At 60.1% G+C, this 230,686-nt stretch carries 194 protein-coding genes, 4 tRNA genes and 1 pseudogene (2 of these 199 only partly in view); 97 read left to right on the top strand and 102 right to left on the bottom strand.

Annotation, left to right across the window (positions count from 1 at the left end):
• The 3 genes from AB4N53_RS10250 to mnmH all read left to right on the top strand — a co-directional run.
• Positions 1-373 carry the 3' portion of a hypothetical protein gene (locus AB4N53_RS10250; RefSeq protein ID WP_460120252.1) on the top strand. 767 nt of this gene lie to the left of the window's left edge, so 373 of the gene's 1,140 nt are visible here — the last part of the coding sequence; the start codon falls outside the window, past its left edge; it ends in the stop codon at positions 371-373.
• A 173-nt stretch (positions 374-546) separates the two neighbouring features.
• Positions 547-1,581 carry a selenide, water dikinase SelD gene (selD, locus tag AB4N53_RS10245; protein ID WP_122747043.1) on the top strand — a complete coding sequence of 345 codons (1,035 nt, stop codon included), beginning with the start codon at positions 547-549 and terminating at the stop codon, positions 1,579-1,581.
• Entirely contained in the window at positions 1,581-2,684 is a 1,104-nt protein-coding gene (mnmH, locus tag AB4N53_RS10240; RefSeq protein ID WP_460120250.1) for a tRNA 2-selenouridine(34) synthase MnmH, read from the top strand. The genes selD and mnmH overlap by 1 nt, the downstream gene beginning before the upstream one ends.
• Positions 2,685-2,793: 109 nt before the next feature.
• Here the strand turns inward: mnmH and AB4N53_RS10235 are convergent, their stop codons facing one another.
• Positions 2,794-3,468, bottom strand: coding sequence for a hypothetical protein (locus tag AB4N53_RS10235; protein ID WP_039763430.1), 675 nt, complete (start codon positions 3,466-3,468; stop codon positions 2,794-2,796).
• A gap of 283 nt (positions 3,469-3,751) precedes the next feature.
• Between AB4N53_RS10235 and AB4N53_RS10230 the strand changes: the two genes are divergently transcribed.
• Entirely contained in the window at positions 3,752-4,450 is a 699-nt protein-coding gene (locus AB4N53_RS10230) for a glutathione binding-like protein (protein ID WP_460120247.1), read from the top strand.
• Positions 4,451-4,673: 223 nt separating this feature from the next.
• Positions 4,674-5,648: a porphobilinogen synthase gene (gene hemB, locus AB4N53_RS10225; RefSeq protein WP_460120245.1), complete on the top strand. Its 975-nt coding sequence runs from the start codon at positions 4,674-4,676 to the stop codon at positions 5,646-5,648.
• Positions 5,649-5,772: 124 nt separating this feature from the next.
• Here hemB and AB4N53_RS10220 read toward each other — a convergent pair whose 3' ends face one another.
• Both AB4N53_RS10220 and AB4N53_RS10215 read right to left on the bottom strand, forming a co-directional pair.
• The gene (locus AB4N53_RS10220; protein WP_460120243.1) at positions 5,773-7,302 is read right to left on the bottom strand and encodes an FAD-dependent oxidoreductase; all 1,530 of its coding nucleotides are present in this window, start codon (positions 7,300-7,302) and stop codon (positions 5,773-5,775) included.
• A 172-nt stretch (positions 7,303-7,474) separates the two neighbouring features.
• Positions 7,475-9,679, bottom strand: a complete 2,205-nt coding sequence (locus tag AB4N53_RS10215) for a TonB-dependent receptor (RefSeq protein WP_460120241.1) — start codon at positions 9,677-9,679, stop codon at positions 7,475-7,477.
• 272 nt (positions 9,680-9,951) lie between these two features.
• On the opposite strand from AB4N53_RS10215, the gene AB4N53_RS10210 reads away from it, so the two are divergent.
• Positions 9,952-11,034: a DUF1615 domain-containing protein gene (locus AB4N53_RS10210; RefSeq protein ID WP_460120239.1), complete on the top strand. Its 1,083-nt coding sequence runs from the start codon at positions 9,952-9,954 to the stop codon at positions 11,032-11,034.
• A gap of 71 nt (positions 11,035-11,105) precedes the next feature.
• Here AB4N53_RS10210 and AB4N53_RS10205 read toward each other — a convergent pair whose 3' ends face one another.
• The 4 genes from AB4N53_RS10205 to AB4N53_RS10190 form a co-directional block, all read right to left on the bottom strand.
• On the bottom strand, positions 11,106-11,546 hold the full coding sequence (locus AB4N53_RS10205) for a phage infection protein (RefSeq protein WP_460120237.1): 441 nt from the start codon (positions 11,544-11,546) through the stop codon (positions 11,106-11,108).
• A 203-nt stretch (positions 11,547-11,749) separates the two neighbouring features.
• The gene (locus AB4N53_RS10200) at positions 11,750-12,442 is read right to left on the bottom strand and encodes an anti-sigma factor (protein WP_460120235.1); all 693 of its coding nucleotides are present in this window, start codon (positions 12,440-12,442) and stop codon (positions 11,750-11,752) included.
• On the bottom strand, positions 12,439-12,966 hold the full coding sequence (locus tag AB4N53_RS10195) for a sigma-70 family RNA polymerase sigma factor (protein ID WP_460120233.1): 528 nt from the start codon (positions 12,964-12,966) through the stop codon (positions 12,439-12,441). Before AB4N53_RS10195 ends, AB4N53_RS10200 begins: the two co-directional genes overlap by 4 nt.
• A 161-nt stretch (positions 12,967-13,127) precedes the next feature.
• A complete protein-coding gene (locus AB4N53_RS10190; RefSeq protein ID WP_460120231.1) occupies positions 13,128-13,649 on the bottom strand; it encodes a DUF3455 domain-containing protein in 522 nt (173 codons plus the stop codon).
• Positions 13,650-13,961: 312 nt separating this feature from the next.
• Here AB4N53_RS10190 and AB4N53_RS10185 point away from each other — a divergent pair, with 312 nt between their 5' ends.
• Positions 13,962-14,591, top strand: a complete 630-nt coding sequence (locus tag AB4N53_RS10185) for a glutathione S-transferase N-terminal domain-containing protein (protein ID WP_460120229.1) — start codon at positions 13,962-13,964, stop codon at positions 14,589-14,591.
• A 128-nt stretch (positions 14,592-14,719) separates the two neighbouring features.
• Here AB4N53_RS10185 and AB4N53_RS10180 read toward each other — a convergent pair whose 3' ends face one another.
• Entirely contained in the window at positions 14,720-15,160 is a 441-nt protein-coding gene (locus AB4N53_RS10180) for a CBS domain-containing protein (protein WP_039763416.1), read from the bottom strand.
• 198 nt (positions 15,161-15,358) lie between these two features.
• On the opposite strand from AB4N53_RS10180, the gene AB4N53_RS10175 reads away from it, so the two are divergent.
• Positions 15,359-17,719 (top strand): DNA polymerase II, encoded by a 2,361-nt coding sequence (locus AB4N53_RS10175; RefSeq protein ID WP_460120227.1) that lies wholly within the window; start codon positions 15,359-15,361, stop codon positions 17,717-17,719.
• Here AB4N53_RS10175 and AB4N53_RS10170 read toward each other — a convergent pair.
• The 3 genes from AB4N53_RS10170 to AB4N53_RS10160 all read right to left on the bottom strand — a co-directional run bounded on the left by AB4N53_RS10170 (position 17,684) and on the right by AB4N53_RS10160 (position 20,306).
• Positions 17,684-18,154 (bottom strand): DUF1810 domain-containing protein, encoded by a 471-nt coding sequence (locus AB4N53_RS10170; RefSeq protein ID WP_460120225.1) that lies wholly within the window; start codon positions 18,152-18,154, stop codon positions 17,684-17,686. The genes AB4N53_RS10175 and AB4N53_RS10170 overlap by 36 nt on opposite strands.
• 24 nt (positions 18,155-18,178) lie before the next feature.
• On the bottom strand, positions 18,179-19,000 hold the full coding sequence (locus AB4N53_RS10165) for an aldo/keto reductase (protein ID WP_460120223.1): 822 nt from the start codon (positions 18,998-19,000) through the stop codon (positions 18,179-18,181).
• A 157-nt stretch (positions 19,001-19,157) separates the two neighbouring features.
• On the bottom strand, positions 19,158-20,306 hold the full coding sequence (locus AB4N53_RS10160) for an aldose epimerase family protein (RefSeq protein WP_460120221.1): 1,149 nt from the start codon (positions 20,304-20,306) through the stop codon (positions 19,158-19,160).
• Positions 20,307-20,644: 338 nt separating this feature from the next.
• On the opposite strand from AB4N53_RS10160, the gene AB4N53_RS10155 reads away from it, so the two are divergent.
• The 3 genes from AB4N53_RS10155 to AB4N53_RS10145 all read left to right on the top strand — a co-directional run bounded on the left by AB4N53_RS10155 (position 20,645) and on the right by AB4N53_RS10145 (position 23,171).
• The gene (locus AB4N53_RS10155; protein ID WP_460120219.1) at positions 20,645-21,394 is read left to right on the top strand and encodes a hypothetical protein; all 750 of its coding nucleotides are present in this window, start codon (positions 20,645-20,647) and stop codon (positions 21,392-21,394) included.
• 237 nt (positions 21,395-21,631) lie between these two features.
• Positions 21,632-22,417: a sulfite exporter TauE/SafE family protein gene (locus AB4N53_RS10150; RefSeq protein WP_460120217.1), complete on the top strand. Its 786-nt coding sequence runs from the start codon at positions 21,632-21,634 to the stop codon at positions 22,415-22,417.
• A 184-nt stretch (positions 22,418-22,601) separates the two neighbouring features.
• A complete protein-coding gene (locus AB4N53_RS10145) occupies positions 22,602-23,171 on the top strand; it encodes a DUF4174 domain-containing protein (RefSeq protein WP_460120215.1) in 570 nt (189 codons plus the stop codon).
• Positions 23,172-23,342: 171 nt separating this feature from the next.
• On the opposite strand, the gene AB4N53_RS10140 is transcribed toward AB4N53_RS10145, so the two are convergent.
• Entirely contained in the window at positions 23,343-23,963 is a 621-nt protein-coding gene (locus tag AB4N53_RS10140) for a retron system putative HNH endonuclease (protein ID WP_434766074.1), read from the bottom strand.
• Positions 23,956-25,317: an AAA family ATPase gene (locus AB4N53_RS10135; protein ID WP_460120212.1), complete on the bottom strand. Its 1,362-nt coding sequence runs from the start codon at positions 25,315-25,317 to the stop codon at positions 23,956-23,958. The genes AB4N53_RS10140 and AB4N53_RS10135 overlap by 8 nt, the downstream gene beginning before the upstream one ends.
• A 486-nt stretch (positions 25,318-25,803) precedes the next feature.
• On the opposite strand from AB4N53_RS10135, the gene AB4N53_RS10130 reads away from it, so the two are divergent.
• Positions 25,804-26,133 (top strand): DUF6124 family protein, encoded by a 330-nt coding sequence (locus tag AB4N53_RS10130; RefSeq protein ID WP_460125410.1) that lies wholly within the window; start codon positions 25,804-25,806, stop codon positions 26,131-26,133.
• Between the two features lie 16 nt (positions 26,134-26,149).
• On the top strand, positions 26,150-26,416 hold the full coding sequence (locus tag AB4N53_RS10125) for a hypothetical protein (RefSeq protein WP_460120211.1): 267 nt from the start codon (positions 26,150-26,152) through the stop codon (positions 26,414-26,416).
• Between the two features lie 97 nt (positions 26,417-26,513).
• On the opposite strand, the gene ampC is transcribed toward AB4N53_RS10125, so the two are convergent.
• Positions 26,514-27,680, bottom strand: a complete 1,167-nt coding sequence (gene ampC, locus AB4N53_RS10120; protein WP_460120209.1) for a class C beta-lactamase — start codon at positions 27,678-27,680, stop codon at positions 26,514-26,516.
• A 159-nt stretch (positions 27,681-27,839) separates the two neighbouring features.
• Between ampC and AB4N53_RS10115 the strand changes: the two genes are divergently transcribed.
• Entirely contained in the window at positions 27,840-28,712 is an 873-nt protein-coding gene (locus tag AB4N53_RS10115) for a LysR family transcriptional regulator (RefSeq protein ID WP_460120207.1), read from the top strand.
• Positions 28,713-28,840: 128 nt separating this feature from the next.
• Here AB4N53_RS10115 and gudD read toward each other — a convergent pair whose 3' ends face one another.
• Together gudD and AB4N53_RS10105 are read right to left on the bottom strand one after the other, a co-directional pair.
• Positions 28,841-30,184: a glucarate dehydratase gene (gene gudD, locus AB4N53_RS10110; protein ID WP_252867900.1), complete on the bottom strand. Its 1,344-nt coding sequence runs from the start codon at positions 30,182-30,184 to the stop codon at positions 28,841-28,843.
• 25 nt (positions 30,185-30,209) lie between these two features.
• Entirely contained in the window at positions 30,210-31,556 is a 1,347-nt protein-coding gene (locus AB4N53_RS10105; RefSeq protein ID WP_039763397.1) for an MFS transporter, read from the bottom strand.
• 355 nt (positions 31,557-31,911) lie between these two features.
• Between AB4N53_RS10105 and AB4N53_RS10100 the strand changes: the two genes are divergently transcribed.
• Together AB4N53_RS10100 and AB4N53_RS10095 are read left to right on the top strand one after the other, a co-directional pair.
• Positions 31,912-32,625, top strand: a complete 714-nt coding sequence (locus AB4N53_RS10100; protein WP_041477180.1) for a FadR/GntR family transcriptional regulator — start codon at positions 31,912-31,914, stop codon at positions 32,623-32,625.
• Between the two features lie 91 nt (positions 32,626-32,716).
• The gene (locus tag AB4N53_RS10095) at positions 32,717-32,947 is read left to right on the top strand and encodes a hypothetical protein (RefSeq protein WP_460120205.1); all 231 of its coding nucleotides are present in this window, start codon (positions 32,717-32,719) and stop codon (positions 32,945-32,947) included.
• A 160-nt stretch (positions 32,948-33,107) separates the two neighbouring features.
• Here the strand turns inward: AB4N53_RS10095 and trhP are convergent, their stop codons facing one another.
• Positions 33,108-34,436, bottom strand: a complete 1,329-nt coding sequence (gene trhP / locus AB4N53_RS10090; RefSeq protein WP_460120203.1) for a prephenate-dependent tRNA uridine(34) hydroxylase TrhP — start codon at positions 34,434-34,436, stop codon at positions 33,108-33,110.
• Between the two features lie 156 nt (positions 34,437-34,592).
• Here trhP and AB4N53_RS10085 point away from each other — a divergent pair, with 156 nt between their 5' ends.
• Entirely contained in the window at positions 34,593-35,654 is a 1,062-nt protein-coding gene (locus AB4N53_RS10085; protein ID WP_076563570.1) for an AI-2E family transporter, read from the top strand.
• Here the strand turns inward: AB4N53_RS10085 and AB4N53_RS10080 are convergent.
• The 3 genes from AB4N53_RS10080 to AB4N53_RS10070 form a co-directional block, all read right to left on the bottom strand.
• Positions 35,651-35,833 carry a hypothetical protein gene (locus AB4N53_RS10080; protein WP_041477171.1) on the bottom strand — a complete coding sequence of 61 codons (183 nt, stop codon included), beginning with the start codon at positions 35,831-35,833 and terminating at the stop codon, positions 35,651-35,653. The two genes, AB4N53_RS10085 and AB4N53_RS10080, sit on opposite strands and share 4 nt — an antisense overlap.
• Positions 35,834-35,936: 103 nt before the next feature.
• A complete protein-coding gene (locus AB4N53_RS10075) occupies positions 35,937-36,131 on the bottom strand; it encodes a hypothetical protein (protein ID WP_016770691.1) in 195 nt (64 codons plus the stop codon).
• Between the two features lie 230 nt (positions 36,132-36,361).
• A complete protein-coding gene (locus tag AB4N53_RS10070) occupies positions 36,362-36,742 on the bottom strand; it encodes a hypothetical protein (RefSeq protein WP_024013471.1) in 381 nt (126 codons plus the stop codon).
• 243 nt (positions 36,743-36,985) lie between these two features.
• Between AB4N53_RS10070 and AB4N53_RS10065 the strand changes: the two genes are divergently transcribed.
• Both AB4N53_RS10065 and AB4N53_RS10060 read left to right on the top strand, forming a co-directional pair.
• Positions 36,986-37,804 (top strand): shikimate 5-dehydrogenase, encoded by an 819-nt coding sequence (locus AB4N53_RS10065; RefSeq protein ID WP_460120199.1) that lies wholly within the window; start codon positions 36,986-36,988, stop codon positions 37,802-37,804.
• 200 nt (positions 37,805-38,004) lie between these two features.
• Positions 38,005-38,523 (top strand): cupin domain-containing protein, encoded by a 519-nt coding sequence (locus AB4N53_RS10060; protein WP_460120197.1) that lies wholly within the window; start codon positions 38,005-38,007, stop codon positions 38,521-38,523.
• A gap of 128 nt (positions 38,524-38,651) precedes the next feature.
• Here the strand turns inward: AB4N53_RS10060 and AB4N53_RS10055 are convergent, their stop codons facing one another.
• Positions 38,652-39,296 carry a YceH family protein gene (locus tag AB4N53_RS10055; protein WP_150741184.1) on the bottom strand — a complete coding sequence of 215 codons (645 nt, stop codon included), beginning with the start codon at positions 39,294-39,296 and terminating at the stop codon, positions 38,652-38,654.
• Between the two features lie 125 nt (positions 39,297-39,421).
• Between AB4N53_RS10055 and AB4N53_RS10050 the strand changes: the two genes are divergently transcribed.
• Complete coding sequence (locus tag AB4N53_RS10050) at positions 39,422-39,931, top strand: DUF1993 domain-containing protein (RefSeq protein WP_016775348.1); 510 nt, start codon at positions 39,422-39,424, stop codon at positions 39,929-39,931.
• A 158-nt stretch (positions 39,932-40,089) separates the two neighbouring features.
• Here AB4N53_RS10050 and sstT read toward each other — a convergent pair whose 3' ends face one another.
• Positions 40,090-41,322, bottom strand: coding sequence for a serine/threonine transporter SstT (sstT, locus tag AB4N53_RS10045; RefSeq protein WP_024013468.1), 1,233 nt, complete (start codon positions 41,320-41,322; stop codon positions 40,090-40,092).
• A gap of 307 nt (positions 41,323-41,629) precedes the next feature.
• Here sstT and AB4N53_RS10040 point away from each other — a divergent pair, with 307 nt between their 5' ends.
• Positions 41,630-42,787, top strand: a complete 1,158-nt coding sequence (locus AB4N53_RS10040; protein WP_122612098.1) for an MFS transporter — start codon at positions 41,630-41,632, stop codon at positions 42,785-42,787.
• Here the strand turns inward: AB4N53_RS10040 and nhaR are convergent.
• A complete protein-coding gene (gene nhaR / locus AB4N53_RS10035) occupies positions 42,782-43,681 on the bottom strand; it encodes a transcriptional activator NhaR (RefSeq protein ID WP_460120194.1) in 900 nt (299 codons plus the stop codon). The two genes, AB4N53_RS10040 and nhaR, sit on opposite strands and share 6 nt — an antisense overlap.
• A 133-nt stretch (positions 43,682-43,814) precedes the next feature.
• Between nhaR and AB4N53_RS10030 the strand changes: the two genes are divergently transcribed.
• Entirely contained in the window at positions 43,815-44,057 is a 243-nt protein-coding gene (locus AB4N53_RS10030; protein ID WP_460120192.1) for a hypothetical protein, read from the top strand.
• A 29-nt stretch (positions 44,058-44,086) separates the two neighbouring features.
• Positions 44,087-44,836, top strand: a complete 750-nt coding sequence (locus AB4N53_RS10025) for a TerC family protein (protein WP_071172950.1) — start codon at positions 44,087-44,089, stop codon at positions 44,834-44,836.
• Between the two features lie 124 nt (positions 44,837-44,960).
• Here AB4N53_RS10025 and AB4N53_RS10020 read toward each other — a convergent pair whose 3' ends face one another.
• Positions 44,961-45,128 (bottom strand): hypothetical protein, encoded by a 168-nt coding sequence (locus AB4N53_RS10020; protein ID WP_460120189.1) that lies wholly within the window; start codon positions 45,126-45,128, stop codon positions 44,961-44,963.
• 234 nt (positions 45,129-45,362) lie between these two features.
• Between AB4N53_RS10020 and AB4N53_RS10015 the strand changes: the two genes are divergently transcribed.
• From AB4N53_RS10015 to AB4N53_RS10005, 3 genes are all read left to right on the top strand, one after another.
• Positions 45,363-46,034, top strand: coding sequence for a peptidase C39 family protein (locus tag AB4N53_RS10015; protein WP_460125407.1), 672 nt, complete (start codon positions 45,363-45,365; stop codon positions 46,032-46,034).
• Between the two features lie 90 nt (positions 46,035-46,124).
• On the top strand, positions 46,125-46,331 hold the full coding sequence (locus tag AB4N53_RS10010) for a DUF6021 family protein (RefSeq protein ID WP_024013462.1): 207 nt from the start codon (positions 46,125-46,127) through the stop codon (positions 46,329-46,331).
• A gap of 12 nt (positions 46,332-46,343) precedes the next feature.
• Positions 46,344-46,550 (top strand): hypothetical protein, encoded by a 207-nt coding sequence (locus tag AB4N53_RS10005; protein ID WP_460120187.1) that lies wholly within the window; start codon positions 46,344-46,346, stop codon positions 46,548-46,550.
• A gap of 54 nt (positions 46,551-46,604) precedes the next feature.
• On the opposite strand, the gene pbpG is transcribed toward AB4N53_RS10005, so the two are convergent.
• Positions 46,605-47,543, bottom strand: coding sequence for a D-alanyl-D-alanine endopeptidase (pbpG, locus tag AB4N53_RS10000; RefSeq protein ID WP_039763376.1), 939 nt, complete (start codon positions 47,541-47,543; stop codon positions 46,605-46,607).
• A gap of 230 nt (positions 47,544-47,773) precedes the next feature.
• Positions 47,774-48,628: a bifunctional methylenetetrahydrofolate dehydrogenase/methenyltetrahydrofolate cyclohydrolase FolD gene (folD, locus tag AB4N53_RS09995; protein ID WP_016775338.1), complete on the bottom strand. Its 855-nt coding sequence runs from the start codon at positions 48,626-48,628 to the stop codon at positions 47,774-47,776.
• Between the two features lie 275 nt (positions 48,629-48,903).
• On the opposite strand from folD, the gene AB4N53_RS09990 reads away from it, so the two are divergent.
• The 11 genes from AB4N53_RS09990 (at position 48,904) to AB4N53_RS09940 (ending at position 59,894) form a co-directional block, all read left to right on the top strand.
• Positions 48,904-48,980: transfer RNA gene (locus AB4N53_RS09990), tRNA-Arg, on the top strand.
• Between the two features lie 32 nt (positions 48,981-49,012).
• Positions 49,013-49,088, top strand: a tRNA-His gene (locus tag AB4N53_RS09985).
• 57 nt (positions 49,089-49,145) lie between these two features.
• Positions 49,146-49,230 (top strand) — tRNA-Leu (locus AB4N53_RS09980).
• Positions 49,231-49,307: 77 nt separating this feature from the next.
• Positions 49,308-49,383 (top strand) — tRNA-His (locus AB4N53_RS09975).
• 400 nt (positions 49,384-49,783) lie between these two features.
• Positions 49,784-51,094, top strand: a complete 1,311-nt coding sequence (gene tig, locus AB4N53_RS09970) for a trigger factor (RefSeq protein ID WP_460120185.1) — start codon at positions 49,784-49,786, stop codon at positions 51,092-51,094.
• Positions 51,095-51,186: 92 nt separating this feature from the next.
• Positions 51,187-51,822 carry an ATP-dependent Clp endopeptidase proteolytic subunit ClpP gene (gene clpP / locus AB4N53_RS09965; protein ID WP_016775336.1) on the top strand — a complete coding sequence of 212 codons (636 nt, stop codon included), beginning with the start codon at positions 51,187-51,189 and terminating at the stop codon, positions 51,820-51,822.
• 112 nt (positions 51,823-51,934) lie between these two features.
• A complete protein-coding gene (clpX, locus tag AB4N53_RS09960) occupies positions 51,935-53,218 on the top strand; it encodes an ATP-dependent Clp protease ATP-binding subunit ClpX (RefSeq protein WP_016775335.1) in 1,284 nt (427 codons plus the stop codon).
• 163 nt (positions 53,219-53,381) lie between these two features.
• Positions 53,382-55,778, top strand: coding sequence for an endopeptidase La (gene lon, locus AB4N53_RS09955; RefSeq protein ID WP_016775334.1), 2,397 nt, complete (start codon positions 53,382-53,384; stop codon positions 55,776-55,778).
• A 149-nt stretch (positions 55,779-55,927) separates the two neighbouring features.
• Complete coding sequence (locus AB4N53_RS09950) at positions 55,928-56,200, top strand: HU family DNA-binding protein (RefSeq protein ID WP_003183171.1); 273 nt, start codon at positions 55,928-55,930, stop codon at positions 56,198-56,200.
• A gap of 227 nt (positions 56,201-56,427) precedes the next feature.
• Positions 56,428-58,299 carry a SurA N-terminal domain-containing protein gene (locus AB4N53_RS09945; RefSeq protein ID WP_460120182.1) on the top strand — a complete coding sequence of 624 codons (1,872 nt, stop codon included), beginning with the start codon at positions 56,428-56,430 and terminating at the stop codon, positions 58,297-58,299.
• A 740-nt stretch (positions 58,300-59,039) separates the two neighbouring features.
• Entirely contained in the window at positions 59,040-59,894 is an 855-nt protein-coding gene (locus AB4N53_RS09940) for a DUF2242 domain-containing protein (protein ID WP_460120180.1), read from the top strand.
• Positions 59,895-60,283: 389 nt separating this feature from the next.
• Here the strand turns inward: AB4N53_RS09940 and AB4N53_RS09935 are convergent, their stop codons facing one another.
• Both AB4N53_RS09935 and AB4N53_RS09930 read right to left on the bottom strand, forming a co-directional pair.
• A complete protein-coding gene (locus AB4N53_RS09935) occupies positions 60,284-61,324 on the bottom strand; it encodes an AraC family transcriptional regulator (protein ID WP_460120178.1) in 1,041 nt (346 codons plus the stop codon).
• A 3-nt stretch (positions 61,325-61,327) separates the two neighbouring features.
• Positions 61,328-62,458, bottom strand: coding sequence for a nitrilase-related carbon-nitrogen hydrolase (locus tag AB4N53_RS09930; RefSeq protein WP_460120176.1), 1,131 nt, complete (start codon positions 62,456-62,458; stop codon positions 61,328-61,330).
• 207 nt (positions 62,459-62,665) lie between these two features.
• Here AB4N53_RS09930 and AB4N53_RS09925 point away from each other — a divergent pair, with 207 nt between their 5' ends.
• Together AB4N53_RS09925 and AB4N53_RS09920 are read left to right on the top strand one after the other, a co-directional pair.
• The gene (locus AB4N53_RS09925; protein ID WP_460120174.1) at positions 62,666-64,705 is read left to right on the top strand and encodes a 2,4-dienoyl-CoA reductase FMN-binding domain-containing protein; all 2,040 of its coding nucleotides are present in this window, start codon (positions 62,666-62,668) and stop codon (positions 64,703-64,705) included.
• Between the two features lie 125 nt (positions 64,706-64,830).
• A complete protein-coding gene (locus tag AB4N53_RS09920) occupies positions 64,831-65,766 on the top strand; it encodes a 1-aminocyclopropane-1-carboxylate deaminase/D-cysteine desulfhydrase (protein WP_460120172.1) in 936 nt (311 codons plus the stop codon).
• Between the two features lie 142 nt (positions 65,767-65,908).
• Here AB4N53_RS09920 and AB4N53_RS09915 read toward each other — a convergent pair whose 3' ends face one another.
• Positions 65,909-66,457 carry a cytochrome b gene (locus tag AB4N53_RS09915; RefSeq protein ID WP_434766049.1) on the bottom strand — a complete coding sequence of 183 codons (549 nt, stop codon included), beginning with the start codon at positions 66,455-66,457 and terminating at the stop codon, positions 65,909-65,911.
• A gap of 293 nt (positions 66,458-66,750) precedes the next feature.
• On the bottom strand, positions 66,751-67,152 hold the full coding sequence (locus AB4N53_RS09910; RefSeq protein WP_460120169.1) for a hypothetical protein: 402 nt from the start codon (positions 67,150-67,152) through the stop codon (positions 66,751-66,753).
• On the opposite strand from AB4N53_RS09910, the gene AB4N53_RS09905 reads away from it, so the two are divergent.
• Positions 67,127-67,468, top strand: a complete 342-nt coding sequence (locus tag AB4N53_RS09905) for a hypothetical protein (protein ID WP_460120167.1) — start codon at positions 67,127-67,129, stop codon at positions 67,466-67,468. The two genes, AB4N53_RS09910 and AB4N53_RS09905, sit on opposite strands and share 26 nt — an antisense overlap.
• Positions 67,469-67,556: 88 nt before the next feature.
• Here AB4N53_RS09905 and phnX read toward each other — a convergent pair whose 3' ends face one another.
• Complete coding sequence (gene phnX / locus AB4N53_RS09900; RefSeq protein ID WP_460120165.1) at positions 67,557-68,384, bottom strand: phosphonoacetaldehyde hydrolase; 828 nt, start codon at positions 68,382-68,384, stop codon at positions 67,557-67,559.
• Positions 68,385-68,526: 142 nt separating this feature from the next.
• Positions 68,527-69,636 carry a 2-aminoethylphosphonate--pyruvate transaminase gene (locus tag AB4N53_RS09895; protein WP_024013452.1) on the bottom strand — a complete coding sequence of 370 codons (1,110 nt, stop codon included), beginning with the start codon at positions 69,634-69,636 and terminating at the stop codon, positions 68,527-68,529.
• A gap of 113 nt (positions 69,637-69,749) precedes the next feature.
• Here AB4N53_RS09895 and AB4N53_RS09890 point away from each other — a divergent pair, with 113 nt between their 5' ends.
• Positions 69,750-70,610, top strand: a complete 861-nt coding sequence (locus AB4N53_RS09890; RefSeq protein WP_460120163.1) for a LysR substrate-binding domain-containing protein — start codon at positions 69,750-69,752, stop codon at positions 70,608-70,610.
• A 96-nt stretch (positions 70,611-70,706) separates the two neighbouring features.
• Here the strand turns inward: AB4N53_RS09890 and AB4N53_RS09885 are convergent, their stop codons facing one another.
• Positions 70,707-71,579 carry a LysR family transcriptional regulator gene (locus AB4N53_RS09885; protein ID WP_460120161.1) on the bottom strand — a complete coding sequence of 291 codons (873 nt, stop codon included), beginning with the start codon at positions 71,577-71,579 and terminating at the stop codon, positions 70,707-70,709.
• 270 nt (positions 71,580-71,849) lie between these two features.
• On the opposite strand from AB4N53_RS09885, the gene AB4N53_RS09880 reads away from it, so the two are divergent.
• Both AB4N53_RS09880 and AB4N53_RS09875 read left to right on the top strand, forming a co-directional pair.
• Complete coding sequence (locus AB4N53_RS09880; protein WP_460120159.1) at positions 71,850-73,175, top strand: MFS transporter; 1,326 nt, start codon at positions 71,850-71,852, stop codon at positions 73,173-73,175.
• Positions 73,176-73,247: 72 nt separating this feature from the next.
• Positions 73,248-74,639 (top strand): FAD-dependent oxidoreductase, encoded by a 1,392-nt coding sequence (locus tag AB4N53_RS09875; RefSeq protein ID WP_460120157.1) that lies wholly within the window; start codon positions 73,248-73,250, stop codon positions 74,637-74,639.
• Between the two features lie 8 nt (positions 74,640-74,647).
• On the opposite strand, the gene AB4N53_RS09870 is transcribed toward AB4N53_RS09875, so the two are convergent.
• Entirely contained in the window at positions 74,648-76,042 is a 1,395-nt protein-coding gene (locus AB4N53_RS09870) for a type VI secretion system Vgr family protein (RefSeq protein WP_460120155.1), read from the bottom strand.
• Between the two features lie 221 nt (positions 76,043-76,263).
• Between AB4N53_RS09870 and AB4N53_RS09865 the strand changes: the two genes are divergently transcribed.
• The gene (locus AB4N53_RS09865; RefSeq protein WP_039763362.1) at positions 76,264-76,968 is read left to right on the top strand and encodes a YebC/PmpR family DNA-binding transcriptional regulator; all 705 of its coding nucleotides are present in this window, start codon (positions 76,264-76,266) and stop codon (positions 76,966-76,968) included.
• A 102-nt stretch (positions 76,969-77,070) separates the two neighbouring features.
• Here AB4N53_RS09865 and AB4N53_RS09860 read toward each other — a convergent pair whose 3' ends face one another.
• The 4 genes from AB4N53_RS09860 to AB4N53_RS09845 all read right to left on the bottom strand — a co-directional run bounded on the left by AB4N53_RS09860 (position 77,071) and on the right by AB4N53_RS09845 (position 81,195).
• Positions 77,071-78,384, bottom strand: coding sequence for a protein kinase (locus tag AB4N53_RS09860; protein ID WP_460120153.1), 1,314 nt, complete (start codon positions 78,382-78,384; stop codon positions 77,071-77,073).
• 213 nt (positions 78,385-78,597) lie between these two features.
• A complete protein-coding gene (zapE, locus tag AB4N53_RS09855; protein WP_460120151.1) occupies positions 78,598-79,728 on the bottom strand; it encodes a cell division protein ZapE in 1,131 nt (376 codons plus the stop codon).
• Between the two features lie 208 nt (positions 79,729-79,936).
• Complete coding sequence (locus AB4N53_RS09850) at positions 79,937-80,692, bottom strand: anti-sigma factor family protein (protein ID WP_460120149.1); 756 nt, start codon at positions 80,690-80,692, stop codon at positions 79,937-79,939.
• A complete protein-coding gene (locus AB4N53_RS09845) occupies positions 80,689-81,195 on the bottom strand; it encodes an RNA polymerase sigma factor (RefSeq protein WP_016775320.1) in 507 nt (168 codons plus the stop codon). The genes AB4N53_RS09850 and AB4N53_RS09845 overlap by 4 nt, the downstream gene beginning before the upstream one ends.
• A gap of 156 nt (positions 81,196-81,351) precedes the next feature.
• Here AB4N53_RS09845 and AB4N53_RS09840 point away from each other — a divergent pair, with 156 nt between their 5' ends.
• Together AB4N53_RS09840 and AB4N53_RS09835 are read left to right on the top strand one after the other, a co-directional pair.
• On the top strand, positions 81,352-82,458 hold the full coding sequence (locus tag AB4N53_RS09840) for a catalase family peroxidase (protein ID WP_460120146.1): 1,107 nt from the start codon (positions 81,352-81,354) through the stop codon (positions 82,456-82,458).
• The gene (locus tag AB4N53_RS09835; protein WP_460120144.1) at positions 82,455-83,000 is read left to right on the top strand and encodes a cytochrome b; all 546 of its coding nucleotides are present in this window, start codon (positions 82,455-82,457) and stop codon (positions 82,998-83,000) included. The genes AB4N53_RS09840 and AB4N53_RS09835 overlap by 4 nt, the downstream gene beginning before the upstream one ends.
• Before the next feature lie 59 nt (positions 83,001-83,059).
• Here AB4N53_RS09835 and AB4N53_RS09830 read toward each other — a convergent pair whose 3' ends face one another.
• Positions 83,060-84,211 (bottom strand): M14 family metallopeptidase, encoded by a 1,152-nt coding sequence (locus AB4N53_RS09830; RefSeq protein ID WP_460120142.1) that lies wholly within the window; start codon positions 84,209-84,211, stop codon positions 83,060-83,062.
• Positions 84,212-84,306: 95 nt separating this feature from the next.
• Here AB4N53_RS09830 and AB4N53_RS09825 point away from each other — a divergent pair, with 95 nt between their 5' ends.
• Positions 84,307-84,525 carry a hypothetical protein gene (locus tag AB4N53_RS09825; RefSeq protein WP_125927390.1) on the top strand — a complete coding sequence of 73 codons (219 nt, stop codon included), beginning with the start codon at positions 84,307-84,309 and terminating at the stop codon, positions 84,523-84,525.
• Positions 84,526-84,629: 104 nt separating this feature from the next.
• On the opposite strand, the gene AB4N53_RS09820 is transcribed toward AB4N53_RS09825, so the two are convergent.
• On the bottom strand, positions 84,630-85,028 hold the full coding sequence (locus AB4N53_RS09820; RefSeq protein WP_460125404.1) for a DUF6124 family protein: 399 nt from the start codon (positions 85,026-85,028) through the stop codon (positions 84,630-84,632).
• A gap of 130 nt (positions 85,029-85,158) precedes the next feature.
• On the opposite strand from AB4N53_RS09820, the gene AB4N53_RS09815 reads away from it, so the two are divergent.
• On the top strand, positions 85,159-85,818 hold the full coding sequence (locus AB4N53_RS09815) for a LexA family protein (RefSeq protein ID WP_460120140.1): 660 nt from the start codon (positions 85,159-85,161) through the stop codon (positions 85,816-85,818).
• A gap of 42 nt (positions 85,819-85,860) precedes the next feature.
• Here AB4N53_RS09815 and AB4N53_RS09810 read toward each other — a convergent pair whose 3' ends face one another.
• From AB4N53_RS09810 to AB4N53_RS09795, 4 genes are all read right to left on the bottom strand, one after another.
• Positions 85,861-87,810: an acetyl/propionyl/methylcrotonyl-CoA carboxylase subunit alpha gene (locus tag AB4N53_RS09810; protein WP_460120138.1), complete on the bottom strand. Its 1,950-nt coding sequence runs from the start codon at positions 87,808-87,810 to the stop codon at positions 85,861-85,863.
• Complete coding sequence (locus AB4N53_RS09805) at positions 87,810-88,622, bottom strand: gamma-carboxygeranoyl-CoA hydratase (protein WP_460120136.1); 813 nt, start codon at positions 88,620-88,622, stop codon at positions 87,810-87,812. The genes AB4N53_RS09810 and AB4N53_RS09805 overlap by 1 nt, the downstream gene beginning before the upstream one ends.
• A 57-nt stretch (positions 88,623-88,679) precedes the next feature.
• Complete coding sequence (locus tag AB4N53_RS09800; protein WP_129999581.1) at positions 88,680-90,284, bottom strand: carboxyl transferase domain-containing protein; 1,605 nt, start codon at positions 90,282-90,284, stop codon at positions 88,680-88,682.
• A 100-nt stretch (positions 90,285-90,384) separates the two neighbouring features.
• Positions 90,385-91,548: an isovaleryl-CoA dehydrogenase gene (locus tag AB4N53_RS09795; RefSeq protein ID WP_186622035.1), complete on the bottom strand. Its 1,164-nt coding sequence runs from the start codon at positions 91,546-91,548 to the stop codon at positions 90,385-90,387.
• A 299-nt stretch (positions 91,549-91,847) separates the two neighbouring features.
• Between AB4N53_RS09795 and AB4N53_RS09790 the strand changes: the two genes are divergently transcribed.
• A complete protein-coding gene (locus AB4N53_RS09790; protein ID WP_460120133.1) occupies positions 91,848-93,545 on the top strand; it encodes an AMP-binding protein in 1,698 nt (565 codons plus the stop codon).
• Positions 93,546-94,198: 653 nt separating this feature from the next.
• Here the strand turns inward: AB4N53_RS09790 and AB4N53_RS09785 are convergent.
• From AB4N53_RS09785 to AB4N53_RS09775, 3 genes are all read right to left on the bottom strand, one after another.
• Complete coding sequence (locus AB4N53_RS09785) at positions 94,199-95,098, bottom strand: hydroxymethylglutaryl-CoA lyase (protein ID WP_460120131.1); 900 nt, start codon at positions 95,096-95,098, stop codon at positions 94,199-94,201.
• A gap of 145 nt (positions 95,099-95,243) precedes the next feature.
• Positions 95,244-95,642 carry a MerR family transcriptional regulator gene (locus tag AB4N53_RS09780; RefSeq protein WP_460120129.1) on the bottom strand — a complete coding sequence of 133 codons (399 nt, stop codon included), beginning with the start codon at positions 95,640-95,642 and terminating at the stop codon, positions 95,244-95,246.
• Between the two features lie 199 nt (positions 95,643-95,841).
• Positions 95,842-96,771: a LysR family transcriptional regulator gene (locus AB4N53_RS09775; protein WP_016775308.1), complete on the bottom strand. Its 930-nt coding sequence runs from the start codon at positions 96,769-96,771 to the stop codon at positions 95,842-95,844.
• A gap of 171 nt (positions 96,772-96,942) precedes the next feature.
• Here AB4N53_RS09775 and AB4N53_RS09770 point away from each other — a divergent pair, with 171 nt between their 5' ends.
• On the top strand, positions 96,943-98,172 hold the full coding sequence (locus tag AB4N53_RS09770) for an acyl-CoA dehydrogenase (protein ID WP_024013435.1): 1,230 nt from the start codon (positions 96,943-96,945) through the stop codon (positions 98,170-98,172).
• A 121-nt stretch (positions 98,173-98,293) separates the two neighbouring features.
• Here AB4N53_RS09770 and AB4N53_RS09765 read toward each other — a convergent pair whose 3' ends face one another.
• Positions 98,294-99,628, bottom strand: a complete 1,335-nt coding sequence (locus AB4N53_RS09765) for a substrate-binding domain-containing protein (protein WP_460120127.1) — start codon at positions 99,626-99,628, stop codon at positions 98,294-98,296.
• 189 nt (positions 99,629-99,817) lie between these two features.
• Entirely contained in the window at positions 99,818-100,630 is an 813-nt protein-coding gene (xthA, locus tag AB4N53_RS09760; RefSeq protein WP_095182083.1) for an exodeoxyribonuclease III, read from the bottom strand.
• Positions 100,631-100,928: 298 nt separating this feature from the next.
• On the opposite strand from xthA, the gene AB4N53_RS09755 reads away from it, so the two are divergent.
• From AB4N53_RS09755 to AB4N53_RS09725, 7 genes are all read left to right on the top strand, one after another.
• Positions 100,929-101,579 carry a GNAT family N-acetyltransferase gene (locus AB4N53_RS09755; protein ID WP_041477100.1) on the top strand — a complete coding sequence of 217 codons (651 nt, stop codon included), beginning with the start codon at positions 100,929-100,931 and terminating at the stop codon, positions 101,577-101,579.
• Between the two features lie 66 nt (positions 101,580-101,645).
• The gene (locus AB4N53_RS09750; protein ID WP_460120124.1) at positions 101,646-103,373 is read left to right on the top strand and encodes an autotransporter assembly complex protein TamA; all 1,728 of its coding nucleotides are present in this window, start codon (positions 101,646-101,648) and stop codon (positions 103,371-103,373) included.
• Positions 103,370-107,044: a translocation/assembly module TamB domain-containing protein gene (locus AB4N53_RS09745; RefSeq protein WP_460120122.1), complete on the top strand. Its 3,675-nt coding sequence runs from the start codon at positions 103,370-103,372 to the stop codon at positions 107,042-107,044. The genes AB4N53_RS09750 and AB4N53_RS09745 overlap by 4 nt, the downstream gene beginning before the upstream one ends.
• Positions 107,045-107,270: 226 nt before the next feature.
• The gene (locus tag AB4N53_RS09740; protein ID WP_460120120.1) at positions 107,271-107,753 is read left to right on the top strand and encodes a MarR family winged helix-turn-helix transcriptional regulator; all 483 of its coding nucleotides are present in this window, start codon (positions 107,271-107,273) and stop codon (positions 107,751-107,753) included.
• Positions 107,743-109,212, top strand: a complete 1,470-nt coding sequence (locus AB4N53_RS09735; protein ID WP_460120118.1) for an efflux transporter outer membrane subunit — start codon at positions 107,743-107,745, stop codon at positions 109,210-109,212. The genes AB4N53_RS09740 and AB4N53_RS09735 overlap by 11 nt, the downstream gene beginning before the upstream one ends.
• A 15-nt stretch (positions 109,213-109,227) precedes the next feature.
• Positions 109,228-110,430, top strand: coding sequence for an HlyD family secretion protein (locus tag AB4N53_RS09730; RefSeq protein ID WP_460120116.1), 1,203 nt, complete (start codon positions 109,228-109,230; stop codon positions 110,428-110,430).
• Positions 110,431-110,603: 173 nt separating this feature from the next.
• On the top strand, positions 110,604-112,133 hold the full coding sequence (locus AB4N53_RS09725; RefSeq protein ID WP_460120114.1) for a DHA2 family efflux MFS transporter permease subunit: 1,530 nt from the start codon (positions 110,604-110,606) through the stop codon (positions 112,131-112,133).
• A 122-nt stretch (positions 112,134-112,255) separates the two neighbouring features.
• Here the strand turns inward: AB4N53_RS09725 and lpxH are convergent, their stop codons facing one another.
• Entirely contained in the window at positions 112,256-113,017 is a 762-nt protein-coding gene (lpxH, locus tag AB4N53_RS09720; RefSeq protein WP_460120112.1) for a UDP-2,3-diacylglucosamine diphosphatase, read from the bottom strand.
• Complete coding sequence (locus AB4N53_RS09715; protein ID WP_095189877.1) at positions 113,014-113,520, bottom strand: peptidylprolyl isomerase; 507 nt, start codon at positions 113,518-113,520, stop codon at positions 113,014-113,016. The genes lpxH and AB4N53_RS09715 overlap by 4 nt, the downstream gene beginning before the upstream one ends.
• A 250-nt stretch (positions 113,521-113,770) precedes the next feature.
• On the opposite strand from AB4N53_RS09715, the gene AB4N53_RS09710 reads away from it, so the two are divergent.
• Both AB4N53_RS09710 and cysS read left to right on the top strand, forming a co-directional pair.
• A complete protein-coding gene (locus tag AB4N53_RS09710; protein WP_460120110.1) occupies positions 113,771-115,468 on the top strand; it encodes a glutamine--tRNA ligase/YqeY domain fusion protein in 1,698 nt (565 codons plus the stop codon).
• A gap of 18 nt (positions 115,469-115,486) precedes the next feature.
• Positions 115,487-116,869: a cysteine--tRNA ligase gene (gene cysS, locus AB4N53_RS09705; RefSeq protein ID WP_460120108.1), complete on the top strand. Its 1,383-nt coding sequence runs from the start codon at positions 115,487-115,489 to the stop codon at positions 116,867-116,869.
• 198 nt (positions 116,870-117,067) lie between these two features.
• Here the strand turns inward: cysS and AB4N53_RS09700 are convergent, their stop codons facing one another.
• On the bottom strand, positions 117,068-118,903 hold the full coding sequence (locus AB4N53_RS09700; RefSeq protein WP_460120106.1) for a sigma-54-dependent Fis family transcriptional regulator: 1,836 nt from the start codon (positions 118,901-118,903) through the stop codon (positions 117,068-117,070).
• Positions 118,904-119,250: 347 nt separating this feature from the next.
• On the opposite strand from AB4N53_RS09700, the gene AB4N53_RS09695 reads away from it, so the two are divergent.
• Genes AB4N53_RS09695 through AB4N53_RS09670 form a run of 6 tightly spaced genes read left to right on the top strand, consistent with a single transcriptional unit; the run spans position 119,251 to position 125,203 of the window.
• A complete protein-coding gene (locus AB4N53_RS09695; protein WP_016775291.1) occupies positions 119,251-120,345 on the top strand; it encodes an ABC transporter ATP-binding protein in 1,095 nt (364 codons plus the stop codon).
• Positions 120,345-121,457: an ABC transporter ATP-binding protein gene (locus AB4N53_RS09690; protein ID WP_125927401.1), complete on the top strand. Its 1,113-nt coding sequence runs from the start codon at positions 120,345-120,347 to the stop codon at positions 121,455-121,457. The genes AB4N53_RS09695 and AB4N53_RS09690 overlap by 1 nt, the downstream gene beginning before the upstream one ends.
• Positions 121,454-122,320, top strand: coding sequence for a carbohydrate ABC transporter permease (locus tag AB4N53_RS09685; RefSeq protein WP_007961995.1), 867 nt, complete (start codon positions 121,454-121,456; stop codon positions 122,318-122,320). The genes AB4N53_RS09690 and AB4N53_RS09685 overlap by 4 nt, the downstream gene beginning before the upstream one ends.
• A gap of 9 nt (positions 122,321-122,329) precedes the next feature.
• Positions 122,330-123,130, top strand: coding sequence for a carbohydrate ABC transporter permease (locus tag AB4N53_RS09680; protein WP_041477086.1), 801 nt, complete (start codon positions 122,330-122,332; stop codon positions 123,128-123,130).
• 10 nt (positions 123,131-123,140) lie between these two features.
• Entirely contained in the window at positions 123,141-123,413 is a 273-nt protein-coding gene (locus AB4N53_RS09675; RefSeq protein ID WP_038861868.1) for a DUF2160 domain-containing protein, read from the top strand.
• Positions 123,414-123,460: 47 nt separating this feature from the next.
• Complete coding sequence (locus tag AB4N53_RS09670) at positions 123,461-125,203, top strand: ABC transporter substrate-binding protein (RefSeq protein ID WP_460120103.1); 1,743 nt, start codon at positions 123,461-123,463, stop codon at positions 125,201-125,203.
• 136 nt (positions 125,204-125,339) lie between these two features.
• Here the strand turns inward: AB4N53_RS09670 and AB4N53_RS09665 are convergent, their stop codons facing one another.
• From AB4N53_RS09665 to AB4N53_RS09650, 4 genes are read right to left on the bottom strand one after another with little or no spacing between them, the layout of a single operon-like run.
• Positions 125,340-128,024, bottom strand: coding sequence for an RHS repeat domain-containing protein (locus tag AB4N53_RS09665; protein ID WP_460120101.1), 2,685 nt, complete (start codon positions 128,022-128,024; stop codon positions 125,340-125,342).
• Positions 128,025-128,026: 2 nt separating this feature from the next.
• The gene (locus tag AB4N53_RS09660; protein WP_460120099.1) at positions 128,027-132,649 is read right to left on the bottom strand and encodes a SpvB/TcaC N-terminal domain-containing protein; all 4,623 of its coding nucleotides are present in this window, start codon (positions 132,647-132,649) and stop codon (positions 128,027-128,029) included.
• The gene (locus AB4N53_RS09655) at positions 132,646-137,475 is read right to left on the bottom strand and encodes a Tc toxin subunit A-related protein (protein WP_460120097.1); all 4,830 of its coding nucleotides are present in this window, start codon (positions 137,473-137,475) and stop codon (positions 132,646-132,648) included. The genes AB4N53_RS09660 and AB4N53_RS09655 overlap by 4 nt, the downstream gene beginning before the upstream one ends.
• A gap of 9 nt (positions 137,476-137,484) precedes the next feature.
• Complete coding sequence (locus AB4N53_RS09650; RefSeq protein WP_460120095.1) at positions 137,485-141,078, bottom strand: Tc toxin subunit A; 3,594 nt, start codon at positions 141,076-141,078, stop codon at positions 137,485-137,487.
• Positions 141,079-141,370: 292 nt separating this feature from the next.
• On the opposite strand from AB4N53_RS09650, the gene AB4N53_RS09645 reads away from it, so the two are divergent.
• The gene (locus tag AB4N53_RS09645; RefSeq protein ID WP_460145116.1) at positions 141,371-145,627 is read left to right on the top strand and encodes a hypothetical protein; all 4,257 of its coding nucleotides are present in this window, start codon (positions 141,371-141,373) and stop codon (positions 145,625-145,627) included.
• Between the two features lie 83 nt (positions 145,628-145,710).
• On the opposite strand, the pseudogene AB4N53_RS09640 reads toward AB4N53_RS09645, so the two are convergent.
• The 23 genes and pseudogenes from AB4N53_RS09640 to AB4N53_RS09530 form a co-directional block, all read right to left on the bottom strand.
• Positions 145,711-145,803: pseudogene (locus tag AB4N53_RS09640) on the bottom strand (transcriptional regulator); the annotation flags it as partial.
• 64 nt (positions 145,804-145,867) lie between these two features.
• On the bottom strand, positions 145,868-147,331 hold the full coding sequence (gene nuoN, locus AB4N53_RS09635; protein WP_101159113.1) for an NADH-quinone oxidoreductase subunit NuoN: 1,464 nt from the start codon (positions 147,329-147,331) through the stop codon (positions 145,868-145,870).
• A 7-nt stretch (positions 147,332-147,338) separates the two neighbouring features.
• On the bottom strand, positions 147,339-148,871 hold the full coding sequence (gene nuoM / locus AB4N53_RS09630; RefSeq protein ID WP_016775285.1) for an NADH-quinone oxidoreductase subunit M: 1,533 nt from the start codon (positions 148,869-148,871) through the stop codon (positions 147,339-147,341).
• 39 nt (positions 148,872-148,910) lie between these two features.
• The gene (gene nuoL, locus AB4N53_RS09625; protein WP_024013419.1) at positions 148,911-150,764 is read right to left on the bottom strand and encodes an NADH-quinone oxidoreductase subunit L; all 1,854 of its coding nucleotides are present in this window, start codon (positions 150,762-150,764) and stop codon (positions 148,911-148,913) included.
• Positions 150,761-151,069, bottom strand: a complete 309-nt coding sequence (gene nuoK / locus AB4N53_RS09620) for an NADH-quinone oxidoreductase subunit NuoK (RefSeq protein ID WP_003180046.1) — start codon at positions 151,067-151,069, stop codon at positions 150,761-150,763. The genes nuoL and nuoK overlap by 4 nt, the downstream gene beginning before the upstream one ends.
• A gap of 3 nt (positions 151,070-151,072) precedes the next feature.
• Positions 151,073-151,573 (bottom strand): NADH-quinone oxidoreductase subunit J, encoded by a 501-nt coding sequence (gene nuoJ, locus AB4N53_RS09615; RefSeq protein WP_007951462.1) that lies wholly within the window; start codon positions 151,571-151,573, stop codon positions 151,073-151,075.
• Positions 151,574-151,582: 9 nt separating this feature from the next.
• Positions 151,583-152,131: an NADH-quinone oxidoreductase subunit NuoI gene (gene nuoI / locus AB4N53_RS09610; RefSeq protein WP_016775283.1), complete on the bottom strand. Its 549-nt coding sequence runs from the start codon at positions 152,129-152,131 to the stop codon at positions 151,583-151,585.
• Positions 152,132-152,142: 11 nt separating this feature from the next.
• Positions 152,143-153,150, bottom strand: coding sequence for an NADH-quinone oxidoreductase subunit NuoH (gene nuoH, locus AB4N53_RS09605; protein ID WP_039763316.1), 1,008 nt, complete (start codon positions 153,148-153,150; stop codon positions 152,143-152,145).
• Positions 153,147-155,861, bottom strand: a complete 2,715-nt coding sequence (gene nuoG / locus AB4N53_RS09600; protein ID WP_460120090.1) for an NADH-quinone oxidoreductase subunit NuoG — start codon at positions 155,859-155,861, stop codon at positions 153,147-153,149. Before nuoG ends, nuoH begins: the two co-directional genes overlap by 4 nt.
• A gap of 136 nt (positions 155,862-155,997) precedes the next feature.
• The gene (gene nuoF, locus AB4N53_RS09595; protein ID WP_024013417.1) at positions 155,998-157,353 is read right to left on the bottom strand and encodes an NADH-quinone oxidoreductase subunit NuoF; all 1,356 of its coding nucleotides are present in this window, start codon (positions 157,351-157,353) and stop codon (positions 155,998-156,000) included.
• Positions 157,350-157,847, bottom strand: a complete 498-nt coding sequence (gene nuoE, locus AB4N53_RS09590; protein ID WP_003223804.1) for an NADH-quinone oxidoreductase subunit NuoE — start codon at positions 157,845-157,847, stop codon at positions 157,350-157,352. The genes nuoF and nuoE overlap by 4 nt, the downstream gene beginning before the upstream one ends.
• Before the next feature lie 2 nt (positions 157,848-157,849).
• Entirely contained in the window at positions 157,850-159,634 is a 1,785-nt protein-coding gene (nuoC, locus tag AB4N53_RS09585; RefSeq protein ID WP_122612132.1) for an NADH-quinone oxidoreductase subunit C/D, read from the bottom strand.
• A 69-nt stretch (positions 159,635-159,703) separates the two neighbouring features.
• Positions 159,704-160,378 carry a NuoB/complex I 20 kDa subunit family protein gene (locus AB4N53_RS09580; RefSeq protein ID WP_016775278.1) on the bottom strand — a complete coding sequence of 225 codons (675 nt, stop codon included), beginning with the start codon at positions 160,376-160,378 and terminating at the stop codon, positions 159,704-159,706.
• A 10-nt stretch (positions 160,379-160,388) separates the two neighbouring features.
• Positions 160,389-160,802 (bottom strand): NADH-quinone oxidoreductase subunit A, encoded by a 414-nt coding sequence (locus tag AB4N53_RS09575; RefSeq protein ID WP_003223812.1) that lies wholly within the window; start codon positions 160,800-160,802, stop codon positions 160,389-160,391.
• 628 nt (positions 160,803-161,430) lie between these two features.
• Positions 161,431-162,756: an isocitrate lyase gene (aceA, locus tag AB4N53_RS09570; RefSeq protein ID WP_003223815.1), complete on the bottom strand. Its 1,326-nt coding sequence runs from the start codon at positions 162,754-162,756 to the stop codon at positions 161,431-161,433.
• A gap of 475 nt (positions 162,757-163,231) precedes the next feature.
• Positions 163,232-163,993, bottom strand: coding sequence for a secretin N-terminal domain-containing protein (locus AB4N53_RS09565; RefSeq protein ID WP_460120087.1), 762 nt, complete (start codon positions 163,991-163,993; stop codon positions 163,232-163,234).
• A 292-nt stretch (positions 163,994-164,285) separates the two neighbouring features.
• Positions 164,286-164,711 (bottom strand): GNAT family N-acetyltransferase, encoded by a 426-nt coding sequence (locus AB4N53_RS09560; protein WP_460120085.1) that lies wholly within the window; start codon positions 164,709-164,711, stop codon positions 164,286-164,288.
• Positions 164,704-165,873: a ribosomal protein uL16 3-hydroxylase gene (locus AB4N53_RS09555; RefSeq protein ID WP_460120083.1), complete on the bottom strand. Its 1,170-nt coding sequence runs from the start codon at positions 165,871-165,873 to the stop codon at positions 164,704-164,706. The genes AB4N53_RS09560 and AB4N53_RS09555 overlap by 8 nt, the downstream gene beginning before the upstream one ends.
• 86 nt (positions 165,874-165,959) lie before the next feature.
• Entirely contained in the window at positions 165,960-167,330 is a 1,371-nt protein-coding gene (purB, locus tag AB4N53_RS09550) for an adenylosuccinate lyase (protein WP_460120081.1), read from the bottom strand.
• A 126-nt stretch (positions 167,331-167,456) separates the two neighbouring features.
• Positions 167,457-168,080: a high frequency lysogenization protein HflD gene (gene hflD / locus AB4N53_RS09545; protein WP_039763308.1), complete on the bottom strand. Its 624-nt coding sequence runs from the start codon at positions 168,078-168,080 to the stop codon at positions 167,457-167,459.
• Positions 168,077-169,201 (bottom strand): tRNA 2-thiouridine(34) synthase MnmA, encoded by a 1,125-nt coding sequence (gene mnmA, locus AB4N53_RS09540; protein WP_415762080.1) that lies wholly within the window; start codon positions 169,199-169,201, stop codon positions 168,077-168,079. Before mnmA ends, hflD begins: the two co-directional genes overlap by 4 nt.
• 59 nt (positions 169,202-169,260) lie before the next feature.
• Positions 169,261-169,707 carry an NUDIX hydrolase gene (locus tag AB4N53_RS09535; protein ID WP_460120079.1) on the bottom strand — a complete coding sequence of 149 codons (447 nt, stop codon included), beginning with the start codon at positions 169,705-169,707 and terminating at the stop codon, positions 169,261-169,263.
• Between the two features lie 189 nt (positions 169,708-169,896).
• Complete coding sequence (locus AB4N53_RS09530; protein ID WP_460120077.1) at positions 169,897-172,122, bottom strand: NADP-dependent isocitrate dehydrogenase; 2,226 nt, start codon at positions 172,120-172,122, stop codon at positions 169,897-169,899.
• Positions 172,123-172,603: 481 nt separating this feature from the next.
• Here AB4N53_RS09530 and icd point away from each other — a divergent pair, with 481 nt between their 5' ends.
• Positions 172,604-173,860: an NADP-dependent isocitrate dehydrogenase gene (icd, locus tag AB4N53_RS09525; RefSeq protein ID WP_460120075.1), complete on the top strand. Its 1,257-nt coding sequence runs from the start codon at positions 172,604-172,606 to the stop codon at positions 173,858-173,860.
• A gap of 77 nt (positions 173,861-173,937) precedes the next feature.
• Here the strand turns inward: icd and AB4N53_RS09520 are convergent, their stop codons facing one another.
• The gene (locus AB4N53_RS09520) at positions 173,938-174,219 is read right to left on the bottom strand and encodes a cold shock domain-containing protein (protein ID WP_460120073.1); all 282 of its coding nucleotides are present in this window, start codon (positions 174,217-174,219) and stop codon (positions 173,938-173,940) included.
• Positions 174,220-174,443: 224 nt separating this feature from the next.
• Here AB4N53_RS09520 and clpS point away from each other — a divergent pair, with 224 nt between their 5' ends.
• Entirely contained in the window at positions 174,444-174,827 is a 384-nt protein-coding gene (gene clpS, locus AB4N53_RS09515) for an ATP-dependent Clp protease adapter ClpS (RefSeq protein WP_011334948.1), read from the top strand.
• Positions 174,828-174,857: 30 nt separating this feature from the next.
• Positions 174,858-177,128 carry an ATP-dependent Clp protease ATP-binding subunit ClpA gene (gene clpA / locus AB4N53_RS09510; protein ID WP_039763303.1) on the top strand — a complete coding sequence of 757 codons (2,271 nt, stop codon included), beginning with the start codon at positions 174,858-174,860 and terminating at the stop codon, positions 177,126-177,128.
• A 624-nt stretch (positions 177,129-177,752) separates the two neighbouring features.
• Here clpA and infA read toward each other — a convergent pair.
• The 3 genes from infA to aat all read right to left on the bottom strand — a co-directional run bounded on the left by infA (position 177,753) and on the right by aat (position 179,530).
• Entirely contained in the window at positions 177,753-177,971 is a 219-nt protein-coding gene (gene infA / locus AB4N53_RS09505) for a translation initiation factor IF-1 (protein WP_002553999.1), read from the bottom strand.
• Positions 177,972-178,083: 112 nt separating this feature from the next.
• Entirely contained in the window at positions 178,084-178,791 is a 708-nt protein-coding gene (locus tag AB4N53_RS09500; protein ID WP_460120070.1) for an arginyltransferase, read from the bottom strand.
• A 58-nt stretch (positions 178,792-178,849) separates the two neighbouring features.
• Positions 178,850-179,530 carry a leucyl/phenylalanyl-tRNA--protein transferase gene (gene aat, locus AB4N53_RS09495; protein ID WP_434766005.1) on the bottom strand — a complete coding sequence of 227 codons (681 nt, stop codon included), beginning with the start codon at positions 179,528-179,530 and terminating at the stop codon, positions 178,850-178,852.
• Positions 179,531-180,049: 519 nt separating this feature from the next.
• On the opposite strand from aat, the gene ftsK reads away from it, so the two are divergent.
• The 6 genes from ftsK (at position 180,050) to cysG (ending at position 187,683) form a co-directional block, all read left to right on the top strand.
• Positions 180,050-182,458, top strand: a complete 2,409-nt coding sequence (gene ftsK, locus AB4N53_RS09490; protein WP_041477069.1) for a DNA translocase FtsK — start codon at positions 180,050-180,052, stop codon at positions 182,456-182,458.
• Positions 182,459-182,525: 67 nt separating this feature from the next.
• Complete coding sequence (gene lolA, locus AB4N53_RS09485) at positions 182,526-183,146, top strand: outer membrane lipoprotein chaperone LolA (protein WP_042609224.1); 621 nt, start codon at positions 182,526-182,528, stop codon at positions 183,144-183,146.
• A 149-nt stretch (positions 183,147-183,295) separates the two neighbouring features.
• Positions 183,296-184,618 (top strand): replication-associated recombination protein A, encoded by a 1,323-nt coding sequence (locus AB4N53_RS09480; protein ID WP_460120067.1) that lies wholly within the window; start codon positions 183,296-183,298, stop codon positions 184,616-184,618.
• Positions 184,618-184,992 (top strand): fluoride efflux transporter CrcB, encoded by a 375-nt coding sequence (gene crcB, locus AB4N53_RS09475; RefSeq protein WP_460120065.1) that lies wholly within the window; start codon positions 184,618-184,620, stop codon positions 184,990-184,992. Before AB4N53_RS09480 ends, crcB begins: the two co-directional genes overlap by 1 nt.
• 15 nt (positions 184,993-185,007) lie before the next feature.
• A complete protein-coding gene (gene serS, locus AB4N53_RS09470) occupies positions 185,008-186,288 on the top strand; it encodes a serine--tRNA ligase (protein WP_460120063.1) in 1,281 nt (426 codons plus the stop codon).
• Positions 186,289-187,683 carry a siroheme synthase CysG gene (gene cysG, locus AB4N53_RS09465; protein WP_460120061.1) on the top strand — a complete coding sequence of 465 codons (1,395 nt, stop codon included), beginning with the start codon at positions 186,289-186,291 and terminating at the stop codon, positions 187,681-187,683.
• A 43-nt stretch (positions 187,684-187,726) separates the two neighbouring features.
• Here the strand turns inward: cysG and AB4N53_RS09460 are convergent, their stop codons facing one another.
• The gene (locus AB4N53_RS09460) at positions 187,727-187,921 is read right to left on the bottom strand and encodes a hypothetical protein (protein ID WP_460120059.1); all 195 of its coding nucleotides are present in this window, start codon (positions 187,919-187,921) and stop codon (positions 187,727-187,729) included.
• A gap of 107 nt (positions 187,922-188,028) precedes the next feature.
• Here AB4N53_RS09460 and thpR point away from each other — a divergent pair, with 107 nt between their 5' ends.
• On the top strand, positions 188,029-188,568 hold the full coding sequence (gene thpR, locus AB4N53_RS09455) for an RNA 2',3'-cyclic phosphodiesterase (RefSeq protein ID WP_460120057.1): 540 nt from the start codon (positions 188,029-188,031) through the stop codon (positions 188,566-188,568).
• Between the two features lie 245 nt (positions 188,569-188,813).
• Here the strand turns inward: thpR and AB4N53_RS09450 are convergent, their stop codons facing one another.
• The 5 genes from AB4N53_RS09450 to AB4N53_RS09430 form a co-directional block, all read right to left on the bottom strand.
• Complete coding sequence (locus tag AB4N53_RS09450; protein ID WP_460120055.1) at positions 188,814-189,911, bottom strand: polyamine ABC transporter substrate-binding protein; 1,098 nt, start codon at positions 189,909-189,911, stop codon at positions 188,814-188,816.
• A gap of 155 nt (positions 189,912-190,066) precedes the next feature.
• Entirely contained in the window at positions 190,067-190,942 is an 876-nt protein-coding gene (locus AB4N53_RS09445; protein WP_460120053.1) for an ABC transporter permease subunit, read from the bottom strand.
• Positions 190,939-191,853, bottom strand: a complete 915-nt coding sequence (locus AB4N53_RS09440; RefSeq protein WP_460120051.1) for an ABC transporter permease subunit — start codon at positions 191,851-191,853, stop codon at positions 190,939-190,941. The genes AB4N53_RS09445 and AB4N53_RS09440 overlap by 4 nt, the downstream gene beginning before the upstream one ends.
• Positions 191,850-192,992 (bottom strand): polyamine ABC transporter ATP-binding protein, encoded by a 1,143-nt coding sequence (potA, locus tag AB4N53_RS09435; protein ID WP_460120049.1) that lies wholly within the window; start codon positions 192,990-192,992, stop codon positions 191,850-191,852. Before potA ends, AB4N53_RS09440 begins: the two co-directional genes overlap by 4 nt.
• Positions 192,993-193,361: 369 nt before the next feature.
• Positions 193,362-194,123: a gamma-glutamyl-gamma-aminobutyrate hydrolase family protein gene (locus AB4N53_RS09430; RefSeq protein WP_460120047.1), complete on the bottom strand. Its 762-nt coding sequence runs from the start codon at positions 194,121-194,123 to the stop codon at positions 193,362-193,364.
• A 282-nt stretch (positions 194,124-194,405) separates the two neighbouring features.
• Between AB4N53_RS09430 and AB4N53_RS09425 the strand changes: the two genes are divergently transcribed.
• The 6 genes from AB4N53_RS09425 to AB4N53_RS09400 all read left to right on the top strand — a co-directional run bounded on the left by AB4N53_RS09425 (position 194,406) and on the right by AB4N53_RS09400 (position 200,993).
• Positions 194,406-195,782 carry a glutamine synthetase family protein gene (locus AB4N53_RS09425; RefSeq protein WP_007918694.1) on the top strand — a complete coding sequence of 459 codons (1,377 nt, stop codon included), beginning with the start codon at positions 194,406-194,408 and terminating at the stop codon, positions 195,780-195,782.
• A 183-nt stretch (positions 195,783-195,965) separates the two neighbouring features.
• Positions 195,966-197,456, top strand: coding sequence for an aldehyde dehydrogenase (locus AB4N53_RS09420; protein WP_460120045.1), 1,491 nt, complete (start codon positions 195,966-195,968; stop codon positions 197,454-197,456).
• A 49-nt stretch (positions 197,457-197,505) separates the two neighbouring features.
• Positions 197,506-198,789, top strand: a complete 1,284-nt coding sequence (locus tag AB4N53_RS09415) for an NAD(P)/FAD-dependent oxidoreductase (RefSeq protein ID WP_460120043.1) — start codon at positions 197,506-197,508, stop codon at positions 198,787-198,789.
• A gap of 698 nt (positions 198,790-199,487) precedes the next feature.
• The gene (locus AB4N53_RS09410; RefSeq protein ID WP_011333561.1) at positions 199,488-200,036 is read left to right on the top strand and encodes a cupin domain-containing protein; all 549 of its coding nucleotides are present in this window, start codon (positions 199,488-199,490) and stop codon (positions 200,034-200,036) included.
• A 196-nt stretch (positions 200,037-200,232) separates the two neighbouring features.
• The gene (locus tag AB4N53_RS09405; RefSeq protein ID WP_460120041.1) at positions 200,233-200,517 is read left to right on the top strand and encodes a hypothetical protein; all 285 of its coding nucleotides are present in this window, start codon (positions 200,233-200,235) and stop codon (positions 200,515-200,517) included.
• A 191-nt stretch (positions 200,518-200,708) separates the two neighbouring features.
• Entirely contained in the window at positions 200,709-200,993 is a 285-nt protein-coding gene (locus AB4N53_RS09400; RefSeq protein ID WP_095181995.1) for a hypothetical protein, read from the top strand.
• 70 nt (positions 200,994-201,063) lie between these two features.
• Here AB4N53_RS09400 and AB4N53_RS09395 read toward each other — a convergent pair whose 3' ends face one another.
• Positions 201,064-201,495 carry a hypothetical protein gene (locus tag AB4N53_RS09395; RefSeq protein WP_460120039.1) on the bottom strand — a complete coding sequence of 144 codons (432 nt, stop codon included), beginning with the start codon at positions 201,493-201,495 and terminating at the stop codon, positions 201,064-201,066.
• Positions 201,496-201,653: 158 nt separating this feature from the next.
• Here AB4N53_RS09395 and AB4N53_RS09390 point away from each other — a divergent pair, with 158 nt between their 5' ends.
• From AB4N53_RS09390 to AB4N53_RS09380, 3 genes are all read left to right on the top strand, one after another.
• Positions 201,654-202,076: an HD domain-containing protein gene (locus AB4N53_RS09390; RefSeq protein ID WP_460120037.1), complete on the top strand. Its 423-nt coding sequence runs from the start codon at positions 201,654-201,656 to the stop codon at positions 202,074-202,076.
• A gap of 143 nt (positions 202,077-202,219) precedes the next feature.
• On the top strand, positions 202,220-203,275 hold the full coding sequence (locus tag AB4N53_RS09385; RefSeq protein ID WP_460120035.1) for an AbrB family transcriptional regulator: 1,056 nt from the start codon (positions 202,220-202,222) through the stop codon (positions 203,273-203,275).
• A 186-nt stretch (positions 203,276-203,461) separates the two neighbouring features.
• Positions 203,462-204,247, top strand: coding sequence for a DeoR/GlpR family DNA-binding transcription regulator (locus AB4N53_RS09380; protein WP_460120033.1), 786 nt, complete (start codon positions 203,462-203,464; stop codon positions 204,245-204,247).
• A gap of 167 nt (positions 204,248-204,414) precedes the next feature.
• On the opposite strand, the gene AB4N53_RS09375 is transcribed toward AB4N53_RS09380, so the two are convergent.
• The 5 genes from AB4N53_RS09375 to AB4N53_RS09355 form a co-directional block, all read right to left on the bottom strand.
• Positions 204,415-205,698 (bottom strand): NAD(P)/FAD-dependent oxidoreductase, encoded by a 1,284-nt coding sequence (locus AB4N53_RS09375; protein ID WP_460120031.1) that lies wholly within the window; start codon positions 205,696-205,698, stop codon positions 204,415-204,417.
• Between the two features lie 148 nt (positions 205,699-205,846).
• Positions 205,847-207,211, bottom strand: a complete 1,365-nt coding sequence (locus AB4N53_RS09370; protein ID WP_460120029.1) for a glutamine synthetase family protein — start codon at positions 207,209-207,211, stop codon at positions 205,847-205,849.
• A 574-nt stretch (positions 207,212-207,785) separates the two neighbouring features.
• Positions 207,786-208,685 carry a bestrophin family protein gene (locus AB4N53_RS09365; RefSeq protein WP_460120027.1) on the bottom strand — a complete coding sequence of 300 codons (900 nt, stop codon included), beginning with the start codon at positions 208,683-208,685 and terminating at the stop codon, positions 207,786-207,788.
• A gap of 25 nt (positions 208,686-208,710) precedes the next feature.
• The gene (gene moaA, locus AB4N53_RS09360; protein WP_016775169.1) at positions 208,711-209,709 is read right to left on the bottom strand and encodes a GTP 3',8-cyclase MoaA; all 999 of its coding nucleotides are present in this window, start codon (positions 209,707-209,709) and stop codon (positions 208,711-208,713) included.
• 119 nt (positions 209,710-209,828) lie between these two features.
• Positions 209,829-210,680, bottom strand: coding sequence for a CAP domain-containing protein (locus AB4N53_RS09355; RefSeq protein WP_460120025.1), 852 nt, complete (start codon positions 210,678-210,680; stop codon positions 209,829-209,831).
• A gap of 198 nt (positions 210,681-210,878) precedes the next feature.
• Between AB4N53_RS09355 and AB4N53_RS09350 the strand changes: the two genes are divergently transcribed.
• Positions 210,879-211,499, top strand: coding sequence for a cell wall hydrolase (locus tag AB4N53_RS09350; protein WP_460120023.1), 621 nt, complete (start codon positions 210,879-210,881; stop codon positions 211,497-211,499).
• On the opposite strand, the gene AB4N53_RS09345 is transcribed toward AB4N53_RS09350, so the two are convergent.
• Complete coding sequence (locus AB4N53_RS09345) at positions 211,496-212,209, bottom strand: murein L,D-transpeptidase catalytic domain family protein (RefSeq protein WP_281893641.1); 714 nt, start codon at positions 212,207-212,209, stop codon at positions 211,496-211,498. The two genes, AB4N53_RS09350 and AB4N53_RS09345, sit on opposite strands and share 4 nt — an antisense overlap.
• Before the next feature lie 152 nt (positions 212,210-212,361).
• Here AB4N53_RS09345 and AB4N53_RS09340 point away from each other — a divergent pair, with 152 nt between their 5' ends.
• Complete coding sequence (locus tag AB4N53_RS09340; protein ID WP_460120020.1) at positions 212,362-213,978, top strand: L,D-transpeptidase family protein; 1,617 nt, start codon at positions 212,362-212,364, stop codon at positions 213,976-213,978.
• Positions 213,979-214,792: 814 nt separating this feature from the next.
• Here AB4N53_RS09340 and AB4N53_RS09335 read toward each other — a convergent pair.
• The 3 genes from AB4N53_RS09335 to AB4N53_RS09325 all read right to left on the bottom strand — a co-directional run bounded on the left by AB4N53_RS09335 (position 214,793) and on the right by AB4N53_RS09325 (position 217,994).
• Positions 214,793-215,275: an REP-associated tyrosine transposase gene (locus AB4N53_RS09335; protein WP_130000218.1), complete on the bottom strand. Its 483-nt coding sequence runs from the start codon at positions 215,273-215,275 to the stop codon at positions 214,793-214,795.
• 960 nt (positions 215,276-216,235) lie between these two features.
• Entirely contained in the window at positions 216,236-216,853 is a 618-nt protein-coding gene (locus tag AB4N53_RS09330; RefSeq protein ID WP_460120018.1) for a DNA-3-methyladenine glycosylase family protein, read from the bottom strand.
• Between the two features lie 58 nt (positions 216,854-216,911).
• Positions 216,912-217,994: a bifunctional transcriptional activator/DNA repair enzyme AdaA gene (locus tag AB4N53_RS09325; protein ID WP_460120016.1), complete on the bottom strand. Its 1,083-nt coding sequence runs from the start codon at positions 217,992-217,994 to the stop codon at positions 216,912-216,914.
• A gap of 108 nt (positions 217,995-218,102) precedes the next feature.
• Here AB4N53_RS09325 and AB4N53_RS09320 point away from each other — a divergent pair, with 108 nt between their 5' ends.
• Positions 218,103-218,534, top strand: a complete 432-nt coding sequence (locus tag AB4N53_RS09320; RefSeq protein ID WP_460120014.1) for a VOC family protein — start codon at positions 218,103-218,105, stop codon at positions 218,532-218,534.
• Here the strand turns inward: AB4N53_RS09320 and AB4N53_RS09315 are convergent.
• Complete coding sequence (locus AB4N53_RS09315; RefSeq protein WP_460120012.1) at positions 218,516-219,634, bottom strand: carboxylate-amine ligase; 1,119 nt, start codon at positions 219,632-219,634, stop codon at positions 218,516-218,518. The two genes, AB4N53_RS09320 and AB4N53_RS09315, sit on opposite strands and share 19 nt — an antisense overlap.
• Before the next feature lie 162 nt (positions 219,635-219,796).
• Between AB4N53_RS09315 and AB4N53_RS09310 the strand changes: the two genes are divergently transcribed.
• The 4 genes from AB4N53_RS09310 (at position 219,797) to AB4N53_RS09295 (ending at position 224,012) form a co-directional block, all read left to right on the top strand.
• The gene (locus AB4N53_RS09310; protein ID WP_460120010.1) at positions 219,797-220,072 is read left to right on the top strand and encodes a hypothetical protein; all 276 of its coding nucleotides are present in this window, start codon (positions 219,797-219,799) and stop codon (positions 220,070-220,072) included.
• Between the two features lie 195 nt (positions 220,073-220,267).
• Positions 220,268-220,873: a biliverdin-producing heme oxygenase gene (locus AB4N53_RS09305; RefSeq protein WP_460120008.1), complete on the top strand. Its 606-nt coding sequence runs from the start codon at positions 220,268-220,270 to the stop codon at positions 220,871-220,873.
• Positions 220,870-223,107 carry an ATP-binding protein gene (locus AB4N53_RS09300; protein WP_460120006.1) on the top strand — a complete coding sequence of 746 codons (2,238 nt, stop codon included), beginning with the start codon at positions 220,870-220,872 and terminating at the stop codon, positions 223,105-223,107. The genes AB4N53_RS09305 and AB4N53_RS09300 overlap by 4 nt, the downstream gene beginning before the upstream one ends.
• Before the next feature lie 317 nt (positions 223,108-223,424).
• Positions 223,425-224,012, top strand: a complete 588-nt coding sequence (locus AB4N53_RS09295) for a LysE family translocator (protein ID WP_460120004.1) — start codon at positions 223,425-223,427, stop codon at positions 224,010-224,012.
• A gap of 142 nt (positions 224,013-224,154) precedes the next feature.
• On the opposite strand, the gene AB4N53_RS09290 is transcribed toward AB4N53_RS09295, so the two are convergent.
• On the bottom strand, positions 224,155-224,988 hold the full coding sequence (locus AB4N53_RS09290) for an AraC family transcriptional regulator (protein WP_460120002.1): 834 nt from the start codon (positions 224,986-224,988) through the stop codon (positions 224,155-224,157).
• Positions 224,989-225,208: 220 nt separating this feature from the next.
• Between AB4N53_RS09290 and AB4N53_RS09285 the strand changes: the two genes are divergently transcribed.
• Entirely contained in the window at positions 225,209-225,601 is a 393-nt protein-coding gene (locus tag AB4N53_RS09285; RefSeq protein ID WP_460120000.1) for a GFA family protein, read from the top strand.
• A gap of 310 nt (positions 225,602-225,911) precedes the next feature.
• Here the strand turns inward: AB4N53_RS09285 and AB4N53_RS09280 are convergent, their stop codons facing one another.
• Positions 225,912-226,742 (bottom strand): alpha/beta fold hydrolase, encoded by an 831-nt coding sequence (locus AB4N53_RS09280; RefSeq protein ID WP_460119997.1) that lies wholly within the window; start codon positions 226,740-226,742, stop codon positions 225,912-225,914.
• 251 nt (positions 226,743-226,993) lie between these two features.
• Between AB4N53_RS09280 and AB4N53_RS09275 the strand changes: the two genes are divergently transcribed.
• The 4 genes in view from AB4N53_RS09275 to AB4N53_RS09260 are tightly spaced (at most 54 nt apart) and all read left to right on the top strand, a layout consistent with a single transcriptional unit that may run on beyond the window.
• Positions 226,994-227,449: a (2Fe-2S)-binding protein gene (locus AB4N53_RS09275; protein ID WP_007956954.1), complete on the top strand. Its 456-nt coding sequence runs from the start codon at positions 226,994-226,996 to the stop codon at positions 227,447-227,449.
• 22 nt (positions 227,450-227,471) lie between these two features.
• Complete coding sequence (locus AB4N53_RS09270; RefSeq protein WP_460119994.1) at positions 227,472-229,631, top strand: xanthine dehydrogenase family protein molybdopterin-binding subunit; 2,160 nt, start codon at positions 227,472-227,474, stop codon at positions 229,629-229,631.
• Position 229,632: 1 nt separating this feature from the next.
• Positions 229,633-230,211, top strand: coding sequence for a hypothetical protein (locus tag AB4N53_RS09265; RefSeq protein ID WP_460119992.1), 579 nt, complete (start codon positions 229,633-229,635; stop codon positions 230,209-230,211).
• A gap of 54 nt (positions 230,212-230,265) precedes the next feature.
• A protein-coding gene (locus AB4N53_RS09260; protein WP_400555641.1) for a sensor domain-containing diguanylate cyclase crosses the window boundary here: on the top strand, positions 230,266-230,686 show its 5' portion. Its footprint extends 542 nt past the window's final position; 421 of the gene's 963 nt are visible here — the first part of the coding sequence; its start codon is at positions 230,266-230,268; its stop codon lies off the right edge, out of view.

Raw genomic sequence — 230,686 nt, 5'->3', positions numbered from 1 at the left:
TCTGCAAGGCCCGGACGACCCGCCCCACGAAGGCCTGCACACTTTTCGTAACGCCCGCGCGCGGATGCATCAGCAGATCCGTGAAGGCCGCCGCTCGCGGCTGTCGGGGTTCTTTTGGTACCTGTATCACGTCATGACTTTATGGACGATTCCCAACCGTTTGGTCGAATGGGAAGTGCGCCGCCTGGAAAGAATCGGCAAACAGGCGCTGCCGGAAGTTATGCGCGAATGGTCTGAGCCGCTGCCGAAAGAGCAATGGGCCAAGCCCAGTGAAGAGTTGCTGCGGCTGAGCGAACAAGTGCGGCGGATGCACAAGCGCCAGCCGCATCGGCCGATTACGCAGATTTTCGCTGAGGTTGGCAGGCGGGGCTGACTGGGCGGTGCAGGCAGGTTCGATAGCTTTCGCGAGCGGGCTAGCTCCCACAGGAAACCACCGTACAAATGTGGGAGCGAGCCTGCTCGCGAAGGGGGCCGCTCGGTCAGCACAAAAATCTGCGCGCTCGCGCTCTGCTAGAATCCGCCCCATTCATTGCCAGAGACTCTCCCATGAGCGAGCCGATTCGTCTGACCCAATACAGCCATGGCGCCGGTTGTGGCTGCAAGATTTCCCCGCAGGTGCTGGAAGTGATCCTCGCCGGCAGCGGCGCACAGAACCTCGATCCGAAACTTTGGGTCGGCAACGCCTCGCGTGATGACGCGGCGGTGTATGAGATCGATGCCGAGCGCGGGGTGGTGTCGACCACCGATTTTTTCATGCCGATTGTCGATGACCCGTTCGACTTCGGCCGCATCGCCGCGACCAATGCGATCAGCGACATCTACGCGATGGGTGGCGATCCGTTGATGGCGATCGCGATTCTCGGCTGGCCGGTGAATGTGCTGGCGCCGGAAGTGGCGCGGGAAGTGATTCGTGGCGGTCGCTCGGTGTGCGACGCGGCGGGCATTCCGTTGGCGGGGGGGCATTCGATCGATGCGCCGGAGCCGATCTTCGGCCTCGCCGTCACCGGTCTGGTGGAAAAGCGCCACATGAAACGCAACGACACCGCTACCGCCGGCTGCCTGTTGTACCTGACCAAACCATTGGGCATCGGCATCCTCACCACTGCGGAAAAGAAGGGCAAGTTGCGCGCCGCCGACGTCGGTGTCGCCCGCGATTGGATGTGTACGTTGAACAAGCCTGGCAGCCGTTTCGGCAAACTCGCCGGCGTCACCGCGATGACTGACGTCACCGGTTTCGGCCTGCTCGGGCATCTGGTGGAAATGGCCGACGGCAGCCAGTTGACCGCGCGCATCGCCTACGACCGCGTGCCGCGTCTGGACAGCGTCGAGTACTACCTCGATCAGGGCTGCGTGCCGGGCGGTACGCTGCGCAACTTCGACAGCTATTCGAGCAAGGTTGGCCGCGTGCAGGAGTTGCACAAACGCGTGCTGTGCGATCCGCAGACCAGCGGCGGTCTGCTGATTGCGGTCACGCCTGAAGGCAATGACGAGTTCCTCGGCGTCGCCGCCGAACTGGGCCTGAGCCTTGCGCCGATCGGCGAACTGGTTGAGCGACAGACGAACGCGGTCGAGGTGATTTGATGCTCCGCGACTGCACCGACTACCGCGATATTTTCCTCAACGACCGGCCAATGATGGATGCCCGCGCGCCGGTCGAGTTTCACAAAGGCGCGTTCCCCGGCGTGGTCAATCTGCCGCTGATGAATGATCTGGAGCGGCAGAAGATCGGCACCTGCTACAAGCAGCATGGCCAGCAGGCGGCAATCGAGCTGGGCCACCAGATGGTGGGCGGCGCGGTGAAAGCCGAGCGCATCCAGGCCTGGGCCGACTTCGCCCGGGCTCATCCCGATGGTTATTTGTATTGTTTCCGTGGTGGCTTGCGCTCGCAGATCACCCAGCAGTGGCTGCGCGACGAGGCGGGCATCGACTATCCGCGCGTCGGCGGCGGCTACAAGGCAATGCGCAGTTTTTTGATCGACACCCTTGAGCAGGCTATTGCGCAGTGTGATTTCGTTTTGCTCGGCGGCATGACCGGCACCGGCAAGACCGAAGTGCTGGTGCAGTTGCGCAACGGTGTGGATCTGGAAGGCCACGCCAACCATCGCGGCTCCAGTTTCGGCAAACGTGCCACCGGGCAGCCGTCGAACATCGATTTCGAGAATCGCCTGGCCATCGACTTCCTGAAGAAACGCGATGCCGGGATCGAGCAGTTTGTGCTCGAAGACGAGAGCCGCGTGGTCGGCAGTTGTGCCTTGCCGCTGCCGCTGTATCAGGGCATGCAGCAGTACCCGATGGTCTGGCTGGAAGATCGTTTCGAGGATCGTGTCGAACGGATCCTGCGTGATTACGTCATCGATCTGTCGGCGGAGTTTGCCTCGGTGCACGGTGAAAACGGTTTTGCCTTGTTCTCCGAACGTCTGCTGGAAAGCCTCAACAACGTACAGAAACGCCTCGGCGGTGAGCGCCATTCGCGGATGCTGGTGTTGATGGAACAGGCGCTGGCCGAGCAGGGCCGCAGTGGCGCGGTAGACCTGCATCGCGGCTGGATCGAGGGTTTGCTGCGCGAGTATTACGACCCGATGTATGTGTTCCAGCGCGAGAAGAAGGGCGGGCGGATCGAGTTTGCCGGGGAGCGTGGGGCGGTGATCGAGTATTTGCGCGCGAGGGTGAGCCAGAAGGCTTGAGGCGCAAGCGACTGGCCTCTTCGCGAGCAGGCTCGCTCCCACAGTTGAAATGCGGTTCCCTGTGGGAGCGAGCCTGCTCGCGAAGACGCAATGTCAGGCGCTGCAAAACTCAGGTCGGGCAAGTGTCCTTACCGTTATCCAGCCCCTGCTTGTAGCTATGACTCTGCAAACTGGCCTTGCCGTTGTGCCACTTCAGGGTCAGCACATACAGCGAATCGAAGTCATCGCCGGCCCAGTCATCAGTGATTTTCTGCCGCTCGCCCACCGCATTGCCGGCGACCTTGTTGATCAGCTCCGGCAGATAACCGTGAGACCACGCGGTGTAGATCGTCGAGTTGTGGTACTTCTCGTCCAGCAGTTCGCGGGCCAGATCGCTGGTGTCGTTGGCGGAGAACTCGATGTTCACCGGCAGGCCGAGCTTGATCGCGGCCGGGCTGATGGTCATCAGCGGACGAATGTAGCTGTAGGAATTGTCCAGCTCGCCTTCCTCGACGTTGCGCGTCGGGTTGGCGGCGAACACGTAATCGGCCTTGCCGAATTTTTCCGGCAGCAGGGTCGACAGGTCGATGGCGCGGTTCAGGCCCTGGCAGTTGAGCTGGCCGAGACCGCCTTCGGGCTTTTCCGCATGACGCAGGAACACCAGCGTCTGCGTGCCGTCCGCCGGTTGTGCGCGGCTTTCACTGGATTCGAGGGACAGAAACAGCGCGCTGACTGCCAGCAGGGAGGGCAGGGCCACGTACGCGCGATGTTTGAAGCGTTTGGCGAAACTCATCAGGTTCGTCATCAGTTCGAGGGTTCTTCAGCAAAATCGGTTAAGGCTGACAAACCTTGGCACCGCGGGCTCCCAGCACCGGGTGTTTCCCTGTCGTGAACAGCTTCCTCTGCGAGAAAGGCATATCTCAGAGTCCTGTAATGCCCGTTTGGTTCGATCCGGGCCAGTGCGCAGCACTCTAACGGCAACCTTTGCGGGCATGCAGGCAGGTTAACGACAGGATGTTACGGTTCGTGTAGGCGCGGCGGCAGGCCTACTTTATGATCGGTTTTCAATTTGTGACTGGATGCTTCCAATGACCGATCTGTCTGCATTCCCGATTACTCAGAAATGGCCGGCGCAGTACCCGGACTGGATTCAGCTCTACTCCCTGCCGACCCCCAACGGCGTAAAAGTGTCGATCATGCTCGAAGAGATCGGCCTGCCGTACGAGCCGCACCGCGTCGGTTTCGACACCAACGACCAGACTTCGGCAGAGTTTCTGTCGCTGAACCCGAACAACAAGATCCCGGCGATCCTCGACCCGCATGGTCCGGAAGACCAGCCGCTGCCGCTGTTCGAATCCGGCGCGATCCTGATTTATCTGGCCGACAAGAGCGGCCAATTGCTCGCTCAGGAAGGCGCGCCGCGCTACGAGACCATCCAATGGCTGATGTGGCAGATGGGCGGCATCGGCCCGATGTTCGGCCAGCTCGGTTTCTTCAACAAATTCGCCGGCAAGGATTACGAGGACAAGCGCCCGCGTGATCGTTATGTCGAGGAAAGCAAACGCCTGCTGAACGTGCTCAACACCCGCCTCGAAGGCCGCGACTGGATTATGGGCGAGCGCTACACCATCGCCGACATCGCCACGTTCCCGTGGGTGCGCAATCTGCTTGGCTTCTATGAGGCTGGGGATCTGGTCGGGATTGAGAATTTCCCCAATGTCACGCGGGTGCTGGAGCGGTTTCTCGCGCGCCCGGCGGTCATTCGCGGCCTGACCATCCCGTCCTGACCCACCGCGTTCCCCTGTAGGAGCTGCCGAAGGCTGCGATCTCTTGATCTTGTTTTTTTAGGATCAAAGTCAAAAGATCGCAGCCTTCGGCAGCTCCTACAAAGATTGTTGCACCTGCAGTAACGCTCTCTTGATTGATCCAGGTTTGTCCCGCACCCGCCGCAAGGCATAAGCTTTCCCCCCTACGACTTTCGTCTCATCCGCTGTTTTCAGGAAAGGCCCCATGTCCAGTCAGTTCCCCGAAGCACGTCCCCGCCGTCTGCGCCGCAATGCGAGCCTGCGCAGTCTGTTCCAGGAAACCGAGTTCAGCCTGAACGATCTGGTCCTGCCGATCTTCGTCGAGGAAGAGATCGACGACTTCGTGCCGATCACCAGCATGCCCGGCGTGCAGCGCATCCCCGAGCGCAAACTGGCCAGTGAAATCGAGCGCTATGCCCGTGCCGGCATCAAGTCGGTGATGACCTTTGGCGTGTCCCATCATCTCGATGCCAACGGCAGTGACACCTGGCGCGAAGACGGCCTGGTGTCGCGGATGTCGCGCATCGCCAAGGACGCCGTGCCGGAAATGATCGTGATGTCCGACACCTGCTTCTGCGAGTACACCGATCACGGCCATTGCGGCGTGATGCACAACCACGAGGTCGACAACGACCAGACTCTGATCAACCTCGGCCAGCAAGCGGTGGCCGCAGCCCGCGCCGGGGCTGACGTGATAGCACCGTCGGCAGCAATGGACGGCCAGGTGCGCGCGATTCGTCAGGCGCTGGACGCCGCTGGCTTCACGCAGATACCGATCATGGCCTATTCGACCAAATTCGCCTCGGCGCTGTACGGCCCGTTCCGCGAGGCCGGCGGCAGCGCGCTCAAGGGCGATCGCAAAAGCTATCAGATGAACCCGATGAATCGCCGCGAGGCCCTGCGCGAATCGCTGCTCGATGAGCAGGAAGGTGCCGATGCGCTGATGGTCAAACCGGCCGGTGCTTACCTCGACATCATCCGTGACATTCGCCAGGCCTCGAACCTGCCACTGGCGGCGTATCAGGTCAGCGGCGAGTACGCGATGATCAAGTTCGGCGCCCAGGCCGGTGCGATCGATGAAGATCGCGTGGTGCGCGAAAGCCTCGGCGCCATCAAGCGTGCCGGTGCGGATCTGATCTTCACTTACTTTGCGATGGATCTGGCGTTGGCGGGAATTTAATCAACGCTGCAAATGCAACTGTGGGAGCGGGCTTGCTCGCGAATGCGGACTGTCAGGCAGCGCATCTGGCACTGACACACCGCCTTCGCGAGCAAGACCGCTCCCACAGTTGAAGTGTGGTGTGTCAGCTGAAGAACGGGCGGATGCCGTGATCGCGGAAGTAGCGTTCGATCACTTTTGGATCAGCACTGTTATCCGCAACCGCGACATAAGTATCCGGCCGCACCAGATAAAACCCGTTGCGCCCCAACCCTGCCGTTTCAAACGCCGGTCGCCAGTCGAACACATGCAGCGGCAAGTGATGTTCATTGCACCAGGCGATCATTTCGTCGCTGGTGTCGCCGTAGACATGCACCTGCCAGCACGGTTGCCGTAGCGGCTCGAAATTATCTCCCTCGCCATCATGCGCCCACGGCAAGCGGTCACCGCCATGCACGTGGCCGGCTTCGCCCTGGCTCAGCGGCATGCCGCGATAGTTGAGGGTGACTTGCGAGACCGTGCGAAACAGGAACTCGCGGCTGGCTTCGAACGACGCCATTCTCGGTATCAGAAACGGCGCCACACGCATCCGTAGCAGATCGGCCATGCGCCCCTCGGCGGTGACGAAACTGAAGACCTTGTCGGTAGTGGACACCAGCCGGCGAGCGAAGGCGATGCGCTCGGTTTCGTAGGTGTCGAGCAGCCTCGGTTCGGCACCACCACTGAGCACGGCGGCGAGTTTCCACGCCAGATTGATCGCATCGCCAATGCCGGTGTTCATACCTTGGCCACCGGCCGGACTGTGCACGTGGGCGGCATCGCCGAGCAGAAACGCCCGGCCGCTGCGAAAGTGCTCGGCCACCCGGTGATGCACGCGGTAGGTGGAGAACCAGTGCACGTCTTCGATATGCACTTTCAGGTGTTCAATGGCGCGGCTGCTGACGTCGGAAAATTGCAGGGTGTCGGCACGCTCGGCACGTTCGTCACGCACCGTGCCGATCAGTCGCGCACGGCCTGCGCCGGCCAGGGGGAACACCGCGAGAAAGTCCGCTTCGTCGAGGTCCAGATGCAGCTCGCCATTCAGCGCCGGGCCGCTTGCCGTGACGTCGGCGACGTAGAAAATCTGCTGGTAGGTACCGCCGGGGAAATCGGTGTCGAGGGTTTTGCGCACCACCGAACGGGCGCCGTCGCAACCGGCCAGATAGCAGGCCTGGCAGACTTCCTGGCCGCCATCGGGCAGGCGCAGATGGGCGGTGAGTGTGTCGCCGGTTTCTTCGAAGCTGTCCAGCGCGGTATTGCGCTCGACGCTGACGTCGTAATCAGCGAGGCGCTCGAGCAGCAGCCGTTCGTGCTCGTCCTGCGGGAAGATCTCGACGAAGGCGTAGGGCGTCAGGCCTTCGCCGATGCGCTTGAGCGGCAACTGCGCGACGGGCTTGCCGTTGACCCAGAAATTCGCCGCCGCAACCTGATGACCGCGACGCACGATGGTGTCGGCGAGGTCGAGTTGGCGATACAGCTCAAGGGTGCGTGCCTGCACGGCCAGAGCGCGGGAAGTGGTGCCGGGCGCGGAGGTCTTGTCGATGATGCGCACACGCACGCCGAGTTTGCTCAGCCACAGCGCCAGGACCAGACCGGTCGGGCCGGCGCCGATGATCAGCACGTCGCTGCGGTTCATGGGGCTGTCCTCTTGTGGCTGTGCAGCAAGTATGGATCAGATGTAAAGGCTAGCCAGTTCCGGCCGCTGTGGGAGCGGGCTTGCTCGCGAAGAGGCCGGATCAAGCACCACAAAAACCACAAAGGCCCCGCAACCATGAAGCTGCGGGGCCTTTTCTACGACGAAACGACGCTTAGAAATCGATCGTCCCCGACAACTTCGCCACTCGCGGTTCACCCTGGGTCAGGTAGCCGCCCTGAGCCGATTCCCAGTACTTCTTGTTCGCCACGTTCTCAACGCCGAACCGCACGGTCACGTCCTTCTCCGACACCTTGAACGCATAGCGCGCACCCGCGTCGAAGCGGTTCCACGTCGGCAGGCTGAGATTGTTGGCGGCATCCGCGTATTGCCCGCCGGTGCGCAGCATTCGCGCGTTCAGCGCGACGCCTTGCAGGCCCGGCACGTCCCAATCGACGCCAGCGTTGAACTGGAAGGTCGGCACGCCGATGGCGTGGTTGCCGTCGTTGGCGCCGTTGAGGGTGTTTTTCAGTTCGGTGTCCATCAGGGTCAGGCCGCTGATCAGGCGCAGACCATCGATCGGCTCGCCGAACACGTTCATTTCCACGCCTTTGTTGATCTGCTCGCCTTCGCGGACGTAGGTGCAAGTGGTAGCGCTGTTGATTTCGCAGTAGCCGTCGCTCGGCTGTTCGATGCGATAAACGCCCAGGCTCGCGCCGTAGGTGCCCATGTCGACTTTCACGCCCAGCTCGGTCTGCTTGGAGCGCTTCGGTGCGTAAACCTCGTTGCCGTTGGTCACGCGGAAACCGCCGGAGCTGGTCGGCGAAGTCGGCCCTTGGGCCAAACCTTCGATATGGTTGGCGTAGAACGACACATGCTCCCACGGCTTGAACACGATGCCGTACACCGGCGTGGTGATCGACTCGTCGTAGCTCGACGAACGCGGGCCGCTGCCGTAGCTGGCGTAGCTGTAACCCTGCACCACCAGTTGCTGACGACGCAGACCGGCGGTGACCAACAGGCGATCATCGAAGAAACCGAGGGTGTCAGAGATTGCGACGCTGCGGTTGAAGGTTTTGCCAACGATGCCAGGATCGTTGAGATCGCCACCGGCGAAATTACCGACCGGTGCCGGAGTGGTGATCGGATGGTAGATGTTGTTCGAGTAGCGGGTCAGGTCGAAGTCATAGGCACTGCGCTGCTCGGCCCAGATCCCGGTCAGGCCGAAATTCAGCTTGTGGCTGACAGGGCCGGTGTTGAATTTGCCATTGAGGCCGGCCATGACGCTGGTGTTGTCCTCATCATGCGGGACGAACGAGCCGGTGGTGAACGAGGCGCCGCTGTTGCCGACCAGCGTGGTCGAATTGTAGCGGCCGACTTCACGGGTGTGCTTGGCGCCGCCAGCGGCGTAAGCGGTCCAGTTGTCGTTGAGGTCGTACTCGGCGCGGAGCATGCCGAAGGTGTCTTCGATGTCGGTGTAGCCCCACTTCGGCGCGTAGTTGGTGTCCGCCGATGGCGCGTCCGGGATGTGCGTGGCGGTGCCGAGGTTGACCGAGCTGCGGCCACCGTTGACGCGTTCCTTCTGATAGGCAAAATCACCGGAAACCCGCAGCGCATCGCCGCGATAATCCAGGCCGATGGCGAACAGTTTCGAGCGCTGATTCTCGTGATCGATGCCGGTGTCGCCCTCGCGTTGCGACAGGTTGACCCGCGCGCCGAAGCGGTTGTCTGCACCGAAACGCTGGCCGATGTCGAAGTGATGACCGATGCGGCCTTCGCTGTTGATGTCGGTGGTGTAACGGCGCAGCGGCACGTCGCCCGCGCGTTTTGGTTGCAGGTTGACGCCGCCGCCGATGCCGGAACCTGTCGGGGTCACGCCGTTGATGAAGGCGTTAGGGCCCTTGAACACTTCCACGCGCTCCAGCGCATCGGTAGAAATGATCTGCCGGGGCAACACGCCGTACAGGCCGTTGTAAGAGATGTCGTCGCCATTGAGCGGCAGGCCGCGAATCATGAACACCTGCGCCTGGTTGGAGAAGCCCGAGGCCTGGCGCACGGAAGAATCGTTGAGCAGCACGTCGGCGACGTTTTCCGCCTGCTGGTCCTGGATCAGTTGCTCGGTGTAGGACGCCGCACTGAACGGCACGTCCATCATGTCCTGATTGCCGAGCACGCCCAATTGGCCGCCGCGCGCAACCTGACCGCCAGCATAGACCGGGGGCAGGGCGTTGGGAGTCGGGGCCTGGGCATTGACGTTGACGTCGTCGAGCACCAGTTCTTTGCTGTTGTCTTCAGCGGCGTGGGCGGTGACGGTCAGGGAGCACAGCAGGGCAAGCAAAGTCGGGCGGAATGGAGCGCCGAGTCGAGCTGAAGCGGGCATGTCGGATACCTGGAGGCGAACGGCCAATGAATAAAATAAGGGCGGCGCGGAACTCCTTGCGCTAATGCGACTCCAGGCGCGAATGATAGGGTTTCGCAGTAACGTTTTGCAATCAGTTTGTCATCAGCCCGTAGGAGCTGCCGAAGGCTGCGATCTTTTGATCTTGATGTTGACTTTGATCTGCAAAAAGCAAGATCAAAAGATCGCAGCCTTCGGCAGCTCCTACGGGGGTTGTGTATGGTGTTGTGGCGAATTTGATTGGATGGAGCAACATGCGATTAATTATTACTCTGGGCGCCTTGCTGCTGCTCGCCGGTTGCGCCAGCCAGCGCAGCAACGAACCGGCGCTGCGTCCGCCGGCTGAAGTGAAGGCTGAAATTGTTCGGCTGTTGCCGGCAAAAACTGCCGACCGTCAGGGCTGGGCCACGGACATCTACGCCGCGTTCGCCGCGCAAGGCATCAACACCACCACGCAGAACCTGTGTTCGGTACTGGCCGTGGCCGAGCAGGAATCGACTTTCCAGGCCGACCCGACGGTGCCCGGTCTGGGCAAGATCGCTCGTGACGAAATCGATCGCCGCGCCGCTAAGGTGCACATCCCCAGCCTGTTGATCAGCGGCGCTCTGCAAGTGCGCTCGCCCAACGGCAAGACCTACAGCGAGCGCCTGAATGCGGCGCGCAGTGAAAAAGAGCTGAGCGCGATTTTTGACGACTTCATCGGCATGGTGCCGATGGGCCGCACGCTGTTCGGCGGCTTCAACCCGGTGCACACCGGTGGGCCGATGCAGGTCAGCATCGAATTTGCCGAGGAGCACGCCAAGGATTACCCGTACCCGGTGGACGGCACGATCCGCCGTGAAGTGTTCAGTCGGCGCGGCGGCATGTATTTCGGCATCGCCCATTTGCTCGGCTATCCGGTGAATTACCGCGAGCCGCTGTATCGTTTCGCCGATTTCAACGCCGGCTGGTACGCCAGTCGCAATGCCGCGTTCCAGAATGCGGTCAGCCGCGCTTCCGGTATCCCGCTGACCCTGGACGGTGACCTGATTCGCTACGACTCGATCATGCCCGGCAGCACCGAACTGGCGGTGCGTACCCTCGGCAAGTCGCTGGGCATGCGCAACCCGACGATTCGCGATCAACTGGAGAAAGGCAAAACCCTGGAATTCGAAGAGAGCAAACTCTATCAGCGCGTGTTCGAACTGGCGGAGCGGGCCGAAGGCAAGGCCTTGCCGCGTGCGGTATTGCCGGGAATTGTGCTGCAGAGTCCGAAGATCACCCGCAAGCTCACCACAGCCTGGTTCGCCAAGCGCGTGGACGAGCGTTACAAGCGCTGCATGGCCAAGGCCGGATAAAACATGCAGACATAAAAAACCCGGCTGCGGGAGCCGGGTTTCTCTGCGGTGTTGCGCTTGAAGCTGTGCATTCAGGCAACGCGGCGTTCGATCAGACGATCCGAACCACCTTCGGCAACGCGGCGTTCGATCAGACGATCCGAGCCACCTTCAGCAACACGGCGTTCGATCAGACGATCAGCGCCACCTTCGGCAACACGGCGTTCGATCAGACGATCAGCGCCACCTTCGGCAACGCGGCGTTCGATCAGACGATCCGAGCCACCTTCGGCAACACGGCGTTCGATCAGACGATCAGCGCCACCTTCGGCAACACGGCGTTCGATCAAACGATCAGCGCCACCTTCGGCAACGCGGCGTTCGATCAGACGATCCGAACCACCTTCGGCCAGACGGCTTTCGATCAGTTTGTCCGAGCCGCCTTCGGCGATCATGGTGTGCGCCGGGGTGGCCGCGAAAGCGTTAACTGCGAAAAGCGAGAAGGCGATGCTGAGAAGAGTCTGGCGTTTCATGATGGTGTGCTCCGGGGTGTTGTTGGTTGGTATGGAGCCGATGTTACGCCCGGAATTTTTTATGAGAACTTCATTGCCGTGATGGTGAACATCGACGTCGATGATGATTAATGTAGGAGCTGCCGAAGGCTCGGGCCGCGATCGGACGATCTTTTGATCTTGAAAACAAAGATCGCAGCCTTCGGCAGCTCCTACAGGGCACACTACAAGACTTTGACCGCACGCCCGATCGCCTGAATCGGCCCGGTCGGTTTGCCGATCGGTGAGCCATTGGCGCCTTCCAGGGTCAGCTCGAACAACTGGTTGGGTTGCAACGGTGGCAACTTGTCCAGCGGCACCGACAAAGCCTGCCCCGGTTTGACCAGGCCCAACGACACCGGCCCCGACCAGCCGTCAGCCTTGGTCCAGAACTCCAGCGCCTTGTCCGCCGGCACCTCGACCACGCCCAGCGGAATCAACTGGATCTCCCGCGCGTTGCTCGCCTGAATCACCCAGCCCGGCGCCTTGTCCTGCGGGGCTACCAGCACCACCAGATAACTCGGTTTCGGCGCAGTCTGGGTCAGCAGCAGCGTGCCTAGAATCAGCGTCGCAGCAAGGCCCGCCGCACTCAAACCGCGCCACAGCGGCAGCAGATTCCACCACGAAGTCAGAGGTTTCTTCACCGTCAGCCGTTCGAGACTGCGTTCGATACGAGGCCACAGCTGCGCCGAGGGTTGCTGAGGTTCGGCCAGATCGGTCAGCTCCAGCAGACGCCGCTCCCAGGCATCCACCGCCGCACGAAGTTCGGGATCGTTCGGCAGGCGCCGTTGCACCTCGATGCGCTGCTCGAACGACAAGGTGCCGAGCACATACTCGCCGGCCAGTTCATCCCGTTCCTGCGCTGATTCGCCGGTCATCCCATGCACTCCCGCAAAGCATTGAGGCTGCGCTTGATCCACGCTTTGACCGTGCCCAGCGGCGTATCGAGGCGCGCGGAAATCTGCGCGTGGCTGTAACCGTCGACGTAAGCGTGGAGGATGCAGCTGCGCCGCTGCGGTTCCAGTTGCTCGAGGCAGCGATGAATGCGCGCCGAGTGAATATCGGCCAGCTCATCGGGCGCCGCTGACTCATGTTCTTCGCTGAACGGCGTTTCCCGATTTTGCTTGCGCAACTGATTCAAGGCCAGGTGCCGGGTCACGCTGAACATCCAGCCCCGCGCCGAACCACGCGCCGGGTCGAACCCGGCAGCGCCGTGCCAGATCTTGATGAATGCCTCATGCACAATGTCCTCCGCCAGCGCCGTATCGCGCACCAGCCGCTTGGCTACACCGAGCAGGCGCGGGCCTTCCTGCACATACAAATCGCGCAAAGCCGAACGCTCGCCCCGGGCACAGGCAGCGAGGCGGGCTTCGTAATCGAAAACGGATTCGGCTAAAGGCATGGGGTGCAATCTAGCTCACATTTCCCAAACATACAGACGCATTGTTCCCTGTGGGAGCGAGCCTGCTCGCGAACGCGGAGTGTCGGTCGCCACACCCATACCTGACCCACCGCATTCGCGAGCAGGCTCGCTCCCACATTTGGTACTCCGTGACGTCCAGGTCAGTTCGCCGCCCAGAAAATATAATCCGCCTGGTACTTCACCACTTCCTGCTTGCCCTTGTTCGCCATCGTGCACTCACTGCCCGGCGCGACGCCGCCCTTGAGCGCAACGCGCTGTATGTAGCTGACGCCGGTCATCGCGCCTTTGCCCTCAGCCGGATTGGCCTTGACCAGTTGATAGGGCAGGTTGCCCGGGCTAGACGGTGCCACGGCGAGTTGCGTGCCGGTGACTTTCGAACCGTCCTTGGCCTGCCAGGTCGCTGGCGGGCCGAAATAGGTGCCGACCTGTTTGCCGCTGCGATCATTGAGCACCGCTTTCGGGCCGACAAAGGTCCATTCGGTCTGCCCGGCCATATTGGGTTTGTCGCGGCATTCGTAGGTGATCTCGCCAACCCCGGTGGTCTCCAGGGCAATCTTGTGCCCGTCCGGCACCTTGATCGCGTCGGGATAACTGCTCTGGGCGAAGCTAGTCGCGGTGAAGGCGAGCAAACCGGTGAAGCCAATCAGTTGGGTGATGTTCATCCGATGATTCTCCGAAAAGGGTAGGGCGCTGACAGCACCAGAGTGGGCTGTTACAAGGACTACCCGTGGCCGAGGCGATTGGATGCAGTGCCGGAAAAATAAATTTCAAATACAAAGATCAAACCTGTGGCAGCGAGCCTGCTCGCGAAGGCGTCGGGTCAGCCAGCGCTTATGTGACTGACCCACCGCATTGGCGAGCAGGCTCGCTCCCACAAGATTTTGCATCTGGCGTGAACGATTCATTGACAGAATTTTCTACGTCAGGCCAGCCAGCCATCTACCCTGTGCAAAGGCCTTATCGGGGGAACGGACATGTACCAGCTCTACGGGCACAAGAATTCCGGCGCGGCTGCCATCGAGGCGGCACTGGAGTTGTGCCAGATCGCCTATCGCTTCATTGACACCGAAGCCAGCGCCGAGGCCGACGACGCGCTGGGCAAACTCAATCCGCTGAAACAGATACCGACCTTGCAACTGCCGGACGGCAGCGCCATGACCGAAAGTGCGGCGATCCTGATTCACCTGGGCCTGACGTTTCCCAAATCCGGCCTGCTGCCGAGCAAGGCTGCCGATCGTGATCAGGCGATTCGCGGCCTCGCCTATATCGTCAGCAACTGCTACGCGGCAGTCGGCATCATCGATTACCCCGAGCGCTGGCTGAGCGCGCCTGACGAGAGCGCACGGCAAAACCTGATCGCCGGCACGCGTCAGCGCCTGCACTTCAGTTGGGAGGTATTTGCCGATCAGTTTTCCGGCGAGCTGTACCTGGATGATGAAACGCCCGGTGCGCTGGATGTGCTGGCGGCAGTGGTGAGCCGCTGGGCCGGCAGCCGCGAACACCTGCGCCAGACCCGCCCGGGCTTTTATGCATGGCTGCAAAGGATCGACCGGCACCCGGTGCTGGCACCGGTGTTTGAGCGGCATTGGCCCTCTCAGGGCTGACCGATAAATGAATGTGGGAGCGAGCCTGCTCGCGAAAGCGCTCTGTCAGTCAAGATGTGTCGACTGACCCACCGCATTCGCGAGCAAGCCCGCTCCCACAGGGTCAAGTATGAGCGGAAGACCGGAATTTATTCCCCGCGAATGTATTGCTCCAGCTGTTTGATCAGCTCGGCCTGTTCGGCAATCGCTTCCTTCACCAGGTCGCCGATCGACAGCAGACCAATCAACTGGCCGTCTTCGACCACCGGCAAGTGGCGCAGGCGTCTGTCCGACATGATCCCCAGGCAGGTGTCGACGGTTTGCCGGGTGTCCACGGTAATCACGTCCTTGACCATGATGTCGCGCACTGGCGTACCGACCGAAGAGCGCCCGTGCAGCACCAGTTTGCGCGCATAGTCGCGCTCGCTGATGATGCCGACCACTTTGTCGTCTTCGACCACCAGCAAGGCGCCGACGTTTTTCTCGGCCATCTTCATCAGCGCTTCGAGCACCATGTGATCCGGTTTGATCTGGTGCACTTCCTGATTTTTCTGATCTTTGAGCTTGAGCAGTTGGGCGACGGTCTTCATGGCGGTTACTCAGGTGTTGTCGTTGTTCATCAAGCATCGTAGACGCAACCGCGCAGGGCAAGGTGGCAAAGCGGCAGTTAGCGTGCAAAAAACGCCATTTGCCGGTTTTTTCCGTAGATCAGCAGTATTTTTCGCCAAGGCCAAGCGCAGCAATGCCGCGTAGAATGCCGGTCAGTTTGATTTTCCGAGGTCGCAGTGGTGGATTTACAGCAGGGCTTCGTCCTGACCCGGCATTGGCGCGACACGCCGGCCGGTACCGAAGTCGAGTTCTGGCTGGCGACGGGCGCCGGGCCGCGCCGCGTGCGTCTGGCGCATCAGCCGTCGGTGGCGTTTATTCCTGCCGCACAGCGTGAAGCGGCCGAGCGGCTGTTGCACGATGAAAAAAATGTGGAACTGCGACCGTTGGCCTTGCTGGATTTTCAGCATCGGCCGGTGCTCGGTCTGTATTGCCAGCAGCACGGCCAGTTGATGCGCCTCGAGACCGCGCTGAACCGTGCCGGCGTCGATGTTTTTGAAGCCGACGTGCGCCCTCCGGAACGCTATCTGATGGAGCGCTTCATCACCGCGCCGGTACTGTTCGGCGGCACGCCGGATGCTGACGGCGTACTGATCAACGCCCAACTGAAACCTGACCCCGGCTATCGACCGAAACTGCGCCTGGTCTCGCTCGACATCGAGACCACGGAAAACGGCGAGCTGTATTCCATCGCGCTGGAAGGCTGCGGCGAGCGCCAGGTGTACATGCTGGGCGCGCCGAACGGTGACGCCAGCATCGTCGATTTCGACCTCGAATACTGCGATTCGCGCACGCTCATTCTGAAGAAGCTCAACGACTGGTTCGCCCGCCACGACCCTGACGCGATCATTGGCTGGAACGTCGTGCAGTTCGATTTGCGCATCCTCCACGAACACGCGCGACGCCTCGGCGTGCCGCTGAAAATCGGCCGTGGCGGCGAAGAAATGCAGTGGCGCGAGCACGGCAGCCGAAATCACTATTTCGCCTCGGCAGCGGGGCGGCTGATCATCGACGGCATCGAGTCGTTGCGTTCGGCGACCTGGAGTTTTCCCTCGTTCAGCCTGGAAAACGTCGCGCAGACCCTGCTCGGCGAAGGCAAGGCGATCAACAATCCGTACCAGCGCATGGACGAAATCAATCGCATGTTCGCCGAGGACAAACCGGCGCTGGCCAAATACAACCTCAAGGACTGCGAGCTGGTTACGCGGATTTTCGCCAAGACCGAACTGCTGACGTTTTTGCTCGAACGCGCCAGCGTCACCGGTTTGCCGGCCGACCGCAGCGGTGGTTCGGTCGCTGCGTTCACGCACTTGTACATGCCGTTGATGCATCGCCAAGGCTTTGTTGCGCCGAACCTGGGCACCAATCCACCGCAGGCCAGCCCCGGCGGCTTTGTTATGGATTCAAGGCCGGGATTGTACGAATCGGTTCTGGTGCTCGATTACAAAAGCCTCTACCCGTCGATCATCCGCACCTTTCTGATCGACCCGGTGGGCTTGATCGAAGGCCTGCAACATCCCGACGACGCTGATTCGGTGCCCGGCTTCCGTGGCGCACGTTTCTCGCGTACCCGGCATTGTCTGCCGTCCATCGTGGCGCGAGTGGCCGAAGGGCGGGAGACCGCCAAGCGTGAGCACAACGCGCCGCTGTCCCAGGCGCTAAAAATCATCATGAACGCCTTCTATGGCGTGCTCGGCTCCAGCGGTTGCCGGTTTTTCGATACCCGGTTGGCGTCGTCGATCACCTTGCGCGGCCACGAAATCATGCTGCGCACCCGCCAGTTGATCGAAGAACAGGGCCACGCAGTCATTTACGGTGACACCGATTCAACCTTTGTCTGGCTGCGCAGTCTGCACGGTCAGGAAGAAGCAGCGCAGATCGGCCATGCGCTGGTCAAGCACGTCAACGATTGGTGGCGCGCGCATGTGCGCGAAGCATACGGCCTGGAAAGCGCACTGGAATTGCAGTTCGAAATTCACTACAAGCGCTTCCTGATGCCAACCATTCGCGGCGCGGAGGAGGGCAGCAAGAAGCGCTACGCCGGCCTCGTCACCCGCACCGATGGCAGCGAGGAGATGGTCTACAAGGGCCTGGAAACCGTGCGCACCGACTGGTCGCTGCTGGCCCGGCAATTTCAGCAGGAACTGTATGAGCGGATCTTCCAGCGCAAGCCGTATCAGGATTACGTCCGCGACTACGTGCGCAAGACCCTCGCTGGCGAGTTCGATGATCGGCTGATCTACCGCAAGCGCCTGCGCCGCACCCTCGACGATTACGAACGCAACGTACCGCCGCACGTCCGGGCGGCGCGGCTCGCCGACGACTACAACGCCGAGCAGGGGCGCCCACGGCAATATCAGAACGGCGGCTGGATCAGCTATGTCATCACTCTCGCCGGCCCGGAACCGCTGGAATTGCGCCGCGCCGCCGTCGACTATGACCACTACATTACCCGCCAATTGCAACCGGTGGCGGACGCGATTCTGCCGTTTGTCGACGACGACTTTTCAACCCTGATCGGTGGGCAACTGGGCCTGTTTTGAGTCGAGCAGTTGCAGTGTCCACTCATCGAGAATGCCGTGGAAGTAACGCTCCAGCGCCTGATGGAACAGACTGTCTGGGGCGCTGAACTGGGCGAACAGCGTCATCGAAGAATGAAATTTCAGGTCATCGGGATGGCCGAACATTTCTGCAATCGAACGCTGCGGCCCAATCAGTACCAGTTGCGTGCAGGTGCGCAGCCGCGCCCCGAGCAGTTCGTCGGCCAAGTAGGCCTGGGCTTCCTCGGCTGAACCAATCGCAAAGCGGCGGGCCATTTCGCTGCCGCCCAATCCGGCGAACTGCGGAAAGACGAACCACATCCAATGGCTGCGCTTGCGGCCCGTTTCGAGTTCACGCTGGACCCGTTCGAACACCGGGTCCTGTGCCTGGACAAAACGTTGCAGGTAGAACGGGTCGTGCAGATCTGTGCTTCTCATGGCGAAGCCCTCGCAGTCGGCAGCTCAGACCATGGCCAGCCGCTGCTTGCGTTGTGGCGCCGGGAACACCTTGTCCAGCGCCGCCAGATCCCCGGCGTCCAGTTGCAGTTGGGCCGCCTCGGCATTGAGTTGCACATGCTCCGGGCGCACAGCCTTGGGAATCGCAATTACGCCGTCCTGGCGCACAAGCCATGCCAGCGAAATCTGCGCCGGGGTGGCGTTGTGACGGCTGGCAATCTCTTGCAGCACCGGCTCGGCGAGCATCGCACCGCCCTGGCCGATCGGACAGTACGCCATCAGCGGCAGGCGCTGATGCTGGCACCACGGCAGCAGATCGAATTCGACGCCGCGCTCTTCGAGGTTATACAGCACCTGATTGGTGGCGCAGGCCGAGCTGGAGAGTTCTTCGAGGTCGTCGACATCGAAATTCGACACGCCCCAACGGCCGATCTTGCCGTCTTCGCGCAGGCGTTCGAAGGCTTCGACGGTTTCCTCCAGCGGATACTGACCGCGCCAGTGCAGCAGATACAGATCGATGTAGTCCGTGCCGAGCCGACGCAAACTGCGCTCGCAGGCTTGCGGGATGCCTTGGCGGCTGGCGTTGTGCGGGTAGACCTTGCTCACCAGAAACACCTTGTCGCGCCGACCGGCGATGGCTTCACCGACCACCGTTTCGGCACCGCCCTCAGCGTACATCTCAGCGGTATCGATCAGGCTCATGCCCAGCTCGATGCCGGTGCGCAGCGCCGCCACTTCACGGGTGTGCGCCGAACGATCCTCGCCCATCCGCCAGGTGCCCTGGCCAATCACGGGAACTTGCACGCCGGCCAACTCAAGGGTACGCATTCAAACCTCCTGCCTGAAAGAATGGGTGTCTTTAGTGGGCAGCAGAATAGCGTTGGGGTTCAAAAAGCAAAAAAGATCGCAGCGGTCCGCAACTCCTCCATGGAACGTATTCCTCTGTAGGGACTGCGGAACGCTGCGATCTTTTGATCTTCGAGATTTACCTGGCGGAGAACTTCAGGATCACGCTGTGAGCATAAGTCTGCCCCGGATCAAGCCGCGTGCTTGGAAAGTCCGGCTGGTTCGGCGAATCCGGATAGTGCTGGGTCTCGAGGGTGAACGCACCCCAGTGCGGATAGACCTTGCCGCCCTTGCCCTTGACCGTGCCGTCGAGGAAGTTGCTGGTGTAGAACTGCACGCCCGGCTCGCTGGTGAACAGTTGCAGGACACGCCCGGATTGCGGGTCGCTGACTTCGGTGGCGAGCTTGCTGACATCGCCCTTGGTATCCAGCGCCCAGTTGAAATCGAAGCCGCCCTGTTTCGGCTCGGCGAATTTCAGCTGCGGATGATCAGCCTTGATGTGCGTGCCGATGGCCGTCGGTTTGCTGAAGTCCATCGGCGTGCCGGCCACAGGCGCCAGCTCCCCGGTCGGGATCAGTTTGGCGGTGACCGGCGTGTAATGGCTGGAATGGATGGTGGCGACCTGCTTGAGAATGTCGCCATTACCGGCGCCGGCCAGGTTGAAGTAGCTGTGGTTGGTCAGGTTGAGCACGGTCGGCTTGTCGGTGCTGGCCTTGTAGTCGATGCGCAGCTCGTTGTTGTCGGTCAGGCGATAGGTGACTTCGGTGGTCAGATTGCCCGGAAAGCCCATCTCGCCGTCGGCCGACAGGTAAGTCAGGGTCACGCCCACCGAATCCTTGTCCTTGGTTTCCCTGGCCTTCCAGACTTTCTTGTCGAAACCTTCGGGGCCGCCGTGCAGGGCGTTGGATTTGTCATTCTGCGGCACTTGATAGCGCTTGCCATCGAGTTCGAAAGCACCTTCGGCCAAGCGATTGCCGAAGCGGCCGATAGTCGCGCCGAAGTACGCTGTGCCTTTCTGGTAGCCCTGCACATCATCGAAACCGAGCACCACGTCGTCGAACTTGCCATGCTTGTCAGCGACTTTCAGCGCTTGCAGGGTAGCGCCGTAGGTGATGACGGTGGCTTGCATGCCGTGGCTGTTGCGCAGGATGTACTGTTCGACAGGCGTGCCGTCATTGGTTTTGCCGAAGGCTTTGTGTTCGGCGGTCAGGCCCGCCGCGTTGGCGGAAAGGGTAGCGATCATCAGGGACAGTCCGAGGCCGGAGAGCAGGTGACGGGATTGAAGCATGGTTGACCTTCCTTTTTGTTGTTGTTTTCGTATTGACCGTAGGAGCTGCTGAAGGCTGCGATCTTTTGATCTTGATTTTGATTTTTAGAAGCAAAATCAAAAGATCGCAGCCTTCGGCAGCTCCTACATGTCACTAGTCATGCTATTTGAGTCGAGAGAGAAGATTTATAGCGGATTTACCTGTATTGGCAAATATAAAGTCCGACTAATTGATGAGTCGTTTATCACCGAAGGTCGGCTAATCGCCCAGGCACTGCACTTTTTCCTAATCGGCGGCTCTATGCATGGCCAGGATGCGGTGACTCCCGCCGCACAGGAATGTGCCTGTCCGAGATTTCATGCCGAGTGTTTTTGCCCTGATCACCGTCGCTAACCGCCGCCCGTGCCTGCTGCTGGCCTGCCTGGTCTCGCTGTTGCTCGGCGGCTGCAGCCACCAGAACGGCAACGGCTTCTTCAATCAGATGCGTGAAGGGCAACCGCAGGAATTTTTGCAGACCAGCGTCGACCGCATGGCCACCCTGGCGATGCGCGACAACCTCGACAGCCTTTACCGGCTGATGGGTAAGCTCTATCTGCGCAACCCGGAAGAGCTGCGCAAATCCGGCTTCCTCACTGTCAATGCGGCGGTCAAGCAGGTGCGTCTTGCCGTCGAGCAGCAGCAACCGTTGCCCGTGCTGGGCGGGCGCAAGGATCTGGCGGCGCTGAGTTATGCGATGAGTCCGGAATTCCTCGGCGACCGCGTCGGCGCCTTCATCTACGCGATCGGCAGCATGCTGGTCACCGCCCACGGCAATCGCACCGAGTTCTACATGACTGACGCGATCAACCCGACCTTCGTGCACAACGCCGCACGTAACATCGAAAAAGCCATGTGGATTTTGTCGCAACGGCAGAACAAGGAAGGCCAGCCGCTGCTGTTCTCCAACGAGATTTCGGAGGAGGGCAGTAACCTGAGCTTCGCCACCGAATTCAGCAAAATCGTCGCGCGCCTGGACCTGCTCACCCAGATGCTCGACGAGCGCTATCGCAGGATCGGCCTGAATTACGCGCAGAGTCTGCTGTTTCTGAATTTCTTGCCGGTGCAATGAGCCCCGCAGGTGTTCTGTAGCGCAAAGATCCACCTCGGGAGCGAGCCTGCTCGCGAACGCGTTGCGTCATTCAACTCATCGGTCGGCTGACACACCGCCTTCGCAAGCAGGCTTGCTCCCACAGGGATCTGCGGTAAGTTCGATATGGCATAACGATAGACCGCATCGATATATGTGGTTATAAGAAAAATCGCTATGCTGCGGGCCAGATTTTCCTGTCGTTTTCTGGACGTTTGAATGGAATTGGCAAATTTCGGCCTGGTGATCGCCGGGCTGGTGGTGGGGTTTATCGTCGGCATGACCGGTGTCGGCGGCGGTTCGTTGATGACGCCGATTCTGCTGTGGTTCGGCATCAACCCGGCGACGGCGGTCGGTACTGACCTGTTGTACGCCGCGATCACCAAATCCAGCGGCGTCCTCGTTCACAGGAAGAACAAGAACATCGACTGGGCCATCACCGGCTGGCTGACCCTCGGCAGTGTGCCTGCCGTGGCCATGACCCTGTGGTTCCTCAGTTCCCTGCATACCGCGCCGGACGCGATGAACGCCATCATCAAACAGGCGCTCGGTTTCGTCCTCTTCGCCACTGCCCTGGCAATTTTCTTCAAGAAACGCTTGCTCGAGTTCGCCCACAAACGCGCCGGCGGCAATTACAACCCGAGCGGTTCGCGGCTTAACGTGATGACGGTGATCACCGGTCTGATCCTCGGCACCATGGTCGCCCTGACCTCGATCGGCGCCGGGGCATTGGGCACCGTCGCCTTGTTTATCCTCTACCCGCTGCTGCCGACCCGCCGCCTGGTCGGCACCGAAATCGCCCACGCCGTACCGCTGACCCTGGTCGCCGGCCTCGGCCACGCAAGCATGGGCAACATGGACTGGGGCGTGCTCGGGTTTCTGTTGATGGGCTCGCTGCCAGGCATCTGGCTCGGCAGCCACCTGACCGGTCGTATCTCCGACGAAGTCCTGCGCCCATGCCTGGCGACGATGCTGGTGTTGATTGGTTACAAGTTGGCGTTCTGATTCAGCCTGGAGAAAACTTCCAATGCAGCGGCCGTAGGGATGTGCCGATGATCGCTCGCGCCATGTTGCGCAAAGCGCTCCCTGACCTAAGCTTCTGACAGGGCAATGCCTTTTTGCCAGACGCCGCCGGAACAATCGCCACGATGCGCAATCAGTAGTGCGTGGATATCAAAAGGAGATGCGCATGCTCATCAGGTCCCTGACCCTGACCCTCTTGCTGGCAATCGCCGGCCCCTTGTTCGCCGCCGACAGCGATTCACCTCTGGCCGGGGACGTGGGCCGCGCCCGGCCGCTGATCGTGATTGCGCAAAGCACCGTCGACCCGGTGTGGCTGAGCCTGAAAAAGTCACTGGAAGACCCAGCCAACAAAAAGGGCCTCACCGACCGCAATATCAAGGTCTACACCATCCTCAGCATGTCCGGCCAGCTCGACGGCAAGGACCTGGGCCAGCAGGACACCATGGCCCTGCTGCGCTCGCTGAAGCTCGGCGCGGGGGCTTATCCGAAAGTGTTCCTGGTGGGCAAGGACGGCGAAACCAAGCTCTCCGCCTCGGGTGATGAAGCCAAGGCATTGAGCCTGGCGAAAATCTTCGAAACCATCGACGCCATGCCCATGGCCGAAAAAGAAGCCGCCGCTGCGGCCGCCGCACAAACACCTGCCACCACCGAACCGGAACCGGCCAAAGGCGCGAAGGGCGCCAAACCGAGCAAGCCTGCGAAACCGAGCAAGCCGCCGGAAATGCCGGATGATTGAAGGCTAGGCGTGAATCAAAAATGGGCGACCTTTACAGGGGCGCCCATTTTTATTGTCCACTAAAAGATCGCAGCCTGCGGCAGCTCCTACGCAGATCTCATGTAGGAGCCGCCGCAGGCTGCGATCTTTTGATCTTGCCGTTTGCCTGTTAACAAGCCGCTATCAGCTCCATCACGGCAGAATCTGGCGAATGACATTGACCAAAACCGGAGAGAAAGGCTGAAGCTGACCCTGTTGGGGCGTCAACATGTCTTCGAGAAGGATGCCCAGCAGTTCCTCGTCCTCTAGCGCGTCAGGCCGAAGTCCTCCGGTAAAGATAAGGTCATCCACCATTCTTTTACGTTTTTCGATCAGTCCCCGATTACTCTCTTCGGTATCACCCAGATTCAGCGTCTTGATTGATTCCGTGGCACGGTCGGTTTTGCCGACCACTCGCCCGGACAAATAAAATTTGAGCTCGGTTTCACACTCCGTCATGAACGGTGTCACTTTGAGCGGCTGAGTCTTTCGACCATGCCCACAGTGATGACGGTTTTCGCAACTGGCAACGATATTGCTGAAATCCAGGGTGCGAGCAGGGAATCGATCCTGGGCTGCAACGTGTTCGTTATGAGCGGCGCTCACGGAGATGGACTGGCAGCAATAAGCACAAAGCCCGAATTGCTCGGTAATACAAGCTGTGCGAACGGATTGACGTTCTTCAGCGGGTAAATCGCGGTAAGTAGCGGTGTGGTTTCTGACCTTCCATTGCGTCAGCGATGCTGGCTCAGTTCCTTTGAGAATCTTACGCACTGCGCAACTCCAGTTTGCGGATCAGCAAAGCGGCTTTTGCCAGCTCGATGTGTCCCTCGGGCAGTTCACTTGAAAGATCGGCGAAAAGCTTCTTGGCTTTTTTCAGCTCACCGTCCTGTAAGCATTCCATCAATCGATTCAGACGCTTCTGAACGTCACTGTTGCGAATGTCGGTGTCCATGACTTCCAGCAGCACCTGATTGGCATCCAGTCCATACAGGCCGTTGTGTTCGTGGATTTCGCCATCATTGAGCACATAAACCAGCACATCCTTGGCGTCGCTGATCACCAGCGGTGAGTGGGTGGTCAAGACAAACTGGCAGTTCGGAAAAGTCTCGCTCAACTGGCGGATCAGGCTGCGTTGCCATCTCGGGTGCAAGTGCAAATCGACCTCGTCGATGAGCACGATGCCGTCACCGTGCAGTGGGTTGTCGAGCGACTGGTTCATCATCGCCAGGCGACGCGCGATGTCGCCGACCAGCGCCATCATCGACTTCTCACCTTGGGAGAGCTGGGCTACGTTGAGGGTGACGCCGTCCTTGTCGATGGCCATGTGCAGGCGCGGTTTGCGTTGCACACGCAGGTTAGTGAAGCCGGGCATGAACGCGGCAATGGCCGAGCGCACGGCGGTCAATTGGCGGTCGCGGGAGGAGGCTTTCAGATTGGCCAGGGTTTTCCACACGTCACTGTCGGTGCCGAATTTTTCTGAGATTTCGGCCAGTGCGGTGTCGGAAATGCCGGTCTCGTTTTCGCTGTCTTCGCGCTCGCGGAACCATTCGAAGAAGCGACGGAAGTCGACGCCCCGGTTGAGTGAGTTGTCGTAGCCGTCGAGTTGGTCGAAGGTATGTTTTGTCCGGATTTTTAGCGGTATTTCTAGCACCGATCGCTCGACTGGGTAGTAAGCGATCAGGGGAAGCGATGCTTTGTCGTCCTGAGTCAGTTGGTTACGGTAATGATCTGCTAGACGACTGGCCTGAATTAGCTCGCTATGGACATCGGTCTTCCGACCCTGTCTACCTCGGGCAATGCCCCAGGAAAAAAGTACATCTTCCGCATCGGGAGGGGTCGAGCGTGCTTGTGACAGATCCGCTGCGGCAATCATGACGACGGCGACTGACGCTCCGTTCCGGATATTCTCTTCTGCAAGGTGGTTGCCGCTGCCTTTTTCTGTGCGAATTCGAGCGACAAGCCAGCTTAGGGATGTAGCCAGTGATTTCAATAATGTAGTTTTGCCTGCCCCGTTGTTTCCAACGAGGACTGTAATATTTGAAGAGTTTGTCGCGGTAGGAGCCAAGTACACGGTTAGTTCGTTGAACCGGCCGACATCCTTTAGGCTAAAGCTGAAAATTTCCATTACATCGCCCTTTTAGGGTCAGTCGATTTGAATACCTTGGCGCGCATTATGTCATTCCCACCCCCAAATTCATCCGGTGCAGTGTAGATACAACAAATTCATTTGCGAGCCAAAGTCGTTGCAGGATGTACGTGCCGAAACGTCTGACGTGAACAGCCTTCAAACCCAGTGGATTTTTCCTGCAAGACGCGGCGGCCGTGGTGAACTGGTGCGTTGTGACGCAGAGGGATAACCTTTTTTGGCCGCTGAAAAACACAGTGGTCGGATGTGGAAGTCCGGTGATTCCCGAGCGCGCATTGCGCCTGTAAACACATGTTGGTGGTTTTTATGCCAACATTGTTTGCTTATGGCAGCTATGCGCAGGAGCACTCTCGAGTGCACCGGGTTCCTCGGGCTTCCCCGGACTTCCACACCTGCGCAAAGCTGCCACCCTCTCGTGGAAGTGAGTTCGGCAGTTTTTTCTTTAAATGTCCCGAGGATTTATTAATGAAAAAACACACTCCAAATCCCCCCGAATCCCCCATGGATTCAAGCTCCTTCGACTCCAATAATCCGCGTCTGCGCCACCCCGGCCAACCCGATCCCATCAGCCACGTCTTCACCATTCTCCCCGACATCGACACAGCAACACTTCTTGGGCACGCCTGCGAAACCCTTGCCTCACTGAACGTACTGACCACCGATCTGGCCTGCGAGTTGAGCGGTGCGCAGCGCAGCCTGACGTTGTCGATCCAGCAATTGGCGGTAGTCGGAGAACTGCTGGTCAACCGCGCGCTGGACAATCTCGATTCACCCGCAACGGCGACTCAACATTGAACAGGGAGGTTCTACCATGGCGCGCTACATACCGATCACCGGGATCGACTGCAAGATCCCGTGTCTGCTGATCGACAGTGAAGCTCCACTGGATGTCCTGCACGGCACTGCGGCCTATCGCTTGCGCTGTGTAACGCAGCTGATGGAGAGCCTTTCGCTGGACGAGGGCAAGGGACACGATGCACTGCTGTTGCAGGATTTCGCCCGGGTGCTGGCGGTTCCGTTGCGCGATAGCTGTGACTTGATGGATGTCATCGGCTGGCGCTTGCAGGCGCAGCTTTAAGCGTTGAAACGAAAAAAGATCGCAGCCTGCGGCGGCTCCTACAGGATCGGGTTTTCACTCGGTCAATGGAGCTGCCGCAGGCTGCGATCTTTTGCTCTTAATCCGCCAACGCCGCAAAAACCGTATGCGCAATCTTCACCCGTTCGGCATTCGGGTAATTCTTGTTGGCCAGAATCACGATGCCCATGTCCCGCGACGGCACAAACGCCACATACGCGCCAAAGCCTCGTGTAGAACCGGTTTTGTTGAACAGCACATTGGCCGGTTCAGCTTGCGCTGGTGTCAGCCATTCGACTTTGTGTGGTTCGATGGCCATCGGGGTCGAGTTGCCGTTTTGCAGTTTTTCCAGGCTGATCGGGTAGGCGTAACGCTCCCAGCCCAGGCCTTGGGTCATGTCGCCGACGCGGTAATAACCGATGTGGGTGTTGGTGATGGCTTTGTGCAGATCAGGCGCAAGGCTGGCCGGTTTCAGCTGTGCCTGAACGTAGCGCAGCAGGTCGGCAGCGCTGGTTTTGATGCCGTAGGCTTCGGCGTCGAGGGCGCCGGGCGTTACGCGCACGGGTTGGTCGGCGCTGTCGTAGCCTTGGGCGTAAAGCTTCGACTGGGCTGACGGCACGCTGAGGAAGGAGTGTTGCAAGCCGAGTTTTGGCAGCAGGGTTTGCGTCATTGCCTGCTCGAACGGCTGGCCGAGGCTTTTGGCCGCCAGGTAGCCGAACAGGCCGAGGCTCGGGTTGGAATACAGGCGATGGCTGCCAGCGGGAAACTGCGGTTTCCATTGTCGGTAATAGCCGAGCATCTTGTCGGAAGAATCCGCTTCGGCGGGGAATTGCAGCGGTAGTCCGCCGGCGCTGTAGGTGCCCAGTTGCAGCACGCTGATATTGTCGAATGCGCTGCCCTTGAGCTCAGGCCAGAGCTGGCTGGCCTTGCTCGACAGGTCGAGTTTGCCTGTGGCCTGGGCGTAACCGGCGAGGGTGGCGGTGAAGGTTTTGCTCACCGAGCCGACTTCGAAGAGGGTGTTTTCAGTGACCTTTTGCCGTACGTCCTTGTCGGCGATGCCGTAGTTAAAGTAATGCGCCTGGCCGTTCAGCGTGATCGCTACGGTCAGCCCCGGGATGTTGTTTTGCTGCATCACCGGGGTCACGGCCTGGCTGACCAGTGCCTGCAATTGCGCATCGGTCGGCGTCGCGGCGTGACAGGCAAAGCTGCCGAAGAACAGGGCGAAAGTACTGTAGGAAAAGACCTTGCTCGGTTTTAAGGAACACATGAGTGAATCACTCTCCATGAGTGTCGATTGTTGTATCCCGCTACACTGCGGGTGATTTTTCATCGAGTGGCTGATCAGCGCGGCTAATTTAGGCACTTCGTTGGCCCTCGACAAACGATGAAAACTCGCACGAGCCATTAGAAAAATTTGGGGTAGGCCATGATCCGACCGCAACTGCCGCTCAACGCCCTGCGCGCGTTTGAAGCCTCGGCGCGCCACCTGAGCTTCACCCGTGCTGCCGTCGAGCTTTGCGTGACGCAAGCGGCGGTGAGCCATCAGGTCAAAAGCCTGGAAGCGCAACTCAATCTGACGTTGTTCAAGCGCCTGCCCCGAGGGCTGATGCTGACCAGTGAAGGCGAAACCTTGCTGCCGGTGCTCAGCACCTCATTCGATCATATTGCACAGATGCTCGAGCGTCTGGCCGGGGGCCAGTATCGCGACATGTTGACGGTCGGCGCGGTGGGCACGTTTGCGGTGGGCTGGTTGTTGCCGAGGCTGGCGGACTTTCAGGGGAAATATCCGTTGATCGATTTACGCCTCTCGACTAATAACAACCGGGTCGATGTCGCGGCAGAAGGGCTGGATTATGCGATTCGTTTCGGCGCTGGCGCCTGGCATGGCATCGAGGCGACGCGCTTGCTCGATGCGCCGTTGTCGGTTTTGTGCGTGCCGGAGATTGCCCGGAAACTGCACTCGCCGGCGGACCTGTTGCAGCAGACCTTGCTGCGTTCCTATCGCACCGATGAATGGCCGGAGTGGTTTCACGCGGCGGGCCTGGCGACGCAGGCCGCGCCCCCGCAAAGCATAGTGTTCGATTCGTCGCTGGCGATGATGGAGGCGGCCTTGCAGGGCGGCGGGGTAGCGTTGGCACCCCCGCTGATGTTCGCCCGGCAACTGGCGGCTGATGCGATTTGCCAGCCGTTTGCAATCGAGATCACCACCGGCAGCTACTGGCTGACGCGGTTGCAGTCGCGAGCGGAAACGGCGGCGATGAAAGCGTTCAAGGCGTGGTTACTGCAAGTTTCTGCCTGACACAAACCCCCCCTTGTGGGAGCGAGCCTGCTCGCGAAAGCGGTGCATCAGCGACAGCACTATCGACTGACCTGACGCCTTCGCGAGCGGGCTCGCTCCCACAATTGAAATCAGCGGCGCCTGCTGGATCACCGCACCAGACACGGCCGCTTGTTATCGAATTTCCACCCTGGAATCAGAAACTGCATCGCGACGCTGTCATCCCGCGCGCCGAGGCCCATGCCTTTGTACAGTTCGTGGGCTTTGGCCACTTGATCCATGTCCAGCTCCACGCCCAGGCCCGGTTTCTGCGGCACTTGCACGCAGCCGTCGACAATCTGCAGCGGGGCTTTGGTCAGGCGCTGACCGTCCTGCCAGATCCAGTGGGTGTCGATGGCGGTAATCTCGCCGGGTGCGGCAGCGGCGACGTGGGTGAACATGGCCAGGGAAATATCGAAGTGGTTGTTGGAGTGCGAGCCCCAGGTCAGCCCCCACTCATGACACATCTGCGCGACGCGCACCGAACCCTGCATGGTCCAGAAGTGCGGGTCGGCCAGCGGGATGTCCACTGACTGCAACTGAATCGCGTGACCCATTTCGCGCCAGTCGGTGGCGATCATGTTGGTCGCGGTTTTCAGCCCGGTGGCGCGGCGGAACTCAGCCATGACTTCGCGCCCGGAATAGCCGTTTTCCGCACCGCACGGGTCTTCGGCGTAGGCGAGCACATGATGCTGATCGCGGCACAAACGGATCGCCTCTTTCAGCGACCAGGCGCCGTTCGGATCGAGGGTAATCCGCGCATCAGGGAAGCGCTCGGCCAGTGCCGTCACTGCTTCGATCTCGGCATCGCCACTGAGCACGCCGCCCTTGAGTTTGAAATCCTTGAAACCGTACTTGGCGTGCGCCGCCTCGGCCAGACGCACCACCGCTTCGGCCGTCATGGCTTTCTCGTGACGCACACGGAACCAGTCGTTGTCGGCGTCCGGTTCGCTGCGATAGGCCAGATCGGTTTCGTGCTGATCGCCCACGTAAAACAGATAACCGAGCATCTTCACTTCGTCACGCTGCTGACCTTCGCCGAGCAGCGCTGCCACCGGCACGTCCAGATGTTGGCCGAGCAAGTCGAGGAGGGCGGCTTCCAGGCCAGTGACCGCGTGAATGGTGATGCGCAGGTCGAACGTCTGCAGGCCACGGCCGCCGGCATCGCGATCGGCGAAGGTCTGGCGCACCTGGTTGAGGATCTTCTGGTAGGTGCCGATGGGGCTGCCCACCACCAGATTGCGCGCGTCCTCCAGGGTCTGGCGAATGCGCTCGCCACCGGGCACTTCGCCGACGCCGGTGTGGCCGGCGTTGTCCTTGAGGATAACGATGTTGCGGGTGAAAAACGGCCCGTGGGCGCCGCTCAGGTTGAGCAGCATGCCGTCGTGACCGGCCACCGGAATGACCTGCATGTCGGTGATGATCGGAGCTTTGGCGGTGTCATGAACAGTCATTGTTGTTTTCCTTGTCGAGACGTAGTCAGGCGTGTTTCGGTGCGGCGTCGGCCACAGCCTTCTCAGCAGCCGGTTTTGGTGTGGTGCGCGCGGCGAAGACGATGATTGCGGCAATGATCGAGGTCGCGGCCAGACCATACAGGCCGCCCTGAATGGAGCCGGTGTGTTGCTCCAGCAGGCCGAAGGTGGTCGGCGCGACGAAGCCGCCGAGGTTGCCCACCGAGTTGATCAGCGCGATCACTGCCGCCGCGATGCGCGCATCCAGATAAGCCTGGGGAATCGGCCAGAACAGTGACGAGGCGGATTTGAAACCCAGTGCCGCAAAGCAGATCGCGACGAAGGCGAAGATCGGCCCGCCAGTGGTGGACATGAACATCCCCGCTGCGGCGATCAACAGCGCCGTGGCGACCCATGCTTGTTGATGTTTCCACTTCGCCGACAGCGAGGCGAAGGCGTACATTCCGACGATCGACAGCAACCATGGAATCGAGTTGAACAGGCCGACCTGCACGTCGCTGAGTTCGCCCATTTTCTTGATGATGCTCGGCAGCCAGAAGGTCGCCGCGTAAATGGTCAGCTGAATAAAGAAGTAGATCAGGCAGAACAGAATGATCTGCCGGTCCTTGAGCAGTTTGCCCAGCGAGGGCCGGATCGGCGTCGCGGCTTCGCGGGCCTTTTGCTCGTCGTCGATGGCGCTGACCAGTGCATCCTGTTCGGCGCGGCTCAGCCATTTCGCGTCGTGAGGTTTGGCATCCAGCCAGAACCAGACGAAGACACACAGGCACACCGAGAACATCCCTTCGATGAAGTACATCCACTGCCAGCCGTGCATGCCCAGCCCGTTGATCTGCAGGAGCAGGCCGGACAGCGGGCCGGAGATCAGCGAGGCCACGGCCGAGCCGCTGAGGAAGATCGCGATCGCCTTGCCACGTTCGACGCCTGGCAGCCAGCGGGTGAAGTAATAGATCACCCCGGGAAAGAATCCGGCCTCGGCGACACCGAGCAGGAAACGCAAAATGTAGAAGTGGGTTTCGTTCTGAATGAACGCCATGCAGGCCGCGACTATGCCCCAGGTAAACATGATGCGGGTCAGCCATATCCGTGCGCCGACTTTTTGCAGAAGCATATTGGACGGCACTTCGAACAGCGCGTAGCCGATGAAGAACAGACCGGCGCCGAAGCCGTAGGCGGCAGCACCAATGCCCAGATCGGTTTCCATGTGGGTGCGGACGAAACCGATGTTCACCCGGTCAATGTAATTGACGATGAACATGATTACGAAGAGCGGCAGGACGTGGCGTTTGACTTTGGAGATGGCTGAGGCGAGCGTCGGATCGACGCTTTCCTGCATCCCGGAGATGGAGGTTTTCACTGATGTTTCTCCCACTGATTATTTTTATGCGGGTAGGACTGAGTGCTGCGTTGTTGATAGACATCATACAACTGAGTTTTTTTGTCCTACAAGTGGGCGGGGTGATTAAATTCTTCTGATCGTTCGGATTTTTATGCGAAAACTGGATTCTGCGCCGTATTTGTTGAGCGATTGGCAAGAATGACGGGGCGCTTCTTCGGTTTTATGGCTGGTGATGCGCCATGGCAGGCCGCTTAAAGGATCTGAGTAAATTGAGTGTTGTCATACAAGTTGCTGGTCTCTCAACCGCTAAAATCAATCTCAACCGTCATCCCGCAATGCTACGATCGGCAAGCCCCGATCTCCGGAACCGACCATGCAAGAAGACCTCGACGCACCCGCGCGCAAACGTACGCACAACCTCGCTCATGACCTGGTGGAAAAGCTCACCCAAAGCATCCTGCTCGGACAACTGTCGCCCGGTGACAAGCTGCCTTCGGAGAACTCCATCGTGCAGGAGCACGGGGTCAGCCGCACGGTGGTGCGCGAGGCCATTTCCAAGTTGCAGGCCTCGGGGCTGGTGGAGACGCGCCACGGCATCGGTACCTTCGTGATCGAGCGCGCAGCGGAGCAGGGCCTGCGCCTGAATGTCGACACGGCGCTCGGTGTGCGCAGCATTCTTGAATTGCGCATGGGCCTGGAGACGCAAGCGGCGGCGCTGGCGGCGCAGCGGCGCAGTGAGCAGCAGTTGCAGCAGATGCGTCAGGCGCTGGATGACTATCAGCGGCTGCTGGCCAACAACGACAGTTGCGTGGAGGCCGATCGGCGTTTTCATCTGCTGATCGCCGAGGCCACCGGTAACGCTTGTTTCAGCGAGATCATGCAGCACCTGGGCAGTGCGATGATCCCGCGCAATCGGCTCAATGCCGCCGAGCGCGGCGCGGCGGATCTGAGCAAACTCGGACATTTGGCCAATCTGGAACACGAGGCGATTCTGAACGCGATCAAACGTCAGGACGCCGATGCCGCCCGCGCCGCCATGTGGCTGCACCTGACCAACAGTCGCGATCGCTTTATCGCCCAAGGCTGATGCCGCTGGTCTGATCTATCGCACGCCCTCAGCACCCGCGCCTCCAACTAATACGTCCCGGATATACCGGGCCTGATTTGTGAGGTGCAGCATGGCTGATGACTCGCTTGTTCCCGGTGGCATGGCGCCCACCGAGCAGACCCGCCCCGTTTCCGGCACCGATGAGCCGACCCTGAGCGATCATGATGCACCGCCGGGCATGGACCCGGCGCGCGATCCATTGAGCGATGCCGACCGGCCGGATGACTGGAAGGATCCGCCAGCTGACGACGATGTGCCGCCGGCGGATGAGCCGACGCCGTTGTCGGATGGTTTGCGCTGAAGTCCGGATTATCCGCTGAGTTCGCCGGCCTCTTCGCGAGCGGGCTCGCTCCCACAGGAAATTTGTGTCATCCCCTGTGGGAGCGAGCCTGCTCGCGAAGACGGCATCGGCGTCACCAGCAAATCACGGCCATGCTGCGAGTGCCAGACAAGATCGCCAGTCAGCCAGCACGCAAATCCCGCATCAACAACCCGAACCGCAAATCCACCGCGTCCGGTATCGGCACGTACACCGTATGCCCGTCTCCCGGCGCCACTTCGATCGCTTGCCCGCTGACACTCTGCAACTCATGCAGATCAAAATGGAAGTTGCCCTTGGGTGTCATCAGTTCCAGATGATCGCCAACGGCAAAACGATTCTTCACTTTCACCTCTGCCAGGCGATCCCGGCGCTCGCCGGTCAGCTCGCCAACGAACTGCTGACGCTCCGACACCGAACTGCCGTGCTGATAATTCTGATATTCGTCGTGCACATGCCGGCGCAGAAAACCCTCGGTGTAGCCGCGCTGGGCCAGCGACTCGAGATCCAGCATCAGGCTGCGATCGAACTCGCGCCCGGCAACGGCATCATCGATCGCTTGGCGATACACCTGGGTGGTGCGCGCGCAGTAGAAGTGCGATTTGGTCCGGCCCTCGATCTTCAGCGAATGCACGCCCATGCGCGTCAGCCGCTCGACATGCTGTACGGCGCGCAGGTCCTTGGCATTCATGATGTAGGTGCCGTGCTCGTCTTCGAAAGCCGGCATCAATTCCTCGGGGCGGTTGGCTTCCTGCAACAGAAAGACCTGATCGGTCGGTGCGCCGAGACCGAGCGTCGGCTCGGGTTGAAAGGTCTGGACGATCTCGCCGAGCTGGTTTTGCGTGGCTTCCTGCGCGGTGTATTTCCAGCGGCAGGCGTTGGTGCAGGTGCCCTGATTGGCATCGCGCTTGTTCATGTAACCGGAAAGCAGGCAGCGCCCGGAATAGGCCATGCATAGCGCGCCGTGCACGAACACTTCCAGCTCCATGCCCGGCACCTGCTCGCGGATTTCACCGATTTCCTCCAGGGAAAGTTCGCGCGACAGAATGATCCGGCTCAGCCCCTGTTGCTGCCAGAACTCGACGCTCGCCCAATTCACCGTGTTGGCCTGAACCGACAGGTGAATGGGGATCTGCGGAAAATGTCGGCGCACCAACATGATCAGGCCCGGGTCGGACATGATCAGTGCATCCGGAGCCATCTCGATCACTGGCGCCAGATCCTTGAGGAATGTCTTCAGCTTGGCGTTGTGCGGGGCGATGTTGACCACCACGTAGAAGCGCTTGCCCTGCACCTGCGCCTCACGGATGCCGAGCGCCAGGTTGGCGTGGTCGAACTCGTTGTTGCGCACCCGCAGGCTGTAGCGCGGCTGGCCGGCGTAGACCGCATCGGCGCCGTAAGCGAAGGCGTAACGCATGTTTTTCAGAGTGCCGGCGGGGGCGAGAAGCTCGGGGGCGATGAGAGTCTGCATTTGGGTGTCGGTCGCAAAAGCCGCGCAGGGTAGGGCAGCGGTCGCAAGGATTTATTGATCTGGATCTATGCTCCATGAATAAACATGGCACTCGCGCGCGCGGCGGCTGACTAAGTGGGGCGGGCGTGCGTGACGCCTGACTGACATGGACCGGATATGAACGAAAAGAGTCTGCAATTCAAATCCCTGACAGTGCTGCTGGTGCTGGTCACGGTGGCCTTTATCTGGATTCTGCTGCCGTTCTACGGCGCGGTATTCTGGGCTGTCATCCTTGGCATTCTGTTTGCGCCGGTACAGCGCAGGTTGCAGCAGAAGTTCGGCTGGCAACGCAACGTGACGTCGCTGTGCACCTTGAGCCTGTGCCTGGTGGTCGCGATTCTGCCGGTGATCATCGTCAGCATCCTGCTGGTGCAGGAAGGGGCGACTGTCTACAAGAACATCGAAAGCGGCGAGCTGGATATTGCTGCCTATCTGGCGCAGTTCAAGCACAGCTTGCCGCCGTACTTTCAGCACTTGCTTGACCGCTTCGGCATGGGCGAACTCGACAGCTTGCGCGAGAAGATCGTCAAAGCGGCGATGCAGGGCAGTCAGGTGCTGGCGACTCAGGCGTTCAGTTTCGGCCAGGGCACGTTCGAATTCGTGGTGAGCTTTTTCATCATGCTGTATCTGCTGTTTTTCTTCCTGCGTGACGGCCCCGAGCTGGCGCGCAAGATGCGCACTGCCGTGCCGCTGGAAGAAAACCACAAGCGCCGCCTGCAACTGAAGTTCAATCGCGTGGTGCGCGCGACGGTCAAAGGCAACGTGGTCGTGGCCGTGACCCAAGGCGCGCTGGGCGGATTGATTTTCTGGTTTCTCGATATTCCCAGCGCGCTGCTCTGGGCGGTGTTGATGGCGTTTCTGTCGCTGTTGCCAGCGGTGGGCGCGGGGATTGTCTGGGCGCCAGTGGCGGTGTATTTCCTGCTCAGCGGCATGATCTGGCAGGGCGTGGTGCTGGGCTTGTTCGGCGTCTTCGTGATCGGCCTGGTCGACAACGTGCTACGCCCGATTCTGGTGGGCAAGGACACGAAAATGCCCGATTACCTGATTCTGGTTTCCACCCTCGGCGGCCTCGCGGTCTTCGGCCTCAACGGCTTCGTGATCGGGCCGCTGATTGCCGCGTTGTTCCTGTCGAGCTGGGCGCTGTTCGTCGAGACCAAGCCCAAGGTGCAACTGCCTTAAGCATGAAATGTGCTGCTGGCGACCTGCTGCGACAAAGCCTGCGCTGCTGGCAACGAGGTGAGCGGGCCGCTGATTGGCTCGCCATCGCGCACCAGATACCAGCAAGCGAGCAAACCGGATGCACGCAGCGAAGCGGGAACTGCGCTGCCGATCACCGACATGATTTGAACCTGAGCCATGGGAAAACCTCCATCAAACTGATGGGGCTACCTTAGGGATTTGCTGGCGCTGCGGACAATCAACGCTTTCGATAGTGGTCATTGATGCCAGTGAGGTCTGGCGTCATTCGACCACTTGATCAAGCATGTGCATGACTTCGCGTTCATTGAGCAGACCCTTGTGCACGAGGTTTTCGGCGAGCAGGGACAGCAGCTTGGCGCAGCGATGGCCTTCCAGGTGCTTGAGCTCGGTGAGCGCGCTGTACACCTTGCTCGAGGTGCACAGACCAACGATGCGGTGCGGATTTTGGGTGGGCATACAGTCGTCCTTGTTGTTATCGATCTGTTGTTTACGGACGGATTCAGATTGCGGTTCCGTCATGACAAAGTGGTGACCGTTTGATGAAAAAAATCTTTACGGTCGATTCCATCATGACGACTTTAGCTGCTCGAACTGTCCTCACAGCGACCTTGGCGAGATTTTTTCAGACGTTGGCCGACCAGCGGTCATAAAAAAGCCCTGCTCGAAAGCAGGGCTCTGTGTTGCGCTTACCAGCGTGGACCACCGTAATAACCATGTGGGCCGCCGTAATAACCGTGGGGCCGACCGTAATAACCGCGAGGCGGGCCGTAATAGACCGGGGCCGGCTGCACGTAAACCGGTTGCTGCACATACACCGGCGCCGGTTGGTAATAGACCGGTGGTGGCGGTTGCTGCACGTAGACCGGTTGCGGCTGAACATAAACCGGTTGTTGTTGCACATACACCGGCCGATCCTGGTTGATCAGTGCCGAGCCGATGATGGCCGAGCCGACGATCGCGCCAAACACTGCAGGGCCCTGCCAGCCGTGGCCACCACCCGCTTCAGCCTGACCGGTGACGGCGAGTGCGCCAATCAACAAAGCCATGATGGGAAGTTTACGAATCATGATAAGTCCTCGGTTCTTCGACCCGGCGCCGCGGCCTGAACCAGGCCAGCAGTAGTCGCGGGGATACAGCTAAGACAGCAAAATTGCGAAATTCAGCACAGCCGCTGGGTAAATTTTGTGTAAGGTCTGTACCGGCTTCCTTACCCGGCTGCACAGCGCCACAGACAAGCCTAAATGATGATTCAGAACCCGGTGGGCTGGCCAATCCCGTCCATCCGAAAGTGCGTTTGAAGGAGAAGTTTCATGCAGATGAACCCGAACAAAGACACCCAACTGTGCATGTCCCTGTCGGGGCGCCCGGGGAATTTCGGTCTGCGTTTTCACAACCATTTGTATGAACAGCTGGGCCTGAATTTCTATTACAAGGCATTCAGCAGCCGCGACCTGACCGGCGCGGTCGGTGGCATCCGTGCACTGGGCATTCGTGGCTGCGGCGTGTCGATGCCGTTCAAGGAAGCCTGCATTGCGCTGGTCGATGAGCTGGATGCGTCGGCAGCGGCAATCCAGTCGATCAACACCATCGTCAATACCGACGGCCACCTCAAGGCCTACAACACCGATTACATCGCCGTCGCGCAGTTGCTGGAAAGCCACGCGGTGGCGAAAGATTCGACCTTCGCCCTGCGTGGCAGCGGTGGCATGGCCAAAGCGGTGGCCAGCGCCCTGCGCGATGGTGGGTACAAGAACGGTTTGATTGTCGCCCGTAACGAGCGGGCCGGGCGGGCCCTGGCGGATTCGCTGGGTTATCGTTGGCAGGCCGAGCTGGGTGACGAGCGCCCGCAGATGCTGATCAATGTCACACCGGTGGGCATGGATGGCGGGCCGGAGGCGGGGCAACTGGCGTTCGAGCCTGAAGTGATCAAAGCGGCTGAGACTGTATTCGACGTGGTGGCGATCCCTTCGGAAACGCCGCTGATCGTGCGCGCGCGGGCCGAGGGTAAACAGGTGATTACCGGGCTGGAAGTGATCGCGATTCAGGCGCTGGAGCAGTTTGTCCTCTACACCGGGGTGCGGCCGAATGAGGCGCAGTTTGCGGCGGCGGTGGATTTTGCGCGCAGCTGATTGATCTTTTAGTGGCTGGGTTGGCCTCTTCGCGAGCAGGCTCGCTCCCACAGGTTAAGCGTGTTCTTCCAGTTGGAATGCTATTGAATGTGGGAGCGAGCCTGCTCGCGAAGGCCGCGCTGCGGTTCTGGATCACTATCTATAATCCTCGCCAACACGCACAGACCTGCCCACCACAAAAACCATAACCGAGGCCGCTCATGCATCCGCCCATCCTCAACCTCAACGAGCTCGAACTCCAAGCCCTTCCCGAAGCCCTGGCCCCTGAAGGCGACACCGCCGGGCGTTATCAGCAGCGTTTCGCGCGGATCGGCCAGCAACTCGGTGCGCAGAAGCTCGGTTATCGCCTCTATGCGCTGCCAGCGGGCATGCGCGGCAGTCCATTCCATAGCCATCGGGTCAATGAAGAAATGTTCTACGTGGTGGCCGGGGAGGGCGAGGTGCGGTTGGGAGGTGAGCGTTTTCCGATCCGCGCCGGTGATGTGATCGCCTGCCCACCGGGCGGACCGGAGAAGGCTCATCAGATCATCAATACCAGCGCGGGCGAACTGCGGTATCTGGCGGTGAGCACTCAGCAGCAGCCGGAAATCTGCGAGTATCCGGATTCGAACAAGTATGCGGTGATGGATAATTTCACGGTGGATGCCGAGGGCAATGCCTCGGGATTTGTCGCAGTCGCGCGGCAGGTGGATGGGGTGGATTATTGGGACGGGGAATAAAATCTGAAATTTGCGGATGCCCCCTGTGGGAGCGAGCCTGTTCGCGAAGGCGGCGGGTCATTCAACATCGTGGTGACTGACACTACGCTTTCGCGAGCAGGCTGGCTCCCACAAGGGCTTTGCGGTGGTTATTCGAGGCGGGCCAGGCGTTCTTCCAGTGCTGCGATCCGTGCTTCCAGTTCTTCGATACGCTCCAGTGAAACGCCAGCGCTTGATCGCTCGCCAGGATTTTGCCGCGCCGCCAATATTGCCTCGACATCCGCCGGGTCGCCCAGGGCATGGGTATAACGATCCTCACGCTGCCCGGCCTGACGCGGAATCAATACCGCCAGACCGCGCGCGATCAGCCGTTCAAGCTGATGCACGACCTGCTCGGCATCTTCGAACTCATGCATGCGCCCGCTGCGGGTCAGCAGTTCGTTGACGGTCTGCGGACCGCGCAGAAACATCAAACCCGTCAGAATCACCTGTGCTGGCACCAGTTCCAGCGCCTTGTCGACTTTGTGCTCCCAGCGGTCGGCGCGGCTGCCCATGACCAACCGGGTAAAGCCACGACCCTCCAGCGCCCGCAGGCTCTGCCCGACCTGGCCCTGATTGAGGTTCATCACTGGTTCGCGGCTGGTTTTCTGATTGCACGCCAGCACCAGTGCGTTGAGGGTCAGCGGATAGGTTTCCGGGCTGGTGGCCTGTTTTTCGATCAGCGCACCGAGAATGCGGATTTCCGTGGCATTGAGCCGAGGCTGTTCGGAGGTGGATTCTTGTTCGTTGCTCATCGCGCGTTCCCTCTGCAGTCGAAGCCGCCTAGCCTAATCCTTGCCAAACAAAAGGCAAGCCGTGTGCTCATCAAGCATGGCTATAATCGCCACCACGTATTACCCAGCCATCACATGAGACTGCCATGACCATTTCACTGTACGCCGCATCCGTCCCGGTTTTTCAACAAATGCTCAACGCCCTGAGCGATGTGCTGAAAAAGGCTGAAGCCCACGCCAGCGCGAAAAACATCGACCAGAGCGTTTTCCTGCAAGCGCGTCTGTATCCGGACATGTTCCCACTGGTGCGTCAGGTGCAGATCGCCGTGGATTTCGCCAAAGGCGTGTCTGCGCGTCTGGCCGAAGTCGAACTGCCGAAGTACGACGACACTGAAACCACCTTCGCCGAGCTGCAAGCGCTGATCGCCAAGGTTCTGGCTTTCATCGGCGAGATCAAGCCAGAGCAGATCGACGGCAAGGAAGGCATCGAAATCGTGACCCGTCCGGGCACGCCGAAAGAGAAGCGCTTCAGTGGTCAGGCGTATCTGCTGACTTACGGCTTGCCGCAGTTCTTCTTCCACGTCACCACTACCTATGCGTTGCTGCGTCATAACGGCGTAGAAGTGGGCAAGCGCGATTACATGGGCGCGTTCTAAACACCCGGATACGAAAAAGCCCGCCAAGGTTCGCGCCTTGGCGGGCTTTTGTTTTTCTGTGGGAGCGAGCCTGCTCGCAAATGCGGCGTATCAGGCGATATTAATGCTGAATGTCTCGCCCCTTTCGCGCGCAGGCTCGCTCCGACAGGATACGGCGGTTACGCCGTACGCTGAGCCTTCTCTTCCTCGCCCAGGCAAGCCGCTGCGGTAAACAGCACGTCTGTCGACGAGTTCAGCGCGGTCTCCGCCGAATCCTGCAGCACGCCGATAATGAAGCCCACCGCCACGACTTGCATGGCGATCTCGCTCGGAATGCCGAACAGGCTGCACGCCAGCGGAATCAGCAGCAGCGAGCCACCGGCCACACCCGAAGCGCCACAGGCACAGATCGCGGCAACGACACTGAGCAGGATTGCGGTCGGAATGTCCACGGCAATGCCCAGGGTGTGCACGGCCGCCAGGGTCAGCACAGTGATGGTGATCGCCGCACCGGCCATGTTGATGGTGGCGCCGAGCGGAATCGATACCGAGTAGGTGTCTTCGTGCAGGCCCAGGCGCTTGCTCAATTCCAGGTTGACCGGAATGTTCGCCGCCGAACTGCGGGTGAAGAACGCGGTGATGCCGCTTTCGCGCAGGCACATCAGGGTCAGCGGGTAGGGGTTGCGGCGCAGCTTCCAGAACACGATCAGCGGGTTCATCACCAGCGCGACGAACAGCATGCAGCCCAGCAGCACCGCCAGCAGGTGCGCGTAGCCGAGCAGCGCGCCGAAACCGGAGGTGGCCAATGTCGAAGCGACCAGGCCGAAGATACCCAGCGGCGCAAAGCGAATGACTACGCGGACGATTACGGTGACGCCATTGGACAAGTCACCGAGCACTTCGCGGGTGGTGTCGCCAGCGTGGCGGATGGCAATGCCCATGCCGATCGCCCAGGCCAGAATGCCGATGAAATTGGCATTCATCAGTGCGCTGACCGGGTTGTCGACGACGCTCAGCAACAGGCTTTGCAGCACTTCGCCGATGCCGCCGGGTGCTGTCACGGCAACGTTTTCGGTCGATAACACCAGATTCGACGGGAACGCCATGCTGGCGACCACGGCCACCACCGCAGCGCTGAATGTACCCAGCAGGTAAAGGAAAAGAATCGGCCGGATGTGGGTTTCCTGACCGTGCTTGTGGTTGGCAATCGAGGCCATCACCAGCACGAACACCAGAATCGGCGCCACGGCTTTCAACGCCGAGACAAACACCTTGCCGATGAACGCGGTGGACTTCGCCAGCTCCGGTGCAATCAGGGCCAGGGCAATACCGGCGATCAGACCAATGACGATCTGGCTGACCAGACTCAGGCGTTTCAGGCGTTGCAGTAACGAAGGGGATGAAGCGGTCATAGCGGCATCTCTGTTTTTTATAGGGTGCGAAGCGTCGTGGGCAGTCACGAAACGCCTGTCGAGGTGACATCAGCGCGGCTAAACGCAGCGTTGAACAGCTGTACGATTTTCAGGGCGCGGACTTTATCACAGCGTAGGCGTGAACCTTCAGGCCTGTGACGATCTGCCACCGGATCGGCCCGGAAGATCGGCAGTTTTGGGCAACTCAGTGCCGGCACAGTCTGTTAAGCTTCGCCATCCTCATTTTCAAGTTCTGCCAGCGGGCCTCCGGGTCAACGCTGGTGTCGTCGTTTTGCTGGAGTTGCGCATGCTGTTGCCTATTCTTCTGTTGTCCGCCGCCGGGTTTACGGTGCTGACCACGGAATTCGTCATTGTCGGTCTGTTGCCGGCGATTGCCCGAGACCTCGAAGTCAGCATCCCGCAAGCCGGGCTGCTGGTGACCTTGTTCGCCTTTACCGTGGCCCTGTTTGGCCCCTTCCTGACCGCTTATTTCGCCCGTTTCGAACGGCGCAAACTGTTCATCAGCATCCTGATCATGTTTGGTCTGGCTAACACTGTGGCGGCGTTGGCGCCGAACATTTGGGTGATGGCCATTGCGCGGTTGATTCCGGCGTTGGGTTTGCCAGTGTTCTGGGCATTGGCCAGCGAAACGGCAGTGGATATCGTCGGTCCGGATTTCGCCGGCCGCGCCATCGCCAAGATCGGTTTCGGTATCGTCTGCGCGACGGTGTTCGGCATTCCGGTCGGTACGCTGATCTCCGATGCGTTCGGCTGGCGCAGCGCATTCGGCATTCTGGCGCTGATCGCGTTTGCCAAAGCCTTGTTGCTGTTTGTCTATTTGCCGAAAACCAGTCTGCACCAGCATCAGGTCAGCTTCCGTTCGCAATTCAAGATCCTGCGCAGCCCGCTGATGCTCGGCCATATCTTGTTGTCGATTCTGGTGTTCAGCGGCATGTTCACCGCTTACACCTACCTTGCTGACATCCTCGAACGTCTGGCCGGTTTCAACGGCACCGTCGTCGGCTGGTGCCTGATGGCGTTTGGCGCCGTCGGGCTGATCGGCAACTCGCTTGGCGGGCGTGCGGTGGATCGGCATCCGCTGGGGGCGTCGGTGTTGTTCTGCGCGTTCATGATCGCCGGCATGGTTTCGCTGGTGCCGAACATTCATTCGCCAGTGGGTCTGGCGGTGGCGATGGGCATCTGGGGCGTGACTCAGGCGGCGCTGTTCCTGGTCAGCCATGTGCGCCTGATGAAAGCCGCGCCGGAAGCGCCGGCCTTCGCCGCGTCGCTGAACATCGCCGGGGCCAATCTCGGCATCGGCCTGGGCGCGATGGTCGGCGGCCGGGTGATCGACACTGCCGGGCTGGGCTTTCTCGGCTTTGCCGCTGCCGGCTTCATTTTGCTTTCGGTGTTCCTCGCCATGGTGCTGATGACGCTGAAGCCGCGTGAAGTCTGCGCTTCATAACCCGGTAAACAGCTCGCGTCGGGCACCCTCGGTAATCGCGACGATGCCAGGGTGCTTGACCTTGCGCTCCACCGAAATGGCATAGAACGACTCGCTCACGGCGTCGGTCTGGCCGATCAACTCGACGCCGTACTGGCGCTTAACTTCCTCGGCAATCACGCTCGGGCCGATAAAGATCCCGCTGCCGGATTGGCCGAAGGCCTGCATCAAAGCGCTGTCATCGAACTCGCCGACAATCTGCGGCTGGATCTGCTGTTCGGCGAACCAGCGCTGCAAACGGCTGCGCACCACGGTTTCCGCGCCGGGAATCAGCAGCGGCGCGCCGTGCAGGCTGCGCGGGAAATCCTGACCATACCGTGCGGCCAGTTCGGCGGTGGCGAAAAAACTGATCCCGCATTCACCGAGTTTCTGGCTGTAGCCTTTGATGTCCAGATGCGAAGGCATCGGGCTGTCGGAAATCACCAGATCCAGACGCTGGATGGCCAGATCGGCGAGCAGACGTTCGAGTTTGTCCTCGCGACAAGTGATGCGCAGCGGCTCGCTCAACTCCATGGTCGGCGCGATCAGGCGGTAGACGATGGACTTCGGCACTACGTCGGCCACGCCAACGCGAAAAAGAATCTGCTGCTCGTTGGGCTGCGCGCGCAGCATCAGTTCCAGTTCGCCACCCAACTGAAACATGTGCTCGGCGTAGGGCAGGGCCTGGCGCCCGGCTTCGGTGAGCTCCAGTTGTCGGCCAACCCGGCGAAACAGTTCTACGCCATAGGTTTGTTCAAGCAGTGAAATCTGTCCGCTGATGGTCTGTGGCGTCAGGTTCAGCTGCTCGCAGGCCCGGACGATGCTGCCGGTTTTGGCTACAACCCAGAAGTAATGCAGTTGTCGGTAATTGAGCATAGTGATGGCCACTTCGTGAAAATCGAAGTATAGCCGCTAAAAATACGAATTTTCCTGAACTGTTCATCTCCCTAGAATGCCCAGCCATCGACGGCCGGTGTGTGCGCCTGTCTGCTCATTCGAAGGAAACCCTATGAAATACACATTCCCCGCATTGATGTTTGCGTCTTTACTGGTTCTGGCCGGTTGCGATCAGGCGGAAAAAAGCGCGCAGCAATTGATGGGCGCTGCGGCTGAAACCGCCAAACAAGCGATCGATGACACTCACAAGGCTGCTGAGCAAGCGCTCAGCGATGCCACTGGTGGCTTGATCGAGAAAAAAGAAGCACCGGAAAAACCAACGGAAGAATCCGAATCTTCCTCCAAGACCATCTAAACCGTTTTACACAGAGTCAGGACTGACCCATGGAATATCTGTTAGAACTCGCCGCCAGCCCTACCGCCTGGGTTGCTTTGGCCACACTGGTGGTAATGGAAATCGTGCTTGGCATCGATAACCTGATCTTTATCTCGATCCTGACCAACAAACTGCCCGAACAGCATCGGCAGAAAGCGCGCCGCATCGGTATCGGCATGGCCCTGATTCTGCGTCTGGCGCTGCTGAGCACCATCGCGTTCATCGTGCAGTTGACCGAGCCTGTGATCGAAATCCTTGGTCAGGCGTTCTCCTGGAAGGACATGATCCTGATCGCCGGTGGCTTGTTCCTGGTATGGAAAGCCACGACCGAGATCCATCACAGCATGGACCCGTCGCCGGAAGACCCGAAGACCGCGACTTCCACTGTAACTCTGGGTTTTGCTGCGGCTATCGGTCAGATCCTGATGCTCGACATGGTGTTCTCGATCGACAGCATCATTACGGCTGTCGGCATGACCGAACACTTGCCGATCATGATCATCGCGGTAGTGGTGTCGGTGCTGGTGATGTTGCTCGCGGCTGATCCGCTGGCCAAGTTCATCAACGACAACCCGACTGTGGTCATGCTGGCGCTGGGCTTCCTGATCATGATCGGCATGACGCTGATCGCCGAAGGCTTCGGCGCTCACGTACCGAAAGGTTATGTGTACGCAGCCATGGCGTTCTCGGCGGGCATCGAAGTGTTGAACATGATGTCGCGCCGGGCGAAGCAGAAGAAGGTTGCTCAGCAGGCGTAAACGCTGACAACAAAAAAACCGCCTGGGCTGGTTGAGCTCAGGCGGTTTTTTTATTCACCTTTAGCTGAGTTTTCGAGAGCGCGCTGCTGCTGAGCGCTCTCATGGGGGTAGACCCTGCTGGTCTTCAATGCGCAGCAACGTGCCGCACTGGGTGCTTCTCTGTCTTCTCAACCGGCATCGTCTGTACCGGATGATGATGCCGCCGCGAAATTCGCAGCACGCCCCACAACATGGCAGTTGCCACGGCCAGCCAGCCGGCTATCAACATCACGATGGTCATGGTCAGGCTCATTGGTGCCTCCTCTTCGCCCTGCATCGGGCGCCCGCTTTTCGCAATTCGCTCTATTTGAGTGACAGTCTAGTCAATGGGGTGTTTCAAGCTATTGACCAAAGGTCGTTAACGACCAATCAGTTTGCTCTATGCAATCGCCGGGTCTGCCGTTTAAGGCTATACCGCGAGCGGGTGCGGCTCTATGATCGCTGGCGTTGCCGGAACACGATGACCGGCGTCTGGAAGAGAGTGATGATGGTGCAGGTATTTTCTCGAGTGCGTGGGGCGCTGCTGGCTGCCGTTTGCGTTGCGTTGCTGAGCGGATGTGCAGGCAATGTGGCGCCTGAAGTCAAACGCTTGCCGGAACGGGTTGAGCTTAGCGGTACTTTCTATCGAGGCGAAGCCAACCAGAGTGGGCCACAGGTACTGGCCAGTCTGCTCTCGCAACAGGGTATCGTCATCACCCCGGGCCTTCTGGAAAAACCGCTGCACTTGCCGGGCGCTGAGGACAAGCTGCAGCAGAACATGCAGAACCTTGCCCGCGAATATGGCCTGGTGGTCTATCCGCTCGACAGCAAGCTGCCAGCGTTACTGACCCAGGTTGCGGCCGGCTATCCAGTCATGGTGCGTTTCAGTGAAGGTTCGGCATTCTGGGCAGAGCCGCGTTACGCGATCCTGTCCGGCTACGATCGCAATAAACAGAAGGTCCTGTTGCGCGCCGGCATGAATCGTCGGCAGTTGATGGATTTCGGCAGCTTTGAAGCAGCGCTCGACAAGGCCGGTGGCTGGGCGATCCTGATTCAGAAGCCGTCGCAGATCCCGGCATCCGTCGACCGTTCCCGTTGGCTGAAAGCCGCCGATGAGCTGGCGCAGGCCGGTGAAGAAAACGCTGCGACGCAGGCGAGAAAGGCTCTGGCAGCGCAATAGACCTCCGTTCGTCATCTGCCGGGCACGACTGTGCCCGGCCGGCCTCTGAAGATTAATGCCCGTGCTTCGCGGGTGAATCAAGGAGGCAACATGGCAGATTCCCCAAACCCGAAAGGCCCGCACTCGTCCGAACATTCCTCGGGTGATGATCTGGGATTCGATCCGGATTCGCCGGACCTTGACGATCCGCAAGTCGATCCGGTCGGTCCGGCCAAGGCGCCGCTGGATGTCGAGCCCGGTGAAGATCCGAAGAAACCGGCCAAGCCCTATGATCCGTTAGCCGATCTGAAACCTTGATGTGAGGTGCGTATGAGTACCGATTCAAGCTTCGATGACCACAAACCTGACAGTGTGCCGACCACGCCGGAGCCTGAGGTTGATCCGGTGCTGGACCCGGACAGCCCGATGCGTGATCCCATGGCGCGGCCCAATGTACTGACCCCGGACGTTTCACCAAAGCCGAGCTCGGGCGATGGCATTCCCGATGACGACAAGATGCCGCTGCCAAACGACTGACGCGCAGACGAAAAAAAGCCCCGAGAATTCGGGGCTTTTTCATTCCTGCGGGTTTTATTTCGCCGCTTCGACCACGCCGCTCTGACGGCTCTTGAGGTTCTTGTCGGCTTTGTACTGCTGTGCCACCGCAGGAACAGTGGCGCTGCGTCCGGTTTCCACCCAGCTGCGGATACGGCTGGCATCGGCAAAATGTGTGTACTTGCCAAACGCATCGAGAATCACCAGCGCGACCGGGCGGTTGCCCATCTTCGTCACCAACACCAGACAATGGCCGGCCGGATTGGTGAAACCGGTCTTGGTGATCTTGATGTCCCAATCGGCCTTATTGACCAAGTGGTCGGTATTGCGAAAGCCCAAGGTGTAGTTGGGCTTGCGGAACGCCACGGTCTTTTCCTTGGTGGTGGTCAGTTGCACGAGAAGCGGTTGCTTGTGCGCCGCCACCAGTAATTTGCTCAGGTCACGGGCGGTGGAAACGTTGCGCTCCGACAGGCCGGTCGGCTCGACGAAGTGCGTGCTGGTCATGCCCAGCGCCTTGGCCTTGGCGTTCATCGCTGCAATAAAAGCAGCGTAGCCGCCCGGATAATGATGAGCGAGGCTGGCGGCAGCGCGGTTTTCCGAAGACATCAACGCGATCAGCAGCATCTCGCGGCGCGGCAGCTCACTCTTGAGTTTGACCCGGGAGAACACACCCTTCATTTCCGGGGTGTTCCTGATATCGACATCGATCCATTCGTCCATGTTCTGTCGAGCTTCTACCACGACCAGGCCGGTCATCAGCTTGCTGACGGAAGCGATCGGCACGATCACGTCAGGGTTGCTGGAATAGATGACTTTGTTGGTCTGCATATCCATGAGCAGGGCGCTGCCGGACGCGATCTTCAAAGTCGAAGCGTCACGCGGGACAGCGGTGGTTTCCGCAGCGTTGATCGTTGGCGTGATGAATGTGCCTGTGACAGCGAACAACAGGCTCAGAATCGAGAGACGAATTTTCACGCGGGCGAACTCTAAAAGGTTGGATATACCGTTAGTTTGTAACGGGTTATTTCTTAAAACCGGCGCATTTTAGGAGTATGGCTGAAGAACTGTCGATGGTTGTTTGAGAGACCTGAAAATCTCGTGAAAACGCCTGTAAAAAGAGCAGTTTCCGGCGAACGGTTCGAGTTTTTTCTCAGGCATGAAAAACCCCGCGCAAGGCGGGGTTCTGGTACAGCGAAAAAAACCGGTCAGACGTGCAGGGTTTCTGCCGCGTAGAGGGTGTTTTCCAGCAGGCAGGCGCGGGTCATCGGACCAACGCCGCCCGGTACCGGGGTAATCCAGCCGGCGCGGGGCAGGGCGGTTTCGTAGACGACGTCACCGACCAGTTTGCCGTCGTCCTGACGGTTGATGCCGACGTCGATCACGATCGCGCCTTCCTTGATCCACTCGCCCTTGACCAGGCCAGGCTTGCCGGCGGCGACGACCACCAGATCAGCGCGGCCGACGTGGCCGGCCAGATCCTTGGTGAAACGGTGGGTCACGGTGACGGTGCATCCGGCCAGCAGCAATTCCATGGCCATCGGGCGACCGACGATATTGGAAGCGCCGACGACCACAGCGTCCATCCCGTAAAGGTCTGCGCCGGTGCTTTCCAGCAGGGTCATGATGCCTTTCGGGGTGCACGGACGCAGCAGCGGGATACGCTGAGCCAGGCGGCCGACGTTGTACGGATGGAATCCGTCGACGTCTTTGTCCGGGCGGATGCGTTCCAGCAGTTTGGACGCGTCGAGATGTTCTGGCAGAGGCAGCTGCAGGAGAACGCCGTCGATGGCCGGGTCGTCATTGAGGCGATCGATCAGATCGGTCAGGGCGTCCTGAGTGGTGTCGGAGGGCAGGTCGTAGGCTTGAGAGAGGAAACCAACCTCTTCACAGTCTTTACGCTTGTGCGAGACATAAACCTGAGAGGCAGGATCGCTGCCGACCAGGATCACCGCGAGGCCGGGGGTGCGCAGGCCTTGCTGGCGACGCTCGGCAACTCGTTGGGCGATCTGCTGGCGCAGGCTGGCGGCGATCGATTTGCCGTCGATTAGTTGTGCAGTCATTGCGCGTGATTAACCATCGAGAGGGGAAAAAATGAGAGCGCATTCTCGCATGTCGAGCGGTGAGGGCAAAGGCGCTTGGTCAGCAAATTCCTCTAACTCCTTTAATTAAATGAATTTTTTTCAAAAAGGATTTGACGACCTTTGGAGCCCTCTATACTATTCGTCGCACTTGTCGGGCACAGCCTAGCACTGGTTAAGAAGGTGAGGCGGAATCAAGGTTCTGCGACACTGGAAAGCACTTAGTTTGTAGTCCTTTAAGAGTACAGATTAACAAGGCGCCCGTAGCTCAGCTGGATAGAGCATCCGCCTTCTAAGCGGATGGTCGCAGGTTCGAGTCCTGCCGGGTGCGCCATTAGGCAGCTTTGGCACAAGTAACGCGATATGGTGGGCGTAGCTCAGTTGGTAGAGCACGGGATTGTGACTCCCGTTGTCGTGGGTTCGATCCCCATCGTCCACCCCATATTTCGAAAGGCGCCAGATTTAACGGTCTGGCGCCTTTGCTTTAAAAGCTTCATCCGCGGATGTGGTGGAATTGGTAGACACACTGGATTTAGGTTCCAGCGCCGCGAGGCGTAAGAGTTCGAGTCTCTTCATCCGCACCAAATAAAGCTTTATCTGTGCCTCGGGCCTGATGAGGTTTCGACAAAGAAGTTGTTTGGCTTTTTTGTTACGCAATATGGTGGGCGTAGCTCAGTTGGTAGAGCACGGGATTGTGACTCCCGTTGTCGTGGGTTCGATCCCCATCGTCCACCCCATATTTCGAAAGGCGCCAGATTTAACAGTCTGGCGCCTTTTTTGTTTTAGCGGTTTTGAAATCCGATCTGGTCGGTTTCAGGTCGCAGAGCGGGGCACTTCATCGCATTTAAACGATCCGATGACGCTGAACTGCTCGTCGTTCCGGTTCTGCTGGAATGGCTGTCAGGGCGGATTTGATTGTTGCTTCTATATATAGACGCGTTGATGCAGAGCCCTGATCTGATTGCTTGTATTCGCCAGTGGAGTGCACGGCATTCGTGCGGCACTCCCTATAAATTGCCTGCTGTTTTTTTACCCGTTTCCAGTAGGGTGACTTCTTGAGTTTGACCCACTAGAATGCATGCCCTTGATTCTGGGGTCGGAAACGGCCGGCTAACGTCTGTGCAACGAGGAATATCCATGCAAGTTTCTGTTGAAAATACTACTGCTCTCGAGCGCCGCATGAGCGTCACCGTGCCGGCAGAGCGCATCGAGACTCAGGTCAACAAGCGTCTGCAGCAGACTGCCCAAAAGGCCAAAATTGCTGGCTTCCGTCCAGGCAAAGTGCCAATGAGCGAAATCAAGCGCCGTTTCGGTGCTGATGCGCGTCAGGAAGCGGTAGGCGACGTCATCCAGTCTTCTTTCTACGAGGCTGTGGTCGAGCAGAAGCTGAACCCTGCCGGTTCGCCTTCGATCGAGCCAAAGTCGCTCGAAGCGGGCAAGGACCTGGAATACGTTGCTGTGTTCGAAGTCTTCCCTGAGTTCACCGTTGCTGGCTTCGAAGGCATCACTGTTGAGCGTCTGAGCGCTGAAGTGGCTGACGCTGACCTGGACAAGATGCTCGACATCCTGCGCAAGCAGAACACCCGTTTCGAAGTGGCCGACCGTGCTGCCCAGAACGAAGACCAGTTGTACATCGATTTCGTTGGCAAGGTTGACGGCGAAGTATTCGCTGGCGGCTCCGCCAAGGGCACTCAGTTGGTGCTGGGTTCCGGTCGCATGATTCCGGGCTTCGAAGAAGGCCTGGTTGGCGCTAAGGCTGGCGAAGAGCGCGTTCTGAACCTGACCTTCCCTGAGGACTATCAGAACCTGGACCTGGCTGGCAAAACCGCCGAGTTCACCGTGACCGTCAACACTGTATCCGAGCCTAAGCTGCCTGAGCTGAACGAAGAGTTCTTCGCTCAATTCGGCATCAAGGAAAGCGGCATCGACGGTTTCCGCACCGAAGTTCGCAAGAACATGGAGCGTGAACTGCGTCAGGCGATCAAATCCAAGGTCAAGAATCAGGTCATGGACGGTCTGCTGGCCACCAACCCGATCGAAGTGCCAAAGGCTCTGCTGTCCAACGAAGTTGACCGTCTGCGCGTGCAGGCTGTTCAGCAATTCGGCGGCAACATCAAGCCGGATCAACTGCCGGCCGAGCTGTTCGAAGAGCAAGCCAAGCGCCGCGTCGTACTGGGTCTGATCGTTGCTGAAGTGGTCAAGCAGTTCGACCTCAAGCCTGATGAAGCTCGCGTTCGCGAAATGATTCAGGAAATGGCTTCCGCTTACCAGGAGCCAGAGCAGGTCGTGTCGTGGTACTACAAAAACGAGCAGCAACTGAACGAAGTCCGTTCGGTTGTGCTGGAAGAGCAAGTTGTGGATACTGTTCTGCAGAAAGCTAGTGTGACCGATAAATCGGTCTCCTACGAAGAAGCAGTCAAGCCGGTAGAAGCTCCAGCAGCCGACTGATTGATTTTGCGTTAGAAGTGCACACCATAAGCCAGCTCTCGAGCTGGCTTATGCGTATTCAAGACATAACTATTTGGGAGCGACTGCAGAGCATGTTCCGTAATTCTTATATTCAGCAGAACTCTGATATCCAGGCCGCCGGCGGCCTGGTCCCGATGGTTGTCGAGCAGTCCGCTCGTGGCGAACGTGCCTACGACATCTATTCGCGCCTACTCAAGGAGCGAGTGATCTTTCTGGTGGGCCCGGTAGAGGACTACATGGCCAACCTGATCTGTGCGCAACTGCTGTTCCTTGAAGCGGAAAACCCGGACAAGGACATCCATCTGTACATCAACTCGCCGGGCGGTTCGGTGACTGCAGGCATGTCGATCTACGACACCATGCAGTTCATCAAGCCGAACGTGTCGACCACCTGCATCGGTCAGGCCTGCAGCATGGGCGCATTCCTGCTCACCGCAGGTGCACCGGGCAAGCGTTTCTGCCTGCCGAACTCGCGCGTGATGATTCACCAGCCACTGGGCGGTTTCCAGGGCCAGGCGTCGGATATCGAAATCCACGCCAAGGAAATCCTCTTCATCCGCGAGCGTCTGAACATGCTGATGGCCAAGCACAGCGGCCGTACTCTGGAAGAAATCGAGCGCGATACCAATCGCGACAACTTCATGAGTGCCGAAGCTGCGAAGGAATACGGCCTGATCGACGAAGTGATCAACCAGCGTCCAGCTTAATATAAGCAGCGCAAAACAGGCCTGATCGGCATGTCCGATCAGCGGCGGGCTTGAAAAAGCCCGCAATAGCCTTCATCTTGTGTTGCAAGCCTATCGGATTTGGATCGAACGAATGACTGACACCCGCAACGGCGAGGACAACGGCAAGCTGCTCTATTGCTCCTTCTGTGGCAAAAGCCAGCATGAAGTGCGCAAATTGATTGCCGGCCCCTCGGTCTTTATCTGCGACGAGTGCGTCGACCTGTGCAATGACATCATCCGCGAGGAGGTGCAGGAAGCACAGGCCGAAAGCAGCGCGCATAAATTGCCTTCGCCTAAAGAAATCAGCGGCATCCTTGACCAGTACGTCATTGGTCAGGAGCGTGCGAAAAAGGTTTTGGCCGTAGCGGTGTACAACCACTACAAGCGCCTGAACCAGCGTGACAAAAAGGCTGACGACGTCGAACTCGGCAAGAGCAACATCCTGCTGATCGGCCCGACAGGCTCCGGTAAAACCCTGCTGGCCGAAACACTGGCCCGCTTGCTGAACGTTCCGTTCACCATCGCTGACGCAACCACCCTCACCGAGGCCGGTTACGTGGGTGAAGATGTCGAGAACATCATTCAGAAGCTGCTGCAGAAGTGCGATTACGACGTAGAGAAAGCCCAGATGGGTATTGTCTACATCGACGAAATCGACAAGATTTCCCGTAAGTCCGACAACCCGTCGATCACCCGCGATGTTTCCGGTGAAGGCGTGCAGCAGGCCTTGCTCAAGTTGATCGAAGGCACGGTCGCTTCGGTTCCGCCACAAGGTGGCCGCAAGCATCCGCAGCAGGAATTCCTGCAGGTCGACACCCGTAACATCCTGTTCATCTGCGGTGGTGCGTTCTCCGGCCTTGAAAAGGTCATTCAGAACCGTTCCACCAAAGGCGGCATCGGCTTCAACGCCGAAGTGCGCAGCAAGGAAGAGGGCAAGAAAGTCGGTGAATCCCTGCGTGAAGTCGAGCCTGACGATCTGGTCAAGTTCGGTCTGATCCCGGAATTCGTCGGTCGTCTGCCGGTCCTGGCGACACTGGACGAGCTCGACGAGGCTGCGCTGATGCAAATCCTCACCGAGCCGAAAAATGCTCTGACCAAACAGTATGCCAAGCTGTTCGAGATGGAAGGCGTGGATCTGGAATTCCGTTCCGACGCGCTGAAATCGGTCGCCAAGCGCGCTCTGGAACGTAAAACCGGTGCTCGTGGCCTGCGCTCGATTCTCGAAGGTGTGCTGCTCGACACGATGTATGAAATCCCCTCGCAGTCCGAGGTGAGCAAAGTCGTGATCGATGAAAGCGTCATCGAAGGCAAGTCCAAGCCACTGTATATCTACGAAAACAGTGAGCCGACGGCCAAGGCAGCGCCGGACGCGTAAGCGTCCACCGCGCCGCAACAAAGAAGGGGCCTTCGGGCCTCTTTTTTTTTAAGTCGTTTTTTACCTCCGCTTTACGCTTGTTTTTTTTCGAGGCAGCCCCCATCTTGGTTTCAAGCTTAATTCCATCTGATTACGGCCGTACGGCCGCCGTAGAGGCGAAATCATGAAGACAACCATCGAATTGCCTCTCCTGCCATTGCGTGATGTCGTGGTTTATCCGCACATGGTTATCCCGCTGTTCGTGGGGCGCGAGAAATCCATCGAAGCCCTCGAGGCCGCGATGACGGGCGACAAGCAGATTCTGCTGCTGGCCCAGAGAAACCCGGCTGACGATGATCCCGGTGAAGACGCTCTCTATCGCGTGGGTACGATTGCCACCGTTCTGCAGCTGTTGAAGCTGCCTGATGGCACCGTCAAGGTTCTGGTCGAAGGCGAGCAGCGTGGCACCGTCGAACGCTTCAGCGAAGTCGATGGTCACTGCCGTGCCGAAGTCTCTCTGATTGAAGAAGTCGACGCCGCTGAGCGCGAGTCGGAAGTTTTCGTACGCACGCTGCTGTCGCAGTTCGAACAATACGTGCAGTTGGGCAAGAAAGTCCCGGCTGAGGTCCTGTCGTCGCTTAACAGCATCGATGAGCCGGGTCGTCTGGTCGATACCATGGCCGCGCACATGGCGCTGAAAATCGAGCAAAAGCAGGAAATCCTCGAGATCATTGATCTGTCGGCGCGTGTCGAACACGTGCTGGCGCTGCTCGATGCCGAGATCGACCTGCTGCAGGTTGAGAAACGCATTCGCGGTCGCGTCAAGAAGCAGATGGAGCGCAGTCAGCGCGAGTACTACCTGAACGAGCAGATGAAGGCCATTCAGAAAGAGCTCGGCGACGGTGACGAAGGTCACAACGAAATCGAAGAGCTGAAAAAGCGTATCGATGCTGCCGGTCTGCCGAAAGATGCACTGGCCAAAGCCACCGCCGAGCTGAACAAGCTCAAGCAGATGTCGCCGATGTCCGCTGAAGCCACCGTCGTGCGCTCGTACATCGACTGGCTGGTGCAGGTGCCGTGGAAGGCGCAGAGCAAGGTGCGCCTCGATCTGGCCCGTGCAGAAGACATTCTCGACGCCGATCACTATGGCCTTGAAGAGGTCAAGGAACGCATCCTTGAGTACCTCGCCGTGCAGAAGCGCGTGAAGAAGATCCGTGGCCCGGTGTTGTGCCTGGTTGGTCCTCCTGGTGTGGGTAAAACCTCGCTGGCGGAATCGATTGCTCATGCCACCAATCGCAAATTCGTGCGCATGGCCCTGGGTGGCGTGCGTGATGAAGCGGAAATCCGTGGTCACCGCCGGACCTACATCGGTTCGATGCCGGGTAGATTGATTCAAAAGATGACAAAGGTGGGCGTGCGCAACCCGCTGTTCCTGCTCGATGAAATCGACAAGATGGGCAGCGACATGCGTGGCGACCCTGCGTCGGCGTTGCTGGAAGTGCTTGATCCTGAGCAAAACCACAACTTCAACGATCACTATCTGGAGGTCGATTACGACCTGTCCGATGTGATGTTCCTGTGCACCTCGAACTCGATGAACATCCCGCCAGCGCTGCTGGACCGGATGGAAGTCATCCGTCTGCCGGGCTACACCGAAGACGAGAAGATCAACATCGCTGTGAAATACCTGTCGCCAAAACAGATCGCCGCCAATGGTCTGAAGAAGGGCGAGCTGGAGTTCGACGAGGAAGCGATCCGCGACATCATCCGTTATTACACGCGTGAAGCGGGCGTGCGTGGCCTTGAGCGACAGATTGCCAAGGTGTGCCGCAAGGCGGTCAAAGAGCATGCTCTCGAAAAACGCTTCTCGGTGAAAGTGACAGCTGATCTGCTGGAGCATTTCCTCGGCGTGCGCAAATTCCGTTACGGCCTGGCCGAGCAGCAGGATCAGGTGGGTCAGGTGACGGGCCTGGCGTGGACTCAGGTTGGTGGTGAATTGCTGACCATCGAAGCCGCAGTGATTCCGGGTAAAGGACAACTGATCAAGACCGGTTCGCTCGGTGACGTAATGGTCGAATCGATCACTGCCGCACAAACCGTGGTGCGCAGCCGCGCCAAGAGTCTGGGCATTCCGCTGGACTTCCACGAGAAGCGCGACACCCACATTCACATGCCGGAAGGGGCGACCCCGAAAGACGGCCCTAGCGCTGGCGTAGGCATGTGCACGGCGCTGGTCTCGGCGTTGACCGGCATTCCGGTGCGCGCGGATGTCGCCATGACCGGTGAGATCACTCTGCGTGGGCAAGTGCTGGCAATTGGCGGTTTGAAAGAAAAACTGCTGGCGGCACATCGCGGCGGAATCAAGATTGTGATTATTCCGGAAGAAAACGTCCGCGATCTGAAGGAGATTCCTGACAATATCAAGCAGGATCTGCAGATCAAACCGGTTAAATGGATTGACGAGGTCCTGCAAATTGCGCTGCAATACGCGCCGGAGCCCTTGCCGGATGTGGCTCCGGAGATAGTTGCCAAGGACGAAAAACGCGAGTCTGATGCCAAGGAAAGAATTAGCACGCATTAATACGTTTTAGCCTGGGGGGCTTTCCTTGACAGCATTTTAGAGCCCTTGTTATAAAGCGGCTCTTAAGTGTCTGTAGGCCATTCAGCACTCGTTTTTGCTTTCACCAAAAAACTTAGAAACATCTCAAAATAGATATAAGGGGACTTAGAGTGAACAAGTCGGAACTGATTGATGCTATCGCTGCATCCGCTGATATCCCGAAAGCTGCTGCTGGCCGTGCGCTGGACGCTGTAATCGAATCCGTCACTGGCGCTCTGAAGGCTGGCGACTCCGTTGTTCTGGTTGGTTTCGGTACTTTCTCCGTGACTGACCGTCCGGCGCGTACCGGTCGTAACCCGCAAACCGGCAAGACTCTGGAAATCCCGGCTGCCAAGAAGCCAGGTTTCAAAGCCGGTAAAGCACTGAAAGAAGCTGTTAACTGAGTTTTCAGGTTTTTACCCATCCGGGTCGGGGTCAAGCCTGACTTGGCAGCGGAGCGGTAGAGCAGGTGGCTGGAACAGACACCTGTAACGCCGGGATCGAGGGTTCGAGCCCTGTCCGCTCCGCCAGTTACGAGAAGGCGCATCCTCGGATGCGCCTTTCTTCTATCCGGATTCTACCCACGCTCCACGGTTGCCTAAATTGAAGTTCAACCGTTTCTGGGGGACGCATGCTGCAGAATATCAGGGACAATTCACAAGGCTGGATTGCCAAGACAATTATCGGAGTCATCGTTGCACTGATGGCTCTGACCGGTTTCGATGCCATTTTCCAGGCCACGACTCACAAGAACGAGGCGGCCAAGGTCAACGGTGACGAAATCAGCCAGAACGAGCTGAGCCAGGCCGTTGACATGCAACGCCGTCAGCTGATGCAACAGCTGGGCAAGGACTTCGATGCTTCCTTGCTCGACGAAAAAATGCTCCGCGAATCGGCTCTCAAAGGCCTGATCGATCGCAAGTTGCTGCTGCAAGGTGCCGAACAGGCGAAGTTCTCTTTCTCCGAAGCCGCGCTGGATCAAGTGATCCTGCAGACGCCTGAATTCCAGGTCGACGGCAAGTTCAGCTCCGAGCGTTTCGACCAGGTGATTCGTCAACTGGGTTATAGCCGTATGCAGTTCCGCCAGATGCTGGCTCAGGAAATGCTGATCGGCCAGTTGCGCGCGGGTGTTGCCGGCAGCGGTTTCGTCACCGACGCCGAAGTGCTGGCATTCGCCCGTCTGGAAAAACAGACCCGTGATTTCGCCACTCTGAACGTCAAGGCCGACCCGGCTGCGGTCAAGCTGACCGATGACGAGGTCAAGGCTTACTACGACGAGCACGCCAAGGAATTCATGACGCCGGATCAGGTGATCATCGATTACGTCGAGCTGAAGAAGTCGTCGTTTTTCGATCAGGTCGCGGTCAAGGATGAAGACTTGCAGGCGGCGTATCAAAAAGAGATCGCCAACCTGTCGGAACAGCGTCGTGCCGCGCACATCCTTATCGAAGTGAACGACAAGACCACCGAAGCGCAGGCCAAGGCGAAGATCGAAGAAGTCCAGGCGCGTCTGGCCAAGGGCGAGAAATTCGAAGCGCTGGCGAAGGAGGTCTCGCAGGATCCGGGTTCCGCCAACAATGGTGGTGACCTTGGTTATGCCGGCCCTGGCGTTTACGACCCGGCTTTCGAAAAAGCGCTGTACTCCTTGTCGAAAGACCAGGTGTCCGAGCCGATTCGTACCGACTTCGGTTATCACCTGATCAAGCTGCTGGGCGTGGAAGCGCCTGAAGTGCCGACTCTGGCCAGCCTGAAAGACAAGCTGACCCGCGACCTGAAAGCCGCGCAGGTCGAGCAACGCTTCGTGGAAGCGACCAAGCAACTGGAAGACTCGGCGTTTGAAGCCTCTGACCTGGCACAGCCGGCAGCGGACCTGAAACTGACCGTGCACACATCCAAGCCGTTCGGTCGTGAAGGTGGCGAAGGTGTTGCCGCCAACCGTGCCGTGGTCACTGCTGCGTTCAGCCCGGAAGTAATTGACGAAGGTGCCAACAGCACCGCCATCGAGCTGGATCCGGAAACCGTGATCGTGCTGCGTTCCAAGGAGCACCTGAAGCCTGCGCAACTGCCGCTGGAAAGCGTGAGTGCAGCGATCCGCACTCAGCTGACCAAAGAGCACGCCAGTGCCGAGGCCAAGACCCGTGCCGAGAAGCTGATTGCCGATCTGCGTGACGGCAAGGCGCCGCTGGACAAGGCCATCGATGGCCAGAACTGGAAGATCACCGAAGCGGCCACCCGTGGTCAGGAAGGGGTTGATCCGGCTGTGCTGCAGGCGTTGTTCCGTATGCCGAAGCCGGCTGCCAAGGACAAGCCGACGTTCTCCAGCGTCACCTTGCCGGATGGCAGCCTGATGATTGTGCGTCTGAATGGCGTCAATGAAGCGGCTGCACCGACGGATGAAGAGAAGGCGCAATATCGTCGTTTCCTCGCTTCCCGTGAGGGGCAGCAGGACTTTGCGGCGTATCGCAAGCAACTCGAAGCTGAGGCGAAGATCGAGCGGTTTTGATCTTTTGACTGATGTTTGAAGGAGCCCCGGCCTGATGGTCGGGGCTTTTTTTTGGGGGCGTGGCGGCCTTTGGCCGGCCATGCTCTGGGTGGTTTGGGTGAATATCCGTTTCTTCGGGTGCGGCGGCTGGCGGTTTCGCCCTTACGGCGAGGCACTTTTTCCAGACGCCGAAAAAGTACCCAAAAAGGCTTGCTCCTACGTTCGGCCCTCGCAGGCTCGGGTTCCTTCGCTGCGGGATCGATCCGGGCGCAGCGGCTCCGGTTTGCTTCGCTGCACCTCCTTCCGCTATGTCTGGCTGCGCCAGACGGTCGCTGCGCTCCCACGCCCGGATCAATCCCTCCGTTCAGCCTTCCGACGTCGCCGGTGGATCAAAAGCAAGATCAAAAGCACTCGAGCTTGCGCTCATTGTTGAGTGGGGCGGCTTCGCCGCGGGCAACTGCGCTGCTTTGCTTTTCTGTGGGAGCGAGCCTGCTCGCGAAAGCGGCCTGACAGCCGACCTGATTCTTGGATGTACACCGTCCCTTGGCGTTTAGAACACGTCGGGCGGCTAGGGTGTTGTGGCCGTCGAGTCAACAAGCGACAGCGAAATTGCGCGCATTGATCGACCATTTGTCCACGCGGCTTTTTGCTGGCGGTCATGACCGGTAAAGTTGTAACCGATTCTTGACACTATTCCATGCGCCATGGGGCTGCGATCTGTTGCACAATACGCCCCGGACTGTTTTCCCTCAGGATGTTCAATGTTGATTTCCACTCCCATGCGTGTTGTCGGGCTGGCGCTTTTGTTGACTGCGGTGGCCGGGTGTTCGAAGGACAAGCCGATCTATGAGCATGAGAACTTCGATGACTCCGGCACCTTTTCGCGCAATTACCCGGTGACCGATACCGCCAGCTGCGAAGCGGCCCGGCGCGCGTTGCTCAGTCAGGGCTACATCATTACCAGCAGTGATCCGAAACTGGTCAGCGGTCACAAGAGCTTCCAGCAGACTGGCGAGACCCACCTCGAGATCAGCTTCAACGTGGTCTGCGCCGAAGATGGCAGCGCCGGGCATCACGCGACGGTGTTCGCCAACGCCCTACAGGACCGTTATGCGCTGAAGAAGACCAACAACTCGGCCAGTCTCGGGGTTGGCGTGCTGGGTTCGGTGTCGATGCCGATCGGCTCTTCGGACGACTCGATGGTCAAGGTCGCCAGTGAGACGGTTACAGCGCAGAAGTTCTACGAGCGGTTCTTCACGCTGGTGGAGCAGTTCCTGCCCGCCGATGCGAAGAAGGCTGCACACATCGAAGAAAAACCGAAAACCGACCTCGGTATGCCTGAGCCGAAGGTGACGCCTGCTCCGGCTGCTGCGCCACTGGTGCCGACACCGGTAGCAGAACCGGCCCCCGCGCCGGCTGCGGAACCTGCACCGGCCCCGGCTGAAACCGCGCCCGTGAGTTCCGAACCGGTGGCGCCGCCAGCGGAGTCGACGCCGATCACGCCTGCGCCTGTTGAAGAGCCAGCGCCGGCCAGCGAAACCATCACGCCACCGACCAACCCGGATATTCCGCCACCGTCCGAGCCGATTCCGGCGATGCCTGCGTCGGGCCAATAAAAAACTCAGCGAAACCCTGTGGGAGCGAGCCTGCTCGCGAAGGCGTAGTGTCAGTCGACAGATGATCAGACTGTCACACCGCTTTTGCGAGCAGGCTCGCTCCCACAGTGGTTTTCGGGTTGGCTTAAGATCTGGTTACATACCTGCGACATCATCGCCGCGATAAATCCCCAACCACCTGCTACGTTTTATTGATGAAGGCCGCGCTTCACTTTTCCTTCACACGGGCACTTTATGCTCGGGGTAAAGGTCGATTGACCAAGCCATTTTCATAGCGAGCAGTTTGGGGGATTTATACGATGGATGAGTATCAGGAAGAACTGCTCGAATACCAGGCTTTTGAGCTTGATCAACCAGAGCCGGCCGACGACGCCACGGAACTCTGAGTTTCAAGCTCCCGAGCGATAATTTCGTCGAGACTCGCCCGGCGTCTGCCCGCTCCAGCGTTTGAATGCACGCTGGAACGCTTCGGCTGAGGCGAAGCCCAGCAGGTAGGCGATTTCGCCGAATGCCAGTTCGGTGTCGCGGATGTAGGTCATCGCAAGGTCCCGGCGTGTGTCATTGAGGATTGCGCGAAACTGCGTGCCTTCCTCGGCGAGTTTGCGCCGTAAGGTCCATGTCGGCAGTTTCAGGCGTGCCGCGACTTCTTCAAGATCCGGCTCGCGGCCGCCATTGAGCAACGGGCCGAGCAATTGGGTGATGCGCTCGCGCAGGCTACGGGTGCGGGTCATTTGTTCCAGCTCCCGCTCGCACAGTTGCAGCAGATGCCGCCAGGTGCCCGGACAATGTTCAGGGTTGCGCAGGGCGAGACTGCTCAGGCTCAGGCGCAGTTGGTTGTGTTCGGCGCTGAACTGGATCGGGCAATCGCCGAGCACCGTGTAAGCCTCGCGGTAGTCCGGCGCCTCGAACTCGATCTCGATCCGCTCGGCGCGCAGCGTTGCGCCGCACAGGCCCGACAATTGGTGCAGCCAGCCGGCGAGGATCGAGTCGACCACGAAGCGGTTATAGGCGTTGTACGGGCTGATCGAGTAGAAGCGCAGCCAGGCGCCGCTGACGTCTTCATGGAAACTGGATTGTCCGCGATAGTTCGAGCCGTAAAGGGGCTCGAAGCGTGTCAGGCAACGGGCCGCTTCGCGCACAGTGGGTGCTTGCGCGGCGGTGATACCGGCCAGCCCAGCCTGATTCAAGCGGATCATTCGGCCCATGCGCAGGCCAAGGGCCGGATCGCCGGTCAGTTGAATCGCCGCGTGGCCCAGGCGCATGTAACGCGGGATCGACAAGCGCGCCCCGGCCTCGGCCAGCCGCTCGGCATCGAGGCCGTATTGCTCAAGCAGAGGCAGCGGATCGGCGTCGTGGCTGCGCACGGCATCGGCCAGACTGTGGACGAAACCCACCGACAGATCTCCGAGGCGCATCGGCTGCGGCTTCATGGTTTACAGCCAAACGTTCAGCAAACGCGCACCACGGGCCTCGCCATCGGCGAACTGCTGGCCATTGCTGCTGAGGAAGCTTCTGCCGGTACTCGGCTTGTCCCAGAATTGCCCGCGCATGAACACACTGACACCGGCGAGCGCGTGGCTGCTTGGCGGTTGCGCAGTGAGGGTCAGTCGATGCCAGGCCTGTCCTTCGCTGAGGTCGCCGGGCTTGAGGCTGACCGAGCCCGGCGTGCTCGAACCCTTGTAGCCGCGCCATGGCTTGTCCCAAGCGCCTTGGCCAATAACCTGCGCCGGCACGGCCACCAGTTGCGCGCCTTGTTCATCGAGGGTGCGGTAGTTGCCGGGGTACCAGCTGTCGCTGCCGATCAGGATGCCCAAGCGACCGGCCGGTGTGTCGACGACCTGGATGGCGTGTTTATCTTCGGCCTGAATAACGCCTTGCTGATCAAAGATCGGATGCATCTGCCGTTGCGGCTGGCCCAACGGTACGCCGTCGCGACCAAACACCACGCTGCTGTTGAACAGCGCGCCGCTGCCAGGCTTGAGCCGGCCGTCGCGGATGCTTGGCTCCGGCAGTACGATCGAGCCGGCGACCAGTGTGACCTGGAACTCCTTGGCCAGACCGCCGAACAGCGCCTGGTAATCCTTGGCCATGGCCTTCGCTTTCATCCGCAGATAAGCATCGTCCAGCCGTTGCTCGCCCTTGGCTCGCAACCACGCGCGGGCGAACAGCAGCGGATTGCTCGCCGCCAGCCAGTTCATCGCCTCAGCCAGCGTCGGTGCCTGATAGAGCTCGTCTTTCTCGCCGCTGATCATCAGCCAAGTACCGACGTGCTCGGGCAATACCACCACGGTTTTTTCATTCAGCAAGCCTTGATCGCGAGCCTGCTGCAGGTACGCCGCGAGTTTGCGATGCAGGCGTGCGGAGCTTTGATAATCGGTGGGGAACAGTTCGGGCTGGATGCCGAGCAGGTTGCCACGGTCGGCGGGCGTGCCCTGATCAACGGCGAGCTTGATGCGCAGGTCGGACAGGTAATGCCCCGCCGGCCGGTCTGCCGCCCACATGGCGTAGGTGGTCAGGGCGGCAACAAGGGCCATGGAGAAAAACAGATACAGAAGTTTGCGCATGAAAACCAACAACAGCCGGGTACAGAGTGTGGCGCCTAGGGTAGGGCCCATGGCCCTGATTGCCAAGGGGCGCTGCGCATTTGGATCAATAACTTGTCAGTTACGGTCATTGAGTGACAGCGGTGCGACTCTTAGTCTGTCGAACATGACTGACGGGGGACGCAGAGCTCCCGCAACTTTCCGTGATCGCTCGTTGTGGAGTTACTGATGACCACCGCCCAATACCCGCACCTGCTGGCCCCGCTGGACCTGGGATTCACCACGCTGCGCAACCGCACCCTGATGGGCTCGATGCACACCGGCCTGGAAGAAAAGCCGGGTGGCTTCGAGCGCATGGCGGCGTACTTCGCCGAACGCGCCCGTGGCGGTGTCGGGCTGATGGTCACCGGCGGTATCGGCCCGAATGACGAAGGCGGCGTGTATTCCGGTGCGGCCAAGCTCACCACTGAAGAAGAGGCGCTCAAGCACCGCATCGTCACTCGCGCGGTGCACGAGGCGGGCGGCAAGATCTGCATGCAGATCCTCCACGCCGGCCGTTATGCCTACAGCCCGAAACAGGTAGCGCCGAGTGCGATTCAGGCGCCGATCAACCCGTTCAAGCCCAAAGAGCTGGACGAAGAGGGCATCGAAAAGCAGATCAGCGATTTCGTCACCTGCTCGGTATTGGCGCAAACCGCCGAATACGACGGCGTGGAGATCATGGGGTCGGAAGGTTATTTCATTAACCAGTTCCTCGCCGCCCACACCAACCACCGTACCGACCGCTGGGGCGGCAGTTACGAAAACCGCATGCGCCTGCCGGTGGAAATTGTCCGCCGCGTGCGCGAAGCGGTCGGGCCGAATTTCATTATCATCTTCCGCCTGTCGATGCTCGATCTGGTCGAAGGCGGCAGCACTTGGGACGAAATCGTCACGCTGGCCAAGGCCATCGAACAGGCTGGCGCGACCATCATCAACACCGGTATCGGCTGGCACGAAGCGCGGATCCCGACCATCGCCACCAAAGTTCCGCGTGCAGCGTTCAGCAAGGTCACGGCCAAGTTGCGCGGCTCGGTGAGTATTCCGCTGATCACCACCAACCGCATCAATACCCCGGAAATTGCCGAGCAGATTCTTGCCGAAGGCGATGCCGACATGGTCTCCATGGCCCGACCATTCCTCGCCGACCCAGACTTCGTCAACAAGGCCGCCGCAGGCCGCGCCGACGAAATCAACACCTGCATCGGCTGCAACCAGGCCTGCCTCGACCACACCTTTGGCGGCAAGCTCACCAGTTGCCTGGTCAACCCGCGCGCCTGCCACGAGACCGAACTCAATTACCTGCCAGTGCAGCAGATCAAGAAAATCGCCGTGGTCGGTGCCGGTCCCGCCGGCTTGTCCGCCGCCACCGTCGCCGCCGAGCGCGGTCATCAGGTGACGCTGTTCGATTCCGCCAGCGAGATCGGTGGCCAGTTCAATATCGCCAAGCGCGTACCGGGCAAGGAAGAGTTTTTCGAAACCCTGCGCTACTTCAACCGCAAGCTGCAAACGACGAATGTCGAGGTGTGCCTGAACACCCGTGTCGACGTGGCGAAACTGGTTGAAGGCGGTTACGACGAGATCATTCTCGCCACCGGTATCGCCCCGCGCGTGCCGGCGATTCCCGGCGTCGAGAATGCCAAGGTGCTGAGTTATCTGGACGTGATCCTCGAGCGCAAGCCGGTTGGCAAGCGTGTCGCGGTGATCGGTGCGGGTGGTATCGGTTTTGACGTGTCGGAATTCCTCGTCCATCAAGGCGTGGCCACCAGTCTGGATCGCGCGGCGTTCTGGAAAGAGTGGGGCATCGACACGCAGCTTGAAGCGCGGGGTGGGGTGGCGGGAATCAAAGCCGCACCGCATGCGCCGGCCCGTGAGGTGTTCCTGTTGCAGCGCAAGAAAACCAAGGTCGGCGACGGCCTTGGCAAAACCACCGGCTGGATTCACCGCACCGGTCTGAAGAACAAACAGGTGCAGATGCTCAACAGCGTCGAATACCTGAGCATCGATGACCAGGGCTTGCACATTCGCATCGGCGAAGCCGGCGAGCCGCAACTGCTGGCGGTGGACAACATCGTGATTTGCGCCGGGCAGGATCCGCTGCGTGAGTTGCACGATGGCTTGGTCGAAGCCGGGCAGAACGTGCACTTGATCGGCGGCGCGGATGTCGCTGCGGAGCTCGATGCCAAGCGCGCGATCAATCAGGGTTCGCGCCTCGCGGCCGAGTTGTAAACACATTCTGTAGGCGCTGGCGCAGGCTGCGATCTGTTGATCCTGATTTCAACAGCAAGATCAAAAGATCGCAGCCTGCGGCAGCTCCTACTAGTATGGGGTCTTTTCCAGATTGCACAGCGCCCATGCTTTTGCCTCCCCCCGACTGGCTACCCCGAGCCCCTCTCGAACCGCTCCGTCTTGACTGGCTGGCAACCGCCGGCATTGAAGTGGCGATCCTGCGCCTCGACCAGATCGATTCGCTGATCAGCGGCAACAAGTGGTTCAAACTCGTCGAACATCTCAACACCGCTGAGCGCGCCGGCGCCGAGGGCCTTATCAGTCTCGGTGGTGCGCATTCCAATCATCTGCATGCGCTGGCGGCGGCGGGCAAGCGGCTGGGGTTCAGAACCGTGGGGCTGTTACGCGGGCATCCGCAGGACACGCCGACGGTGCAGGATTTGCACGCGTTCGGCATGCAGTTGCACTGGCTGGGTTATGCCGGCTATCGCGCGCGGCACGAAACGGGATTCTGGACGCCGTGGCTGGCGCAATATCCGACGTTGCATGCGGTGCCCGAGGGCGGTGGTGGACTCGCCGGTGCACTGGGTTGCGTAGCAATCACACAGCAAGTCGATGAGCAATTGGTGAACTTGGGCTGGGATGAATTCGACGCCTGGTGGCTGGCCTGCGGCACCGGCACGACCCTGGCCGGTCTGGCGCTGGCGGATAGTGGCAAGCGCTCACTGTATGGCGCACTGGCAGTGCCGGATGATCACGGCGTAGCGCCGAACGTCGAGTCGATTCTGGCGCAAGCCATCGGGCCCGTGGCGAGCTATCAGTTGATCGACGCCAGCCGGGGTGGCTTCGCCAAGGTTGACCAGACGTTGCTGACCTTCATCGAACAGACCGAGCGAACCAGCGGCATCCCATTGGAACCGCTGTACACCGGCAAAGCCTTGCTGGCGCTCAAGCAGCATGTTGAAGCGGGCGAATTCGCCAGAGGTACGCGGCTCGTCGTTGTGCATACCGGCGGCCTGCAAGGACGCAGAGTTTTCGACATGCATCCTGCGGGTCACTGAAGTCTTGTGGCGAGGAAGCTTGCTGAAGATCGGCGGCGCAGCCGTCGTCAGCCCTCACCGCGCGATTATTCTGGCTTACAGCACGCTCAGGTTCTGGAGCTGCTGCACAGCCCAGCGGGAGCAAGCTGCCTCGCCACGAAGCTCAGCCGCGCTTGGGCATCATTCGCAGCAGGGTGTTATCGCGCACCACGTAATGATGATAAATACCCGCCAGCGCGTGCAGACCGATTAGCCAATAGCCGATCGTGGCGATCAGCACATGCCAGCCTTCGACTTGCTTGGCGAACGCCTTGTCTTCACCGACCAATAGCGGCAAATCGAAACCGTAGAACATGACCTGATGGCCCTCGGCACTGGTGATCAGCCAGCCCAATATCGGCATGCTGATCATGAACACGTACAACGCCCAGTGCATCAAGCGCGCTACCACGGTTTGCCAGGCGGGCGACGCGGGGAAGATTTTCGGCGCAGGGCCGAGGCTGCGCGCGAGCAGGCGAAACCAAACCAATACAAATACGGTCAGGCCCAGCAGATAGTGCATTTCGCGAATCAGCGTGCGACCGCCGCTGCCCTTGGGAAAGAAACCACGCAGTTCCATGCTGGCGTAAACCAGCGCCAACAGCACCAGCATCAGCCAGTGCAGCAGAACCGAAACAGTGCTGTAACGCGATTCTGAGCTTGTCCACGGCATAAGATTTTCCTCGGGATCTGAATGCGATCAGCCGTCGTCACGGCACTGGTTTCACTGTAAACCTGCCGGGATGTTTTTGCCCGGAGTGTGTGATGTTTTTTGCAACGGGGGGAAGTGCGCTCTGTCTGGTTTTGATTTGATTGCCGTTTGGAAGTCAGTATTGGGTGTTGTTAAGTTTTGCGTAACTTTATGTTGTTTATATCTTGTGTTCTGTTTTGGTTTGAATAGTTTGTATTGGGTGCTTATTGTCTGGTCGGGTCTTTAATTGGTTGTTAAAGATTAAACGTATATTTTTATTTGAGTATGAATATGAAACCTCCGAGCCCGAAGCCTCGTCCGTCTATCACCACAACAAAGCCAGTAATTCCCGCCAAACCGGTCGTGCCACCAAGGCCAGTAGCCCCGACCAAACCGGCTGTGCCGCCGAGGCCAGTTGCCCCGACCAAACCGGCCGTGCCGCCGAAGCCAGTGGCCCCAGCCAAACCGGCCGTGCCGCCGAAGCCAGTGGCCCCAGCCAAACCGGTCGTGCCGCCGAGGCCAGTGGCCCCAGCCAAACCGGTCGTGCCGCCGAGGCCAGTGGCCCCGACCAAACCGGCCGTGCCGCCCAAACCAGTGACGCCGACCGACCCGGTCAAATCGACCTCGCCAATCGAATCCAAGCGGCCGCCAATGCCATGGCCGACGATCAACTTCAATATCGATCCAGTGGCGTTGATCGCATTGATCCAGGCTGCTGGAGCGACAGCCAATGCCGACGGTTCGACTACATTGCCCGACGGTAGTCTGATTGATGCGGATAAAACCTCGATCAAGCGTCCTGACGGAATTATTCAGCATGACGATGGCAGGGTGGAACATCCAAACGGGCTGATTGTCTGGCCGGACAATATCATTCAATATCCCGATGGACGCATTGTCTGGGAAGACGGTACCGAGCAATTACCAGATGGCAGCACCAAATATCCGGATGGTCTGGCTTATGATGCGCAAGGTAATATTGTCAGCGAGTAAGTTTCAATGCCGTGATTAGTACTTCTGATAAGCAAAAGCAAAAAAACACCGCTGATAACTATCGAACAGCGGTGTTTTTTAATGAGGCTCAGGCGTTTTGCGGCATTTCACCGTTGGCCAGACGCTTGTTAATGTCAGCGATCACTTCTGGCAAATCACTGATGGTGTCGATCATGTAATGCGGGCGCGAACTTTCAAACAGCGCATGGATGCGCTTGCGTTCAGTGGCCAGTTCATCGCTGCCGAGTGCGCGGAAACCTTCATAGTCCAGACCCAGAGCGTTGCCCGAGCAAATCAGCGCAACCGTCCACATGCCGGCACGGCGACCTTCCAAAATGCCCGGCACGGTGTCGTCGATTTTCACGCACGCTGCAACATCGTCGATGCCCAGGGCGATCACGTTGGCCAACGCTTGTGCCGGCCATGGGCGACCGTTTGGCACTTCATCGGTGGCGACTACGTGATCGGCGACGTAGCCGTTGCTGGCGGCCAGTTCGACGACTTTGTCCATGACCGCTTTCGGATAGCCGGAGCAGGAACCGATCTTGATGCCTTGCGCGCGCAGTTGGGCGATGGCGTCCAGCGCGCCGGGAATCAGTGCCGAGTGTTCGGCGATTTTCTCGATCTGCAACGGCATGAAGCGGTTGTAGATAGCGGTGACGTCATCGTCGGTCGGCGTCCGGCCGAACACATTGCGATAACGATCGGCAACCTGCGGTTGATCACAGAGGGTGCGGATGTGGTCCCACTTGCCCATGCCCATCGGCCCACGGGCTTCTTCGATCGATACCTGCACGTCGAATTCGGCGAAGGCCTCGACAAAAATCTGCGTCGGCGCAAACGAGCCGAAATCGACCACGGTGCCGGCCCAGTCGAGGATCGCGGCTTGCAGCTTGTCTGGATTGGTGTAGTTCATGGCAATCAATTCCTGATTTGAAAATGAGATCAAAATGTGGGAGCGAGCCTGCTCGCGAAAGCGGTCTGACATCAGCCTATGTGTCGCCTGGGACGACGCTTTCGCGAGCGGGCTCGCTCCCACAGGAGATTTGTGGTGGGGCTTAAATGTCGAGCACTTCCATTTCGCGCAGCACTTCACCCACTGCTGCCACGGCCTGGCGCATTTCGTCCGGGGTTACGTGGCCGATGCAGCCGACGCGGAAGGTTTCGACCTGGGTCAGTTTGCCGGGGTAGAGGATGTAACCCTTGGCCTTGACCCGCTCATAGAAGTCCTTGAACTGGTAACGCGGATCCTGCGGGGCATGGAAAGTGGCGATGATCGGCGCCTGAATCGCCGCCGGCAGGAAGCTGCGCAAGCCGAGCTTGTTCATCTCTTCCATCAGTGCCTGACAGTTCGCCGCATACCGCGCATGCCGCGCCGGCAGACCGCCTTCTTCGCTGTATTGCAGTAATGCTTCGTGCAGCGCCGCGACCACATGCGTGGGCGGGGTGAAGCGCCATTGCCCGGTTTTCATCATGTAGGCGTGCTGGTCGTACAGGTCCATCGCCAGCGAGTGCGAGTTACCGGCAGCGGCGGCCAGAGATTCTTTGCGGGCGAAGACAAAACCCATCCCCGGTACACCTTCCAGGCATTTACCGGAGGCGGCGATCAGCGCGTCGAACGGCACTTTTTGCGCGTCTACCGGCAATGCGCCGAAAGAGCTCATGGCGTCGATGATCAGACGTTTGCCGTGTTGCGCCACGACCTCGGCGATTTCCGCCAGCGGATTGAGAATGCCGGTGCTGGTTTCGCAGTGGATCAGCGCCACGTGGGTGATGTCTGCGTCGGCGCGCAGCAAACGGTCGACGTCAGCGGCGGTGGTCGGTTCGTCTTCGGCGGTTTCGAAGGTGCTGAACGAGCGCCCAAGCACTTCGCAGATCTTCGCCAGCCGTTTGCCGTAAGCGCCGTTGATCAGCACGAGAATTTTGCCATCACGGGGTACCAACGTGCCGATGGCCGCTTCGACAGCGAACGTGCCGCTGCCCTGTAACGGTACGCAATGGTGGCTGGCGGCGCCGTTAAGGATGGCCAGCAATTGCTCGCACAGGCTGGCGGTCAGCTGGTTGAAGCGGTCATCCCACGAACCCCAGTCGACCATCATGGCCTGACGGGTGCGGGCCGAAGTGGTCAACGGGCCGGGAGTGAGCAGAATCGGTGCGGCGGTACTCATTCGTGTGTCCTCGCGAAAACGCTGTGGGATGAAGCTACGGGGCCTACGTTGCAATTCGCCGCTACATCAATCAAATTGTTTGTTGTTATGCCAGTCATCAGTGAGGGTTATTCATGAACCTGTTTCAGCTGCGCGCCTTCGACGCCGTGGCCCGCGAAGGCAGCTTCACCCGCGCGGCTGCACGGTTGTTCATCAGCCAGCCGGCGGTCACCGGACACATCAAGGCGCTGGAGGAGCACTACCAGATCACCTTGCTGCGGCGCACCGCGCGACGGGTGGAGCTGACCGAGGAAGGCACCAAACTGGCGGCGATCACTCGCGCCATGTTCGGCCTAGCGGAAGAGGCGCAGACGCTGCTCGAGGCCAATCGACAGTTGTTGACCGGGCGTCTGGAGGTGGCGGCGGATGGGCCACACATGGTCATGCCGATGCTGGCGAGCCTGCGTGCGCGCTATCCGGGCATCACGGTGAACCTGCGTCTGGGCAATGCCCAGGAAACCCTGGCGGCGCTGTTGTCGGAACACGCCGATGTGGCGGTGCTGACCGAGGTCGAGCCGCGCAAGGGCCTGCATCTGCAAGCGCTGAGCGAATCGCGGATCTGCGCGCTGGTGCCGGCGGGGCATCGCTGGGCGGATCGCTCAGGCGAAGTAAAACTCAAGGAGCTGGATCAAGTGATCATGGTTCTGCGCGAGCCGAGTTCGATTACCCGGCGCACTTTTGATCAAGCGTGTGCGCAGGCCTCGATTCAGCCGCGCGTGTTGCTGGAGCTGGACAGTCGCGAGGCGGTGACCGAAGCGGTTGCGGCCGAGTTGGGTGTCGGTGTGGTGTCATCGGTGGAGGTCAGTCATGACCCGCGCGTGGTGGCGATCCCGATTGCCGGGGAAGGGCTGGTGAACCGGCACATGATTGGCTGCATGGAGCGCCGGCGCGAGTTGCGCTTGATTCAGGCGTTTTTTGATCTGGCTCCTGTCTGAACACCGAGGCGACTCCTTCGCGAGCAGGCTCCCTCTTGCACTACAGAGCGCGGTCCCATGTGGGAGCGAGCCTACTCGCGAAGGGGCCAATACTGTTTACACAAGGCTCTCGCGAACCATATCAAGAAACGTCGCCACTACTCGCCGCGAACTCTGTTCGCGCAAGCACACCAGGGTCTCGGTCAGGCGCCTCTGGCAGTCGGTGATCGGCAACGCGCAGACCCGTGAGTCAGCGCCGAACTCAGCCGCTGAAACCACGCCAACGCCAATCCCCACCACCACGGCCTCGCGCGCCGCTTCCCGACCTTCAACCTGAATCGCCGGACGAATGCGCAAGCCCGCTCGGGACATTTCCTCTTCCAGCGTCTGCCGGGTCACTGAACCGATCTCACGCAGCACCAGTGGCGTGTCATCCAGATCGGCCAGACAGATCGATTCGCGCTCGGCCCACGGATGATTGCGCGAAACGAACGCCACCATCGGATCGTTGCGCAACGGCACGCACAGCAAGCGTTCATCAGTGACATCGCGACCAAGCAACGCCAGATCGGCCTGATAGTTGAACAGGCGAAATAGCGATTCATCGGTGTTGCCGGTCTCGATTTTCACGCTGATGCCTGGATAGCGCTCGCAGAACCGTGCGATCTGCGGCAACACGTGGATCGGCGCGTCCACCGCGAGAATCAGGCTGCCGGTCTGCAGGGCCTGGGATTCCTGCAGCAATTCCTGCGCTTCGGCTTCGATCACGAACAGGCGCTGAGTGATCGACAGCAGACGCTCGCCCAGGTCGGTCAGGCGTACGGAACGTTTATTGCGGTGAAACAGCAATACACCGAAGCGTTCTTCGAGTTTGCGTACTTGGTCGGAAATCGCCGGTTGCGTCAGATAAAGCCGCTCGGCGGCGCGGGTGAAGCTGCCATGGACGGCCACAGCGTGAAACGCTTTGAGTTGGGCGTGAGAGACGGACATGGTGGCTCCAGTAACAAGCTCAGCTTATGTGTGAAATACGATAAATCGATTTTATTTATTAAACAGTAATTGCTTTGATCGGCTCACGCCATCGCTGACTGCTCGGTCGAGCAGCGGCGCCGGCCCATGAGCCTGTGCGTGCAACAGCAGACTCATCTGACCGTTATCGCCGAAGGGAAGGGGCGGTATCGCAGTGCTCAACAATAAAAAACACAGGCGTTTTTCTTAACGATTCTGCCGGCACACTCACACCCTGAGGTCAGAACCACCATGAACAAGCACATCGGCACCCTGGCGCGTTGGCGCGTGCAGATCTTCGCCATTACCTGGCTCGCGTACGCCGCGTTTTACTTCACCCGCAAAGCCTTTTCGGTAGCCAAACTGGGCATCGCCGAAGACCCTGATTTCACCCTCGACAAAATGGCCATGGCCAACCTCGACGCGATCTATCTGGCGGCGTATGCCCTCGGTCAGTTCACCTGGGGGATGCTCGCCGATCGCTTCGGTCCGCGAGTCGTGGTGCTTGGCGGTTTGCTGATATCCGCCGCTGCGGCGCTGGTGATGGGCAGTTTCGCTACCTTGCCGATTTTCGCCACGTGCATGTTGATTCAAGGTTTGGCGCAGTCCACTGGCTGGTCGGGGCTGTGTAAAAACCTCGGCAGTTTTTTCCCCGCAGCGCAGCGCGGGCGGGTGCTCGGCTTGTGGAGTTCCTGCTACGCGTTTGGTGGTCTGGTCGCCTCGCCGTTCGCCGGCTGGTGGGCCTATACGCTGGTCGGCACCTGGCACGCGGCGTTCATTTCCAGCGCGGCGGTGGTCGCGGTGGTCGCCGTGCTGTTCTTTATCTTCCAGCGCAACACACCGGAAGACGTCGGCTTGCCGGCGGTGGAGCCCGAGCCGGAACTGACCGTCGAAGAAACCGAAGCCAACAGCAAACTCAGCGTGTGGGAGCCACTGAAGGAGATCCTGCGCAACCGTACGGTGCTGGTGCTGGGCCTGGCGTATTTCCTGCTGAAACCGGCGCGCTACGCGATCCTGTTGTGGGGGCCGGTGATTGTTTTCGAACAGATGCCCAGTGTCGGCAAGGTCGGCGCGGCGATCATTCCCACCGCGTTTGAACTGGCCGGATTGCTCGGGCCGATCATGATCGGCCTGGCCTCGGACAAACTCTTCGGCGCCCGACGCATGCCGGCCTGCGTGCTGAGCCTGTTGGCGCTGACCGTGACGTTGGCGTTGTTCATGGCTGTGCTGAACACCGGCAGCGTGTTGTTGGTCGTCGCGCTGCTGTTCGTCATGGGCCTGACGTTGTACGGCCCGGACTCGATGATCAGCGGTGCGGCCGCCATCGATTTCGGCAAGGCCAAGGCCGGCGCCACTGCCGCCGGTTTCGTCAACGGCTGCGGCTCGGTTGGCGCGGTGCTCGGCGGTTTGCTCCCGGGCTACTTCGACTCGGTGACGGTGTTCATCGTCTTCGCCGGATGCGCGCTGTTCTCGGCGCTGGTGCTGATTCCGCACTGGAACAGTCGGCCGGTCGGCGTGATGGAGCCGCGTGCGGCGATCCCCAACTGCGCGCTGAGCGTCAAACCGTTGCGTTCCTGAAACCCCTCGCCCCGTGGCCTGCTGCGCGGTGCGCGGCAGGTTGCGTCGTGGCTTTCTGACTGGAGATTTCCCATGCGACCGTTCTGGCTCGAGCAGGCCTTGCAGGCCGACCTATCCGAACAGTGTCCACCGCTGCAAGGCGAGGTGCGCACGGATGTGTGCATTGTTGGCGGCGGCTACACCGGACTGTGGACGGCGATCATGCTCAAGCAGCAAAACCCCGAGCTGGAGGTGCTGCTGATCGAGGCGGACATCTGCGGTGCCGGTGCCAGTGGCCGCAACGGCGGCTGTGCATTGTCATGGTCGGCAAAATATTTCACCCTGGAACGCTTGTTCGGCGTCGACGAGGCGGTGCGTCTGGTCAAGGAATCCGAGCGCAGCATCCATGCGATCGGCGAGTTCTGCGAGCATTATGGCGTCGATGCCGATTACCGCCTCGACGGCACGCTGTACACCGCGACCAATCGCGCTCAGGTCGGCGCAACTGACGCGGTGATCGCGGCGCTGGAGCGTAACGGCATCAACTCGTTCAGCCAGCGACCGCTCGCCGATGTGCAGCGCATGGCTGGCTCAGCAAAACACCTGGAGGGCTGGTTTTCCCCGGCGGCTGCCAGCGTGCAACCGGGCAAACTGGTGCGCGGTCTGCGCCGGGTGGCGCTGCAATTGGGCGTGAAAATCCATGAAGGCACGGCGATGACCGGGCTGGAAGAGGGCCGCCCGGCACGCATTCACACACCGAGCGGCAAGGTCATCGCCGACCGAGTGGTACTTGCGATGAACGCGTGGATGGCCCGCGCGTTTCCTCAGTTCGAACGCAGTGTGGCGATTGTTTCCAGTGACATGCTGATCACCGAGCCGCGCCCGGACCTGCTGCAGCAAATCGGTTTGACCAGCGGCGTCACCGTCCTCGATTCGCGGATCTTCGTGCACTACTACCACAACACCCCGGACGGCCGGATCATGCTCGGCAAGGGCGGCAACACCTTCGCCTATGGCGGGCGGATGCTGCCGGTGTTCGATCAGCCGTCGCCATATGCCGGATTGCTCAAGCGCAGTCTCGCCGATTTCTTCCCGGCGTTTGCCGAGGTCAAAATCGACGCGACGTGGAACGGCCCGTCGGATCGTTCGGTGACCGGTTTACCTTTTTTCGGCCGGATGAGCGGGGCGGGCAATGTGTTTTACGGCTTCGGTTATTCCGGCAGCGGCGTCGGCCCTTGTCACATGGGCGGGCAGATTCTCGCCGCGCTGGTGCAAGGCCTGGATAACCCGTGGACCCGTTCGCCGCTGGTCAACGGGCCGCTGGGTTATTTCCCGCCGGAACCGATTCGCTACCTCGGCTCGTTGATGGTGCGCAACGCCATCCGCCGCAAGGAGCGCGCCGAAGATCACGGGCGCCGGCCTCGGCATCTGGACGTGCGCCTGGCCAAGTTCGCGGCGGCGGCGGGCAAGGCGGACAAAGGCTGAGGCGCCGATCAATGTTCGGCGCGGTGGCTCAGCCAGTCGAGCAACAGGCTGTCGCGGGCGGGTTCTGATTCGCGCTCCGGCGGCTGGCGTGCGTGGCTGAGGCACAGGATCGGTCGGTCCGGATCGCTGTCGAGGAAACTCACCCACACTTCACTGCCAGCGCGCGGTAATTGATCGACGGAGACGGGGCCGCTGAGCCGGTTCATGGCGATTGGCAGCCAGAGAGCGTCACTGTCGTTGCCGTACTGATTTTCAGTGGGCCACAAGATCACGGCGAGGCAGCCGTTTTCATCTACTTGCGCTGGCTGCCCCGGCGCACCCGCTACCCGCGCCAGGTGGTAACCGGCCACATTCGGACGCGGCTGTTTGAGTGCTGGGCGAAAGTCGCTCGACCAGGGCTGTGCAGTGAAATCGTTGTGATAGCGATGAACAGTTGCGGCCGGGTCAAGAATCGAAGGGTGCTGCCCGTGGTGGCGCACGGCGCTGATCAGCCATTGTTCGTTGAAATAATGGATCGGGTGCTCGGTCACCAACAGCAATCGGCCACTGAGCACCTCGCTGCAATCGCTGCGCCCGTGAATGGAGCGCAACTGGCAGCGTTGGCGTTGCAGATGACGCCGGCTGCGCTGTTCGGCGTGCAGACGTTCCAGCGATCGCGCGGGCATCGGCAACTCGGTCGAGACTTCGTTGGCTGCTTCGGCATTGCCGGTTGGCTGACCGCGATTGCGCACTGCGTGCAGCATTGGCACCGGCGCCGCGCGATGCTGTTGATAGAGCGCGCTGACGCACGGCGATGGTGGTTGCTCATCGACATTGAAGGGAATTTCGATCGGTTCCTGGGGCAGGCTCAGGCTGTCGTCGGCGAACACTACGACGTGTCCGTCCGGCCCATGTTCGAAGTGATAGTGGATGCCTTCTTCTTCGCATAGCCGCTGCACCAGTGCCAGGTCGCTTTCTTCGTACTGAATGCAAAACGCCCGCGCCGGGTAATGGCCCACGGTCATTTCAATACGGTAGCCATGCGCTGGCAGGGCATGTTCTTCGAGCAGTTGCTGGATGATCTGCGGCACACTCAGATGGGTAATCACGCGTCGTTTATGCGTTTTCGCCAGTTGTTGCAGATGCGGCACCAGGGTCAGTCGATAGCCTACCCGGTGCGTGCCGCGATGTTCGCAGCTGGCGCTGGAAATGACGCCGTGGAAACCGTGCTGTTCACTCAGCCGCAGAAAGGCCGGCCTGTGCAAAAAGGAGCCAGGGGCGATGGCCGGGGCGAGGCCGAGCAGTTCGATGTCGAAACGGTAGGGCTGGTTCAACGCTTCCTCGCCGCGAAAACGCACGACCGGCAGGCGCAATTCGCTGTCGGTCAGAGTAAGGGTGAACGGACTTTCCTTGTCATTGAGCATTCGAGCAGGCCCTGTCAGGCGATACGGGGTTTCAAGGGTACGAAACCGTCAGGCTGAATGGTCATGTCAAAGGCGCTTTTCAGAATCCCCCTACATGCTTTGGTGAAGATGTCGATTCCGCCGGCTGTTTTTTTGGGTGATTGCCGACTATAGGCCGTATAAACTTGCCGCCACGCGTCGGCCAATAGATGTCTCGGCGCCACAGATCAAGAGAGTGAGTAATGGGCGCACAGTGGAAGGTTAAACACAAAGAAGCGGCAGCCAACGCCAAAGGGAAGATCTTCGGCAAACTGGTGAAGGAAATCACCATTGCTGCACGCAACGGTGCCGATACCGCCACCAACGCACACCTGCGTCTGGTGGTCGAGCAGGCGAAGAAAGCCTCGATGCCAAAAGAAACCCTCGATCGCGCGATCAAGAAAGGCGCCGGTCTGCTGGGTGAAACCGTGCAATACCATCGCGTAACCTACGAAGGCTTTGCCCCGCATCAGGTGCCGCTGATCGTTGAATGCGTCACCGACAACATCAACCGCACCGTCGCGGAAATCCGCGTGGCCTTCCGCAAGGGCCAGTTGGGCGCTTCCGGCTCGGTGGCGTGGATGTTCAACCACGTCGGCATGATCGAAGCTTCGCCGGACACCCCGGACGCCGATCCGGAGATGGCGGCGATCGAAGCCGGTGCTCAGGATTTCGAACCGGGTGAAGAGGGCGCGACGCTGTTTCTCACCGACCCGACTGACCTCGACGCGGTGCAGAAAGCTCTGCCCGAGCAGGGTTTCACCGTGTTGTCGGCGAAACTCGGCTACCAGCCGAAGAACCCGGTCAGCGGCTTGAGCGACGAGCAAATGGCTGAAGTCGAAGCGTTCCTCGAAGGTCTCGACAACCATGATGACGTGCAGGACATGTTTGTCGGTCTGGCTGGCTGATCAGTTGCGTCAGTAAGGCCCTCTTCGCGAGCGGGCTCGCTCCCACATTTGCAATGCAGTCCAATGTGGGAGCGAGCCTGCTGGCGAATGACCGTGCAGCGGTCACAGATTCTCCAGCACCTCGATGACTTCACTGAACCCCGGCCGTCCCAGCACATCGGCCTGACAGCAACGTCGTTCCAGCGCCTGCAGTTGCGCGCGCCGCTCCGTGCTCAATCCTGAGTCGACACGCTCCAGCAATTCCCCTAACAACACACCGAACGCACGGACTTCCAGGCGCTGCAGTGCGCGCGTCTGCAGATCATCGCGGGTGGCATGAAATGAGGCCGCGCCGAAATCCCCGAGCAGACAATCGCCGCGATCGTTCAACAGAATGTTGTGGCCATAGAGATCGCCATGGGTGATGCCTTGGCGGTGCAGGTGCTCGGCCGCTGAGGCGATGCCTTTAGCGACGCGCAGGGCAACCTCCGCTGTGAACCGGCAGTCCTCGGCATAAACATCCCGCGAGCAGGAGTCCAGGCTCGGCAAGCCGGCGAGATTGCCAAAGCTCGGATCAATCAGTTGCATCACCAGACCCTGCTGTTGATCGGGGTGGCCGCTGATGCGCCCTTCGACGCGGATCAGGTTGGGGTGCAAACCGGCGGTGATGCAGGCGTTCATCTCGTGCAACGGCGAGCCGTCGCTGGTCATTTCGCCTTTGTACAGCTTCACCGCAACCGCTTGCGCCGTGCCATCGTCACGCTGCCAGACCGCCCGGGAAATCACCCCGGAAGCGCCTTCGCCCAGTTGCTGTTCCAGGCGCAGCGTCGACCAGTCGATCAGCGGCGTGGCCTCAAGGGCAGCGGCATCGGCTTCGGTTTCCAGCGGATTGCCGGCGTAGGCCAGCCAGGTCAGGCTCGGCAAGGTCAGCAGCCACTGCGGCAGCTCGTTGAGCTGGTTGGCGGCGATGCGGAGCAATTCCAATCGATGACAATCGCGCAGAGATTCTGGCAGCGAGCGCAGGCGATTACCGGCGAGCATGAGCTTCTGCAAAGCGGGGCGCTCACCCAGTTCCTTCGGCAGGTTCTCAATGCGGTTATCGGTGAGGATCAGCCAGCGCAGATGCGGCGGCAGGGCGGCACCGGGCACATTGACGAGGCGGTTGGCCTTGAAGCCGACCATCGTCAGCGCAGTGCACTGGCCGAGGCACGCCGGCAGTTCGGTGAACTGGTTGTCGGAGCAGAACAGCACGCGCAGGCGGGTCAGGCGATGCAGGTCAGCGGGCAGGCTGGATAACGCATTACCGCTGAGGTTGAGCACTTCCAGCGTGGCGGCCAGTTGGAAAATTTCGCGGGGGAATTCGGTCAGCCCGCAGGACAGGTCGAGGCGGGTAATGCCCGACAACTCGCCGGCGCGCAATTGAGCAAGGGTGTGCATGTTTTGATTCGCCATTGATCGGTGAAGCGACGCGAGGGGCGCTGAGGATGGGCGCCATGATAGCGGTAAAGCAATCTCTGGTTTATCTGGTATTGAAGTTGGCCCGTGACCTTGTGGGAGCGAGCCTGCTCGCGAAAGCGGTATGTCAGTCAGAATTTATGTAACTGATACACCGCTTTCGCGAGCAGGCTCGCTCCCACAGGGTTCAGGGTCTCAGTTGGGTTCGTGGATTTCCTGCAATTGCCCCAACCGGCTGCGCGTGCGTGCCAGGTCTATGGCGTGACCTTCCAGGCTCTGGCCGAGCGGCAACTGGCCGAGCAGGGTCAGGTGCTTGTCCTGGTCGTAAAGCACGTCGATCAGATTGATGAAGCGCTGTTGCACGGCGATCGGACACTCGCCGAGCTGTGGCAGGTCATCGATGATCCACTGGTCGAAGCGCTGGCACAGCTGCAGATAATCCATCACCGCCGTCGGCTGTTCACACAAGTCGTTGAAGGTGAACGCGACTCTTCGGCCCTCGCATAAACGCGCCTGCAACTGACGTTTGCCAACCTCAAGGGCCAGGGCCGGCGCGTCGGCTGCTGGCAGGTTCAGGGTCTGGCGTTGAGCCGATGTCGCCGGCCACACGTAATGTCCTTGGGTGAAAACTTGATGCGTGTGTTGATGGTTCAGCGTGCGGTAGTCGTGGGCGCCGCCGACTTCCATCACCTGCATGCGCGTGTTGATCAGCTCGATCACCGGTTTGAAGCGTGCGTGATACAGCGGGTTGGGCAGCAGGCCCTCGGGTGCATAGTTGGAGGTCACCAGCAGCATGATCCGCCGTTTGAACAGGGCCTTGAACAAACGCGTGATCAGCATCGCGTCGCCGATGTCATGCACGTGAAACTCGTCGAAACACAGTACCTGGCAATCTTCCAGCCACTCATCCAGGGTGATTTCCAGCGCGTCTTCCTGCTGGCGATGACGGAACATGCCGTCGTGCAACCGAGCGAAGAACTGATGGAAATGCAGGCGCCGTTTACGCGTGATCGGCAGCGCCTGGAAGAACCCGTCGAGCAACCAGCTCTTACCGCGCCCGACGGCGCCGTACAGGTACAGACTCGGCGGCGTGTGGCCGCTGTCGCCGAGCAGCACGCTGGCTTGCTGCGCCATGCAGTCGATGACTTGCTGCTGACTGCGGCTTAGGGTGTAGCCCTGGCTTTTGGCCTTGTCGCGGAAATAATCGCGGATGGTCGCGGCATGAGCATCGTGCCCGGCGCTGGCGGGCAGGCCTTGGCCGAACAGGCGACGCAAAATCGGCCAGCGTTGGCTCAGTCGTGATCGTTTCGGCGTTCGGGCGGGCACGCGGGACAGGCTCCTGGTTGATGGGGGGCTCCAACGGGAGCGCGGTGGCCCAAGTGTAACCAGAGCTCAGGGGCTGGCTCCATGAAATATGTGCACGGTTCACCTGTAGGAGCTGACGAGTGCAACGAGGCTGCGATCTTTTGATCTTGGGTTGTCGCCAACAGATCGCAGCCTCGTTGCACTCGTCAGCTCCTACAAGGGGCGGATTTCAAAACGCTGGTGATTGCTTGAGCAACTGCGCTGCCGGCGAGTCGGTCGGGCTGACCACCGCATAGTTGTACCCCGGCCCTGACCAATAATCGGCCTGCAGATCGCCATCGCTGCGCGAACCGCGCGGCAACAGGGTGTTTTTCGGCCCCGGCGGACGCAGGTAGAAACTGACCTTGTGGCCGCTGCCGTCCTCGTACATCACCATCGCCGCCGCGCCTTCATCGGTGCTGAGCAAACGCCCGCTGACCGGCTCGAATCCGGCAGCTTTCAAGTCCGGCAAGCGCCTGGCGTCGCTGAAGTAACGGTCGAGCCAACGCTGCATGTCGCCATCGCTTTCGACCTTGTAATCGGCGGGCAGCACGCCTTGCTGGGCGATCAGGCGATAGGCTTGCAACGCGTCAGTCATCGGCAATGGCGCAGGGCGCGCCAGGGTCATTTCCCGGGCCTGCCAGCCACTGAAACCGCCGATGCTCACGGCAATGAGCAACACCGCCGCGCTGGCCAGGTGGCGACGGGACTGCTGGCGGCGGCGCTGGCGAATCATCATCGGGTCGAGCGCCGGATTGGCCGGTTGCTGCAACGCGCCACTCAGCGCCGCGCGCAACTGCTGGGCGTCGCGTTGCCAGGCGCGCACCTGCGCCGCTTCTTCAGGGTGGCTGGTCAGCCAGGTCTCGAGGACGCGCCGGTCGGCGTCGCTGAGCTGGTGGTCGACATAGGCGTGCAAATCACGTTCGCTGGGAGGCAGGCTGATCATTTGAGTATCCGCAAGGAAGGGCTGCTGATTTCGCCGTCGCTGAGTTGGCGCAAGGCCTGGCGGGCGCGGGACAGGCGCGACATCACGGTGCCGATCGGGGCGCCGAGGATCTCGGCGACCTCTTTATAGGACAGACCTTCCACCGAGACCATCAGCAGCAAAGCGCGCTGTTCGGTGGGCAGGCGTTCGAAGGCTTGCAGGGTCGACTGGGCGATTACCGTGCGTTCCACTGAGGGTTCGGCATCGTCGCGGCCGGTGAAAAATTCCAGCATCCGCGCATAGCGCCGCGAGCGACGGTGCGCATCGAGAAATTGCCGATAGAGGATCGCAAACAGCCACGCGCGCAAGTCGCCTTCGGCACGTTTTTCGCCCCACGCTGACAGTGCCCGCTCGAGGCTGGCCTGGACCAGATCGTCGGCGCTGCTGCTGTTGCGCGTCAACGACACGGCGAAGCGGCGCAATCTGGGAATGATTTCTCTCAACTGTTCGTCGAATTCGCTCATGAATTTCTGCTGGTCGCTACGCTGTGGACTAGGAAGACGCCCGTCAGTGCAGGTTATTCCCCGTGCGCCAAAATAAATACCGCGCCGTGGAATAAACCCGGACGGGGTGCGTCTTGCTGACTCTTTCCACTTGTGGCCGATGGCCTGGAGATATTCATGGTTGATCGCTCGTCCCCCAACGCTGCACCGCCCGGCAGGCCGCCGCGCCAGCCACTGAGCGCCGCGAGCCTGGTTTTACGACTGGGCGGCATTGCCGTGATCGTCGCCGCTGTGGCCGGGGCGTTTGCCTACGTGCATGGCAACCTTGACCCACAACGACTGACGCCAAAGGCGCTGGTCGATGTGCTGGAGAAGAACAACGGCGTGCATCCCGGCTTTCGTCGCAATCACGCCAAAGGAGTCTGCGTGATCGGCCATTTCGAAAGCAGCGGCGAGGCGCGGGCATTCTCTACTGCACAAGTGTTCAACCTGCCGCAGACGCCGGTGGTGGGGCGTTTCGCCTTGCCGGCCGGCAATCCCTATGCGCCGGACAGCGCCGTGCCGATCCGCAGTCTGGCACTGCGTTTCACTCAGGCTGACGGGCAGCAATGGCGCACCGGGATGAACAGCATGCCGGTGTTTCCGGTGGGCACGCCCGAGGCGTTCTACCAATTGCAGCAGGCGCAGTCGCCGGATCCAGCCACCGGCAAGCCCGACCCGACGAAGGTGCCGGCGTTCTTCGCTGCACATCCAGAAGCCGTGCCGTTTTTGACTTGGGTGAAGACCGCCAAACCTTCGGCCAGCTACGCCACTGAAACCTATAACAGCATCAATGCGTTCTATCTGGTCGATGGCAACGGCAAGAAACAGGCCGTGCGCTGGAGCATGACGCCATTGGCCCAGGACGCGGCAGGCGCCGCCGCTCCTGAAGGCGCCGATTTTCTCGAGAAGGATCTGGTGCAACGCCTGGCCGCCGCACCTTTGCGCTTCCAGTTGAACATCACCTTGGCCAACGCTGGCGACCCGGTAAACGATGCCAGCAAGACCTGGCCCGCAGATCGCAAAGTGCTGAACGCCGGGACTCTGGTGCTGGAGAAAACCCAGCCGCAGCTCAGCGGTGAATGCCGTGACATCAACTACGACCCGCTGGTGCTCCCGGCCGGGATTCAAGGCTCGGAAGATCCACTGCTTGCCGCGCGTTCTGCCGGCTATGCCGATTCGTACCTGCGTCGCACCAGCGAAGTCAGCCAGTTGCCCGCCGCCAAACAGGAGGCTCGCCCATGAGCAAGCAACCGACTCATTTCGTTTTGCTGGCACGCCTGCTGCACTGGCTGATGGCGTTGATGATCATCGCCATGCTGTTTATCGGTGCGGGCATGGTCACGTCGGTGTCGTCTCGCCATGAATGGCTCATACATCTGCACAAGCCACTGGGCATCGCGATCCTGGCGCTGGTGATCGTGCGTCTGTTGGTGCGCTTCACCACGCGTCAGCCACCGTTGCCGGATGATCTGCCGGGCTGGCAGGTGCTGGCAGCCAAGGCTTCTCACGTCTTGTTGTACGCGTTGATGCTGGTATTGCCGTTGCTCGGCTGGGCGATGATCAGTGCCTCGGGCGAACCGGTGATGCTTTCGGCGTCGCTGCATCTGCCGCCAATTGTGCCGGCCGATCCGCAACTGTTTGCGCTGCTGCGCAAGGCGCATGGCTATCTGGCGTATCTGCTGTTTCTGACGGTGCTGCTGCACCTGGCGGCGGCGCTGTTCCATGGCTGGGTGCGTCGTGACGAAGTGCTCGACAGCATGTTGCGCGGGCGCGATCGCGGCTGACCGGTTAAAGCAAAAGATCGCAGGCCGGCTGCGATCTTTTGTTGTTACAGGGGAGGGAGTCAGCGCAAGGTGTCGACCATGTCGGCGAGCGTGGTCAGCACGTCTTTGCCCAATTGCTTCGAACGTTTGCCCGACCAGCCGGTGAGCTTGTCCGGGTGGTCGTCGTGGTCCTTGAACGGCATCTCCAGGGTCAGCGACAGGCAGTCGAATTTCTGCCCAACGCTGTTGCAGGCCAGTGTCATATTGGCCTGGCCCGGTTCGTCGCGGGTGTAACCGTAGGTGGTCTGGAAGTCTTTGGTGGTGTGCTTGAGGTGGCTGCGGAAATGCTCTTCAAGCTTTTCGATACGCGCAGTGAAGCCCGGGTTGCCTTCACAGCCGGCCGTGAAGACGTGGGGGATTTCCTCGTCGCCGTGTACGTCGATAAACGCATCGACGCCATACTTTTCCATCTGCTGCTGGACGAAAAGCACTTCGGGGCTGATGTTCTGACTGGCGTTCTGCCAGGCGCGATTCAAGTCCTGGCCCATGGCGTTGGTGCGCAGGTGGCCGTGGAAGGCACCGTCCGGATTCATGTTCGGTACCAGATACAGATCGGCGCTCGCCAGCAGTTTGTTCAGAATCGGGTCGTCATGGCGTTCCAGACGCTCGATCACGCCTTCCATGAACCATTCAGCCATGTGCTCGCCCGGGTGCTGCTGGGCAATGATCCAGACTTTGCGCTGGCCTTCGGCACCGCTGCCTTTGCGCAGCAATTGGATGTCACGGCCTTCGACACTTTTGCCGGTCGCCAGCAATTGGGTGCCAGCCTTGCTCAGCGCCTGCTCGATCAACCAATCGTGACGGCCGCGGCTGTAAGGTTCGAAGTAGGCGAACCAGGCATGGGTCTGTTCGGCTTCGAGGCAGAAGCGCAGGCTGTCGCCTTCGAAGCTGGTAGGGACGCGGAACCAGTTGACGTGGTCGTAGGAAGCGACTGCCTGATAACCGGTCCAGGCTTTGTTGTAGGAGGACTGGCTGGCATTGACCAGGCGAAACCAGTGTTCCTGATGTACGTGCAGGCCGCTGGCCTTGAAGTGGAACCACTGAAAATGAGCGCTGCGGGTGTCCGGGCGGATGGCCAGGACGGGATTGAGCGGGTTGCTGATGTCGATGACTTGGATGTTGCCGCTGTCGAAATTGGCGCTGATGTCGAACGAAGATTTGGCCACGGTCATAGTCGCTTCCTGAGCAGGATTTTTATGACCGGTACTTTACACGCAGGCAATGCTGAAACCGAGGGGAATTGCGGGTGTAGCGGGGGGCGTCCTCCGTGACGCGCCAGCAGCTTAGAGGCTATGCGATTGATTCTCAAGTGCTGATTGCCATTAGTTTTGCCCAATGTGGCCGGGCTCGGCTTGCCAATCAATATTCTTTTGATATTATCCGCGCCATCGAATTTGCAGCACCCAAAGACTTCATTAGCCTGAAGACACAAGCCCGAAAAACGGGCAAAAAAAGACCCGGCAAAAAGCCGGGTCAAAAACCGTGATTAGCCTGATGAGGAGATAGTCCAGAAGACCGACCTAAGGTCTCTGGTCCATCGACTGATCTCGCGACCAGCTGCTTGCAATAATAATCATTATCATTTGCAAGTCAAACGTTTTTATCTGCGCGATGGGAAAATTCTTTCCTGTCCGCCCGTACCTTGTCCGCCGTGACTTCGTCGTTGTCGATCGAATGGTCGACCATCGCCCGCGCCATATCCACCATGTGCACCACCGAAAAGGCCAGATCGCGACTGGTGCCTTGCAGGTTTTCTGCCGCCTTGAACGCGGTGGCGGCTGCACATCGCAACAAGTCCGAGGCGTGCACCAGTGCTTCCTCGCCACTGAGATGGTTTTTGACATCGAAGAACCGTTCGTCCGTTTCGGATTTCGAAACAGTCGGTTTCAAGTAGTAGTCCAACGCGCGCTGTGCGGCGGCGTTACCTTGGGGCGAGGTGAAGCTGGTGTCGATTTGCAGATCGGGCAGGTCTTTGCTGCTGATGTTCATCATGAGAAGGCACTCCATGTTCATTTGAAAGTCCGTTTCCCTAGGATAGTACCGCCTGTATTTGTGACGAGAATTTAAATACTACAATATGTGTTTTGCCGGTCGAAGACGTCCGCGTAAGGTGCGGCACATGGATAAATGGATTGAATTGGTCAAGGCCAAGATGAGTGAACTCAAAGTCACTCAAACAGAGCTCGGAGAGCGCGTCGGCATGTCCCAGGGCGGGATCGGTCATTGGCTGAACAAGCGTCGCGAGCCCGGTGTTACCGAAATGAACCGGGTGCTCAAGGCGCTGGGAATGGATTTCCTGGAAGTCGTGCTGGTGATCCGCGAACCGCAGCCCGCCGCCGATGACGAGATGCCGCTGGCGCAGAAGTACAACCCGTACTTCCGTTACCCGGTTTACGACTGGCGAGCGCCGTGCGAGGTGCGCGACGCGGCGGCGAGCTATCCCGGAGCATCAGCGAAGCAGCGCTTCGAACTCACGGATTACCACGCTCGTGGCGGTGCCGCGTTCTGGCTGACGGTAACGGGGGATTCGATGACCGCGCCCAGCGGCCAGAGCATTGCCGAGGGCATGCTGATTCTGGTTGACCCAGAGCTGGAGCCAGTGCCTGGCAAACTGGTGATCGCCCAGTGGCCGGACAGCGAAGAAGCGATTTTCCGCAAACTCGACGAGCAGGCCGGCCAGCGTTACCTGGTGCCGCTCAATCCAACCTGGCCGAAAACCCTGCTCACCGATGAATGCCGGATTATCGGCGTGGTGGTTCAGGCAACGGCGCGTTACTGAGTGGATCGATCCTCGCTCAACGCCAGGATCGATCCTTTCATTTCATTCTTCTTCCAGCTCCACCAAAGCGCTGCCTTCACTGACCATATCGCCTTCCCGGCAGTACAGCGCTTTGATCACCCCGGCGTGCGGCGCGCGGATGCTGTGTTCCATCTTCATGGCTTCGAGTACCACCAGTTGCGCCCCGGCCTCGACCGACTGGCCCAGTTCGACCAACACACGCACGATGCTGCCGTTCATTGGCGCGGTCAGACCGCCCTGATGGCTGTGGCTGGCTTCAACGGCACTGATCGGATCGAACGCCTCGATGCGCCGTAATTCGCCGTCCCAATGCAGATACAACGAACCACCCTGACGAATCGCCCGCAACGGGCGGCGCACGCCGTCATGCTCGACGACCAGCGCTTCGCCCAGCAGTGTCGCAGAGGCCGCAGAGCCCAAAGTCAGCGCGCGATCCTGTCCCTCGCAACTCAAATGCAAAGTGATTTCCGCCGGCAAACCTGCTCGCAATCCGCCACCTGAAGCCCACGGCGAAGCGGGATCATCTGCCCGCGCACGCTTGGGCGAACTCTGCGCAAACGCCTGCGCCGCCACTTGCCAGAACTCATCGCTCAACGCGCCTGGTGCTGGCAGCAACTGCTCCTGATAACGCGGAATGAACCCGGTATCCAGCTCTGCCGCTGCAAACGCCGGATGCGCGATGATCCGGCGCAGGAAATTGATGTTGGTCTTCAGCCCGCCAATCGCAAACTCGTCGAGCATGCTCAACAGACGCAAGCGTGCCTGCTCGCGATCTTCACCCCAGGCGATCAGTTTGCCGAGCATCGGGTCGTAGAAGGGCGATATCTCGTCACCTTCCTCAACGCCGCTGTCGACCCGCCGCCCCGGCCCTTGCGCCGATTCGCGGTACAAGTCCAGACGCCCGGTGGCCGGGAGGAAATCATTCACCGGATCTTCGGCATACAGGCGTACTTCAATCGCGTGACCATTGAGCGGTACCTGCGCCTGGGTGATCGGCAGCACTTCACCACGGGCGACGCGGATCTGCCAGGCGACCAGATCGAGCCCGGTGATCGCTTCGGTCACCGGGTGCTCGACCTGCAATCGGGTGTTCATCTCCATGAAGAAAAATTCGCCGCGCGCATCCAGCAAAAACTCCACGGTGCCGGCGCCGACATAACCGATCGCCTGCGCCGAACGCACAGCCGCTTCGCCCATCGCCCGGCGCAATGCCGGCGTCAGTCCCGGTGCTGGAGCTTCTTCGACAACTTTCTGGTGCCGACGCTGAATCGAGCAATCGCGTTCGTTGAGATACAGGCAGTTGCCGTGCTGATCGGCGAACACCTGAATCTCGACGTGACGCGGCTTGAGCAGATACTTCTCCACCAGCATTCGCGAGTCGCCAAATGACGATTGCGCTTCGCGCTGTGCCGAGGCGAGGGCTTCGGCCAATTGGCTGACATCCTCGACGACTTTCATGCCTTTACCACCGCCGCCGGCCGTAGCCTTGAGCAGCACCGGATAACCGATGCATTCGCAGGCTTCGCGGAAGGTGTCGAAATCCTGCGCTTCGCCGTGATAGCCCGGCACCAATGGCACGCCGGCCTTCTCCATCAGCGCTTTGGCGGCGGATTTGCTGCCCATCGCATCGATGGCCGAGGCGGGCGGGCCGAGGAAGATCAGTCCGGCGCCTTCAATGGCGCGGGCGAATCCGGCGTTTTCCGAGAGAAAGCCGTAGCCGGGATGAATCGCCTGGGCACCGCTGGCCTTGGCGGCGGCGATCAATTTATCGATTTGCAGATAACTCTCGGCAGCCTTGCTGCCGCCCAGGTCAACGCGAATATCGGCTTCACGGCTGTGCCGCGCATCGCGGTCGGTGGCGCTGTGCACGGCGACTGTGGTCAGGCCCAGTGCCTTGGCAGTGCGCATGACCCGGCAGGCGATTTCGCCACGGTTGGCCACCAGCACAGTGGTAATCACAGGTGCGCTCATCAACGCGACTCCTTGGTGGATGCGGCTTGCCAGTTCGGTGGGCGTTTTTGCAGGAAGGCGCGCAAGCCTTCCTGGCCTTCAGGGCTGACGCGAATCCGCGCGATGGCATTTTCGGTGTAGCGGCGCAGGGCCGGGGTCAGCGCGCCGTTGCCGACTTCACGCAGCAGATCTTTGCTGGCGCGCATGGCGGCGGGGCTGTTAAGCAAAAGATTGTCGATCCATTGCTCGACCTGTTGCTCCAGTTCAGCGGCAGGATAACTCTCGGCGAGCAAGCCGATTTCCCGCGCCCGCTGGCCGCCGAAGCGCTCGGCCGTCAGCGCGTAACGCCGCGCCGCCCGTTCACCGATCGCCTGCACCACGAACGGACTGATCACCGCCGGCGCCAAGCCGATGCGCACTTCCGACAGGCAGAACTGCGCGTCATCGGCGCCGATCGCCATGTCACAGCAACTGATCAAGCCCAGCGCGCCACCGAACGCCGCACCCTGAACCACGGCCAGCGTGGGGATTTTCAGTTTGGCGAGGTTGTACATCAGCTCGGCCAGTTCGCGGGCATCGTCAAGATTGGTGTGGTAATCGAGTTCCGCCGATTGCTGCATCCAGGCCAGGTCGGCGCCGGCACTGAAATGCTTGCCGCGCCCACGCAGCAGCAGGAAACGCAGGCTCGAATCGCTGGCGACCTTGTCGAGGGCGAGGATCAGTTCGCGGATCATCTCGGCGTTGAAGGCGTTGTTTTTCTCGGCGCGGTTGAGCCACAGCGTCGCGAAACCGCGTGGGTCGTTTTGCAGTTCGAGGGTATTGAAGTCGCTCATATTCATCCGTCTCCACGGTTCTTGTGGGAGCGAGCAGGCTCGCTCCCACAAAAAGCATCACATCCGGAACACGCCGAAGCGGCTCGGTTCGATTGGCGCGTTCAGCGACGCGGACAAGGCCAGGGCCAGCACATCGCGGGTCTGCGCCGGGTCGATGACGCCGTCGTCCCACAGTCGTGCGCTGGAGTAGTAGGGGTGACCCTGTTCTTCGTACTGGTCGAGAATCGGCTGCTTGATCTCGGTCTCCTGCTCGGCGCTGAACGCCTGACCGCTGCGTTCGGCCTGTTCGCGTTTGACCTGCACCAAGACGCCTGCGGCCTGTTCGGCGCCCATCACGCCGATCCGCGCATTCGGCCACATCCACAAGAAACGCGGATCGTAAGCGCGACCGCACATGCCGTAGTTGCCGGCACCGAAGCTGCCGCCGATGATCACGGTGAATTTCGGCACCTTGGCGCAGGCCACCGCGGTCACCAGTTTCGCGCCGTGCTTGGCGATACCGCCGGCCTCGTATTTCTGCCCGACCATGAAGCCAGTGATGTTCTGCAGAAACAGCAGTGGAATACCGCGCTGACAAGCCAGTTCGATGAAGTGCGCGCCTTTTTGCGCGGCTTCGGCGAAGAGAATGCCGTTGTTTGCCAGAATCGCGATCGGGTAGCCGTGCAAGTGCGCGAAACCGCAGACCAGGGTGGTGCCGAACAGCGCTTTGAATTCATCGAACACCGAGCCGTCGACCAAACGCGCAATGACCTCGCGCACATCGAAAGGCTGCTTGGCGTCGGCCGGAACCACGCCGTACAGCTCGTCGCTGGGGTACAGCGGCGCGATCGGCGTGCGTTGCTGCACCTCGCCGAGCTTGCGCCAGTTGAGGTTGGCGACGCTGCGGCGGGCGAGGGCGAGGGCGTGTTCGTCATTCTCGGCGTAATGGTCGGCCACGCCGGAGGTCTTGCAATGCACATCGGCGCCGCCGAGGTCTTCGGCGCTGACCACTTCGCCCGTCGCGGCTTTTACCAGTGGCGGGCCAGCGAGGAAAATCGTCGCCTGGTTGCGCACCATGATCGCCTCGTCCGCCATCGCCGGCACATACGCGCCGCCAGCGGTGCACGAGCCCATGACCACGGCGATCTGCGGGATGCCCATGGCGCTCATGTTGGCCTGATTGAAGAAGATCCGCCCGAAGTGCTCGCGATCCGGAAACACTTCGTCCTGCCGAGGCAGGTTGGCGCCGCCCGAGTCCACCAGATAAATGCATGGCAGGCGATTCTGCTGGGCGATGGTCTGAGCGCGCAGGTGTTTCTTCACGGTCAGCGGGTAATACGAGCCGCCTTTAACCGTCGCGTCGTTGGCGACGATCATGCACTCGACGCCTTCGACGCGGCCGATCCCGGCGATCACCCCGGCAGCCGGGACGTCTTCGCCGTAAACCGCATGGGCGGCAAGTTGGCTGATTTCGAGAAACGGCGAGCCCGGATCAAGCAAGCGATTGATGCGCTCGCGCGGCAGCAATTTACCCCGCGAGGTGTGGCGTTCCTGAGCCTTCGCACCGCCACCCTGCGCCACTTGGGCGAGCAGGGTGTGCAGCGCGTCGACCTGTTTGAGCATCGCCGCGCTGTTGGCGGCGAACTCCGCTGAACGCGGGTTGAGCTGAGTGTGCAGAATCATGGGGCTTACTCCGTAAGCAGCTTCTAGCTACAAGCGGCAAGCTGCAAGTTGGGGCAAGAGCGTGGTTCTCTTGTAGCTTGCGGCTTGCAGCTGACGAAATTCATTTCGTCTCGTTGAACAGTTCACGGCCGATCAGCATGCGGCGGATTTCGCTGGTGCCGGCGCCGATTTCGTAGAGCTTGGCGTCGCGCAGCAGGCGGCCGGCGGGGAATTCGTTGATGTAGCCGTTGCCGCCGAGAATCTGGATCGCGTCGAGGGCCATTTGCGTGGCGCGTTCGGCGGTGTAGAGGATCACCCCGGCCGCGTCCTTGCGTGTGGTTTCGCCGCGCTCACAGGCCTGGGCCACCGCGTACAGATAGGCGCGGCTGGCATTGAGCTGGGTGTACATGTCGGCGACTTTGCCCTGGATCAGCTGGAACTCGCCGATGCTCTGGCCGAACTGCTTGCGGTCGTGGATGTACGGCACGATCAGGTCCATGCACGACTGCATGATTCCGGTCGGCCCGCCCGACAGCACTACGCGCTCATAATCGAGGCCGCTCATCAGCACTTTCACGCCACCGTTGAGCACGCCGAGAATGTTCTCTTCCGGTACTTCGACGTCATCGAAAAACAGCTCGCAGGTGTTGGAGCCGCGCATGCCCAGCTTGTCGAACTTGTTGCTGCGGCTGAAGCCTTTCCAGTCGCGCTCGACGATGAATGCAGTGATGCCGTGCGGGCCTTTTTCCAGATCGGTCTTGGCGTAGATCACGTAGGTGTTGGCGTCGGGGCCGTTGGTGATCCAGGTTTTGCTGCCGTTGAGGACGAAGCGGTCGCCGCGTTTGTCGGCGCGCAGTTTCATCGAAACCACGTCGGAACCAGCGTTGGGCTCGCTCATCGCCAGGGCGCCGACGTGCTCGCCGCTGATCAGTTTTGGCAGGTATTTGGTTTTCTGTTCGTGGTTGCCGTTGCGGTTGATCTGGTTGACGCAGAGGTTGGAGTGCGCGCCGTAGGACAACGCCACCGACGCCGAGCCACGGCTGATTTCTTCCATCGCCACCACGTGCGCCAGATAACCCAGACCGGCGCCGCCGTACTCTTCCGGCACGGTGATGCCGAGCAGGCCCATGTCACCGAATTTGCGCCACATGTCGGCGGGGAACAGGTTGTCCTGGTCGATCTGCGCGGCACGCGGGGCGATCTGATCGGCGACAAAGGACTGCACCTGATCGCGCAGCATGTCGATGGTTTCACCGAGGGCGAAATTCAGGGATGGATAGCTCATGGGTCACCTTTTGGCTTTTTTATCGGGTGGAGCGCACGACGAATCGGCGTTCAGCTTTACGTTAACGTAAAGCTTCCGCAGTTCGACTGTCAATCGGCTTTACGTAAACGTCAACTTGGGCGAGAGTAAGGGCAGTTCAGGATCAGATATCGGTTTGTTTTTGGGGGAGCGAGCCTGCTCGCGAAAGCGCTGTAACAGTCGCCATCGAGGGTGAATGACGCAGCGTGCTCGCGAGCAGGCTCGCTCCCACAGGGATTCAAAACCGGGAAAACCCACTAATAAAGACAATAGGGGTCGTCATGGATCAATCCAGTGCAAACCCACAGCGTAGCTACAGCCGTGGCTCTCAGGACCAAGCCCTGCTGGCGATGACCATCGGTCAGCGCTTCGATCAGACTGTCGCGCAACACCCGGACGGCGAAGCGCTGGTGGTGCGCCATCAGCAGTTGCGTTACTCCTGGCGGCAACTGGCCGAAGCGGTGGACGAGCAGGCCCGAGCCTTGCTCGCGCTGGGCTTGCAAACCGGCGATCGCCTCGGCATCTGGGCGCCGAACTGCGCGCAGTGGTGCATTACCCAGTTCGCCACGGCGAAGATCGGCGTGATCCTGGTCAACATCAATCCCGCCTATCGCAGCTCCGAACTCGAGTACGTGCTCAAGCAGTCCGGCTGCCAGTGGCTGGTCTGTGCCGGAGCGTTCAAGACCTCGAATTACCATGAAATGCTCCAGAGCCTGGCGCCAGAATTGGCTGAACACGCCATTGGTCAGTTGCGTAGCGAACGCCTGCCGGAGTTGCGCGGGGTGATCAGCCTCGACGCAACACCGCCAGCCGGTTTTCTGCCGTGGTCGCAGCTCAGCGAACTGGCTGCCAGCGTCTCGCCCGATCAGTTGGCCGAACGCAGCGCCAGCCTGCATTTCGATCAACCGGTGAACATCCAGTACACCTCCGGCACCACCGGTTTCCCCAAGGGCGCGACCCTCAGTCACTACAACATTCTCAACAACGGCTACATGGTCGGCGAAAGCCTCGGCCTGACAGCTGCTGATCGTCTGGTGATTCCGGTGCCGCTGTATCACTGCTTCGGCATGGTCATGGGCAACCTCGGCTGCGTCACCCATGGCAGTACGATGATTTACCCCAGCGACGCCTTTGATCCGGCGCTGACCCTGCAGGCGGTAGCCGAAGAGCAGGCCACGGCGCTGTACGGTGTGCCGACCATGTTCATCGCCATGCTCGATCAGCCGCAGCGGCAGACCTTCGACCTGTCGAGCCTGCGCACCGGGATCATGGCCGGGGCGACCTGTCCGATCGAGGTCATGCGCCGGGTGATCAACGAGATGCACATGAGCGAAGTGCAGATCGCTTACGGCATGACCGAAACCAGCCCGGTGTCGCTGCAGACCGGGCCGGCGGATGAGCTGGAGTTGCGCGTCACCACGGTCGGGCGCACTCAGCCGCAACTGGAAAGCAAGATCATCGACGACGCTGGCAACCTCGTGCCGCGCGGCACCATCGGCGAATTGTGCACGCGCGGCTATAGCGTGATGCTCGGTTACTGGAACAACCCGCAGGCCACCGCCGAGGCCATCGACGAGGCGGGGTGGATGCATACCGGCGACCTGGCGAGCATGAACGAGGAGGGCTATGTCAACATCGCCGGGCGAAACAAGGACATGATCATTCGTGGCGGCGAGAACGTTTATCCCCGTGAGCTGGAGGAGTTTTTCTTCACTCATCCGGCGGTGGCGGACGTGCAGGTGATCGGCATTCCGTGCCCGCGCTACGGTGAGGAAATCGTCGCCTGGATCAAATTCCACCCCGGCTTCAGCGCCTCGGAGCTGGAGCTGCAAGCGTGGTGCAAGGAGCGTATTGCGCACTTCAAGACACCGCGTTACTTCAAGTTCGTTGAAGCGTTTCCGATGACGGTGACGGGGAAGATCCAGAAATTCAGGATGCGTGAGATCAGTATCGAAGAGCTGAAAACAATCGACCGATAATCACAACTTCTGTGGGAGCGAGCCTGCTCGCGAATGCAGTGTGTCATTCAGCGCAAATCTGTCTGATACACCGTTTTCGCGAGCAGGCTCGCTCCCACAGGGATGCAGTGACAGAGAGACGAATTGCAGAAAGCACAAAGGGGAGCCGAAGCTCCCCTTTAATTTGTCGTTGCGTGCTCTTTTTATTATTGAGGCTCGGTCTGTTGTTGTTTTTGGCAACCGTGGCCCTGTACAGCTTTTGGCGACCCCCATCCGGGGTCAAGAGCAAACGTATTTTTTTGAGCGCTGATCTGCTTTCTCGTTAACGATCCAACCGATTCGGGAGCTACCTGAAGGTAGTTTTATTGTTCTCTGCCCGGTTGCGGGTCACTCCTGAGAGCACCCTGAAAAGCACACCTTCTCCAAAAAAATCTGTTAGCTGCGTCTCTGCCGTGTTGTTCTTGTTATGTCAGAGTCGTTTCGTCTTGTTTTTATTGGTTTGCGGCTTTTTATTCTTGTTATGCGATAGAGATAGCAGGTGTCGTGCCAACTTTTAAAAATCCTTATAAATCAGCTGCTTGAGATTTTCTGGCGTTTTCAGCTCTGGGCAAAGCCAGACAATTTGTTTCCGTGTTACTCGCTTTTGCCCACATAGCTGACGCAGCGGTAACACCTCAGTGCGCACTGCGCGCCTTGGCCACCCGCGAACCGCTCGGGCGACCGAGCACTGCGCTGATCTGCTGGCCTGCAGCAATCAAGGCGTCCAGATCGATACCGGTCTCGATGCCCAGGCCATTGAGCAGGTACACCACGTCTTCGGTGGCAACGTTACCGCTCGCGCCTTTGGCATAAGGGCAGCCGCCGAGGCCGGCGATAGAGCTGTCGAACACTGCAATGCCTTCGAGCAGGCTGGCGTAGATGTTGGCCATGGCCTGGCCGTAGGTGTCGTGGAAATGTCCGGCGAGCCTGTCCCGTGGCACCTGCGCCGACACCACCTCGAACAGGCGTCGGGTCGCGCCCGCCGTGCCGGTGCCGATGGTGTCGCCTAACGAAACTTCATAGCAGCCCATCGCGTACAGCTCGCGCGCGACCATCGCCACTTGCTCAGGCGCCACCGTGCCTTCATACGGACAGCCCAGCACGCAGGAAACGTAACCGCGCACGGTAACGCCGTGTTGTTTCGCCGCCTCCATGATCGGCGCGAACCGCGCCAGGCTTTCGCTGATCGAGCAATTGATGTTGCGCTGCGAGAACGCCTCGGACGCCGCAGCGAACACCGCGACTTCCTTGACCCCGGCGGCGAGCGCGTCTTCAAAGCCGCGCAGATTCGGCGCCAGCGCGCCATAGGTCACGCCGGGCTTGCGCTGGATCTGCGCAAACACCTCGGCGGACCCGGCCATCTGCGGCACCCATTTCGGCGAGACGAAACTGCCGACTTCGATATAGCCGAGCCCGGCGGCACTCAACGCGTCGACCAGTTGCACCTTGTCAGCGACGCTGATCGGCTGGGCTTCGTTCTGCAGGCCATCGCGCGGGCCGACTTCGATCAGGCGTACTTGAGAGGGGAGGGACATGGGTGGGACCTGCCTGTTTTTTGAGTTCACGAAGATCCCTGTGGGAGCGAGCCTGCTCGCGAAAGCGTAGGGTCAGTGACAGATATTCTGAATGTCAGACCGTATTCGCGAGCAGGCTCGCTCCCACAGGGGAAGTGGCGATTCGTTAGACCGCCTGCTGGCTCTTGAGCGTCTGCTCCAATGCCTGCACGCAGCGTTCTTCGGCGGTATCCAGTTCAAGCTTCATCTGTTCGATATCCAGCAATTGCTGCTCGAGCTGTTCACGACGTTCGCTGATTTTCGCCAGCATGCTGTTGAGCTGCTTGGTGTTGCCGCCGGACGGGTCGTAGAGTTCGATCAGCTCGCGACATTCAGCCAGGGAAAAGCCGATGCGCTTGCCGCGCAGGATCAGCCTCAGCGTGACCTTGTCGCGCGGTGAATAAATGCGTTCCTGGCCACGGCGCTCAGGGCTGAGCAGGCCTTGCTCTTCATAAAAGCGGATCGCCCGGGTGGTGATGTCCAGCTCGCGGGCGAGGTCGGAAATGCTGTAGGTCTGACTGCTCATGAAAGCGCTCGGAAAAGGGGCATGGCGCTAAGCTAATCGGTGGTTTACGTTTACGTCAAGCGGGATGGTTTTGGGGTGTCTGTACAGGCCTCTTCGCGAGCAGGCTCGCTCCCACATTCGACCGCGTTCCTTCAGATGAAATGCAATTCATTGTGGGAGCGAGCCTGCTCGCGAAGAACGATAACGCGGTAAAAAAGCTCTACACCTTTTCCAGCTTCTTCTCCTGCGCCGTCACCTGCTGGCACAACTCGATCATCTGCTCGCGCATCCAGCGATTCGCCGGGTCCTGGTCGGTGCTTTCGTGCCAGTACAAATGCGTTTCCACCGACGGCACATCATTCACCGGCAAATTGAACGACTGCAGATCATGGCGGCGCGCGAAGCGTTCCGGCACGGTCATGACCATGTCGGTCTGCTGCATCACCTGCGAAGCCATCAGATAGTGCTGCGAGCGCAGGGCGATCTTGCGCTGAATGCCCATTTTGCCCAGCGCCAGATCGACATAACCCAGCCCACTGCGGCGGCTCGAGATATGGATGTGAGTCAGCGAAAGATAATCATCAAGGCTGAGTTTTTCCTTGCCCGCCATCGGATGGCCCTTGCGCATGGCGCAGACGTAACGGTCGTCCATCAGCTTGACGTGGCGCACCTGCGGGTCGGTGTTGAGCGGCGCATCCACGGCGAAATCCAGACGCCCGGCCGCCAGTTCCTTGGTGGTTTCCCGGCGCTTGGACAGAAAGCTTTCGATGATCACCGTTGGCGCGAGGCGGCGCAGGCGCTGGAACAGTGGCGGCAGAATGATCGCTTCCGTCAGGTCGGTCATGCTGATGCGGTAAGTCTTGACCGCCTGCGCCGGGTTGAAGATGCGGCTTTCCTGCACCGACACGCGCAGCAGCGACAGGGCGTTGCGCACCGGACCGATGATGTTCTGCGCCATCGGCGTGGGCACCATGCCCTGGGCGGTGCGCACGAAGAGCGGGTCGTTGAAGGTCTCACGCAACCGCGCCAGCGCGTTGGACACCGCCGGCTGGGTGATGCCGACAATCTGCCCGGCGCGGGTCAGGTTGGCTTCGGTGTAGATCGCGTCGAAGACGATGAAAAGGTTGAGGTCGACCTTGCTCAGGTTCATAACGCGGCTTCTCTTGTTATTAAGTGCAAGTGTTGGGGGGCTGACGATCAGCGGATCATATATTGGTGATGAATGTTTATACACGCCGAGAATAGGCTAGGTAAATGATCAGCGCTGTTCTAGCATCGATTGCATGACTTGAACAACCTCTGCCCGAGAAGGTAACGACCCATGGATTTCGCTTATTCGCCCAAGGTGCAAGAACTGCGTGAGCGCGTGACTGCGTTCATGGACACTTACGTTTATCCGGCTGAAGCGGTGTTCGAACGCCAGGTCGCCGAGGGTGATCGCTGGCAGCCGACCGCGATCATGGAAGAGCTCAAGGCCAAGGCCAAGGCTGAAGGACTGTGGAATTTGTTTCTGCCTGAGTCCGAGCTGGGCGCCGGCCTGAGCAATCTTGAATACGCGCCATTGGCGGAAATCATGGGCCGTTCCCTGCTGGGGCCGGAGCCGTTCAATTGCTCGGCGCCGGACACCGGCAACATGGAAGTGCTGGTGCGCTACGCCAACGAAGAGCAGAAACAACGCTGGCTCGAGCCGCTGCTGCGCGGCGAGATCCGCTCAGCGTTCGCCATGACCGAGCCCGACGTGGCATCTTCCGACGCGACCAACATGGCCGCCCGTGCCGTGCGCGATGGCGATCAGTGGGTGATCAACGGCAAGAAATGGTGGACCTCCGGCGCCTGCGATCCGCGCTGCAAGATCCTGATTTTCATGGGCCTGAGCAACCCGGACGCGCCGCGTCACGCCCAGCACTCGATGATCCTCGTGCCGGTCGACACCCCCGGGGTGAAGATCGTCCGGCCGCTGCCGGTGTTCGGTTACGACGACGCACCGCACGGTCACGCCGAAGTGCTGTTCGATAACGTGCGGGTGCCGTACGAAAATGTCCTGCTCGGTGAAGGGCGTGGCTTCGAAATCGCTCAGGGTCGCCTTGGCCCAGGCCGCATTCACCACTGCATGCGTTCGATCGGCATGGCCGAACGTGCGCTGGAACTGATGTGCAAACGCTCGGTGAGCCGCACCGCGTTCGGCAAACCGCTGGCGCGTCTGGGTGGCAACATCGACAAGATCGCCGACTCGCGGATGGAGATCGACATGGCGCGCCTGCTGACGTTGAAAGCGGCGTACATGATGGATACCGTCGGCAACAAAGTGGCGAAGAGCGAGATCGCGCAGATCAAAGTGGTTGCGCCGAACGTGGCCTTGCGGGTGATCGACCGCGCTATCCAGATGCACGGCGGGGCAGGGGTGTCGAACGATTTTCCGCTGGCTTATATGTATGCGATGCAGCGCACCCTGCGCCTGGCCGACGGCCCGGACGAAGTGCACCGCGCGGCGATCGGCAAGTTCGAGATCGGCAAGTATGTGCCGAAGGAGATGATGCGTAGCGGCCAGTAATACCGCGTCGCCTCATTCGCGAGCAGGCTCGCTCCCACAAGATTTGTGCACGCCACAGATCCAATGTGGGAGCGAGCCTGCTCGCGAAAGGGCCTGTACATTCAGCACATCGACATCAGGATCAATACACCCAAACCTCAACCCGCCGATTCTTGATCCGCCCCTCATCCGCGCTGTTGGTCGCCACCGGCATCAGCGCGCCGAAGCCGCGCACTTCGCGCATGACCACACCGTTCCTCACCAGCTCGCGGCGCACCGCCATCGCCCGTAGCTTGGACAGCAGATCAGCCCGCGCCGGGTCATCCTTCAAATCACCAAAACCCACCAGCGTCACCGCTCGCTCGGTCTTGCCATTGCGCTTTATATAGTCGAGCACCCGCGCCAGATCCTGCCGCGCCTTGTTGTCCAGACTGGCGCTGCCCTCGGCAAAACGGAAATTCACTGTCAGACGCTGGGCATGCCTGCTGAGGGATTGGTAACCCTCGGGCATCAGCGCGTTCGGCGCGACGCTCATGGCCTGCACGGTCTGGCTGACAAACCCGCTGGCCGCAACGATCGCCTGACCCCGTGGGCTCTGTGCGAACGCGGCTAACGCCTGCGCCCACGGATTGCGGCTGTCCGGCGGTAGATAAAAGAACAAGCGCCGCGACAGCGGATAATCTTCGGTGGCGATCAGACTGTTCAGCGGCAACATCGCTTGCGAGGCGCCGTCGGCAATGGCTACGGCTTTGGCCTGACGCACGTAGGGCAAGCCGATGAAGCCGATACCTTGCGCATCGGCGCTGACCGCGTCGGACAATTGCTCGCTGGACTCGAATCGTTTCGCTGCGCTGCTGAGACTTTTCCCACGCCGGCTCAGGACCAGTTCCTTGAACGTGTCGTAAGTTCCCGATTGGTCATCCCGCGCATATAAATGGATGGCGCCGCCACGGCCACCGAGCTCTTCCCAGGTTTTCACCTCGCCGGCAAAAATCCGCGCCAGTTGCTCGGTGTCCAGCTGCTGCAGTGGATTGGCCGGGTTGAGAATGATCGCCAAACCGTCGATGGCAATGACTTGCTCGGCCGTCGGGCTTTTCAGATCGCCGAGGCTTTGCAGGGCCAGTTGTTCGCTGTCCTTTATCTCGCGGGAGGATGCGGCCAGATCAGCACTGCCGTTTTTCAGCGCAGTGAAACCGGTGCTGGAACCGTGGGCGGCGACTTCGATGACCACGCGTTGGCCTTGTGCGGTCTGGCCGAGGATGCGTTGTTCGTTGGCGGTGTCCGGCGTTTCCCGGTGGACTTTCACCAGGCCTTGTTCCTGCAACAGGCCTTCGACCAACGCCGGACCGAGCTCGGCGCCGATGGTGTTGGAGCCCTGAATGCGCAATGCCGGGCCGTTTTCGGGAATCGGCAGGGCGGCGGCGAACACCGACAGCCAGCCACTCAACAGAAAAACGCAGAGAACACGCAGGGTCATGCCGGCACCGAATCAAGCCAAGGGGATTGCCGGGGAGATTAAGTCAGGCGCGTGACCGAAATATGACAGGGGATTACCTGTGGGAGCGAGCCTGCTCGCGAAGGCGGCGTGTCAGTCGAAAAATTTGTCGCTGATCCACCGCATTCGCGAGCAGGCTCGCTCCCACAATGAAAATTCCCTCAGGCTGGATCAGGCCAGTTCAAGCCAGATTGGCGCATGATCCGAGGGTTTTTCCATGCCGCGCAGTTCGTAGTCCACGCCGGCATCCTTGACGCGTGGCAGCAGGCCATGGGACGCCAGAATCACATCGATGCGCAGGCCACGCTTCGGCTCATCTTCGAAACCACGGCTGCGGTAGTCGAACCAGCTGAACATGTCGCTCACGTCGGGGTTGAGGTGGCGATAGCTGTCGGTCAGGCCCCAGTTTTTCAGGCGCGCCATCCACTCGCGTTCTTCCGGCAGGAAGCTGCATTTGCCGGTTTTCAGCCAGCGCTTCATGTTGTCCGGGCCGATGCCGATGTCGCAGTCTTCCGGGGAAATGTTCACATCGCCCATCACCACCAGTGGCTGTTCATTGTGGAACTGGCTTTCCAGCAGCGCTTGCAGGTCGCTGTAGAAACGCTCCTTGGCAGGGAATTTGGTTGGGTGGTCGCGGCTTTCACCCTGTGGGAAATAGCCGTTCATGATCGTCACCGGCACGCCGTTGGCATCGGCGAAAGTGCCCCAGATAAAGCGCCGCTGCGCGTCTTCTTCATCGGTGGCGAAGCCTTTATGAATCGCAATCGGTTCGTTGCGCGAGAGCAGGGCGACCCCGTAATGGCCCTTCTGGCCATGGAAGTGCACGTGATAGCCGAGGGCGCGGATGTCGTCGTGGGGGAACTGGTCGTCGTGGACCTTGGTTTCCTGCAGGCCGATCACGTCGGGCTGATGTTTTTCGATCAGCGCTGCCAGCTGATGCGGACGCGCACGCAGTCCGTTGATGTTGAAGGAAACAATCTTCATGGTCGGCAGTCCTGGCAAAAGGGCGATGCTAGCTGACATGGGGGAGATGGGCCAGTGTGGGACAAATCATTTTGGCCTGTGGGATTTGGGTTGTTGGATCTGGCCCCTTCGCGAGCAGGCTCGCTCCCACATTCAGACCGCGGTCCCCTGTGGGAGCGAGCCTGCTCGCGAAGAGGCCGGCAAGATCGATGAAGATTCCGACTTGGTCTATACCTGTCAGGGGAACCACCACATCCGTCCAAGGTTCGTACCAACAAGCGCGCCAGCCTCCGAGCGCGCCCCGGGGAGAATCACTGCAATGCCTGAAACCCAGACCGCCGTTGCCGACATCCACATGCTCGACCGCGGCTACTCGCGCGAAGCCCGCTCGTTGCTGTATCAGGCCTATCGCCACGAGCCGACCTTCGGCTACCTGTTCGAAGCCGAGCGTCCCGGCTACGAACAGCGCGTGCGCGCGACGGTGCGCGAGCTGGTCAAACAGCATTTCCTTCAGGACCTGCCGGCGATCGGCCTGTTGGTCAATGATCGCCTGATCGGCATCGCCCTGATCGCGCCGCCGCAACGGCGCCTGGGCGTTACCGAAAGCTGGGCATGGCGCTTGCGCATGGTGCTCAGCACCGGGTTTCGCTGCACCCGGCGTTATCTTGAATATCACGATGCCGTTGCCGCGTGCGTGCCAGGTGACTCGGTGCACATGCTGCCGTTGCTCGGCGTGCATCCGCAATTTCAGGGCAAGCACTACGGCGAACAATTGCTCACCGCCGTGCACAACTGGTGCGCCGTTGATGAAACATCGCAAGGCGTGGTGCTCGACACCGGCAACCCACGCTACCTGGAATTCTATAAAAGGCAGGGTTATCAGGAGATCGGCGAGGTTGCCGTCGGGCCGGTGCGCGAACACGTATTTTTCCACGCCAATCCGCAGGTGTTACAAACAGCAACGGGATAATGATCGAACTTCTTCACAAATTACCTGTTCTATCAGGCTCCCGAGCCCGTGATAGCATCCGCGCCTATGAAGTTTCCACGAAGATTTACCAGCGGCGTGCTGATGCTGTTATCCAGCTGCGCGGCGCTGGCGCAAAGTGAATTGGATGTACGGATCAAGCCGTCCAACGATGAACTCAAGGCCAATATAGAAGGCTATATCGGCAGCCTCGGCGATCGCGACGAAGAAGCCTTGCTGCGCTTCAGTCGCGGTGCCGAAGAGCAGGCGCGCAAAGCGGCGCAGGCGTTGGGCTACTACCAGCCGCAGATCGACAGTGACGTCAAGGGCGGGGAAAAACCGCGTCTGGTGCTCAACATCGATCCCGGCGAGCCGATTCGGCTGCGCAACGTCACCGTACGTGTCGATGGCCCGGCGGCCTCGCTGAAATCGTTCCGCGTACCGAAAGGCGACCTGCTCAAATCCGGCGCCGTGCTCAACCATGGCCGTTACGAAGATGCCAAGCGGGTCATTCAGAACCAGGCCTCGCGCTTCGGTTACTTCAGTGGCCATTTCACCAGCCAGAAACTCATGGTCGACCCGCGCGCAGGTGTCGCCGATATCGAATTGATCTACGCCAGCGGCCCGCGTTATGCGCTGGGAAAAGTCAGTTTCGAGGGCGACACGCCCTTCGACGAAGACCTGCTGCAACGCATGGTGCCGTTCAAGGCAGGCGAGCCTTACGATTCGGAACTGATCGCCGAACTCAATCGCGATCTGCAATCGAGCGGCTATTTCGAAGGCGTGCGCGTCGACGCGGCACCGACGGCAGCGCAGAACGATGTGATTCCGGTCGCCGTCAAACTCGACACGCGCAAGCCGCGCACCATGGGTCTGGGCCTCGGTTATTCGACCGACGTCGGCCCACGGATCAAGGCCAACTGGACGCGTCACTGGGTCAACCCGCAGGGCGACAGCTATGGCTGGGAGGCCGAACTCTCGGCGCCCCGGCAGAACGTCGGGCTGTTCTACGACATCCCGCTCGACCCGCCATTGACCGACAAACTGCGCTGGGCCGGCGGCTATCAGTTCGAAGACATCGAAGGCTCCGACACCCTCAGCAAGCTGCTGACTTTCGGCCCGGAATGGCACAGCAAGTTGCCCAGCGGCTGGCAGCGGGTGATCTCGCTGAAATGGCAGCGCGAGGAATACGAACTCGGCGACGACTCCGGCCTGAGCACGTTGCTGATGCCCGGCATCAGTTATTCCTATCTGAAAAGCGACAACCGCATCGATCCGCGTAACGGCTATCGCCTGAGCTTCGAAAGCAAAGTGGCCAAGGAAGGTCTCGGTTCCGACAACAACCTTTTATATGGCACCGCGCTGGTCAAAGGCCTGACCACGGTGTTCGACAAGCACCGCTTGCTCGGTCGCGTGCAGGTGGGCGGCAGCGCCACCAATGGCTACAACTCGGTTCCGCCGTCGCTACGCTTCTTTGCCGGTGGCGATCAGAGCGTGCGCGGTTACGACTATCAGAGCCTGTCGCCGAAAAACTCTGACGGCGACCGCATCGGCGGCCGCTATATGATTGCCGGCAGCGTCGAATATCAATATTCGATCGCCGAGAAATGGCGGGTCGCGACCTTCGTCGACCAGGGCAACTCTTTCAACAAACTCGAACTGCCCGACCTCAAGACTGGGGTCGGTGTGGGCGTGCGCTGGGTCTCGCCGGTCGGGCCGATCCGCCTTGACCTGGCCCACGCGCTGGACGACGACGGCGGCATCCGGCTGCACTTTTCCATAGGGCCTGAGCTGTGAAGCGTGGTGTGAAAATAACAGCGCTGACTCTGTTGGCGCTGGTCTTGTTGATCGTTTTGAGCCTCGCTGCGCTACTTGGCACGCAGGCCGGCAGTCGGTGGGCGTTGGGCCTGGTGCCGGGCCTGAGCGTGGAGAATTTCCACGGTCGCCTCGCTGGGCAGTGGAGCGCCGATCACCTGGTGTGGCAGCAGGACACCAGCCGAGTCGAGCTGAACAAGGCGATCTTCGCCTGGTCGCCGCTGTGCCTGACGCGCATGACCTTGTGCATCGATCAGCTCAAGGCCGATCAGGTGATCCTGCAATTCCCGCCGAGCGAAGAAACCACCGAAAGCGGCCCGATCACACTGCCGGACCTGCAATTGCCGTTGGCCATTGAGCTGGGCGATGTCGAGGTCGGCAGCCTGTTGTTCAACGGCAGCGAACAGCTCAAGGGCTTGCAACTGGCAGCGCACTGGACCACTCAGGGCTTGCAGATCGACAGCGTGAAATTGCAGCGTGACGAACTCAGCCTGAACCTGTCCGGCCTGCTGCAACCAAGCGGCAACTGGCCGCTGACTATTCAGGGTGATCTGACCTTGCCCGCCCCCGGCAGCGAGCCGTGGACCCTGGCGCTGAAAGTCGACGGCGACCTGCTGAAAACCCTCAACCTGCACGCCGACAGCCGAGGCTACCTCGACGGCCAGTTGAACGGCGAGCTGCAAGCGTTGGCGGAAAACCTGCCGGCCAAGCTGCGCATCACCAGCGACGCGTTCAAACCGAGTGCCGATCTGCCGGACACGCTGCAATTCAATCAGCTTGTGCTCACGGGCGAAGGCGACCTGAAAAACGGTTATCAACTGCTCGGCAACGCCACGCTGCCCGCCGAGAAATCACCGGTGGCGCTGCTACTCAAGGGCAAAGTCGACGCCAACGGCGCGCAGATCGCCGGGCTCGACCTCAACGCCAACGACACGCAAAGCCTCAAGCTCACCGGCAATGTCGACTGGAGCAAAGGCCTCAGCGCCCAGGCCAACATCCACTGGCAAGACTTCCCGTGGCATCGGCTCTATCCGGAAATCGACGAGCCGCAAGTGACGTTGCGGACTTTCACCGGCGAAGTGTCCTACACCGACGGTCAGTACCTCGGCAATTTCGACGCTGCGCTGGATGGCCCGGCCGGGGCGTTCACATTAAGCAGCCCGTTCAGCGGCAGTCTGGAACAGATCGCCTTGCCGCAACTGGTCATGCAGGCCGGGCAGGGCAAGGCCGAAGGGCACGTCAATGTGCGCTTCGCCGACGGCATCGCCTGGGATACTGCGCTGGATCTGTCGGCGCTCAACCCGGCGTACTGGGTCGCCGAACTGCCGGGCACGTTGGCCGGGCCGCTGAAGAGCAAAGGCGAGATGAAGAATGATCGACTCAGCCTCAGCGCCGACCTCGATCTCAAGGGCAAGTTGCGCGGCCAACCGGCGGTCCTCCAGGCCAAGGCTGACGGCGCGGGCGAGCGGTGGAATCTCAATGCCCTGCAGATCCGCCTCGGCGACAACAGCATCAACGGCAAGGGCAGCCTGCAGGACAAGCTCGGCGGTCAGATCGACATCAAGCTGCGGCGTCTGGCTCAGCTCTGGCCGCAACTGCGCGGGCAGGTCAACGGTCAGATCAACGTCGCCGGTACGCTGAAGGCGCCGCAGGGCAAGCTCGATCTGCAAGGTTCGCAACTGGCCTTCCAGGACAACCGCCTGCAAAGCCTCAACCTCGACGCCACCCTCGACAGTGCGCAGCGGGCGAAGATCAATCTCAAAGGTAGCGGCATTCAGACTGGCGATACTTCGCTCGGCACCCTGACCGCCAGTGCTCAGGGCGATATCAAAAGCCAGAAACTCAACCTCGACCTGATCGGGCCGAAGCTGAAACTGGCGCTGGGGCTGGACGGCAATCTGGACAAGGGCAACTGGCGCGGACGTCTGGCCAGCGGTGACATTCAGGCCGGTGGCCAGGACTGGAGGCTGCAAAACCCGGCCAAACTGGAGCGCCTGGCGGACGGCCAGATCAATTTCGGCGCGCATTGCTGGCTGTCCGGCAACGCCAGCCTGTGTGGCGAAGACCAGCGCCTGGCGCCGGAGCCGAAGCTGCGTTATCACCTCAAGCAATTCCCGATCGAAAGCCTTGCGCAGTGGCTGCCCAAAGACTTCGCCTGGCAGGGCCGGCTCAACGCCGACCTGCAACTGGACCTGCCAGCCAGCGGCCCGAACGGCGTGGTCAGTGTCGATGCCAGCGGCGGCACCCTGCGCGTGCGTGACAAGGATCGCTGGGTGGATTTTCCCTACCAGACGCTCAAGCTCAGCAGCAAGCTCACGCCCAAGCGCGTCGACACCGAGCTCAATTTTGTCGGCGGCAAACTCGGCGAATTGATGGTCCAGGCGCAGCTCAATCCGCTGCCGAAAAACAAACCACTGAGCGGCTCGTTCCGCCTCTCCGGCCTCGACCTGTCGGTGGCGCGGCCGTTCGTGCCGATGGTGGAAAAACTCACCGGCCGGCTCAATGGTAGCGGCACTATTTCCGGTGGCCTGCTCGCACCGCTGGTCAACGGCACGGTGCAGCTCAGCGATGGCGAAGTGTCCGGCGCCGAACTGCCGATGGAGCTGCAGAATCTGCAACTGACTGCGGCGATCGCCGGCGAATCGGTGCGCCTGGACGGTGGCTGGAACAGCGGCAAGACTGGCAAGGGCAGCCTCAACGGCAACGTCGCCTGGGGGCAGGCTCTGGTGGTCGATCTGGCGCTCAAGGGCACGCAATTGCCAGTCAGCGTCGAGCCCTACGCCAAACTGGAAATGGCTCCGGATCTGAAAATTTCCATGGCCGGCGATGAGCTGAAAGTTGCCGGCAAGGTGCTGGTGCCGAAAGGCGAAATCACCGTGCGTGAATTGCCGCCATCGACGGTAAAAGTCTCCGACGACACGATCATCGTCGGCGCGCAGACCGAGGAGGGCAAACCACCGATCGCGATGAAAATGGACATCGACGTGATCGTCGGCCAGGACAAGCTGAGCTTCGCCGGTTTTGGCCTGACCGCCAATCTGCAAGGCCAGGTGCACATCGGCGACAACATGGACACCCGTGGCGAACTGTGGCTCAACGACGGCCGCTATCGCGCCTACGGCCAGCGCCTGACGGTGCGGCGCGCGCGTCTGTTGTTCGCCGGCCCCATCGACCAGCCCTATCTCGACATCGAAGCGATCCGCCAGACCGACGACGTCATCGCCGGTATTCGCCTGAGCGGAAGCGCCGAACAGCCGACCACGCAGATCTTCTCCGAACCGGCGATGAGCCAGGAACAGGCGCTGTCGTACCTGGTGCTGGGCCGTCCGCTGAGCACCAACGGCGAAGACAACAACATGCTCGCTCAGGCCGCACTGGGCCTGGGTTTAATGGGCAGCGCCGGAGTCACCAGCGGCCTGGCCAAGGATCTGGGTATCGAGGATTTCCAGCTCGACACCCAGGGCAGCGGCAACGACACCAGCGTCGTCGCCAGCGGCAACATCTCGGAAAAACTCAGCCTGCGCTACGGCGTCGGCGTCTTCGAACCGGCCAGCACCATCGCCCTGCGCTACAAGCTGAGCAAGAAGGTCTACGTCGAAGCGGCGAGCGGCGTGGCGAGTTCGCTGGATATTTTCTACAAGCGGGATTTCTGAAGATTTTCTGAAAGATCAAAAGATCGCAGCCTTCGGCAGCTCCTACAGGGTTCACTTCAAACCCATGTAGGAGCTGCCGAAGGCTGCGATCTTTTCGCTTTACCCGCAAAACCAACTCCACTGGTCAACTAATTACCAAGCCCCCTAACTATTGCGTTGACATTCGCTGCCTAAGCAGTAACATCTCGACATACATTCACTGCCTAGGCAGTTATCAGGTCGCCCCATGAACCATTTCACCCCGGAAGAATTCAAACATTGCCACCTCGGCCTGTTGCTCGGCCGTGCCGCGTTGCTCAAGGACCGGATCATCGACACCCACATGGAACCCCACGGCATCACCGCCGCGCAGTTCAAGGTGTTGATCATCATGGCCCAGTTCGGCGTCGACACCCCGGCTGAGCTGTGCCGGCATCTGTCGCTCGATAGCGGGTCGATGACGCGCATGCTCGATCGTCTCGAGCAGAAGGCTTTTCTGATCCGCCAGCGCAGCGAAGGCGACCGTCGTCAGGTGCAGCTGAAACTGACCGAGCAGGGCCAGCAACTGGCTGATCGCCTGCCGCACATCGGTGCCGATGCGATGAATGAACTGGCCGGCGCGATCTCCCGCGAAGAGCTGAAAACCCTGGAATACATCCTCAAGAAAATCCTGCTGGCCGCCGGTGACCCGATCACCATCCAGCGTCTAGGTGAACACAATGAGCGCTAAGACCTTGCGCAGCAGCCTGACGCTGTTGCTGTCGGCGATGATCCTCGCCGGTTGCGCCAATTACAGCGGCCTCGACACTGAAGGCCAGCGTCTCGCCGCGGCGCAACTGAAGACAGCGCAGTCTCTGGACGGCGTGACGCTGTCGCCGGCGGCGTGGCCGAAAAGTGATTGGTGGAGCAGCCTTGGCGATCCGCAGCTCGACGGCCTGATCCGCGAAGCCCTGCACGACAGCCCGGACATGCAGATCGCCGCAGCCCGCGCCCATCAGGCCAGTGCAGCCGCCTATGCCGCCGATGCCGAGCGTTATCCGACCCTCGACGCCAGCGCCGGCATCAGCCGTTCGCGTCTGGCTCGTGATCAGGATCCGCTGGGGCAGGGCGGTGCCTATGCGACGGTGCGCAATGTCAGCGCCGGTTTCAATTACAACTTCGACTTGTGGGGCGGTCAGCGCGATGCCTGGGAAGCCGCACTCGGCGAGGTTCGCGCTGCTGAAGTCGACCGTCAGGCCGCGCAGCTGACACTCGCCGCTGACGTCGCCCGTGCTTACAGCGATCTCGGTCAGGCGCACATCGTTTACGACCTCGCCAGCGAAGACCTCAAGCGCACCCGGCAAATGCTTGATCTCAGCCAGCGTCGCTTGAGTTCGGGGATCGACAGCCAGTACCAGTTCCAGCAAACCCAGAGTCTGGAAGCCAGTTCCCAGGCCAGCCTGATCGACGCGGAAAAACGCTTGAACAGCGCGAAAATCGCCTTGGCCGTATTGCTCGGCAAAGGCCCGGATCGCGGCAATGAGATCGCCCGACCGAAAGTCTTGCAAGCCAGCGCCGTGGCAGTGCCATCGGTGTTGCCGGCGGAACTGCTCGGCCGCCGCCCGGATCTGGTTGCGGCGCGCTGGCGTGTCGAAGCGGCGAGCAAAGACATCGATGCGGCGAAAACCCGTTTCTATCCCAACCTCAATCTGTCGGCCTCGGCCGGCGCCGAGTCGTTGCTGGGTGATGCGATGTTCGGTTCGGCCAGCCGCTTCTTCAACATCGCGCCGACCGTGTCGCTGCCGATTTTCGATGGCGGACGCCTGCGCGCCAACCTTGATGCCCGCGACGCTGATTACGATCTGGCGGTGGCGCAGTACAACAAAAGCCTGGTGAAAGCCCTCGGCGATGTCGGCGATACGATCAATCAGCTGCGCGATATCGGCCGGCAGATCGGTGCGCAGCAGCACGCCACCGACATCGCTCAGGACTCTTACAACACCGTCGTCCAGCGTTACGGTTCCGGCATCGGCAACTACCTGGACGTGCTCAGCATCGAGCAGCAATTGCTCCAGGCCCAGCGTCAGCTGGCGACCCTCAATGCCGAGCAGATCGACCTGTCGATTCAACTGATGCAAGCGCTGGGCGGCGGCTTTCAGGGTGAAAACCTGAACGCAGCCAACGCCAGCCCAGCCTCGTCGCACCCATAATTCAAGGTATTTGTCATGGCCACTGCCGAAAACACCCAAGCTCAAGACAACAACCCGGACACCGGCAACCCGCGCAAACGCAAGGTGATGCTGCTGGCCCTCGCCGTGGTCGTCCTGCTCGCCATTGCCGGCGTCTGGGCCTATCACGAGTTCATCGGGCGCTTTAATGAAAGCACCGACGATGCCTACGTCAACGGCAACGTCGTGGAGATCACGCCGCTGGTCACCGGCACCGTGGTCAGCATCGGCGCCGACGACGGGGACCTGGTCCAGGAAGGCCAGGTGCTGGTCAACTTCGACCCCAACGATGCCGAAGTCGGCCTGCAAAGTGCCAAGGCGAAACTGGCGCGCACCGTGCGTCAGGTGCGCGGTTTGTACAGCAACGTCGACGGCATGAAAGCCCAGGTCAACGCGCAGCAGGCCGAAGTGCAGAAGGCGCAGGACAACTACAACCGACGGAAAAATCTCGCCCAAGGCGGGGCGATTTCCCAGGAAGAACTGTCCCACGCCCGCGACGACCTGACCTCGGCGCAGAACGCACTGGCCAACGCCAAACAGCAACTGAAAACCACTAGCGCACTGGTCGACGACACCGTGGTCTCGTCGCATCCAGACGTGATGTCGGCGGCCGCCGATCTGCGTCAGGCCTACCTGACCAATGCGCGCAGCACCTTGATCGCTCCGGTCACCGGTTACGTCGCCAAGCGCACCGTGCAACTCGGTCAGCGCGTGCAGCCGGGCACCGCGTTGATGGCGGTGATTCCGCTGGATCAGCTGTGGATCGACGCCAACTTCAAGGAAACCCAGCTGCGTGACATGCGCATCGGCCAGCCGGTTGATATCGAGGCCGATATCTACGGCAGCGACGTGAAATACAACGGCACCGTCGACAGCCTCGGCGCCGGTACCGGCAGCGCGTTTGCCTTGCTGCCGGCGCAGAACGCCACCGGTAACTGGATCAAGATCGTCCAGCGTGTGCCGGTGCGTATCCACATCAATGCCGAAGAGCTGGCCAAGCATCCGTTGCGTGTCGGTCTGTCGACCAATGTCGAGGTCAATCTGCACGACCAGAGCGGCCCGGTGCTGGCCCAGCAACCGCCGCAGAAAGCCTCGTTCAGCACCAACGTCTACGAGCGCCAACTGGCCGAGGCGGACGCGATGATTGCTCAACTGATCCACGACAACAGCGCCGCAGCGGGCAAGACCGCGCAACGCTGACAGCGCTTTCGAAGCTGACTCAAGACCCTGTGGGAGCGAGCCTGCTCGCGAAGCGGTGTGTCAGACGACATCTATGTTGGATGTCAGTCAGCATTCGCGAGCAGGCTCGCTCCCACAAAGGGCTGCTGTGTCTGTAACTGACGCAGCGCCAACCCGGTTTCATAGGATTCAGAATGAGCAATAACGCTTCTTTCACGCCGCCCAGCCTGTTGCTCAGCACCATCGGCCTGTCGCTGGCGACGTTCATGCAAGTGCTCGACACGACCATCGCCAACGTGGCACTGCCGACGATTTCCGGCAACCTCGGGGTAAGTTCGGAGCAGGGCACCTGGGTGATCACTTCGTTTGCCGTGAGCAACGCGATTGCGTTGCCGCTGACCGGTTGGCTCAGCCGCCGCTTCGGCGAGGTGAAGCTGTTTCTGTGGGCGACGATGCTGTTTGTACTGGCGTCGTTTCTCTGCGGTATCTCGACCTCAATGCCCGAGCTGATCGGCTTTCGTGTGCTGCAAGGCCTGGTGGCCGGGCCGCTGTACCCGATGACGCAGACGCTGTTGATCGCGGTGTATCCACCGGCGAAACGCGGGATGGCTCTGGCGTTACTGGCGATGGTCACCGTGGTTGCGCCGATTGCCGGGCCGATTCTCGGCGGCTGGATCACCGACAGTTACAGCTGGCCGTGGATCTTCTTTATCAACGTGCCGATCGGCATCTTTGCGGTGATGGTGGTGCGTTCGCAACTGGCGAAACGGCCGGTGGTGACCAGTCGCCAGCCGATGGACTACGTCGGCCTGATCACGCTGATCATTGGCGTCGGCGCATTGCAGGTGATCCTCGACAAAGGCAATGACCTGGACTGGTTCGAGTCGAATTTCATCATCGTCGGCGCGGCGATTTCCATGGTCGCCCTGGCGGTGTTCGTGATCTGGGAAATGACCGACCGCCACCCGGTGGTCAACCTGCGCCTGTTCGCCTATCGCAACTTCCGCATCGGCACGCTGGTGCTGGTGCTGGGTTATGCCGGGTTCTTCGGCATCAACCTGATCCTGCCGCAGTGGTTGCAGACGCAAATGGGCTACACCGCGACCTGGGCGGGACTTGCCGTGGCGCCGATCGGGATTCTGCCGGTGTTGCTGTCGCCGTTTGTCGGCAAATACGCGCACAAGTTCGACCTGCGATTGCTCGCCGGCATTGCGTTTCTGGCGATTGGCCTGAGCTGCTTCATGCGTGCCGAGTTCACCAATGAGGTCGACTTCCAGCACATCGCTCTGGTGCAGCTGTTCATGGGCATCGGTGTGGCGCTGTTCTTCATGCCGACCCTGAGTATTCTGATGTCGGACTTGCCGCCGAGCCAGATCGCTGACGGCGCAGGCCTGGCGACTTTCCTGCGGACGCTGGGCGGCAGCTTCGCGGCGTCGCTGACCACGTGGATCTGGATTCGCCGGGCCGATCAGCATCATGCGTATATGAGCGAAAGCATCAGCACGTTCGAGCCAGCCACCCGCGAGACCTTGAACCAGTTGGGCGGGGCGAGCCAGTCGGCGTATGCGCAGATGGATCAGATTCTCACCAGCCAGGCGTACATGCTCTCCACCGTGGATTACTTCACGTTGCTGGGCTGGGGGTTTATGGGGTTGATTCTGATCGTATGGCTGGCGAAACCGCCGTTTGCCGCGAAGGCCGGGCCTGCTGCCAGCGGGCATTAACCTGAAACGCAGCATCTGTGGGAGCGAGCCTGCTCGCGAAAGCGGTGTGTCAGACACTCGACTGCTGAATGACACACTGCATTCGCGAGCAGGCTCGCTCCCACAGGGTTTTGTATTTGGCTTTAAATCGTTGGGGCGGGCAGGGCGGGCAGGGCGGGCGGCGGGGCGAAATCGAACGGCGCCAAGGCATACCCGCTCTCATCGACCTGCAACGCCCAACCCTGACGATCCCAATCCCCCAGCACAATCCGCTTCGCCGCCTGCTCGCCGAGCTGCAACTTGTGAATCGCCGGGCGATGGGTGTGCCCGTGAATCAGGGTTTTCACGCCAAATTCCTGCATGATCCGCGGAATCTCTTCCGGCGTTACATCGACAATGTCATTGGCCTTCATCCGCGTCTGTGCACGGCTTTCGCTGCGTAACTTGCGCGCCAGTTTGTGGCGGCTGCTCAGCGGCAGATGACGGAGGATGAACAGGGTGATCGGGTTGCGCAGGTAGCGGCGCAGCTTCATGTAGCCAACGTCGCGGGTGCACAGGCTGTCGCCGTGCATCAGCAGCACTGGCTCGCCGTAGAACTGCACGACACTCGGGTCCTTCAGCAATGTGCAGCCGGCCTGTTTGCAGAAGGCCTTGCCGAGCATGAAATCGCGATTGCCGTGCATCAGAAAGATGGCCGTGCCGCTGTCGCTCAAATCGCGCAGGGCCTGGCAGATGGAACGCTGAAAGGGCGTCATGGCGTCGTCGCCAATCCATGCCTCGAAGAAGTCGCCGAGGATGTACAACGCATTCGCCGAGCGGGCGCGTCCGGCGAGCAAATCCAGAAACGCCCGGGTAATGTCCGGGCGCTCCTCTTCCAGATGCAAATCTGAAATCAGCAATATCACGCTTCGATGATCTCGGCTTTCTCGATGATCACGTCGTCTGCAGGTACGTCCTGGTGGCCGGCCTTGGAAGTGGTCGACACGCCTTTGATCTTGTCGACAACGTCGGTGCCAGCGGTCACTTTACCGAATACCGCGTAGCCCCAGCCCTGCACGTTCTTGCCGCTGTGGTTGAGGAAGGTGTTGTCGGCAACGTTGATGAAGAACTGCGCCGAAGCCGAATGCGGCTCCATGGTGCGGGCCATGGCGACGGTGTATTTGTCGTTGGAGAGACCGTTGTCCGCTTCGTTCTGGATGCTTGGACGCTTGTCTTTCTTTTCTTTCATGCCAGGCTCGAAACCGCCGCCCTGGATCATGAAGTTGCCGATGACACGGTGGAATACGGTGTTGGTGTAGTGACCGGCGTTGACGTATTCGATGAAGTTGGCAACGGTGATCGGCGCCTTTTCAGCGTTCAGTTCGATGACGATGTCGCCATGGTTGGTGGTCAGTTTGACTTGAGTCATGATCGCTACTCTTCTGAGGAATTCGTGGTTCTGGGACATTGAGCCCCACAACCGGTTCAGCCTGCTTCGGCCAAGGTGCGCAGTTTAGCGTGACAGGCGCGAATTTCGAGGCGGTTTTTCATTTCCCGGCGATTAAATGCGTGCCTTTATAAGAGCTGCTCTGTCAGGCCCTTGACAGCATCGGCTATGATAGCGGCTTTGTTTTGTCTGGCCCCTCTTTGCGGCCGCGCACCTGTACGTCAAGGATCCTATGAGCAAGCCCACTGTCGACCCTAACTCGAATGCCAAGTCCGGCCCTGCCGTGCCGGTCAACTTCCTGCGGCCGATCATCCAGGCAGACCTGGACTCGGGCAAGCACACCCAGATCGTGACTCGCTTCCCGCCGGAGCCCAACGGCTACCTGCACATCGGCCACGCCAAGTCGATCTGCGTCAACTTCGGCCTGGCCCAGGAGTTCGGCGGCGTCACGCACCTGCGTTTCGACGACACCAACCCGGCCAAGGAAGATCAGGAATACATCGACGCCATCGAAAGCGACGTCAAATGGCTGGGCTTCGAATGGTCCGGTGAAGTGCGCTACGCCTCGCAGTATTTCGACCAGTTGCACGACTGGGCCGTCGAGCTGATCAAGGCCGGCAAGGCCTACGTCGACGACCTGACCCCGGAGCAGGCCAGGGAATACCGTGGCAGCCTGACCGAGCCGGGCAAGAACAGCCCGTTCCGCGACCGTTCGGTAGAGGAAAACCTCGACCTGTTCGCGCGCATGAAGGCCGGTGAATTCCCCGACGGCGCGCGCGTCCTGCGGGCGAAGATCGACATGGCCTCGCCGAACATGAACCTGCGCGACCCGATCATGTATCGCATCCGCCACGCTCATCACCACCAGACCGGCGACAAGTGGTGCATCTACCCGAACTACGACTTTACCCACGGGCAGTCGGACGCCATCGAAGGCATCACTCATTCGATCTGCACCCTCGAGTTCGAAAGCCATCGTCCGCTGTACGAGTGGTTCCTGGAGAACCTGCCGGTGCCGGCGAACCCGCGCCAGTACGAGTTCAGCCGCCTGAACCTGAACTACACCATCACCAGCAAGCGCAAGCTCAAGCAGCTGGTGGACGAGAAGCACGTCAACGGCTGGGACGATCCGCGCATGTCCACGCTGTCGGGCTTCCGCCGCCGTGGCTACACGCCGAAATCGATCCGCAACTTCTGCGAAATGGTCGGCACCAACCGTTCCGACGGCGTGGTCGACTTCGGCATGCTCGAATTCAGCATCCGCGACGACCTCGACCACAGCGCCCCGCGCGCCATGTGCGTGCTGCGTCCGCTGAAAGTGGTCATCACCAACTACCCGGAAGGCCAGGTCGAAAACCTCGAACTGCCACGCCACCCGAAAGAAGACATGGGCGTGCGCGCGCTGCCGTTTGCCCGGGAAATCTACATCGACCGTGAAGACTTCATGGAAGAGCCGCCGAAGGGCTACAAGCGCCTGGAACCGGCCGGTGAAGTGCGTCTGCGCGGCAGCTACGTGATCCGTGCCGACGAAGCAATCAAGGACGCCGACGGCAACATCGTCGAACTGCGTTGCTCGTACGACCCGGACACCCTCGGCAAGAACCCGGAAGGGCGCAAGGTCAAAGGCGTGATTCACTGGGTGCCGGCCGCCGCCAGCGTCGAATGCGAAGTGCGTCTGTACGATCGCCTGTTCCGTTCGCCGAACCCGGAGAAGGCCGAAGACAGCGCCAGCTTCCTCGACAACATCAACCCTGACTCGCTGCAAGTGCTGACCGGTTGTCGCGCTGAGCCATCGCTCGGCAACGCCCAGCCGGAAGACCGTTTCCAGTTCGAGCGCGAAGGCTACTTCGTCGCGGACCTGAAGGACTCGAAACCCGGTCAGCCGGTATTCAACCGTACCGTGACCCTGCGTGATTCGTGGGGCCAGTGAGTGAGTCAAGGAACTAACGTGCTAACGATTTACAACACGCTCACCAAGAGCAAAGAAGTCTTCAAGCCGCTGGATGGCAACAAGGTGCGCATGTACGTCTGCGGGATGACCGTGTACGACTACTGCCACCTCGGCCACGGCCGCAGCATGGTCGCGTTCGACCTGGTGACGCGCTGGCTGCGCTTCAGCGGTTATGACCTGACCTACGTGCGCAACATCACCGACATCGACGACAAGATCATCAATCGTGCGCGCGAGAACGGTGAATCGTTCGAAGCGCTGACCGAGCGCATGATCGCCGCGATGCACGAAGACGAAGCGCGCCTGAACATCCAGAAGCCGGACATGGAACCGCGCGCCACCGATCATATCGCCGGCATGCACGCGATGATCCAGACCCTGATCGACAAGGGCTACGCTTACGCCCCGGGCAACGGCGACGTGTACTACCGCGTCGCCAAATTCATGGGCTACGGCAAGCTGTCGCGCAAGAAGATCGAAGATTTGCGCATTGGCGCGCGCATCGAAGTCGATGAGTCGAAGGAAGACCCGCTCGACTTCGTCCTGTGGAAAGCCGCCAAGCCGGGCGAGCCGAGCTGGGAATCGCCTTGGGGCGCCGGGCGTCCGGGCTGGCACATCGAGTGCTCGGTGATGTCGACCTGCTGCCTCGGCGAGACCTTCGACATTCATGGCGGCGGCAGCGACCTGGAGTTCCCGCACCACGAAAACGAAATCGCCCAGAGCGAAGCGGCCACCGGCAAGACCTACGCCAACGCGTGGATGCATTGCGGGATGATTCGCATCAATGGCGAGAAGATGTCCAAGTCCTTGAACAACTTCTTCACCATTCGCGACGTGCTCGACAAGTACCACCCGGAAGTCGTGCGTTACCTGCTGGTGTCGAGCCACTACCGCAGCGCGATCAACTATTCGGAAGACAACCTCAAGGACGCCAAGGGCGCACTGGAGCGTTTCTACCACGCGTTGAAAGGCCTGCCGACGGTGGCACCGGCTGGCGGCGAGGCGTTCGTCGAGCGTTTCACCACGGTGATGAACGACGACTTCGGTACGCCGGAAGCGTGCGCGGTGTTGTTTGAGATGGTGCGCGAGATCAACCGTCTGCGCGAGAGCGATCTCGATGCAGCGGCGGGGCTGGCGGCACGTCTGAAAGAGCTGGCGAGTGTGCTGGGTGTGTTGCAGCTGGAGGCCGATGACTTCCTGCAGGCGGGCGCTGAAGGGCGGGTCGATGCGGCTGAGGTTGATGCGCTGATTGCGGCGCGCCTGGCGGCGCGTGCGGGTAAGGATTGGGCTGAGTCTGATCGTATCCGTGACCAGTTGACGGCGATGGGTGTGGTGCTGGAAGACGGCAAGGGTGGGACTACCTGGCGTCTGGCTGACTGATTGCCTTACCTGTGACAGACAAACCCGCCTAGTGCGGGTTTTGTTTTTTCTTCCTCAGGACCAGGGTTGACCCGGCTGATGCCTTCGCGAGCAGGCTCGCTCCCACATCGGACTTTCGTCATGTCTGTTATTTGTGCGCGACTCGCACCTTCCTGTGGGAGCGAGCCTGCTCGCGAAGGCGTCCTCAAGGCCGAGTTGTCATTCAGCCTGCCGCAACCGCTTGTAAAGGGTATTGCGGCTCACCCCCAGCCGCCGCGCCAGGTGCGAAATATTCCCCCCGGCCGCCTTCAACTCGCGATTCAGCGCTTCAACATCATTCAAATCCAGCCCCAGCGGCGGCGCCGTCTCCACTGGCTCCATCTCCAGATCGACAAAAAAATCATCCGGAAGATGCTCCGGCCGCACCGGTTGCTCCTCGGCCATGGCCAACGCCACCTGCATCACGCTGCTGACCTGACGCAAATTCCCCGGCCACGGGTGCTTTTCAAACAGCTCCAGCACCTCCGGGCTCAGCCCCGCCCATTGCGTCGGCTCGCGATGTTGCTCCCACAGCCGTTTGAACAGCGCCTGCTTGTCACTGCGCTCGCGTAACGGCGGCAGCTCCAGGGTCAGACCGCCGATGCGGTAGTACAAATCCTCGCGAAAGCGGCCCAGTTGCACCTGCTCGCGCAACGATCGGTTGGTCGCGGAAATGATCCGCAGGTCCACCGGGAACAACTCACTGCTGCCCACCGGCTGCACGCAACGTTCCTGCAACACCCGCAACAAGCGCGCCTGGGTGGGCAGCGGCATATCACCGATCTCATCGAGAAACAGCGTGCCTTTGTCGGCCTTGCGGATCAGGCCGATGCTGCCTTTCTGGTTGGCCCCGGTGAACGCGCCTTTCTCATAACCGAACAATTCAGACTCGACCAGTTCAGCGGGGATCGCCGCGCAGTTCACCGCGATGAATGCCTGTTTTTGCCGAGAGCTGGCCTGGTGCAAGGCTTTGACGAACACTTCCTTGCCGACGCCGGTCTCACCGTGAATCAGTAACGGAATGTCTTTTTCCAGCAAGCGCTCGGCCTGGCGTACGGCTTTTTCCACGCGGCTGTCGCCGAAATGCAGCGCGTTGAGGCTGATCGCGCTGGCTGGCGCAGGCTTGTCCTCGGCGGCAAACACCCGCGCCTGCACCGGTGCCTGTTTCGGCCGTTTCAGCAAGCACTGGAAACGGTTGCGTCCGGAGGTCTGCAAGGCAAAAGGCAGACCCTCGGGCTGATTGATCAACTCCAGCAGCGACACCTTGAACAGGCTTTCAACGCTGACTCGGGACAGACGCACACCGAGCAGATTGTCGGCCCGGCGATTGGCCGACAGCACCTGCCCGCTCTCGTCGAAAATCAACAACCCCGCCCATTGGCTGTCGAGGTTGTTCAACCCGGTGTTGAAGGTCAGTTGAAAATGCTGGCCATGGAACAGGTTGAGGATCAGCCGATTCTCCACGGTCTGGCTCATCATCTTGACCATGCCCAGGGTGTGCGAGGGTGGCAGGTAGCTGTCGCTGGAGACATCGAGCACGGCGATGACCTTGCGCTCGGCGTCGAAGATCGGCGCAGCGGAGCCGGTCATGAAGCGGTTGGCCTTGAGGAAGTGTTCGTCGTGCTCGATATGCACCGCCTGCTCACAGGCCAGTGCGGTGCCGATCGCGTTGGTGCCGCTGCTGCGCTCCATCCAGCTCGCCCCGGCCTGAAAACCCCGGGCCAGACTCGGTTCGATAAAGCGTTGCGTGCCCCATGAGGTCAGTACCTGGCCCTGATTGTCGGCGAGCATGATCAGGCAGTTGGAGTTGCTGAGGATGTTTTCATAGTAGGGCAGGACTTCCTGATGCGTGGTCTGCACCAGCGAGTGATGGCTGTCGAGCAACCGCGCAATGCCGGCGGCGGGTAACTGATCGAAGGCCGGCGTGCTCTGGTGGTCGAGGCCGAACGCGCGGCAACGTTGCCAGGAGGTCTGGACGATCGCATCGTGGGACAGCGGCGAAGCAGGTGCGGCCATGGGGGCGAGCCTCTGAATGCAGCGATTTTATTATTGTTATGAGGTCCACCATCCCCTGTAGGAGCTGCCGAAGGCTGCGATCTTTTGATTTTGATCTTGAAAAAGCAAAGTCAAAGTCAAAAGTTCGCAGCCTTCGGCAGCTCCTACATGGGGGTGAACAGTGCATAGAGTGTTGTTCACTATTGTTCATTGTCAATCACCCCGACTGTTCAAAAGTGTTCAGCTGTGAACGCCACTTCCCTGCGTAATCAACGATTTTCACGGCAAATCAACCACTTGCCATTTTTGGCACGAATGTCGCTCTGTTGCTCCGGTCGCTTGACTCCAAAAATAAAAAAGGCCGAGCCATGTCACTCACCCTGGAGCACGTCAGCCGTACCGTCGAGGGCCAGATCTGGATCGACGATGCGTGCCTGAAATTCGAACCCGGATCCTTCAACGTTCTGCTCGGGCGCACCCTGTCCGGCAAGACCAGTCTCATGCGTCTGATGGCCGGCCTCGACAAGCCCGACAGCGGCCGCGTGCTGATGAACGGCGTCGATGTCACCCAGCGCCCTGTGCGGCTGCGCAACGTGTCGATGGTCTATCAGCAGTTCATCAATTACCCGACCATGACGGTGTTCGAAAACATCGCCTCGCCACTGCGTCAGGCCGGCATCTCGAAAGAGATCATCCACAGCAAGGTGCAGGAAACCGCACGCATGCTGCGCATCGAGAAGTTCTTGCAGCGCTATCCGCTGGAGTTGTCCGGTGGGCAGCAGCAGCGCACGGCCATGGCCCGCGCGCTGGTCAAGGATGCTGAGCTGATCCTGTTCGACGAGCCGCTGGTCAACCTCGACTACAAGCTGCGCGAAGAACTGCGTCAGGAAATGCGCGAGCTGTTCAAGGCCCGGCACACCATCGCCATCTACGCCACCACCGAGCCCAACGAAGCGCTGGCCCTCGGCGGCACCACCACCATCCTGCATGAAGGCCGGGTGATCCAGAGCGGGCCGTCGACCGAGGTCTATCACCAGCCGCAGTCGGTGCTCGCGGCTGAATTGTTCTCTGAGCCGCCGATCAACCTGATGCCGGGACGCATTGCCGGCAACGAAGTCAGTTTTGCCAATTTCGTCCACTTTCCGCTGAACGTCGACCTGCGCCCGGTGGGCGAGGGTGAGTTTCGCTTCGGCGTGCGTCCCAGCCATATTTCGTTGGTGCCAAGCAACGATGACGACCTCGAATTGGCGGTGACCGTCGAAGTCGCCGAAATCAGCGGTTCGGAAACCTTCCTGCACGTGCGCAACGAGCACTTTCTGTTGGTGCTGCACTTGCCCGGGGTTCACGAATACGACGTCGATGCGCCGATCCGCATCTATATCCCGACCCACAAACTGTTCGTTTTCGATGCGCAGGGCCGTCTGGTGCAAGCACCGGGCCGGCGTGTCGCGAGGGTTGCCTGATGGCCGAAATCCGTTTGCAGCACCTCGCCCACAGCTACAGCAAAACCCCGAGCGGCGCCGAGGATTATGCGATCCGCGAGATGGATCACGTCTGGGAGCAGGGCGGTGCCTATGCCTTGCTCGGCCCGTCCGGTTGCGGCAAGTCGACCTTGCTCAACATCATTTCCGGCCTGCTCAGCCCGTCTCAGGGCCATGTGTTGTTTGACGGCAAAGCGGTCAACGACCTGACCCCGGAGAAGCGCAACATCGCCCAGGTTTTCCAGTTTCCGGTGGTCTACGACACCATGACCGTGTTCGATAACCTCGCTTTCCCGCTGCGCAACCAGGGCATGGCCGAGGCGAAAGTGCACAGCAAGGTGCAGGAAATTGCCGAAGTGCTCGACCTGCAGAATCTGCTGAGCAAGAAGGCGCGCAACCTCACCGCCGACGAAAAACAGAAAGTCTCCATGGGCCGTGGGCTGGTGCGCGACGACGTCTCGGCGATCCTGTTCGACGAGCCGCTGACGGTGATCGACCCGCACCTGAAGTGGAAGCTGCGGCGCAAGCTCAAGCAGATCCATGAGCAGTTCAACATCACCATGGTCTACGTCACCCACGACCAACTGGAGGCCTCGACCTTCGCCGACAAGATTGCGGTGATGTACGGCGGCCAGATCGTCCAGTTCGGTACGCCACGGGAATTGTTCGAGCGGCCGAGCCACACCTTTGTCGGCTATTTCATCGGCAGCCCCGGCATGAACCTGATCGAGGTACAGCCGCAACCCGGCGGCGTCGGTTTCGCCTCGACGCACTTGCCGCTGTCCGACGCCTTGCAGCGCCATATCGAGCACGGCCAGTGGAAAAATCTCAAGGTCGGCATCCGCCCCGAGTTCATTCACGTGTGGGACGAGCCGTTTGACGACGCGATGCAGGCCAAAGTCGTACACGTCGAAGACCTCGGCACCTACAAGATCATGACCCTCAACCTCGACGGCGCGCCTTTGAAGGTGCGTCTGGCCGAAGACAAACCGGTGCCCCAGGGCACGGCATACATCAGTTTCCCGGCGCAATGGCTGATGGTCTATGCCGACGAATTTCTCCTGGAAGCCAGCGACGAGGAGGTGCAGCCATGAACAAGGTGCAGAACAACAAGGCCTGGTGGCTGGTATTGCCGGTGTTCCTGCTGGTGGCGTTCAGTGCGGTGATCCCGATGATGACCGTGGTCAACTATTCGGTGCAGGACATCTTCGACCAGTCCAGCCGCTACTTCGTCGGTGCGGACTGGTACAAGCAAGTGCTGCTCGATCCGCGTCTGCATGATTCGCTGCTGCGCCAGTTCATCTATTCGGCTTGCGTGCTGCTGATTGAAATTCCGCTGGGCATTGCCGTCGCGCTGACCATGCCGACCAAAGGCCGCTGGTCGTCGGTGGTGCTGATCATTCTGGCGATTCCGTTGCTGATTCCGTGGAACGTGGTCGGCACCATCTGGCAGATTTTCGGCCGCGCCGACATCGGCCTGCTCGGTTCCAGCCTCAATGCGCTGGGCATCAGCTACAACTACGCGGCCAACACCATGGACGCCTGGGTGACGGTGCTGGTGATGGACGTCTGGCATTGGACTTCGCTGGTTGCGCTGCTGTGTTTCTCCGGCCTGCGGGCGATTCCCGACGTCTATTACCAGGCTGCGCGCATTGATCGCGCCTCGGCGTGGGCGGTGTTCCGCCACATTCAATTGCCCAAGCTGAAAAGCGTACTGCTGATCGCGGTGATGCTGCGTTTCATGGACAGTTTCATGATCTACACCGAGCCGTTCGTGCTCACCGGCGGCGGGCCGGGCAATGCCACGACCTTTTTGAGTCAGACCTTGACGCAGATGGCTGTAGGGCAATTCGACCTCGGTCCGGCAGCGGCGTTTTCGCTGGTGTACTTCCTGATCATCCTGTTGGTGTCGTGGCTGTTCTATACCGCCATGACGCACTCCGACGCCAACCGTTGAGGCCCGGCCATGAGCAAGAGAAAGCTGATTCCGTTGCTGGTGTACATTCTGTTCCTGCTGGTGCCGATCTACTGGCTGCTGAACATGTCGTTCAAGAGCAACACCGAAATCCTCGGCGGCCTGACACTTTTCCCACAGGAATTCACGCTGGCGAACTACAAGGTGATCTTTACCGATCCGAGCTGGTACACCGGCTACTTGAACTCGCTGTATTACGTCAGCCTCAACACGGTGATTTCCCTGAGCGTGGCGTTACCGGCGGCTTACGCGTTTTCACGCTATCGTTTCCTCGGCGACAAACACCTGTTCTTCTGGCTGCTGACCAATCGCATGGCGCCGCCGGCGGTGTTCTTGCTGCCGTTCTTTCAGCTGTATTCGTCGATCGGGCTGTTCGACACACACATCGCCGTGGCCTTGGCGCACTGCCTGTTCAACGTGCCGCTGGCGGTGTGGATTCTCGAAGGTTTCATGTCCGGCGTGCCCAAGGAGATCGACGAAACGGCCTACATCGACGGCTACAGTTTCCCCAAGTTCTTCGTGAAGATTTTTATCCCGTTGATCGGCTCCGGCATCGGTGTCACGGCGTTTTTCTGCTTCATGTTTTCCTGGGTCGAGCTGCTGCTGGCGCGCACGCTGACCTCGGTCAACGCCAAGCCGATTGCGGCGGTGATGACGCGTACGGTGTCGGCGTCGGGGATCGATTGGGGCGTGCTGGCAGCGGCGGGGGTGTTGACCATCCTGCCGGGCATGCTGGTGATCTGGTTTGTGCGCAACCACGTGGCCAAGGGCTTTGCCCTCGGTCGAGTCTGAGGAGCTGATGATGGAATGGATGAGCTGGACGACACCGACCGCCGCGTTCTTCATCGGCATCGGTCTGATCCTGGTGGGCATGACCACCTGGGAATTGCGCTCGCCGAGCATTCTGCGGCGCGGGTTTCTGCCGATTGCCACGACCCGTGGTGATCGCTTGTTTATCGGTCTTCTCGGCAGCGCCTACCTGCACTTGCTGGTAATCGGCGTCACCGACTGGAGCATCTGGGTGGCGTCCGCGTTGTCCCTGGTGTGGCTGTTGGCTGTGATGCGTTGGGGCTAGTCGAATCGTTCGGCAACGCGGCTCCACAACTTAAACAGGAGGTCTCTATGTTCAATAAAAACAATAAGCTGCGACATAGCATTTCATTGGCAGCCATGCTGGCACTCAGCGGTTTGAGCGCATCTGCCTGGGCCGACGCCTACGAAGATGCTGCAAAAAAATGGATTGGCAGCGAGTTCAAGCCCTCGACCCTGACGGCCGAACAGCAGCTGGAAGAGCTGAAGTGGTTCATCAAGGCCGCCGAGCCGTTTCGTGGCATGGACATCAAGGTCGTCTCCGAGACCCTGACCACCCACGAATACGAGTCCAAGGTGCTGGCCAAGGCCTTCAGCGAAATCACCGGGATCAAACTCACCCACGACCTGCTGCAGGAAGGCGACGTGGTCGAGAAGATGCAAACAGTCATGCAGTCGGACAAGAACATCTACGACGGCTGGGTCAACGACTCCGACCTGATCGGCACGCACTTTCGCTACGGCAAGACCGAGTCGATCACCGACCTGATGGCCAACGAAGGCAAGAACTTCACGTCGCCGACCCTCGACATCAAGGATTTCATCGGCATCTCCTTCACCACCGCGCCGGACGGCAAGATCTATCAACTGCCCGACCAGCAATTTGCCAACTTGTACTGGTTTCGCGCCGACTGGTTCGAGCGCGCCGACCTGAAAGCCAAATTCAAGGAAAAGTACGGTTACGAGTTGGGCGTGCCGGTGAACTGGTCGGCCTATGAAGACATCGCCAAATTCTTCAGCGAAGACGTCAAGGAAATCGATGGCAAACGCGTCTATGGCCACATGGATTACGGCAAGAAAGATCCGTCGCTGGGCTGGCGTTTCACCGATGCCTGGTTCTCCATGGCCGGTGGCGGCGACAAGGGCATCCCCAACGGTTTGCCGGTGGACGAGTGGGGCATTCGCGTCGAGGACTGCCATCCGGTCGGCTCCAGCGTGACCCGTGGCGGTGACACCAACGGCCCGGCGGCGGTGTTTGCCACCACCAAATACGTCGACTGGTTGAAGAAATACGCGCCACCGGAAGCGGCCGGCATGACCTTCTCCGAGTCTGGCCCGGTGCCGTCACAGGGCAACATTGCCCAGCAGATTTTCTGGTACACCGCGTTCACCGCCGACATGACCAAACCGGGCCTGCCGGTGGTCAACGCCGACGGCACGCCGAAATGGCGCATGGCGCCGTCGCCGCGCGGGCCGTATTGGGAAGAGGGCATGAAGCTCGGCTATCAGGACGTGGGATCGTGGACGTTCATGAAGTCCACGCCTGAGAAACAGAAACTGGCGGCGTGGCTGTACGCGCAGTTCGTCACGTCGAAAACCGTGTCGCTGAAGAAAACCATCGTCGGTCTGACGCCGATTCGCGAGTCGGACATCAACTCGCAGGCGATGACCGATCTGGCACCGAAGCTCGGCGGTCTGGTCGAGTTCTACCGCAGCCCGGCCCGCGTGCAATGGACCCCGACCGGGACCAACGTGCCGGATTACCCGCGTCTGGCGCAACTGTGGTGGAGCCACATCGCCGAAGCGGCCAGCGGCGAGAAGACTCCGCAACAGGCGCTCGATGGTTTGGCCAAGGATCAGGACCGCATCATGGAACGCCTCGAACGCTCCAAGGCTCAGGCCACTTGCGCGCCGAAGATGAACCCGGAACGCGACGCCCAGTACTGGTTTGACCAACCGGGCGCACCGAAGCCGAAACTGGCCAACGAGAAGCCGAAGGGCGAAACCGTGAGCTATAGCGAACTGCTGAAATCGTGGGCGGATGCGCGTAAGTGATGTTGGAGATGTGAGAAGCGAACGGCACCGGAAGGTGCCGTTTACCTTTCTTCCCATCGATCTGAAGCAATAGCCACCTGGCTCCCATATGTTTTGAGGCGCGCGCATTCCATCAAAGAGTTCAGCGGAATGGAAATCAGTGTTTTACGTTGTTAGCAAATTGCGTCAGCACCTTTATTTTCTTTCGGTCGTATACGTCTATCGTGTACTGCGCAAACTCAAAGGGGTGCGCTTCCATATCGACGGGGTAAACCTTGTTGTCTTTCTCGGACCAGAGGAAGTTATGGTCCTGTACATCTTGGTGGAACAAATCCTTTGCTTCCATTTCCTCAAACATGTTCAAAAGTGCATTGGCGCCGCTTGCCGGAATGGAACCTTTCTTGATGTCGCCGAGGGGGATGCCATCGAGTTTTATCATCTTGAGGTAAATCTGATTGTCTTCAATAAGTGCCGTCGCCGAGCCTGCTCCATAGTAAGCATTGAAGCTCTCGGCTTCGGATTTTACATACACCGGAATACTGTCTTGCTTGTCGGCTCCTCTGAACTTTTTATAGACATGTTTTCCGTCGGCGCTTTCGTATATTTCTCCTTCGCCCCCGCCCGCTATAGGAGGGCGACCACCAATATCATCTGCAATCGAGGTTGGCTTGTTCTCCAGCGAAGAATCTGTCAATTGCAGTTTTTCCATCAACACTTCGATGGGGTGGCTTGCGCCCGGGACTTCTGGAGACAAGGGCGGTGTCTCAGGAAATCTGAATCTCGTACCGTCATCAAATACCGAGTGTGCTGAAAATGGCGTTGATGATAACGGCGAAGGCGACGATCCCGGAGGCTCTTCAGTTGGAAGTTCCTTATTGATGCCCTCACGAATTCGGCCATCAATATCGAAGTAGGTCAACGGATTGCTTTTCACCATGCTGAACAGATTTAGACCATCAATCACCCCGGACGGATCCGGGTTCAACCATCGCTGCCAACCCGCCACGTAATACCTGAACCCGTAATAATAAAGCCCGGTCGCATCCCGCTCTTTGCCTGAATAGCGCAGCGTTTTATAACTTGCCTCGATTTCGCCGCGCCCGGCAAACCACGCGGTGGTGCCGAAAGGATGGTAACGCTCATGACTGATTACCTGGCCGGCGCTATCGAGCTCCAGCGTGCAGCTACCCAAATGGTCGTTGAGGTTGTAACGCGTTTGATCGTTGTCGATGTCTTTGGGCGGTTCGGATTCCCAGTGCAACACCTGCACGCTGCTGCGCCCGGCCTGAACATTGATCACCTGGAGTATTTCCCCCGTACCACTGTGGGTACGGATTTGCAGATTCGGCAGATAACGCGTCTGAGCCATCAACGTTCGAGCGTTGGTCTGCATCAGCCGCAGTTTGTGCACGCGCATGCCGTCTGCGGCGTATCGGTATCGCTCGTTGTCAGCCGAACGGTCATCCCGCAAAACCAGCTGGACTTCACGCAATTGATTGCGCAAGTCCCAGTTGAGAGTCTGTCCTGGTTGCAGATCAAGCAGATTGCCGTTGGCGTCGAAGCCGTTGCGCAAATCCTCCTCACCCGGCTCCTGGCCATTGCGCACCGGCAAACAGCGGTTGCTGTGCGCGGCGGCAATCAGACGATGGCCCTGACTTTGCGGGCCGTCGTGAGTCAGTTGGAGCAAATTGCCGCTGCGATCATAGCAATAGGTCTGGGTGTAATTGGCAATCGCCGCAGGATCGTCAATCAGCGAAAACCTTGAGGTTTGGCCCGACTCCCAACCCGTAGCCTCGATCAACTGATAGAGGCTGTCGTAACGGTAGCGATTCACCGGTTCGATGCGCTGGTTGGCGAAGTAGCGAATTGGCAGGGCGGCGTCTTCGATGCTCAGTACATTGCCTACGGGATCATAGGCATAGCGCAGATCTTGGAGGATGTCGCTCCCGCGCCGGCTTTGCACGCGGATCAGCCTGCCATCGTCAGCGGCGTAGTCCAGTTCGGTGATTACACCGTTGCCAGCCGTTTCCTCAAGGGTCTGGTTCCGGGCGTTGTACTGGATGGCGCGGACCAAGGTCTTCGCTGCAGTGTCTTTCGTCAATTGCAGACGTACCTCGCGCAACTGGCCGTCGAGGGTCTGGCTGAAAAGCTGCCGATGTGCCTTGGCGTCGATCTGTTCGACGGCCTCGGCCAGGGAATTGAAAACCGTGCGACTCGTGGCACCGGCACCGTCTTCAAGCCACTCATCCCGCTCGCTCACTTCGGCAGGCCAGTCCGGCTCCTCCAGCGTGCGCAGAAAATGCCGCGTCTGCTGCACGACGCCACCGGTCAACCCGAACTGTTCGAACAACTGCGTGCCGGCCGGATCATCGTGGCGAATGAGTTGCCCGCACTGGTTACGCGTGGCGAACGCCGAATCGCTGCCGGCATAACCATAACGCTCGGCGCACAAAGGTTCGCCATCGGCGGCGTGTTCGAACACAGCCAGTGGCCGCAACTGTTCGTCGTACTCGATTCTGCGCTGGCTGCGACGGCCATCCCAACCGTGCAGCGCTTGACGCGCCTCGCCCCACAGGCTCGCGCGCCATCCGGCGTCAACGCTGACGGTGCTCAGCACCTGACCGGTCAGTGAATAGACCGTAGTGAGGTTGGCAGGGGCTGATGCATCGGTGAACAACCGGGGATCGTGCTGCGCCACCAGTCGCCCGGCAGCATCATGCTGACGGGCAGTTATGCGCGCCTCGGGTTCGCTGCCGTTATCGCGCCAATAGGCAATCTGCCGCACCGGCAGGCCACGGCTGTCGATGGCTACCAGGTCGGGGGTGCGCGCATGGATGTGCATGTTCATGTCCACCAGTTACGGCGCCGTTGTTCCGGTGGGGGCTCGAACAGGTCGTTTTCGTCGAAGGCGACGTTACACCAGATCCAGTACCAGACTTCCCGGCGCAGAGGTTTGAGCGTCGGCGGGTTGCCTTGCAGCATTTGCTTGGCCAGCACGGTTTCGGTCGGACGGCCCGCCGCATCGTAGAACTGTTGGTCGTGGAAGGCATGCTGACGCATCGAGCGGTCGTTGATGTAACGCGGTTGATCGGCGAAGTAGGGCCGGTAAATCCGTACCGTTTGGCCTTTGTTGTTGTATTCCACCGGTTCGCTGACCCGCCAGCGTCGCTTGGCCTCGACGTCTATCGGCTTGCCATCGTCGTCGAGGACCAGTTCGCCGTTGTCATTGACTTGCCACGCCAGGCCCGGCGGGACCTCATGTTTGGTCTGCAGGGTGCGGCCAAAGCCGTCCAGGCAGACGATGCGGGTCCGCACTTGCATCTGCGGATCGCCAGGATAGCGGTCAGCCAGCAGTGTGACGGCGTACACCGGCTCTTGCTGGGCCGCGTCGATTTGTTGCTGGAGCAGTATTTCGTTGGCGTCGGGCTTTTCCAGGTCTTCAAGATGTTGACGGGCGCGGTCGCAGAGGTGCCCGTCGGGCAGAATGAAACCCTGGTTCAGCGCCCAGGCCCACCAGTCCGGGGAGGGCGGGGAGGTGCGGGAGACGCGACCCATCCAGCTGAAAGTGTCCCAAAAGCTGACACTGGCGAAATTGCCGATGGCCTGCCTCGGATAGTCGATGGCGATTGCCGGGTCGCGGTCCTCGGGCGGGATGTAAGTCTCCAGTGCATCAAACCCCACCGGTTCGCCCAATTCGGTGCCATGGAAACTGCTTACCAACGGTTCACCGAAGGCGTTATAACGCGCTTCTTGCCGGTTGCGGTTGGCGTCTTCGATGGTCGCAGGAAGGAAGGTGCGATAGTCCACATCGAGGCTGCGGGTCGTGCAACCGTCGGGCAAGGTCACGGCGGTTGTCAGACACCAATACGCGTCATAGGTGATCAGCGTCTCGCCGTGACTGCGAGTTTCGCGGTATTTCTGTACGTTAAAAAAACCGTCGAGCGAGTGGTAGATGGGGAAGCCTCGGTGCACCGACCACAGGTAGTTTTTTGCGTCGTCGGGGTCGGCTGGCGGGTCTTCTTTCACCGCCGGCAAAAACAGCGACATGATGTGGTAACCCACCTCCGGCGATTCGAGTTTTTCTTTCAGGTTGAAGGGCATGCTGCCATCCACCGCGAGTTTGTCGTAAGCGCCAAGGGCGACGGCGTCCAGTTCGGCCGTCTCCAGACAGGCAGGCAATCCCTCGAAAGTCGCCTCGCCCGGTTCCAGGGTTGTGCCGCTGCGAGGGTCGATGTAGCGCTGCAACGACAATGCCGACAACCGCGCTTGCTGCGCCCATTCGCCACTGTCCTCGCTTAGCAACAGAAAGTGCTCATGGGTGACGGTTTCGCGGCTCAATGCGGTTTTATCCAGCACCAGTGCATTGCTGCGCTGGCGACAGGCCAATCCAAGGCGCCATGCCTCTTCATTCGGCAGATGAATCGGCTCGGAGCGGACTTGCGTCAAATACCATTTTTGCTGTGCATCGTCATGAGCATCTTTCCACCACTTCTGCTGATGCTCGTCGGAAAACGGCGGTGTATCGCTGCTGGTTTTGCGGCGTGCGTAGTTCACGCTGAAGGCATGCTCCACGGTCCCGTATGGGTCCCATTTCAGATTCAACTGGTGCTGGCACAACGGATCATCGGCGATGGTGGGCTCGTATTGGTAACTGATGGATTCTACGTCCAGGGGCAGTATCACCGCGTAAGGCTGGTGTTTGCCCTTCGGGCGCAGCACCCGCGCGCCGTAGCGATGCTCCTGCACCACGTAGGGCACGGCGCTCGCCGGATCGTCATCGGCCGCGAAGATTTCCGAGCGCATGACCCGGCCGCTCAGCGTGCGGGCGATCTCCCGGGCGCTGTCGTCATCGACTTCGGTCAAGGGCTGCGCGAGGCGATCATTGAAGTGGTAGTTCTGCAGCAGCGTTGATCCGAGATCGACCGCGTCAGCGTCACGGGTGTAGTACCCGGCCCTTGACGCGTCGATGATTTCGCCGGTGTGGAACCAGGTCTTGCTGAGGATCGGTGCGGTGAACCCTGCCGTCGCACGCGCGGCCGCCGACGCTTCGGTGTCACTTTGCAGGAGCAGGCGAAAACCACGGAACTCGCGCTCGCAACGGTCGTAGTAACCGCCCCGGTATTTGAAGGTCTGCTTCAAGGCGGTGCCAGTGATCTCGTCGCACTGGGTCTGCTCGCTTACCAGGTGCATAGCCATGGGCAGGGCGGACGCCGGTCTGGTGACACCGGTAGCCTGCAACTCACGTTTTTCGTCCAGCCATTCCTGGGCGGAGCTGCGGTAGTTCACGCCCGTACTGGCGCCCATGTTGTTGCAACTGCGGTTGAGCAGATACGGCTTGGCTTTGACAAAGTCGTAGCGCCAGTGCCGTGGCGACATGTGGGGTAGCGTCACGATCAGGCTGGAGCAACCCAGGCCTTGCAGATCGGCGCTGCTGACCTGCCACAGCGGATCGTAGGAAAGGCCCTCGGGCCAGGCGAGATCGACGGAGGTCTGCTGGAAGCCGCTGCCCGCATGGTTCATGAACACACGCAGGCGCTCGCTTTCCAGATAGATCAGGTCGGCAGCACCGGAACCGTCGAGGTCAGCGAGCAAGAGCTGGGACGCGTTGAATTCGCTATAGGCGAAGGGCAGGGCGCACAGTACGAAGCCTTTGCCAAAGCGGCCACGGCCAAGATTCGGCCAGCATTTGACCTCGTCATGACGAACGCGCACCAGATGTTGCTGGCCGCTGCCGAGCACATCGGCGAACGCGACGACTTCGGTCGCAGAGTTGCTGAGCACGGGCAGCTCATCGACATCGCCAGCGGCGTTTTTCTCATCGCGGAGTACATCGATGGCTTCGGCAAAACCCGTCGCGCGCCGGTTGGCGTACAAACGAACACTGCGCGGGCCGATCAGCGTCAGGTCGCTGAGACCGTCGCCTACCAGATCGCTCATTTGCGCCATCGGATGGAAGAATTCACTGGGAAACGCGTCGAAGCTCACGAAACCAGACCAGTTGCGATCCGGGTCGAGAGTGAAAAATCCGCACATGCCCGGCGTGGCGACGACCCAGTCGAGCTTGCCGTCGCCGGTCAGGTCAGTGAGGGACTGGCGCACGGGTTTGCCACGGTCGGCAGGCGGCACATGATCAAGGCGTTGCCAGTCGCTGTAGCTGACGTCGTCGCTGCCGGCTTCGCCGCGCAACGGCTCGCGGTAATACCAGGCCTGGTCATAGCGACACAGGATGCCTGCCAGCCCTTCACCGTACAGATCGACCATTTGGTATTGCTGACCGTCGTTGAGGCCGGGCGTGTCGGGGAATTCCGTCCAGCCTTGCGGCTTCGAGGCGAGGTCGAATGCGTTGTAGCTGAACTCCGTTGGCGGTCGGTTTTCAATCTGGTCGAGTCCGTCGAAAGCTTGCTGATGAGCCGCAATCAGGTGGTTGTAGCCCAACGGACAGGCGCGGTATTGCAGCAGCACGCGCTGAACCAGCACGGGATCAGGTCCCAGTTCCTTGGGGAAATGATGAAACATCAGCACTTGTCGGCACAGACGCCGGGTGCCTGATTCGAAACCGTAGGCGTAGATCCAGAAGGGGTCGCTGCGTTCAGGCCACGGATGTTGTTCGGCGTAAGTCGGCACCTGTTCCAGATCGGTGCTGCGCTCGCCATAGTCGAACAGCAGATGAAAGTGCCAATGTTGCTTCTGCCAGCTGCCGGTGTCCCAGGCGTAGAGGTGCGGGTAAGCCTTTTCGTTGCCATAGCGCACGCAGCCGAGATAGCGCTGAGCGCGATAGTCCCGATATTGCGGAGGCACCGGTAGCTCGTTTTCCGCTTTATATTCGTAGACGATGTGCTCTCCGCGTGTATTGAGGCTTTCCTCGATCAGCCAGACGCCGACACGCTGCGGGGCGTTCGGGTCGGCCCGGCGTGAATTGGCGGTGGTGCCATAGATGTGCAGGCTGCCGTCTGCACCGTGAATCAGCCAGAAACCGGCCTTGTCTGCCGCATTCGACCAATGCTCGATCAAGGAAAATGCCCCCTCGACCCGTGGCCAGTGGCGTACCACGTCATAGGTTTGCGGCAGGGTCAGGCCGTTGTAGCTCGATGCGCTGCGCGCAATCAGCGCGCCGTCGCTTTCCTTTCGCTCGGGCATCCATACATCGCCGTCTGGCCCGACCACCTGGTCGGTACCGTCATACATCGGCACCCCTTTGACGGTGCGCAAAGTGATGGCGTTCACCGTCAATTGCCAGCCGATCCCGCAGGGGCTGTTGCCCGTGCCACTGCTGTAACCGAGACCCAGCGCCGGGGCAAAACCGCGCCCCGGGGAAATCGGCAACGGTAGTTCCAGCGAGGCGGTGCCCCGGGTGCCTACGCCGGCCGATCCTTTACCGATGCTCTGAATGGCGCCGCCGCCCTTGGGCAGGCTCGGGGTGTTGATTTGTATTGTCGACTGCTGTTGTGGCGCCTGTTGTTCGTTCATAGCGAGCCGCCTTCGCATCGAGCGGTGTAATACACATGCACGATGACGTTGTGGAGGCGCTGAAGGATGTCGTCCTGGCCCTCGGGGAAGGTCAGGATCCAGCGTGAAATAGCCCCTGTGTACTCGAACGGCAGGTAGCGTTCATCCTGGAAGTTGAGCTGGAACATGCCGTTGTCTTCCAGCGATGTCGACAGGGCAATCTGCTGACTGGATCGAAGGTTTTCTTTGACACTGCTGTCGACTGTGGCAGCCATTTCGACCTTGCTATAGGTCTGTTTCAGCACTGCGCGGATATCTTGATAGGGCCCGAGGATGGTCGGCAGCGTCACGCTGATCGTCTTGATTCGACGCAGGTAATGATTCTGCCCGGCGTAATCATCGTCGAACATTTTCTGTGTCAGTTCGAACTCACACGTGCCGTTGTCCAGCAGCGATGTTTTGATCTCTGCCCACGATTTATTGATGGTTGAACTCGGGTCCCTGGCCTGCAAGTCCTTGAGCGACAGGGTTTTCCTGATTTCCAGATCGCGGCGGTTTTGTTGCACGTACTGGCTGTGCATCTGTTGCAGGCTCATCTTCAATTCTTCCCCGGCACCGAGGCCGCGGTAGGTGGCATTCCACGCGCCGGGACGGATGAAGGTTTGCGTGAAGTCGCCCATTTCGTATTGCCAGCAAGCCTCGGCGGCCTGGCACAGCGATTGTGCGGTGGTGAAGGCAGTGTGGTAGAAACCGGCGAATTTGCTGTTGAGCCAGTCGTAGGTCTGCGAGCGGCTGAAGCGATTGCTGCTCAGCAGAAAATCGTGGGTGGCCTTGGCCTGGTTGAGCGCGGTTTGCGCCTGACGCAGTTGCAGCTGGGTGGCTTTGTGTTGTTCGTCGTAGACGGCGAGCTGGGCCTTGATTTGTTCGGCTTCGAGTTTTGCCTGGTCGCGGGCCTGCGTCCATTCCTGAGAGCGACGCCGGTATTGTTCGATGCGGTCCATGGTCTGGCCTGCACCGAAGGCGAGTGTTGAACCCATTTGCATATGGGATGCAGCACCAAAAGCAGCACCCTCCAGGCGTGCACCACCGAACGACATACCAAATATGTTCGGTGCTGTTGTTAGAGCGTGGCCGATTCCCTGGGCGACGGTGGCTCCAGTCTGTGCAAGATTCCCTATCAGGTAAGCGGCTCCCGCGCCGATTTCCAAGGAGCTGACACCTTCTTTCAGCAATTCCTCGTAATAAACGACACGCCCGGCAATGACGTCCTGACTCGCCAGCAACGCCTCCTTGTTTTTTTCATCAATCTTCGCGGCCTGAACCTGTATCTCCACAGCCGCCTTCGCCAAATTCCACGCCTGTTGCTGTTGCAACTCCAAGTATTGCACCTGCTCCTTGCGTTCGATCAGCGAAAGGATTGTCGCGCCCAACTGGGTCGCAGCTTCCGCCGCGCTCTGCGCCAGAGCGCTCATGAAACTGTAGCGGCAGTGGGGAATCTGCGGGTTCAACAAGCGGTTGAGCGCCGCACCGGACAGTCCCTGGCCCCACGCGGCCAGCAGCGCGCGCGGGTCCAGCGGCGTAGCGAACAACGGCAGGTTCAGCGCAGTGCCGGCCATGTCGAGGTTATGCCGCAAGTTGTACAAGCGGCTCTCGGCACGTTCCCAGTGCATGATCAGTTCGGGGTTGAAGGGGCGACGGAAATACGCATTGTCGACGCTTGTCAGGAACGAATCATCGCCATCAGGTCGCAGGCACAGCAGGGGGGCTGCCTGCGAAGCCGGTGCCCTGCCAATTCGCAATGGTGGCTGTTGTTGCAGCTGCTGTTGTGCGGCGATCAGGCGCAGTTCGAATTCACGCAATTGCGCATTCTTCGACGAACTCAACTCGTCGAGCGTGATCGGCAACCAATCGTCGACCTGGCGCACATCCGGGCGCGGCCCCAGCAGATCCATGATGTGAACGTAGCGCAACTTGGCGTCGGCCAGTCCGTCCGGGGTCAGCTCTGCGTAAGCCAGATCGGCCTGGCGGCTCTCGATTTCGATAAACAGTTTCCACAGTGCCTTGCGAAAGTGCACCGGAAAGCTCAGGGCAATCTGATGCGGGTCTTCCGGGTGCAACGTGGCAAGACCGGGCTCAGGTGACACGGGTTCTACCAACGGCACGGCCTGCCAATAACCGGGATGGCCGGGGGCGGCGCTCTGTCGTGTCGGGTCATACAGATACGCCAGCCACCGTTTCGCCTCGTCGTACTGCTGTTCTTCGTTCAAGCGGTAGGCCACCAGCCATGGCAAGTACAGGAACAGCTCGAGGAAATACAGGTAGTAAGCGCCGGAGAAATCCATCGGCTGTGCGCCGAGGTCGTCGGGAATAGGAGGTTCTTTCATATGCTGACTGTCCCAGCTCAGCAGTGTATCCATGCCGCTTTCGGCACGATTGATCAGTTGCCTGGCGAAAACGGTGTTCATGCGGATGGGCGCGCGCGCGACTTCTGCTTCAGCATCGCTGTGCTGAATGCTTGAATTGGTAAAGTCGATGAACTGAGCCTTGCCCAGGGACGGGCTGTCGCCCTGAGTCGGGTCCAGCACGCTGTCGATGCTCGGAGCAATTTGCACCGTTGTTCCTGTTTCTTCGCTCCAACTGATGGACAACGCCCTCAGGGCTCCGCCGGCAAGCGCCACTCCAGTCCAATGCCATTTATAAATCAGGACCCCGTAAATAAGCGGAATTGCGATGTCCTCTTTCTTGTCTGGCCATGTAACAGGCCAGCCATCTGGCTGGTAAGTCGTCTGATCGATCGAGAACGTATAAGACAGCTCGGCATCCTTTGCCAATCGACTGACAAGGCCAGATTCTTTCAGCGTGCGCATTTGCTCAAAATGTTCGGGCGTGACTTCGCTCACCTGCAGCGGGTGAGCGATGAACTGCTTGTAAAAATAAGGCCCGATCTGTTCCACGCCCAAGGTGTTATGGAGGAGCAATGAATGCCATCCACCCGAGTAGGTTCTGCATTCCGTGATATGGATTGGCGACCCCACGACCATCAGCTCTTCCAGCATCTGCTTGTAGAGGCGTTTGCCCGTGAGTGACGCGGCGTCGCCCCTTTTTGTGGCAGGCAAGGCAAAAGTGTCGCCGCCTGAGCCGTCGATGATCAGGTTCTTTCTGCCCCTGCTGTCGGTGAACATGTGTGTCGCATCTTGCCGGTCCAGCCAGTCAGTGCCTGGCGTAATGGTCGATCCTTCGAGCAATGTGTAGCGTCGGTCGTGGAAGCTGGATTCGTTGATCACCAGTTTCAACTTGAAAAGCTCAAGATCAGGATTGGTCCTGTCTTTGATAGAGATCTCCAGGGTGCGCGTCTCGTTGAATTCTTCGTTCAGCTTCAATGTCAGCTTGATAGTGGAACTGCCCTTGTCATACACCAGTTCCTGGTCTTTGTTGCTTTGCTGGATGCGAGGCTGCCAGCCGCTGAAGTTCCAGTTTTCTGACGCTGGATAGGTGTCCGGGTGTTCGACGCCGCCAAACTGTAAAATCCCATTTGGAAGCCAGTATTGAAGTCGCCGGGCATTCTGTTCCTGACTGGCGAAAATGTGGCCAATCAGCAAAACATGTCCCCTGCTTTTGTCGTCCTTCGTGTCGATTGGCGCTGTGCCCAAAGAGGATGGCGCAGGAACCCAGCCTCCCGCCGGATAGAGCGATGACACATGGAAATTCTTGTCGATCCGCAAGGTTCTTAAAAAGTCATAAGTGTCCTTGTCACCCGTGTTATCACCCTCAGCGGCTTCATAGCCGCTGTAAAGCGCCAAAAACATCGATTCCGGTGATGTCGAATGGTCGTATACCGCAATCGTCTGCGTCTCCCGTTCTATCTCTTCCAGTGGTTTTGCGACCAGATCGTCTGTCTGGCAATAACGCTCGATATAGACACGAGGCGTGCTCCAGGTGTCGTCGTATTTCTTGTAGCTGGCATACAACCGGAACCGTGGATACAGCCTGACGGTTTGCGCTCGTGCTGCTTCGGCAATGGCATCTGCATCCTGAAGTTCCACCTCGGCCCAGATCACGAACAGACGGTTGTTGAACCAGCACGGGCGAACGGTGTGTTCAAGCGCTTTTTCCGAAATGGGTACGTTGGCTCTTTGCCAATCCGACCAGGCATCGGGTTGCGGCTTGTCATATTTGGCCGGGGTTTCGCCTGACGCACTCGCTGGCACTTTTACCGCGCGCTGGGACATGTCGAGTGAGCGCCAGTACCAAGCGTTTTCGGCGGGGGATTTGCCGATGAAGTAATAGATGCTGTTGGCAAAGTCTTCGCCATCGATGTAGCCATTGCAGATTTTCAGGTTGGCGATTTCTTCGAACCTGGCGAGGTAAGCCAGCACGGCTGTCTGTACCGTTTCGGGCTGAATCTGCGCCTGGTTGAGGTCATTTTCCAGTTGCTCGAAACTGGCGGTCCTGGTCAGGCGCAGGGTCGGGTCCAGATAGATATCCGGGAAGGTCCGCAACTGCTGGAGGGCGGCCCAGATCGGGTAGCGATCAAGGCCGTCGCGCCAGGTCTTGACTTGCAGTGGGGTAAAGCTGCTATCGCTGTAACCGGGTTCCAGGTTGAGCATCATGCTGTTGATCAGCTGCTGATAGCTGGCAATGGCACAGGCCACCGGACTGGTCGGCACATCCTGGCTGACCAGTACATCCAGCAACCAGAATTCATAAAGATCGTTGGCGGTCTTGATGCTGTGGGCCAGCTCGTGCTCGATCAGGTAAGGATCGTTGGGTACGGCTTCGTGCAGGTACAGGGCCAGCATCGCGTCACGCAATGCCTCGTTGAGCGGGGCGTCGAAGGCAGTAGTCATGATCGTTCCTTATGCGTTGTCACGTGAAACGTCAGGAGCAGAGTGGGTCGCCATGACCGCCTCACCGACGACCTTCCAGGCCAGCAGATCGCTTGCCTCACCCAATGCTGTGGCTTGCAACAGCGTCTTGGCTGACAAGCCGCTGGCCGTGCAAGCGGCCTGGCAACGACGTACCCAGTCGACGTGGGCCATGGAAGTCGCGCGTTCAGCGGGGAGGGTGCTGGTCAGCTCGGCAATTTCCGCCTCCGGCCACTCCAGCAAACGCGCGAGGGCAGCGTTGGCCGTTTCGCTGGCGAGCTGGCGCAGGGCCTTGTTTTTCAATTGCGGCTTGGGCGGATTGGCGCAGCTGAAATAGCTCAAGACACTGTCTTCGGACTGGCTCTGACTGTGAAACCAGTGACTGAAACGTTCGAGCAGGTAGAGATCGGAAAGCGAGGGCTGGCTGTTACTGCCTTCGTATTCCGAACCTCCCAGCCACGCGGGATTGACTAAAAACAGGCGCAGCGCGCTATTGCTCAAACGTAATTGTCTGGCGATCTCGGCGTGGCGAGCTACCCGTTGATAGACCTCGATCAGCGCCGGGGAGGGCGCTGGGCCATCGAGCGCTTGCAGCAAGATGTTGTAGGTCGAGGACCACGCCCAGTGGATTACCGCCCGACAGCAATCCGGCGCCAGCTTGGCGGCTTCATGAAACAGCCCTTCGAGCAACTGCGCCTGGCGGTCGTGTACCTCGAGCAGGAACTTGATGATTTTGTCTGCGCAAGCGGCTTTCACCTGTGGAGACAGTTCGAGAAGTTTGAGTGCCTGATCCACATCGATCCGCAACCAGACAGCGCTTTCATCCACCAGCGTCAGCGGATGATCAAGGCCGGACAGCAGGCCATCAGCACTGATCAGCTCGTGTTCGACCAGCAGCCGGAACCAGTCGATTCTTGCTTGCTTGCGTTTGCCATCGGTCTGCAGCGGCAGACCCAGCGCGGTGACTTGCGCCTCGGTCACAAGGCTTTGCCGCGTGTCGTCCTGTAACTTCTTCAGGCGCGCGAGCAGCTCATCGGGCAGCGGCGTTTGCCCAGTCAGTCTGATTTGATGTTCGCTCTGCAACGCTTCGGCAGTTACCAACGCATCGTTACCCAGGCGTTGCTGTAACTGGGGCACGGTCTGTTGGCTATCCTTGAGCCAGTCAAACGCCCAATCCAGTTGCATCAGCACATCGAGGATGTCCGGTTTTGCTTCGGCAATCGGTGTATTCAAGCCACCGCTGGCCAGTACGGTTTTGTACGACGAGCCGCCGAGAAGTCCCGCCAGCCCCAGCAAATCTTCCACCGAGTGGCCGAACAGCCGGGCAATCCGGGCCTGGCGGTAGAGCGAGGAGACGGTGGGCAAGTCGCGCTTGAGCGTGCCCAGGTGCTTTTCGGTCTGACGGGCAATCAACAACAGCGCGTCTTCTGTCGGTTGCACACCGAGCCCGGCGCAGACTTGCAGCAGGGTTTTCTGCGTCGCGGCATCGGGGGCGGCCAAATCGATGGGCGTCTGATCGAGAATCAGCGGTGTGTCGAACAACTGCACGCGGTTGAACACCTGATCGAACATCGGCACCGCGTCCTTGCCGCTGGCATAGGGACTGAGGTCGTGCATCAGCGCCGCGAACTCTTCAGGTTCGATGCTGTAGCGCTGGCTCAGGTAACGATAGACGCCCAAGGCACGCAGGGTGTTTTCGTTGAGTTCCATGCCAAGGTTTGCCTCACCCTCAGCGCGGATGGCACTGATGATCAAAGTGTCGAGTCTGGCGAAAGGAATGCCGGTCCAGCGTTGCAGGCGAATCATCCGTTGCAGGCGATCAAGACGATCAAGTGAGGTTTTGCTCAGGCGCCATTGCTTGCTGTCGCCCGATTCGATCTGGTCCAGGCCTATGGCGGTGTCTGATTCGTCACGCAGGACTGTTTCAGATGGCGGATCCGGCTCGCTCCCGTCCGGATCGGCGCCGGGGCCGGTGCCATTGACGTAACAGGCGCCGTAAAGGTTTGGATGAGGAAACTCGACAACCTCCCTGGTAGCACTGCGACGTGCAACTGTGTTGGGCGTTGGATGCAGGTATGGACAGTTGGGCGACATGCGCCCTGCGTAGCTGCGGCGGGCCACAAGCTGCTCGACCTGTCCGGCGTTCAGGCCGGTGTGTTGCATGAAGTCGGTCAGCAGAATCAGTTGCCATACAGGCGAACCGCCGGTGACTTCGATGCCATAGGCTTTTCTGAAGAAATCCTGCTCGGTGGTTGTGAGGGTGTAATGGTCATCCAGGGTAAAGGCGAAGCGTTGTCTGGCCAGATGGACTGGTTCTGCGGTGGTTCCGGTGGCGGTAATCAGATCGAATCTGGCGGTGTAGCCCTGTTCGGTTGGCGTTGGAATGTCATCAGCCTTGAAGTTCACTCTGATGGAGTGGCCTGCAGCGTGCAGGCGATTGACCAGCCATCCAGCCCCGGGCAAGGTGCTGGAGTTCAGACCGATACTGGCCGGTTCGGTCTTATCTTCTTTACGAAACGTCAGCGAGACAACGGTTTTGCCCCCCTCTGCATCTGTTGGCCCATCCGCCAACGGATTCGCGGCCACCCCATCAGGCTGCCCCGACGGCAGCAAGTAACACTTGCTCGGCGTGGTATACGGGCGCAGATACGCGGTCAGTGGGCTTTGCCAGCCTTCGAGCAGATCACTGCGGGTCAGATAAAAATGGCTGAATACCGGAGGTTCGATCAGCAATTGCTGTTGTTGCGGACTCAACCCGCACATCAGCCGTTGTGCCTGTAGCGGCGGTTGCTGTAACTGGCCGTAGTCGTTGCTTGCCATCTCTTTTATCGGGAGCAACAGACTGGCCCGATAACTCAGTTCGCCCAGACGCGGCTTTTTATCGGCCAGCCCTAGTTGGCACTGGTGATGATAGAAGTTGTAGGGCAGTTCGAACGGATAGCGCCGTTCGGCCAGTACCTGGTGGGTGGATTTGCTCTTGTCGGCGGGACTGCTATCCAGATGAGTGCGCAAGTGACTCTCCAGCACCTGCGTGACAATTTCCAGCATTGGCCTTGGGGTAAAAGTACTTTCCCGGGTGATCAACAGGTCTTTCAAATCACGACGACGCTCATCCATCAGCAGTCGCGCGGGATCTTTACTGGTCTCCTCCAACTGCCGGGAAAATCTTCGCAGTGCATCCAGATAGGCCACGGCACTGTCGTTGGCAGCAATGACCCCGACCTTGGCGAACTCGTCCCAGTTCTCATTGAACAGTCGTTGATAGGTCGCGCCTTGCGGTACCAGTGCACGAATACCACTGCGATGAGCAAGTTGTGCAGACGCGCCGGAAGAGGTCTGGTGTTCGCGGAACAAGCGTGAGATCAGCGCCGCATACTTCGACGCATTGTCGTAGGCCAGGTCGGCATCGGCGTCGCTGTACCGGGCGAGCTGGCGAGCGAACGCCGGTTTGGATAAACGCACGATATCGAAAACCGACGTGAAGCCCATTTGTTGCATGGCTGTGGGGAAGTCGCTGCGGCCTTTTTTCAATGGAGCGTCGAACTTGATGAGGGCGTTTAACAGCGAGGGGGTGTCGTCGGCCATGACTTTGATTCTCCTGCCGGAAGGGGAGGCATCCGAAATGCCTGACAGGATCAAATTAACGACAAAATAACCGCTAGTAACCTGTCAAACCTGACAGGTCGACGGGTCCTGCTTAGATCATTTGGTTAAGAATTTTACTTTTTTAGATGCATCTAGCTAATGAGATTTTGCCACTTCACGCTCCACCGTTCGTCGGGACTGTCAAAGTTGACAGGTACGCGCAGATGGTGTCGAAGTCGAAAATCGCGTCTTCGACGCTGGCAATTGCGTCAGGAGAATGGGAGCGATGGAAATGGATGAAGAAAACGAGCTGCTGCCAAATGGCTTGTGGCCGGCGCCGTTGATCTTGTCACCGACGAGTAACTCTACAGTGTCGCCCGGCGGCTTCAATATCGTCGCTATATCTCCTGGAGGAATCACCGACAGTTGGAAAATTGAATGCTGGGGAGAAGCAACTGACCATCATGGGTCAGAAGGTGAGTGGGTAAAGCTGGAGCATTGGGTGCCCGATACTTCTTTCGATCGATTGGGTGCGCACTTCAATTTCAAAGTCAGGTACAAGCAGGCCTGGATCTGGAGTGATTGGGCTGAATGTCACAATTTGTATGTGCCGCAACCCAAACCGCCCAGACCGACCATCAACACGCCGCCTTACCCGTCGGCGGTCAGACAGGCGCTGACTATTACCGGCGTCGTTGCCGGCAACGTCATGCTGCAAATTTCCACCGCTGCAGGCGCACCGGTGGCTGGCAGTTTCACTGGCAGTGGCAATACGCGCACCTTTACGCCAAGCGCGAATTGGGCAACAGGCCTCACTTGGATCAAGGTCGTTCAAACTGTAGATGGCTTGCCTTCAGACCCGAGCGATCCTGTTTCCCTTGCAGTGAAGCCATCCAGTCCCGCCATATCTGCGCCACCCAAGCCTGCCTCAGCAAGACAGATACTGACCATTACCGGCGTCGTGGCAGGTAACGTCATGCTGCAAATGTTCAGTGAAGCAGGCGCATCGGTTGCTGGCGATTTCACTGGCAGTGGTACAACGCGTACTTTTACGCCATCCTCGGACTGGGTTGCAGGCATCCGGGTCACGGTCGTTCAATTCTTGGATGGAGTGGCTTCGCATCCGAGCAATCTTGTTTCTATTCCAGTTAAGCCCTCCCGACCATCCATCACACCGCCGCCCAGCCCGGCCTCGGTCATGCAGACCCTGGAGATAACTGGCGTCGTGACGGGCAACGTTCCGTTGCAGATGTCTACCGAGGAAGGCTCACCGGTGGATGGCAGTTTCATAGGTGGTGGCAACTCACGCACTTTTACGCCGATCTCAAGATGGGATGCAGGCACCACCCGGGTCAAGGTGGTTCAAACCGTAGAGGGTGTGGCTTCGGATCCGAGCGATCTTGTTTCCATCGTAGTGAAGCCACCCAGACCAGCCATTACACCGCCGCTCAATCCGGGGCCGGCAAGACAGATACTCATCATTACCGGCGTCGTCGCAGGAAACGTCACGCTGCAAATATCCACCGAGGCAGGCGGACAGGTTGCAGGCACTTTCAGCGGTAGCGGCAACATACGCAATTTCACTCCAACAGCCGACTGGATTGCAGGCACCACCCGGGTCAAGGTGGTTCAAACCGTAGAGGGTGTGGCTTCGGATCCGAGCGATCTTGTTTCCATCGTAGTGAAGCCACCCAGACCAGCCATTACACCGCCACCCAGCCCACCCGAGATCAGGCAGGCGCTGATCATCACCGGCGTCGTGACAGGTAACGTTACGCTTCAAATGTCCACCGAGGCAGGCGCACCGGTGGCGGGCGCTTTCACTGGCAGTGGAAGCACGCGTACTTTTAGGCCAGCTTCGGACTGGGCTGCTGGCTCCAGAGTCAAGGTCGTCCAAACTGTAGGCGGCGTGGCCTCGGATCCGAGCGAAATTGTTTCCATTGGAGTGAGGCCATACAGACCTGTTATTGAAAGGCCGCCCATCCCGACTTCACCAAGACAGAGACTGACTATTACCGGCGTCGTGATAGGTAACGTCACGCTGCAAATGTCCACCCAGGAAGGTGAACCGGTGGCTGGCGATTTCACTGGCGGCGGTACCTTTATTTTTACGCCAACCCTGGAATGGGCTACAGGCGCCACCTATGTCAAGGTCCGTCAAATCGTTGGGGGCGTTCCTTCATCTTGGAGCGATGTTGTTTTAATCACAGTGAAGCCATCCAGACCGGCCATCACTCTACCGCCTGATCCGACCCTGCCGAATCAGGCGTTGACCATTACTGGCGTCATAGCAGGTAACGTCACGCTGCGACTGACCACAGAGAAAGACGCAACGGTGGTTGGCGACTTCACTGGCAGCGGAAGCACGCGCACTTTTATGCCAGCTTCGGACTGGGCTCCAGGTATCAATCGGGTAAAGGCCGTTCAACTCGTAGGTTTGGTAAGTTCGGATCCGAGCGATCTCATCTTCTTCTTAGCGAAGCCATCCAGACCAGCCATCACACCGCCGCCCCGGCCAGCCTTAGCAACACAGACACTAGCGATTACCGGCATCGTGGCAGGTATCGTCACCGTCCGAATGTCCACCGAGGGAGGCGCACCGGTGGCTGGCGACTTCACTCCGAGCGGGGCCGACGGCCTCTTCACACCAGCGGAGGACTGGTCGCCCGGCGAAAACACCGTCTACGTCATACAAACAGTAAACGGCATGGACTCCGACGCCAGTGATCCCTGCACCTTTACCGTGGGGGAGACGGACCGGCCAGATGCCCCGCGAATCCAGCAACCGCAGGCGGGGGGCAGGACTTCGAGATTTCCCACCTTCGAGATCGCCGGCCTGCCAGGCGCGCGGCATACCATTCGCTTTGAAAAAGGCGCTACGTTGCACGAAGACACAGCGGATGCCGATGGCATCCTTACGTTCACGGTTGTGGACCCTTTGGTGCCTGGCACCATTGCCCTTGAGGTTAAACAAGCCAGTGGCGGGGTCGAGTCCGATTGGAGCGCGCCGCATCGGTTCACGGTCAAAGCGCCGCCTGCAACCCCGGTTATCACGGCACCACGGGCAGACTCCGAGACCTCACGCTATCCGAGTGTCCGAGGTACAGGTGAAACGGGAGGTGAGATTGTTCTGCGCCATGCGAAGGATCCCCAGGAACAATTTGCCTGTGTCGACGGTTCAACCCGATGGAGTTGGACCGCAAAGCAGGCGTGGTCGCTCGGAGACTATGCCGTGCAGGCTCGGCATACGGTCGACGGTGACAGTTCCGACTGGACCGAGGCTCGCTCTTTCAATGTGAGCGAGACCCGGTACGCCATCGGTGACGCCAATCCGGCCATAGGTGTGCCAGTGGTGGGCACGGAGCAGAGTGTGCTGTTGCGGGTTCAGGTGATCTCCGGTACCACCGGGGAGGCGGCTGCCGATGTAGAGGTGAAGTGGCGCATCAACGGCACAGAAGAACCGCTGGAGACAACCCACACCGATGCAACAGGGTGGACCAGCTATCGATATACCCCTGAAACGGCGGGCAAGCATGAAATCCTCGCCGACGCCACCGAGGAGAACGCCGGTGTTGCCTTGACCGAACTCTATGAAGTGAACGCCATGTTGGAAGACGACTGGTCGCAGGCAGCTGAGCTGTTTCTGGACGGGGCGCGAGTTGACCTGGCCGCAAGCGATCTCGTGCTGTTGAAAAAGAAGCTGCCCTATAAGCTGGAGCTGAAGGTTAACGACGAAAGTGTTTTGATTGGCTCTACCGTCACGTTGCAGAACTTCTGGAGTGTGAAGGAGCGTGGCCTGACCTTTATCCCTGATCTGGGCATGCCGCAGACGATAAACAAAGGATCGTCAGTCCATTGGTATATTTCTTCGGAAGAGGCGAATAGTGGTTTCTTCGGTTTGAGTCTGGCCAGCTCAATACTGCGCGACTGGGAACTGCCGGGACGCGTGGAAGCGGAGGACTGGGTTGATGGTGTCAAGATTGATCTTGACGGATTCCCACAAGTGTTTGGCGGCGCGTCGGCTTTCCCCTGCCTTGGGGCGTCACATACATTGACTGTTCAACCCCAGGACAGCAGTTTCTTGTTGGGCCAGGACGTGCTACTGGAGTTAAGTGCGCAGGCGGCCGATCTTGGCGTTACCGTGAGCCCGAGTAGCCCGCAGAAGCTCGGCGAGGACGGTGTGAGCTGGACATTGAACTGCGTCGACAGCACAAACCCCGGTGACTTTGCAGTGTGGTTGACGGTGCCGGCGCTGGATTTCATTTCGGCGGTGTTGCCAATGTCTCTGGGCCACAACAAGGTCAAGATATCTAAACGATTCGGCCCTCAGCAATGGGGAGGTTCCGCCTCTTATTGGAGGTATGGCATTTGCGCAACTTCCACCTTTACGGGGCAACCTGCGGCCAGGGTGCCGGTGACTGTCGCAGTGACTGACAAGCCAATCAATGTTTACCTTACTGATTACGAGGGTTGGGCATACGTCCATTACTACGATGGCGAATCTGCAAGTCTGACTATCCGCAACCGCTATGACGGAAGCAGTGGCTGACAACAGTGAGGCACCAGAGGTAGTCAACGCCTTTTCTCGCAAGAGAAAAGGCGTTTTCGTTTCTTTGGGTGAACCATCCGATATCAACCCAAAGCTGCGAGCTGTTCGATCGTCTGCGGACAACGCTGAACCAGACGAATCAGCGTCGTCGCCTGCGCATCAGGTGTGGCACGGCCTGTCACACAAAAAAAACGGCACCCGAAGGTGCCGTTTCTTATGGTGCCAGTTCTGAGGAAGCAATCAGCCCGCCAGACCCGCCTGCTGTACCAGCACCAGCAATGGCTGCGGGTATACGCCCAGGAAGAATGCAACCAGAGCGATGGCCAGCAGCATCACGCCGCCTGCCTTCTGTTCCCAGTGCAATTGGGCGTCGTGGCGACGCAGGTTTGGCTCGATCAGGTACAGGGTTACCATCACGCGCAGGTAGTAGAAAACGCCGATGGCGCTGCCCAGTACCAGTGCGCCGACCAGCCACCACTGACGCGTTTCGACGCCGCTGGCGATGATGTAGAACTTGCCGATGAAGCCGGCGGTCAGCGGGATGCCGGCCAGCGACAGCATCATCACGGTCAGCACCGCGGTCAGGTACGGACGGCGCCAGAACAGGCCGCGGTACTCGTACAGGGCGTCGGCGTCGCGGCCGTTGTACGGCGAGGACATCAGGGTGATCACGCCGAACGCGCCGAGGCTGGTGATGACATAAGTCACCAGATAGACGCCGATGGCTTCCACCGCCAGACCCTTGCTCGCCACCAGTGCGATCAGCAGATAGCCGAAGTGCGCGATGGACGAGTAACCGAGCAGACGCTTGAGGTTGCTCTGGGTCAGGGCCAGCAGGTTACCGAACAGGATCGAGGCGACCGCGATCACGCTCAGCACATCGCTCAGCACACCACTGCTGGCGGCAGGGGAGATCTGGAACAGACGCACCATCACCGCGAACACTGCAACCTTCGAAGCGGTGGCGAGGAACGCTGCCACCGGCGCCGGTGCACCTTCGTAAACGTCCGGCGTCCACAGGTGGAACGGTACCAGCGACAGCTTGAACGCCAGACCGATCAGCATCATGCCCAGGCCCAGTTGCGCCAGCGGGCTAGGCAGGCCGGTCGCGGCCAGGGCCTGACCGATGCCGACGAAGCTCAGCGAACCGGCGTCTGCGTAGAGCAGCGCCATACCGAACAGCAGGAACGCGGAACCGGCGGCCGACAGCACCATGTACTTGATGCCGGCTTCCAGCGAACGCTTGTTGAAGAAGGCGTAAGCCACCAGACCATAAACCGGTACCGAGAGCAGTTCCAGACCGATGAACAACCCGGCCAGGTGCTGCGCGCTGACCAGAACCAGACCACCGGCGGCGGCCATCAGGATCAGCAGGTACAGTTCTTCGCGATTGCCCGGGTAGCCCGAACCGCCATCACCCAGATAAGCGTGGGCGAGGGTGACGCAGGCGAGGGTGGCAACCAGAATCATCGCCATGTACAGGCAGGCGAAGGCATCGATCTGCAGCAACGGCGTCACCGCCAGCGGCGCGACTTTCAGAGCCGGCAGGATCGACAGCAGGGCCAGGTTCAGACCCGCCACCGAAATCAGGAAGGTCTGCGAGTGGTTGCGGCGCCAGGCGATTGCCAGCATCACCACGATAATGGTGAGGCTGGTGATCAACAGTGGCGCAAGCGCAATAAAGTGTTGAATCGTGAATTCCATAGCGCTCTTACCGGGCCGAAGCGAGTTGAGAGAAGGCGGTGCCGAGCCACTGCTGCACGCCATGCATGGTGGCGGCAGAGGTGTCGAGGAACGGTTGCGGGTAGACGCCGAGGTAAATCAGCAACACCGCCAGACCGAGCACCATGATCAGTTCGCGCGCGTCCATGCCGTGCAGCACCGCGTCGGATTTCGACGGGCCGAAGTAGGCACGGTGGATCATGATCAGCGAGTAGACCGAACCGAACACCAGACCGGAAGTGGCAATCGCCGTGACCCATGGAGCGCTGGCGAAGGAGCCGATCAGGATCAGGAACTCGCCGACAAAGTTACCGGTGCCCGGCAAGCCCAGCGACGCCGCCGCGAAGAACAGGCTGATCGCCGGCAGATACGCGATACGCGACCACAGACCGCCCATCTCACGCATGTCACGAGTGTGCAGACGCTCGTACAACTGACCGCTGAGGATAAACAGTGCCGCTGCCGACAGACCGTGCGCCAGCATCTGGATCACTGCGCCTTGCAGCGCCAGTTGGCTGCCGGAGTAGATGCCGATCAACACGAAACCCATGTGGGAGACGGAAGAGAAGGCAATCAGACGCTTGATGTCGGTTTGTGCGAACGCGAGGAACGCGCCGTAGAAGATCCCGATCAGACCGAGGGTCATGGCGATCGGCGCGAACTCCGCCGAAGCGTTCGGGAACAGCGGCAGGGCGAAACGCAGCAGACCATAGGCCGCAGTTTTCAGCAGGATACCGGCGAGGTCGACGGAACCGGCAGTCGGTGCCTGGGCGTGTGCATCAGGCAGCCAGGAGTGGAACGGTACGACGGGCAGCTTGACCGCGAAGGCGATGAAGAAGCCGAGCATCAGAATGTACTCGGTGGTCATCGACATCTTGGTTTTCAACAGGTCGGCGTAGTTGAAGGTGATCACGCCGGTATTGTTGAAGTTGACCAGCACCAGACCGAGGATCGCCACCAGCATGATCAGGCCGGACGCCTGAGTGAAGATGAAGAACTTGGTTGCTGCGTAGATCCGGGTTTTCTTGCCGTCCGAAGAACTGTGACCCCAGAGCGCGATGAGGAAATACATCGGCACCAGCATCATTTCCCAGAAGAAGAAGAACATGAACAGGTCGAGGGCGAGGAACACGCCGACCACACCGCCCAGGATCCACATCAGGTTGAGGTGGAAGAAGCCAACGTGACGTTGAATCTCTTTCCACGAGCAGAGTACCGAGAGGATACCCAGCAGGCCGGTCAGCAGGATCATCAACAGCGACAGGCCGTCGAGAGCCAGGTGCACGTTGATGCCGAAACGCTGGATCCAGACATGCTTGAACTCAAGCGCCCAGGTCGGATCGGCGCCCGGCGCCGGTGCGAATGAATAGTCACCGTGGGCCCACAGCCAGAGGCCGAGTGCGAGTTCCAGGGTCATGGTCAACAGCGCAATCCAGCGCGGGAGGGTAGCGCCGAAGCGCTCACCCATCCAGCACAGCAGGCCGCCGATGAAGGGGATCAGGATTAGCCAAGGCAGAATCATGACGGGCTCGTTTCCTTTCGCAAATTCGCAAGGTTCATATCAGACCGCTACCAGCACGATGGCGCCGATCACCAGCACGGCACCAGCAGCCATCGAGGCGGCATACCAACGCAGTTGACCGGTCTCGGTACGGCTCAGGGCTGTGTGACCACCCTTGGCCATACGCGGGATCAGACCGATGGTCTGGTCGAGCGGGTCTTTGCGCAGTACATGGCTGATCGCAAGGTACGGCTTGACGAACAGTTTGTCGTAGATCCAGTCGAAGCCCCAGGCAGCGAACCACCAGGCCGAAAGGAAACGGCCGATGCCGCTGTTGGCGATCGCCGTGACGAAGCGACGCTTGCCGAGGAACAGCAGCGCTGCCAGCAGGATACCGGCCAGGGCGATGGCGCCCGAGGCGATTTCCAGACTGTGCTTGGCTTCGCCACCGGCATGCCCGACGCTTTGCGGCAGTACGCCGTGCAGCGGCGGCACGATCATCGCGCCGACGAAAGTCGACAGCACGATCAGCACCGACAATGGCAGCCAGTGGGCAATGCCGTGGCCGGCGTGGGCTTCGGTCTTGGCTTCACCGTGGAACGCGATGAAGATCAGGCGGAAGGTGTACAGCGACGTCATGAACGCACCGACCAGACCTGCGTAAAGCAGACCTTGATTGCCGCTGGCGAACGCTTCCCAGAGGATTTCGTCCTTGGAGTAGAAGCCTGCGGTAACCAGTGGCAGAGCGGCCAGCGCAGCACCACCGACGATGAAGCTGGCGTAGGCCAGTGGCAGTTTTTTCCACAGACCGCCCATCTTGAAGATGTTCTGCTCGTGGTGGCAGGCAACGATCACCGCACCGGAAGCAAGGAACAGCAGGGCCTTGAAGAAGGCGTGGGTCATCAGGTGGAAGATCGCGCCTTCCCAGGCGCCAACGCCCAGCGCCAGGAACATGTAGCCGATCTGGCTCATGGTCGAGTAGGCGAGGATACGTTTGATGTCGGTCTGCACCAGGGCGGCGAAACCGGCCAGTACCAAGGTCACGCCACCGACGATGCCGACGAGGTGCAGGATGTCCGGCGCCAAGGCAAACAGACCGTGGGTACGGGCGATCAGGTAGACACCGGCGGTCACCATGGTTGCGGCGTGGATCAGTGCCGAAACCGGGGTAGGGCCGGCCATCGCATCCGCGAGCCAGGTTTGCAGCGGCAGCTGGGCCGATTTACCGACAGCACCACCGAGCAGCATCAGGGTTGCCAGAACGATCCAGAAGTCACCGACCTTGAAGTGCTCTGGCGCACGTACCAGCAGTTCCTGGACGTTCAGCGTGCCCAGTTGCTGAAACAGGATGAACAGGCCGATGGCCATGAACACGTCGCCGATGCGCGTGACGATGAAAGCTTTGAGTGCGGCGTTACCGTTGTTGCGGTTGCTGTAGTAGAAACCGATCAACAGGTACGAGCACAGGCCCACGCCTTCCCAGCCGAAGTAGATGAACAGCAGGTTATCGCCGAGGATCAGGAACAGCATGCTGGCGATGAACAGGTTGGTGTACGAGAAGAAGCGCGAGTAACCGTCTTCGCCACGCATGTACCAGGACGCGAACAGGTGGATCAGGAAGCCGACGCCGACGACCACACCGAGCATGGTCACCGACAGGCCATCCAGATACAGCGCGAAGTTCGGCTGGAAACCTTCCACCGACATCCAGCGCCACAGCACCTGGGTGTACACGCCACCCTCCGGCGGTGCGACGTTGAATTGCCAGATCACGTAAGCGGTGACGATGGCCGACAGGCCGATCGAACCGACACCGATCAGCGCCGAGAGGTTTTCCGAGAAGCGGCCGCGCGAGAACGACAGCAACAGGAACCCGATCAGAGGGAATACGAAAGTCAGAAAGAGTAGGTTCATCCGCGCATCTCACTGGCAGCGTCGATATCGAGCGTGTGGAAGCGGCGATACAGTTGCAGCAGGATCGCCAGGCCAATACTGGCCTCGGCCGCTGCAAGGCTGATCACCAGGATGAACATGATCTGTCCATCCGGCTGCGCCCAGCGGGCGCCCGCAACGATGAAGGCCAGGGCAGAGGCGTTCATCATCACTTCCAGACTCATCAACACGAACAAAATGTTGCGGCGGACCATCAGGCCGACCAGACCAAGGCAGAACAGGATGCCGGCGACGGCCAGTCCATGTTCGAGAGGGATAGCAGGCATGTCTTACTCCTTCGCCTCGTTACGGCCCAAATGGAACGCCGTGACGGCTGCGGCGAGCAGCAGCATCGAGGCGAGTTCGACCACCAGCAGGTACGGGCCGAACAGGCTGATGCCCACGGCTTTCGCGTCTACGGTGGTGTGGCCGATGGCCTGGCCGCTCTGATGAGCGAACAGCACATACAGCAGTTCGGCCAGCAGCAGCGCGGCAAGAATCACCGGTCCGGCCCAGATGCCGGGCTTTAGCCAAGTGCGTTCCTGCTGCACCGAGGCGGGACCGAGGTTGAGCATCATCACCACGAACACGAACAGCACCATGATGGCGCCGGCGTAGGCGATTACTTCCAGCACACCGGCAAACGGCGCGCCGAGGGCGAAGAAGGTCATGGCCACGGCGATCAACGAGATGATCAGGTAGAGCAGGGCGTGCACGGGGTTGGTGTTGGTGACCACACGCAACGTGGACACCACAGCAATACCCGATGCGAAATAGAAAGCGAATTCCATCGTTCTTCCTTAAGGCAGCAAGCTCTTCACGTTGATCGGTTCGGCTTCGTTCTGCGCAGCGCCTTTCGGCTTGCCAGCGATTGCCATACCTGCAACACGATAGAAGTTGTAATCAGGGTTTTTGCCGGGGCCGGAGATCAAAAGATCTTCTTTCTCGTACACCAGGTCCTGACGTTTGAACTCGGCCATCTCGAAATCCGGGGTCAGCTGGATCGCGGTGGTCGGGCAGGCTTCCTCGCAGAGACCGCAGAAAATGCAGCGCGAGAAGTTGATCCGGAAGAAGTCCGGGTACCAGCGACCGTCTTCGGTTTCAGCTTTCTGCAGCGAGATGCAACCCACCGGGCAGGCCACGGCGCACAGGTTGCAGGCTACGCAGCGTTCTTCGCCATCGGGGTCGCGGGTCAGGACGATGCGGCCACGGTAACGCGGCGGCAGGTAGACCTGTTCCTCGGGGTATTGCAGGGTGTCGCGCTTGCGAAAGCCATGGCCGAAGACCATGACCAGGCTGCGCAACTGGGTACCGGTACCCTTAACGATGTCGCCAATATATTTGAACATGGGTCAAATCCTCACTGAACCGCAACCGCAGGCGTGTTCAACAACACAACCGCAGCGGTCACCAGCAAATTGATCAGGGTCAGTGGCAGGCAGAATTTCCAGCTGAAATCCATCACCTGGTCATAACGCGGACGCGGGATGGAAGCGCGCAGCAGGATGAACAGCATGATGAAGAACGCGGTCTTCAGTGCGAACCAGACGAAGGACAGTTGCGGCAGGATGCCGAACGGACCGTGCCAGCCACCGAAGAACAGGGTGACCAGCAGCGCCGAGATCAGGATGATGCCGATGTATTCACCGACGAAGAACATGCCCCATTTCATACCGGCGTATTCAATGTGGTAACCGTCGGCCAGTTCCTGTTCCGCTTCCGGCTGGTCGAACGGGTGACGGTGAGTCACGGCGACGCCAGCGATGAAGAAGGTACAGAAGCCGAAGAACTGCGGAATGATGAACCACAGGTTCTGCGCCTGGTACTCGACGATGTCGCGCATGTTGAACGAGCCGACCTGCACCACGATGCCCATCAGAGCCAGGCCCATGAACACTTCGTAGGACACGGTCTGCGCCGAGGCACGCAAGCTGCCGAGCAGGGCGAACTTGTTGTTGCTCGACCAGCCGGCGAACAGCACCGCGTAGACCGACAGACCGGCCATGGCGAAGAAGAACAGCAGGCCGATGTTCAGATCCGCCACGCCCCAGGTCGGGGTGATCGGGATGATCGCAAAGGCGATCAGCAAGGCGGACATGGCCACCACCGGCGCCAGGGTGAAGATCACCTTGTCGGCAAACGGCGGGGTCCAGTCTTCCTTGAAGAACATCTTCAGCATGTCGGCGGCGATCTGGAACATGCCGAACGGGCCAACGCGGTTCGGACCGTAACGGTCCTGCCACCAGCCCAGCAGGCGACGTTCGACAAAGCTGAGCAAGGCGCCTGCGACCACTACGGCCAGCAGGATCACGATGGCTTTGATGACCGTCAGGATCACATCGATCACTTCAGGGGTGAACCAGGTCATTGCGCTGCCTCCTGCAGACCGTCGACGGACACGCCGGCGAATGCCGGTGGAATGCCGGCGATGCCCGCAGGCAATGCCACCAGACCGGCGCCCAGTTCTTCATTGATGCGCAGCGGCAGACGCAATGTCTGACCGGCCACGTTCAGGCTGAGCAGGGCACCGTCGTTGACGCCCAGACGATCCGCTTCGGACTTCGCCAGCGCCACATAAGGCGCCGGAATGCGCTCTTGCACCGGGGCGGCTTTCGAAGAATTTTCTTCGCTGCCGAACAGGTGGAAGAACGGCACGGCTTGCCAGGTACCCGGCGCCGGGTTGAACGCACGCGGCGCAGCAGCGAACCAGTTCAACGAGTCACCGCTGCTTTCGATCAGGCGTGTGCCCGGGTCGCCAGCGCGCAGATGACCACCGACTTCGTCCTGGAACTTGTTCCACGCTTGTGGCGAGTTCCAGCCCGGCGACCAGGCGAACGGAACCTGCTGACGCGGTTCGGCAGAGCCCGAGTAACCTTCCATGGAGAACGCGAACGCGGTGTCCTGGTCTTGCGGGGTGCGCGGTTCGTGAACGCTGATGTCGGCGCGCATGGCGGTGCGACCGGAATAACGCAACGGCTCACGCGCCAGTTTCAGACCCTTGATGCGGAACGCAGCGGAAGGTGCAGCATCAACGATGCGCGCCAGTTGCGCGGTGCTCGAGGCAACGGCAGCGGTGACGTGGTCGAGTTGCGTCCAGTCGATCGGCTGGTTCAGCAGGGTGGCGCGCAAGGCGTGCAACCAGCGCCAGCCTTCGTGCACCAGAATGCTCGCGTCGAGGTATTGCGGATCGAAAACCTGGAAGAAGCGCTGGGCGCGGCCTTCCTGGCTGACCAGCGTACCGTCGCCCTCGGCGAAGCTCGCCGCTGGCAGAACCAGGTGCGCGCGATCAGTGGTGGCGGTTTTCTGATGGTCGGCAACGATCACCACTTTCGCGGCGTTCAGTGCGGCATCGACCTTGGTTTTGGCGGTGCGGGTGTACAGATCGTTTTCCAGCACGACGATCGCATCGGCCTGGCCATCGATGACCGCTTGCAGCGCGGCGTCGACCGATTCGCCACCGAGCATGGCCAGACCGAGGCTGTTGGCTTCCGGCACGATCAGGCTGATCGAACCGTTCTTCTCGCGCAGCTTCAGGGCTTTGGCGATGTTCGCGGCAGCTTCGATCAAGGCTTTGGAGCCCAGCGAAGTACCGGCGATGATCAGCGGACGCTTGGCGGCGAGCAGGGCATCGGCGATGCGCTGCGCCAGTTCCAGAGCTTCGGCGTCCAGACCTTCGACGGCCGGTGCGCTGGCATCCAGAGCGTGCGCAACGGCGAAACCGATGCGCGCCAGATCATCCGGAGCGGCGTGTACGCACTCTTCGGCAACGTCGTCGAGCTTGGTTTCGGCCAGGCTGGCAATGAACAGCGGGTTCAGCGCGTGCTGACCGATGTTCTTCACCGCCGCGTCGAGCCAAGGCTGGACGCGCATGGCTTCGGCCATGTCTTCAGCCTTGCCCTTGACCGACTGACGCAAGGCCAGCGCCATACGCGCAGCGGTCTGGGTCAGGTCTTCGCCGAGGACGAAGATCGCGTCGTGGTCTTCGATGTCGCGCATGTTCGGCACTGGCAGCGGGCTGTCGTTCAGCACTTGCAGGACCAGACGGATGCGCTCCAGCTCGGAGGCTTCGATACCCGAATAGAAGTGCTCGGCGCCGACCAGTTCGCGCAACGCGTAGTTGCTTTCAAGGCTGGCGCGCGGCGAACCGATGCCGACGATATTGCGTCCGCGCAGCAGGTCGGCGGCTTTGTCCAGCGCAGCGTCGAGGCTGAGCTTGGTGCCATCGGCCAACAGCGGCTGACGTGGGCGGTCGGTGCGGTTGACGTAGCCATAACCGAAACGGCCACGGTCGCACAGGAAGTACTGGTTCACCGAACCGTTGAAACGGTTTTCGATGCGACGCAGTTCACCGTAACGCTCGCCCGGGGAAATGTTGCAACCGCTCGAGCAGCCGTGGCAGATGCTTGGCGCGAACTGCATGTCCCACTTGCGGTTGTAGCGCTCGGAGTGAGTCTTGTCGGTGAACACACCGGTCGGGCAGACCTCGGTGAGGTTGCCGGAGAACTCGCTTTCGAGGGTGCCGTCTTCAACGCGACCGAAGTACACGTTGTCGTGGGCGCCGAATACACCGAGGTCAGTGCCGCCGGCGTAGTCCTTGTAGAAACGCACGCAGCGGTAGCAAGCGATGCAGCGGTTCATTTCGTGGGAAATGAACGGGCCCAGTTGCTGGTTCTGGTGGGTGCGTTTGCTGAAGCGATAGCGGCGCTCGTTGTGGCCGGTCATCACTGTCATGTCTTGCAGGTGGCAGTGACCGCCTTCCTCGCACACCGGGCAGTCGTGCGGGTGGTTGGTCATCAGCCACTCGACAACACTGGCGCGGAACGCCTTGGATTCTTCATCGTCGATGGAGATCCAGGTGTTGTCGCTGGCCGGGGTCATGCAGGACATGACGATGCGACCACGGGTGTCGTTCTCGTCGGTGTACTGCTTGACCGCGCACTGGCGGCAGGCTCCGACGCTACCGAGCGCGGGGTGCCAGCAGAAATATGGAATGTCGAGGCCCAGCGACAGACATGCCTGTAACAGGTTGTCTGCCCCGTCGACTTCGAGCGCTTTGCCGTCTACGTGGATAGTGGCCATGGTTCAAAGGTCTTCGTTGGCCCGGTGTCAGCGGGCGTGGCTAATGGAATCTTGTTATGCGTCCGAATCCAAACAGCCCCGAAGGGCGTCATCGGACGAAAGGCGAAGGGCACGGACCCTTCGCCTTTTTAAGCGTTTACGCGCCGACTACGATCGGCCTTGCCAGAGGCGGGACGGCGGCGCTGACAGGCGCGATACCGGCTTCGAACTCTGGACGGAAGTATTTGATGGCGCTGCCCAGCGGCTCCACGGCTCCCGGTGCGTGAGCACAGAAGGTCTTGCCCGGGCCGAGGAAACCGACCAGACCCAGCAGGGTCTCGATATCGCCTGGCTGGCCCTTGCCCTGTTCGATGGCCATCAGCAGCTTGACGCTCCATGGCAGGCCATCACGGCACGGGGTGCAGAAACCGCAGGATTCACGGGCGAAGAACTGCTCCATGTTGCGCAGCAGCGAGACCATGTTGACGCTGTCGTCCACCGCCATTGCCAGACCGGTACCCATGCGGGTGCCCACTTTGGCGATGCCGCCGGCATACATTTGTGCGTCGAGGTGCTCGGGCAGGAGGAAACCGGTACCGGCACCGCCTGGCTGCCAGGCTTTGAGCTTGAAGCCGTCGCGCATGCCGCCGGCGTAGTCTTCGAAGAGTTCACGACCGGTGACGCCGAATGGCAGTTCCCACAGGCCCGGATTCTTGACCTTGCCGGAGAAGCCCATGAGCTTGGTGCCCATGTCTTCGGAACCTTCGCGGGCCAACGATTTGTACCAGTCAACGCCGTCGGCAATGATCGCCGGAACGTTGCACAGGGTTTCGACGTTGTTCACGCAGGTCGGCTTGCCCCACACGCCGACGGCGGCAGGGAAGGGCGGCTTGGAGCGCGGGTTGGCGCGGCGGCCTTCGAGGGAGTTGATCAGTGCGGTTTCTTCACCGCAGATGTAACGCCCGGCGCCGGTGTGGACGAACAGCTCGAAATCGAAACCCGAACCGAGGATGTTCTTGCCCAGCAGGCCGGCCGCCTTGGCTTCTTCCACTGCACGGTTGAGGTGCTTGGCGGCGGTGGTGTATTCGCCGCGCAGGAAGATATAGCCACGGTAGGTTTTCAGCGCACGGGCACTGATCAGCATGCCTTCGATCAGCAGATGGGGCAGTTGCTCCATCAGCATGCGGTCTTTCCAGGTGTTCGGCTCCATTTCATCCGCGTTGCACAGCAGGTAGCGGATGTTGATGGATTCGTCCTTGGGCATCAGGCCCCACTTCACGCCAGTGGGGAAGCCGGCGCCGCCGCGACCCTTGAGGCCGGCGTCTTTGACGGTCTGGACGATGGCGTCCTGATCCATCTCGGCGAAGGCTTTGCGTGCAGCGGCGTAGCCGTTCTTGGCCTGGTACTCGTCGAGCCACACGGCTTCGCCGTCATCGCGCAGACGCCAGGTCAGCGGGTGAGTCTCGGCCGAGCGCTGGATGCGGTTGGCTGGACCAAAAGATGTCAGGGTCATACGTAGCCCTCGAGCAGTTTGGCCACGCCAGCAGGCTGCACGTCGCCAAAGGTGTCGTCGTCGATCATCAGCGCCGGTGCCTTGTCGCAGTTGCCGAGGCAGCAGACAGGCAGCAGGGTGAAACGACCGTCGGCGGTGGTCTGACCCAGGCCGATGCCCAGATTGTTCTGGATTTCGCTGACCACCGACTCGTGGCCGCCGATGTAGCAGACCATGCTGTCGCAGACGCGAATGATGTGGCGGCCGACCGGCTGACGGAAGATCTGGCTGTAGAACGTCGCAACGCCTTCAACGTCGCTGGCCGGGATGCCGAGGATCTCGCCGATCGCGTACAGGGCGCCATCCGGCACCCAGCCGCGTTCCTTCTGAACGATCTTCAGGGCTTCGATCGACGCCGCGCGCGGGTCTTCGTAGTGATGCAGCTCGTGCTCGATGGCCGAGCGCTCGGTTTCACTCAAGGTGAAACGGTCTGTCTGGATAAGCGTGCTGTTCATGCTTAGCGGTCCACGTCGGCCATAACGAAGTCGATACTACCCAGGTACGCAATCAAGTCCGCGACCATGCTGCCTTTGATCACCGAAGGGATCTGCTGCAGATGCGGGAAGCTCGGAGTACGGATCCGGGTACGGTAGCTCATGGTGCCGCCGTCGCTCGTCAGGTAATAACTGTTGATGCCCTTGGTCGCTTCGATCATCTGGAAGGATTCGTTGGCCGGCATGACCGGGCCCCACGAAACCTGCAGGAAGTGCGTGATCAGGGTTTCGATGTGCTGCAGCGTGCGCTCTTTCGGCGGCGGCGTGGTCAGCGGGTGATCCGCCTTGTACGGGCCTTCCGGCATGTTGCGCATGCATTGATCGATGATCTTGATGCTCTGGCGCATCTCTTCGACGCGAACCATGCAGCGGTCGTAGGCATCGCCGTTGACGGCCAGCGGCACTTCGAATTCGAAGTTCTCGTAACCCGAGTACGGACGCGCTTTACGCAGGTCGAAATCGCAACCGGTCGAACGCAGGCCGGCACCGGTGACTCCCCATTCCAGGGCTTCTTTGGTGTTGTAGGCGGCAACGCCGATGGTACGACCCTTGAGGATGCTGTTCTGCAGGGCGGCCTTGGTGTATTCGTCCAGACGCTTGGGCATCCACTCGACGAAGTCCTTGACCAGTTTTTCCCAGCCGCGCGGCAGGTCGTGGGCGACGCCGCCGATGCGGTACCAGGCCGGGTGCAGACGGAAACCGGTAATCGCCTCGATCACCGTGTACGCCTTCTGGCGGTCGGTGAAGGTGAAGAACACCGGGGTCATGGCGCCGACGTCCTGGATGTAGGTACCCAGGAACAGCAGGTGACTGGTGATCCGGAAGAACTCGGCCATCATGATGCGGATGACGTCGACCTTCTGCGGCACCTTGATGCCGGCGAGCTTCTCGACCGAGAGCACGTACGGCAGGTTGTTCATCACGCCGCCGAGATAGTCGATACGGTCGGTGTACGGAATGTAGCTGTGCCAGGACTGACGCTCGCCCATCTTCTCGGCGCCACGGTGGTGGTAACCGATGTCCGGGACGCAGTCGACGATCTCTTCGCCGTCCAGCTGCAGGATGATGCGGAACGCACCGTGCGCCGAAGGGTGGTTCGGGCCGAGGTTGAGGAACATGTAGTCCTCGTTGGCACCGGAACGCTTCATGCCCCAGTCTTCCGGACGGAAACGCGCGGCTTCCTCTTCCAGCTGCTGCTTGGCGAGGTTGAGGCTGTATGGGTCGAATTCGGTGGCGCGCGCCGGGAAGTCCTTGCGCAGCGGGTGACCTTCCCAGGTCGGCGGCATCATGATGCGCGACAGGTGCGGGTGGCCTTTGAAGTCGATGCCGAACATGTCCCAGACTTCGCGTTCGTACCAGTTGGCGTTCGGCCAGATGCTGGTGACGGAAGGCATGCTGAGGTCGCCTTCGGACAAGGCCACCTTGATCATCACGTCACTATTACGCTCCAGCGACATGAGGTGATAGAACACGGTGAAATCGGCGCCGGTCGGCAGCCCTTGACGCTTGGTGCGCAGACGCTCGTCCACGCCGTGCAGGTCATAGAGCATGACGTACGGCTTGGGCAGGTTGCGCAGGAAAGTCAGGACTTCAACCAGTTTGGCGCGGGCCACCCACAGCACCGGCATGCCGGTGCGGGTTGCCTGCGCGGTGAACGCTTCGGCGCCAAAACGGTTGTTCAGTTCGACGACCACATCCTGGTCGTCTGCCTTGTAAGGCGGGATGTACAGAGCACTGCCTGTAGTCATGGTTATTTTTTCGCTTTCGGTCAACGTAAAGAATGAAGCCAGCTTCTCGTTACTTGGAACAGAACTGGATCAGACTTCGTCAGGGCTGCGCAGATTGGTGACTGCGATTCGCTGTTCGCGGCGCTGTTCCTTCTGCGATGGCATGTCGGCGCGGTACACGCCTTGATCACCAACGACCCAGGAAAGCGGACGACGCTCCTGTCCAATCGATTCCTGCAACAGCATCAAGCCTTGCAGAAATGCTTCCGGACGGGGCGGGCAGCCAGGTACGTAGACGTCCACGGGCAGGAACTTGTCTACGCCTTGAACCACGGAGTAGATGTCGTACATGCCGCCGGAGTTGGCGCACGAACCCATGGAAATAACCCATTTCGGTTCGAGCATTTGCTCGTAGAGGCGCTGAATGATCGGCGCCATCTTGATGAAGCAGGTACCGGCGATAACCATGAAGTCGGCCTGACGCGGCGAGGCCCGGATCACTTCGGCGCCAAAGCGCGCGATGTCGTGGGGCGCCGTGAAGGCGGTGGTCATTTCCACGTAGCAGCACGACAGGCCGAAGTTGTACGGCCACAGGGAGTTTTTACGTCCCCAGTTGACCGCGCCACTCAGCACGTCTTCCAGCTTGCCCATGAAAATGTTTTTGTGGACTTGATCTTCTAACGGATCGGCAACGGTTTCCCGCTGGCCAATCGGATACTGCTCGTTAGGAGCATCGGGGTCGATCCTGGTGAGATTGTATTGCATTGCCAAAGCCTCATTGTTTCAGCTTCGCCTGCCGCTTGCGACGAGCTTCCGGAGCCCAGTCAAGGGCGCCCACTCGGAACAGGTAGACAAGACCTGCCAACAGAATTGCTATGAAAACGAGAGCTTCGACGAATCCGGTCCAGCCGCTTTCGCGGACGGACACAGACCATGCAAAGAGAAAGAGGGCTTCGATATCGAAGATCACGAAGAGCATCGCGACCAGATAGAATTTGGCTGAGAGCCGCAAGCGGGCGCCACCGGTAGGTAGCATGCCCGACTCGAACGGTTCGTTTTTGCTGCGACCCCAGGCTTTTGACCCGAGGAGGCTGGAAACGCCAAGCATGAAGGCACACAGGCCGACGACACCCAGAAGGAAAATGGCAAAGCCCCAGTTGTGGGCCATGAGTCCTGTCGCTTCGGGCATGCTGGTAATCCTTAACAGAGAGCAAAGGTCTCTGAGCTTGATAAAGAAATAAGGCAGTGACGATATGTCGCAGCAATCAATCGGGCTGATTTTATGGCTAAACACCCGGCAAGTAAAATTCCAAAGGCGAAATTATTTACCGGATTAAGGACATAGCGCTTGTCCGCAGCCCTGCGGCCCATGCGTTGCGGGCATTAGCCGGGTTTCCATCAATTATGTTTTGTAGGGTTTGTAACGAACATAGTTGCCGCTAAATGATAATTGATATCGTTTGGAGTGGTTTTGTAACTGTTTAACGAGTGAGTGGCTGGGAAGTTGTCTTACTTGCGCGTTACTGCAAGTAGCGAGGCCTACCGTTTTAGCGGAAATTTCTGACGCTTGTTGCGCTTCAGATCAATGTTTCGCGCGGTCGCCGCAGTCCCCTGTAGGAGCTGCCGAAGGCTGCGATCTCTTGATCCTGCCTTCCAAAAGTAAAATCAAAAGATCGCAGCCTTCGGCAGCTCCTACAGTGCACGCATGCATTTCCCCAGGCAAAAAAACGCCCCGATCCAGTCGGGGCGTCAGTCTTGCGGCTTTGCGATTGGTTTTTATTCGGTCCGCAAAGGCCGTTTGCTCAGGTGAAGCCGAATCAGTGGAACTGTTCTTCTTCGGTCGAGCCGGTCAACGCGGTCACCGAGGACGAGCCGCCCTGGATCACGGTGGTCATGTCATCGAAGTAGCCAGTGCCCACTTCCTGCTGGTGTGCAACGAAGGTGTAACCCTTGGCGGCGTCAGCGAATTCCTGCTCCTGCAGCTTCACGTAGGCAGTCATGTCGTTGCGGGCGTAGTCGTGCGCCAGGTTGAACATGCTGTGCCACATGTTGTGAATGCCGGCCAGGGTGATGAACTGGTGCTTGTAGCCCATGGCGGACAGTTCGCGCTGGAACTTGGCGATCGTCGCGTCGTCCAGGTTCTTCTTCCAGTTGAAGGAAGGCGAGCAGTTGTACGACAGCAGCTGGTCCGGGTATTCCTTCTTGATCGCTTCAGCAAAGCGACGGGCTTCTTCCAGATCCGGCTTGGCGGTTTCGCACCAGATCAGGTCGGCGTACGGCGCGTAAGCCAGGCCACGGGCGATCGCTTGATCCAGACCGGCACGTACCTTGTAAAAACCTTCCTGAGTACGCTCGCCGGTCACGAATGGCTGATCGTACGGGTCGCAGTCGGAGGTCAGCAGGTCGGCCGCGTTGGCGTCGGTGCGGGCCAGAATGATGGTCGGCGTGCCGGCAACGTCAGCTGCCAGACGGGCAGCGGTCAGCTTCTGGACGGCTTCCTGGGTTGGCACCAGAACCTTGCCGCCCATGTGGCCGCATTTCTTCACCGAAGCCAGTTGGTCTTCGAAGTGAACGCCAGCGGCGCCTGCTTCGATCATGCTTTTCATCAACTCGTAGGCGTTGAGTACGCCGCCGAAACCGGCTTCAGCGTCGGCCACGATTGGCGCGAAGTAGTCGATGTAGCCTTCATCGCCCGGGTTCTTGCCGGCCTTCCACTGGATCTGGTCAGCACGACGGAACGAGTTGTTGATGCGCTTGACCACGGTTGGCACCGAGTCCACCGGGTACAGCGACTGATCCGGGTACATCGATTCTGCAGAGTTGTTGTCCGCAGCCACCTGCCAGCCGGACAGGTAGATCGCCTGGATACCGGCCTTGACCTGCTGAACAGCCTGGCCGCCAGTCAGGGCGCCCATGCAGTTGACGAAATCTTTCTCTGGACGGAAGGACGGCTTGGCACCCTGGGTGACCAGGTTCCACAGCTTCTCGGCGCCCATCTTCGCGAAGGTGTGCTCAGGCTGAACCGAGCCACGCAGGCGGACCACGTCGGCAGCGGAGTAAGTGCGAGTCACGCCTTTCCAGCGCGGGTTCTCGGCCCAGTCTTTTTCGAGGGCTGCAATTTGCTGTTCGCGTGTCAGTGCCATGGAGATAAACCTCGTCGCGTCTTTTATGAAAAGTTGTTCTGCGGTGGAAAATTCCTGCGCTCGCTGACCAGAAGCTTAGGTGGTCAAGTCGGATTCGGCGGGGTAGGCGACGGGATGAACGATGGGCTCGAGGGGAAAGTGAGCAGGTAGTGGCGCGGTGCGGGCGCATTCCGGCGTCATGGGCCTTTATGCGGTCTGCAGCGTGAAGCCGGGTTACCTAAATACGCTTCCGTCCCTCGGGACAACTTCGTTCCAGTCGGCAACCTCGTCAAACACACCTTGTGGGCGGTACAGACACGAAACGGTTCGCGGGGTAGGTGCGAACGGCGCTTCGAAGGCCCTTGCCAGGGCCTCTGATTAGCGGGAGCGAGGCCATCATGCCTTCGCTTTTTTTTCGCGTCAAACGTTTTGTAGTGCTTTCTTTCAGGCACTACATCTTTCGTCTAATACGACTAATCAGTCAGTTTTCGGTGCTTTAGTCCAGCACGTCGACTTTCACCCGCAAGGTCATGTCATCGCGGCCCTGAGTCGAGTAGCTGCGGGTCAGGCCCTGTTTATCGGCCTGAGTCTGGCTGTTGACGCCGGCGAGAGTGATCCACTCACCGAGGCGCCCGGTGACGGTTGTGTCGGTACTTTGCACGTTCACTACATCGGGACGTTCCTGGCTCATGCGGTCACGGTTGGTACTGATTGCCAGATGGACGGTTTCGCCGGTGACGCTGGCGGTGACGTAGAAACCCTGGGTGACGTTGCGGTATTGGGTCTCGCTGCTGTAACCGCCGTAGGAATCGCTCTGGGTGTTGGTGATTGGCACGCTCTGGCCAACCTGAATCAGCGCCGGAGTGCCTTCACTGGTCTGCACTTGCTGAACGCCGCCGTTGCGGCTGGTGGTGCTGCGGCTGATGATCCGGGTCTGGTTCGGCTGGGCGCCATTGACTGAATAACCCTCGTCGCCACGACCATTGTTTTCGTTGGTGTCGACGGTGATCAACAAGCGCTTCGGTGCGGTATCGAGTTGCGCCAGCAAGTCCTTCAGTTCCTCAATCTTGCCCGGCTCGGCTTTGACGATCAGTTGGTTGCCGTAAGCGCTGACCTGACCGTCCTGGCCGATGAAATCCTGGGCGACCGGCAGCATGTCAGCGCTGGTGTGGTATTTGAGGGGAACGATTTCTGTGGCTGCCAGCACCGAAAAACTGCAGCCGAGCAGCAGGGTGGTGAGCAGGGTGCGTAGGGACATGTCCGTTATCTCCGCGTTCGAAAGGCTTGATATTGCCAGTTTGTCGGCCCGGGGTGGGGCAAGTTGAATCGTAGACAGCAAAACGCCCCGGCATCCGAAAATGGCGGGGCGTTTTGCGGTGTGCTGGCGGGCCTCTTCGCGAGCAGGCTCGCTCCCACAGTAGATCTCCAGCGGACACAAATTGTGTGTCAGGCACAGATCTCCCACTGTAGATCTCCAGCGGACACAAATTGTGTGTCAGGCACAGATCTCCTGTGGGAGCGAGCCTGCTCGCGAAGGCCGCGCCGCGGTCTTAAGCCGAATGCCGAACCATATCAACATGCGGAATCCCGGCTTCAAGAAACTCCTCGCTGACCAGGCTGAAGCCCAGGCGCTCATAGAACGCCGTGGCCTGCACCTGCGCGCTGAGCTTCTGTTGCTGCAAGCCGCGCGCTTCGGCTTCAGCGATGACCGCTTGCATCAGCGCGTCACCGACCTTCATCCCGCGCCAGTCTTTGAGCACCGACACCCGGCCGATGTGGCCGTCGGGCAACAGTCGCGCCGTGCCGATCGGGAAGTCGCCTTCGAACGCCAGAAAATGCACGGCGGTCGCGTCATCCGCGTCCCACTCAAGCTCGGGTGGTACCGATTGTTCGGCGATGAACACCGTTTCACGAATGCGCCGGATCTCGGCGATATCCTTCTGCCAGTCTGCGACACGAACGCGAATTTTATTCATCGGCGAACCCCAGGCTCCCTTGCTTGACCAGTTCGCAGAGCAGGCTGCGGCCGTCTTCATCGCTCAGCCACTCACCGAGGTTGTCGGCGTGCAGGGCGTCAGCGGCGCAGATCAGCTTCAACAGTTCGCGCAGCTTGCCCGGCAGGTAACGGCTCTGGCCGCTGGCGAACAGCAGCAGATCGTCGTCGACTTCCGACCAGGCCAGGCGTGCGCTCGGGTTGCGAATCAGTACGGCGCCGTCCTGCAGGGCGGCGAGGAAGTCTTCTTCTTCGACGTCTTGCGGGCCGACCACCAGTTCCGGGTAGCGCGGCTCCGTCATGTACTGGCCGAACCAGGTCAGCAGCAGACGCTCATCGCTCATGTGTTCGGCGAGCAGGCTTTTCAGGCGATCCAGTGCATCGTGTTGAATCTGGTGCGGATCGACCGCCGGCTTGGCATCGGCATCGGTGTAGCGCTCTTCGTCAGTCAGGAACTGGCTGAGGAAGTCGGTGAAGTGGGTCAGCACTTCAGCGGCGCTTGGCGCGCGGAAACCGACCGAGTAGGTCATGCAGTTATCGACCGCGACACCGCAATGGGCCAGGCGCGGCGGCAGGTAGAGCATGTCGCCCGGCTCCAGCACCCACTCTTCAGTCTCGTGGAATTCAGCGAGGATGCGCAGGTCGGCGTGTTGCAGCAGTGGGCTCTCGGAATCGCACATCTGGCCGATTTTCCAGTTGCGCTTGCCGTGGCCCTGCAGCAGGAACACATCGTAATTGTCGAAATGCGGGCCGACGCTGCCACCTGGTGCGGCGAAGCTGATCATCACGTCGTCGACGCGCCAGCTCGGCAGGAAGCGGAAGTTTTCCAGCAGTTCGCTGACTTCCGGCACGAACTGATCAACCGCCTGGACCAGCAAAGTCCACTCTTTTTCCGGCAGTTTGCTGAACTCGTCTTCGGCGAACGGGCCACGACGCAGTTCCCACGGACGCTCGCCATGCTCGATGACCAGGCGCGATTCGACTTCTTCTTCCAGAGCCAGGCCGGCCAGTTCGTCGGCGTCGATCGGGCTTTCGAAGTCAGGAATCGCCTGGCGGATCAGCAGCGGTTTTTTCTGCCAGTAGTCGCGCAGGAATTCGCGTGCTGTGAGGCCGCCCAGAAGTTGAAGAGGAATATCGGAATTCATATGTAACCTATTGAAAAAAAGCACTTTTCAGACGGGAATAAAAACGCCCGGCGCGGCCGGGCGTCTCAAACGGGGCAAACGGTCGATCAGATGCGTTTGGCTTGTGCCACTGCGTTGCCGATGTAGTTGGCCGGAGTCAGGTGCTTGAGCTCGGCTTTGGCTTGCGCTGGCATGTCCAGGCCATCGATGAAAGTCTGCAGCGCTTCAGGGCTGATGCCCTTGCCGCGGGTCAGTTCTTTCAGCTTTTCGTACGGGTTTTCGATGTTGTAGCGACGCATCACGGTCTGGATCGGCTCGGCCAGGACTTCCCAGCAAGCATCGAGGTCAGCGGCAATCTTCTGCTCGTTGAGCTCCAGTTTGCTGATGCCTTTGAGGCTGGCTTCGTAAGCGATCACGCTGTGGGCGAAGCCGACACCGAGGTTGCGCAGGACGGTGGAGTCGGTCAGGTCGCGCTGCCAGCGGGAGATCGGCAGTTTGCTCGCCAGGTGCTGGAACAATGCGTTGGCGATACCCAGGTTGCCTTCGGAGTTTTCGAAGTCGATCGGGTTGACCTTGTGCGGCATGGTCGACGAACCGATTTCGCCAGCGATGGTGCGCTGCTTGAAATAACCCAGGGAAATGTAGCCCCAGATGTCACGGTCGAAGTCGATCAGGATGGTGTTGAAACGCGCGATTGCGTCGAACAGCTCGGCGATGTAGTCGTGCGGTTCGATCTGCGTGGTGTACGGGTTGAAGCCCAGGCCGAGTTCGTCTTCGATGAAGGCGCGGGCGTTGGCTTCCCAATCGATTTGCGGGTAGGCCGACAGGTGCGCGTTGTAGTTGCCGACAGCGCCGTTGATCTTGCCCAGCAGCGGTACGGCAGCGACCTGAGCAATCTGACGCTCGAGACGGTAAACCACGTTGGCCAGTTCTTTGCCCAAAGTAGTCGGCGACGCCGGCTGACCGTGGGTGCGCGACAGCATTGGCACGTCGGCAAAACGGATGGCCAGTTCGCGGATGGCGTTGGCGGTCTGGCGCATCAGCGGCAGCATCACGTCGTCACGGCCTTCGCGCAGCATCAGCGCGTGGGACAGGTTGTTGATGTCTTCGCTGGTGCAGGCAAAGTGGATGAATTCGCTGACCTTGGCCAGCTCTGGCAGCTTGGCCGCCTGCTCTTTGAGCAGGTATTCGATGGCTTTGACGTCGTGGTTGGTGGTGCGCTCGATCTCTTTGACGCGCTCGGCGTGCTCCAGCGAGAAGTTTTCAGCCAGTTCGTTGAGAACGGCGTTGGCCTCGGCGGAGAAGGCTGGCACTTCAGGGATACCAGCGTGGGCGGCCAGGCGCTGGAGCCAGCGCACTTCAACCAGAACGCGGGCACGGATCAGGCCGTACTCGCTGAAAATCGGGCGCAGGGCCTGGGTTTTGCCGGCGTAGCGGCCGTCAACAGGGGAAACCGCAGTGAGCGAAGAGAGCTGCATGGGGTGTTCTCGGACAGTCGGGCAACGAAATGGGGCGCGTATCATACATGAAAAAATCCGCCGGTCCGTCGCCAACTGACCGGCGTATTACGCGTTACAGACTACAAAGCCTTCATGACGCGGCGTTTACTCGCTGCGCATCAACGGATAAAGCTCTTTGAGCAGCTTGCGGCGGCTGATCACCAACTGCCAGCGATGACCACCGAGCTGACGCCACAGGCGCGCCGAGCGGATACCAGCGAGGAGCAGGGCGCGGATCTTCGAGGCGTTGCTCGGCTGCTGCAGGTTGCGCATGTCGCCGTGCACCTGAATGCGCTGGCGCAGCGTGCTCAAAGTGTCCTGATACAACGCGCCGCAAGCGGCTACGACGTTTTCGTGGGCGGGGCCGAAATGCTCCACCTGCGACTGAATCTGCGGCAGGCGCTTGGCAATCGTCTCGAGCATGTCGTCACGCTTGGCCAGCTGTCGCTCCAGGCCGAGCATCGACAGGGCGTAGCGCAATGGCTCGCGCTGCAAGGTGCTCGGGTCGCGCTCCAGTGCGCCAATCAACGCGCGATAGCCTTCGCGCAGATTGATGTCATCGCCGCCGTACACGTCCAGGGTATCTTTCGGATCACGCACCAGCAGGCTGCCGAGCATGCAGCTCAGGCCGGCCTCGTTGGTCTGGCCGGTCTTGGCGATGCGATCCACCAGCACGGCGGCGAGAAACACACCGCCCAGCGCTGTCAGTTGCTCCTGAGTCGGGCTCATGCCTGGCCGCTCCACGGCTCGGCCACTTCGATCACGCCGCCGCCGAGGCAGATTTCGCCGTCATAGAAAACGACCGACTGGCCCGGCGTCACCGCGCGTTGCGGTTCGTCGAACACGGCGCGATAACCGCTGGCGGTTTTTTCCAGGGTGCAGGCCTGATCGCTCTGGCGATAACGCACTTTCGCCGTCAGGCGCAGCGGCTGGCTCAGGTCGATCGGGTTGACCCAGTAGATTTCCGAAGCGAGCAGGGCGCTGGAGAACAGCCACGGATGGTTGTTGCCTTGGCCGACGATCAGCTCGTTGGTTTCCAGATCCTTGCGCAGCACGTACCACGGCTCATCGCCGGCATCTTTCAAACCGCCGATGCCGAGGCCCTGGCGCTGGCCGATGGTGTGGTACATCAAGCCGTGGTGACGGCCAATGACTTCGCCTTCGGTGGTCTTGATCTCACCCGGTTGTGCCGGCAGGTATTGCTTGAGGAAATCGCTGAAACGACGCTCGCCGATGAAGCAGATCCCGGTGGAATCCTTCTTCTTGGCGGTAGCCAGTTCGTACTTCTCGGCAATCGCGCGGACTTCAGGCTTTTCCAGCTCGCCGACCGGGAACAGGGTCTTGGCGATCTGTTCGCCACCAACGGCGTGCAGGAAGTAGCTCTGATCCTTGTTCGGATCGAGGCCCTTGAGCAGTTCGGTGCGGCCATCGATGTCGCGGCGGCGCACATAGTGGCCGGTGGCGATCAGGTCGGCGCCGAGCATCATCGCGTAGTCGAGGAACGCTTTGAACTTGATCTCGCGGTTACACAGGATGTCCGGGTTCGGCGTGCGCCCCGCCTTGTATTCGGCGAGGAAGTGCTCGAACACGTTGTCCCAGTACTCGGCGGCAAAGTTGGCGGTATGCAGCTTGATGCCGATCTTGTCGCAGACAGCCTGAGCATCCGCCAGATCGTCCATGGCGGTGCAGTATTCCGTTCCGTCGTCTTCTTCCCAGTTCTTCATGAACAGGCCTTCCACTTCATAACCCTGCTCGATCAGCAGAAGGGCGGAAACGGAAGAGTCCACGCCGCCGGACATGCCGACAATGACGCGCTTCTTGGATGTGTCAGAAGGGGCTGGATCACGCATAGGGATTCAATGAGTGTCTTGGAAAAGGGCGCGATTCTATCAGGCTCGCGGCCGCAAGGCTAAAGAGAAGGGCGGATCAGTTCGAGGCTGAAGTGATGACCGGCCAGATAATCGTCGATGCAACGGATGATCAGCTCGCTGCGCCAGTTGTCGCGCTGGGCGATCAATTCGTCGCGGGTCAGCCACTTGGCGCCGACGATGCCGTCGTCGAGCTGGTAATCCGGATGGTGCTGAACGGCTTTGGCGCTGAAGCACACACGCTGGTAAGTCACGCCGTTGCTCGGTGCGGTGTACAGATAAATGCCTGTCACGCCGGTGGGTTCGACGTCCCAGCCGGTTTCTTCAAGGGTTTCGCGAATGGCCGCGTCAATCAGGGTTTCATCCGGATCGAGATGGCCGGCGGGCTGGTTGAGCACATTGCGCCCGCCCTTGTGCTCCTCGACCATCAGGAAGCGGCCGTTGTCCTCGACGATGGTGGCGACGGTGATGTGGGGGAGCCATTCCATAAGATTTCCTCGACGGTAGCGCGGTCAACTGTGGGAGCGAGCCTGCTCGCGAAAGCGGTGGGCCAGCCTATGACGATGCTGAATGATAAACCGCATTCGCGAGCAGGCTCGCTCCCACAGGGTATTTGTGTGAACTCTGAAAACACAAACCCCGGCACAAGGCCGGGGTTTGTTTAACGCATTACAACCTTAAACCAGCGCAGCAATCGCCGCGTTGAAGGTTGCACTTGGGCGCATGGCCTTGCTGATCAGCTCGGCGTCGGCGTGGTAGTAACCACCGATGTCGACTGGCTTGCCCTGAACGGCGTTGAGCTCGGCAACGATGGTTGCTTCGTTCTCGGTCAGGGTTTTGGCCAGAGTCGCGAACTGCGCTTGCAGTGCCGCGTCTTCAGTCTGGGCCGCCAGGGCCTGAGCCCAGTACATCGCCAGGTAGAAGTGGCTGCCGCGGTTGTCGATGTTGCCGACTTTGCGCGATGGCGACTTGTTGTTGTCGAGGAACTGGCCAGTGGCCTGGTCCAGGGTTTTCGACAGCACCAGCGCTTTCGGGTTGTTGTAGTTCACGCCCAGATGCTCAAGGGAAGCGGCCAGGGCGAGGAACTCACCCAGCGAATCCCAGCGCAGGAAGTTTTCTTCAACCAGTTGCTGCACGTGCTTCGGAGCCGAACCGCCGGCGCCGGTTTCGAACAGGCCACCGCCGTTCATCAGCGGCACGATCGACAGCATTTTGGCGCTGGTGCCCAGTTCCATGATCGGGAACAGGTCGGTCAGGTAGTCGCGCAGTACGTTGCCGGTCACCGAAATGGTGTCCTTGCCTTCGCGGGTGCGCTGCAGGGTGTACTTCATTGCATCGACCGGCGCCATGATCTGGATGTCCAGACCGCTGGTGTCGTGATCCTTCAGGTAGGCCTGAACCTTTTCGATCACCACGCCGTCGTGGGCGCGCATCGGGTCGAGCCAGAAGATCGCCGGGGTGCTGCTGGCGCGAGCACGGTTGACCGCCAGTTTGACCCAGTCCTGGATCGGCGCGTCTTTGGTCTGGCACATGCGGAAGATGTCGCCGGCTTCAACAGCCTGTTCCATCAGCAGGTTGCCCTTGCTGTCGGTGACGCGAACCACGCCGTCAGCCTTGATCTGGAAAGTCTTGTCGTGGGAGCCGTACTCTTCGGCTTTCTTCGCCATCAGGCCGACGTTCGGCACGCTGCCCATGGTGGTCGGGTCGAAAGCGCCATTGGCTTTGCAATCTTCGATCACGGCCTGGTAGATGGTTGCGTAGCAACGATCCGGGATCACTGCCTTGGTGTCGTGCAGCTGACCGTCGGTGCCCCACATCTTGCCGGAGTCACGGATCATCGCTGGCATCGAGGCGTCGACGATCACGTCGCTCGGCACGTGCAGGTTGGTGATGCCTTTGTCGGAGTTGACCATCGCCAGCGACGGACGAACGGCGTAAACCGCAGCCATATCTGCTTCGATCTGTGCTTGTTGCTCAGCCGGTAGGGCTTTGATGCGAGCGTACAGATCGCCGATGCCGTTGTTCAGGTTGAAGCCGATCTGGTTCAGCACGTCAGCGTGCTTGGTCAGTGCGTCTTTATAGAACTCGGCAACGATCTGGCCGAACATGATCGGGTCCGAGACCTTCATCATGGTCGCTTTCAGGTGAACCGAGAGCAGCACGCCCTGGGCCTTGGCGCTTTCGATTTCGGCAGCGATGAACGCACGCAGGGCGTTTTTGCTCATCACGGCGCAGTCGAGGATCTCGCCGGCCTGAACGGTGGTTTTTTCTTTCAGAACGGTAGCGCTACCGTCCTTGGCGATCAGTTCGATCTTCACAGCGTCAGCGGCGTCGATCAGGACAGCTTTTTCGCTGCCGTAGAAATCGCCGGTGCTCATGTGCGCGACGTGAGACTTGGAGTCTTTGGCCCAGGCGCCCATTTTGTGCGGGTGCTTGCGCGCGTAGTTCTTCACCGACAGCGGAGCGCGGCGGTCGGAGTTGCCTTCACGCAGAACCGGGTTCACGGCGCTGCCCTTGACCTTGTCGTAACGCGCCTTGGCGTCTTTGTCGGCGTCGCTGGTCACGGTTTCCGGGTAGTCCGGCAGGTTGTAGCCCTGCGCCTGCAGCTCTTTGATCGCGGCTTGCAGCTGTGGCACCGAAGCACTGATGTTCGGCAGCTTGATGATGTTGGCTTCAGGCGTAACGGCCAGGTCGCCCAGTTCGGCGAGATGGTCGGCTACGGCTTTATCGCCCAGTTGCTCGGGGAAGCTTGCCAGGATGCGTGCTGCAAGAGAGATATCGCGGGTTTCCACGGCGATATCGGCCGAGGCGGTGTAAGCCTCGATGATCGGCAGCAGGGAATAGGTGGCGAGGGCAGGAGCTTCGTCGGTGAAGGTATAGATGATCTTCGAGCGGGTGGGCATATTCGGATTAACTCTCTCTTCTTTGCTAAAGCGTGCGCAGAAACTCGAGGGGCGCCGGGTAAGCGCGTTCGTTCAAAGTCATCCATGAACCGAATGTCGAGATTCTTCGCGGTGATGTTGGGTGCATCAGTAGAGCGTCAAGCAGTCAGGCTGCGGTAACAACCCGACCAATCAGGCGGAAAGTCTCGTGCTAGAGAGGCCAGCCGTCGTGACCCTGTGGTCAGCGGGCGGCATTATACATAGGTAGCTGGCAATCTGCCGATGGTTCATATGCAACGATTCTCGTCCATTGGTCTAAAGGTCGCAGGGCACGACGGGGCAAAGACTCGTTACGAATGCTGGAGTTTGGCGCTTTTCCCTTTGCTTTCAGGCTTGTACGAAACGAGAAGTGCGCGGTCGCGGAACATAGGGTTTGCGTGTTGATTCAACTGGGTTACGCTCGAAGCAAGCCAGGTGTTCAATCCAAACAATGGAGTTCAGCATGGGTTACAAGAAGATTCAGGTTCCAGCCGTCGGTGACAAAATCACTGTCAATGCAGACCATTCTCTCAATGTTCCTGATAACCCGATCATCCCCTTCATCGAAGGTGACGGTATTGGTGTCGACATCAGTCCGGTGATGATCAAGGTTGTCGATGCTGCTGTTGAAAAGGCCTACGGCGGCAAGCGCAAGATTTCCTGGATGGAAGTCTACGCCGGCGAAAAAGCCACTCAGGTTTATGATCAGGACACCTGGCTGCCGCAGGAAACCCTCGACGCGGTCAAGGATTACGTAGTTTCCATCAAAGGCCCGCTGACCACTCCGGTCGGTGGCGGTATCCGCTCGCTGAACGTGGCCTTGCGTCAGCAACTCGACCTGTACGTCTGCCTGCGCCCGGTGCGCTGGTTCGAAGGCGTGCCGAGCCCGGTGAAAAAGCCTGGCGACGTCGACATGACGATCTTTCGCGAGAACTCCGAAGACATTTACGCCGGTATCGAATGGAAGGCCGGTTCTCCGGAAGCCACCAAGGTCATCAAATTCCTTAAAGAAGAAATGGGCGTCACCAAGATCCGTTTCGACGAAAACTGCGGCATCGGCGTCAAGCCGGTATCGCGCGAAGGCACCAGGCGTCTGGCACGCAAGGCTCTGCAATACGTGGTCGACAATGACCGCGATTCGCTGACTATCGTGCACAAAGGCAACATCATGAAGTTCACCGAAGGTGCCTTCAAGGAATGGGCCTACGAAGTGGCCGCCGAAGAGTTCGGCGCGACGCTGCTGGACGGCGGTCCGTGGATGCAGTTCAAGAATCCGAAAACCGGCAAGAACGTTGTGGTCAAGGATGCCATCGCCGACGCCATGCTCCAGCAGATCCTGCTGCGCCCGGCCGAATACGATGTGATCGCTACCCTCAACCTGAACGGTGACTACCTGTCCGACGCGCTGGCGGCGGAGGTGGGCGGTATCGGCATCGCGCCGGGCGCCAACCTGTCCGACACCGTGGCGATGTTCGAAGCGACCCACGGTACCGCGCCGAAGTATGCCGGCAAGGACCAGGTCAACCCGGGCTCGCTGATTCTCTCGGCCGAGATGATGTTGCGTCATATGGGTTGGACTGAAGCGGCAGACCTGATCATCAAAGGGACCAACGGTGCGATCAGCGCGAAGACTGTTACTTATGATTTTGAGCGTTTGATGGATGGCGCCAAGCTGGTTTCGTCTTCGGGGTTCGGAGATGCGTTGATTTCGCATATGTAAAAGTCGAAGGCACACAAAAACCGCCTGACTCGATGGGTTGAGTCAGGCGGTTTTTTATGACCGGATGTCCTGAGGCTTCAGGTGGTCGCCGTTTGTTTTTCCGTGGCAATCGCACTTGGCGCCGAAGCGACTTCGACCGAAGCTATCTTCACGGCGTGCAAGCCTTTGGGGCCTTGAACGATGTCGAATGTAACCGCCTGACCCGCTTTCAGGGTCTTGTACCCGTCCATTTCAATGGCCGAGTAGTGGGCAAAGAAATCAATGTCTTTGCCATCCTCATCGCGACCTTCCCGGGCGTCGGTATTGATAAAGCCGAATCCCTTGGCATTGTTGAACCATTTCACCTTGCCGACAGCCATGCTCAAATCCCTCTGCAACAGACTCCATCGCTGGAGTATCATCCACGACATCCGCAATCGAATTCGATAAAAGAATTGACTCCGCGGATCTTTTTTACCCACTGTGGGCTCTATTGGTTGTAACACCGTTTTCCCGATAGTCAAGGTGACCGGGCAGTCGTAGTTGAAAACGTGTGCAACCGCCCCCACCACTGTATTCGCACAACTGACGAACCTTTTTTTCCATGCATGCAATCAGCCAGATTCGACTAACATTCAATCAGGATCGCCCGCTTCTCCAAAAGGATCTTCCACAGGAGCACGACGACGATTCGGCAGGCGTTGCTGTTCAGGAAGCAAAGCCCGCGTTACAGGCGCCGCCGATGTACAAGGTGGTTTTGTTCAACGATGACTACACACCGATGGATTTCGTCGTCGAAGTGCTCGAGGTGTTTTTTAACCTGAATCGCGAGCTGGCGACCAAGGTCATGCTGGCCGTCCATACAGAAGGCCGGGCAGTATGTGGAGTGTTTACCCGCGACATCGCCGAGACAAAGGCCATGCAGGTCAACCAGTACGCCAGGGAAAGCCAGCATCCGCTACTCTGTGAAATCGAGAAGGACGGTTAATCGCCGACCACTTGGGTATGAGGTGAAGCTATGTTAAACCGCGAGCTCGAAGTCACCCTCAATCTTGCCTTCAAGGAGGCTCGTTCGAAGCGTCATGAATTCATGACCGTCGAACATCTCCTGCTGGCCCTATTGGATAATGAGGCTGCCGCCACCGTTTTGCGTGCCTGCGGCGCAAACCTCGACAAACTCAAGCATGATCTGCAGGAGTTCATCGACTCCACCACGCCATTGATCCCCGTGCATGACGAGGATCGCGAAACCCAGCCAACCCTGGGCTTCCAGCGTGTCCTGCAGCGTGCTGTTTTCCACGTACAGAGCTCGGGCAAACGCGAAGTGACCGGCGCCAACGTGCTGGTCGCCATCTTCAGTGAGCAAGAGAGTCAGGCCGTGTTCCTGCTGAAACAGCAGAGCGTGGCGCGCATTGATGTCGTCAATTACATCGCCCACGGCATTTCGAAAGTGCCGGGGCATGGCGATCACTCTGAAGGTGAACAAGATATGCAGGACGACGAGGGCGGTGAGTCTTCTTCTTCAGGCAATCCTCTGGATGCTTATGCCAGCAACCTCAACGAACTCGCACGCCAGGGTCGCATCGATCCGCTGGTCGGCCGTGAATCGGAAGTTGAGCGTGTCGCGCAGATTCTCGCGCGCCGGCGCAAGAACAACCCGCTGCTGGTCGGTGAAGCAGGCGTAGGTAAAACAGCGATTGCCGAAGGCCTGGCCAAGCGCATTGTCGACAATCAGGTGCCGGATCTGCTGGCCAATGCGGTTGTTTATTCGCTCGATCTTGGCGCTCTGCTCGCGGGCACCAAGTATCGCGGTGATTTCGAGAAGCGCTTCAAGGCGCTGCTCAATGAACTGAAAAAACGTCCGCAGGCGATCCTGTTCATCGACGAGATCCACACCATCATCGGTGCGGGTGCTGCGTCCGGTGGCGTGATGGATGCGTCCAACCTGCTCAAGCCGCTGCTGTCGTCTGGTGACATCCGCTGCATCGGTTCGACCACGTTTCAGGAGTTTCGCGGCATCTTCGAGAAAGACCGTGCCTTGGCCCGTCGTTTCCAGAAGGTCGATGTCGTCGAGCCGTCGGTGGAAGACACCATCGGTATCCTGCGTGGCCTGAAAGGGCGTTTCGAGCAGCACCACAGCATCGAGTACAGTGATGAGTCTTTGCGTGCCGCTGCCGAGTTGGCGTCGCGCTACATCAATGACCGGCACATGCCGGACAAGGCCATCGACGTGATCGACGAGGCGGGCGCCTACCAGCGTCTGCAGCCGGTGGAGATGCGCGTCAAGCGTATCGATGTGCCACAGGTCGAAGACATCGTCGCGAAAATCGCGCGGATTCCGCCAAAGCACGTCACCAGTTCCGACAAGGAACTGCTGCGTAACCTGGAGCGTGACCTGAAGCTGACGGTATTTGGTCAGGACGCGGCAATCGATTCGCTGTCGACCGCGATCAAGCTGTCTCGTGCCGGGCTCAAGTCGCCGGACAAACCGGTCGGTTCGTTCCTGTTCGCCGGGCCTACCGGTGTCGGCAAAACCGAGGCTGCGCGTCAGTTGGCCAAGGCGCTGGGTATCGAGCTGGTGCGTTTCGACATGTCCGAGTACATGGAGCGTCACACCGTATCGCGTCTGATCGGTGCGCCTCCGGGTTATGTCGGTTTCGACCAGGGCGGTCTGCTGACCGAAGCGATCACCAAGCAACCACATTGCGTATTGCTGCTTGATGAGATCGAGAAGGCGCATCCGGAAGTCTTCAACCTGCTGCTGCAGGTCATGGACCACGGTACGCTGACCGATAACAACGGGCGCAAGGCGGACTTCCGCAACGTGATCGTGATCATGACCACCAACGCCGGTGCCGAAACCGCCGCGCGGGCTTCGATCGGTTTTACCCATCAGGACCACTCGTCCGATGCGATGGAAGTGATCAAGAAGAGCTTCACGCCGGAATTCCGCAACCGTCTGGACACCATTATCCAGTTTGGTCGCCTCAGCCATGAGGTCATCAAAAGCGTGGTGGACAAGTTCCTCACCGAGCTTCAGGCGCAGCTGGAAGACAAGCGTGTGTTGCTCGAGGTTACCGATGCGGCGCGCAGCTGGCTGGCGGCGGGTGGTTACGACTCGGCGATGGGCGCACGTCCGATGGCGCGTCTGATCCAGGACAAGATCAAGCGTCCGCTGGCGGAGGAGATTCTGTTTGGCGAACTGGCCGAGCATGGCGGTGTGGTGCACATCGACATCAAGGATGGGGAGTTGACGTTTGACTTCGAGACCACGGCTGAGATGGCCTGACGGCTTGATGTGGATTGGAAAGGCGCCTTCGGGCGCCTTTTTGTTGTCCGGTGTTTTTGGGCTTTGGGTGTATATCCGTTGCTGCGGTGATGGCTTATTACGGTTCCGCCCTTACGGCGAGTCACCTTTTTCAAACGCCAAAAAGGTAACCCAAAACGCTTGCTCCTACGTTCGGCCCTCGCAGGCTCGGGTTCCTTCGCTGCGGGATCGATCCGGGCGCAGCGGCTACGGTTTGCTTCGCTGCACCTCCTTGCGCTGTGTCTTGCTGCGCCAGACGGTCGCTGCGCTCCCACGCCCGGATCAATCCCTCCACTCAGCCTTCCGGCGTCGCCGGTGGATCAAGATCAAAAGCGGTACTCGAGCTAACGCTCATTGTGTAGGAGCTGCCGGAGGCTGCGATCTTTTGATTTTGCCTTTGCCTTTGCCTTTCTGTGGGAGCGAGCCTGCTCGCGAAGACGGCCTGCAGGTCAACCCGTTTCTATCGAATTCACGCGATCCAACCGGAGCTGCCGAAGGCTGCGATCTTTTGATCTGCTTGCTGTAGAGCGAAACCGCCAGCCCCAAAACCTCAAAACGCAGATACAAAAACGCCCGGCATAACCCGGGCGTTCTGTATTGACTTGATTAACGAGCGCGGTAAGTGATCCGCCCTTTGCTCAAGTCATAGGGCGTCAGCTCGACGCGCACTTTGTCACCGGTAAGAATACGAATGTAGTTCTTGCGCATCTTGCCGGAAATATGCGCGGTTACGACGTGCCCATTTTCCAACTCCACACGAAACATGGTGTTGGGCAGGGTGTCGACGACAGTGCCTTCCATTTCGAAGCTGTCTTCTTTCGACATGCAGTAAAGCCCTCGGTATCCAATGAATGGCCCGGTGCAACTGCGCCAGGCAAAAGCGGCGTGCATTGTGCCCGAAAAATGGTGTTTACGCCAAGGGGTTTAGGCCGCAGGTTCAGTTCAGGATGACCCAGCGCTGATTGATCAGCAATTCGATGGGCCGATATTGCGTCTTGTAGTTCATCTTTTTGCAGTTCTTGATCCAGTAACCCAAGTACACCGCCTCAAGGCCCAGACGCTGGCTCTCGGCGATTTGCCAGAGGATTGCGTAACGGCCGAGGCTGCGGCGTTCTTCGTTCGGTTCGTAGAAGGTGTACACCGCTGACAAACCGTTGGGCAGCAGATCGGTGACCGCCACCGCGAGCAGCCGTCCGTCGAGTCGGAACTCATAAAAGCGCGAGAAGGGCAGGTCGCGCACCAGGAACGTCGAGAACTGATCGCGACTCGGCGGGTACATGTCGCCGTCGGCATGGCGCTGTTCGATATAGCGCTGGTAAAGGTCGAAATACTCTTCGCTGAAGTGCGGTTTGACCGGCTGCACCTGCAAATCGGCGTTGCGTTTGTAGATACGCTTCTGCTGGCGGTTGACGATGAACTGAGCGGAAGGAATGCGCGCAGGCACACACGCATTGCAATTCTGGCAATGCGGCCGGTACAGGTGATCGCCGCTGCGACGAAAGCCCATTTCCGACAGATCTGCGTAGACGTGCACATCCATGGGCTGACTCGGGTCGAGAAACAGCGTTGTGGCCTGCTCCTCGGGCAGATAACTGCAAGAGTGGGGCTGAGTGGCATAGAACTTCAATCGCGCCAACTCGGTCATGAATCAACCCTCGGGATAAGCTGGTGGATTAAGTGTAAGCCACCTGCGCAAAAGTCGCTCAGCAAACCCAGGTCGCCGAATTCGGTTGATCGAGATGGCGCTGCAGATAGTCGGCGAATTCGCCGCGCGGAATCGACCGCGCACCTAAACTGTGCAGGTGATCGGTCGGCATCTGACAATCGATCAGCACAAACCCGGCAGCTTTTAAATGCTGCACCAGCGTAGCGAAGCCGTATTTGGAAGCGTTGTCGGCGCGGCTGAACATCGATTCGCCAAAAAACAATTGACCCATCGCCAAGCCATAAAGGCCGCCCACCAGTTGCCCATCGTCCCAGACCTCAACTGAATGAGCGAAGCCGCGCCGATGCAGTTCCATGTAAGCATCCTGCATCGCCTCGGTGATCCAGGTGCCGTCGGCGTAGTCGCGAGGCGCGGCGCAGGCGCGGATGACGGCGTCGAAATCCTGATCGAAGGTCACTTGATAGCGTTGCTTGCGCAGCAGCTTGCCGAGGCTGCGCGAGACGTGCAGTTCGTCGGGAAACAGCACGGTGCGCGGATCCGGCGACCACCACAGAATCGGTTGGCCCTCGGAAAACCATGGAAAACAGCCGTGGCGATAGGCCTGAATCAGGCGGTCGGCGGACAGGTCACCACCGGCGGCGAGCAATCCGTTCGGCTCGCGCATGGCTTTTTCCAGTGGCGGAAAGGTCAGGGAATTACGTTGTAACCAAGTCAGCATGGCATCCGGGCTTGCAGAAGGGGAGGGCGGTCAGGGGCGTGCAGGCCCCGCGAAAGAGTTTGCCGCGAAACGCCGCCAATGTCCTGCACCGATGTTTGATGGAGTGGGCATTGAGCTGCAACTTGATGTGTCGGCCGTGGTCGTAAGCGTCACCGTATCAATGCCTGTCCGCATTCCGTCCAGCGGATTCGGCCGGCCTCGCTACGTTCATCAAATACACGTCATAAGCCTTTGTCACAAAAGACAATGCATGCTCCAATTGCAACGCGATTCGCATGCGTTTGGCTATGCTCCAAGCTGTGCTCTCAAGCGTGGCGTCGGGCGCACAAACCCGTACAATGCCGGGTTGTGACGGGCTTTTCGCTGCGCAGAGCGTTTATGGCTGTGTTTATAAAACCAGTGGCACAGTGTTAAAAGTAGTCCCAGTTGAGCTTTTCACCTTTTTTACCTGCCTGGATTGGGCAGTTTTTATCGTCATTCAATAGATGGACGCGCCTCGGGCGCAGGAAAAGAAGCGTTTTGAAGAAGACCACCGAAGCACCCAAAACAGTCGTTCCGCTCTGGCGCCAGCAACTGCACTACCGGCTCAAGGAAGGTGCATTGATCGCCATAGGCGCCTTGTGCCTGTTCCTGATGATGGCTTTGCTGACTTACGGCAAGGACGACCCGGGCTGGAGCCATAACAGCAAGATCGACGATGTGCAGAACTTCGGCGGCCCGGCCGGCTCGTACAGCGCCGATATCCTGTTCATGGTGCTCGGTTACTTCGCCTATATCTTTCCGTTGCTGCTGGCGGTCAAGGCGTACCAGATTTTCCGGCAACGTCACGAACCGTGGCAGTGGAGCGGCTGGCTGTTCTCGTGGCGCCTGATCGGACTGGTGTTCCTGGTGCTTTCGGGTGCTGCGCTGGCGCACATTCATTTCCATGCCGCGACCGGTCTGCCGGCCGGCGCTGGCGGTGCCTTGGGCGAAAGCCTTGGCGATCTGGCGAAGAATGCACTGAACATTCAGGGCAGCACGCTGCTGTTCATCGCTCTGTTCCTGTTCGGCCTGACCGTATTTACCGACCTGTCCTGGTTCAAGGTGATGGATGTCACCGGCAAGATCACTCTCGATCTGTTCGAACTGTTCCAGGGCGCGCTCAATCGCTGGTGGTCGGCGCGCACCGAGCGCAAGCAACTGGTCGCGCAACTGCGTGAGGTCGATGACCGCGTCCACGATGTGGTCGCGCCGACTGTCACCGACAAACGCGAACAGGCCAAGGTCAAGGAACGCCTGATCGAGCGCGAGCAAGCGCTGAGCAAGCACATGTCCGACCGCGAGAAGCAGGTACCACCGGTGATCGCGCCGGCACCGGCCAAGGCGCCGGAGCCGAGCAAGCGCGTACAGAAAGAGAAGCAGGCGCCGTTGTTCGTCGACAGCGCGGTCGAAGGCACCTTGCCGCCGATTTCGATTCTTGATCCTGCGGAAAAGAAACAGCTCAACTATTCGCCTGAATCCTTGGCAGCGGTCGGTCACTTGCTGGAAATCAAGCTCAAGGAATTCGGCGTCGAAGTCACGGTGGATTCGATCCACCCGGGCCCGGTGATTACCCGTTACGAAATCCAGCCGGCTGCCGGCGTGAAGGTCAGCCGCATCGCCAACCTGGCCAAAGACCTGGCGCGGTCGCTGGCAGTGACCAGCGTGCGGGTGGTCGAGGTGATTCCGGGCAAGACCACTGTCGGTATCGAGATTCCCAACGAAGACCGTCAGATCGTGCGTTTCTCCGAGGTGCTGTCGACGCCCGAGTACGATAACTTCAAATCGCCGGTCACCCTGGCGCTCGGTCACGACATCGGCGGCAAGCCGGTCATTACCGATCTGGCGAAGATGCCGCACCTCCTGGTAGCCGGTACCACCGGTTCCGGTAAGTCCGTGGGCGTGAACGCGATGATCCTGTCGATCCTGTTCAAGTCCGGCCCGGACGACGCCAAACTGATCATGATCGACCCGAAAATGCTTGAGCTGTCGATCTACGAAGGCATTCCGCACCTGCTCTGCCCGGTCGTGACCGACATGAAGGACGCTGCCAACGCCTTGCGCTGGAGCGTCGCCGAGATGGAACGGCGCTACAAGCTGATGGCGAAGATGGGCGTGCGTAACCTGTCCGGCTTCAACGCCAAGGTCAAGGAAGCCCAGGATGCCGGCGAGCCGTTGAGCGATCCGCTGTACAAGCGCGAAAGCATTCACGACGAAGCGCCGCTGCTGCAGAAGCTGCCGACCATCGTCGTAGTGGTGGACGAATTTGCCGACATGATGATGATCGTCGGCAAGAAGGTTGAAGAACTGATCGCCCGTATTGCGCAGAAGGCGCGTGCGGCGGGGATTCACTTGATTCTTGCAACCCAGCGCCCGTCGGTGGACGTGATCACTGGTTTGATCAAAGCCAACATCCCGACTCGGATGGCGTTCCAGGTGTCGAGCAAGATCGACTCGCGGACCATCATCGATCAGGGTGGCGCCGAGCAACTGCTCGGCCACGGTGACATGCTCTACATGCCTCCGGGCACCAGTTTGCCGATCCGGGTCCACGGCGCGTTCGTTTCCGACGATGAGGTTCACCGCGTGGTCGAGGCGTGGAAACTGCGCGGCGCGCCGGAATACAACGACGATATCCTCAACGGTGTCGAAGAGGCAGGCAGCGGCTTTGAAGGCAGCAGTGGCGGTGGCGACGGTGATGATCCTGAAGCCGACGCGCTGTATGACGAAGCGGTGCAGTTCGTCCTCGAAAGCCGTCGCGCATCGATTTCTGCTGTGCAGCGCAAGCTGAAGATCGGCTACAACCGCGCCGCGCGGATGATCGAGGCGATGGAGATGGCCGGCGTCGTTACCTCAATGAACACCAACGGTTCGCGTGAAGTCCTGGCCCCGGGCCCGGTACGCGACTGAAACGCAACGACTCGGGTGGCGCAATGACGCGCCACCCGCTTTCCCACGAGTATTCAAGAGGACTCTCATGCGCCTTATCCGCATGCTGTTGCCAGTACTGGCGCTGACCACACTCACGGCCCACGCCGATGAAAAGGACGTGGCGCGTCTGACCCAATTGCTCGAAACATCGAAAACCCTGTCGGCCAACTTCTCGCAGTTGACCCTCGACGGCGGCGGCACCCAGTTGCAGGAAACCACCGGCAACATGACTCTGCAGCGTCCGGGCCTGTTCTACTGGCACACCAACGCGCCGGCCGAGCAGACCATGGTCTCCGATGGCAAGAAAGTCACCCTGTGGGACCCGGATCTGGAGCAGGCAACCATCAAGAAGCTCGACGAGCGGCTGACCCAGACGCCGGCGCTGCTGCTGTCCGGTGATGTCTCGAAGATCAGCCAGAGCTTCGATATCAGCGCCAAAGAGGCGGGCGGCGTAATCGACTTCACGCTCAAGCCGAAAACCAAGGACACTCTGTTCGACAACCTGCGCCTGTCGTTCCGCAACGGTCTGCTCAATGACATGCAACTGATTGACAGCGTCGGCCAGCGCACCAATATCCTGTTTACCGGGGTCAAGGCCAACGAAGCGGTGCCGGCATCGAAATTCAAGTTCGACATTCCAAAGGGTGCCGACGTTATCCAGGAGTAAGGCGCAAACCCATGTAGGAGCGAGCCAGCTCGCGAAAGCGGTGTATCAGTCACTTCAATGTTGAATGAACCATCTCATTCGCGAGCAGGCTCGCTCCCACCGATGGAATGGGCGCTCTCAAGTTCTAACAGAGGTTTCAACGCTACGTGATGGATCTGTTTCGCAGTGCACCGATTGCCCAACCCTTGGCCGCGCGTCTGCGTGCGGCCAATCTGGATGAGTACGTCGGTCAGGAACACGTGCTCGCTCGCGGCAAGCCTCTGCGTGAGGCGCTGGAGCAGGGCGCGCTGCATTCGATGATCTTCTGGGGGCCGCCGGGCGTGGGCAAAACCACTCTGGCGCGCTTGCTGGCGGAAGTCTCTGATGCGCACTTCGAAACCGTCTCGGCGGTGCTCGCCGGGGTCAAGGAGATCCGCCAGGCCGTTGAGATTGCCAAGCAGCAGGCCGGCCAGTACGGCAAACGCACGATCCTGTTTGTCGACGAAGTCCACCGCTTCAACAAGTCGCAGCAGGACGCGTTCCTTCCGTACGTTGAAGACGGCACGCTGATCTTCATCGGCGCCACCACTGAAAATCCTTCTTTCGAACTCAACAACGCATTGTTGTCGCGCGCCCGCGTCTACGTGCTGAAAAGCCTCGACGAAGCGGCGCTGCGCAAACTGGTGCATCGGGCTCTGACCGAAGAGCGTGGGCTGGGCAAGCGCAATCTGACCCTGAGCGATGAAGGCTTCCAGATGCTGCTTTCGGCTGCGGATGGCGATGGCCGGCGTCTGCTCAATCTGCTGGAGAACGCTTCCGATCTGGCTGAAGACGACAGTGAAATCGGCATCGAGCTGTTGCAAAGCCTGCTCGGCGATACGCGTCGACGTTTCGACAAGGGCGGTGAAGCGTTCTACGACCAGATTTCGGCGCTGCACAAATCGGTACGCGGCTCTAACCCCGACGGCGCGCTGTACTGGTTTGCGCGGATGATCGACGGCGGCTGTGATCCGCTGTATCTGGCGCGGCGCGTGGTGCGCATGGCCAGCGAAGACATCGGCAACGCCGATCCGCGTGCGCTGAGCCTGTGCCTGGCCGCGTGGGAGGTGCAGGAGCGTCTCGGCAGCCCCGAGGGCGAATTGGCAGTCGCCCAGGCCATCACTTATCTGGCCTGTGCACCGAAAAGCAATGCGGTGTACATGGGCTTCAAAACCGCGCTGCGCGCCGCTGCCGAAAACGGCTCTCTGGAAGTGCCGCTGCATTTGCGCAATGCACCGACCAAGCTGATGAAGCAACTGGGCTACGGCGACGAGTACCGCTACGCCCATGATGAGCCGGATGCTTACGCCGCCGGCGAAGACTATTTTCCGGAAGAACTCGATCCGATTCCGTTCTATCAGCCCGTGCCCCGTGGCCTGGAGTTGAAGATCGGCGAAAAGCTCAATCACCTCGCTCAACTGGATCGTCTGAGCCCTCGGCAGCGGAGAAAATAGTGGTTCCATTGATCATTGCAGTGTCGGTCGGCGGTGTTGCCGGCACCTTGTTGCGCTTCACCACCGGTAATTGGGTCAGCGCCAATTGGCCACGGCACTTCTATACCGCGACGCTGGCCGTTAATATCGTGGGCTGCCTGTTGATCGGCGTGTTGTACGGCCTGTTTCTGATACGCCCGGAGGTGCCGATCGAGGTACGCGCCGGGTTGATGGTCGGCTTCCTCGGGGGGCTGACGACTTTTTCATCCTTTTCACTGGATACGGTGCGCCTGCTGGAAAGCGGGCAAGTGTTGCTGGCCCTGGGCTACGCGGCACTCAGCGTATTCGGCGGGCTGCTCGCCACATGGGCTGGCCTGTCCCTGACCAAACTTTGATAACGAGAAACCGACATGCTCGATTCCAAACTGTTACGTAGCAACCTTCAGGACGTAGCGGACCGCCTGGCTTCCCGTGGCTTTGCCCTGGACACCGCGCGCATCGAAGCGCTGGAAGAACAGCGCAAGACCGTCCAGACCCGCACCGAAGCACTGCAGGCTGAGCGTAACGCGCGTTCGAAATCCATCGGCCAGGCCAAGCAGCGTGGTGAAGACATCGCGCCGCTGATGGCGGATGTCGAGCGCATGGCGGGCGAACTGAGCGCTGGCAAGGTCGAACTGGACGCGATCCAGACCGAACTGGATTCGATCCTGCTCGGTATCCCCAACCTGCCGCATGAGTCGGTTCCGGTCGGCAAGGACGAAGATGACAACGTCGAAGTGCGTCGTTGGGGCACGCCGACCCAGTTCGATTTCGAAGTTAAAGACCATGTTGCCCTCGGCGAGAAGTTCGGCTGGCTGGATTTCGAAACTGCCGCCAAGCTGTCCGGTGCACGTTTCGCCTTGCTGCGTGGTCCGATCGCCCGCCTGCACCGCGCGCTGGCGCAGTTCATGATCAACCTGCATGTCACCGAACATGGCTATGAAGAGGCTTACACGCCTTATCTGGTCCAGGCTCCGGCGCTGCAAGGCACTGGCCAGTTGCCGAAATTCGAGGAAGATCTGTTCAAGATCGCCCGCGAAGGCGAAGCCGATCTGTACCTGATCCCGACCGCCGAAGTGTCGCTGACCAACATCGTTGCCGGCGAAATCGTTGATTCCAAATCGCTGCCGATCAAGTTTGTTGCCCACACCCCGTGCTTCCGCAGCGAAGCCGGCGCGTCGGGCCGGGATACTCGCGGCATGATTCGTCAGCACCAGTTCGACAAAGTCGAAATGGTCCAGATCGTCGAGCCGTCGCAATCGATGGAAGCGCTGGAAGGCCTGACCGCCAACGCCGAAAAAGTCCTGCAACTGCTCGGCCTGCCTTACCGCACCCTGGCACTGTGCACCGGTGACATGGGCTTCAGCGCGGTCAAGACCTACGACCTTGAAGTGTGGATTCCGAGCCAGGACAAGTACCGCGAAATTTCGTCGTGCTCGAACTGCGGCGATTTCCAGGCCCGTCGCATGCAGGCGCGTTTCCGCAACCCGGAAACCGGCAAGCCTGAGCTGGTACACACCTTGAACGGTTCCGGCCTGGCGGTCGGTCGTACCTTGGTTGCAGTGCTGGAAAACTACCAGCAGGCCGACGGTTCGATCCGCGTGCCGGACGTGCTCAAACCGTATATGGGTGGCCTTGAGGTCATCGGCTAAATGAAATATCTGCCGCTGTTTCACAACCTGCGCGGCAGTCGTGTGTTGGTTGTCGGTGGGGGGGAAATTGCCTTGCGCAAATCCCGCCTGCTGGCCGATGCCGGTGCGCTGCTGCGGGTCGTCGCACCTGAAATTGAAACGCAACTGGCTGAACTGGTCGCTGCCAGCGGCGGCGAATGCCTGCTGCGTGGTTACGCCGAAGCGGATCTGGACGGTTGCGGGCTGATCATTGCCGCGACCGACGACGAAACGCTGAACGCGCAAGTCTCCACCGATGCCCATCGGCGTTGCGTGCCGGTAAATGTGGTAGATGCGCCGGCCTTGTGCAGCGTGATCTTCCCGGCGATCGTCGACCGCTCGCCACTGATCATTGCTGTCTCCAGCGGCGGCGACGCGCCGGTATTGGCGCGCCTGATTCGTGCCAAGATCGAAACCTGGATTCCTTCGACCTACGGTCAGCTCGCCGGGCTCGCGGCGCGTTTCCGCCATCAGGTGAAAACCCTGTTTCCGGATGTGCAGCAGCGTCGCGGCTTCTGGGAAGACGTTTTCCAGGGCCCGATCGCCGATCGTCAACTGGCCGGGCAGGGCGCTGAAGCCGAGCGCCTGTTGCAGGCCAAGGTCGATGGCGAGCCCATGGTCACCACTGGCGAGGTTTATCTGGTCGGCGCTGGTCCGGGTGACCCGGATCTGTTGACCTTCCGCGCGCTGCGGCTGATGCAGCAAGCCGATGTGGTGCTCTATGACCGTCTCGTAGCGCCGGCGATTCTCGAGTTGTGCCGTCGCGACGCCGAGCGGGTATATGTCGGCAAGCGTCGTTCCGAACACGCCGTGCCGCAGGATCAGATCAACCAGCAACTGGTCGATCTGGCCAAGGCCGGCAAGCGCGTGGTGCGGTTGAAGGGCGGCGATCCGTTTATCTTCGGGCGCGGTGGTGAAGAGATCGAAGAGCTGGCAGCCCACGGCATTCCATTCCAGGTCGTGCCGGGCATCACGGCGGCCAGCGGTTGCGCGGCGTATGCCGGGATTCCGTTGACCCATCGTGACCACGCGCAATCCGTGCGGTTTGTCACCGGTCACTTGAAGGACGGTTCTACCGATCTGCCATGGGCCGACCTTGTCGCCCCGGCGCAGACGCTGGTGTTCTACATGGGCCTGGTCGGTCTGCCGATCATCTGCGAGCAGTTGATCAAGCATGGTCGCGCGGCGGATACCCCGGCGGCACTGATCCAGCAGGGCACCACGATGAACCAGCGGGTCTTTACCGGCACCCTGGCCGACTTGCCGCGACTGGTGGCTGAGCATGAAGTACATGCGCCGACTCTGGTGATCGTCGGCGAGGTAGTGCGGCTGCGTGAAAAACTGGCGTGGTTCGAAGGGGCTCAGGCGCAGGTCTGAAACCGGGTCGCCTGCTTTGCGGGCAGGCGACCTCGGATTTGCGTCACTCGGCAGACGGCGTGATGCGACAGCCCTTGCGATTGTGGATCTGCTCGTCGGTCGGCCGTTCGCGGACGAATTCGAAGCGTGGTTCGCCTTCGTTGTAATGCACCAGCCAGCCCCATTCCAGTTCGCTTTCGTCCTGTCCGGGATGCGGTGGCCGGGCCCACCAGGGTTCTTTGCTGAGGATCTCGCGCATGGCAGCCTCCGGTTGTTGGCGATCCTTGAACTATAGCTTGCTGTCATGAGTCGTCAGAACAGGCGGTGTTGAATCGGCTCGATCATGACGAAAAAGGGGGCAGGGCAATGATTGATGGGGGGCGCAAGGATGAACCGTCGAAACGGCTGTTTTTCGCTTTGGATTGCCCGCCGGCGCAGCGCAAGGCCATCGCCCAGTGGCGTTCGGAACTGGGCCTGGGCAGCGGTAAAGCGGTGCCGGCGGATAACTTTCATCTGACTTTGCTGTTTCTTGGAGCGGTGCCGCTGGCGCAGATCCATGGCGTTTGTGAAGCCGCGGGCAGTGTGCGTATTCCGGGCGAAGCGTTGCAGGTTGCGCTGGATCGGTTGCAGGTCTGGCATCGCGCGGGTGTGTTGTCGCTGGCACCCGAGCAGGCACCGCCGGCGTTGTTGCGCCTGGTCTACGCGCTGGAGCAGGCAATGTTGCCGTTCGGTTTTGCGGAACCCACCCACGAGTTCCGCCCGCACCTGACATTGGCACGCGAATACCGCGCGCCGGAGCCAGAAGCGAGCACGCCGCCGGAGTTTTTTCTGCGCGCTGAACGCTTCGCTTTGTTCGAATCGCACAAGGGTCGCTATCGGGTCTTGCAGGATTGGCCGCTGATCTGAACGAACAAAAAAAGGCGCCCGTAGGCGCCTGCAAATTCACCCGAGCCGAGGGAGCCGGGTGAGGCCGTTCAGAGCAGGGAGCAGCGGTGGTAAGGCGCTGCGTGAACGGAAAATTTTCAGCGCTGCATTGCTTCATTGTGGGAGCGAGCCTGCTCGCGAAAGCGTCGGCACATCCAATATTTTCGTCGCCTGTCCTACCGCCTTCGCGAGCAGGCTCGCTCCCACATTTTTGATCATCGGTGTTTTTATTTACCGAGCTTCACCCGCGTCCACCCGCGCGTCATGATCCGCTGCGTGGCAATCGGCTGATCCGGCACCGCATACAAGGTCGCCATCACCGCTTGCGACGGATACGAGCCCGGTTCGTTACGGATCGCTTCGTCCACCAATGGCGTGGCCGCTGCGTTGGCGTTGCTGTAGCCGATGCTGTTGGTGACCTCGGCGATGATCTCCGGGCGCATCAGGAAGTCCATGAACAGGTAGGCGTTGTCGACATTCGCCGCATCACGAGGGATGGCGACCATGTCGTAGAAACTGCCGGCGCCTTCCTTGGGAATGCTGTAGTCGATCACCACGTTGTTGCCCGATTCCACCGCACGGGCCTTGGCCTGCAGGACGTCGCCGGAGTAACCGACCGCCACGCAGATGTTGCCGTTGGCCAGATCGGAGATGTACTTCGAGGAATGGAAATACGCCACGTAAGGGCGGATTTTCATGAACAGCGCTTCGGCCTCGGCAATGTGCGCCTTGTCCTTGTCGTTCACCGGATAGCCCAGGTAGTGCAGGGCAGCCGGAAGCATTTCGGTTGGCGAATCGAGGAAGCTGATGCCGCAGGCTTTGAGCTTTTCCGCGTTTTCCGGTTTGAACAGCAAGTCCCAAGAGTTGGTCGGGGCGTTGGCGCCGAGTACTTCCTTGACCTTGACCGGATTGAAACCGATGCCGATCGAGCCCCACATGTACGGGAACGCGTGAGCGTTGTCCGGATCACTGGCAGAGGCATTTTTCAGCAGCACCGGGTTGAGATTCTTCCAGTTCGGCAGCTTCGATTTGTCCAGCGGCTGATAGACACCGGCCTTGATCTGCTTGGCCAGAAAGCTGTTCGACGGTACGACGATGTCGTAACCGGATTTGCCCGCGAGCAGGCGCGCTTCCAGGGTTTCGTTGCTGTCGAAGACGTCGTAGGTCACGCGAATCCCGGTTTCGTCTTCGAACTTTTTCACGGTGTCCGGCGCGATGTAGTCGGACCAGTTGTAAACGCGCAGCACCTTGTCGTTGGCCTGGGCGCCCATGACCATCGCGCCCATTAAGGACAGTGTCAGCAGAGTCCTGCCAAACATTTTCATCGGTACAACTCCCTTCTTTTTATTCAAAAACACAAAGCCAAAACTCGGTTAACAGCGCCAGCATGTGTAGGAGCTGTCGAGTGAAACGAGGCTGCGATCTTTTGATCTTTCACATCAAGATCAGAAGATCGCAGCGTGCCGCAGCTCCTACAGGGTTATGCGGTGGCGGCTTGTTGCTGTGGTTGCCACGACTCGTTCGCGGTCTGATCCATCGCTTCCTGGATCGCCCGCTTGCGGTTGGCTTCTGCCTTGCGGCCGAAATACCAGACCAGGAAAGTCACCAGCGACACTGCCAGCAGAATCAGGCTGGCCACGGCGTTGATCTCGGGTTTGACGCCCAGGCGCACCGCCGAGAACACTTCCATCGGCAGCGTGGTCGAGCCCGGGCCGGAGACGAAGCTCGCCAGCACCAGATCATCCAGCGACAAGGCGAACGACATCATCCCGCCCGCCGCCAGCGACGGTGCGATCATTGGAATGGTGATCAGGAAAAACACCTTGAACGGCTTGGCGCCCAGATCCATCGCTGCTTCTTCGATCGACAGATCCAGCTCGCGCAGGCGCGCGGAGACTACCACCGCCACATAGGCCGCACAAAACGTGGTGTGGGCGATCCAGATGGTGACAATGCCACGCTCCTGCGGCCAGCCGATCAGCTGCGCCATCGCCACGAACAGCAGCAACAGCGACAGACCGGTGATCACTTCCGGCATCACCAATGGCGCGGTTACCAGGCCGCCAAACAGCGTGCGCCCCTTGAAACGCGTCACCCGCGTCAGCACGAAGGCCGCCAGCGTCCCCAGTGCCACAGCGGCAATCGCGGTGTAGCAGGCGATCTCCAGCGAGCGCAGCACCGAGCCCATCAGTTGCGTGTTGTCGAGCAGGCCGACATACCACTTCACTGACCAGCCACCCCACACCGTCACCAGCTTCGAGGCGTTGAACGAGTAGATCACCAGAATCAGCATCGGCAGATAAATGAACATCAAGCCGAAGATCAGCATGAATTTGGAAAAGTTGAAGCGTTTCATCCCCGTGCCTCCATCTCTTTGGCCTGGCTGCGGTTGAACAGCAGAATCGGCACAATCAGGATCAACAGCATCACCACCGCCAGCGCAGAAGCCACCGGCCAGTCGCGGTTATTGAAGAACTCCTGCCACAGCACGCGACCGATCATCAGCGTCTCCGGGCCACCCAACAATTCCGGAATCACGAACTCACCTACCACCGGAATGAACACCAGCATGCAGCCGGCGATAATCCCGTTTTTGGCCAGCGGCACAGTGATTTTCCAGAAATTGTTGAAGTTGCTCGAGCCCAGATCCTGCGCGGCTTCCAGCAGGCTGTTGTCGTGCTTGACGAGGTTGGCGTAGAGCGGCAGCACCATGAACGGCAGATAGGCGTAGACCACGCCGATGTACACCGCCGTGTTGGTGTTGAGGATCTCGATCGGGTGATCGGTGAGCCCGGTCCACATCAGAAACCCGTTGAGCAAACCGTTGTTGCTGAGGATGCCCATCCACGCATACACGCGGATCAGGATCGCCGTCCAGGTCGGCATCATGATCAACAGCAGCAGGACATTTTGCGTTTCCTTGCCGGTCTTGGTGATCGCGTAAGCCATCGGGAAACCGATCACCAGGCACATCAGCGTGCTCAGTGCCGCGACCTTGAGCGAGCCGAGGTACGCCGACAGATACAGCTCGTCTTCACCGAGCAGGGTGTAGTTGCCGATGTTCAGCAATAGCTGGAATTTCTGTTCGGCGAAGGTGTAGATCTCCGAGTACGGCGGGATCGACAGCGCGGCTTCCGAGAAGCTGATCTTCATCACCAGAAAGAACGGCAGCATGAAGAACAGGAACAGCCAGATGAACGGAATGCCGATCACCAGTTTTCGTCCGCTGGGCACCAGGCGCGAGAATTGCTGATTGAAAGTTCTCATGAGCGCAGTACCACGCCGCTGTCGTCTTCCCACCAGACGTAGACCTTGTCGTCCCAAGTCGGCCGCGCGCCGCGGCGTTCGGCGTTGGCCATGAACGACTGGACGATCTTGCCGCCGGGCAGCTCGACGTGGAACACCGAATGGCCGCCGAGGTAGGCGATGTCATGCACCTTGCCTTCGGACCAGTTGTAGCGGAACTCCGGTTGAGTGGTGCTGACGAGCATTTTTTCCGGGCGGATGGCGTAGGTGATCGACTTATCCTGCACCGACGTGCTGACGCCGTGACCGACGTAGATCTTCTGCTGCAGGTCCGGGCTGTGAATGATCGCGTGGCCTTCCAGATCTTCCACCACAGTGCCGTCGAAAGCGTTCACGTTGCCGATGAATTCGCAGACCATGCGGCTGACCGGCGCTTCATAAATGTCCACCGGGCTGCCGATCTGCGCGATCCAGCCCAGGTGCATGATCGCGATGCGCTGGGCCATGGTCATGGCTTCTTCCTGGTCGTGGGTCACCATCACGCAGGTCACGCCGACGCGCTCGATGATCTCCACCAACTCCAGTTGCATCTGTGAACGCAGCTTTTTGTCCAGCGCACCCATCGGCTCGTCGAGCAGCAACAGCTTCGGCCGTTTGGCCAGCGAGCGGGCGAGGGCGACGCGCTGTCGCTGACCGCCGGACAACTGGTGCGGGCGGCGCTTGGCGTATTGGGTCATGTGCACCAGACGCAGCATTTCTTCGACGCGGGCATCGATTTCGCTGGCAGGCAAACGGTCCTGTTTGAGGCCGAAGGCGATGTTCTGCGCCACGGTCATGTGCGGGAACAGCGCGTAGGACTGGAACATCATGTTGATCGGCCGCTCGTACGGCGGCATGTCGGTGATGTCCACGCCATCGAGCAGAATCCGCCCCTCGGTCGGCCGCTCGAAACCGGCGAGCATGCGCAGCAGAGTCGATTTGCCCGAACCGGAACCGCCCAGCAGGGCGAAAATCTCGCCCTGATGGATCTCCAGGGACACATCGTCCACGGCCACGGTTTCGTCGAACTTCTTGGTGACACGATCGACTTTCACCAGCACCTTTTTCGGTTGCTGATGACCTTCGAGTGCCTTGCGGTAAGTGCTGGAGGCGTTTGCCATGTGAAACTCCCAACAGGTTTCGTTTGCCTGGCCAATGTGGCCGGGCTTAAGTGGATTGCGGAGCGGTCCGGAATGCCTCTCAGCTGGCGCAGAACCTGTGGGAGCGAGCCTGCTCGCGAATATGGAGTGTCAGTCGACATCATCGTTTGCTGATACACCGCTTTCGCGAGCAGGCTCGCTCCCACAGGGGATATGCGTTGACCTGAGTGGCCTTTGTCCGTACCAATCCGGCTTGTTCGGCGCCGCCGTCCTGGCTGCCTGGGTCGTACTTGTTGTTATCACGGGTGTTGCGGTTCACGGCTGACGGATGTGCAAACGCACACCCGCCAGCCGTGGGGGCAGTAAATCGTTATCTGGTTTGGGATTGCGTCAGCCCTGACTGCGCTTCGCCGCCCGTTGCCGGCACGCTGCGCCGAACGCCTGGAAAATCTTCAGGTAGTTCGGGTTGTCCAGCACCTGCCATTCCGGATGCCATTGCACGCCGAGGGCGAAGGTCGGGCTGTGCTCGACCGAGATCGCTTCGATCAAACCGTCCGGTGCCACGGCTTCAGCACGCAGGCCGGGAGCGAGGCGGTCGATGCCTTGGCTGTGAATCGAATTGACCTGAAATTCGTCGGGCAGCTCCAGTGCTTCGAACACACCGCCAGCGATCACGCTGACCGCATGGGCCGGGGCGTATTGCACGGCCACATCCGGGCTGTCGGCTTCACGGTGGTCGAGCATGCCGGGCAGCTCGTGCACCTTTTGATGGAGGCTGCCGCCGAACGCCACGTTCATTTCCTGGAAACCACGGCAGATGCCGAGCACCGGAACGCCCGCCGCGATAGCTGCACGCAATAAAGGAAGGGTGGTGGCGTCGCGGGCCGGATCATGATCCGTGCCGGGGGCGCTGGCCGGGCCTTGGTAGTGGAAGGGCTCCACGTTCGAGGGAGAGCCGGTCAGCAACAGACCGTCGAGCTGACCCAGCAGGTCTTCGATTTCGGTCAGGTTACCGAGAGAAGGAATGACCACCGGCAACCCTTCAGCGCCAACGCTGACAGCACGGACGTACTTGTCGCCGCTGATGTGGTAGGGGTGAAGGCCAATCTGTTTGACGCACGCAGTAACGCCGATCAATGGCTTGAATGCCATTTTTATTCACCTCGAAGTCTGTCACTTGAACGAGCTTTTCCGGAGCTTAGCCTCGTTGATTTTAATTAACAACTGCCATGTAAAAAATTCTAAACGCCGTTCATCAAATCGCTCAGGTTTACCGGGGTTTGCCGGCGGATATGGCACGAGAGTGTTAATAAAAGCCCGAAAAATAAAGGCTGCAGGGCAGGGTGTTCGCTATTGACTTCACTTTGCCTTTCGGATTGACTGGCTGCGCAACACGGTGGTGAACATAATAATTAACGGCTAAATAGGTGCATCATGTCGGTCCCTCTGCGTACCGTTCAACTCAACGAAGCCAACGCATTCCTTAAGAAATATCCTGAGGTTTTGTACGTCGACCTTCTGATTGCGGATATGAACGGTGTGGTGCGCGGCAAGCGCATCGAACGCACCAGTCTTCATAAGGTGTACGAAAAAGGCATCAACCTGCCGGCGTCGCTTTTCGCGCTGGACATCAACGGCTCGACGGTGGAAAGCACCGGCCTGGGCCTGGATATCGGCGATGCCGATCGCATCTGCTACCCGATCCCTGGCACCCTGAGCATCGAGCCGTGGCAAAAGCGCCCGACCGCACAACTGCTGATGACCATGCACGAGATCGAGGGCCAGCCATTCTTCGCTGACCCGCGTGAAGTGCTGGCCAATGTAGTGCGCAAATTCGACGACCTCGGCCTGACCATCTGCGCGGCATTCGAACTCGAGTTCTACCTGATCGACCAGGACAACGTTAACGGGCGTCCGCAGTCGCCACGTTCGCCGGTATCCGGCAAGCGTCCGGTGTCCACTCAGGTCTACCTGATCGACGACCTCGACGAATACGTCGACTGCCTGCAAGACATCCTCGAAGGCGCGAAAGAGCAGGGCATCCCCGCTGATGCGATCGTCAAGGAAAGCGCCCCGGCGCAGTTCGAAGTCAACCTGCATCACGTCTCCGACCCGATCAAGGCCTGCGATTACGCGGTCCTGCTCAAGCGTCTGGTGAAGAACATCGCCTACGACCACGAGATGGACACGACCTTCATGGCCAAGCCATATCCCGGCCAGGCCGGCAACGGTCTGCACGTGCACATTTCGATTCTGGACAAAGAAGGCAACAACATCTTCGCCAGCGAGGATCCCGAGCAGAACGCCGCACTGCGTCACGCGATCGGCGGTGTGCTCGAGACCCTGCCGGCGCAAATGGCGTTCCTCTGCCCGAACGTCAACTCGTATCGCCGCTTTGGCGCGCAGTTCTATGTGCCGAACTCGCCGAGCTGGGGGATCGACAACCGCACCGTTGCCGTGCGCGTGCCGACCGGTTCAGCGGACGCCGTGCGCATCGAGCACCGCGTCGCCGGTGCCGATGCCAACCCGTACCTGCTGATGGCGTCGGTGCTGGCTGGTATCCACCACGGCCTGACCAACCAGATCGAGCCCGGCGCGCCGGTCGAAGGCAACAGCTACGAGCAGAACGAGCAGAGCCTGCCGAATAATCTGCGCGACGCCCTGCGCGAACTTGACGACAGCGAAGTCATGGCGCGCTACATCGACCCGATGTACATCGACGTGTTCGTCGCCTGCAAGGAAAGCGAACTGGCCGAGTTCGAGAACTCGATTTCTGACCTTGAGTACAACTGGTATCTGCATACGGTCTGACGGTTGACCCACCGCCGTAACCCTGTAGGAGCTGCCGAAGGCTGCGATCTTTTGATCTTGCTTTTAAAAAAATCAAAGGCAAAAGATCGCAGCCTTCGGCAGCTCCTACAGGGGATCGGGTTAGCAGATTTTGAACAGCGGCATTCGTCCGCTGCTCACCACCCCCTTGTCGAGCCCAAACCAATGACCACAACCCGCAACGACTGGGAACAACGCTTCCAGTCCCTGTCCATCGAATCCCGCGCCTTCATCAACGGTGAATATCGCCCGGCGATCAGCGGCGACACTTTCGAATGCCTGAGCCCGGTCGATGGCCGCTTTCTCGCCGCTGTCGCCAGCACCGATGAAGCCGACGCCAACCTTGCCGTCGAAGCCGCGCGCCAGTCCTTCAACTCCGGCATCTGGGCGAAAAAAGCCCCGGCCGAGCGCAAGCGCGTGCTGATCCGCTTCGCCGATCTGATCCTGCAACACCAGGAAGAACTGGCGCTGCTGGAAACCCTCGACATGGGCAAGCCGATCAGCGATTCGATGAGCATCGACATCCCGGCGACCGCCAACGCGATCCGCTGGAGCGCCGAGGCCATCGACAAGATTTACGACGAAGTCGCTGCCACCCCGCACGATCAACTTGGCCTCGTCACCCGCGAGCCCTCCGGTGTAGTCGCGGCGATCGTGCCGTGGAATTTCCCGCTGATCATGGCCAGCTGGAAGTTCGCACCAGCGCTGGCGGCGGGTAACTCGTTCATCCTCAAGCCTTCGGAAAAATCGCCACTGACCGCCATCCGCATCGCGCAACTGGCGCTGGAGGCGGGTATTCCCAAAGGCGTGTTCAATGTGCTGCCGGGCTTCGGTCATACCGTCGGCAAGGCGCTGGCGCTGCACATGGACGTCGATGTGCTGGCCTTCACCGGCTCCACGGCGATCGCCAAGCAACTGATGATTTACGCGGGCCAAAGCAACATGAAACGCGTCTGGCTCGAGGCCGGCGGCAAGAGCCCGAACGTGGTGTTCGCCGACGCACCGGATCTGCGTGCGGCCGCTCAAGCGGCGGCCAGTGCCATCGCCTTCAACCAGGGCGAAGTCTGCACCGCCGGTTCGCGCCTGCTGGTCGAGCGCTCGATTCGCGAGCAATTCATTCCGCTGCTGGTGGAAGCCTTGCAAGCCTGGAAACCGGGGCATGCACTGGATCCGGCGACCACCGTCGGCGCCGTGGTCGACCAGCGTCAGCTCGATAACGTGCTGCGCTACATCAGCATCGGCCGCGAGCAGGGCGCCGAGCTGATTGCCGGCGGCCAACGCACCCTCGAAGAAACCGGCGGCCTTTACGTGCAGCCAGCGATTTTCGACGGCGTGACCAACGCGATGACCATCGCCAGGGAAGAAATCTTCGGCCCGGTGCTGTCGTTGATCACCTTCGACACTGCCGAAGAAGCTCTGCAGATCGCCAACGACAGCATCTTCGGCCTCGCCGCCGGGGTGTGGACCAGCAACCTGAGCAAGGCGCACACCTTCGCCCGCGGCCTGCGCGCCGGCAGCGTCTGGGTCAACCAGTACGACGGTGGCGACATGACCGCGCCGTTCGGCGGCTTCAAACAGTCGGGCAACGGGCGCGACAAATCGCTGCACGCGTTCGACAAGTACACCGAACTGAAAGCGACCTGGATCAAGCTCTGATTCTTTTACAGCGGCGGTCGCCCCTGGTTGGCGGCCCTCGGAGAAACCTATGAAACAGCAACACGTAAACAGCTACTACGCCGCCACCCGCAACGAAGTCATCGACTTCCCGATTCTCGAAGAAGCGCTCGACTGCGACGTCTGCATCATCGGTGCCGGCTACACCGGTCTGTCCTCGGCGCTGTTTCTCAGCGAAGCTGGCTATAAAGTCACCGTGCTGGAAGCGGCAAAAGTCGGCTACGGCGCCAGCGGGCGCAATGGCGGTCAACTGGTCAACTCCTACAGCCGCGACGTTGATGTCATCGAAGAGCGCTACGGCGACAAGACTGCAGAAATCCTCGGCAGCATGATCTTCGAAGGCGCCGACATCATTCGTTCGCGCATCAAGGATTACGAAATCAAGTGCGACTACCGCCCGGGCGGTATTTTTGCCGCGATGAACAAGAAACAACTCAACGGTCTGGCTGAGCAGAAGCGTGGCTGGGAACGTTACGGCAACCGCAATCTGAAGATGCTCGACGCGGCGGACATCCGTCGTGAAGTCGGTTCCGATGCTTACGTTGGCGGTTTGCTGGACATGCAGGGCGGCCACGTCCATCCGTTGAATCTGGCCCTGGGCGAAGCCGCCGCCATCGTGCGTTTGGGTGGCAAGATCTACGAGCAATCGGCGGCGGTGGAAATCACCTACGGCGAGCCGATCACCGTACGCACCGCCAAAGGTCTGATCCGCGCCAAATACCTGCTGATCGCCGGCAACGCTTATCTGCCGCAGGGCCTCGACAACCGTGTCACCGCGAAAAGCATGCCGTGCGGCTCGCAGATCGTCGTCACCGAACCGCTGACCGAGCAGCAGGCACGCAGCCTGATCACCAACAACTATTGCGTGGAAGACTGCAACTACCTGCTGGACTACTACCGCCTCACCGCTGACAACCGCCTGCTCTACGGTGGTGGCGTGGTCTACGGCGCGCGGGAACCGGACGATATCGAACAACTGATCCGGCCGAAGATCCTCAAGACCTTCCCGCAGCTCAAGGACGTGAAGATCGACTACCGCTGGACCGGCAATTTCCTGCTGACCATGTCGCGCATGCCGCAGTTCGGCCGCATCGAAAAGAACGCCTACTACATGCAGGGCTACAGCGGCCACGGCGTCACTTGCTCGCACCTGGCCGGTAAACTGATCTCGGAAATGATCCGCGGCGACGCCGAACGCTTCAACGCCTTCGCCTCGCTGCCGCACATGCCAATGCTCGGCGGCCGCACCTTCTCCGCACCGCTCACCGCGCTTGGCGCCGTCTACTACTCCCTGCGCGACCGTTTCGGCATCTGATTGACCTCACCGGCGGCGGCCCAAACCCCCGCCGGTTTTCCTGACATACCTGAGGGCAACAGGTTGAGGGGCCTGTCATCAATGCAGCTGAAACCCCAGACATCAAACGGTGGGAGCGGGCTTGCTCGCGAAGGGGCCATATCAGCCAACATTGGTGTCGCCTGACACACCGCTTTCGCGAGCAAGCCCGCTCCCACAGTGGTTTGGTGTTGTGCCGGGATTTAACGCGCGCCGCCGAGCCCTGTGGGAGTGATGGTGTTGGAAGATTTTGCGCCTGGCGCCAGTTAAATGTGGGAGTGGGCTTGCTCACGAAGGCGGCGGTACGGTCAGCAGCGATGTTGCCTGACACACCGCTTTCGCGAGCAAGCCCGCTCCCACAGGGGGAGTGATGGTGTTGGAAGAGTTTGCGCCTGGCGCCAGTTAAATGTGGGAGTGGGCTTGCTCACGAAGGCGGCGGTACGGTCAGCAGCGATGTTGCCTGACCCGACGCTTTCGCGAGCAGGCCCGCTCCCACATTGGCTGTATTGCCAAGGCAAGATAGAGTTTCGTCCCGCCATCCATCGAACCTGCTGAGCAACGCCGGCAAACGTGATTTAATAGCCGCCTTTCACGGTTCCGGGACACGGGAGCAACGTGATCCGCGCGACCTGCGCGTCACCCGCCACCCACCCCCATCGCCCCTTTTACATAAGGCAGTCATGGATACGGGTTCTCGACTCAAACTAGTACGCGAAAGCTACAAACTCTCCCAGCGCGAGCTCGCCCGGCGTAGCGGCGTGACCAACGCGACCATCTCGCTGATCGAACAGAACCGCGTCAGCCCCTCCGTCAGCTCGCTGAAAAAGCTGCTCGAAGGCATACCGATGTCCCTAGCCGACTTCTTCACCTTCGACCAGCCCCCGCGCGAACACCAATACGTATTCCGCGCCAACGAACAACCCGACCTCGGCCGCCACGGCCTGCGCCTGCTGCTCATCGGCGCCTCCGTCCCCAGCCGCCAGATGCGCCTGCTCCGCGAACAATACGCCCCCGGCGCCAGCTCCGGCGAAGAGCCGATCGTGCATGCCGAAGGCGAAGAGTGCGGTTTGGTCACGCGCGGCACGGTGGAACTGACCGTGGACGGGCAGGTGAGTGTGCTGAGTGCGGGGGATGGGTATTACTTTCCGACGACGTTGCCGCATAAATTCCGCAATATCGGCGCGGATGAGGCGGAGATAATCAGTGCGAATACGCCGGCGAATTTTTGAAGGGCAGGCGTTTCGCATAGGTTTACCGAGGTTGATTTGCAGGCCCTCCAAGGCTGCCTGGGGCGTTGTCATGCGAAGCATTCGGATGTCGACATTTCGCGATGTCTTCAGGCAATAACCACTCGTCCGACACATCGCACGTTCGCCCCACAGCTTCTTCCAATGGTGTAACTCCCCACGCAACGGAAGAGCCACCATGCTGAACCAGAAAATTGCAGTGATCACCCTCGCGGCGTTGCTGTTCGGCAGTGCGCCGTACGCGCTCGCCGCTGGCGAAACGTCGACCCCGAAGGCGAGCGACGGTACCAGCCAGACTCGTGAGCCGGCGTCTCCAGCCACCAATGCCGACCCGGATGCCGATTCGCTGCCCCCAGGTGGTGATGGTGGCAAGACCGACAATGGGCCGGTGCCTTCTGCCTCCAAACCTACCCCTGCGGGTCAACCATCCGGTAGCAGCAGTGGGGGTAGCGGCGGTGGTTGATGGCTCCCTCGCACTAAAATGCCCGGTTTTCCAGCCGGGCATTTTTCTGCATATCAGATAGTGATTTTTCATGACCCGATTTCTCTTGCGAGGTGAAGGGCTGATTTATTTTTGCCATTCGTCAGCCCCTCCGCATTTTCGCCGCTCGCGTTATTCCAATGCATACCTTACCCCGCAAAGGAACCGCCAACATGCGCAAATCCAACCTTGCAGCACTGACCTTGGCCACGCTGTTATCCGCCACTTCGCTTTACGCAACAGCCGCCAGCGACACCCCGGCACCGACCGCTAACGACGGCAACAGCCAAACCAACCCGAGTGCGCCGGAGGACATTCATTCCAACGGTGCCACCGTGCCCAAAGGCACACAGGGCAACACCACCAATAATGATGGCTCAACACCTTCGGGTTCCAAACCGAGTGGTTCGAAGCAATCGAATGACAGCGGCACCAGCAGCGGTGCTGGTGAAGGTTGAAGCTGTTTGCAGATACAGCAAGCCCGGCATCAAGCCGGGCTCTCTATCAGGCAATCCTTGATAACCGAGGCTATTTAGCCTTCCAGTTCCCGCCGCTGTTTTCACAATCAATCTTCGCCTGTGCCAGATGCTCACCGTCGTAGTAATACGTCGTGACTTTGGCGCTGTCGGGCATGTTCAGCGGTTTGGCGCTTTTGTCTTTGCTGGTCGAGTGCGGGTTGGCCAGGGATTCCTGGGTGAGGCGGGCGGTGCAGGTGGCTTGGTAGTGGTCGTCGCAGCGTTCGACTTTCTTCTTGGTGGCATTGAGGGTGTCCTTGCTTTCGTTGCTGCAGGACCAGTTGATGGAGTCCACGGGCATGCCTTCGTATTCGTAGCAGCTGTGGGTTTCCACCGCCGGCACCGCGGCGCTGGAGGAGCGGGTCTGGACGTCGCAGCCTTCAGCCATGACGCAGGTGGGGATGATGGCGAACGTGGCGATCAAGAGCAGCAGTCGGGTTTTCATCGGCAATTCCTCTCCAATGGCGCCGCGTCTGATCGGTGATTTGGCGCTTGTCTGGTTTCGAGGCGGCGAGGGCGGGCAAGGTTCAATCGCTTTGCGCTGCGCGATCTTCGCGTACACTGCGCAACAATCAGAAACATTCAGCGCAGGATTCGATTCCCATGGCCCAAACCCTCGAACGCGCTATCGCCATTGCCGCCACGGCCCACACCGGGCAGGTGGACAAGGGCGGGGCGCCGTACATTCTGCATCCGCTGAAAGTCATGTTGCGCATGAGCACGCTGGAAGAACGCATCGTCGCTGTGCTGCACGATGTGGTCGAGGATTGCGGGGTGAGTCTGGATGACTTACGCGGGGAAGGTTTCAGCGAAGAGGTGCTGGCGGCGATTGCGGCGGTGACCAAATTGCCCGGTGAGTCCTATGAGGATTTTGTCGACCGCGCCGCGCAAAACCCGATCGGGCGAGTGGTGAAGCTGGCGGATCTGGAAGAGAACAGCGATATCTCGCGGATCGCCTCGCCGAGTTGGGAGGATCTGGAGCGGATCGAGAAATATCGGCGGGCGATTGCACGCCTTCGCGCATAGGAATGCAAATCCCCCTGTAGGAGCTGCCGAAGGCTGCGATCTTTTGATTTTGTTTTTGAAGATCAAGATCAAAAGATCGCAGCCTTCGGCAGCTCCTACCAAGGGATGGTGGTGTGTCAGATAAATAGCCAGGAAGGCGAACGATGAAATCCATTGTGTGCTTGTTGATAGCCGCCGCTCTCGGTGCGTTGTTGCAGTTTGAAGGCGTGCCTCACGGCTTGCTGCTGGGCTCGATTGTGGTGACCGCGTTTTTCGCCAGCAAAACCGGCATTGCCCCGGCAACCCCTTATGGCTTGGGCTACATTCAGGTCACGCTGGGCATCGCCACCGGCCTTATGTTCGAAGCATGGGACAGCCAAACGGCCGCAACAATGTTGCCCAGCCTTGGCGTGTTGCTGATCTGCCTGACGGTACAAATTGCACTCGCCGGATGGTGGCTCACACGCGGTGCCGGCTGGAATCGCACTGATGCACTGCTGGCGGTTTATCCCGGCGCATTGGCGGCGGTATTCGATTTGCTTGAATCGGAAAAGGCTTCGAGCAAAGTCATCATCGTACATCTGATGCGGCTGCTGTTGATCACCGTGCTGGTGAGTTTGCTGATTCCCGGGCAAGCAGCGGTGGCTGAAGTGGTCAGCGATCCGTTGACTACCGGCATGGCACTGACCGCACTCTCGGTCATCGCGCTGAGCGTATTGCTCGGGCGTTTGCTGCTGCTGATTGGCGTCCCTGCGCCGTTCATGCTCACTGCGATCATCATCACTGCTGTGTTTGTGAAGACAGGATGGCTGCACGGCTTTCATATGCCGCAGTGGAGCTTGAACCTGGCCGCACTGGTTCTCGGCGTGCGCATTGGCTCGCGATTTCAGGGGCTCGGCATTGCAGAGTTGGCGCGACATGGGCGCACCGCTTTGGTTTCGGTCGGTTTGATGGTCGTCGTTGCAGCGGCATTTGCCGAGGTGGCTGCGCGCTGGCTGGGCAGTGATCCGCTGTCGCTGTGGCTGGCATATATGCCGGGCGCGATCGAGACGATTGCGATTGTCGCGTTTGGCGGCGGGCTGAATGTGGTGTTTATCCTGACGCATCACTTAAGCCGGATGGTATTGCTGCATTTTGCCCCGGCGTTGTTGGTGCAGGTCAGGCGTGGCCCAAGGCAATCGCGAATGACACGACGATCATGCAGGCGAAGGCGAAGTTGAGATTCATGGGCTGTTCATCCTGAGCTTTTGAGAGTGGCGCCATTGTGAACACGCGCCACGCAAAGAAAAAATTCGCCGTGTTGATTCCAATGATCGAAAGCATTGATAGCCGCTGCGTTTGTATTTGCCGGAGACTTTCGCTAGTGTCGCTGAAACCTGCAACTACAAGCACAAACAGGCAGAACCATGCACGACCATTCCATCGCTGAACTTCCATCCTTGCGTCGGCAGAAAATCCTTTTGCTCCTCGAACGCGACGGCAAGGTCATGGCCTCTGAGTTGAGCCAGCATTTCGCGGTGTCCGAGGACACTATCCGCCGCGACCTCGCCGAACTGGACAGCGCCGGGCTGGTGCAGCGCGTGCATGGCGGGGCGCTGCCGCGACCGAAGGACTCCGGCAAGGATTACTTCACCCGCCTGGATGAGACCGATGAGGTCAAGGTCCGTCTGGCGCAAGTGGCGGCGCAGCACATCGAGGACGGGCAGATTGTGCTGTTCGATTCCGGCTCGACCACGTTGCAGGTGGCACGCGCATTACCCGCCGACATCCGCATCACTGCCGTGACCGCCTCACCGCTGACGGCGATTGCCCTGTCGGAATACAAGGGCGTGAAAGTGATTCTGGCGGGAGGGGAGTTGAATCCGCATTCGATGTCGGCGAGCGGTCAGGAAGCGCTGCGGCTGCTGGCGGGGATCAAGGCGGATCTGGCGATTACCGGGGTGTGTGCGATTCATCCCGAGGTCGGCATCACCTCGCTGCATTTCGATGAAGTACCAATCAAACAGGCGATGCTCGACAGTGCAGCGCGGGTGATTGCAGTGACTACGGCAGACAAGTTGGGCGCGGTGGAGCCGTTTGTGGTGGCGCCGTGTACGCGCCTGCATATGTTGATTACCGAGCGGCATCCGGGGTCGGGGAATGTCGAGGATTATCGGCGGTTGGGGGTCATGGTGGAGCAGTTGCCGGATTGAATTTTGTGTGGGGTTTGAGGGCCTCTTCGCGAGCAGGCTCACTCCCACAGGGGATCTGCAGTGAAAATGACTTTGTAGGAGCTGCCGAAGGCTGCGATCTTTTGATTTTGCTTTTTAAAAGCAGGATCAAAAGATCGCAGCCTTCGGCAGCTCCTACAGGTAATGGGTCAGCGCAACCGCTCAAGCATCTGGTAATACCACATCCCCGCCGCCAGCAACGGGTTGCCCAGCAGGTCGCCCATCGGCACGCGGATGTGCTGGCACGCGGCGAAGGTGTCGAACTGCTCCAGCTGCCCGGTGATTGCCCGGCTCATGATTTCGCCCATGATGTGCGTGGTGGCGATGCCGTGTCCCGAGTAGCCCTGGCAATACCAGACGTTGTCCGAGAGCTTGCCCAGTTGCGGAATGCGGTTGATGACGATGCCCATTGCGCAGCTCCACTGGTAATCGATCGGCACGCCTTTTAGCGCCGGGAACGTGCGCTCGATACAAGGGCGCAGTTCCGCAGCGATGTCGCGCGAATCCTTGCCGCTGTAGTTGGCGCCGCCGCCGAACAGCAAACGGCCGTCGGCGGTGAGCCGGTAGTAATCGAGGACGAAGCGGCAGTCGTACACGGCGAGGTCTTCGGGGTTGATCTGTTTCGCCAGATCACCCAGCGGCGCGGTGGTGACGATGCCGCCCATGGCCGGGAAAATCTTGCCCTTGAGCTGACCCGGTTCGAGCTTGTGATAGACATCCCCGGCGAGCATCACCTGACTGGCGTCGATCTGGCCGTGAGCGGTGCGCACGCCAGGGTTGTCGCCGTGAATGATCTCCAGCACTTCACTGTTCTCGAAGATCAGCGCGCCCAGGCTTTCGGCTGCGCGTGCTTCGCCAATGCACAGGTTGAGCGGGTGCAGGTGCATGTTGCGGGTGTTTTTGATCGCGCCGTGGTAGAGCTCGCTTTGCAGCAGATCGCGGACCTGGCTGCGGTCGAGCAGGCTCACTTCATTGGCCAATCCGCGACGCACGGCTTCGTCATAATCCTTGCGCAGATCGACCATGTGGCTTGGCTTGTACGCTGCGTGCAAATGGCCGTGTTTGAGGTCGCACTGGATCGCGTATTTCTCGACGCGCTGGCGGATGATTTCGTGCCCGCGCCAGCGCAGGTGCCAGATGAAATCGTCCACGTCATCGCCCAGTTTTGCGCGCATCTGCTTGCGCATTGCGCCGTCGCCGGAGAGGCTGCCGGTGACTTGCCCGCCATTGCGCCCGGTCGCGCCCCAGCCGATCTTGTGGCTTTCGACGATGGCGACTTTCAGGCCTTTTTCCGCCAGTTCGACGGCAGTGGCGACGCCAGTGAAACCGCCGCCGATGATTACCACATCGACCTTATGCCGGCCTTGCAGGGTCGGGTAGTCGGTGTCCTGGTTGAGGGTGGCGGTGTAGTAGGAATTGCAGCGAATGGTCATGTCGGGGTCCACAAAAAATTCTGGGTTCGAAGTGCATTCCCTGTGGGAGCGAGCCTGCTCGCGAAAGCGGTGTGTCAGTCACCCAAAATGTTGAATGTGATGACGCCTTCGCGAGCAGGCTCGCTCCCACAGGTTCGGTGTCGGATCGTTAGGCCTCGGTCAGATACCACCGCCAATCCTGCTCACCCACTTGCGCCATGAACTGCCGATACTCGGCACGCTTCACCGCCAGATACACCCCAAGGAATTCCTGGCCCAACGCCTCCCGCGCCCACTGGGAGTTTTCCAGCGCCTGCAACGAGGTCAGCCAATCGGTCGGCAACAATTCTTTTGCCTGAGCGTAACCATTGCCCTCGACCGGCGCGCCCGGATCCAGCTCTTCACGAATGCCGCGATGAATGCCGGCAAGGATCGCTGCCGCCGCCAGATAGGGGTTGGCGTCGGCGCCGCAGATGCGGTGTTCTATGTGCCGCGTAGGCGCCGGGCCGGCGGGTACGCGCAGGCTGACGGTGCGGTTGTCGACGCCCCACGTCGGCGCCAGTGGTGCGTAGCTGTTGGCCTGAAAGCGCCGGTAGGAGTTGGCGTTGGGGCAGAACAGCAACAGCGAATCCAGAAGAGATGCGAGCATGCCGCCGATCGCCGTGCGCAACAGCGGTGTGCCGGCCGGGTCTTCAGAGGCGAACAAATTACGCCCCTCGGCGTCGGCGAGGCTGACGTGCATGTGCATGCCGGTGCCGGCCAGATCATCGAACGGCTTGGCCATGAACGTCGCCTGCATGCCGTGCTTGTGCGCTACGCCTTTGACCAGACGTTTGTAGCGCACCGCTTGATCCATCGCCTCCAGCGCATCGCCGTGTTCGAGGGTGATTTCCACTTGCCCGGGGGCGTATTCGGAAATCGCCGTACGCGCCGGAATGCCGTGCAGTTTGCAAGCGCTGTAGAGGTCGGCGAGGAATGGCTCGATCTGCTCCAGCTCGCGCAAACCGTAGACTTGCGTGTGTCGCGGTCGCCCGCCGTCGGCGTCCAGCGCCGGTTGCGGGCGGCCGTTGTGATCGCGTTTGGCGTCGAGCAGATAGAACTCCAGCTCGCAGGCCATGATCGGGTGATACCCCTCGGCCTTGAGCCCGTCGATCACCTTGATCAGCAGGTGCCGAGGGTCAGCGATGCTCGCCGGCAGGCCCTCGCTCGGGTGCATGCTGACCTGCACGGCGGCGGTCGGAATCTGCCGCCACGGCAGGCGCACCAGACTGCCTTGCAGCGGATAGGCGCGGCAGTCGATGTCGCCGACGTCCCACACCAGCCCGGAGTTCTCGACGTCCTCGCCTTGCACGGTCAAACCGAGAATCGTGCTAGGCAAAGGCCGGCCGCTTTCGTACACGGCCAACAGCTCTTCACGGTGCAACAGCTTGCCGCGCGGCACGCCGTTGGCGTCGAGGATGAACAATTCGATCATGTCGATATCGGGGTTCTGTTCGAGGAACAGGCGTGCGTCTTCGATGGCTGCGAATTTCATGGCAAATCACTCACGGTGGCGCCGCACAGGCGCGCAGATTCGGCCGGACACGACGCGACAAAAAGGCGTAAGTGTCCCGGCAGGGATATCAGGAAATAGGGAAATTGACTGTCGCGGGTATCAAGCTCACGCGATCAGGCAGGAACGGCGATATCCGGCGGGCGTGCGGAGTGACGCAGCTTGGAACGGCGCAGGGCCATGGGCAGATTGACGATGCGGTTCATACGCAGCCCCGTTTGCAGTGGGTGCGTACAGCAGAGACGTGCAACCTTTGCGGTTGTTGTGGTGACGTACTCATAACGCGTGTTTCCGTTGGCGGAAAGCGTCGGTAGCAGGGCGAACCTGGCGACCGGTGTGCCCGGATAGTAAGGGGGAATTCGCGCGCGTGTAAATGGGAGATTCGTCGGTGGCGCTTACCGGCGTTTGGGCTGATTGACCGAGTTGCCTTTTTCGCGCGCAGGCTCGCTCCCACAAGAGAGTGCATTTCAACTGTGGGAGCGAGCCTGCTCGCGAATGGCCGCACTTCGGTCCAGAGTGAACACGCCGCGCCTTTCGTTGCTTGCCGTTGTGTCGTTCAGCGCAGCACGTAATCGTCCGGTTCCGGTGCGGGCGGCAACGGCAAGACGCCCAGTTCGTGCAGCACGTCGCGCTCCAGGGTGCGCACCAGGGCATCGGTCGGCAGATCGTTTTCATCGCGCCCGAACGGGTCTTCGAGTTCATCGGCAATCGCGTCGAAGCCGAAGAAGGTGTAGCTGACAATAGCCGTGAACAGCGGCGTCAACCAACCCAGCGATTGCGCCATGGCGAAGGGCAGCAGCAGGCAGAACAGGTAGATGGTGCGGTGCAGCAGTAGGGTGTAAGGGAAGGGCAGTGGCGTGTTCTTGATCCGGTCACACACGGCCTGGGCCTGACTCAGGCAGGTCAGATGATTGGCCAACAATTGATACCGCCAAGGCGACAGTGCACCGGCCGATTCCAGCCCGGAACACTGGCGCCCGACCTGATGAATGATCTGTCCGCAGTGATCCGGCGCAGCCCCATCGATCGGCGGGCTGACCCAGTCGGCACTGGCCTGCGCCTCACTGTCTCCACGCAGCCGCGCATTCAACGCATGGGCGAAACCGCACAGGTTGCGCAACAGTTGCCCACGCAGGCGGGTGTCATCGAGGCCTTGGGTTTCGCGCATCACCGCGCGCACCCGCAGCAGCACCTCGCCCCAGGCCTTGCGGCCCTCGTACCAACGGTCGTAACAGGCGTTGTTGCGAAAGCTGAGGAAAATCGACAGCGACAGGCCCAGCAGGGTGAACGGTGTCGCGTTGATCTTGGCGAAGTAGCTCGGCACAACGAGTTCGATCAGCACAATCGCCGCCGCCAGCAGGGTCAGCATCAAAGTGCGCACGGCGATGCGTTTGGCGATCGAGCCTCGGAGGGTGAACAGCACAGCGAACTGATTGGGTCTCGGTCTGACGATCATCTCGCGGTCCCGGTTGCGCGGCGAATCAGCCGCCGGTCATGTTCATGAAGCGCACCACTTGTACATCATCGTTGACTTCGAAGTTGTGTCGATACGGCTTGAGTTTCATCGCCTCGATGATCGCGTTTTCGAGGCGCTCCGGATGGCCCGGGTGGGCGCGCAAGACGGCTTTGAGGTCCATCGAATGCTCGTTGCCCAAACACAGCAGCAGACGACCTTCGACGGTCAGGCGCACGCGATTGCAGGTGCCGCAGAAGTTGTGGCTGTGCGGCGAAATGAAGCCCAGGCGAATGTTCGGTGCTTCGGCCACGCGCCAGTAGCGCGACGGCCCTTGCGTCGATTCGGTCGAGTCGATCAGGGTAAAACGTTCGGCAATGCGTTCGCGCACTTGCGCGCTGGAGTAGAAGGATTCGGCGCGGCTGTGTTCGGCGATCGCGCCCAGCGGCATCTCTTCGATGAAGGAAATATCCAGATCACGCTCGATGGCGAAACTGACCAGATCATTGATCTCGTGGTCGTTGCGCCCTTGCATCACCACGCAATTGAGTTTGGTGCGGGTGAACCCGGCGGCGCGGGCGGCATCGATGCCGTCGATGACCTGCGCCAGATCGCCGGTGCGGGTCAGCTCTTTGAAGCGCTGCGGATCGAGGCTGTCGAGGCTGATGTTCAGGCGCTTGACCCCAGCGTCGAACAGCGGCTGGGCCAGTCGGCCCAATTGTGAGCCGTTGGTGGTCAGGCACAGTTCCCGCAGGCCGGGCAGGGCGGCGATCTGTTCGCAAAGTTGCACGACACCAGGCCGGATCAGCGGCTCGCCACCCGTGAGGCGGATCTTGCGCGTGCCGAGGGCGACGAAGCTTTGCGCCACCTGAAACAGCTCTTCGAGGGTGAGGATCTGCTGGCGCGGCAGGAACTGCATGTCCTCGGCCATGCAATAGACGCAGCGAAAATCGCAGCGGTCGGTGACCGACAGGCGCAGATAATCCACGCGGCGGTTGTGACCATCGATCAATTCACGCTGTGTCATGGGCTCGCCTCGTGGATGTGGAACGCCGTCAGGGGGCGCAGATCGCGCAGGGTAGGCTGCGCTCGCCACGCCGTCCAATCACTCTGGCTGACCGAGTGATTGACGGCGTCGATGATGCCTTACGGTGCGCCAAACATTGCCGTCCAGTAAATACCGGCGTTGCTTTTCGGATCGGTCGCATAGGCGGCGCCCAGTTCCTGGTATTGCGGGTTCATCAGATTGGCGCAATGCCCGGGGCTGGCGAGCCAGCCGTCAACGACCTTGGCGACGGTGTCTTGCCCGGCGGCGATGTTTTCACCGACCAGTTGCCCACTGTAACCGGACAGCTCGGCGCGGTCGCCCGGCGTGCGGCCGTCGCGGTCCTTGTGGTCGAGGTAATTGTTGTTGGCCATGTCGCGGCTGTGATCCTGGGCAACGGTGCCCAGCGTGGCGTTCCAGGCCAGCGGTGCTGCCGCCGCGAAGGCCTGGCCGCCGCACTGACGGGCCTGACTGCGCGCGGCATTGAGTTGCGCCAGCAGCTTTTGCCCTTCGCTTTGCGCATCGCCGAGTTTCGCCGTCAGCAACGGCCGCGCGAGGACGATGCGCCAGTCGCGGTCAACGCGGTTGACGCCGATATCGACAAACTGCGGGTCGAGCACCACCTGACAGAAGCTTTCCTGAATCGCCTTCATTGCAGACGCCGCATCGCGCGGGCCGTTGAGGGTAATCGCCTGCACGTTGACCATCGGGTAGTGGGCGCTGGTCATGGCCTGCTGCAAATCGACCGCGCCGCTGGCCGGCAGGCGCAGCCGTGGATCGGCCGACAGCGGTGGCAACTCGTTCGACGCCTGCGTGCCGCAACGCTGCGGCTGGCTGCGATAGCTGTTGATCGACTCGATCAATTGCAGTTCATCGGCGGCCAGCGCCGAGGTGGCGAAAAACACGCCCAGCGACAATGCGGCACAACGCAAAACGGACGGCATGAAGCGCATGGAAATCTCCCTTGAGCTGAATGCGCCCATGATGCGCGAAAGGCCCCCGGTGGGTGAATGTCTTTTTCTTTGCGGCGGAATTTTTTCTCCGCTGGTGTGCCCGCGCATTTGCTCGCTACACTCTGCGAAGACCCCGCAAACCGGGCGTCTCCCCGACGTAACATCTTGCCCCGCACGGGCGCTGACGGAAGAACCGACATGGGATTGAAAGGCTGGGTGGGCGGTTTGTTGTGTATCGTTTTAACCGGTGCAGCATGGGCCGGCGCGCAGGCGCCGATCGAGGCCAAGGCCGAACAGAAAGCCGAGGTGCTCGAAGAGAAAGCGGCGGATAAAGTCAGCGCCGCACCGGCACCTAAATCCGAAGCCATCACCCCGACCGAAGCGCAGGCGGTGGACCCGGCCGGCGCCGCGCCGCTGGACGATCCGCTGACCTGTCTGGCGCGCAGCATCTACTGGGAAGCCAAAGGCAAGGACACCCCGGAAATGGAAGCCGTCGCCAGCGTGGTGATGAATCGTCTTGGCCATGAAGGCTTTCCCGACACAGTCTGCGCAGTGGTCAAGCAGGGTTCGGAAAGCGGCAATTGCCAGTTTTCCTGGTGGTGCGATGGCAAGCCGGATCAGGTCAAGGAAGACGCCGAATACACGCTGGCCAAGGAAATCGCTGGCAAGGCGTTGAACCGCCAGCTCAAGGACCGCACGCGCGGCGCCTTGTATTTCCACGATCGCGGCGTGCACCCGAGCTGGGCCAAGGCCTATCGCAACACGGCGCAGACCGGCAGGTTCCTCTTCTACAAACCCGCCGGGGGCGACGCGCGTTAACTGGCGTGGGTGTTGAGAATGCTCGCCACCTGCTGCGGCTGGCAGTTCAGGTACGGCGACTTTTGCAGCCAGCGCTGATCCGGATACCAGGAAAACATGAACTGGCCGTTCTTCAGGCGATCGATCACCTGTTTGGCGATCTGCGGCCGCACGGCGGGGCAACCCTGACTGCGGCCGATACGCCCCTGACGCTTGCTCCACAGCGGGTTCACGTAACTGGCAGCATGAATCACGATCGCGCGATCGCGGGCCAGGTCATTGAAGCCGGGTTCCAGCCCATCCATGCGCAGCGAATAGCCGTGGGTACCTTCATAGCTTTCCTGAGTGCGGAACAGGCCGAGGCTGGACTGATAACTGCCTTCGCGATTGGAAAACTGCGTGGCGAAGTTCTCCCCGGAGTTGGAGCCGTGGGCGACCAGATCGCGCAGCACCAGCTTCTTTTTAGTCAAGTCGAAGATCCACAGGCGGCGCTCGGTGGACGGTTGCGAATAATCGATGATCGCCAGATGTCGCGAGGGTTTCGCGCCGTTGTTGACCGCGCATTGCATGGCGTTCAATGCACCTTTGAGCGCTTGGGGATTGAGTTCCGGCGCGGCGTGGGCGAGGCTGTTGTAGAGAACCGGCGATGGCTTGCCGGCGGCAAATACTGGGCTGGTCACGGCGACAAGGGTCGCGGTGCTCAACAGAAGTCGGCGCAAAAACGTCAACATTTTATAAAGTGTCCTCAACTTGCTACATAAACGGCACTTTGGCTCCTGACTCCCAGTCAATACCCGCAGGCTCGCGGTTCGAGCCTGACTGTTCAGCGCACCTGATGTAAGGTTGACCGTCATCTGGACGGCCATGGATTGGAGTAAAGCAGTTGTTCAAAAAGTACGCATGCTACTTGAGCATTTGTTTGCTCGCTGCGCCGTTTGTCGCTTGCGCCGATGAGCCGCTGCCCCCGCTCGAAACCCTGGCTACGCCTGAAACGCAATTGCCGGTAGAGCCGCGCAGCCCGTTGCAGGCGGTTTTGATCAGCCTGGCGCAGTCGTGCCCGCCGATTGCCGCGCGCCTCAACGGCCCGGCCTTGAGCCAATTGCAGGCGTTCTATGAACAGCAGGACTGGATGCCGGTGTGGGCGAGTGAGTCGGCACGCTTACCGGCCTTGCGCGCGCAATTGCAACTGTTGGCCGACGATGGACTGAACCCGAGTCGCTACGCGGTCGCGACGACATCGCCGCAGGACGGCGAGTTGTGCGCCGACATCGACATCAGCCGCAACTACCTGCAGGCCTTGCAGGATCTGCATTACGGCCGTCTGTTGCAATCGCATTTCGAACCGCTGTGGCGTGTCGACGGCCCGCCGACCGACCGTCAGGCGCAATTGCTCAGCATTGCCGTGCCGGGCATGAACGATATTGCTGCAGCGTTCGACCTGGCGCGTCCGCATCTGCCGCAATATCAAAGCCTGCGTCAGCTATATGCCGCGCAACGCTTGCAAGTCTTGCCGCAATGGCAGCCGGTGGGCAACGGCCCGTTGCTGCGCCCGGCGATGGCAGACCCACGCGTGCCGGAACTGGCCCGACGGTTGTACAGCGAAGGCTATCTGGCACATGCGCTGGTGACGCCGGACAACGCTTACGATGACGTGTTGGTGGAGGCAGTGAAGCATTTTCAGGCCACTCATTCGTTACAGGCTGACGGTGTGGTCGGCCCAGGCACCATTGCTGAGCTGAACATCAGCCCGCTGACCCGCCGCGATCAGTTGCGCGTCAATCTCGAACGTTTCCGCTGGATGGCCCAGGACATGGAGCCCAGCGGGCTGGTGGTCAACGTTGCGGCCGCTGAGTTGACGCTGTATCAGGGCGGTCAGCCGGTGTGGCAGACCCGCACCCAGGTCGGCCGCGCCGAGCGCCAGACCCCATTGCTCAAATCCCGCGTCACCCGCCTGACACTAAACCCGACCTGGACCGTGCCGCCGACCATCTGGAAAGAAGACAAGCTGCCGGAAATCCGCAAGGACCAGACCTTCCTCAGTCGCCAGAACCTGCAAGTGCTCGACGCCAATGGTCAGCCTCTGGCAGCGGCCGATATCGATTGGGACAACCCCGGCAACATCCTCCTGCGCCAGGACGCCGGCCCGCGCAATCCGCTGGGGCAAATGGTCATCCGCTTCCCCAATCCGTTCTCGGTGTACCTGCACGACACGCCGAGCAAGGCGCTGTTCGACAAGGGACCGCGAGCGTTCAGCTCCGGCTGCGTGCGCGTCGAGCACCCGTTGCAACTGCGCGATCTGCTGCTGTCTCCGGCGGAAAAGACCCGCACCGATACGTTGCTGGCAAGCGGTACCACTCATGAATTTCGCTTATCGGCGCCGGTACCGATCCTGATGACCTACTGGACGGCGCAAGTCGACAACACCGGGCATGTACGCTACGCACCAGACATCTACAGCCGCGACAGCGCATTGCTGGTGGGGCTGGATCGGGCACATTGACGTTGTACGGAGCGTACATCAGCAGTGATGTTGCCCGACCCGACGCTTTCGCAAGCAAGCCCGCTCCCACAGGGGAATCGATGGTGTTGGAAGATTTTGCGTCTGGCGCCAGTTGAATGTGGGAGTGGGCTTGCTCACGAAGAGGGAGGCACATTCAGCAACGATATTGCCTGACCTGACGCTTTCGCGAGCAAGCCCGCTCCCACAGGGGAATAGGTGGTGTTGGAAGATTTTGCGTCTGGCGCCAATTGAATGTGGGAGTGGGCTTGCTCACGAAGGCGGCGGTACGGTCAGCAGCGATGTTGCCTGACCTGACGCTTTCGCGAGCAAGCCCGCTCCCACAGGGGGATTGATGGTGTTGGAAGATTTTGCGTCTGGCGCCAGTTGAATGTGGGAGTGGGCTTGCTCACGAAGAGGGAGGCACATTCAGCAACGATATTGCCTGACCTGACGCTTTCGCGAGCAAGCCCGCTCCCACAGGGGGATTGATTGTGTTGGGAGATTTTGCGTCTGGCGCCAGTTGAATGTGGGAGTGGGCTTGCTCACGAAGAGGGAGGCACATTCATCAACGATGCTGCCTGACCCGACGCTTTCGCGAGCAAGCCCGCTCCCACAGGGGGATTGATTGTGTTGGGAGATTTTGCGTCTGGCGCCAGTTGAATGTGGGAGTGGGCTTGCTCACGAAGGCGGCGGTACGCTCAGCAGCGATGTTGCCTGACCTGGCGCTTTCGCGAGCAAGCCCGCTCCCACAGGGGGATTGATTGTGTTGGGAGATTTTGCGTCTGGCGCCAGTTGAATGTGGGAGTGGGCTTGCTCACGAAGGCGGAGGTAGGGTTCGACTGACCCAAATTGCATCCCAGAGTGAGTAATCATCAAGCTTTTGCACCAGACCCGCGCGTAGCGGGTTGGCCACTACATATCTGGCCATTTGCACCAGACTCTCTTCTTGCCGTAGCGCACGATCATGAAAACCCTGTTGCCACAGGCTACCTGTTCGACCGCTCGCCACATTGATGGCTCTGGTGCTCAGGGATTTCGTCTGGCACATCAGTTGTCCCAGTGTTCCATTTTGCAACTGGACCAACCAGTGGAAATGATCCGGCATGACCACCCAGGCCAACGTATCGGCCAAACCTTCTGTTTGCGCTCGCTGGAACTGGTTAGCTACTAATCTGCCGAGATCGTGATTCTTGAAAACCGGCTCGCGATGCAAGGTGTTGGCGGTGAGCAGGTAAATGCGGTTCTGTTCGCAAAAGCGGCCGATTCTGAGACGGTGAGACGAATATCGTTCGGGCATTCCTTTGCCTTGTTCATGATTGATTGGAGTGAAAGGCTAGCCGAGCTGGAAGAGCCGGACGTGATGATTGTTGGCAGGATGTGTCTGCGTATCAGATTCCTGCTGATGGGATTCAGCATCGATGTTGCCCGACCCGACGCTTTCGCGAGCAAGCCCGCTCCCACAGGGGAATCGGTGGTGTTGGGAGATTTTGCGTCTGGCGCCAGTTGAATGTGGGAGTGGGCTTGCTCACGAAGACGGCGGTACGCTCAGCAGTGATGTTGCCTGACCTGACGCTTTCGCGAGCAAGCCCGCTCCCACAGGGGAATCTGTGGTGTTGGAAGATTCTGCGCCTGCGCCAGTTGAATGTGGGAGTGGGCTTGCTCACGAAGAGGGAGGCACATTCAGCAACGATGTTGCCTGACCTGACGCTTTCGCGAGCAAGCCCGCTCCCACAGGGGATTGATGGTGTTGGAAGATTTTGCGTCTGGCGTCAGTTGAATGTGGGAGTGGGCTTGCTCACGAAGACGGCGGTACGCTCAGCAGTGATGTTGCCTGACCTGACGCTTTCGCGAGCAAGCCCGCTCCCACAGGGGAATCTGTGGTGTTGGAACATTCTGCGCCTGCGCCAGTTGAATGTGGGAGTGGGCTTGCTCACGAAGAGGGAGGCACATTCAGCAGCGATGTTGCCTGACCTGACGCTTTCGCGAGCAAGCCCGCTCCCACAGGGGTATTGATGGTGTTGGGAGATTTTGCGTCTGGCGCCAGTTGAATGTGGGAGTGGGCTTGCTCACGAAGGTGGCGGTACGGTCAGCAGTGATGTTGCCTGACCTGACGCTTTCGCGAGCAAGCCCGCTCCCACAGGGGGATTGATGGTGTTGGAAGATTTTGCGTCTGGCGCCAGTTGAATGTGGGAGTGGGCTTGCTCACGAATAGGGCAGCAAATTCAGTGCAGATGGTTGAGTTGACTGCGTTTGATGCCTAGCCCTTGCCCACCCGCCACAAATACCACGCCGCCACCGTGCGATACGGGCTCCAGGCTCGGCCGATTTCGATCATTTGTTTGCGTGTGGGCTGGATTTCCAGGGCTTTCAAACGTCGATAACCCTCGCGCACGCCAAAGTCATCGGCGGGGAGGATGTCCATGCGTTCGAGGCTGTAGATCAGCAGCATTTCCACTGTCCAGCGACCGACGCCGCGCAAACTGGTGAGGCGTTCGATCAACGTTTCATCGTCCAGCGCCCGCGCAGTCGGGTAATCCGGCACCAGGCCATCCAGCGTCGCCTGTGCAATCCCCTGAATCGTGACGATCTTGCTCGCTGAAAACCCGCAAGCACGCAGTTGCTCGACATCAGTAGCCAAAATCTGCTCGGGACGCGGAAACGCCTGCCCGGGAAACGAGCTCACCAAACGCCCGAGAATCGCATCGCCAGCCTTGGCGTGCAGTTGCTGATAGGCAATCGCGCGGACCAGCGACTCATAGGGATCGCGCGCCGGATGTGGCTGATGCAGACACGGGCCAACCGCGCGGATATGGCGCTGCCAGTCAGTGTCCACTGCGGCCAGAAAAGCGCTGGCCACGCCATACCCGTCAGCCATGCTGCTGTGAAGCGGTCGTACTCATCCACATCCCTTTTTGCCTGATGGATTGCATGCTTCAGAATGCCAATTGCTGGGTGATTTGCAGGGCTGCGTTTTCCAGCCTGAGCAGAAACGCCTTGCGGGGTTGTCCGCCACCATAGCCGGTCAGCGAGCCGTCCGCGCCAATTACCCGGTGACAGGGCACCACGATCGAAAGACGATTGTGCCCGTTGGCCAAGCCCACCGCACGGCTGGCGCCGGGTTTGCCCAGCCCGGCGGCGATAGCGCCGTACGTGCTGGTGTGGCCATAGGGAATTTGCAGCAGCGCCGCCCATACCTCGCGGGCGAACGCGCTGCCGGGCAGGTGTAGCGCCACGCTGAATTGGCTGAGTTTGCCGGCAAAGTAATCCGCCAGCTCCACTTCGATTTGCTGCAAATGCGCGTTGTGCCCCGGTGCGACCGCGTAGCCATAGCGGTTCTGCAGTGCTTCGACCTCGCGGGTCAGCGCCGGGCGATCGAGAAATTCCAGCAGCACCAGCCCGCGACGTTCAGCCATGGCGATCATCGGCCCCAGCGGCGTGGTCAGGCGGGTGAACAGCAACGGCTCACTGTTGGCGGCGCGGCCAGGGGTGATGTGGAAAGACTTCTGAAACGCGTCGCGAAAGCCGCTCAGCGATTCATAGCCGGAATCGAACGCGGCGTGATCGATCGACGTGCCTTGCCTGATTCCGCCCAGCGCCATGCCGAGGCGGCGGGTGCGCAGCCAGGCGTGGAAGGTCATGCCGAAATGCTGTTTGAACCAGCGCCGCAGCTTCAGCGGCTCAATGCCTTCAGCAAGTAATTGCGCATCGCTCCAGCGCCGTTCCGGATCGGCGTCCACCGCGCTGAGCAGGCGCTGCACCCAATCCGGGGCGATGGCCGCCGCGTCCAGCGGTTTGCAGCGCAGGCAGGCGCGATAACCGGCGCACAGGCATTCATCGGCGTGGGCGAAGAATTCGACGTTTTCCGGTTTCGGTTTGCGCGCCGTGCAACTGGGGCGGCAGAAGATCCCGGTGGTTTTAACGGCCGTGAAGAACACGCCTTCATAGGCAGTGTCGCGTTCGAGCATGGCGCGAACCATTTCGGCGTGGGGCGGCAGGACAGCGGCTGGTATGTTCATGGGCTGAGAGTAAATCCACTTCGTCGATGGCTCCACCGAAAAATCGACAGTGAATTTTTTCGCTTGTGCAGCACAATGAGCGGGTCGCCGCTTTCCAGGAAACCACCCATGCATCCGTTTTCCATTCAGCACATCGACCATATCGTCCTGCGCGTTGCCGACCTGCAACGCAGCATCGATTTCTACGGCAACGTGTTCGGCGCCGAAGTGGTCAGGCATAACCAGCCGCTGGGGCTGGTGCATTTGCGTGCCGGTACATCGATGATCGATCTGGTCGATCTGGCAGGCGAACTCGGGCGCAAGGGCGGCGGCGCAGCGCAGACGTTCAAGCGCAACGTCGATCACTTCTGCTTGCGCATCGAGCCGTTCGACGAAGCCGCGCTCATCGCTCATTTGCAATCATTAGGGCTGACCGTGGAAAAAGCCGCCCGACGCTTCGGCGCCGAGGGCTACGGCCTGTCGTTGTACTGTTTCGACCCGGACGGCAATCAGGTCGAACTCAAAGGCCCGTCCGAGAGCGATCAGCCAGCCGTTTCCTGAAGCAGCAGCTCGGCCACTTGCCCGAGGGCCGAGCGGCCGTTTTGCGGTTGTTCAGACGCCAGGTTGAACAGCGCCAGTTGCCGGTCGGCGCTGGTGCCGCTGGCGATGATCGCGCGAGCCCGTTCGAACAACTGCGCCGTGCCCAACGCCTGCGCAGTATCGGCAAAACGCTGCTCGGCCAGCTCCAGCCACTGCGCGATCGAGCAGTCGCCGTCGATGCCTTCGACCAGAAAGCGCGCATGAATCCCCAAGCGTTTTGCCCGCCAGCGATTTTCTTCCAGCATCGAACGCGCGGTCTGGTCGTACAGCAAACCGGGGCGCCGCTGTGCACTGGCGTGGGCCACCAATACACGGAAAAACGCCGCCAGGGTCAATGCATCGTCGACTCGAGGGCAGGCGTCGGTCATGCGCAATTCGAGGGTGGGATACAGTGCGGCCGGGCGCACACCCCACCAGCACTCGCCGGGCTGAGTGATCGCGCCGGTGCGCGTCAGAAAGGCGAGGTGCTCGTCGTAATGGCGCTGATCGGCAAACAGCGGCGGAACGCCCATGCGTGGCCACTCGTCACACGCCGTCTGCCGATAACTCATGAAACCACTAACGACGCCATCCCAGAGGGGCGAGGAACAGCTCAGCGCCAACAGCAGCGGCGTCCATGGCAGCACTTCGTTCATCACGGCGATGCGATCCAGCGGCTCGACTACCTCGACATGCACATGCAGGCCCGATAGCACGCTGCGGCGAGCGACATGGCCGTAGCGTTCGAACAGATACCGGAAATGTTCTTCGTCGGTCGGAACCTGCTCGCGCCAGTCGGCCAGCGGATGACTGCCGGCGCTGAGCACGCCCAGAGCAAACGCCTCAAGGGCTGCACGCAGGGCCTGACGGCTGCCACGCAGAAAATCACTGGCGTGCACAAAGTCGCTGAACACCGGAGAAGCCACTTCGATCTGGCCCTGAAACATCTCCGTGGCAAACCACACACCCAGCGCCGCTCGGCATGCCTCGATGGCCTGTGGCGGCGGACTGCCGACCATGCGCAGGGTCTGCAGGTCAGTGAGAAAGTACTCTTCCTCAATGCCGAATCGCGGGTGGCTCATGACGGTGCTCGAGCAAGTGTTTCTCTTGAGAACCGTGCGCCGTTACGGTGGTTCACGCCAGGCGACCAGTGCCCCCGCGAATGCACCGTTGGTCTTGTCCATTGCACTTGAGCGGCCAAGGCGTTTCCAAACAAGTCCGATCAACGTGTTCTGGAGGCAGACATGAGCAACCCATCCAGCAACGACAAAGCGCTTAACCAAACCGTCAATCCCAACGACGACGGCTTCGTCATCGGCACGGCCGGGCGTGATGAAGATCCTAACGCCACCACCGACTGGGACGTCAGCCGTGACAACGAAGATGTCATGACGCCGGACGATACTCGCGGTCTGCCCGGTTATCCCGGGGCGGAAAAAAATAACCCTTCGAAACCCGTTCTCGACAGCAGCGTGCCGGCCAACGGCGATCCATCGGTGCAGAACGACGGCGCTGATTGAGGTGGTCAGCGGTGGCAGGATGATGGCGTCGGTCGAACTTTTTTGATCCGGCGCCACTCTGAACGTGTCATAGGGTCGCGGTTTGGCAGAAATAATCGTCTTGGCAGGCTGAAACACTGTCTGTCGTGATAAATTCCTCCCCACGTCGAGCCCACCCAGAATGGCCCCTGCCGGGTCCCACCAAGAGCGATCTACATGCAAGCAAAGGCCCGTGAGGTTTATGTGCCACCGGTGCTGCAAGATCTGCGGGCCGGCACAGCCGAACTGCACATCGCACTGGAAAAACGCCTTCCTTTTTTCACCGATACCCTCGATACCCCCGCTTTCGAGCGCTTGATGCAGGCCTACTACGGTTTCTACCTGCCGTTGGAGCAGGCCTTGCTTGCCAGTGGCGCGGTCCCGGACGATTTTGATCTGACACCTCGACTGAAGGCTCAAACCCTGCGCGCCGACCTGCGTGCGCTGGGCGCAGCCACAGATGATTTGCCGCTGTGCGAGGATCTGCCAGCCATCGACTCCAGCGCCGCCAGTCTCGGCGTTTTGTACGTGCTCGAAGGCGCGACCCTCGGCGGGCAGATCCTGCGTCGGGAGATCGCCGCGCGGCTGAATCTGGACGCCGACAATGGTGCTGCCTTCCTCGATGTCTACGGCGCGGCCACGGGGCGGCGCTGGCGCGAATTCATCGAATACCTGAGCAACCGGCCCATGGCGGTCAGCGAACGCGCGGCCGTGGTCAGCGCAGCACAAACCACATTCAGCTGTTTCGAGCAGTGGCTCGAGCGCCAGGAGGTACTGGCATGAACCCGCAAGACTCACAAGCCTTTGAAGAACTGCTGGCCAACTGTGCCGACGAGCCGATCCGCTTTCCCGGCGCGATCCAGCCGCATGGTTTGCTGCTGACCCTGACCGAGCCTGCGCTGCAGATCATTCAGGTCAGCGCCAACGTCGAAACCCTGCTGGCCCGCGCGCCCGAATCCTTGATCGGCCAGCCACTGCACAGCCTGATCGGCGCCGAACACGCCGCGCAAGTGCTGGAAGCCTTGCAACAGGCGACGTTCTCCGAGGCGGAGCCACTGCGTTTCGAGCTCAACGGCACCGCGTTCGAAGGTTTGCTGCACCGGCATCAGGGCGTGCTGATTCTCGAACTGGAAATTCATGTGAAGAATTTCCAGCCGCGCAACGTCGCCGGGGTCAATACCCACTTGGGCCGCATGCTCCAGCGCCTGCAAGCGGCAACCACGCTGCAGGCCTTGTACGACATCAGCGTCAAGGAAATCCAGGCGATGACCGGTTACGACCGGGTGCTGATCTATCGCTTCGAGGAAGAGGGCCACGGTCAGGTCATCGCCGAAGCGTCCGATCCGTCGATGGAAGTGTTCAACGGTCTGTTTTTCCCTGCTTCGGACATTCCCGAGCAGGCGCGTGAGTTGTACCGCACCAATTGGCTGCGGATCATCCCCAACGCTGATTATCAGCCAGTGCCGCTGGTGCCAAAACTGCGCCCCGACACGCAGACGCCGCTGGACCTCAGTTTCGCCACGCTGCGCAGCGTCTCGCCGATTCACTGCCAGTACATGAAGAACATGGGCGTGCTGTCGTCGATGAGCATTTCCCTGCTCAAGGGCGACAAGCTCTGGGGCCTGATCAGCTGCGGCAATCGCCAGCCGCTGCACGTGCCGCATGAATTGCGCATGGCTTGCCAGACCATCGGCCAGGTTCTGTCTTTGCAGATCAGTGCCATGGAATCCCTTGAGCTGACCCGTCAGCGTGAGGAAAAGGTCGAGGCCCTGGCGCGGCTCAATCAGGCGATGGTCGATTCGCCGCAAAATGTTTTCGACGGCCTTGCCCAGCAGCCAGCGACGCTGATGGCATTGGTCAATGCTGGTGGCATTGCGATCATCGAAGACAAGCAACTGCACCGTTACGGCAACTGCCCTGAACCGGAAGACATTCGCGCGCTGCACAAATGGCTGCAGGCGCGCGGCGAGCCGGTGTTTGCCAGCCATCATCTGTCCAGTGTTTATCCGCCGGCGGCGCAGTATCAATCGGTGGCCAGTGGTGTGCTCGCCCTGAGCCTGCCCAAACCCGTGGACAACGGCGTGCTGTGGTTCCGTCCGGAGGTGAAGGAAAACATCAACTGGAGCGGTGACCCGCGCAAACCACTCGATCTGGAAAACTCCGACGCCGGCCTGCGCCTGCGGCCGCGTACCTCGTTCGAGATCTGGAAAGTCGAGATGGCCGGGATTTCCACCAAATGGAGCCACGGTGACCGGTTCGCCGCCAATGACCTGCGTCGTTCGGCGCTGGAAAACGATCTGGCCCGTCAGGTACGTCGTGAGCAGGAGGCGGTACAGGCACGCGATGATCTGGTAGCGGTGGTTTCCCACGACCTGCGCAACCCGATGACGGTGATTTCCATGCTCTGCGGCATGATGCAGAAAGCCTTCAGCTCGGAGGGTGCGCATACTTCGCGGCGAATTTCCACGGCGATCGACACCATGCAGCAGGCCACCGCGCGGATGAATACGCTGCTGGAGGACCTGCTCGACACTTCGAAAATCGACGCCGGGCGCTACTCCATCACCCCGCAGGCGCTGGAGGTCGGGCTCATCTTTGAAGAGGCCCAAGCGTTGCTGTCGCCTCTGGCCCATGACAAGGACATCAGCATTTCCTTCCAGGCCGATCCCGACCTGCGCATCCACGCCGACCCCGAGCGGCTGTTTCAAGTGCTGTCGAACCTGGTGGGCAACGCCATCAAGTTCACCCCACGCATGGGCACCGTCGGCGTGCACGCGAAATCGGTGGGCGACGAGATCGTGTTTATTGTGCGTGACAGTGGTGAAGGCATTCCCAAGGAGCACTTGCCGCATGTGTTTGATCGCTACTGGACGGTGAAGGAAGGTAACCCGACTGGTACGGGCCTGGGTTTGTACATCACCCAAGGCATCGTCGAAGCCCATGGCGGACAGATCGTCGCCGAGAGCGAGCCGGGGCAGGGCAGCGAATTCCGCTTCACCGTGCCGCGCCTGGCCTGAGTGGCCTTGTAGGAGTGAGCCTGCTCGCGATGCATCGTTGCAGGTACATATTGATTGAACGTACCGACGCCATCGCTGGCAAGCCAGCTCCCACAGGTTTTGTGGGGGGCGAGATTCGAGTTTTACGCAAAACCCTGTGGGAGCGAGCCTGCTCGCGAAGACGTCAGTCCAGCCAACACCGGGCTGACTGATCCACCGCTTTCGCGAGCAGGCTCGCTCCCACAGCGATTCGCATCCTCAGGGTGATTTTCTTCAATACCAGGCAAACGCTGCCCGCTACGTTAGCCACCTCGTTCCTCGTTTGAAGCAGGTGTGCAATGAGTCTGATTCTTTCCATGGCGGCCTTTGCCCTCGCCGCATCCATCACCCCCGGGCCGGTCAATATCGTCGCCTTGAGTTCTGGCGCGCAGTACGGTTTCCGCGCCAGCCAGCGGCATGTCGCCGGGGCGACGTTGGGATTTGTGCTGTTGCTGGTGCTGATGGGCCTGGGCCTGCATGAAGTCCTGCAATTGTGGCCATTCATGACCCGGGTGGTGCAATGGGCCGGGGTGGCGTTTCTGTTGTTCATGGCCTGGAAACTCGCCAGCGATGACGGCCAGTTGCACGCCAACGAGTCCGGCCGCGCACCGTCGATGCTCTATGGCGCGGTGATGCAATGGCTCAACCCCAAGGCCTGGCTGGCGTGCGTGGCCGGCATGGGCGCGTTTGTCGCTGATGGCGAAGCGCGGCTGGTCTGGCAGTTTGCGGCGGTGTATCTGGTGATCTGCTATCTGTCGGTTGGTTGCTGGGTATACGCCGGGACGTTTTTGCGCGGGTATCTGAGCAACGCGGCGGGGATGCGCTGGTTCAATCGGTTGATGGCGTTGTTGCTGGCGGTGAGTGCGGGTTATCTGCTGATCGCCTGATTGACAGGTCAATTACAAAACCCTGTGGGAGCGAGCCTGCTCGCGAACGCGGTGGATCAGTCAGTGAAGTGTTGAATGACACACCGCTTTCGCGAGCAGGCTCGCTCCCACAAGGGTTCGGTGTTCAACTTTGAGTATGAAGTCAGCCGCGATACTGCCCTGGCGTCGCCGCCAGGTGCTGTTTGAACGCTCGCTGAAAATGCGCCTGGTCGGCAAACCCGGCCTCCAAGGCCACATCGGCAATCAATCGCCCACTGCGCAAGCGCTCGCGGGCGAACTGGATGCGCTGGTTGACCACGAACGCATGGGGCGTCATCCCGTAACGCTGCTTGAACGCGCGAATCAGGTATGACGGCGACAGCTGCGCCGCCGCGCAAATCGCCTCAAGGCTGAGCGCTTCGGTGCAATGTCCCCGGATGAAATGAGCGGCGCGTTCCAGCTTGAAATTCGGCTCATCAACGGGCTCATCCGCCGGATTCAGACGCAGCTGCAAATCACTGAAAAACTCCACAGCCGCGCTCTGTTTCGCCAGTGCCTCCAACTGATCGTCAACCAGCACTTCATACAACCCCAGCAACTTGCCGAACAACTCGGCATCGGCCAGATGCGTGTCGCAAAACCGCCGAAACTCCAGCTCAGCGGCAAACCCCAACTGATGCTGCACATCCGTCAGCCACGGCGTTTCGACATACAACATCACGTACGACCACGGCTGATCATCGATCGGATTGCATGCATGCACATCGCCGGGGTTCATCAGCACCACGGTGCCGGCCGCCACCTCGTACTGCGCCTGTTCGTGCACATAAGTACTGCGCCCGGCGGTAATCGCGCCGATGGAAAAATGCGCATGGGAATGCCGCGCATAACAGACTTCACGCCCATCCGCGATGGCCCGCGCTTCGATGAAGGGCAGGGCGTCGTCGCGCCAGAAGCGCGGGGCTTTCTCGGGGTTTTTCGCAGCGGCGTGTTTCATCGTGATCGTCCCGGCAGGTCTGCGCCTGAGTGTATTAGCTCTGGCCGTGGAATGCCTGTTGCGATTTGCGCGTTGTCCGGGTCTTGCGACATCTGCAGCAATCCCCCTCGGCAGGTCGAAAGCAATGATGCAAGCTGCAATAGGCTGCATGGCGTAACACTGCGGTTCTTTAAACGCTATCTGGCGATCGTGTTTATCAAAAGTGCGAAGGAGCTAAACCATGAAGACATTTACTGGCGGCTGCCTGTGCGGCGCTGTGCGTGTTCAGGCCACGGGCGAGCCTTACCGCGTCGGGCTGTGCCATTGTCTTGACTGTCGCAAGGTCCACGGCGCGCTGTTTCATGCCTCGGCGATTTTTCCTCAAGACGCGGTGACAATTACCGGCGAAACCCATGACTACCAGGGGCGGCACTTTTGTCCGCGCTGTGGCTCGTCGGTGTTCAACCGCAGTGGTGATGAGGTCGAGGTCAACCTCGGCGCGCTGGATGCGCCGGATCAGTTGAAGCCGACCTATGAGAGCTGGATTGTGCGGCGTGAATCCTGGCTGCCGGATTTTCCGCTGGCCAGGCATTACCGTGGTGATCGTGAAGGCAAAGGGCGGGCAGAGGGATAGGCAATTGATTCAACCTTCAGCACACCTGCGATTTCTGCGGGAACGAGCCTGCTCGCGATAGCTATCTCAGAGATCCGAATGAATGGCGGATCTCCCCTAATCCCTGTGGGAGCTGGCTTGCCAGCGATGGCGGCCTTCCAGCCGACCAGTCTCTGACGGATATACCCGGTTCCGACTGTGGGAGCGAGCCTGCTCGCGAAGGCTGAGTGTCATTCGCAGATAATTAGACTGGAGCGACGCCTTCCCGGGCAAGCCCGCTCCCACAGGGGATCAGTGTTTGCCAATATCGCGGTAATCATGATTGAGGCGATTACCCGCGAATAAACGCCAACAAATCCGCATTGATCGTTTCCGCTTGCGTCGTCGGCATGCCATGCGGAAAGCCCGGATACGATTTCAGGGTTCCATTGGGTAGCAGTTTCGCTGACAGCGGTCCGGAGTTGGCGTACGGCACGATCTGGTCATCCTCGCCGTGCATCACCAACACCGGCACGGTGACTTTTTTCAGGTCTTCGGTGAAGTCGGTCTGCGAGAAGGCGACGATGCCGTCGTAATGCGCCTTGGCCCCGCCGATCATGCCCTGGCGCCACCAGTTGGCGATGATGCCTTCCGACGGCTCGGCGCCCGGGCGGTTGTAGCCGTAGAAAGGTCCACTGGGCACATCACGATAAAACTGCGCACGATTTGCCGCCAACTGCGCCTGAAAGCCATCGAACACTGATTTCGGCAAACCACCCGGGTTGCTTTCGGTCTGCACCATCAGCGGTGGCACGGCGCTGATCAACACCGCTTTGCTGACCTTGTCCTGACCATGCCGGGCGATGTAATGGATCACCTCACCGCCGCCGGTGGAATGGCCGACATGCACAACGTTGCTCGTACCCAGATGATTGACCACCGCCAGCACATCGTCGGCGTAGTGGTCCATGTCGTGGCCATCCCCAACCTGGCTCGAGCGCCCGTGCCCGCGTCGATCATGGGCAATTACCCGAAAGCCCTGTGCCAGGAAAAACAGCATTTGCGCATCCCAGTCATCGGAACTGAGCGGCCAGCCGTGGTGGAAGTGGATCACCGGCGCGTCGCGCGGGCCCCAGTCCTTGTAGAAGATGTCGACGCCGTCTCGAGTGGTGACAAAGCCCATAGGTGCTGCTCCTGACTCAAAGGAAGGTCAACCGCGACGCGTCGCGGAACGAATGTGCAGAGGTACGACGACTCACTGCGAGCCGTTATCAACTGTAGGAGCAAAGCTGCGGTCTGCATGACCGCTGGTCACAACGTCTGGCTTGCCGCGCATTTTAGGCTTTGCTGAAAGGGATAAGCGCGGGCATCCGTAGGTTTGTGCGACCACAGTGACGCCCCTTCGCCACACCGAGAGTCTGAGGAAATCATCCGATGCTGACCCTGAATATCAATGGCAAGGATCAGGAGCTCGATGTCCCCGCCGACATGCCGCTGCTCTGGGTTCTGCGCGATGTCGCGCACCTGACCGGGACCAAGTTCGGTTGCGGCATGGCCCAGTGCGGTGCCTGCACCGTGCACGTTGACGGCGCGCCATTGCGCTCATGTATCACTCCGGCCACTGCCGTCGCCCATGGCCAGAAGATTCTCACCATCGAAGGCTTGTCCAGCGATGGCTCGCATCCGGTGCAGCAAGCCTGGGCTGAACTCGATGTGGTGCAGTGCGGTTACTGCCAGTCCGGGCAGATCATGTCCGCCGCCGCGTTGCTGGCGAAAATTCCCAAGCCCACCGACAGCGATATCGATCAGGCGCTCTCCGGCAATATCTGCCGCTGCGGCACCTATCCGCGCATTCGTGCAGCGGTCAAACGCGCCGCCGACATCGGCTGATTCAATCTCTGGGAGATAGACGATGAACAGTCCGGTATCACGTCGGGGTTTTCTCAAGGGCAGTGCCGTATTGGGTGGCGGCCTGATGGTGGCGTTTGTGGTGCCTGGGGCCAATCGCTTCGCCCGCGCGGCAGAAAACCAGAAGACGTTCGCGCCCAACGCGTTCCTGCGCATCGCGGCGGACAACAGCGTGACCGTGCTGCTCGGCCATTCGGAAATGGGCCAGGGCATCTGGACTGGCCTGACCATGCTGATTGCCGAGGAACTGGACGCCGACTGGTCGAAAATCCGCGTCGAGCACTCGCCAGCCTCGGCGGCGGATTATGGTCTGCCAGCGTTCGGCGGCATGCAGATCACCGGAGGCTCGACCTCGACCTGGATGGAATTCGACCGCTACCGACTGGCCGGGGCAACGGCACGGCAGATGCTGGTCGAGGCCGCAGCGAAACGCTTCGACGTTGCGCCGTCGACGATCCGCACCGAAGCCGGGGTGGTCATCGCCGGGGACAAACGCGCGACTTACGGCGAACTGGCCGATGCCGCCGGGCAGTTGCCGGTGCCGGATCTGAAAACCATCACGCTCAAGGAAGCCAAGGACTGGAAAGTCATCGGCAAACCAACCAAACGTCTCGACACTCCTGAAAAGATCACCGGCCGCGCCAAATTCGGCATGGACGTGCAGTTCGAAGGCCTGATGACCGCGATGGTCGCCCGCGCCCCGGTGTTCGGTGCCACGGTGAAATCCTTCGAAGGCGCCGCAGCGCTGGCCATTCCCGGCGTGCACAAGGTGGTGCAAGTGCCCAGCGGAGTAGCGGTGGTGGCCGAGCATTTCTGGGCGGCGAAGCTGGGCCGTGATGCGCTGAAGGTCGATTGGGACTTGGGACCGCTGGCCGACATGAGCAGTGAGAAACTCCTCGAGAGTTTCCGCAAACTGGCGGCGACGCCGGGCACCTCGGCCACGCAGGCTGGAGATGCCAAGGCCAATTTCGGCAAAGCCGCGAAGAAAATCGAGGTCGAATACAGCGTGCCGTATCTGGCCCACGCGCCGATGGAACCGCTCAACTGCACGGTGAAAATCAGCGCCGGCAAATGCGAGATCTGGACCGGTACGCAGTTTCAGACCCTCGACCAAATGGTCGCCAGCAAGATCACCGGGCTCAAGCCCGAGCAGGTCGAAATTCACACCGAGTTCCTTGGTGGTGGTTTTGGTCGCCGCGCCAATCCGACCTCGGATTTTGTCGCCGAAGCGGTGCAAGTAGCGAAAGCGGCAGGCCTGCCGGTGAAAACCGTGTGGGCGCGCGAGGATGACATTCGCGGCGGCTATTACCGCTCTATGTACTTGCACAAGGCCCAGGTCGGACTGGGCGCTGACGGCTTGCCGATGAGTTGGCAGCATGTGCTGGTGGGGCAGTCGATCATGACCGGGACGATGCTCGAGGCTGCGATGGTCAAGAACGGCATCGATGCGACTTCCGTCGAGGGCGTCGCCGACAGCCCGTACATAAAGGATATGCCTCATCATCAGGTCGACCTGCATTCGCCGCAGACCGGCATCAACGTGTTGTGGCTGCGTTCGGTGGGCCATACCCACACGGGTTTCGTCATGGAATCGCTGATCGATGAACTGGCGACGGCGGCGGGCAAGGATCCGGTGGAATACCGACGCACGCTGCTCAAGGCGCATCCGCGCCACCTCGGCGTGCTCAATCTGGCGGTGGAGAAGGCCAACTGGGGCGCGCCGTTGCCGGCCGGGCATGCTCTGGGCGTGGCGGTACACGAGTCGTTCGGCAGCTACGTGGCGCAGGTTGCCGAGGTCTCGCAGGACAATCTGGCGATTCGCGTGCATCGGGTGGTCTGCGCCGTGGACTGCGGGATTGCGGTGAATCCGCAGAGCATTGCCGCACAAATGGAATCGTGCATCACCTTCGGCCTCGGCATGGCCCTGCACAGCAAGCTAACGGTCAAGGATGGCGGCGTCGTGCAATCCAACTATCACGATTATCAGGTGCTGCGGCTCAACGAAATGCCGGTGGTGGAAGTGCATATCGTCCCCAGCAGTGAGAAACCCGGCGGCATCGGCGAACCCGGCGTGCCACCGACCGCGCCGGCCGTGGCCAACGCAGTGTTCGCCCTGACCGGGCAACGCCTGCGCGAATTGCCACTGCAACTGTCGGGGGTGTGAAATGAAACGACATCTTGTGCTGGGCACCGTCGTTTTGCTGGGGCTCGGAGGCTATGCTTCGGACCTGTTTGCCGAGGATCAGCAGGCACTGCAAGCCTTTGGCACGGTGCAGAAAGTGTTCCAGAGCCCGCGCTGCCAGAACTGCCACATTCCCGGCGATTCGCCGTTGCAGTTCGACGCCGGCATACCCCATGCGATGAATGTCGTGCGCGGGATGGACGGCAAGGGTGCCGCCGGTTTGCCGTGCGCCACCTGCCACGCCGAAAGCAATCCGCCTGCCAGTTACGGCCCCCATGCGCCGCCGGGTGCGCCGCACTGGAGCCTGCCGCCAGCGGCGCACAAAATGGCCTGGATCGGCCTGCCCCCGGACAAACTCTGCGCGATGATCAAGGACCGCGCGAGCAACGGCGATCGGGATTTCGCCGCTCTGTTAAAACACGTCAGCGAAGACAAACTGGTGCTGTGGGGCTGGAATCCCGGGGCAGGGCGCGCACCGGTACCGGTGCCGCACGACATTTTCGTTGCGCAGTTCAAGCTGTGGGCCGATGCCGGCGGGCCGTGTCCGGTGGCGCAAATGTGATGCCCCGACGATTAAGCGCTACGCTGAACGCATGACTGTCTACGGAGTGTGCGCATGCTGGTGCCCGGAAAACCTGCCAATGAAGCTGCACGAATCGACGCCTTGCACGGCCTCAATCTCGACTCGGCGCCCGAAGAGCGCTTCGATCGCCTGACGCGCCTGGCCAAGCGCTTGTTCAACGTGCCGATCGCCCTGGTCACGCTGGTCGACAAGGATCGCCAGTGGTTCAAGTCTTGTGTGGGTCTGGATGTCAGCGAGACGTCCCGCGATGTTTCGTTCTGCGGCCATGCGATTTTGCAAAACGAGCTGATGTTGGTCCCCGATGCGCTGGAGGATCTGCGTTTCCATGACAATCCACTGGTTACCGGCGCGCCGAACATTCGCTTTTACGCCGGGTACCCATTGACCGTGCCGGATGGCAACAAGATGGGCACCTTGTGCCTGATCGATACCAAACCCCGCCATCTCGACGATG

This window comes from Pseudomonas sp. H3_E04 (assembly GCF_054668915.1).
Note: the sequence above shows the minus strand (reverse complement) of the source record. Positions and strands in the feature narration are given on the sequence as shown.

Bases quoted from the DNA above. Each gene is read 5' to 3' on its own strand.
- selD (WP_122747043.1), top strand. From the start codon at position 547: ATGAGCGAGCCGATTCGTCTGACCCAATACAGCCATGGCGCCGGTTGT.
- mnmH (WP_460120250.1), top strand. From the start codon at position 1,581: ATGCTCCGCGACTGCACCGACTACCGCGATATTTTCCTCAACGACCGG.
- AB4N53_RS10235 (WP_039763430.1), bottom strand. From the start codon at position 3,468: ATGACGAACCTGATGAGTTTCGCCAAACGCTTCAAACATCGCGCGTAC.
- AB4N53_RS10230 (WP_460120247.1), top strand. From the start codon at position 3,752: ATGACCGATCTGTCTGCATTCCCGATTACTCAGAAATGGCCGGCGCAG.
- hemB (WP_460120245.1), top strand. From the start codon at position 4,674: ATGTCCAGTCAGTTCCCCGAAGCACGTCCCCGCCGTCTGCGCCGCAAT.
- AB4N53_RS10220 (WP_460120243.1), bottom strand. From the start codon at position 7,302: ATGAACCGCAGCGACGTGCTGATCATCGGCGCCGGCCCGACCGGTCTG.
- AB4N53_RS10215 (WP_460120241.1), bottom strand. From the start codon at position 9,679: ATGCCCGCTTCAGCTCGACTCGGCGCTCCATTCCGCCCGACTTTGCTT.
- AB4N53_RS10210 (WP_460120239.1), top strand. From the start codon at position 9,952: ATGCGATTAATTATTACTCTGGGCGCCTTGCTGCTGCTCGCCGGTTGC.
- AB4N53_RS10205 (WP_460120237.1), bottom strand. From the start codon at position 11,546: ATGAAACGCCAGACTCTTCTCAGCATCGCCTTCTCGCTTTTCGCAGTT.
- AB4N53_RS10200 (WP_460120235.1), bottom strand. From the start codon at position 12,442: ATGACCGGCGAATCAGCGCAGGAACGGGATGAACTGGCCGGCGAGTAT.
- AB4N53_RS10195 (WP_460120233.1), bottom strand. From the start codon at position 12,966: ATGCCTTTAGCCGAATCCGTTTTCGATTACGAAGCCCGCCTCGCTGCC.
- AB4N53_RS10190 (WP_460120231.1), bottom strand. From the start codon at position 13,649: ATGAACATCACCCAACTGATTGGCTTCACCGGTTTGCTCGCCTTCACC.
- AB4N53_RS10185 (WP_460120229.1), top strand. From the start codon at position 13,962: ATGTACCAGCTCTACGGGCACAAGAATTCCGGCGCGGCTGCCATCGAG.
- AB4N53_RS10180 (WP_039763416.1), bottom strand. From the start codon at position 15,160: ATGAAGACCGTCGCCCAACTGCTCAAGCTCAAAGATCAGAAAAATCAG.
- AB4N53_RS10170 (WP_460120225.1), bottom strand. From the start codon at position 18,154: ATGAGAAGCACAGATCTGCACGACCCGTTCTACCTGCAACGTTTTGTC.
- AB4N53_RS10165 (WP_460120223.1), bottom strand. From the start codon at position 19,000: ATGCGTACCCTTGAGTTGGCCGGCGTGCAAGTTCCCGTGATTGGCCAG.
- AB4N53_RS10160 (WP_460120221.1), bottom strand. From the start codon at position 20,306: ATGCTTCAATCCCGTCACCTGCTCTCCGGCCTCGGACTGTCCCTGATG.
- AB4N53_RS10155 (WP_460120219.1), top strand. From the start codon at position 20,645: ATGCCGAGTGTTTTTGCCCTGATCACCGTCGCTAACCGCCGCCCGTGC.
- AB4N53_RS10150 (WP_460120217.1), top strand. From the start codon at position 21,632: ATGGAATTGGCAAATTTCGGCCTGGTGATCGCCGGGCTGGTGGTGGGG.
- AB4N53_RS10145 (WP_460120215.1), top strand. From the start codon at position 22,602: ATGCTCATCAGGTCCCTGACCCTGACCCTCTTGCTGGCAATCGCCGGC.
- AB4N53_RS10135 (WP_460120212.1), bottom strand. From the start codon at position 25,317: ATGGAAATTTTCAGCTTTAGCCTAAAGGATGTCGGCCGGTTCAACGAA.
- AB4N53_RS10130 (WP_460125410.1), top strand. From the start codon at position 25,804: ATGAAAAAACACACTCCAAATCCCCCCGAATCCCCCATGGATTCAAGC.
- AB4N53_RS10125 (WP_460120211.1), top strand. From the start codon at position 26,150: ATGGCGCGCTACATACCGATCACCGGGATCGACTGCAAGATCCCGTGT.
- ampC (WP_460120209.1), bottom strand. From the start codon at position 27,680: ATGTGTTCCTTAAAACCGAGCAAGGTCTTTTCCTACAGTACTTTCGCC.
- AB4N53_RS10115 (WP_460120207.1), top strand. From the start codon at position 27,840: ATGATCCGACCGCAACTGCCGCTCAACGCCCTGCGCGCGTTTGAAGCC.
- gudD (WP_252867900.1), bottom strand. From the start codon at position 30,184: ATGACTGTTCATGACACCGCCAAAGCTCCGATCATCACCGACATGCAG.
- AB4N53_RS10100 (WP_041477180.1), top strand. From the start codon at position 31,912: ATGCAAGAAGACCTCGACGCACCCGCGCGCAAACGTACGCACAACCTC.
- AB4N53_RS10095 (WP_460120205.1), top strand. From the start codon at position 32,717: ATGGCTGATGACTCGCTTGTTCCCGGTGGCATGGCGCCCACCGAGCAG.
- trhP (WP_460120203.1), bottom strand. From the start codon at position 34,436: ATGCAGACTCTCATCGCCCCCGAGCTTCTCGCCCCCGCCGGCACTCTG.
- AB4N53_RS10085 (WP_076563570.1), top strand. From the start codon at position 34,593: ATGAACGAAAAGAGTCTGCAATTCAAATCCCTGACAGTGCTGCTGGTG.
- AB4N53_RS10080 (WP_041477171.1), bottom strand. From the start codon at position 35,833: ATGGCTCAGGTTCAAATCATGTCGGTGATCGGCAGCGCAGTTCCCGCT.
- AB4N53_RS10075 (WP_016770691.1), bottom strand. From the start codon at position 36,131: ATGCCCACCCAAAATCCGCACCGCATCGTTGGTCTGTGCACCTCGAGC.
- AB4N53_RS10070 (WP_024013471.1), bottom strand. From the start codon at position 36,742: ATGATTCGTAAACTTCCCATCATGGCTTTGTTGATTGGCGCACTCGCC.
- AB4N53_RS10065 (WP_460120199.1), top strand. From the start codon at position 36,986: ATGCAGATGAACCCGAACAAAGACACCCAACTGTGCATGTCCCTGTCG.
- AB4N53_RS10060 (WP_460120197.1), top strand. From the start codon at position 38,005: ATGCATCCGCCCATCCTCAACCTCAACGAGCTCGAACTCCAAGCCCTT.
- AB4N53_RS10055 (WP_150741184.1), bottom strand. From the start codon at position 39,296: ATGAGCAACGAACAAGAATCCACCTCCGAACAGCCTCGGCTCAATGCC.
- AB4N53_RS10050 (WP_016775348.1), top strand. From the start codon at position 39,422: ATGACCATTTCACTGTACGCCGCATCCGTCCCGGTTTTTCAACAAATG.
- sstT (WP_024013468.1), bottom strand. From the start codon at position 41,322: ATGACCGCTTCATCCCCTTCGTTACTGCAACGCCTGAAACGCCTGAGT.
- AB4N53_RS10040 (WP_122612098.1), top strand. From the start codon at position 41,630: ATGCTGTTGCCTATTCTTCTGTTGTCCGCCGCCGGGTTTACGGTGCTG.
- nhaR (WP_460120194.1), bottom strand. From the start codon at position 43,681: ATGCTCAATTACCGACAACTGCATTACTTCTGGGTTGTAGCCAAAACC.
- AB4N53_RS10030 (WP_460120192.1), top strand. From the start codon at position 43,815: ATGAAATACACATTCCCCGCATTGATGTTTGCGTCTTTACTGGTTCTG.
- AB4N53_RS10025 (WP_071172950.1), top strand. From the start codon at position 44,087: ATGGAATATCTGTTAGAACTCGCCGCCAGCCCTACCGCCTGGGTTGCT.
- AB4N53_RS10020 (WP_460120189.1), bottom strand. From the start codon at position 45,128: ATGAGCCTGACCATGACCATCGTGATGTTGATAGCCGGCTGGCTGGCC.
- AB4N53_RS10015 (WP_460125407.1), top strand. From the start codon at position 45,363: ATGGTGCAGGTATTTTCTCGAGTGCGTGGGGCGCTGCTGGCTGCCGTT.
- AB4N53_RS10010 (WP_024013462.1), top strand. From the start codon at position 46,125: ATGGCAGATTCCCCAAACCCGAAAGGCCCGCACTCGTCCGAACATTCC.
- AB4N53_RS10005 (WP_460120187.1), top strand. From the start codon at position 46,344: ATGAGTACCGATTCAAGCTTCGATGACCACAAACCTGACAGTGTGCCG.
- folD (WP_016775338.1), bottom strand. From the start codon at position 48,628: ATGACTGCACAACTAATCGACGGCAAATCGATCGCCGCCAGCCTGCGC.
- tig (WP_460120185.1), top strand. From the start codon at position 49,784: ATGCAAGTTTCTGTTGAAAATACTACTGCTCTCGAGCGCCGCATGAGC.
- clpP (WP_016775336.1), top strand. From the start codon at position 51,187: ATGTTCCGTAATTCTTATATTCAGCAGAACTCTGATATCCAGGCCGCC.
- clpX (WP_016775335.1), top strand. From the start codon at position 51,935: ATGACTGACACCCGCAACGGCGAGGACAACGGCAAGCTGCTCTATTGC.
- lon (WP_016775334.1), top strand. From the start codon at position 53,382: ATGAAGACAACCATCGAATTGCCTCTCCTGCCATTGCGTGATGTCGTG.
- AB4N53_RS09945 (WP_460120182.1), top strand. From the start codon at position 56,428: ATGCTGCAGAATATCAGGGACAATTCACAAGGCTGGATTGCCAAGACA.
- AB4N53_RS09940 (WP_460120180.1), top strand. From the start codon at position 59,040: ATGTTGATTTCCACTCCCATGCGTGTTGTCGGGCTGGCGCTTTTGTTG.
- AB4N53_RS09935 (WP_460120178.1), bottom strand. From the start codon at position 61,324: ATGAAGCCGCAGCCGATGCGCCTCGGAGATCTGTCGGTGGGTTTCGTC.
- AB4N53_RS09930 (WP_460120176.1), bottom strand. From the start codon at position 62,458: ATGCGCAAACTTCTGTATCTGTTTTTCTCCATGGCCCTTGTTGCCGCC.
- AB4N53_RS09925 (WP_460120174.1), top strand. From the start codon at position 62,666: ATGACCACCGCCCAATACCCGCACCTGCTGGCCCCGCTGGACCTGGGA.
- AB4N53_RS09920 (WP_460120172.1), top strand. From the start codon at position 64,831: ATGCTTTTGCCTCCCCCCGACTGGCTACCCCGAGCCCCTCTCGAACCG.
- AB4N53_RS09915 (WP_434766049.1), bottom strand. From the start codon at position 66,457: ATGCCGTGGACAAGCTCAGAATCGCGTTACAGCACTGTTTCGGTTCTG.
- AB4N53_RS09905 (WP_460120167.1), top strand. From the start codon at position 67,127: ATGCCATGGCCGACGATCAACTTCAATATCGATCCAGTGGCGTTGATC.
- phnX (WP_460120165.1), bottom strand. From the start codon at position 68,384: ATGAACTACACCAATCCAGACAAGCTGCAAGCCGCGATCCTCGACTGG.
- AB4N53_RS09895 (WP_024013452.1), bottom strand. From the start codon at position 69,636: ATGAGTACCGCCGCACCGATTCTGCTCACTCCCGGCCCGTTGACCACT.
- AB4N53_RS09890 (WP_460120163.1), top strand. From the start codon at position 69,750: ATGAACCTGTTTCAGCTGCGCGCCTTCGACGCCGTGGCCCGCGAAGGC.
- AB4N53_RS09885 (WP_460120161.1), bottom strand. From the start codon at position 71,579: ATGTCCGTCTCTCACGCCCAACTCAAAGCGTTTCACGCTGTGGCCGTC.
- AB4N53_RS09880 (WP_460120159.1), top strand. From the start codon at position 71,850: ATGAACAAGCACATCGGCACCCTGGCGCGTTGGCGCGTGCAGATCTTC.
- AB4N53_RS09875 (WP_460120157.1), top strand. From the start codon at position 73,248: ATGCGACCGTTCTGGCTCGAGCAGGCCTTGCAGGCCGACCTATCCGAA.
- AB4N53_RS09870 (WP_460120155.1), bottom strand. From the start codon at position 76,042: ATGCTCAATGACAAGGAAAGTCCGTTCACCCTTACTCTGACCGACAGC.
- AB4N53_RS09865 (WP_039763362.1), top strand. From the start codon at position 76,264: ATGGGCGCACAGTGGAAGGTTAAACACAAAGAAGCGGCAGCCAACGCC.
- AB4N53_RS09860 (WP_460120153.1), bottom strand. From the start codon at position 78,384: ATGCACACCCTTGCTCAATTGCGCGCCGGCGAGTTGTCGGGCATTACC.
- AB4N53_RS09850 (WP_460120149.1), bottom strand. From the start codon at position 80,692: ATGATCAGCCTGCCTCCCAGCGAACGTGATTTGCACGCCTATGTCGAC.
- AB4N53_RS09845 (WP_016775320.1), bottom strand. From the start codon at position 81,195: ATGAGCGAATTCGACGAACAGTTGAGAGAAATCATTCCCAGATTGCGC.
- AB4N53_RS09840 (WP_460120146.1), top strand. From the start codon at position 81,352: ATGGTTGATCGCTCGTCCCCCAACGCTGCACCGCCCGGCAGGCCGCCG.
- AB4N53_RS09835 (WP_460120144.1), top strand. From the start codon at position 82,455: ATGAGCAAGCAACCGACTCATTTCGTTTTGCTGGCACGCCTGCTGCAC.
- AB4N53_RS09830 (WP_460120142.1), bottom strand. From the start codon at position 84,211: ATGACCGTGGCCAAATCTTCGTTCGACATCAGCGCCAATTTCGACAGC.
- AB4N53_RS09820 (WP_460125404.1), bottom strand. From the start codon at position 85,028: ATGAACATCAGCAGCAAAGACCTGCCCGATCTGCAAATCGACACCAGC.
- AB4N53_RS09815 (WP_460120140.1), top strand. From the start codon at position 85,159: ATGGATAAATGGATTGAATTGGTCAAGGCCAAGATGAGTGAACTCAAA.
- AB4N53_RS09810 (WP_460120138.1), bottom strand. From the start codon at position 87,810: ATGAGCGCACCTGTGATTACCACTGTGCTGGTGGCCAACCGTGGCGAA.
- AB4N53_RS09805 (WP_460120136.1), bottom strand. From the start codon at position 88,622: ATGAGCGACTTCAATACCCTCGAACTGCAAAACGACCCACGCGGTTTC.
- AB4N53_RS09800 (WP_129999581.1), bottom strand. From the start codon at position 90,284: ATGATTCTGCACACTCAGCTCAACCCGCGTTCAGCGGAGTTCGCCGCC.
- AB4N53_RS09795 (WP_186622035.1), bottom strand. From the start codon at position 91,548: ATGAGCTATCCATCCCTGAATTTCGCCCTCGGTGAAACCATCGACATG.
- AB4N53_RS09790 (WP_460120133.1), top strand. From the start codon at position 91,848: ATGGATCAATCCAGTGCAAACCCACAGCGTAGCTACAGCCGTGGCTCT.
- AB4N53_RS09785 (WP_460120131.1), bottom strand. From the start codon at position 95,098: ATGTCCCTCCCCTCTCAAGTACGCCTGATCGAAGTCGGCCCGCGCGAT.
- AB4N53_RS09780 (WP_460120129.1), bottom strand. From the start codon at position 95,642: ATGAGCAGTCAGACCTACAGCATTTCCGACCTCGCCCGCGAGCTGGAC.
- AB4N53_RS09775 (WP_016775308.1), bottom strand. From the start codon at position 96,771: ATGAACCTGAGCAAGGTCGACCTCAACCTTTTCATCGTCTTCGACGCG.
- AB4N53_RS09770 (WP_024013435.1), top strand. From the start codon at position 96,943: ATGGATTTCGCTTATTCGCCCAAGGTGCAAGAACTGCGTGAGCGCGTG.
- AB4N53_RS09765 (WP_460120127.1), bottom strand. From the start codon at position 99,628: ATGACCCTGCGTGTTCTCTGCGTTTTTCTGTTGAGTGGCTGGCTGTCG.
- xthA (WP_095182083.1), bottom strand. From the start codon at position 100,630: ATGAAGATTGTTTCCTTCAACATCAACGGACTGCGTGCGCGTCCGCAT.
- AB4N53_RS09755 (WP_041477100.1), top strand. From the start codon at position 100,929: ATGCCTGAAACCCAGACCGCCGTTGCCGACATCCACATGCTCGACCGC.
- AB4N53_RS09750 (WP_460120124.1), top strand. From the start codon at position 101,646: ATGAAGTTTCCACGAAGATTTACCAGCGGCGTGCTGATGCTGTTATCC.
- AB4N53_RS09740 (WP_460120120.1), top strand. From the start codon at position 107,271: ATGAACCATTTCACCCCGGAAGAATTCAAACATTGCCACCTCGGCCTG.
- AB4N53_RS09735 (WP_460120118.1), top strand. From the start codon at position 107,743: ATGAGCGCTAAGACCTTGCGCAGCAGCCTGACGCTGTTGCTGTCGGCG.
- AB4N53_RS09730 (WP_460120116.1), top strand. From the start codon at position 109,228: ATGGCCACTGCCGAAAACACCCAAGCTCAAGACAACAACCCGGACACC.
- AB4N53_RS09725 (WP_460120114.1), top strand. From the start codon at position 110,604: ATGAGCAATAACGCTTCTTTCACGCCGCCCAGCCTGTTGCTCAGCACC.
- AB4N53_RS09715 (WP_095189877.1), bottom strand. From the start codon at position 113,520: ATGACTCAAGTCAAACTGACCACCAACCATGGCGACATCGTCATCGAA.
- AB4N53_RS09710 (WP_460120110.1), top strand. From the start codon at position 113,771: ATGAGCAAGCCCACTGTCGACCCTAACTCGAATGCCAAGTCCGGCCCT.
- AB4N53_RS09700 (WP_460120106.1), bottom strand. From the start codon at position 118,903: ATGGCCGCACCTGCTTCGCCGCTGTCCCACGATGCGATCGTCCAGACC.
- AB4N53_RS09695 (WP_016775291.1), top strand. From the start codon at position 119,251: ATGTCACTCACCCTGGAGCACGTCAGCCGTACCGTCGAGGGCCAGATC.
- AB4N53_RS09690 (WP_125927401.1), top strand. From the start codon at position 120,345: ATGGCCGAAATCCGTTTGCAGCACCTCGCCCACAGCTACAGCAAAACC.
- AB4N53_RS09685 (WP_007961995.1), top strand. From the start codon at position 121,454: ATGAACAAGGTGCAGAACAACAAGGCCTGGTGGCTGGTATTGCCGGTG.
- AB4N53_RS09680 (WP_041477086.1), top strand. From the start codon at position 122,330: ATGAGCAAGAGAAAGCTGATTCCGTTGCTGGTGTACATTCTGTTCCTG.
- AB4N53_RS09675 (WP_038861868.1), top strand. From the start codon at position 123,141: ATGGAATGGATGAGCTGGACGACACCGACCGCCGCGTTCTTCATCGGC.
- AB4N53_RS09670 (WP_460120103.1), top strand. From the start codon at position 123,461: ATGTTCAATAAAAACAATAAGCTGCGACATAGCATTTCATTGGCAGCC.
- AB4N53_RS09665 (WP_460120101.1), bottom strand. From the start codon at position 128,024: ATGCACATCCATGCGCGCACCCCCGACCTGGTAGCCATCGACAGCCGT.
- AB4N53_RS09660 (WP_460120099.1), bottom strand. From the start codon at position 132,649: ATGAACGAACAACAGGCGCCACAACAGCAGTCGACAATACAAATCAAC.
- AB4N53_RS09655 (WP_460120097.1), bottom strand. From the start codon at position 137,475: ATGACTACTGCCTTCGACGCCCCGCTCAACGAGGCATTGCGTGACGCG.
- AB4N53_RS09650 (WP_460120095.1), bottom strand. From the start codon at position 141,078: ATGGCCGACGACACCCCCTCGCTGTTAAACGCCCTCATCAAGTTCGAC.
- AB4N53_RS09645 (WP_460145116.1), top strand. From the start codon at position 141,371: ATGGATGAAGAAAACGAGCTGCTGCCAAATGGCTTGTGGCCGGCGCCG.
- nuoN (WP_101159113.1), bottom strand. From the start codon at position 147,331: ATGGAATTCACGATTCAACACTTTATTGCGCTTGCGCCACTGTTGATC.
- nuoM (WP_016775285.1), bottom strand. From the start codon at position 148,871: ATGATTCTGCCTTGGCTAATCCTGATCCCCTTCATCGGCGGCCTGCTG.
- nuoL (WP_024013419.1), bottom strand. From the start codon at position 150,764: ATGAACCTACTCTTTCTGACTTTCGTATTCCCTCTGATCGGGTTCCTG.
- nuoK (WP_003180046.1), bottom strand. From the start codon at position 151,069: ATGCCTGCTATCCCTCTCGAACATGGACTGGCCGTCGCCGGCATCCTG.
- nuoJ (WP_007951462.1), bottom strand. From the start codon at position 151,573: ATGGAATTCGCTTTCTATTTCGCATCGGGTATTGCTGTGGTGTCCACG.
- nuoI (WP_016775283.1), bottom strand. From the start codon at position 152,131: ATGTTCAAATATATTGGCGACATCGTTAAGGGTACCGGTACCCAGTTG.
- nuoH (WP_039763316.1), bottom strand. From the start codon at position 153,150: ATGACCTGGTTCACCCCTGAAGTGATCGATGTGATCCTGACGGTCATC.
- nuoG (WP_460120090.1), bottom strand. From the start codon at position 155,861: ATGGCCACTATCCACGTAGACGGCAAAGCGCTCGAAGTCGACGGGGCA.
- nuoF (WP_024013417.1), bottom strand. From the start codon at position 157,353: ATGACCCTGACATCTTTTGGTCCAGCCAACCGCATCCAGCGCTCGGCC.
- nuoE (WP_003223804.1), bottom strand. From the start codon at position 157,847: ATGAACAGCACGCTTATCCAGACAGACCGTTTCACCTTGAGTGAAACC.
- nuoC (WP_122612132.1), bottom strand. From the start codon at position 159,634: ATGACTACAGGCAGTGCTCTGTACATCCCGCCTTACAAGGCAGACGAC.
- AB4N53_RS09580 (WP_016775278.1), bottom strand. From the start codon at position 160,378: ATGCAATACAATCTCACCAGGATCGACCCCGATGCTCCTAACGAGCAG.
- AB4N53_RS09575 (WP_003223812.1), bottom strand. From the start codon at position 160,802: ATGCCCGAAGCGACAGGACTCATGGCCCACAACTGGGGCTTTGCCATT.
- aceA (WP_003223815.1), bottom strand. From the start codon at position 162,756: ATGGCACTGACACGCGAACAGCAAATTGCAGCCCTCGAAAAAGACTGG.
- AB4N53_RS09565 (WP_460120087.1), bottom strand. From the start codon at position 163,993: ATGTCCCTACGCACCCTGCTCACCACCCTGCTGCTCGGCTGCAGTTTT.
- AB4N53_RS09560 (WP_460120085.1), bottom strand. From the start codon at position 164,711: ATGAATAAAATTCGCGTTCGTGTCGCAGACTGGCAGAAGGATATCGCC.
- AB4N53_RS09555 (WP_460120083.1), bottom strand. From the start codon at position 165,873: ATGAATTCCGATATTCCTCTTCAACTTCTGGGCGGCCTCACAGCACGC.
- purB (WP_460120081.1), bottom strand. From the start codon at position 167,330: ATGCAGCTCTCTTCGCTCACTGCGGTTTCCCCTGTTGACGGCCGCTAC.
- hflD (WP_039763308.1), bottom strand. From the start codon at position 168,080: ATGAGCCCGACTCAGGAGCAACTGACAGCGCTGGGCGGTGTGTTTCTC.
- mnmA (WP_415762080.1), bottom strand. From the start codon at position 169,201: ATGCGTGATCCAGCCCCTTCTGACACATCCAAGAAGCGCGTCATTGTC.
- AB4N53_RS09535 (WP_460120079.1), bottom strand. From the start codon at position 169,707: ATGGAATGGCTCCCCCACATCACCGTCGCCACCATCGTCGAGGACAAC.
- AB4N53_RS09530 (WP_460120077.1), bottom strand. From the start codon at position 172,122: ATGCCCACCCGCTCGAAGATCATCTATACCTTCACCGACGAAGCTCCT.
- icd (WP_460120075.1), top strand. From the start codon at position 172,604: ATGGGTTACAAGAAGATTCAGGTTCCAGCCGTCGGTGACAAAATCACT.
- AB4N53_RS09520 (WP_460120073.1), bottom strand. From the start codon at position 174,219: ATGGCTGTCGGCAAGGTGAAATGGTTCAACAATGCCAAGGGATTCGGC.
- clpS (WP_011334948.1), top strand. From the start codon at position 174,444: ATGCATGCAATCAGCCAGATTCGACTAACATTCAATCAGGATCGCCCG.
- clpA (WP_039763303.1), top strand. From the start codon at position 174,858: ATGTTAAACCGCGAGCTCGAAGTCACCCTCAATCTTGCCTTCAAGGAG.
- infA (WP_002553999.1), bottom strand. From the start codon at position 177,971: ATGTCGAAAGAAGACAGCTTCGAAATGGAAGGCACTGTCGTCGACACC.
- AB4N53_RS09500 (WP_460120070.1), bottom strand. From the start codon at position 178,791: ATGACCGAGTTGGCGCGATTGAAGTTCTATGCCACTCAGCCCCACTCT.
- aat (WP_434766005.1), bottom strand. From the start codon at position 179,530: ATGCTGACTTGGTTACAACGTAATTCCCTGACCTTTCCGCCACTGGAA.
- lolA (WP_042609224.1), top strand. From the start codon at position 182,526: ATGCGCCTTATCCGCATGCTGTTGCCAGTACTGGCGCTGACCACACTC.
- AB4N53_RS09480 (WP_460120067.1), top strand. From the start codon at position 183,296: ATGGATCTGTTTCGCAGTGCACCGATTGCCCAACCCTTGGCCGCGCGT.
- serS (WP_460120063.1), top strand. From the start codon at position 185,008: ATGCTCGATTCCAAACTGTTACGTAGCAACCTTCAGGACGTAGCGGAC.
- cysG (WP_460120061.1), top strand. From the start codon at position 186,289: ATGAAATATCTGCCGCTGTTTCACAACCTGCGCGGCAGTCGTGTGTTG.
- AB4N53_RS09460 (WP_460120059.1), bottom strand. From the start codon at position 187,921: ATGCGCGAGATCCTCAGCAAAGAACCCTGGTGGGCCCGGCCACCGCAT.
- thpR (WP_460120057.1), top strand. From the start codon at position 188,029: ATGATTGATGGGGGGCGCAAGGATGAACCGTCGAAACGGCTGTTTTTC.
- AB4N53_RS09450 (WP_460120055.1), bottom strand. From the start codon at position 189,911: ATGAAAATGTTTGGCAGGACTCTGCTGACACTGTCCTTAATGGGCGCG.
- AB4N53_RS09445 (WP_460120053.1), bottom strand. From the start codon at position 190,942: ATGAAACGCTTCAACTTTTCCAAATTCATGCTGATCTTCGGCTTGATG.
- AB4N53_RS09440 (WP_460120051.1), bottom strand. From the start codon at position 191,853: ATGAGAACTTTCAATCAGCAATTCTCGCGCCTGGTGCCCAGCGGACGA.
- potA (WP_460120049.1), bottom strand. From the start codon at position 192,992: ATGGCAAACGCCTCCAGCACTTACCGCAAGGCACTCGAAGGTCATCAG.
- AB4N53_RS09430 (WP_460120047.1), bottom strand. From the start codon at position 194,123: ATGGCATTCAAGCCATTGATCGGCGTTACTGCGTGCGTCAAACAGATT.
- AB4N53_RS09425 (WP_007918694.1), top strand. From the start codon at position 194,406: ATGTCGGTCCCTCTGCGTACCGTTCAACTCAACGAAGCCAACGCATTC.
- AB4N53_RS09420 (WP_460120045.1), top strand. From the start codon at position 195,966: ATGACCACAACCCGCAACGACTGGGAACAACGCTTCCAGTCCCTGTCC.
- AB4N53_RS09415 (WP_460120043.1), top strand. From the start codon at position 197,506: ATGAAACAGCAACACGTAAACAGCTACTACGCCGCCACCCGCAACGAA.
- AB4N53_RS09410 (WP_011333561.1), top strand. From the start codon at position 199,488: ATGGATACGGGTTCTCGACTCAAACTAGTACGCGAAAGCTACAAACTC.
- AB4N53_RS09405 (WP_460120041.1), top strand. From the start codon at position 200,233: ATGCTGAACCAGAAAATTGCAGTGATCACCCTCGCGGCGTTGCTGTTC.
- AB4N53_RS09400 (WP_095181995.1), top strand. From the start codon at position 200,709: ATGCGCAAATCCAACCTTGCAGCACTGACCTTGGCCACGCTGTTATCC.
- AB4N53_RS09395 (WP_460120039.1), bottom strand. From the start codon at position 201,495: ATGAAAACCCGACTGCTGCTCTTGATCGCCACGTTCGCCATCATCCCC.
- AB4N53_RS09390 (WP_460120037.1), top strand. From the start codon at position 201,654: ATGGCCCAAACCCTCGAACGCGCTATCGCCATTGCCGCCACGGCCCAC.
- AB4N53_RS09385 (WP_460120035.1), top strand. From the start codon at position 202,220: ATGAAATCCATTGTGTGCTTGTTGATAGCCGCCGCTCTCGGTGCGTTG.
- AB4N53_RS09380 (WP_460120033.1), top strand. From the start codon at position 203,462: ATGCACGACCATTCCATCGCTGAACTTCCATCCTTGCGTCGGCAGAAA.
- AB4N53_RS09375 (WP_460120031.1), bottom strand. From the start codon at position 205,698: ATGACCATTCGCTGCAATTCCTACTACACCGCCACCCTCAACCAGGAC.
- AB4N53_RS09370 (WP_460120029.1), bottom strand. From the start codon at position 207,211: ATGAAATTCGCAGCCATCGAAGACGCACGCCTGTTCCTCGAACAGAAC.
- AB4N53_RS09365 (WP_460120027.1), bottom strand. From the start codon at position 208,685: ATGATCGTCAGACCGAGACCCAATCAGTTCGCTGTGCTGTTCACCCTC.
- moaA (WP_016775169.1), bottom strand. From the start codon at position 209,709: ATGACACAGCGTGAATTGATCGATGGTCACAACCGCCGCGTGGATTAT.
- AB4N53_RS09355 (WP_460120025.1), bottom strand. From the start codon at position 210,680: ATGCGCTTCATGCCGTCCGTTTTGCGTTGTGCCGCATTGTCGCTGGGC.
- AB4N53_RS09350 (WP_460120023.1), top strand. From the start codon at position 210,879: ATGGGATTGAAAGGCTGGGTGGGCGGTTTGTTGTGTATCGTTTTAACC.
- AB4N53_RS09345 (WP_281893641.1), bottom strand. From the start codon at position 212,209: ATGTTGACGTTTTTGCGCCGACTTCTGTTGAGCACCGCGACCCTTGTC.
- AB4N53_RS09335 (WP_130000218.1), bottom strand. From the start codon at position 215,275: ATGCCCGAACGATATTCGTCTCACCGTCTCAGAATCGGCCGCTTTTGC.
- AB4N53_RS09330 (WP_460120018.1), bottom strand. From the start codon at position 216,853: ATGGCTGACGGGTATGGCGTGGCCAGCGCTTTTCTGGCCGCAGTGGAC.
- AB4N53_RS09325 (WP_460120016.1), bottom strand. From the start codon at position 217,994: ATGAACATACCAGCCGCTGTCCTGCCGCCCCACGCCGAAATGGTTCGC.
- AB4N53_RS09320 (WP_460120014.1), top strand. From the start codon at position 218,103: ATGCATCCGTTTTCCATTCAGCACATCGACCATATCGTCCTGCGCGTT.
- AB4N53_RS09315 (WP_460120012.1), bottom strand. From the start codon at position 219,634: ATGAGCCACCCGCGATTCGGCATTGAGGAAGAGTACTTTCTCACTGAC.
- AB4N53_RS09310 (WP_460120010.1), top strand. From the start codon at position 219,797: ATGAGCAACCCATCCAGCAACGACAAAGCGCTTAACCAAACCGTCAAT.
- AB4N53_RS09305 (WP_460120008.1), top strand. From the start codon at position 220,268: ATGCAAGCAAAGGCCCGTGAGGTTTATGTGCCACCGGTGCTGCAAGAT.
- AB4N53_RS09300 (WP_460120006.1), top strand. From the start codon at position 220,870: ATGAACCCGCAAGACTCACAAGCCTTTGAAGAACTGCTGGCCAACTGT.
- AB4N53_RS09295 (WP_460120004.1), top strand. From the start codon at position 223,425: ATGAGTCTGATTCTTTCCATGGCGGCCTTTGCCCTCGCCGCATCCATC.
- AB4N53_RS09290 (WP_460120002.1), bottom strand. From the start codon at position 224,988: ATGAAACACGCCGCTGCGAAAAACCCCGAGAAAGCCCCGCGCTTCTGG.
- AB4N53_RS09285 (WP_460120000.1), top strand. From the start codon at position 225,209: ATGAAGACATTTACTGGCGGCTGCCTGTGCGGCGCTGTGCGTGTTCAG.
- AB4N53_RS09280 (WP_460119997.1), bottom strand. From the start codon at position 226,742: ATGGGCTTTGTCACCACTCGAGACGGCGTCGACATCTTCTACAAGGAC.
- AB4N53_RS09275 (WP_007956954.1), top strand. From the start codon at position 226,994: ATGCTGACCCTGAATATCAATGGCAAGGATCAGGAGCTCGATGTCCCC.
- AB4N53_RS09270 (WP_460119994.1), top strand. From the start codon at position 227,472: ATGAACAGTCCGGTATCACGTCGGGGTTTTCTCAAGGGCAGTGCCGTA.
- AB4N53_RS09265 (WP_460119992.1), top strand. From the start codon at position 229,633: ATGAAACGACATCTTGTGCTGGGCACCGTCGTTTTGCTGGGGCTCGGA.